The organism is Apibacter sp. B3919 (assembly GCF_026537405.1).
Lineage (GTDB): Bacteria > Bacteroidota > Bacteroidia > Flavobacteriales > Weeksellaceae > Apibacter.
This window is the reverse complement of record NZ_JAFNMG010000003.1, coordinates 115343-279683: the sequence shown is the minus strand read 5'-3', so window position 1 is coordinate 279683 and position 164341 is coordinate 115343. Positions and strand designations below refer to the sequence as shown.

The 164341-nt window shown below is 30.9% G+C and carries 138 protein-coding genes, 1 tRNA gene and 1 riboswitch (1 of these 140 only partly in view); of the genes, 86 read left to right on the top strand and 53 right to left on the bottom strand.

Annotated features, from left to right (window positions below):
• Positions 1–121: 121 nt before the first annotated feature.
• Positions 122–4318: a type II CRISPR RNA-guided endonuclease Cas9 gene (gene cas9, locus J3U20_RS07240; RefSeq protein ID WP_160542580.1), complete on the bottom strand. Its 4197-nt coding sequence runs from the start codon at positions 4316–4318 to the stop codon at positions 122–124.
• A 261-nt stretch (positions 4319–4579) separates the two neighbouring features.
• The gene (locus J3U20_RS07235; RefSeq protein WP_160578728.1) at positions 4580–5674 is read right to left on the bottom strand and encodes an endonuclease; all 1095 of its coding nucleotides are present in this window, start codon (positions 5672–5674) and stop codon (positions 4580–4582) included.
• A 176-nt stretch (positions 5675–5850) separates the two neighbouring features.
• On the opposite strand from J3U20_RS07235, the gene J3U20_RS07230 reads away from it, so the two are divergent.
• The 4 genes from J3U20_RS07230 to J3U20_RS07215 all read left to right on the top strand — a co-directional run bounded on the left by J3U20_RS07230 (position 5851) and on the right by J3U20_RS07215 (position 11531).
• A complete protein-coding gene (locus J3U20_RS07230; protein WP_160542578.1) occupies positions 5851–8646 on the top strand; it encodes a TonB-dependent receptor in 2796 nt (931 codons plus the stop codon).
• 40 nt (positions 8647–8686) lie between these two features.
• Positions 8687–10015: a DUF5689 domain-containing protein gene (locus tag J3U20_RS07225; protein ID WP_160542577.1), complete on the top strand. Its 1329-nt coding sequence runs from the start codon at positions 8687–8689 to the stop codon at positions 10013–10015.
• Between the two features lie 11 nt (positions 10016–10026).
• The gene (locus J3U20_RS07220; RefSeq protein ID WP_160542576.1) at positions 10027–10686 is read left to right on the top strand and encodes a hypothetical protein; all 660 of its coding nucleotides are present in this window, start codon (positions 10027–10029) and stop codon (positions 10684–10686) included.
• Positions 10687–10775: 89 nt separating this feature from the next.
• A complete protein-coding gene (locus J3U20_RS07215) occupies positions 10776–11531 on the top strand; it encodes an SDR family NAD(P)-dependent oxidoreductase (RefSeq protein ID WP_160542575.1) in 756 nt (251 codons plus the stop codon).
• An 8-nt stretch (positions 11532–11539) separates the two neighbouring features.
• Here J3U20_RS07215 and J3U20_RS07210 read toward each other — a convergent pair whose 3' ends face one another.
• Entirely contained in the window at positions 11540–12262 is a 723-nt protein-coding gene (locus J3U20_RS07210) for a shikimate dehydrogenase family protein (protein ID WP_160542574.1), read from the bottom strand.
• Positions 12263–12390: 128 nt separating this feature from the next.
• Here J3U20_RS07210 and mltG point away from each other — a divergent pair, with 128 nt between their 5' ends.
• Together mltG and J3U20_RS07200 are read left to right on the top strand one after the other, a co-directional pair.
• A complete protein-coding gene (gene mltG, locus J3U20_RS07205; protein WP_160542573.1) occupies positions 12391–13413 on the top strand; it encodes an endolytic transglycosylase MltG in 1023 nt (340 codons plus the stop codon).
• Positions 13414–13423: 10 nt separating this feature from the next.
• Positions 13424–14419 (top strand): acyltransferase family protein, encoded by a 996-nt coding sequence (locus tag J3U20_RS07200; protein WP_160542572.1) that lies wholly within the window; start codon positions 13424–13426, stop codon positions 14417–14419.
• Between the two features lie 26 nt (positions 14420–14445).
• On the opposite strand, the gene J3U20_RS07195 is transcribed toward J3U20_RS07200, so the two are convergent.
• The 6 genes from J3U20_RS07195 to J3U20_RS07170 all read right to left on the bottom strand — a co-directional run bounded on the left by J3U20_RS07195 (position 14446) and on the right by J3U20_RS07170 (position 20556).
• Positions 14446–15342, bottom strand: a complete 897-nt coding sequence (locus J3U20_RS07195) for a pseudouridine synthase (protein WP_160542571.1) — start codon at positions 15340–15342, stop codon at positions 14446–14448.
• Between the two features lie 80 nt (positions 15343–15422).
• On the bottom strand, positions 15423–16244 hold the full coding sequence (locus J3U20_RS07190; protein ID WP_160542570.1) for a UbiA family prenyltransferase: 822 nt from the start codon (positions 16242–16244) through the stop codon (positions 15423–15425).
• Between the two features lie 129 nt (positions 16245–16373).
• Positions 16374–17300: a mevalonate kinase gene (locus tag J3U20_RS07185; protein WP_160542569.1), complete on the bottom strand. Its 927-nt coding sequence runs from the start codon at positions 17298–17300 to the stop codon at positions 16374–16376.
• Between the two features lie 479 nt (positions 17301–17779).
• On the bottom strand, positions 17780–19408 hold the full coding sequence (gene groL, locus J3U20_RS07180) for a chaperonin GroEL (RefSeq protein WP_105296415.1): 1629 nt from the start codon (positions 19406–19408) through the stop codon (positions 17780–17782).
• Between the two features lie 34 nt (positions 19409–19442).
• Positions 19443–19721, bottom strand: a complete 279-nt coding sequence (locus J3U20_RS07175; RefSeq protein ID WP_055426187.1) for a co-chaperone GroES — start codon at positions 19719–19721, stop codon at positions 19443–19445.
• Between the two features lie 289 nt (positions 19722–20010).
• Positions 20011–20556, bottom strand: coding sequence for an HdeD family acid-resistance protein (locus J3U20_RS07170; protein WP_105296414.1), 546 nt, complete (start codon positions 20554–20556; stop codon positions 20011–20013).
• 180 nt (positions 20557–20736) lie between these two features.
• On the opposite strand from J3U20_RS07170, the gene J3U20_RS07165 reads away from it, so the two are divergent.
• Positions 20737–21267, top strand: a complete 531-nt coding sequence (locus J3U20_RS07165) for an RNA polymerase sigma factor (protein WP_158254190.1) — start codon at positions 20737–20739, stop codon at positions 21265–21267.
• A gap of 16 nt (positions 21268–21283) precedes the next feature.
• Here the strand turns inward: J3U20_RS07165 and yaaA are convergent, their stop codons facing one another.
• The 5 genes from yaaA to J3U20_RS07140 form a co-directional block, all read right to left on the bottom strand.
• On the bottom strand, positions 21284–22042 hold the full coding sequence (yaaA, locus tag J3U20_RS07160) for a peroxide stress protein YaaA (RefSeq protein ID WP_160542568.1): 759 nt from the start codon (positions 22040–22042) through the stop codon (positions 21284–21286).
• A gap of 126 nt (positions 22043–22168) precedes the next feature.
• Entirely contained in the window at positions 22169–23434 is a 1266-nt protein-coding gene (gene sufD / locus J3U20_RS07155; RefSeq protein ID WP_160542567.1) for a Fe-S cluster assembly protein SufD, read from the bottom strand.
• Between the two features lie 46 nt (positions 23435–23480).
• Positions 23481–24215: a Fe-S cluster assembly ATPase SufC gene (gene sufC / locus J3U20_RS07150; RefSeq protein WP_160542566.1), complete on the bottom strand. Its 735-nt coding sequence runs from the start codon at positions 24213–24215 to the stop codon at positions 23481–23483.
• A gap of 258 nt (positions 24216–24473) precedes the next feature.
• Positions 24474–24827, bottom strand: a complete 354-nt coding sequence (locus J3U20_RS07145) for a hypothetical protein (RefSeq protein WP_160542565.1) — start codon at positions 24825–24827, stop codon at positions 24474–24476.
• 253 nt (positions 24828–25080) lie between these two features.
• Positions 25081–25350 (bottom strand): hypothetical protein, encoded by a 270-nt coding sequence (locus tag J3U20_RS07140; RefSeq protein ID WP_105296408.1) that lies wholly within the window; start codon positions 25348–25350, stop codon positions 25081–25083.
• Positions 25351–25711: 361 nt separating this feature from the next.
• Here J3U20_RS07140 and J3U20_RS07135 point away from each other — a divergent pair, with 361 nt between their 5' ends.
• Complete coding sequence (locus J3U20_RS07135; protein WP_185150298.1) at positions 25712–26443, top strand: S24 family peptidase; 732 nt, start codon at positions 25712–25714, stop codon at positions 26441–26443.
• 225 nt (positions 26444–26668) lie between these two features.
• Here J3U20_RS07135 and J3U20_RS07130 read toward each other — a convergent pair whose 3' ends face one another.
• Together J3U20_RS07130 and J3U20_RS07125 are read right to left on the bottom strand one after the other, a co-directional pair.
• Positions 26669–29113 (bottom strand): bifunctional UDP-N-acetylmuramoyl-tripeptide:D-alanyl-D-alanine ligase/alanine racemase, encoded by a 2445-nt coding sequence (locus J3U20_RS07130; RefSeq protein WP_160542564.1) that lies wholly within the window; start codon positions 29111–29113, stop codon positions 26669–26671.
• A 14-nt stretch (positions 29114–29127) separates the two neighbouring features.
• The gene (locus J3U20_RS07125) at positions 29128–29733 is read right to left on the bottom strand and encodes a thymidine kinase (RefSeq protein ID WP_160542563.1); all 606 of its coding nucleotides are present in this window, start codon (positions 29731–29733) and stop codon (positions 29128–29130) included.
• A 71-nt stretch (positions 29734–29804) separates the two neighbouring features.
• On the opposite strand from J3U20_RS07125, the gene J3U20_RS07120 reads away from it, so the two are divergent.
• From J3U20_RS07120 to J3U20_RS07070, 11 genes are all read left to right on the top strand, one after another.
• Positions 29805–30500: a hypothetical protein gene (locus J3U20_RS07120; RefSeq protein ID WP_160542562.1), complete on the top strand. Its 696-nt coding sequence runs from the start codon at positions 29805–29807 to the stop codon at positions 30498–30500.
• Between the two features lie 15 nt (positions 30501–30515).
• Positions 30516–31187, top strand: coding sequence for a 16S rRNA (cytidine(1402)-2'-O)-methyltransferase (rsmI, locus tag J3U20_RS07115; RefSeq protein ID WP_160542561.1), 672 nt, complete (start codon positions 30516–30518; stop codon positions 31185–31187).
• A gap of 14 nt (positions 31188–31201) precedes the next feature.
• Positions 31202–31633 (top strand): RrF2 family transcriptional regulator, encoded by a 432-nt coding sequence (locus J3U20_RS07110; RefSeq protein WP_105296402.1) that lies wholly within the window; start codon positions 31202–31204, stop codon positions 31631–31633.
• 10 nt (positions 31634–31643) lie between these two features.
• Positions 31644–31717, top strand: a tRNA-Ala gene (locus tag J3U20_RS07105).
• 703 nt (positions 31718–32420) lie between these two features.
• Positions 32421–35339 carry an ATP-dependent helicase gene (locus tag J3U20_RS07100; RefSeq protein WP_160542589.1) on the top strand — a complete coding sequence of 973 codons (2919 nt, stop codon included), beginning with the start codon at positions 32421–32423 and terminating at the stop codon, positions 35337–35339.
• Positions 35340–35573: 234 nt separating this feature from the next.
• Positions 35574–37211, top strand: a complete 1638-nt coding sequence (locus tag J3U20_RS07095) for a DNA methyltransferase (protein ID WP_255448183.1) — start codon at positions 35574–35576, stop codon at positions 37209–37211.
• Complete coding sequence (locus tag J3U20_RS07090; protein ID WP_160542559.1) at positions 37211–39796, top strand: TnsA endonuclease N-terminal domain-containing protein; 2586 nt, start codon at positions 37211–37213, stop codon at positions 39794–39796. Before J3U20_RS07095 ends, J3U20_RS07090 begins: the two co-directional genes overlap by 1 nt.
• Before the next feature lie 721 nt (positions 39797–40517).
• Positions 40518–41264, top strand: coding sequence for a carboxymuconolactone decarboxylase family protein (locus J3U20_RS07085; protein WP_160542558.1), 747 nt, complete (start codon positions 40518–40520; stop codon positions 41262–41264).
• 10 nt (positions 41265–41274) lie between these two features.
• On the top strand, positions 41275–42336 hold the full coding sequence (locus tag J3U20_RS07080) for an alpha/beta hydrolase (protein ID WP_160542557.1): 1062 nt from the start codon (positions 41275–41277) through the stop codon (positions 42334–42336).
• A gap of 100 nt (positions 42337–42436) precedes the next feature.
• Positions 42437–42883: a cupin domain-containing protein gene (locus J3U20_RS07075; protein ID WP_160542556.1), complete on the top strand. Its 447-nt coding sequence runs from the start codon at positions 42437–42439 to the stop codon at positions 42881–42883.
• 1501 nt (positions 42884–44384) lie between these two features.
• Positions 44385–46655 carry an aconitate hydratase gene (locus J3U20_RS07070; protein ID WP_160542555.1) on the top strand — a complete coding sequence of 757 codons (2271 nt, stop codon included), beginning with the start codon at positions 44385–44387 and terminating at the stop codon, positions 46653–46655.
• Between the two features lie 134 nt (positions 46656–46789).
• Here J3U20_RS07070 and uvrA read toward each other — a convergent pair whose 3' ends face one another.
• Together uvrA and J3U20_RS07060 are read right to left on the bottom strand one after the other, a co-directional pair.
• A complete protein-coding gene (gene uvrA / locus J3U20_RS07065; RefSeq protein ID WP_185150299.1) occupies positions 46790–49600 on the bottom strand; it encodes an excinuclease ABC subunit UvrA in 2811 nt (936 codons plus the stop codon).
• A gap of 177 nt (positions 49601–49777) precedes the next feature.
• Positions 49778–50104, bottom strand: coding sequence for a YegP family protein (locus tag J3U20_RS07060; RefSeq protein ID WP_105296398.1), 327 nt, complete (start codon positions 50102–50104; stop codon positions 49778–49780).
• Between the two features lie 590 nt (positions 50105–50694).
• Between J3U20_RS07060 and J3U20_RS07055 the strand changes: the two genes are divergently transcribed.
• From J3U20_RS07055 to J3U20_RS07020, 8 genes are all read left to right on the top strand, one after another.
• Positions 50695–51327, top strand: a complete 633-nt coding sequence (locus J3U20_RS07055) for an O-methyltransferase (protein WP_160542554.1) — start codon at positions 50695–50697, stop codon at positions 51325–51327.
• A gap of 10 nt (positions 51328–51337) precedes the next feature.
• Positions 51338–52108, top strand: a complete 771-nt coding sequence (locus J3U20_RS07050; protein ID WP_105296597.1) for a C40 family peptidase — start codon at positions 51338–51340, stop codon at positions 52106–52108.
• Positions 52109–52705, top strand: coding sequence for a ribonuclease HII (locus tag J3U20_RS07045; protein WP_160542553.1), 597 nt, complete (start codon positions 52109–52111; stop codon positions 52703–52705).
• Between the two features lie 86 nt (positions 52706–52791).
• Positions 52792–53658, top strand: a complete 867-nt coding sequence (locus J3U20_RS07040) for a decaprenyl-phosphate phosphoribosyltransferase (RefSeq protein WP_160542587.1) — start codon at positions 52792–52794, stop codon at positions 53656–53658.
• 4 nt (positions 53659–53662) lie between these two features.
• On the top strand, positions 53663–54988 hold the full coding sequence (locus J3U20_RS07035; RefSeq protein ID WP_160542552.1) for an FAD-binding oxidoreductase: 1326 nt from the start codon (positions 53663–53665) through the stop codon (positions 54986–54988).
• 593 nt (positions 54989–55581) lie between these two features.
• A complete protein-coding gene (locus J3U20_RS07030; RefSeq protein WP_160542551.1) occupies positions 55582–56382 on the top strand; it encodes a hypothetical protein in 801 nt (266 codons plus the stop codon).
• The gene (locus J3U20_RS07025; RefSeq protein ID WP_160542550.1) at positions 56379–57107 is read left to right on the top strand and encodes an SDR family NAD(P)-dependent oxidoreductase; all 729 of its coding nucleotides are present in this window, start codon (positions 56379–56381) and stop codon (positions 57105–57107) included. The genes J3U20_RS07030 and J3U20_RS07025 overlap by 4 nt, the downstream gene beginning before the upstream one ends.
• 44 nt (positions 57108–57151) lie before the next feature.
• The gene (locus J3U20_RS07020; RefSeq protein ID WP_160542549.1) at positions 57152–57742 is read left to right on the top strand and encodes an HAD-IB family hydrolase; all 591 of its coding nucleotides are present in this window, start codon (positions 57152–57154) and stop codon (positions 57740–57742) included.
• Between the two features lie 68 nt (positions 57743–57810).
• On the opposite strand, the gene J3U20_RS07015 is transcribed toward J3U20_RS07020, so the two are convergent.
• The 3 genes from J3U20_RS07015 to tyrS form a co-directional block, all read right to left on the bottom strand.
• Positions 57811–58236, bottom strand: a complete 426-nt coding sequence (locus J3U20_RS07015; protein ID WP_160542548.1) for a DUF6646 family protein — start codon at positions 58234–58236, stop codon at positions 57811–57813.
• Positions 58237–58251: 15 nt separating this feature from the next.
• Positions 58252–58746: a hypothetical protein gene (locus J3U20_RS07010; RefSeq protein ID WP_160542547.1), complete on the bottom strand. Its 495-nt coding sequence runs from the start codon at positions 58744–58746 to the stop codon at positions 58252–58254.
• Between the two features lie 78 nt (positions 58747–58824).
• On the bottom strand, positions 58825–60123 hold the full coding sequence (gene tyrS / locus J3U20_RS07005; RefSeq protein ID WP_160542546.1) for a tyrosine--tRNA ligase: 1299 nt from the start codon (positions 60121–60123) through the stop codon (positions 58825–58827).
• Between the two features lie 153 nt (positions 60124–60276).
• Between tyrS and J3U20_RS07000 the strand changes: the two genes are divergently transcribed.
• The 5 genes from J3U20_RS07000 (at position 60277) to J3U20_RS06980 (ending at position 64374) form a co-directional block, all read left to right on the top strand.
• Positions 60277–61347, top strand: a complete 1071-nt coding sequence (locus J3U20_RS07000) for a lipoate--protein ligase (protein WP_304505485.1) — start codon at positions 60277–60279, stop codon at positions 61345–61347.
• Between the two features lie 132 nt (positions 61348–61479).
• Positions 61480–62403, top strand: a complete 924-nt coding sequence (gene menA / locus J3U20_RS06995) for a 1,4-dihydroxy-2-naphthoate octaprenyltransferase (protein ID WP_160542545.1) — start codon at positions 61480–61482, stop codon at positions 62401–62403.
• 11 nt (positions 62404–62414) lie between these two features.
• Positions 62415–63119, top strand: a complete 705-nt coding sequence (locus J3U20_RS06990; RefSeq protein ID WP_160542544.1) for an HAD family hydrolase — start codon at positions 62415–62417, stop codon at positions 63117–63119.
• A gap of 15 nt (positions 63120–63134) precedes the next feature.
• Complete coding sequence (gene rnhA / locus J3U20_RS06985; protein WP_160542585.1) at positions 63135–63617, top strand: ribonuclease HI; 483 nt, start codon at positions 63135–63137, stop codon at positions 63615–63617.
• Positions 63618–63732: 115 nt separating this feature from the next.
• Positions 63733–64374, top strand: a complete 642-nt coding sequence (locus J3U20_RS06980; protein ID WP_160542543.1) for a C40 family peptidase — start codon at positions 63733–63735, stop codon at positions 64372–64374.
• Positions 64375–64537: 163 nt separating this feature from the next.
• Here the strand turns inward: J3U20_RS06980 and J3U20_RS06975 are convergent, their stop codons facing one another.
• Positions 64538–66160 (bottom strand): ABC-F family ATP-binding cassette domain-containing protein, encoded by a 1623-nt coding sequence (locus J3U20_RS06975; protein ID WP_160542542.1) that lies wholly within the window; start codon positions 66158–66160, stop codon positions 64538–64540.
• A gap of 45 nt (positions 66161–66205) precedes the next feature.
• On the opposite strand from J3U20_RS06975, the gene smpB reads away from it, so the two are divergent.
• From smpB to J3U20_RS06945, 6 genes are all read left to right on the top strand, one after another.
• Positions 66206–66664 (top strand): SsrA-binding protein SmpB, encoded by a 459-nt coding sequence (smpB, locus tag J3U20_RS06970; protein ID WP_105296380.1) that lies wholly within the window; start codon positions 66206–66208, stop codon positions 66662–66664.
• 63 nt (positions 66665–66727) lie between these two features.
• Positions 66728–68137, top strand: a complete 1410-nt coding sequence (locus tag J3U20_RS06965; RefSeq protein ID WP_160542541.1) for an OmpA family protein — start codon at positions 66728–66730, stop codon at positions 68135–68137.
• Positions 68138–68242: 105 nt separating this feature from the next.
• Complete coding sequence (locus J3U20_RS06960) at positions 68243–69664, top strand: OmpA family protein (protein ID WP_160542540.1); 1422 nt, start codon at positions 68243–68245, stop codon at positions 69662–69664.
• 244 nt (positions 69665–69908) lie between these two features.
• The gene (gene kdsB, locus J3U20_RS06955; RefSeq protein WP_160542539.1) at positions 69909–70658 is read left to right on the top strand and encodes a 3-deoxy-manno-octulosonate cytidylyltransferase; all 750 of its coding nucleotides are present in this window, start codon (positions 69909–69911) and stop codon (positions 70656–70658) included.
• Between the two features lie 4 nt (positions 70659–70662).
• On the top strand, positions 70663–71736 hold the full coding sequence (locus tag J3U20_RS06950) for an iron-containing alcohol dehydrogenase family protein (protein ID WP_160542538.1): 1074 nt from the start codon (positions 70663–70665) through the stop codon (positions 71734–71736).
• Positions 71737–71859: 123 nt separating this feature from the next.
• Positions 71860–72522: a histidine kinase gene (locus J3U20_RS06945; RefSeq protein ID WP_160542537.1), complete on the top strand. Its 663-nt coding sequence runs from the start codon at positions 71860–71862 to the stop codon at positions 72520–72522.
• 70 nt (positions 72523–72592) lie between these two features.
• Here the strand turns inward: J3U20_RS06945 and J3U20_RS06940 are convergent, their stop codons facing one another.
• Positions 72593–75262, bottom strand: coding sequence for a reprolysin-like metallopeptidase (locus J3U20_RS06940; protein WP_160542536.1), 2670 nt, complete (start codon positions 75260–75262; stop codon positions 72593–72595).
• A gap of 373 nt (positions 75263–75635) precedes the next feature.
• Positions 75636–76100 (bottom strand): hypothetical protein, encoded by a 465-nt coding sequence (locus J3U20_RS06935; RefSeq protein ID WP_160542535.1) that lies wholly within the window; start codon positions 76098–76100, stop codon positions 75636–75638.
• A 189-nt stretch (positions 76101–76289) separates the two neighbouring features.
• On the opposite strand from J3U20_RS06935, the gene J3U20_RS06930 reads away from it, so the two are divergent.
• From J3U20_RS06930 to mnmA, 10 genes are all read left to right on the top strand, one after another.
• A complete protein-coding gene (locus tag J3U20_RS06930) occupies positions 76290–77780 on the top strand; it encodes an SLC13 family permease (protein ID WP_160542534.1) in 1491 nt (496 codons plus the stop codon).
• A gap of 147 nt (positions 77781–77927) precedes the next feature.
• Positions 77928–79358, top strand: a complete 1431-nt coding sequence (miaB, locus tag J3U20_RS06925; protein ID WP_160542533.1) for a tRNA (N6-isopentenyl adenosine(37)-C2)-methylthiotransferase MiaB — start codon at positions 77928–77930, stop codon at positions 79356–79358.
• 9 nt (positions 79359–79367) lie between these two features.
• Complete coding sequence (locus J3U20_RS06920) at positions 79368–80645, top strand: sigma-54 interaction domain-containing protein (RefSeq protein WP_105296370.1); 1278 nt, start codon at positions 79368–79370, stop codon at positions 80643–80645.
• Positions 80629–81138: an LptE family protein gene (locus J3U20_RS06915; protein ID WP_105296369.1), complete on the top strand. Its 510-nt coding sequence runs from the start codon at positions 80629–80631 to the stop codon at positions 81136–81138. The genes J3U20_RS06920 and J3U20_RS06915 overlap by 17 nt, the downstream gene beginning before the upstream one ends.
• A 3-nt stretch (positions 81139–81141) precedes the next feature.
• A complete protein-coding gene (locus tag J3U20_RS06910) occupies positions 81142–82287 on the top strand; it encodes a hypothetical protein (protein ID WP_160542532.1) in 1146 nt (381 codons plus the stop codon).
• A gap of 1 nt (position 82288) precedes the next feature.
• Positions 82289–82615, top strand: coding sequence for a preprotein translocase subunit SecG (gene secG, locus J3U20_RS06905; RefSeq protein ID WP_105296367.1), 327 nt, complete (start codon positions 82289–82291; stop codon positions 82613–82615).
• 64 nt (positions 82616–82679) lie between these two features.
• Complete coding sequence (gene nusB / locus J3U20_RS06900; RefSeq protein ID WP_105296366.1) at positions 82680–83585, top strand: transcription antitermination factor NusB; 906 nt, start codon at positions 82680–82682, stop codon at positions 83583–83585.
• 12 nt (positions 83586–83597) lie between these two features.
• Positions 83598–84050, top strand: a complete 453-nt coding sequence (locus J3U20_RS06895) for a DUF1573 domain-containing protein (protein ID WP_160542531.1) — start codon at positions 83598–83600, stop codon at positions 84048–84050.
• An 18-nt stretch (positions 84051–84068) separates the two neighbouring features.
• A complete protein-coding gene (yajC, locus tag J3U20_RS06890) occupies positions 84069–84395 on the top strand; it encodes a preprotein translocase subunit YajC (RefSeq protein ID WP_105296364.1) in 327 nt (108 codons plus the stop codon).
• A gap of 65 nt (positions 84396–84460) precedes the next feature.
• The gene (gene mnmA / locus J3U20_RS06885; RefSeq protein WP_160542530.1) at positions 84461–85645 is read left to right on the top strand and encodes a tRNA 2-thiouridine(34) synthase MnmA; all 1185 of its coding nucleotides are present in this window, start codon (positions 84461–84463) and stop codon (positions 85643–85645) included.
• Between the two features lie 16 nt (positions 85646–85661).
• Here mnmA and recO read toward each other — a convergent pair whose 3' ends face one another.
• Both recO and J3U20_RS06875 read right to left on the bottom strand, forming a co-directional pair.
• Positions 85662–86372 carry a DNA repair protein RecO gene (gene recO, locus J3U20_RS06880; RefSeq protein WP_160542529.1) on the bottom strand — a complete coding sequence of 237 codons (711 nt, stop codon included), beginning with the start codon at positions 86370–86372 and terminating at the stop codon, positions 85662–85664.
• 11 nt (positions 86373–86383) lie between these two features.
• Complete coding sequence (locus J3U20_RS06875) at positions 86384–88630, bottom strand: two-component regulator propeller domain-containing protein (protein WP_160542528.1); 2247 nt, start codon at positions 88628–88630, stop codon at positions 86384–86386.
• A gap of 456 nt (positions 88631–89086) precedes the next feature.
• Here J3U20_RS06875 and rplM point away from each other — a divergent pair, with 456 nt between their 5' ends.
• The 4 genes from rplM to tsf all read left to right on the top strand — a co-directional run bounded on the left by rplM (position 89087) and on the right by tsf (position 91745).
• Entirely contained in the window at positions 89087–89542 is a 456-nt protein-coding gene (gene rplM, locus J3U20_RS06870) for a 50S ribosomal protein L13 (protein ID WP_160542527.1), read from the top strand.
• 6 nt (positions 89543–89548) lie between these two features.
• Positions 89549–89935 (top strand): 30S ribosomal protein S9, encoded by a 387-nt coding sequence (rpsI, locus tag J3U20_RS06865; protein WP_105296360.1) that lies wholly within the window; start codon positions 89549–89551, stop codon positions 89933–89935.
• Between the two features lie 166 nt (positions 89936–90101).
• The gene (gene rpsB, locus J3U20_RS06860; RefSeq protein ID WP_160542526.1) at positions 90102–90902 is read left to right on the top strand and encodes a 30S ribosomal protein S2; all 801 of its coding nucleotides are present in this window, start codon (positions 90102–90104) and stop codon (positions 90900–90902) included.
• A gap of 24 nt (positions 90903–90926) precedes the next feature.
• The gene (tsf, locus tag J3U20_RS06855) at positions 90927–91745 is read left to right on the top strand and encodes a translation elongation factor Ts (RefSeq protein ID WP_105296358.1); all 819 of its coding nucleotides are present in this window, start codon (positions 90927–90929) and stop codon (positions 91743–91745) included.
• A gap of 93 nt (positions 91746–91838) precedes the next feature.
• On the opposite strand, the gene J3U20_RS06850 is transcribed toward tsf, so the two are convergent.
• The 4 genes from J3U20_RS06850 to J3U20_RS06835 all read right to left on the bottom strand — a co-directional run bounded on the left by J3U20_RS06850 (position 91839) and on the right by J3U20_RS06835 (position 95906).
• On the bottom strand, positions 91839–92474 hold the full coding sequence (locus tag J3U20_RS06850; protein ID WP_160542525.1) for a Pr6Pr family membrane protein: 636 nt from the start codon (positions 92472–92474) through the stop codon (positions 91839–91841).
• A gap of 193 nt (positions 92475–92667) precedes the next feature.
• Positions 92668–94527 carry an Nramp family divalent metal transporter gene (locus tag J3U20_RS06845; protein ID WP_160542524.1) on the bottom strand — a complete coding sequence of 620 codons (1860 nt, stop codon included), beginning with the start codon at positions 94525–94527 and terminating at the stop codon, positions 92668–92670.
• A gap of 61 nt (positions 94528–94588) precedes the next feature.
• Positions 94589–94939, bottom strand: coding sequence for an MGMT family protein (locus J3U20_RS06840; protein WP_255448180.1), 351 nt, complete (start codon positions 94937–94939; stop codon positions 94589–94591).
• Positions 94940–95378: 439 nt separating this feature from the next.
• Positions 95379–95906, bottom strand: coding sequence for an NUDIX domain-containing protein (locus tag J3U20_RS06835; RefSeq protein ID WP_160542523.1), 528 nt, complete (start codon positions 95904–95906; stop codon positions 95379–95381).
• A 252-nt stretch (positions 95907–96158) separates the two neighbouring features.
• Between J3U20_RS06835 and tpx the strand changes: the two genes are divergently transcribed.
• The 6 genes from tpx to J3U20_RS06805 all read left to right on the top strand — a co-directional run bounded on the left by tpx (position 96159) and on the right by J3U20_RS06805 (position 103964).
• Positions 96159–96656 (top strand): thiol peroxidase, encoded by a 498-nt coding sequence (gene tpx / locus J3U20_RS06830; protein WP_160542522.1) that lies wholly within the window; start codon positions 96159–96161, stop codon positions 96654–96656.
• A 388-nt stretch (positions 96657–97044) separates the two neighbouring features.
• Complete coding sequence (gene fbaA, locus J3U20_RS06825) at positions 97045–98112, top strand: class II fructose-bisphosphate aldolase (protein WP_105296353.1); 1068 nt, start codon at positions 97045–97047, stop codon at positions 98110–98112.
• 83 nt (positions 98113–98195) lie between these two features.
• Positions 98196–98927, top strand: a complete 732-nt coding sequence (locus tag J3U20_RS06820) for an SIMPL domain-containing protein (RefSeq protein WP_160542521.1) — start codon at positions 98196–98198, stop codon at positions 98925–98927.
• A gap of 20 nt (positions 98928–98947) precedes the next feature.
• Positions 98948–100048 carry an NADH:flavin oxidoreductase gene (locus J3U20_RS06815; protein ID WP_160542520.1) on the top strand — a complete coding sequence of 367 codons (1101 nt, stop codon included), beginning with the start codon at positions 98948–98950 and terminating at the stop codon, positions 100046–100048.
• A 121-nt stretch (positions 100049–100169) separates the two neighbouring features.
• Positions 100170–100359, top strand: a riboswitch (cobalamin riboswitch).
• 192 nt (positions 100360–100551) lie between these two features.
• Positions 100552–102858: a 5-methyltetrahydropteroyltriglutamate--homocysteine S-methyltransferase gene (gene metE / locus J3U20_RS06810; RefSeq protein ID WP_160542519.1), complete on the top strand. Its 2307-nt coding sequence runs from the start codon at positions 100552–100554 to the stop codon at positions 102856–102858.
• Between the two features lie 410 nt (positions 102859–103268).
• Positions 103269–103964, top strand: coding sequence for a DUF421 domain-containing protein (locus tag J3U20_RS06805; RefSeq protein ID WP_160542518.1), 696 nt, complete (start codon positions 103269–103271; stop codon positions 103962–103964).
• 5 nt (positions 103965–103969) lie between these two features.
• On the opposite strand, the gene J3U20_RS06800 is transcribed toward J3U20_RS06805, so the two are convergent.
• From J3U20_RS06800 to J3U20_RS06790, 3 genes are read right to left on the bottom strand one after another with little or no spacing between them, the layout of a single operon-like run.
• Complete coding sequence (locus tag J3U20_RS06800) at positions 103970–104578, bottom strand: fumarylacetoacetate hydrolase family protein (protein WP_160542517.1); 609 nt, start codon at positions 104576–104578, stop codon at positions 103970–103972.
• On the bottom strand, positions 104575–105339 hold the full coding sequence (locus J3U20_RS06795; RefSeq protein WP_160542516.1) for a 3'-5' exonuclease: 765 nt from the start codon (positions 105337–105339) through the stop codon (positions 104575–104577). The genes J3U20_RS06800 and J3U20_RS06795 overlap by 4 nt, the downstream gene beginning before the upstream one ends.
• Positions 105320–106066 (bottom strand): CDP-alcohol phosphatidyltransferase family protein, encoded by a 747-nt coding sequence (locus J3U20_RS06790; RefSeq protein WP_160542515.1) that lies wholly within the window; start codon positions 106064–106066, stop codon positions 105320–105322. Before J3U20_RS06790 ends, J3U20_RS06795 begins: the two co-directional genes overlap by 20 nt.
• A gap of 155 nt (positions 106067–106221) precedes the next feature.
• Between J3U20_RS06790 and J3U20_RS06785 the strand changes: the two genes are divergently transcribed.
• The 11 genes from J3U20_RS06785 to recA all read left to right on the top strand — a co-directional run bounded on the left by J3U20_RS06785 (position 106222) and on the right by recA (position 122326).
• A complete protein-coding gene (locus J3U20_RS06785) occupies positions 106222–107331 on the top strand; it encodes a PorV/PorQ family protein (protein WP_185150300.1) in 1110 nt (369 codons plus the stop codon).
• Positions 107332–107538: 207 nt separating this feature from the next.
• Complete coding sequence (gene rimP / locus J3U20_RS06780) at positions 107539–108006, top strand: ribosome assembly cofactor RimP (RefSeq protein ID WP_160542514.1); 468 nt, start codon at positions 107539–107541, stop codon at positions 108004–108006.
• Positions 108007–108025: 19 nt separating this feature from the next.
• A complete protein-coding gene (gene nusA / locus J3U20_RS06775) occupies positions 108026–109261 on the top strand; it encodes a transcription termination factor NusA (protein ID WP_105296345.1) in 1236 nt (411 codons plus the stop codon).
• Positions 109262–109324: 63 nt separating this feature from the next.
• Positions 109325–112171: a translation initiation factor IF-2 gene (gene infB, locus J3U20_RS06770; protein WP_160542513.1), complete on the top strand. Its 2847-nt coding sequence runs from the start codon at positions 109325–109327 to the stop codon at positions 112169–112171.
• A gap of 250 nt (positions 112172–112421) precedes the next feature.
• On the top strand, positions 112422–115493 hold the full coding sequence (locus tag J3U20_RS06765; protein ID WP_160542512.1) for a SusC/RagA family TonB-linked outer membrane protein: 3072 nt from the start codon (positions 112422–112424) through the stop codon (positions 115491–115493).
• 17 nt (positions 115494–115510) lie between these two features.
• Positions 115511–116926, top strand: coding sequence for a RagB/SusD family nutrient uptake outer membrane protein (locus tag J3U20_RS06760; RefSeq protein WP_160542511.1), 1416 nt, complete (start codon positions 115511–115513; stop codon positions 116924–116926).
• Positions 116927–117134: 208 nt separating this feature from the next.
• A complete protein-coding gene (locus J3U20_RS06755; RefSeq protein WP_160542510.1) occupies positions 117135–119090 on the top strand; it encodes a putative porin in 1956 nt (651 codons plus the stop codon).
• Between the two features lie 89 nt (positions 119091–119179).
• Positions 119180–119590 (top strand): acyl-CoA thioesterase, encoded by a 411-nt coding sequence (locus tag J3U20_RS06750; protein ID WP_105296340.1) that lies wholly within the window; start codon positions 119180–119182, stop codon positions 119588–119590.
• Between the two features lie 20 nt (positions 119591–119610).
• Positions 119611–120534: a GYDIA family GHMP kinase gene (locus J3U20_RS06745; protein WP_160542509.1), complete on the top strand. Its 924-nt coding sequence runs from the start codon at positions 119611–119613 to the stop codon at positions 120532–120534.
• 213 nt (positions 120535–120747) lie between these two features.
• Positions 120748–121206, top strand: coding sequence for a thioredoxin-dependent thiol peroxidase (gene bcp / locus J3U20_RS06740; protein WP_160542508.1), 459 nt, complete (start codon positions 120748–120750; stop codon positions 121204–121206).
• A gap of 97 nt (positions 121207–121303) precedes the next feature.
• Positions 121304–122326 carry a recombinase RecA gene (recA, locus tag J3U20_RS06735; RefSeq protein WP_160542507.1) on the top strand — a complete coding sequence of 341 codons (1023 nt, stop codon included), beginning with the start codon at positions 121304–121306 and terminating at the stop codon, positions 122324–122326.
• Positions 122327–122575: 249 nt separating this feature from the next.
• On the opposite strand, the gene tssD is transcribed toward recA, so the two are convergent.
• On the bottom strand, positions 122576–122962 hold the full coding sequence (gene tssD / locus J3U20_RS06730) for a type VI secretion system tube protein TssD (RefSeq protein ID WP_105296336.1): 387 nt from the start codon (positions 122960–122962) through the stop codon (positions 122576–122578).
• Positions 122963–123295: 333 nt separating this feature from the next.
• On the opposite strand from tssD, the gene gltB reads away from it, so the two are divergent.
• The 4 genes from gltB to pnuC all read left to right on the top strand — a co-directional run bounded on the left by gltB (position 123296) and on the right by pnuC (position 130925).
• The gene (gene gltB / locus J3U20_RS06725) at positions 123296–127795 is read left to right on the top strand and encodes a glutamate synthase large subunit (RefSeq protein ID WP_160542506.1); all 4500 of its coding nucleotides are present in this window, start codon (positions 123296–123298) and stop codon (positions 127793–127795) included.
• An 18-nt stretch (positions 127796–127813) separates the two neighbouring features.
• Positions 127814–129235: a glutamate synthase subunit beta gene (locus tag J3U20_RS06720; protein WP_160542505.1), complete on the top strand. Its 1422-nt coding sequence runs from the start codon at positions 127814–127816 to the stop codon at positions 129233–129235.
• Between the two features lie 78 nt (positions 129236–129313).
• Complete coding sequence (locus tag J3U20_RS06715; RefSeq protein WP_160542504.1) at positions 129314–130213, top strand: DMT family transporter; 900 nt, start codon at positions 129314–129316, stop codon at positions 130211–130213.
• Positions 130214–130232: 19 nt separating this feature from the next.
• Positions 130233–130925 carry a nicotinamide riboside transporter PnuC gene (gene pnuC / locus J3U20_RS06710; protein WP_160542503.1) on the top strand — a complete coding sequence of 231 codons (693 nt, stop codon included), beginning with the start codon at positions 130233–130235 and terminating at the stop codon, positions 130923–130925.
• A 63-nt stretch (positions 130926–130988) separates the two neighbouring features.
• Here pnuC and rlmN read toward each other — a convergent pair whose 3' ends face one another.
• The 7 genes from rlmN to J3U20_RS06675 all read right to left on the bottom strand — a co-directional run bounded on the left by rlmN (position 130989) and on the right by J3U20_RS06675 (position 138494).
• The gene (rlmN, locus tag J3U20_RS06705) at positions 130989–132029 is read right to left on the bottom strand and encodes a 23S rRNA (adenine(2503)-C(2))-methyltransferase RlmN (protein WP_160542502.1); all 1041 of its coding nucleotides are present in this window, start codon (positions 132027–132029) and stop codon (positions 130989–130991) included.
• Positions 132030–132048: 19 nt separating this feature from the next.
• Positions 132049–133098 carry a tRNA preQ1(34) S-adenosylmethionine ribosyltransferase-isomerase QueA gene (gene queA / locus J3U20_RS06700; RefSeq protein WP_105296330.1) on the bottom strand — a complete coding sequence of 350 codons (1050 nt, stop codon included), beginning with the start codon at positions 133096–133098 and terminating at the stop codon, positions 132049–132051.
• A gap of 305 nt (positions 133099–133403) precedes the next feature.
• The gene (locus tag J3U20_RS06695; protein ID WP_160542501.1) at positions 133404–134255 is read right to left on the bottom strand and encodes a GH25 family lysozyme; all 852 of its coding nucleotides are present in this window, start codon (positions 134253–134255) and stop codon (positions 133404–133406) included.
• 319 nt (positions 134256–134574) lie between these two features.
• Entirely contained in the window at positions 134575–135216 is a 642-nt protein-coding gene (gene gmk, locus J3U20_RS06690; RefSeq protein WP_306434002.1) for a guanylate kinase, read from the bottom strand.
• A gap of 7 nt (positions 135217–135223) precedes the next feature.
• A complete protein-coding gene (locus J3U20_RS06685; protein WP_160542500.1) occupies positions 135224–136084 on the bottom strand; it encodes a YicC family protein in 861 nt (286 codons plus the stop codon).
• A 71-nt stretch (positions 136085–136155) separates the two neighbouring features.
• The gene (locus tag J3U20_RS06680) at positions 136156–137382 is read right to left on the bottom strand and encodes a metallophosphoesterase (RefSeq protein ID WP_160542499.1); all 1227 of its coding nucleotides are present in this window, start codon (positions 137380–137382) and stop codon (positions 136156–136158) included.
• A 29-nt stretch (positions 137383–137411) separates the two neighbouring features.
• Positions 137412–138494, bottom strand: coding sequence for a 3-oxoacyl-ACP synthase III family protein (locus tag J3U20_RS06675; protein ID WP_160542498.1), 1083 nt, complete (start codon positions 138492–138494; stop codon positions 137412–137414).
• 103 nt (positions 138495–138597) lie between these two features.
• Between J3U20_RS06675 and J3U20_RS06670 the strand changes: the two genes are divergently transcribed.
• The 6 genes from J3U20_RS06670 to rny all read left to right on the top strand — a co-directional run bounded on the left by J3U20_RS06670 (position 138598) and on the right by rny (position 143488).
• Positions 138598–139164, top strand: coding sequence for a hypothetical protein (locus tag J3U20_RS06670; protein WP_160542497.1), 567 nt, complete (start codon positions 138598–138600; stop codon positions 139162–139164).
• Positions 139165–139204: 40 nt separating this feature from the next.
• A complete protein-coding gene (gene ubiE, locus J3U20_RS06665; RefSeq protein ID WP_160542496.1) occupies positions 139205–139927 on the top strand; it encodes a bifunctional demethylmenaquinone methyltransferase/2-methoxy-6-polyprenyl-1,4-benzoquinol methylase UbiE in 723 nt (240 codons plus the stop codon).
• 27 nt (positions 139928–139954) lie between these two features.
• Positions 139955–140716 (top strand): porin family protein, encoded by a 762-nt coding sequence (locus J3U20_RS06660; RefSeq protein WP_160542495.1) that lies wholly within the window; start codon positions 139955–139957, stop codon positions 140714–140716.
• Positions 140717–141060: 344 nt separating this feature from the next.
• Entirely contained in the window at positions 141061–141354 is a 294-nt protein-coding gene (locus J3U20_RS06655) for a hypothetical protein (protein ID WP_105296322.1), read from the top strand.
• 6 nt (positions 141355–141360) lie between these two features.
• A complete protein-coding gene (locus J3U20_RS06650; RefSeq protein WP_105296321.1) occupies positions 141361–141630 on the top strand; it encodes a cell division protein ZapA in 270 nt (89 codons plus the stop codon).
• A 286-nt stretch (positions 141631–141916) separates the two neighbouring features.
• On the top strand, positions 141917–143488 hold the full coding sequence (rny, locus tag J3U20_RS06645) for a ribonuclease Y (RefSeq protein ID WP_105296320.1): 1572 nt from the start codon (positions 141917–141919) through the stop codon (positions 143486–143488).
• 86 nt (positions 143489–143574) lie between these two features.
• Here rny and pdxA read toward each other — a convergent pair whose 3' ends face one another.
• Positions 143575–144672, bottom strand: coding sequence for a 4-hydroxythreonine-4-phosphate dehydrogenase PdxA (pdxA, locus tag J3U20_RS06640; protein WP_160542494.1), 1098 nt, complete (start codon positions 144670–144672; stop codon positions 143575–143577).
• A 218-nt stretch (positions 144673–144890) separates the two neighbouring features.
• Between pdxA and J3U20_RS06635 the strand changes: the two genes are divergently transcribed.
• Positions 144891–145475 (top strand): riboflavin synthase, encoded by a 585-nt coding sequence (locus tag J3U20_RS06635; protein WP_160542493.1) that lies wholly within the window; start codon positions 144891–144893, stop codon positions 145473–145475.
• Positions 145476–145541: 66 nt separating this feature from the next.
• Here the strand turns inward: J3U20_RS06635 and J3U20_RS06630 are convergent, their stop codons facing one another.
• The 4 genes from J3U20_RS06630 to J3U20_RS06615 form a co-directional block, all read right to left on the bottom strand.
• The gene (locus tag J3U20_RS06630) at positions 145542–147410 is read right to left on the bottom strand and encodes a TolC family protein (protein WP_160542492.1); all 1869 of its coding nucleotides are present in this window, start codon (positions 147408–147410) and stop codon (positions 145542–145544) included.
• Positions 147411–147729: 319 nt separating this feature from the next.
• A complete protein-coding gene (gene clpB, locus J3U20_RS06625) occupies positions 147730–150357 on the bottom strand; it encodes an ATP-dependent chaperone ClpB (protein WP_160542491.1) in 2628 nt (875 codons plus the stop codon).
• Between the two features lie 290 nt (positions 150358–150647).
• The gene (locus J3U20_RS06620) at positions 150648–151337 is read right to left on the bottom strand and encodes a LexA family transcriptional regulator (RefSeq protein WP_160542490.1); all 690 of its coding nucleotides are present in this window, start codon (positions 151335–151337) and stop codon (positions 150648–150650) included.
• A gap of 201 nt (positions 151338–151538) precedes the next feature.
• On the bottom strand, positions 151539–152228 hold the full coding sequence (locus J3U20_RS06615; protein WP_160542489.1) for a LexA family transcriptional regulator: 690 nt from the start codon (positions 152226–152228) through the stop codon (positions 151539–151541).
• A 108-nt stretch (positions 152229–152336) separates the two neighbouring features.
• Here J3U20_RS06615 and J3U20_RS06610 point away from each other — a divergent pair, with 108 nt between their 5' ends.
• The 4 genes from J3U20_RS06610 (at position 152337) to J3U20_RS06595 (ending at position 156075) form a co-directional block, all read left to right on the top strand.
• Positions 152337–152531 (top strand): hypothetical protein, encoded by a 195-nt coding sequence (locus J3U20_RS06610; RefSeq protein WP_105296313.1) that lies wholly within the window; start codon positions 152337–152339, stop codon positions 152529–152531.
• A gap of 777 nt (positions 152532–153308) precedes the next feature.
• On the top strand, positions 153309–154178 hold the full coding sequence (locus tag J3U20_RS06605) for a hypothetical protein (protein WP_160542488.1): 870 nt from the start codon (positions 153309–153311) through the stop codon (positions 154176–154178).
• A 58-nt stretch (positions 154179–154236) separates the two neighbouring features.
• Positions 154237–155037: a hypothetical protein gene (locus J3U20_RS06600; RefSeq protein ID WP_160542487.1), complete on the top strand. Its 801-nt coding sequence runs from the start codon at positions 154237–154239 to the stop codon at positions 155035–155037.
• A gap of 30 nt (positions 155038–155067) precedes the next feature.
• Positions 155068–156075, top strand: a complete 1008-nt coding sequence (locus J3U20_RS06595; protein WP_160542486.1) for a hypothetical protein — start codon at positions 155068–155070, stop codon at positions 156073–156075.
• 63 nt (positions 156076–156138) lie between these two features.
• On the opposite strand, the gene J3U20_RS06590 is transcribed toward J3U20_RS06595, so the two are convergent.
• The 4 genes from J3U20_RS06590 to J3U20_RS06575 all read right to left on the bottom strand — a co-directional run bounded on the left by J3U20_RS06590 (position 156139) and on the right by J3U20_RS06575 (position 161975).
• The gene (locus tag J3U20_RS06590) at positions 156139–157941 is read right to left on the bottom strand and encodes a MutS-related protein (RefSeq protein WP_160542485.1); all 1803 of its coding nucleotides are present in this window, start codon (positions 157939–157941) and stop codon (positions 156139–156141) included.
• A gap of 193 nt (positions 157942–158134) precedes the next feature.
• Positions 158135–160540: an endopeptidase La gene (lon, locus tag J3U20_RS06585; RefSeq protein WP_160542484.1), complete on the bottom strand. Its 2406-nt coding sequence runs from the start codon at positions 160538–160540 to the stop codon at positions 158135–158137.
• 192 nt (positions 160541–160732) lie between these two features.
• On the bottom strand, positions 160733–161086 hold the full coding sequence (locus J3U20_RS06580; protein WP_160542483.1) for a T9SS type A sorting domain-containing protein: 354 nt from the start codon (positions 161084–161086) through the stop codon (positions 160733–160735).
• 217 nt (positions 161087–161303) lie between these two features.
• Complete coding sequence (locus J3U20_RS06575) at positions 161304–161975, bottom strand: ComF family protein (RefSeq protein WP_160542482.1); 672 nt, start codon at positions 161973–161975, stop codon at positions 161304–161306.
• Positions 161976–162022: 47 nt separating this feature from the next.
• Between J3U20_RS06575 and J3U20_RS06570 the strand changes: the two genes are divergently transcribed.
• Together J3U20_RS06570 and J3U20_RS06565 are read left to right on the top strand one after the other, a co-directional pair.
• Entirely contained in the window at positions 162023–162466 is a 444-nt protein-coding gene (locus tag J3U20_RS06570; RefSeq protein ID WP_105296305.1) for a 6-pyruvoyl trahydropterin synthase family protein, read from the top strand.
• Complete coding sequence (locus J3U20_RS06565; RefSeq protein WP_160542481.1) at positions 162445–163239, top strand: UDP-2,3-diacylglucosamine diphosphatase; 795 nt, start codon at positions 162445–162447, stop codon at positions 163237–163239. Before J3U20_RS06570 ends, J3U20_RS06565 begins: the two co-directional genes overlap by 22 nt.
• Positions 163240–163244: 5 nt before the next feature.
• Here J3U20_RS06565 and J3U20_RS06560 read toward each other — a convergent pair whose 3' ends face one another.
• From J3U20_RS06560 to J3U20_RS06550, 3 genes are all read right to left on the bottom strand, one after another.
• Entirely contained in the window at positions 163245–163763 is a 519-nt protein-coding gene (locus tag J3U20_RS06560) for an acyl-CoA thioesterase (RefSeq protein ID WP_160542480.1), read from the bottom strand.
• Between the two features lie 14 nt (positions 163764–163777).
• Complete coding sequence (locus J3U20_RS06555; RefSeq protein WP_160542479.1) at positions 163778–164176, bottom strand: hypothetical protein; 399 nt, start codon at positions 164174–164176, stop codon at positions 163778–163780.
• Positions 164177–164278: 102 nt separating this feature from the next.
• On the bottom strand, positions 164279–164341 hold the end of the coding sequence (locus J3U20_RS06550; RefSeq protein ID WP_160542478.1) for a Crp/Fnr family transcriptional regulator. It continues 540 nt past the right edge of the window; only the last 63 of its 603 coding nucleotides appear in the window; its start codon lies beyond the right edge, outside the window — the gene reads right to left on this strand; it ends in the stop codon at positions 164279–164281.

Here is a 164341-nt window from a genome sequence, read left to right as displayed (position 1 = left end):
CAAAAAGATGCTGTTGGGTTGTCTGAACAAAGTTATGGGTTGGTTTCAGGCTTTCTTTAAAATATGTATGGGCTATCTTGTTGTAGTTTATGAATTTACGGAGATTGGAATGTTGTTTTTTTCATTCTCCTATATGAACAATTTTCCCCATATGATTCAAACGAACTTTAACGATATTTCTAACCCCGCTAGGTCTTTCCCTCCTCCAGATTATTCTTTTTAAATTTGCATCATTAAATTCAATGCCGGTTTCCAAATGATGTCTAAAATAATAGTCTTTAGAAGCTAATTTTTGGACTCTGAATAGATGTTGGGAAATTAGATTTAAGTTTTTTTCATCGTTGATATCTAGATCATTCGGATTGAAATCTTCTGAAGGAAATAAAAACATCTCATTTTGTTTCATGGTAAAAAGAAATTTCCAACCCAGGTTTTCATTATAGAACTTATCAATTACGGGAAGTCCTTGATTTACTTTTTCGACCGCTTCAAAAAAACTGACTATTTTTTCCTGTAGGTTTCCTTCTGCATCTTCATAAATGGCTACATTATGATTATTTCCCGTACTCACAAAGTCCACCGGAATAGGTTTGCCGTTTAAATCTAAAAGTTCATTTCCGAAATGGTCTTTTTTAGTATGTAGCGATTCCACATTACTAACTCCGATTATAGTTGCTGTTTTAATGCAGATTCCTTTTTCTTGGTTTAGCCAAATGGGTTTTTTTTCCAAATCTGAAAAAGCTTCTTTAGCATTTCCATGAGCTTCTTTTAATCGAATTTTTAGTATGTTTTGGGTAGTGGGATCCAATACTTTTTCAATAGTTTTTTCATTTTTAAAATTTTCGGGGGTAATAGCTTTTCTTATAGTATAAACTTTTTCAAACCATTGGATGGTAACTTTTTCAGGAATGGTATCGGTTGAATAAGCATTCAAAAAAATCGGTTTTTTAGTTACTGAATTTTTACCGGAAAAAGCTTTTTTAGGATCATTGAAATGATCATTCAATCGTTTTAATAAAGCATTTTTGTATATAGGATTTTGAACCATTGATACCGTCTCATAGTTACATTTAGAAGAAATCATTATTTCTTTAGTCCGGGAAATTTTTGACATCCCATAAATGGTTTCTTTATGTAAAGGGCCTCTTGGCGTAAGTTCAAGCTTGGACGAATATCCGCCTTTTTTCTTAGGTTTATTTAAGTTTACAGTGGCTACCGTATTTTTAGTTTTGTATGAAACCAATATTTCTTTTAATTGCTTTTCGACTTCTTGTCGAAAATTTTGAGTTGGAAAAGTAAATCGAGAGAGGCTGCTTTCATTTTCATTGATTTTATCATATTTGATCTTCTTTTCAATAGCAAGAATAACTGCATGTCGTTTATGTTTTTCATCGTCCCGAGCATTCATATGATTTAAATATTGAATATGATTTCGGGATGTAAAAGCAACAAGTATAGCATCGAGAGCTTGATGACGATGGTCATTTCCTTTGTCCCAATCGATGATCATTTCTTTTTTTTCACCTCTTGAATTTTCAACCAACTTTGTAAGTCCGGCTTTACGGAATTTTTCAATATTCAATTCTTTCATAAGATCAGTTAAGTTCCAATCTTTACGTAATTTAGAAGTAATATCACTGCAAGTAGTAACCACATCGGGAGCAATTTCAAAAAGGAGTTCCTTAATTTTTCCGGCAATATATGGTGTATCTTGCAACTCTCTGTTGATAAAACTTTCTCCTATTTCGGAGCCTTTTTTACGTAAGTTTTTATATTTGGTTTCGGAAATAGCTCCTTTCTTATATAATTCTGAAATAACATATTGAAAGCGTTCTTCTTTCTCTTTTCCTTGATTAGATAGGTAATCGAAAGCAGTTAAATTACTTTTTTCAAGGTTTGCTTGCCTGGGAACCAGTACTTTATTGGAAAAGCTGTTATCAAATACTTTGGATTGCGGGATGATATGATCAACGTCATAGTTGTTTGTAAAAAGATAATTTTTATTTATAGGAGTATCAGTATATAAATCGTTAAAACCGTTCGCTTCCAATTCTAAATATAATCGATAGCGAGTTATATCGTTCTTTGAGGGGTTCGAAATATTAAATTCTTTTTTTAGTATTTCTGAATATTTTTGATATCGAATTTTAGCAGCATCCCTATTTTTTGAAATTTTTTCTCGCTCTTTAGCATTTTTTTTGAGCTCTTTTGCTAATTCAAGGCGTACTTCATCAAATGCACCATACTCATCCATTAATGAATTTACCAGGTTAATTAATTGGTTTATGACTTTTTCCACTACAGGGCTTCTCAAAGAATTTTTAGGTAAAATTTCGAGTCGATCTTTTAATTTGCGGTTATTACTATCCTCACGGGGCAGGGAATGTTTAGAATGTTTAGAATGTTTATATCCCGCCATTATGCATGCCTCACTAAAAGTATTTTCTTTACAATAGGGGTAAATTTTTCGCATTGCTTTACTACTTAAATTACCATATTCTGAATCATATGAGATGGAAGCAAAGAGTTGTGCATATTCCTTTTTAAATCCGAATTTAGTAGTTAACAGTTCCAACAATTTATCATTTCCCGAGGTAGAATTGTCTCCTTCATAAGAATATACTAAATGCCAGAGCTGATATGCGCTTTGATTTTCAAATTCAGGATTCGGAAGCAACGGGTCAAAATCTAATATAGAAGTAGAAATAGAACATGTTTCAAAAACAGATTTTACTATTTCTTTGATTTCTGCGGCAGGGATTTTACTGTCTCCCGGTTTTAATTCTTCTTGGTCTTCCGGTATGTCCAAAAGTTCAAAAACATTATATCCTTCCATATCTAAAATTTTAAGATAAATTCGGTAAAGCTGTTCTTGAGTTTGATTTCCTTCCAGGATTGTAAAATTGATTTTAGTTTCTTTAGAGGGTAATTTTAATAGGGATAAAGCCTTTAGTCCGGATAGGTTTCCTTTAATATTCAGTTCTGTAAATAGTATTTCTTTTTCTTTTAACGTCAACGGACGATCGCTTCCTTCCCTTTTGATGAGTACATTACCAAGGCTTTGCCATATTTTGAACTGTTGGAAAAGAGGGGAGGACTTGGGGGCAACCTTTAAACCAATTTTTTTCTTTTTCTTTTTTCCGTTTTTATTTATTTCAATTTCTTGGTTTTCAAATTCACAAAGATTAATTAATCTTTTTTGGGAACGAAGTTTACGTTGGTAAAAGATAACGGAATCTCGAATCTTTTTTTTTAGCTCAGGAGTAAGTTGAGGGTGGAATTGCGCTTGAGTTTCCCATATTTGCTCAAACTCATCAAGATAGTCTTGTCTCAAAAATACTTGATTTTTTAATTTGGTGTGAATATTTTTTGCTACTTGGGAAAAAAGATTTTCGCCTATTGTCTGTTGGTTGAAATAAAGCTCTTTACTTCGATCACTAATTGCGCCTAAATATCCGCTGGAATTAGTAATATGGTTATTTATTTCAGCCAAAACATAGGCTATTTCTTCAAGGGTTATTTTTTCCGAGACTGCTTGGTTTCTCCATTTAAAGGCTTGTAACTTTTTTTCATCTCTTTTCCCTTTATTTATGGCGATTCTGATTCCATATTTTTTTAGAAATAAAGCGGCAGTTGCTCTTTGTCCTTTTCCTTCCAGTTCTTTTTTAAAATCTTCGGTCAAAATGTCGGGATAATACTTTTTTTGAAAATCCCATAATGCGGACCATTCCTTTTCTAAATCGGAACGGTAAAAGTCAGGAATTTGCTTTTTCCCTTTTTTTATAAGTTGGTAAATATATTGCCCGGGAGTTAACTTTTTTTCATATAAAAGCTTAGCAATTTCCATTCCGTCTATTGTCTTCCCATCCTCATTGTTTTTTACTTTTCGACTGCTTTTATACCCTCTCTTTTTGTTTATATGAAGTAAAACCCTGGCTAATTCTTCCAGCTCTATTCTTTCTTTTGTTGCTTTTGCTCGATTTTTTAAGGTTTCGAAAGAGGTAAATTTACCTTTTTCTGTCAAAGAAGAGTTGGATGAAATAATTTGGTTTTGAAGTAGTAATGTGATTAAGTTATTTCTTCTCAGCTTAAATCGTTGAAGGTTTCTTCTAGCGCTTCTTGCTGAAGATCTTTCTGCATTGGGTGTTACAGACAATCCTTTCTCAAAATTATTCTTTTCATCTTTGGTTATAGGAATTACCCGCACTCCTAATTTGGAAATAGTATTTAAATTTGGATTTTCTTCATTTTCACGGACAACAGCCCAGCCAATAGAAGATACTCCTACGTTCAGGCCAAGAATTTTCTTAAAAGACATAATGATCTATTTGGTTTTAGTAATTATTCAATAAAAGTATAAACTAATTAGAAATAAAAAAAATGTATATTTATGATGAATTAGTTTAATTTATTGATTATATTTGAAGCAAATAAAATTTGAAAGCAATTCACAATAAGGATTATTCCGTTGTGAAAACATTAAAGGCGGGAATTATCTCGCTTTTTTTATTGGTATGTTGGTAAGTTTAAGCTGTTATAGTAGATGGTATTTTATAAGGATAATTTATATAAATTACACTCATTTAATTTCTTTAATAAGAATAGTATAAACCGGAAAATGGTCACTATATCCCCCCGTATAATTATTATTAGAAAAAGTACGGTAGGGATAGCCTTTGTAAGGACCTTCTTGTGTAATTAAATAAAAAGGCGCAAACACATTCATTCTATAAAAGTGATAACCTTCCTGATCTGTAACAAGGGCAGGAGACATAATTTGTTGATCGAAAAAGCTAAATGAATCTTGATAGGCAATAGTTCCTAATCCTTTTTTAAATAAGTTCTCTGCGGGATTATAATAAGAACCGGTTGTTACGTTTTCTTTTTTAGATACCGTATTTAACCCTTTTTTAATGCTGGGGCTGGTACAATCATCATTAAAATCACCCATAGCTACTATTTTTGCCTTTGGGTTGATGCTTATGAGGCTGTCCATTGCTTGTTTTAAGACTTTGGCAGCCGCCATCCTTTTGGGAAGACTTCTTTGTTCACCTCCTCGTCGGGAAGGCCAATGGTTGACGAAGAAATACATTTTTTCACCCTCTAACAGACCTTCTATCAGAAGTATATCGCGTGTATAATTTTTATAACCTTCTTGTCTGGGTAAATTAATTAACAGCTTTTGTTTATTTTGGGGGATAAACCTTGTTTTGTTATATAATAAGCCAACGTCAATGCCTCTTTCATCGAAAGAATTGAGATGAATAAATTCATAATTTCCTCCTCTTTTATTGATGGCTTCGCATAGATCATTCAATACATGCTCATTTTCAATTTCACATAAACCAATGATTACCGGCATAGATTGAGTTTCGGTTTTTCCGGTTTCGGATATAACTCGGCTGATGTTATTGATTTTTTCTTTATATTTTTTTGTATCCCAGCGTTTTGGTCCTTTATAATGGAATTCATCGGTTAAAATATGCTTTCTGACTACCTTTTTTCCTTTTAGTTTATTGAAGGATAGTTCACCTCGGTACACCTCATATCCGGATTGTAAAGCTTCATCTTCGGATACACTTATTTGATACTTTGGATCATTAGGATCCAGGGTGCCGTTAATAAGATCAGCAGATGGAATGGTGTCATAGAGATTTTCTACGTTATAAAACATGACAGTTGCTGATTTATATCGTATTTGTGCTTCAATATAGGTGTTAGCTGGTAATAAAAAAATAAAAACAAATATATTTTTTAAAAATATACGCATAGATCCGCTTTTTTTATATTAACAAAACTAAAAATAAATAATTATATTTGCTTCAATAGGCTTCTTGAAATTACTAAAAGATGATGAAATTTAAGTTATTGTATTGGATACTTTTTGTAAATCAGGTAATATTTGCGCAAACTATGATCTATGGTTATCTCAAAGGAGACCAGGATAAGCCTTTGGATCAGGCTGTCGTTAGCTTAGGTGAAGATCGTTTGATACAATCCAAATCCGATAGGGTAGGATATTTTCAATTTAAAGATGTAGCTGCCGGAACTTATCAAATCATCATTAATAGAGTAGGCTATGTGCCTTTAACTCTAACGGTAAAAGTTTTTCCTAAAGAAATGAGGAAAGATTTAGGAGTGATAAAATTAGAATATAATCCTTCTCAAGAGGATGAAGGTTTATTGACATTGATGGAAGATGATTTTTCGCCTGATGAAGAGAGTTCTCAATCAATGACCGGAATTGGGTTATTACAATCTTCTAAAGATGTGTTTTCTAAAACCGCCTCTTTTGAATTAGGATCTTACTGGTTCAAAGTAAGGGGAATTGATAACAGTTATGCAAATATTATGTTTAATGGTATTCCAATGTCTAAAAATCATACAGGAAAACCTGATTTTGGAAATTGGGGTGGTTTAAATAATGTTATTAAATATCCTTACGAATTAGCAGAAAATAATACCATCTCTGATTATTCTTTCAGCAATTTGGGAGGAACAACTTATTACGATACACGTTCTTCTTCTTACAGGAAAGGATTTCAGCTAACCTATTCTTTTTCAAATCGTACGTATCAACATAGAATCATGACAACGTATTCCTCGGGAATGCTTCCGTCAGGATGGGCTTTCACTTTTTCAGGTTCCAGAAGATGGATGGAAGAAGGAGTAATTGATGGGACCTATAACAATTCATATGCGTACTTCGCATCTCTTGAGAAAAAAATTAATGATAACCACAGACTAAATCTTACTGCATTCGGTGCTCCTACAAGAAAAACAGGAATGAGTCCTAATACACAAGAAGTATATGACCTAAGAGGTAAGAATTATAATTCATATTGGGGCTGGCAAGATGGAGATAAAAGAAATGAAAGGGTAAAAAGAATTTTTGAGCCGATATTTATGTTAACTCATTACTGGAATTTAAGCGATAAAACAAAGATAACAACTACAGCCTCATATCAATTTGGATATAATAAAAGTTCCCGTCTAAATAGGTATGAAGCCGATAATCCATCTCCAACTTATTATAAAAATTTACCTAGTTACTGGCTTAGTCAGGAAAATATGACGGAATATGAAAATTTTCTACATGCTTGGGAGACTAATGATCTCAACGTGACTCAACTCGATTGGGGATATTTATATAATACGAATTATCATGCTCCAACATATCAAGATCCCTACAGCGGGCAAATAGGCAGAAGGGCTTCCTATTTCCTGGTGGATGATGTTTATAAAGATAAAACCTTTAATGCTGCCACTCATTTGCAGACTTTTTTGAGCGATAATTGGAAATTTTTTCTCAATTTAAATTATCAAAATTTAGTTTCAGATAATTATAGAGAGGTAAATGATTTATTGGGAGCAGATTTTGTCGTAAATAAAAGTTCATTTATAAAGGGTGATGGTTCCGGTTCATCTACCGATGATTATAACAGCTTAAAACCGGGTAGTGTGGCAAGGAAAGGCGAGAAAACGGAATATGATTACCGAATGTTCAGGCAGGAAATAACAGGAAATGCTACCTCAAGAGTAACGTTAAACCATTGGGAGATGGCAGTATCATTATTATTTGGTTGGAATGAAGCCTATAGAAACGGAAAATTTAAACACGGATTATATCCGAATAATTCGTACGGAAAATCTAATAAAGCCAATTTTACAGAATTGGGTTTTAGAACAGGAATAACTTATAAGATTAATGGAAGAAATTTCATTATACTAAACTCCGCCTATTTTGAGTCTTCACCAACTTTAAATGAAATTTTTGTGAATTCCCGTTTAAATAATGATATAACACCTCATATATCCAATCAAAGAATAAATACTAATGATTTAACATATATTTTAAGGTCTCCTTCTGTGAAAGCCAGGATTACCGGATACTATACAAAGATAAAAGATGCGGTAGAAATAACACGTTATTATGCTAAAGGAGTTAGTTTAGATGAAAGTGAAGACGCGTTTGTTTCAGAAGTTTTAGCAGGTGTTGAAAAAGAATATTTGGGTTCTGAAATAGGGTTGGAATGGAAATTAACACCATCTTTAACCCTCTCCGGAATAGCATCTGTAGGACAATATACGTATAAAAATAATCCTAATTTGTACATACTTAGTGATAATTCACCGGGTGTACATGATTACGGATCTTCTTTCATTAAAAATTATAAGATTTCCGGAACACCGCAAAAAGCATATGTTGTTGGAATTAAATATGATTCGCCTAACTATTGGTGGGTAGGAGTTAGTGGTAATTTTTTACAAGATAATTATTCGAATATATCTTCTCTATCAAGAACCAAAAATTTTATTATGAAAGATGATGCTTTTCCCTATGAGGGAGCTACTCAAGAAAATGTTAAATCAATTATAAAACAGAAGCAATTTCAAGATGTTTTTATGTTAAATGCTTCTTTGGGTAAATCTCTTAAAATGGGTAAATATTCCCTGGGTTTAAGTGCTTCGGTAAATAATATTTTAAATGAAAGAGGATATGTTACCGGATCATTTGAGCAAGGAAGATATTCCAATTATGAACAATTGGAAAAAGATAAATCGTTGGCCTATCCGCTTTTTGGCAATAAGCTTTTTTACGATAGAGGCAGATCGTATTTCATAAACGTTTCTTTTAGATTTTAAATTAATGCTGAAATAAACGATAAATTTTAAAATTGAAAAAATGATTAAAAATAGTGTACTATTTATATTTATATCTTGGTTTCTCTTGGCCTGTGTACATGATGATGATTATAAAAATCCGTCAGTAAATCAAGGTCGGCTAATGCAAGCAACTGTATATATTTCCGATCTTTTAAAAACAGCTCCTGTTTTTACCGGAAAAAATGGTATAGAGGCACAAGCTTTTACAAATGGCGAAATTTTAGAGGGTTATGTTATTTCAACAGATCATGCCGGGAATATTTATAAAAATTTATTTTTAGTAACTGAAGACGGAACTCAAGGGATTGTACTCAGCATTAATAAATCCAGCTTATATACTTATTATCCGCTTGGGTCTAAACTATATATTAAATTAGATAATCTCTATTATGGAAAGCAAAACGGTATGGTTCAGATTGGTATGCTTCCCACACAGCCGGAAAAATATGTCGTCGATCAAATATCTCCTTCAATTATGAAATCGAATATTATCTTGGGTAAAGATCAAAAAAATGAAGAAGAATTGGTTATTAAAAGAAATTCAGACGGTAAATTGTTAACTGCAAGAGAGGTCAATAATAATGAAACATATTTGTGTACCTTGGTTGAAATTAGCGGAGTAGAATTTAATGAACCGGGTAAGACATTTGTAAGAAACAATTCAAGCACTGACAATCAGGTAAATACTATAAATCTCAATTATTTTGCTGTACCTATAAGTAATTATGCTTCTTTTGCGGGATATAAAATTCCCTATGGAGAGGGTAAATTGAGAGGAATTATGACCCGATATGATGGGATGTATAAAACCTATAGATTAAACCTGAGAACTATAGAAGATGTCAAAGATTTTCCACTTACTCAACCTTTTTTTATTGAAACTTTTAATAAGGTTTCAAATGTATCCGTAAGACCTAAAATAAATAATGCAAACGGTTTTGATAATTCTCAATCGGTCACCTATAGTGATCCTTATGGAAAAGCAGATATTAGAACTTCAGGAACTTCATTTCCTTCCCCTTTGGTATGGTTTCCGGCAAATACTAATGCTTCATTAATTATAGATCATATTAATACATCCGGTCATAAACAAATGGTTTTATCGTTTAAACTCAATGTAGGCATTTTTAATTCATTGGATATTGGCTTTGTGGATGATTTAATAGTGAAATGTAATGATGTTGAAGTGGAGCTGCCCCATATTGCTTTAGATATAAGCAACAATAAAAATACATTTTATACTGTGCGAATTCCTATTCCGGATGATACTCAAAAAATTGAATTTTTTGGATCAGCAAGTAAAAATAAAAAAGGAATTAGGATTGATACGATACAATTGGAAGATTAATTATTGAAATGATGAAATTTAAATACATATATTCACTTATAATAATTGGATTGGTGGTTAAGGGATTTCTTATCTCCTGTGTTGATAATGATGACTACTCAACGCCCCCGATTCCTCCAAGCGGATTTTTTAAAGAAACTTTTAATAAGGTAACTAAAGTCAAGGGAGGAATAATTATTTCAAGTCCATGGCCTAAAGTATCTGCGGTTACTAATTTTGATGGAGAAGCAGAAGGAGCAGTTTATTCGGATCCATTTAGACTGGCTGATATTAGAAAATTAAACGGGGCCAGTGAAATTGCCAAGAAAGAATTTTTTATATGGTTCCCGGCAAACAAAGAATCATCTTTAATCATAAGTAATATTCCATTAGGAAACCGGAAAAATATAGCCTTGAGATATAATTTCAATGCAAATATTTATAACTCAGATGATATTTCTAATACAAACAAGCTAAGAATTAGATTTAATGAGAAAGAGCTGACTTTACCCGATATTGAACTCAATGCATTCAACAATAGAAACAAATACAAAGGCGTAATGATCAGAATTCCGGATGAAATTTTAAAAGAAATTTCAACCTTAGAATTGATTAGTGAAGCGGCAAGTAATGATAGAGGTTTTAGAGTTGATGATATTGAATTGGTTGAGAATTTTCCGAATTTTGAATAAAGGTAAATAATAAACAAACTGTTTTTTATAAGCTATTTTAATTGGAATAATTTTGTATATTTAGTAAGTTAATTCTTTAAAAATAGTATATGCAAAAAACAGCTTTAATTACCGGGGCTACTTCAGGTATAGGTCAAGCTACGGCGAAAATTTTCGCTGAAAAAGGAATCAACCTTATACTCTGTGGAAGACGAAAAAGTAGATTGGACGATATAAAAAAAGAATTGGAAGATAAAGTGAAAATAACCACTCTTTCATTCGATGTTGGAAATAGAGAAGCGGTATTTTCTGCAATAGAAAGTTTGTCGGATCAAAACAAGAAAGATATAAATATATTAGTAAATTGTGCAGGAAATGCCCATGGATTAGACACATTTTTGGATTCTTCAATTGATGATTTTGATTCGATGATCGATTCGAATGTTAAAGGCCTTCTATATGTATCCAAAGCCGTCGTGCCTATTTTAGTTGCCAACAAAAAAGGACATATAATAAACATAAGTTCTATTGCAGGAAAGGAAACTTATCCAAAAGGAACGGTTTATTGTGCTACCAAACATGCCGTGGAAGCAATCAGTAAAGGAATGAGAATGGATTTATTAACTCAAGGGATAAAGGTTACCAATATTGCTCCGGGTGCTGTTGAAACTGAATTTTCCTTAGTTCGATTTAAAGGAGACCAAAAAAGAGCAGACTCTGTTTATCAGGGTTTTGAGCCTTTAGTTGCAGAAGATATAGCGGATGCTATCTATTATGCCGTTTCAAGGCCCGACCATGTACAAATTGCGGACATGACCATATTTCCGAAAGCTCAAGCTTCCGGAACGTTATTTGACAGAAAATGATTATTTAGTTACTTATTTTCATACCAGATATTCCAGGCATGATCAGCTTGTAAATGGAGCATTTCCAATCCATTTTTAATTTGTGAACCTGCTTTTTTTCCCAGCTGTAACAATTTAGTTTCTTCCGGATTGTATATCAAATCATAAATTAAATGTTCAGGGGTAAAAAATTGAGCGGGTACAGGGGGGCAATCTTCTATATTAGGATAAGTTCCTACCGGTGTTGTATTTATAATTAAATTGTGAGATGAAATTATTTCTTGGGTTAATGAGCTATAGGTATTTATTCCGTTTCGGGAGATGATTGTATAAGGTATGGAAAGATGGTGTAATATATAAGCAACCGCTTGGGAAGCTCCACCGTTACCTAGAATTAAAGCCGAATGGTGATGAGGTTTTAATAAAGGAACTAATGAGTTTTTAAAACCGATTGCATCGGTATTATAACCTATTCTTTTTTTATCTTTAATTTTAACCGTATTAACAGCTCCAATTTTTTCAGCCTCAGGACTTAATTCATCTAGAAAATCTAGTATATCTTTTTTATAAGGAATGGTAACATTAAAACCGAGTAAATCCGGCGTGTTAAAGAGTTTTGAAATATCATTTTTGGAAGGAATATCAAATATTTTATAGGAAAAATCTTTTAATCCCATTAGTTTAAATTTTTCCGTGAAATAATTTTTGGAAAAAGAATAAGAAATATTTTTCCCTAATAAACCTAAAATCATATTTAATCAACTTGAAGTTACTAACAAATATATAAAAACCCGAGTTTATATTATACAAATTAAATAAAGATATGTATTTTTGCAGCGTTTAATCCTAATTGGATGTTTGTCGAACCAAGTAATCGAATATGAAAAAAATAATTATTATTATAATAATTTTGTTTTTATTACTTTCGTTGGGATTAATTATAATAGGCGTTCCTTATTACAAAAAATATTACAGCTCTAATGTCATACAGGAAAAGCTTATATATATCCCAACACGAGCTAGTTTTCATCAGGTAAAAAAAATGATAGCTCCTTATCTTAAAGACATCGAATCTTTTGACAAAGTAGCTTATGCCGAAAAATATCCGGATAAAATAAAAGCAGGAAGGTATAAATTAAATGTAGGCGAAAATAATAAAGATTTAATCAGGCGATTGTTATTAGGCAAGCAAGATGAAGTTCATTTAAGAATTAAATCATATGATGACATTTATGAATTAGCTTCCGATTTAGGTAAGAATTTAGAAGATGATTCTTTGCATTTTATAAATTATTTTAAAAAACAAGCATCATTAAAAGGATATAATGATGTGGAAGAGCTGAAAATATATTTCACTCCTGAAACCTATTATATGGACTGGAATACTTCTCCGGAAAAATTATTTTCAAGATTTGAAACTATTCATAACCGTTTTTGGAATGAAAAAAGAAAAGCAGAAGCCGATAAATTAGGTTTGTCTGTTTTAGAAGTTTATACCTTAGCTTCCATAGTTCAAAGGGAATATGTAAAAAAAGACGAACTGCCCATCATCGCCAGCTTATATCTTAATCGTCTAAAAAAAGATATGAAATTACAATCGGATCCTACTGTTCAGTATGCTGAAAGAAAAGTATATGGCTTTAAGGTTCAAGTTAAGAGAGTAAAAAATGTATCTATTGATTCTCCATACAATACCTATAAGTATAAAGGTTTACCTCCTTTACCTATTTGTATTCCTAATGATTTTGTAGTCGATGCCGTTTTAAATCCGGCTACAACTGATTATTTGTATATGTGTGCCATAAGAAATACCGGCAGACATGCCTTTACCTCGAATCCGGCAGAGCATATGAAAAATGCCAGAGACTACATTGATTGGTTAAATTCGCTCAAAATAAACTAAAATAAATATTATGAAATTAAATTTACTGAGTAAATACAGAACCATATTGATGGGTTTTGCCATTTTATGGGTAATGTTTTACCATTCTCACGTGTATGTAGGTACATCAAATTTTTTAGAATTCTTTAAACGGATAGGCTATGGAGGAGTGGATATTTTTATATTAGTATCCGGTTTTGGTGTCTATTTTTCTATCCATAATGATGATTCAATAAGACATTTTTATAAAAAAAGAGCATTACGTATATTACCTTATTACTATCCAATTGTTATAGTAGTAACTATCGTAGCGATAAAATTGGGGATTTGGAAATCGGATGCTTTATTTTATAATTTAACTACTTTAGGATATTGGAGAAATGTGGGTTTAGGATATATATATGATTGGTATATTCCAGCACTTTTGTTTTTATATCTTTTAACGCCTTTATATTACAAATTTTTTAAAATAAATAAGACCGTGACTACCCTGTGTGCTATAGCAGCAGCTTATGTATTTAGCTATTCAACACATGGTACATATGAATATCTTTATAATTTAACATTTAGGATACCTCATTACGTTATAGGTTTTTGGTTAGCTGATTTTTTAATCAGAAATAAGGAATATGAATTTAATAAAATTACAATAGTTTTATTTGCATTAAGTTTAATAGTAGGAGTATGTCTTCTTTATTATTTTTATTATTATACTCCTTATTTTGAAGAATATGGAATTTATGTGGCTCCTTTTATTCTTATAACTTTGCCATTGTGTATGTTTTTATGTTATTTCTTTTCTTTGTTTAAGTCGTATAAATTTCCGATTCTTACATTTTTAGGAATACATAGCCTTACCTTATTTATATTTCATGAGAAAATTCTCTATTTTTTTCATCTGTTTTTGCCATCCAACATTGAAAATATATGTTCATTTATTGTAACATTTATTTTAGCGTATGTATGGCAAAAATTAGTTGACAATATTGTTAATAAGATAACTATTAAGAAAAAAATAACTATCTAATAGAAGAATTATAAAATATCAAATAATTAAAGCATTTTTAAAGTATTAACTTCGAGGTCTGTGAGAATTCTCCAGTAACCTCGTTTTAATGCTTTTTTTGTTAATCCGGCAAACATTACCCGATCGAGCTTTTCTACCTCATATCCTAACCTTTCAAACATTCTTCGAATAATACGGTTCCACCCGATATGGATTTCAACTCCTACTTCGTTTTTTGGAGCTCCTTCAATGTAGGATATCTTGTCAACCTTAGCTATTCCCTCTTCAAATCGTAAACCTTCCAACAATTTACCAAAATCTTCAACCGAAACTTTTTTATTTAATGTGACATGATAAATCTTTTTAACTTCATGGGAAGGATGGGTTAATTTTTTAGTAAGATCTCCATCATTAGTTAAAAGAAGTACACCGGTGGTTTGCCTATCCAATCGGCCGACAGGATATAAACGATAAGGAGAAGCATTGGCGACTAAATCCAATACGGTCTTTCTGGCCTTTTCATCCTTAGTGGTTGAAATATAACCTTTGGGTTTATTCAAAAGTACGTATACATTTTTCTCAGGACGAATATATCTTCCGTCAAAAAATACTTCATCGCCCGGTTGTACTTTATACCCAAATTCTGTAATAATTTTTCCGTTAACTTCAACAACTCCATTTTGAATAAATATATCCGCTTCTCTTCTGCTGCAAACGCCTGAATTTGCTATATATTTATTAAGTCTTGTTCCCTCATTTTCTTTGGGAGTTTTAGGTAATCTTTTTCTAAATGGAGCAGTTGATGCAAATCGTTTTTTATCCTCGAATTTATTTTTTTTACCAGGTTTATTTTCCTTTTTATCATTGGCTTTGAAATATTCTTTTTTATGAGACTTTTCATTTCTTCCAGAGCCTCTTCTGTCGTATGATTTATTATTTTTCATCTGTTACAAATCTATGTTAATATACCTTTATGATATATGTGAATATAAATGGGTAGAAAGCTGTTTTTAAACAAACTTCATTAAAAGTGCAAAGTTAAGGGATTCCCATCAATAAATACTAGAGAAATAGTGCCTAAAAAAATCCAAAATTTGATCATAAATATTAATATCTGAATATATTGAGGTTTACTTAACCAGATAACCACAATCGAACAAACGCATAATAGTATGGTTAGTAAATAATAAAGTCGTATTTCATAAAGATGAGGTTCGCAACTTAATTGAAAGGAAATACCTAATAATAAACAAAATAATATATTTAATATAACTTTGGTAGGTATAATACCTAAAGTATTAGGCAAAGTATGGTAGTTAAATAGATGATCATATTTATAAGAGAGAAGATCTTTACAAATATCTTTTATGAATATGATAAAGAATAAAAATCCGGAAAGATATAAAATGTAAGAAGAAAAATTTTCATAAAATAAAAACAGTGCTAAAAAAGGAAAAAGCATGATTACAGAATTAGTCAAATTATTGATAAAAACTATTCGACTGAGTTTATGGCTGTAAAACCAAATGATAAATTGATAGATTAGAAAAAAAATAAAAATACGATAAGATAACACTATGGCAATAGTTAAAGATATGAAATTGAAGAAAATGTAAAATCGTAAAGCTATTCCATTACTGATAAATCGTTGCAATATAGAAGTTATCGGCCTATATATCATATCTTTTTCCTGATCGTAAAAAAAATTTATTATATAACCGGCCATGGCACTTAGTGAGGAGGATAAGACTATACCATGAAGCTTTATATTTTTTAAATTCTCAACAATATTTTTTTCATCACCAAATAAATAGATAGCAGAAATATACATGGCTAGAATTAGCATAATTACATTAAAAATTCTAACTCTAACCAAAAAAGAGAGGTTAATTAAAATTATTTTTTTTCCTGAAGAGTACATCCATTAAGGATATTAATCAGGTAAAAATACAAAAAAAAATTAAGGGATTTATAATTAAAAACGGTATACGACTTCTTTTTTGTAATTTTTTAACATTTTTTCAGTAGCTTCATAATCCTGGGTAAAGCCTAAGATATATCCACCACCTCCGGATCCGCAAAGTTTCAAATAATAAGTATTAGTATCTATACCCTTTTTCCAAATTTTTAAAAATTTTCGAGGGATCATAGGGGTAAAATGATTTAAAGCCCACAGAGAAAGATGTTTCAAGTTTTGAAAAAAGGACCCCATATCTCTATTGAGGAAAGAATCTATGCAATTGTTGTTATATTTTATAAATTCTTCTTTTAATGTTTTTCTAAAACCTTCATTTTTAAGTTTTTCGAAAAATATCTGAACCATAGGTTCTGTTTCACCGGGCATACCGGAATTAATTAAAAAAACAGCTCCTTTTCCGTCTTTGCTCTCAGTTAATCCTATTTTGTCAACATCTGCATTAGGCTGAATTAACAACGGGATATTCATATAACAGATAAGAGGGTCAATACCTGAACTTTTTCCGTGAAAAAAAGATTCCATTTGTCCTAAAACATTTTTTAAATCTTTTAAATCAGTTTTTAGAATCTTATCAGATGAAATTTTATTTACAGAATATTTATCGAAGATAGCAGCTACCAGAGCACCGGAGCTACCAACCCCATACCCTTGAGGAATATTAGAATCAAAGAACATTCCTTTTTCAATATCTTTTTCAAGCTGAGAAATATTAATCGAAAATTTTTCAGGTAATGATAAAGTTTTCAAATAATCTGCAAATTTATGCAATGATTTATTTGATTTTGATTCAATTTCATTAAGTTCTGATGAAAACTGTAAGGTTCCTTTGTAGGCATTGTAGGGTAAGGTTAACCCTCTTGAATTTTCAATAATTCCATATTCTCCAAAGAGTAAAATTTTTGCATAAAATAAAGGATGCTTCATATTTTAATATTCTTCAAAAAACGTTACAAATTTACACATTATATTAATTTTATAATTAAAATTTAACTAATATTTTTAAAAACCTTTGACAGTTTCTTATTTTAAAAATTACTTCAATCGAATGGCTTTATGAACAAAATAATATTGCTGATAATGAATAATTTGACATAAATTTTTCAGTAACTAGAAGATTAACTTAATCGTATACAAATTTTTTGATATTGCATACGTATCAGTAATTTTTTTAGGTTTAGATATAATTGCTATTATTCATCTAATTAGCGAGTTACCTTGTTGTAGACGGTTTTTTAAATAAGAAGTTAAGTAACTGTAATGTATGAGTAAAAATAAATTCAACAAATAACGGTATAAATATAAAATAAAGAATATTCTAAAAATCAATTGAATAATTTAAAATAAAATAAAAAAAATCCCGGAATTCCGGGATTTTTTATTTTTATAAAGAAAAAATGTGATTATTACATCATTCCCGGCATTCCTCCACCCATTGGTGGCATTGCAGGTTCATCTTTTTTAATATCAGTAATTACACATTCAGTAGTTAATAACATTCCGGCAACAGAAGCCGCATTTTCTAATGCAACACGAGTTACTTTAGTAGGGTCAATAATTCCGGCGCTGAACATATTTTCGTATTGTTCAGATTTAGCATTGTAACCGAAATCATCTTTTCCTTCTTTAACTTTATTAACTACAACAGAACCTTCACCACCGGCATTAGCTACAATTTGACGAAGTGGTTCTTCAATAGCTCTTCTAACGATTTTGATACCGGTTTCTTCATCTTGATTAATACCTTTAAGAGATTCAATTCCGTTAATTGCGCGAACTAAAGCGACACCACCTCCGGCAACAAAACCTTCTTCAACAGCAGCACGAGTTGCATGTAATGCATCATCTACTCGGTCTTTTTTCTCTTTCATTTCAACTTCTGAAGCAGCACCTACATATAAAACAGCTACTCCTCCTGCTAATTTAGCAAGTCTCTCTTGAAGTTTTTCTTTATCGTAATCAGAAGTAGTATTTTCAATTTGAGCTTTAATTTGAGCTACTCTTTGTTTGATGTTTTCATCACTTCCAGCACCGTTAACGATGGTCGTGTTATCTTTATCAATTGATACTTTTTCAGCAGTACCTAACATTTCTAATGTTGCTCCTTCAAGAGTTAATCCGGCTTCTTCAGAAATAACGGTTCCTCCTGTTAAAATAGCGATATCTTCTAACATTGCTTTTCTTCTGTCTCCAAATCCCGGAGCTTTAACAGCAGCAATTTTTAAAGACCCTCTTAACTTATTTACTACTAAAGTAGCCAATGCTTCACCATCTACTTCTTCAGAAATAATAAGTAAAGATTTACCATGTTGTGCAACCGGTTCTAACACTGGAAGTAAATCTTTCATGCTGGATATTTTTTTATCGCATAATAAAATATATGGATTTTCCAGCTCAGTGATCATTTTATCTGTATTAGTTACAAAGTAAGGAGATTGGTATCCTCTGTCAAATTGCATACCTTCTACTACGTCTACGTAAGTATCTGTACCTTTTGCTTCTTCCACAGTGATAACACCTTCTTTTCCTACTTTACCGAAAGCTTCAGCAATAAGTGAACCGATAGTATCATCGTTATTTGCAGAAATTGATGCAACTTGTTTGATCTTTTCTGAATCAGAACCAACTTCTTGAGATTGTTTTTTTAATTCTTCAACAACAGCAGCTACTGCTTTATCAATCCCTCTTTTTAAATCCATTGGATTTGCACCCGCAGCTACATTTTTTAATCCTTCTCTTACAATAGCTTGTGCCAATACAGTTGCTGTAGTTGTTCCATCACCGGCAACATCATTGGTTTTAGAAGCAACTTCTTTAACCATTTGAGCTCCTAAATTTTCAATAGGCTCTTCTAATTCAATTTCTTTTGCAACAGTAACACCATCTTTAGTTACATGAGGAGCTCCGAAAGATTTTTGTATAACTACATTTCTTCCTTTAGGTCCTAAAGTAACTTTAACAGCGTCAGCTAAAGCATCTACCCCTTTTTTAAGGGCATCTCTAGATTCAATATTAAATTTTATATCTTTTGCCATTTTAATTTTTTTAAGATTTGAGTATTTGGTTTAATTAAACAATTGCTAAAATATCAGACTCTCTCATTATAAGATAATCCTTTCCATTAAGTTTTAGTTCAGTTCCGGAATATTTACCATATAAAACTTTATCACCAACTTTAACAGTTAACGGTTCGTCTTTTTTTCCGGCTCCTACTGCAACTATAACCCCTTCTTGTGGTTTTTCTTTAGCACTATCAGGGATAATGATTCCTGAAGCTGTTTTTGTTTCAGCAGCTGCCGGCTCTACTACTACACGGTCAGCCAATGGTTTAATTGATAGTTCTGACATATCTATTATTTTTAATTTTTATATTATTTTTTTAAACTAATTGGTAATACCCTTTTCTTTTTTCTAAAAATATGCCAAATAAAAGTTTTATGACAAAAAGAAAGTAAACGCGTCAAGGTGTCAGATGACTTATATATACTGTTTAAGTGGGGTATTTATTTTTATAAATAAGTATCTGTAATACAGTGCAATAAGTTTAAAATACGTTTAAAAAGTTAAGTATAAATGAAAAAACCTTTGATAAAATAAAAATATCAAAGGTCTATAATGAAATATAGATAATTTAAAATTAAACTATATTATTTTTTATTTTTTTAACACTAAAAGATAAACTGATGTAATAAATTCCTAAAAACAACATAGATATGCTAACCCATATTAGCAAAGCGGCTAATCCTATTGGAGGGAATACCACTATTACAAATGAAAGGATAACTTCCAGTATACCTAAAGTTAATAACCATCCCCAATTACTTAACCCCATGTTCTTAATATCAAACGAGTGGCCAATTAAACTAACTCCTTTAAATAACAGCCAGAAGCCAATAAAGAAAGATAAGATTCCCATTTGAGTAAATATATTGGAGGATATTAATATAATCCCTACCAATAAATCTAAAATACCACCGGCCAAATACCATCCCCAATTGCTGGTATGAGTATTACTTAAAGAAAAAACAATTTCGAAAATACCAAAAACCAGAAAAGAGACAGAAAAAAATGTTGTTAAGAAAATTAGTGATGGAGTAGGAGACACCATTACTATAATACCTGCTAAAATGAACAATATGCCTAAAAGGAGCATAATCCACCAATTTTTTATAAATGATTTCATATAAATTTTATGTAATTATTAGGATAAGATAATTTCAAAAATAATGCCATGAAATTGTTATATACAAATGGAATAAAGGTTGATAAGTGCTCATATAATAAGTGTAACTATTAAATTTTTATTTTTTTAATTAGGTATTATTATTGTAGATTGTCAACTAAAAAAGAGAATAATTTCAAATTGAAAAATAAATTAGATCTATTACAGCTAATCGAAGAAGCAAAAAATTCCAGGCAACAGGCTCAAAGTAAAATAGTAAATTTATTTTGGAGTGATATTAAGTCCTATATTTTTTCTTTAGTGAAAGATGAAAATTATTCAGAAGAGCTCACTGTTGAAACCTTTACAAAAGTTTTAAGTAAGTTAAATTTATACAATTCTGATTTTGATTTTAGAACTTGGGTTACTTCCATTGCACATAATTCAGCCATAGATTTTTTAAGAAAAAAAAATAAGGATAAAAATAAATTTTTAGACGATGACTATCAACAGCCAAGAGATTGGGAACCATCGCCTGAGCAGTTGTTTATTGATAAACAAAATTTAGAAGCATTTGAAAAAAGATTAAATAATCTTCCTGAAAATTATCGAAAATTAATTTATTCACGATATGTAGAAGGTAAAAAGCTTAAAGATATAGTTGAAGAAACCGGTTTATCTTTAGCTAATGTAAAAGTAAGCTTGATGAGAGCACGTAAGCTTTTATCTTAAAAAAGATTTACTTTAATTACCTGACAAATACTAAACTTTTTTCTGTAGATAATTGATCTGAATATTCATAGCCGTCCTCATTATACGTCTTGATATCCTCCCAATGGGTGATAGAGTTTTCAGCGCACCAACGAGTCATCTTTCCACGGGCATTTTTAAAATACATCATAATGCTTTTTAAAGATCCATTTTTATAATCTTTAAATTCAATATCCATAACTTGACCTTTCAACTTTTTTAGGTCAATTACTTTAAAATATTCTTTACTCGCAAGGTTTAGTATAGGTTCATCATTTTCAAGTAAGTTATTCAAATAAGTATTCAATATATCTTTCCAAAACCCATATAAATCGTTGGCTTGTTCGGTTTTAAGTTTTTTTCCCATTTCCAATCGATATAACATAATATCATCTGAAGGATGAAGCAAACCGTAAAGGCCTGAAAAAATTAATAAATTTTTTTGTAAATAATCTAAGGCGGATTTGGATAAGGATTCGGCATCTAGCCCTCTGTAAACTTCTCCTTTAAATGCAAAAATTGCCTGTACGCACTCCTTTTTTAAAGGATTGGGAGTCCATTTCTGAATTCGTTCCCAATTTTCTTCGGACAATTTTGATGAGATATTCAATAGATTTTCTAAATCAGATGGAGAATATTCCTTTAAAACATGTTGTAATTTTTTACTATAATCAATGAATTCGGGTTGAGTGTGTTGATTCCAGCTTGAATTGGTTTCCAAACTCATAATTTTTGCCGGAGAAAGAAGTATTTTCATTTAAAATTTATTAGCGATGTAGCTAAGTTATTAAAAAAGATTGAAGTTTAAACGTTGAATTTAACTTATTTAAATACGAAAGGTTAGGAATTAATCCTAACCTTTGAAAAAAATTATATATATTTTTTATATTTCAAAATCAGAATTTACATCTAATTTTTGAGCAATAATCTTGTTTATTTTATTTTTCAAATAAGGAATGGAAACAGATTCCATTACATCCGCACAGAATGCGAACATAAGTAAAGCTTTAGCTTCTTTCTCATGAATTCCCCTTTGTTTCATATAAAACAAGGCATCATCATCAAGTTGACCTACGGTACATCCATGGGAACATTTCACGTCGTCTGCAAAAATTTCTAACTGAGGTTTCGTATCGATGCTCGAGTTTTCAGATAGCAAAATATTATTATTTTGCTGGAAAGCATTCGTTTTTTGAGCTATTTTATTTACTTTGATTTTTCCGTTAAATATGCCATGTGCAGAATCTTGATATATCCCTCTATAAAGTTCATGGCTTTCACAATTAGGTTGGTTATGTTTTACAAGTGTATGATTTCCCACTTCTTGTCCATCTCCTATAAGGGTAACCCCTTTTAATGTTGAATTGATATTTTCTCCTTTGTGATCAAAAGATAATTCATTACGAACAGTTTTGCCGCCAAAAGAAAAAGTATGCACAAAAGCGTTGCTGTCTTTTTCTTGTTCAATATAGGTAGAGTCTATTAAACAAGAGGAATGTTTATCATCCTGAATTTTATAAAGGCTGAAATTCGTATTTTTTCCAACAACTATTTCTGTAACTATATTATGGAAGAAGTCCAATTCAGAAAGCGTATGAATTCTTTCAGAAATTTGAATTTGAGACTGATCTTCAATGACAAATAAATTACGAAGGTTGCTAATGGCCTTATATTCTTGTTTTGAACTTATATAGATTAATTCAATTAACTGATTCTCTATTGTATGTTTAGGTACATAAATAAAAGTTCCTTCTTGATATGATGCCGTATTTAATACGTTAAAATAATTCTCATTATTAGAAATGGAATTTAGCTTAGAGAGAATAATTGTTTGATATGTTTCATTTTTTAAAGCTTCAGAAAAAGGAAGCACTTTCCATGAATCCTGTGGGTAATTGGAAAACATTGGTGAAATGATTCCATCAATCAAAACTATTTTAAAAGAATTCGATTCATTACCTAAAATACTCTCTATAATCTCTTTAGAAACAGGATTATTTTTTGCAGCTTCATAAGTTTCCGGATTAAAATCTGCTATTTTTGAAAATTTCCAATCTTCATTTTTTGAGGTTGGAAGACTGCTATTCTCTAATGTTTGTTGAGCTTGTTTTATAATTTTTACTAATTCTGTATGTTGTGGAATGTTCATTTTACTAATTTTAGTTAAGAGGATGACTGATTGGCGTATTTGAAAATTATAACCAATCGTAACCTTTTTCTTCTAATTCCAATGCTAATTCTTTAGTTCCCGATTTTATAATTTTTCCGTTCATTAAAACATGTACGAAGTCAGGAACGATATAATCCAATAAGCGTTGGTAATGAGTAATAACTAAAACGGCATTATCTTTATTTTTTAATTTATTAACCCCGTTAGAAACAATACGTAATGCATCAATATCAAGCCCTGAATCCGTTTCATCCAAAATGGATAATTTAGGTTCTAACATAGCCATTTGGAAAATTTCATTTCTTTTCTTTTCACCACCTGAAAATCCTTCATTAAGAGATCGGGAAAGAAAATCTTTTCTTATTTCAAGCATTTCAGATTTTTCTTTAACTTTTTGTAAAAATTCTTGTGCCGAAATATCTTCCTGTCCGCGAGCTTTGCGATTAGCATTTATGGCTGCCTTTAAAAAGTTGGAAACGCTAACGCCCGGAATTTCCACGGGATATTGAAAAGACATAAATATACCGGCATTGGCTCTTTCTTCAGGAGCAAGGTCTAACAAATTTTTTCCGTCTAAAAGAATAGAACCTTCGGTAACTTCATAATCTTCTCTTCCGGTAATTACATTGGAAAGCGTACTTTTTCCCCCTCCATTAGGACCCATAATCGCATGTACCTCTCCTTTATTGATTTCAAGATTTATTCCTTTAAGTATTTCTTTTTCTCCAATTCTTGCGTGCAAATTTTTTATTGAAAGCATTTTTATCGTATATTATCTTAAACTTATTCAAAAACAAATATACTACCTTTATAACTGCTGTAAAAAATAGGTTATAAATTTTATTGATTTCAAAATTGATTAACATTATTTAAATAAATATTTTTCAAAGACTTACTAATGCAAATTTCTATTAAATGGAATATTTCACAGAAAATCTCTCATTTTAAAATACTTCTTATTTAAAAAAGTATGTTTTAATAAATTCAATGAATTCAATTGATGTTGATTCTCTTTAAATTAAGAGTCTTTATCGTCAATATCCAGTTTTTTACTTATAATTTTCTTTAAAGCCGATGGAATCCACTTTAAAAGTTGTTCAATGCCATCTAAAATTTCTCCCGTATATGCACCGGTAAGCATACATAATACGTATATAGTATTGTGGGATACATCGGTAAATTCTTGCATCAGTATCCCCATAGAAATTCCTATTATTATGGAAATGGGTGTTTTAATAAGAAGTCTGCATACCGAAGTTCCTTTATATAAGGAACGAGCGATCATACTGATCACAGTAACAAGGATCACACCTTTGTTTTGGATAAAAAAATCAAATAGTGTTTCGTTAATTTCTTTATAATATGGTATCATATGGACTTTTTAAAGGTTGTTATTTAAGGTTTTAATATGAAATACACTTTAATTATATCATATAAAATATTAATTTTTAGGGTGTCTAGTTTCGATAACAAAAATTATTAGCTTATTACTTCTTGAAAATTAAGGGATAAGAAAAGCTAATAATAAAGAAGCTTTCAATAAAAAAGAATAAAAAAAGGAAATTCTTACAAAATGAAATCGGTAACATATCAATAGATAAATCATAAAAAAAGAATATTTTCTTTCATTTTATTTGTATTCTCGTAATATGGTTGCTTTCTCTTTCAAAATGAAACTCAGGTCGTTTCCATCTTTTTCGACGTATTTCATCTAATTTATCTTCAATTTTATCAATGAGGTCGACGGGTATTTCTAAAGGGTAGGACCACTCTAAAATTTTAATTTGATTATGATGGATGATACATCTTTCCTTTAAACTAAGAAATTTTCGAACTTCAGAATCATAGCTTAAACAGGTTCTTAAATCATGGATGTTTAATTTTCTTTTTCTCATGGTATGGTGTATTAATTGGTGAATTGCTTCTCTTTAAATGCTAATTGAGACTAAGCTAAATCGGATTATAATTGAATATTAATAATTGGATCATTCTAAATTCGCGCACTATATTTAACTAAACCGTTATAATTCGTGGAATCAATCTTAAAAATGGTATTTTGTTCTTTATATTCATATGATCATTTATTAGTTCCTATTTAGTTAACATCTTTCTTGTTTGTTTGTAAATCGAAATAAAAGTTTCGATATCTAATAAATTAATTTTCTGGTAATTATATGGGTTTTTAAAAAAATAATGTATATTTACGTTATAATACAAAGCAAACATACAAACATATTTGCAAAAAATAAATAAAATATGAAAAATAACACAAATTTCTTTGAAAGAATAGCTGAGATCATTAAATATAAAGGATTTAGAAGTGTTCATGATTTTGCAATTAATGGGTTGGGATATAGTTCTTCGGAAAAATTAAACCGATTAAAACGGGAAGGAACTAAACCTTCTTATGACATATTAGAAGATATTGCCAATAAGTTTGATGAAATAAATGTAAATTGGCTTCTTACCGGAAGGGAATCCATGTTAAAAAGAGGATCAGGATTTCCGAGAGGAAAAGAAATTATTACTGTTCCGATAAATATGCAACGTAAAACGGCGGATCCTGTTAGAGAAATACAAGATGTTCCATTATATGATTTAGAAGCTACAGCCGGTTTGGTTGAGCTTTTTAAGGGGACTTCCAGTGAAGCGGTTCTGGATCGAATTCGTATACCGGGTATAGCTAACTGCGATGGAGGAGTATATGTGAAAGGAGATTCCATGTATCCATTACTGAAAAGTGGTGATATAGTATTATATAAAGAAATAACTTTAGATAAAATTTTTTGGGGAGAAATGTATTTACTATCTATAAAAATTGATGATTGGAGCGAATATATTACCGTTAAGTTTGTCCAAAAATCCGAATTAGGAGACAATTATATAAAGCTGGTTTCACAGAATCAACATCATCAGCCTAAAGATATGTTAATGGAACATATAAATGCTATTGCTTTAATACGAGCAAGTATACGGTTGCATAATTAAATTACTATTTTTAATACATTTAAGATTTTATACGGTTAAGTAAAATTTATTTGTAAACTTCATAAAGTAACTTTTTTACCTTAACCGTTTTTTTTAAAACCTGTAGATATTATAAATTTTTTATAAATAAATAATATTGTGATCAATAGTAATTAAAGGCTCATTAGTTTAAAATTATATAAGAATATAGATGATCCTCAAATATAATAGTATAATAAGGAATATTTAATCCCTGTAATAGATGCGCTTTACTCTGGGCGAAATAGAGGTTAAGACTTCATAAGGAATTGTTTGATACCAGTCAGCATATTCTTTCAAACTAGGATTTTCACCAATTATAGTGACTGGGTCACCTTCCTTACAAGCAATGCCCGTTACATCAATCATCATCATATCCATACAAATATTTCCAATGATAGGAGCTTTCATTCCCTGTATCGTTACATATCCTTTACCATTTCCTATGATTCTACGAATACCATCTGCATAGCCAATAGGTAAAGTTGCAATAGAAGAATTTTTTTCAACAACATAATGTCGACCATATCCGACCGTTTCTCCGGGTTTAAGATTGTGAATATTAGAGATAACAGTTTTTAAAGTAATTACATTTTCCAGCATTTTTAAAGCCTTTTCGTTATCAATATATCCATACATACCAATACCTAAACGAACGGCGTCAAATTGATATTCAGGATAATTAAGAATACCGTTTGAATTAGCTATATGAAGAAGAGGTCGATAACCTAATATTTTAACTAATAGATCAAATGAATATTTCAGTTTCGTCGCTTGTAATCTGGTAAATTCTTCTTGCTCTAACACATCGGACACTGCAAAATGACTGAAAACCGATGTTACCTTTACATAAATATTATCTTTTAATAAGTCACCTAATTTTTGGGCTTCATCGGGTTGGAAGCCTAAGCGATGCATTCCGGTATCTATTTTAATATGAATAGGATAATCCGATACGTTTTTTTCTTTTAATTTTTGTGTAAATAAGTCAAGTTCTCTAAAACTGTATATTTCCGGCTCCAAGTTATATTCAATGACACGATCATAACTGCTGATTTCAGGATTCATAACCATAATGGGCAAATAAATCCCCCGGTCTCTTAATTTAATACCTTCATCCGCATAAGCTACGGCCAGATAGTCTATATGATAATATTGTAAAACTTCTGCAATTTCAAAATTTCCCAAACCGTAAGAAAAAGCCTTAACCATGGCAATAATTTTAGTTTTAGGTTTTAATTGACTTTTGAAATAATTTACATTATTCAAAAGTGAATTCAGATTAACTTCCAGTATGGTATCATGAGATTGAACTTGCAATAATTGAGCAACTTTTTCCAATTCAAACTTGCGGGCCCCTTTAATTAATAGGGCAGCATCTTTTATAGATCGATTTTCTAAAAACTTAATAATTTCTGCCGTGGACAAAAAGCTTTTTAACATAGCATTAAATAAGCTTTGATATTGGTGCATTTTTTCTCCAACTAAAAGGACATGATGTAAAGGAAAAGAATTAACTAAGTCAGCAATTTTTTTATACAATGCAGCTTCAGGAAGACGAGATTGGAAAATATCTGATAATACCAATACTTTTTTAGGTTTATTTTGCTGAAAAAGGAACTGTAAGGCTATTTCCAAAGATTGGTAATCCGAGTTGAAGGTGTCGTTTATAATAGTACAATTATTAATTCCCGATACTTGTTCTAAACGCATCGATACCGGTTGCAAATGAAAAATTTTTTCTTGTATAAAATCGTATTTACAACCCAATTCAGAAAGTACGGCTACTAAACATAATGCATTTTGAATAGAGGCATTATCAGTAAAAGGGATAGTATATTTTCTTTTTTCCCTCCAAATGGAAACGTTCAATTCTGTTGTATTACCGGTAAGAGAAATATCTAATAATTGGATGTCTGAATTTTCCTTTCCGAAAGAAATTAATTTTTTATTGGGATACGTTTTTTGAATTATTTTTGAAATAATCGGATCACTTGGATAAATAATTGCACTTGAGTGTTTAAAAAGTTTAATTTTTTCCACAATTTGCTCTTCCCGATCTTTAAAATATTCGGAATGAGCTGCCAGTACATTTGTGAGAACTCCAATCGAAGGATGCAAAACACCTTCCTGTTTATCCATTTCACCGGGTTTGGAAATTCCGACTTCAAAAATTCCTAAATTGTGTTTAGATGTAATTTGTAATAGAGATAAGGGAAGTCCAATTTGAGAATTAAAACTCTTAGGACTTTTTATAATTGAAAATTCATCCCATAAACATTGGTCAAGCCATTCTTTTAGTATGGTTTTACCATTACTTCCGGTAATGCCTATGGTTAGAAGATTAGGAAAAGAAGTTGCGTGATGACGAGCCCATTTTTGCAATGCAGAAACCGTATCATCTACTATCAAATATGTAGCATCGTGATGCATTGAGGGAATATGCGACGCTATAAAAATTCGAACCGATTTATTATAAGCATCTTCCATATAAGTATGTCCGTCTCGAACTCCTTTAAATGCAATAAAAGTACCATCTGCAGGAGATACTATATTTCGGCTGTCATAGAAAACATGTTTAATTATTCTATCTGGATTGCCGATGAGTTGGGCATCGATAATGCGGGCCAGTTGAGATGCGGAATATTTCATCGTAGAATCTCTAGTTAATTTTCATCCTTTTTCTGTACTTTTTCCTTATTCATTATCTCCCAAAAAGCTTGCCTGCTTAGAGGTTCATATTTGTCCTTTTCTCCTAATTCCACCAAGTTCTCACCGGATGAAATTCGATGGGAATAATTAGCTAAATTTCCGGTTTTTACGCAAACAGCATGTACTTTTGTTACGTATTCGGCGGTAGCCATTAAAAAGGGCATCGGGCCAAAAGGTCTGCCTTTAAAATCCATATCCAAACCTGCAACTATAACTCGTTTTCCTTGATTGGCAAGTAGATTGCAAACTTCCACTATAGTATCGCTAAAAAACTGAGCTTCATCGATTCCTACAACATCGCAATCGGCTGCCAAAAGAGGAATTTCTAAAGGATTATCAATAGGAGTGCTGGGATAAGAAGTTTGATCATGGGAAACCACCAATGTTTCATCATATCTTACATCCATGGCAGGTTTGAAAATTTCAACCTTTTGTTTTGCAAATTCTGCACGTTTAAGTCTGCGTATAAGTTCTTCTGTTTTACCGGAGAACATGGAACCGCAAATTACTTCAATCCAGCCAGTTTGTTGAGTGCTATTTGTTGTATTTTCAAGAAACATTTGTAAATTTCGGGTCTTTAATAAAAATTTTTACAAAAGTAGAAATTAACGAACATATTAAAAAGCAAATTATGAATGCTAAAGAAATATTTCAAAAGGAAGTTCTAGAGGAAATAAAATCCATTGCCGGAGAAATTAGCCGTGTGCAAAGCTTTTCAGGTCTTTTGTCACATCAGCAGAAAATTCAAAATTTATACGAAAAATTTATTTTTTTAAAACAATTATCTACTTCTAAATATCAGCAGATTCTTGAAAATTTAGAAAGTAATGGAAAAGATCAGGAAAAAAAAGTAGAGGTTAGAGATTTTTATGAAACGAACAAAGAGGCGGCAAGTGAAGTGTCTGATCCTATAGAATCAATAAATAAAGATAATGTTGAAAACAATGTAATCACAGAAGAACAAAAAGTTGAGGATCCCTTTGTAGAAGCAGTTGACATAACTAAAGAGATGAGAAAATCTGAGGAAGAAAATTTAAAAAAAATGGATTCTCTGAATATCCAAATTGCAGAAATAAAACCTCAAGAAAAGAATAGAATTGTACGACCAATTAATTTAGATTTTAATGATTCCATAGCATTTATCAGTCAATTGTTTAATGGCAGCAAATCAGATATGGATGCTGAATTTGCTCAGTTAAACCAAACCCAAACGATAGAAGAAGCAAAAAGATGGATGGAAAAAATGTTCGTAAAATACAATTGGAAAAACAAAGAAGAATATGTGGAACGTCTATCCGGTTTAATAGTACACAGGTTTGATTCTTAAAAGTTTATAAAGTATATGAGTGGAAAGCTATATTTAATTCCAACTCCTATTGGAAATCTGGAAGATATTACCCTGCGGGCTTTACGGCTTTTAAAGGAAGTAGACTTAATTTTGGCTGAAGATACTCGTACTTCTGGAAAGCTTTTAAAGCATTACGATATCCAAACGCCTATGCAATCATATCATATGTTTAATGAACATCAAAAAACAGAGGGGTATACTCAGCAAATTTCTGAAGGACGTGTCATTGCTTTAATCACGGATGCCGGAACGCCGGGAATCTCGGACCCCGGATATATGCTTGTAAAATCGTGTATCGAAAAAAATATATCGGTAGAATGCCTTCCGGGGGCAACGGCTTTTGTTCCTGCCCTGGCTATCTCAGGTCTTCCTTCTCATGAATTTATTTTTGTAGGCTTTTTACCGGCCAAAAAAGGAAGGCAAACCAAACTTAAAGAGCTATCTCAAGAGAGCAGAACTATTATTTTATATGAAAGCCCCCATAAAATAAATACTACTTTGGAACAAATCTCTGAAATCTTCGGAGAAGATCGAAGAGTTAGCATAAGCAGGGAACTTACCAAAATGTATGAAGAAACGTTGCGTGGCAGGGTAGGAGAAATAGTAAAAATATGCAAAGAAAAGCCTTTGAAAGGCGAAATAGTTTTACTAATTGAAGGAAAATAAGTATCTTTAGATTTATGATTTCCAACCGGTGTAAATACGCTTTAAAAGCTTTAATCTATATAGCAAGACAAGATAAGGATAAAAGTATATTGTCGACAGAAATCTCTAATGATGAAAATATTCCCAAAAAGTTTTTGGAGAATATTTTAAGAGACCTTAAAAATGCACAATTTTTAACTAGTAGGAGAGGAGCAAAAGGAGGGTATCGATTGAATAAAGATCCCGAAAAAGTAACCTTGATAGAAGTGATTCGATTAATGGATGGCCCGATCGCATTATTGCCTTGTGTGTCGATTATGTACCATCAACCATGTGATACTTGTACAACAGAAGATACTTGTACCATACGCGATGTATTTATAGAAGTTCGAGATGCAACCTTAGAAATCTATAGAAAAACAACCTTAGCAAGTTTGGCAAAAAAGAAAAATAAGTTATCTTTGTGATCGAAAATTCGGGGCTGTAGCTCAGCTGGCTAGAGTGTTAGACTGGCAGTCTAAAGGTCGTGGGTTCGAGCCCCATCAGCTCCACAAGATTAAAATTCAAATATCTGAAACACCGAATTATATTATTCGGTGTTTTTTATTTTTAGGCAATATATATAAAGCCGGTTTGATTTTTATTTTCAATAAATATTATTTTACTTATTAAAGAGTTTCTCTATTAAATCATTTTTTCGTAAAGTGCTTATTTTATAATATAGAATTCTACTATTTTTTCAATAGGATAAATAGCATATTTATAATGAACAGCGTAACTGAATGATTCATCTTGACATATAATTATTATAATTAATACCCTTTTCTTTATAAATCTTAATGGATTCAATAAGAAAATGTAGAGCAGAAGCATTTTTATCTAGAATCTTATCATTTATTTACTCCTTTTTCTCAAGTTTAGATACCGTTTGTTAAGAAAGTTTCAACTTATTTACCTATTCTTCAGGTTAAACTCCTAATAATTCGAGAAGATATTACATTTCTTCCATGATGCATATTTGGATCTAGTTCGAAAATAAGTTTTCCCTAATATTTTTTATTATAAACAATTTTCCCTTCATAGTTTTTATATTCAATTAATTATAGATACATGAAACAAATAATGGTTTATGAAATTGATTTGTTTTTGTTTGGTGTCAAAGTATTAAGTAATATAAGTCTTTTACTTTTTGTTGTTTTATTTTATATTAATATATATATTTATCCTTTGATTTTGACGTTATGTAGATATACAATGGTATTAGAAGAAATATGGAAAATCGATAAACAAGCTCTTAATAAAAACCAAAAGGAAGCTATTTTAAATACAGAAGGCCCCCTGCTAATAATTGCGGGTCCAGGAGCAGGTAAAACAAAAACCCTTGTGGAACGTGTAGTTTACCTTATATCAAAAGGTGTTAATGCAGAGAATATACTTGTTGCTACATTCACTGAGAAAGCAGCAAAAGAACTTATCACAAGAATTTCAAATCGATTATTACAACTTGGGATAGATATTAATCTCAATGAAATGTATATTGGTACACTACATTCTATTTTTCTTAGAATATTGGAAGAATATAGAGAGTTTATGAGTCTTAACCGAAACTATAATATTCTTGATCAATTTGACCAACGATATCTTATATTTAGAAATATCAATAGATTCACAGCAGTTGAAAATAGTGACTTCATTTGGAAGATAAATTTATCCAATTGGATTAAAGCTGATATCGTTGTAAAATATGTATCTAAAATAGCAGAAGAATATATCGACCCTGATGAGCTATACAATTCTGATGAGCCTGATTTACAAGTGATTGGTGATTTCTACAAAGAATATCAAAAACTGCTGAAAGAAGAAAATGTTATTGATTTTGCTACTATACAGAGTAAAGCTCTTGGGTTATTAGAGTACAATCCTGATATATTAGCAGAATTGCAGAATAAGATTAAATATATAATGATTGATGAATATCAAGATACCAATACTATTCAAGAACGTCTTATTCTATTACTAGCTGATAAACACAAAAATATTTGTGTTGTTGGAGATGATGATCAAAGTTTATATCGTTTTCGAGGAGCTTCTATACGCAATATTTTAGAGTTTTCTACACACTTTGAAAAAGGGACTTGTAAAAAGGTTACATTAGATACCAATTATCGTTCACACCCTGATATTATCAATTTCTATAACAGGTTTATGAACAGACATAATTGGAATCATAATGGTAAAATTTTCAGATATGAAAAGACCATCAAACCAAATGATGGTGAATTTCCAAACATCCCTGCTGTAATAAAAGTGTCTAAACATAATGATACAGAAGCTTATCATCAAGAAGTTTATAATTTCATCAAAGATTTAAAAGATAAGGGTGTACTGACTGATTACAATCAAATAGCATTTCTATTCAAATCTGTTCAAAGTGACCAAGCCATTGGATTAGCTGAATTTTTAGAAGATAAGGGCATACCTGTTTTCTCACCACGTTCCAAGATGTTTTTTGAACGTGAAGAAATACGTTTGCTGATTGGTGCATTTGTTACCATATTTCCTGACCTATTTCAACGTCTGAAATGGAATGATACAGCAGAATTGGATATATGGGGTTATTATAGAGGTTGTCAGGTAGAATTTATGAATGAGTTTACGAAAGACTCACAAACTCACAAAACACTTTATAAGTGGACTTTGAGTAAGATGAAAGCTCATACTAACTTTTCTCAAAGTACCAACTATGCATTTGCTGCCCTTTTGTATCAACTTCTTGAATTTCCAATGTTTTCAAAATATTTGGATGTCAATCTACAAGAAAAGAAAACAGACCTGAGAGCAACATATAATATCGCTATGTTCTCCAAACTATTATTTAAGTTTGAACATACCTATAATATCACTGTTTTTACAGAAAAGAATATTGACAGAACATTAAAAGAATTGTTTAATAAATTCTTACGATTTTTGAAGGAAGGTGGTCTTGAAGAATATGAAGACTTTGAAGAATACGCTCCCTCAGGTTGTATTTCATTTATGACTATTCATCAATCCAAAGGGCTTGAATTCCCTATTGTTATTGTTGGTTCATTAAACGCATCACCACGAAAACAATATAATAATATTGATTTGAAACTTCAATCAGACTACTATCACAAGCCACCCTTCGAACCGATTAAAAAAACTAAGTATTATGACTTTTACAGGTTGTTTTATACTGCTTTTTCAAGACCTCAGAACCTATTGGTATTATCAGCTTGTACAAGAGAGGGACAAGGACGCACACCATCCAAACATTTTGCGGATACTTTTAATAAATTGCCATCTTGGACAGATGAACGTTTTAAACCCGAATTGCTTGAATTAGAAAAACTAAAACCCATCAATATAAAGCATGAATATGCTTTTACATCCGATATCTTATTATATGAAAACTGTCCTTTACAATATAAGTTCTATAAAGAATTAGGATTTGTTGAAGTTCGTACAGGGGGCGTTTTAGGGGGGAGTTTATTACATCAAACGATTGAAGATATTCATCGTGCAGTATTGAAGAAAGAAGAAAATAAGCTCACTAATGATAATATAACCGATTGGTTTAATCGTAATTATCAACTATTATCCAAACAGCAAAGAAGTTATCTACACCAAGGACAGCTTAACGCATTGTTGAAACAGGTGTTAAGGTATCGTGACCGCAATCAGAGTCGTTGGAATTTGATATTAGAAGCCGAAGTTGATGTGTCTTTGGTAAAAGAAGATTATATTCTGAAAGGAACTATCGACCTTATAAAGGGTGATAATGGAACAGTAGAATTGGTGGATTTCAAATCAGGTGATAAACCCGATGTAAACACAACTGACCCTAAGGTGCGAAAATTGTTGAACCAATACCAACGTCAATTGGAAGTTTATGCACATATTATCGAAAAAAACAAAGGGGTAAAAATAAGTAAACTGCATTTGTACTACCCAAAAGAAGATGATGGCATCCCATACATTACTTTTAAAGCAAATATAGATAACATAAACGCTACGATTGATATATTTTCTGAGGTAGTAAACAGAATAGAATCAAAAGATTACGATATGAGTCGTACGCCTAAAGGTGAAAAGCAATGCGGTGAATGTGATATGCGATATTATTGTAATCCACATACATTTAGTGAATAAAAGAAAGAATTAAATACTATGGAAGATAATAAATTAAATCTGAATGCAGAACGAAAAATAGATTCGGTTGAAGAATTTAAATTTGAACCTATCAAGGGTTATCCCATGTTGAGATGGAAGGGTAAACGTCCTTTTACAAGTACGCAGTATTACCCTGCACAACTCAAAGAACAGCATGGTGAGGAAACCGATGGTTGGATCAATCAAATTTTTTGGGGTGATAACTTACAAGTGATGTCTCATCTTTTAAAAAAGTATCGAGGACAAGTCGATTTAATCTATATTGACCCTCCTTATGACAGTAAAGCTGATTATAAAAAGAAAATATCGCTGAAAGGACAAAGTGTAGAAAATGATAATACTGCATTCGAAGAAAAGCAATATACAGATATTTGGTCTAATGACGAGTATCTTCAATTTATGTATGAAAGATTAATTTTAATGCGTGAACTATTGTCAGATACAGGCTCAATTTATGTACATCTAGATTATAGAAAAAGTCATCATATTAGAATTATAATGGATGAAATATTTGGAGATGGAGGTAGCGATTTAAAAGGTGCAGGCTTTAAAAATGAGATAGCTTATGGATATCGTATTCAAGGTGTTGGTAAATCAGCGTGGGCACGAAAACATGATACAATTTTATTTTACAGTAAAACAGCTGATCATAAATTTAAACCTTTAAAAGAAAGAATATATTATAGAAAGCCCTTTATAGATACTTTGATAGATGAAGAAGGTCGATATTATAGTGATGTATATGTTAGGGATATTTGGTATAGAGATGAAACAAGATACAAAGTCGAATTATTAATTGATGAAGAAAATAATTATTATACAGAGAATACATTTCCTGATATATGGGATGCAGATGAAACAAGGCCATTTATAAGTGGCTCCAAAGAATACTTATCTTACCCAACTCAAAAACCAAAAGGATTGTTGAAACGAATTTTAGGGCAAATGACAGATAAGGGGGATTTAGTTTTTGACTGTTTTATGGGTAGTGGAACTACTCAGGCTGTTGCTCTTGAACTCGGTTTACGTTATATAGGAGCAGATATTAATTTAGGAGCTGTTCAAACAACCACAAAACGTTTGATAAAGGTAGCTAATGAGTTGATTAGTCAACAAAATAAGATCGGCTTTGATGATGAAAATAAGATTGAGAATTACTATACAGGATTTCAAGTTTATAATGTCAACAATTACGATGTATTTCGTAACCCTGTCGAAGCAAAAGATTTGTTACTGAAAGCATTGGAAGTACAACCCATGCCAAACAGTATGCTGTATGATGGCGAAAAAGACGGACGTTTTGTAAAAGTGATGCCTGTAAATCGTATTGCTACACGTGCCGACCTCAATGAGCTGATAGTCAACTTTGACTACAAGACCTTCGAAAAACGCCACAATGAAAGCCCCAACAAACCTGTCGAATCCATTCTTTTGGTGTGTATGGGACACGAACCCGACTTGGCAGCACATTTGAAAGAACAAGTACCCTTTCCATTAGATGTGAAAATAGTAGATGTTTTGAGAGATAAATCGAACTTAGAATTCAAACATGACAGCGATGCTGAAATCAGTATCGAGGGTAATCGTTTGTTAGTTCGGGAATTCTATCCAATGAATTTACTTCAAAAACTTTCCATCCAAAAAGAAAATGTAGAGAATTGGAAAGAAATGACAGAAAGTATAATGATAGACTTCAATTATGATGGTTCTATTTTCGAACCTCAGATTGTTGATATACCGGAGAAAAACGAATTGGTAAAGGGAGTCTATGATATACCAAAAGATTCGGGTACAATCCATATCAAAATAACAGACCTTTTGAGTGAAACTTTTGAAAAGACTATTAAATAATGGCAAAGAAAAAATCATCACATATTGATTTTCCCTTTTATTGGTATTTGAACTTATTCATTTCACAAGAAAGGAAACGGATATATAAAGAATTTAAAGGAATAACTAAGAAATATTTAATTTTTAATAATCCTGAAGAAAATGTTGAAGCCTATCTTCGCAAACCACAATTTGAAGCCTTGGAAATGTATGTTTTCCTAAAAGAATTTTGTGAAAACAAGCATTTGAACGAAATATTTGTAGAATGGGTTTATAAAAAAAATGTATTTAAAGACAGAGAAACCACTGGATTAAGTTCTAAAGGACAAATAGATTTATTTGAAAACGAATTTAACTTCGATGAAAATAAGGATCTTTATCAAGCAGTCTTTAATCAAATAGAAGAGTTCAAACAAGAGTATCCCAACTATATCTTTTCTCTCACAATGGGGCTAGGGAAGACTGTTCTGATGGCTACATCGATCTTTTATGAATTCCTATTAGCTAATAAATTTCCCAAAGACCCGAAATATTGTCACAATGCTTTGGTATTTGCACCCGACAAGACTGTTTTACAATCACTAAAAGAGATTCAAACTTTTGACAAATCAAAAGTTGTACCTCCTGAATATGTCAATTTTATAGAAAATATAAAATTCCATTTTTTGGATGATACAGGACTTACATTGAATCTGCTCGAAGGTTCAAGATTTAATATTATCATATCCAATACTCAAAAAATAATTTTGAGAAGGCAACAAAAAGAGCAAACTCAAATTCAACAATTATTCAGTGATCGAACCCATGCATTTTTGAAAATGGGAAAAGACTTGTATGGTGAAGAACTAAATGAACACAATCTCCTTACAAATCAACGTTTTGAATCCTTAAGGCGTATTTCTCAGTTAGGTATCTATGTTGATGAAGCTCACCATGTATTTGGTAGTACCTTAAAGAAAGATTTTGATCCCAACAAGGCTACTAGTTTACGAAACACTATCAATAAGTTAGCAGAAAGTTTGAATTACGCAGGAACTCACATTGTAGGTTGTTACAATTATACAGGAACTCCATACGTTGGTAAACGTTTATTACCTGAGGTAGTTTATTATTACGGTTTGAAAGATGCGATTGATAACAAGTATTTGAAAAAAGTCAAAGTAGAAGAATTTGAAAATATAAGAAGTCAAACACAAGCATTTGTAAGATATTCAATTACTAAATTTTGGGATGCTTATGATGGGAAACGCTTTGAAGGGATGTTACCTAAAATAGCATTCTTTGCAAGTTCAATAGATGAACTTCAAAATGAATTACGCCCTGCAGTTGAGCAGGTATTAATAGAATTGAATATACCAATTTCAAAAATTCTTGTAAATGTAGGTGATGCAACTATCACAAATAATGATGATTTAAGAGAGTTTATTAATTTGGACACCATAAGCTCAGAGAAACAATTCGTTCTTCTTGTAAACAAAGGAAAAGAGGGTTGGAACTGTCGTTCATTATTTGGTGTGGGTATGCATCGATGCCCTAAGTCAAAGATATTTGTACTTCAGGCGACAATGCGTTGTTTGCGTAAAATCACAGAGTATCAAGAAACAGCCATGGTATTCCTATCCAAAGAAAACGTTGATATTTTGAATGCTGAATTGGAAGAAAATTTCAGACTAACGATTGATGATTTAAAAGGAGAAAACGATGACAAAGAATTAGTTGAGGTTCGTTTCGTTCCACCACCAGTAGAATTGAAATTAAAACAGGTTAGGAAATTATACAAACTGAAAGAACGAAAACTTAATGAGGGTATAGACTTTGAATTTGAAAAGGTTGATATTGAAAGGTATAGGATTATTCAAACAGAAAGATCAATTACCGATTTATCAAAAAAAAGATATTCTAAAGATATTACTTATATAAAAGAGAAATTTAAATATTCAACATTATTATTAATCGGTGAAATATCACGATATTTGAATCTCAAACCAACACTTATAAAACAGATATTACAAGAATCCATACAAAGGCTTGATGAAGTTTTAAAATGGGTAAATGACTATAATGAATTGTTATACGATTGGGTTATACCCAAACTATTCAATTATTATTGGGATATACAGGAATTTACCTCTACGGATGAAATAAAAGTTGAATTAGTCAAAGCACCAAAAGAAGGATTTTACCAAATGAAGGTTAAGCCTGAACTCTTAGCAAGTTTAGAAGACAATAAATACAAACCTTTCAAAAACAAATCGTTCCATCTTGACAATTATTGTTTTGATAGTGTTCCAGAAAAAACATTATTCCAAACATTGCTTAATGAAAACAAGGTTGACAAAGTATGGTTTACAGGCATGTTAGCAAATGGCCAATCTGATTTTGTAATACATTACATAGATAATGTTTCGCATACATTACGCAGTTATTATCCTGACTTTCTAGTATTGCTCAAAGATGGTTCATATGTTATATTAGAAGTGAAAGCTGATTATATGATTGATGATGAAGTGGTAAAAGCTAAAAGTGAGTACGCTAAACAATTGGCAGATGCAAACAAAATGAGATATGAAATTATACAATCAAGTAATCCAACAATTAAATTTTAAAGTTATTTCATAAAAACATTTATTTAACAAATAAGACAATGCTGGTTTACATTTATCGTATTTTATTATGTCTTTTTTAAAATATTTAGAATATTATGAGTCTAAAATTAAGTTTGAAGAAACTTTAGAGTTAATTGTTGAAAAATTCAACCTTAACTATAAAAGACTTTGTTTTTTTAGTATGATATAATATTAATCAAAAAGATGGATAAAAAATATTTAAATAAAGTGTTAGACTTAGTTTTGAATATAAAAACAGTATAAGTGGGCTGGAGATGGACACCGGATTAGTATTTAAATAGCTCTTTATTTTGCTATTTAAAATAGAAATTAAACTTGAGCATAATATCTAAGCACCAAATTATTTTATTGGTGCTTTTATTTTTTTAATAACTCTAATTTTTACATCTATAAGTACCTCCTCTCTTTTGAAAATCAATTCATTTTGAAATCAGTAATATTGGTAGAAATAGAGGTAATCAATATACAAATTAACGTGGTTTAAAATCAGAAATTTACATTAGCTCTATCAATGTTAATAAACAAGATTATCATTAAAATAATTTGTTTATGAAATAAAAAAAGTTTAAAAAAATACCATCGGTGTCTTTATCAACGATTTAAAAATTATAAAGGTATAATCATTGCAATTAGAGTATAGGTAGAGATGAAGCAATTAAATTTTAGAAGATTCTTGTTAACAACTGCATGTATTTAAAGGATGAAAATAATATATTATAAAACCATACTGTTTTTATTTATTGTCATTGGTATGGTTAGCCATCTTAAATCACAATATAACAATAAAATACAGGATCCTCTTTTGAATTCCAGGCAGCAGAGTATAATAATTATATCGAGCTATACAGCTAAAGGAGACTTATCTCAACTTAAAAAAGCATTAAATAATGGGCTTAACTCCGGTTTATCAGTAAATGAAATCAAAGAGATCTTGGTACATTTGTATGCCTATTGTGGATTTCCGCGAAGTATTCGGGGATTACAAACCTTTATGGAAGTGATTGAGGATCGTAAAAATCAAGGCATAAAAGATATAGATGGAAAAGATATTTCTCCCCTTAAAAGGAACGAAAACAAATATGAAAGAGGAAAAAAGATACTGGAAGAATTGACTAAAACCCAACAACCTGAAAAACTTAGTGGTTATTCAGCATTTGCTCCGATAATTGATACCTTTTTGAAAGAACATTTATTTGCCGATATTTTTGAAAGAGATATTCTTACTTATGCTGAAAGGGAATTAGTAACCATTTCAGTTATTAGTGCAATAGGAAAAGCAGAACCTATGCTTCGTTCCCATTTAAATATCTGTCTTAATGTAGGATGGTCTCCCCGACAACTTCAACAATTTACATCTATAATAAAAACAACTTTAAAAAGAAAAGAAGCTTCCTCTGTGCGAAAAATTGTAAATGAAATAGTTGAACAGCAAGAAAAAAATACATAACATTTTAATCATGAATAAATTAACCTCAATATTAGCTATTGCAACATCATTAGTAGGAGCTGATGCAATACAAGCACAATCGTCTCATAAAAACGATCAACAAAATCAGTTTACCTTAGTTTATGAAGGTGCGATCCAAAAAAATGAACAGGGAAAAGTAAATATACATCCGGTTACCTATAAATTACATGGAATTGAAATAGCGGCTAATGTTTATACCCCGGCCCATTATGATTCTTCAAAAAAATATCCGGCTGTAGTTGTAGCCCATCCTAACGGGGGAGTGAAAGAGCAAACTGCCGGACTTTATGCGCAAAAACTGGCAGAAGCAGGTTATATTACCATAGCTGCCGATGCTGCCTATCAAGGAGCCAGTGGGGGAGAGCCTCGTCATACGGATAATCCGGCCTATCGCACCGAAGATATTCATGGCATGGCAGATTACATTTCTCAATACCCCGGAGTTGACGCCAATCGTATCGGAGCTCTGGGTATTTGTGGGGGTGGTGGATACACTCTTAAGGCGGCTCAAACAGATAAAAGATTAAAAGCTATAGCCACTCTTAGTATGTTTAATTCGGGAGAAGTACGACGCAATGGATTCCAAAACTCACAAGTCAGTACGATTCAAGAACGTTTAAAACAAGCATCCGAGGCTCGAGCCCAAGAAGCATCCGGAGGAGAAATTTTGTATTCGGGAGTAGCTAGTGTTACAGATGAAGAGATTAATAAAACTCCTACGGATTTATATCGTGAAGGATTTGTATATTATTACAGAACTCATGCGCATCCCAATTCAACTTTTCTTTATACTACTAGTAGTCTTATATATTTAATGGCGTGGGATGCGACCGATCAAATAGAATTACTTAATCAGCCATTAGTAATGATTGCAGGAAGTAAAGCAGATACCAAATACATGACCGAAGAAGCTTTTTCTAAGGCTATTAATGCAAAAAATAAGGAGTTTTTCCAAATAGAAGGGGCAACTCATATACAAACCTATTGGAAGCCTGAATACGTATCTCAAGCAGTAAATAAATTAGTTGAGTTTTATAAGAAAAATCTTTAAAAAGTAGAGGATAAATCGTCGAGTTTTTTAAATTTAATAAACCATGAATCAAATTAGGAGCTCATTTTTTCAAGGAATACTTTTATGTACTTTATTATAAATGGCGTGTAGGAGTGCCCATCAAAGTAATAGATTGGAGGATGCACGGGAAGTGTCGGCGATTTTTCCTAAAGGAACTAAGGTTTCCAATGAGCATTTTACAGGAAACGTATGGTTAACATATTTAGCTCCATCCGATAGCGTTTATAATGTTGTAATTGGTTCTGTAAGTTTTGAGCCGGGAGCAAGAACTCATTGGCATTATCACCCAGGAGGCCAAATATTATTGATAACTGAAGGGGAAGGATGGTATCAAGAAAAAGGTAAGCCCGTTGAAATTATTAAAAAAGGAGACGTAATAAAATGTCCGCCTGCTATTGAGCATTGGCATGGAGCTTCAAAAGATCAGTCCATGACACATATTGCCATTGGAACTAATAGCAATTTAGGCGGGGCTGTGTGGCTTAGCCCGGTCACCGATAAAGAATATTTTAGCGGGGATTTTTAATTTAAAAGGTAATATTTTATATTCTAATCCATTTTATCGATAATACTATACTGCTGCTAGTTGTTAAAATATTCGAATAATAAAACCTATGTATACCCAAAAGTATGTTATCAAGTTCAGGATAATAATTTTAAATTTTTTTTGCGGTCTAAATAGGGTAACAATTATATGCTTCGAATAATATTACTACATCTGTTTACTTAAAAAAGGTTATAAAAAAACAAAACGATTGTATAGTAAAAATAGAAATCAATCATTATTAATTATATATAAGGTAAAATATTGTTTTAAATCTTAAGAATAAAGTTTTTTATAATCATTAATACAGCTGAAATATAAAATCTATATTAATGAAAAAATAAAGTTAAATCATAAATAACTGTTAGAATTGTAATAATATTTTTATAGATGAAGAACCATAGACAAGTTTAACCGTTTAAATGAATATATAATTTCAATTTTTAATATAATTGTAATAACAATTACAAAAATATATGGTAATATAATTTGCAATATATCTAAATATTATAAAATTATATGGTAATTGTTTTTTAATAATATTATATTTATCTAAATATAATATTATTCATTTTTGTTATTTTTTTAATTATCGAATAGTAAGAAATATCTTATTTATACATAAGTAATTAACTAAAATCCATATCTCTTTACATGTTTATTGAGATTTTTTAGATATGATTTATTTCATAAAAATATATTTTTTATCTGTAAATATATACTTGTAAAATAAATTTATGATGAATTATTTAAGCATTATAAGGAGTTTTAAGAAGATATTATAATTTATTAGAAATTCATAAATTTTAATTTTTAAAAATTTTATTATAAAAAAAAATTATAATTACGGGATTCCTCAATTTAATGTTACAATAATAGAATATCTTTGCTTCGTACAAATTTTATAATATTATTAAGCACCTATTGTTATATGTAAACAACTAATTAGTGTAGTTAAAGCTCTCTTTTTTTTTAAAAAAAAGGGAGCTTTTAATTGATAATCCATTTAAAATTTAATCGATTAAATTTATATTCTCATTATTTGTTTAAAGCTTTAAATTTATAGGTAAATAATTCCATTTATAATACTTGAATAATTTTAAACATATGTTAATAACAGCCTCTTTTTTTTATATTATAAATAGTTTTACAGAATATTTAATTAGTTGTATTTAAATATTAATAAATGTGTATAAATTGAATAAAAAAAACAAATTCTTATATCAAATAAATTTATATATAAAGAGCTTTATTTAATATAATACCTGTAATATATCTTAAAATTATTTAGAATCTTTATAAATATCTGTCAAAAAATTAAAACATCGTATATATTGATTTTAAAATTGTATATTTAAAAACCTAGCAGATAAATTTTCCTTTAAAAATACTTGTTTTATTAAAAGGCTGTCATTAAACAGCAATAGTAAAGTAAAATTTAAATGTTACATAAAATTAACAAAGCAAAAAATAAATTTACTATATGATTTTTGATTTAGATATGATAAAAGCGGTGTATAATCGCTTTCAGTTAAAGGTTGGAATGGCGCGAAAAGTAGTGGGGAGGCCTCTGACATATTCTGAAAAAATATTATATTCACATTTGTTTGATGGAAATCCATCTGAAGCATATAAAAGAGGAGAATCTTATGTAGATTTTGCACCGGATAGAGTAGCTATGCAGGATGCTACTGCACAAATGGCCTTATTACAATTTATGCAAGCCGGTAAAAAAAAGGTAGCGGTGCCGTCTACCGTTCATGCCGATCATTTAATTCAGGCCAGAGTTGGAGCCGATAAAGACTTGCAAGAGGCAATCAATAAAAATAACGAAGTATATAATTTTCTATCATCGGTTTCCAACAAATACAATATAGGATTTTGGAAACCCGGAGCGGGAATTATACATCAGGTGATTCTTGAAAATTATGCATTTCCGGGAGGAATGATGATAGGAACTGATTCACATACGCCGAATGCAGGTGGTTTAGGAATGGTTGCTATTGGAGTTGGAGGAGCTGATGCGGTCGACGTTATGGCGGGTATGTCTTGGGAATTAAAATTTCCAAAATTAATTGGAATTCATCTTAAAGGTAAACTTAATGGCTGGACAGCACCTAAAGATATCATATTGGAAGTAACAGGTCTTTTGACCGTAAAAGGAGGTACCGGATGTATCATAGAATACTTCGGAGAAGGAGCAGAATCATTATCGGCTACCGGAAAAGGAACTATCTGTAACATGGGAGCGGAAGTAGGAGCAACTACTTCAATATTTGCTTATGATGAAAATATGTCAAAGTATCTAAAAGCTACCGGACGTACAGAGATTGCAGACATTGCAGATAAAATTAAAGAGGAACTTCGTTCCGATAAAGAAGTTTATGAAAACCCGGAAAAATATTATGACCAGGTTGTTGAAATAGATTTAACTTCTTTAGAGCCTCATCTCAATGGTCCATTTTCTCCGGATATAGCAACACCTATATCTCGAATTAAAGAAGTAGCTGAAAAAAATGGATGGCCTTTAAAAGTAGATGTCGGATTAATAGGTTCTTGTACCAATTCTTCTTATGAGGATATTTCAAGAGCAGCCTCGATAGCGAAACAAGCAGCAGATAAAAAGATTAGTCCTAAAGCAGAATATACCATTACACCGGGATCGGAATTGGTACGTTATACCGTAGAAAGAGATGGATATTTAGCTGTTTTTGATAAAATTGGAGGCAGAGTCTTTGCAAATGCATGTGGACCATGTATTGGACAATGGGCTAGAGAAGGGGCAGAAAAACAACAAAAGAATACTATCGTGCATTCCTTCAATAGAAATTTTGCCAAAAGAGCAGATGGAAATCCTAATACATATGCTTTTGTAGCTTCTCCGGAATTAGTTACTGCATTGGCTATTGCAGGAGATCTAAGTTTTGATCCTAGAAAAGATAAATTAATAAACGATCTAGGAGAAGAGGTTATGTTGGACGAACCTCAAGGATTTGAGCTTCCACCGAGAGGATTTGAAGTAGATGATCCGGGATATCAAAAACCTGCCGAAGATGGTTCCGGAATACAGGTTCAAGTTTCACCTACTTCAGAAAGATTACAGTTGTTAGAAAGCTTCCCTGCATGGGACGGTAAAAATATTACCGGAATGAGATTGCTGATTAAAGCTTATGGAAAATGTACTACAGACCATATTTCTATGGCCGGACCTTGGTTAAAATACAGAGGGCATTTAGACAATATTTCAAATAATACTTTGATTGGTGCTGTAAATGCTTTTAATATGGAAACTAATAAAGTTAAGAATGAAGATACAGGAGAATATATGGCTGTTCCTGATTCGGCAAGAAAATATAAAGCAGATGGAGTTCCTACTATTGTTGTAGGAGATTATAATTATGGAGAAGGATCATCAAGAGAACATGCAGCTATGCAGCCTCGTCATTTAGGTGTAAGAGCTGTTTTGGTTAAATCCTTTGCAAGAATACATGAAACAAATTTAAAAAAGCAGGGGATGTTAGCTTTAACTTTTGCTAATCCCGAAGATTACGATAAAATTCAGGAAGATGATCTATTTAATTTTTTAGATTTAGATCAATTTGCTCCCGGAAAACCTATTACTATTGAATTAGTTCATTCTGATGGAACTAGAGAAAATATCATAGCTAATCATACTTATAATAATGGACAAATCGAATGGTTTAAGGCAGGTTCAGCATTAAATTTAATTAAGAAAAATGAGGGTAAGATCTAAAAAAATAAAAAAACAATCATAAAAAAACACCGGTTAATTCCGGTGTTTTTTCTTTTAATAATATAATGATTGATTACTGAAATTTTGTCATTATTAAATAAACATTTAAACGTGTAAACAAAGTGTACGTATCATTATTCGTTAAACTTTTCTTTTAAAAATTGTCCGGTATAAGATTCTTTACATTTAATAATTTCTTCAGGAGTGCCTTGAAAGACAATATTTCCTCCATTAATTCCGGCATCCGGTCCGATATCAACCAGATAATCTGCGCATTTGATGATATCCGGATGATGTTCAATAACCATTACACTGTGGCCTTTCTCAATTAATGCATTAAATGATTTTAGTAATTTATTTATGTCATCAAAATGCAAACCGGTACTTGGTTCATCAAAAATAAATAAGGTATTTTCGGAAGAATTACCTTTTACCAAAAATGAAGCTAATTTAATTCGTTGAGCTTCTCCTCCGGATAGTGTACCGGATGATTGTCCTAATTCTAAATAACCTAAGCCCACATCTTGTAAAGGTTGCAATTTGGTTGCAATTTTATCCTGATTGTGTTCGTTGAAAAAGGCTATGGCCTCATCAATGGTCATTTCTAAGACGTCAGCAATATTTTTACCTTCATATTTTACTTCCAAAACATCTTGCTTAAATCTTTTGCCATGACAGGTTTCGCATTCTAATTCAATATCTGCCATAAACTGCATTTCAACAGTTATAAATCCTTCTCCTAAACAAGTTTCACAACGTCCGCCCTCTACATTGAATGAAAAATGTTTCGGTTTGAAATTGTTAAGCTTACTTAGTTTTTGCTTGGAAAATAAATCGCGTATATCGTCAAAAGCTTTAACATAGGTGGCCGGGTTGGATCGAGAAGATTTTCCGATTGGATTTTGGTCAATCAGTTCTAGATGTTTAATTTCCTTCCAATTTCCCTTTAATTCGGAAAAATTACCGGGTTTATCACCGTTTATTCCCAATTTTCTTTGTAATGCAGGAGTTAAGATATTTTTCATTAAGGTACTTTTACCTGAACCGCTTACTCCTGTTATAACCGTTAAGCAGTGTAAGGGTAATTTAACATCAATGCCTTTTAAATTGTTTTGTCTGGCTCCTGTTATTTCAATAAATTCTTTAGTTTTTCTTCGAGTTTTAGGTATTTCAATTTTCTTTTCACCATTTAAATATTCGGCGGTTAATGTATGGGTTCGCATCATTTCCGAATAAGTGCCCGAAAATACGACATTCCCTCCCAAACTACCGGCTTTTGGTCCAATATCAACCAAATAATCGGCAGCTTTCATTATATCCTCATCATGTTCAACTACAACCACGGTATTTCCCAGATCTCTTAATTTTTCCAGAACAGTAATTAAGCGATTGGTATCTCTTCCATGTAGTCCGATACTAGGTTCATCTAAAATATAAATAGATCCTACTAAACTGCTTCCTAAAGAAGTTGCTAAATTAATTCGTTGAGATTCTCCCCCTGAGAGGGTATTAGAAGCTCGATTTAAAGTTAAATATCCTAAGCCAACGTCTAAAAGAAATTCAATTCTACTATTAATCTCAAAAAGTAATCGTTTAGCAATTTTTTGTTGATATTCATTAAGCGTTAAATTTTTTATTATGCCGTGTAATTGGTCAATAGGTAAATCAATCCAATCGTTAATCGAATATCCATTGATTTTAACGTAATTGGTTTCAGGTCGTAAACGTTTTCCTTTGCATTCCGGGCATATCGTTTTGCCTCTATATCTGGAAAGCATTACTCTGTATTGAATTTTATACGTATTTTCTTCAACCATTTTGAAGAAATGGTTTAGACAGGGAAAACTATGATCCCCTGTACCTTTCCATAAAATATCTTTTTGTTTATCTGTTAGTTCAAAATACGGTTTATGAATGGGAAAGTTGAGTTTAGATGATTTTTTAATAAAATCATCTTTCCATTCACTCATTTTTTCTCCTCTCCAAGCAACAACAGCATCTTCATATATGGATAAATTTTTGTTAGGAATTACCAGGTCTTCATCAATACCTAAAATTTTTCCATATCCTTCACAAACCGGACAAGCTCCATAAGGATTATTAAAGCTAAAAAAATGTATGGTAGGCTCCAAAAACTTAATTCCGTCCAGTTCAAATGCATTAGAAAAGGTTTTAATTTCTTGGGTTTCAACATTTTTAATGGAACAAGAGCCTTTGCCTTCGTAAAAAGCAATTTGAACACTATCAGCAAATCTTTGTAAGAATTCCTCATTATGTTCAACGGAAAAACGTTCAATAACTAAATTTATAGGGGTATTATTATCCGGAACAAATCCAAAACTTTCCAAATCCTCAATAGTAGCAATATTTCCACCAACTTCCAACCTGACATATCCTTGGCCTTTCAAAGTATTTAAAAATACTTTAAAATCTTTATCTACCGTAGTAATCGGAGCAGATAAGATGTATTTACCACCTTCCGCTAAAGAGAGTATATAATCGATAACATCTGTAACCTCATCTTTTTTTACTTCTTGTCCTGATACGGGCGAATAGGTTTTACCTACACGAGAAAACAATAGTCTTAAATAATCATAAATTTCAGTAGAAGTTCCTACGGTTGATCTAGGATTTCCTGAAATAACCTTTTGTTGAATGGCAATTGCCGGAGCAAGTCCCTTAATGTCATCTACTTGAGGTTTCTCTAATTTTCCTAAAAATTGCCGCGCATAGGAGCTTAGGCTTTCCACATATCGTCTTTGACCTTCTGCATATAAGGTATCAAAAGCCAGGGTAGATTTTCCACTTCCTGATACACCAGTTATTATGGTTAATTTATTTTTGGGAATGGAAACATCTATATTTCTAAGATTATGAAGATGTGCATTTTTTATGAAAACCACATCTTGATCTGGATGTGTTTTAATTTTATTATTTGTTTTCAAAAGTTTGTATTTGATTAGCTAAATTGAAAAGTAATGCTATTTTACTATAAATATAGTATATACAAAGGTAGGGAAATAAATAATTTTTTAAAAATGTAATTAGTATCGTATTAATTATAAAAAAAAACCATCCAGCGGATGGTTTTTTCATTTTTTGATAACAATTTATGGAATCTATTATTTTGACAAGTCAACTGTTTCGGATACAGGTGCAGTTTTCATTACTGTTCTTATACCGTTTTTAGCATCGGTTTCAGAATCAAAATAAGAACTGGTCCCTACTAATTGTCCGTTTCCGGATTTTAAACTAAACATCCATTTTTTATTGGAAGCTTGTTTCACTTCAAAACGATCTTCATTTTTGGAATTTCTTTTTACTGAACTGATTCCTTTTTGACAATTTGTTTTTTGTGTATATCCATCACTTTCAAGAATAATTTGACCATTTTTTTCTTTTAATCTAAAGAAAAAAGCTCCTTCTTTGTCTTTGAAAATTTCAAACATATTGTTATACTATTTAGTGTTAATATGGCATAAGGTAGGAAAAAATCATGCCATTATTTTATAAACAAAACTATTCTGTATTTTTTAACAATAGATAAAAAATGTGATAATTTCATAGGATAGGCTAAAATAAAGGATTGTAGCTTATTTTGAATAAAATTTATAATTTAAATTTTAACATTTTTTAAGATAATTTTTACAATGATGTACACAAAATTGTATACTGACATTTTTGCATTTTTCACCAGTTGCATGCAATTTTATATGATTTTAGTTTATCTTATATATACTTATAATGGTTATATTTTTTCTTTGTAACTTTTATGTGTATAAAAATATTGTATTTTCTCAATTATGTTATACTGTTAAAAAGTTATTATAATTTATGTTATTAAATTCATTAAAAATATGTGTAATTAAATTTCTGATAAAAAAAATTTGTTTATAATTTGCTTTATAGAAGACATTTTATATAATAGAATGTAAATGTTATTAAGTTTAAATGTCCTAATTATTAGTTAGATATAATGCCATTTAATGGTAACGATTTTTTAGAAACGAATTATATTTGTAAAGAATAATATAAAATAATGGAGATAACCCCTTTACTTGAAGATTATATAGAAAAAAATAGTACAGAAGAACCGACTTTATTAAAAGAATTAAGGAGAGAAACGTATTTAAAAACGACGCAACCACATATGTTGTCCGGTTTATTGCAAGGAAGACTGTTAAGTATGATTTCGAAATTAATTTCTCCTCATTTAATAGTTGAAATAGGAACATTTACAGGATATTCAACATTATGTTTAGCTGAAGGACTTTCAGAGTCCGGTAAAATAATTACAGTAGATAATAATCGCGAAACGGCATATATACCAAAAAAATACTTTTTAAAATCTGAATACTCTCAAAAAATTCATTTTATTTTGGATGATGCTATAAATGTTTTACAAGAAATTAATCAGGAAATTGATATGGTTTTTCTGGATGCCGATAAAAAGAATTATAGTAAGTATGTTGAGATAGTTAAGCCAAAGTTGCGTTCAGGGGGAATAATAATAGCAGATAATATTTTATGGAAGGGAAAGGTTGTCGAAGATTTTAAAGATAAAAAAACGGAAAGTATAAGGGAATTCAATTCTTTTATAAGATCAGATTCATCACTAGAAGTGCTAATTTTACCTATCAGAGATGGTATAAGTATTGTTAGAAAAAAATAAATTTGCATTTATGAGTAAATCTATTTGCCAGGTAAGTGTTGCCCCAGTACGAAAAGAACCGTCTGATTCTTCAGAAATGGTTACTCAATTGTTGTTTGGAGAGCTATGTGAGATTTTAGAAGTGAAACAACAATGGGTTAAAATTAAAATTTATTTTGATGGTTATGAAGGATGGGTAGATTATAAACAGGTTTCCATTCTCAGTGAAATAGAATTTGCTAATTTTTCTCAAGATCATTCATATATATCTGAGCCTTTCAGCTTATTAATTTTAAATAATCAACCTTTTCCGGTTACCATTGGTGCAGAGGTTCACGGTGCAATTGAAAATAGTGTTTTTAAATTAGCTCCCGATAAACATTTTTTTATTGATGAAACTTTGTTAAAAGGAAAACAAAAAAAAGATCAAATTTTAGAATTGGCTTTTAAATACATAAATACTCCCTATTTGTGGGGTGGAAAAACAACCTATGGTATTGATTGCAGTGGCTTGGTGCAAATGGTTTATAAATTAGCCGGGTATAAATTACCAAGAGATGCCGGTCAACAAGCATTAGAAGGGCAAGTATTAAGTTTTATAGAAGAAGCAGAACCGGGAGATCTTGCTTTTTTTGAAAATCAGGATGGAAAAATTATACACGTTGGGTTTATACTTCCTGATCAGAAAATTCTACATGCCCACGGAAAAGTGCGCATTGACAATTTAGATTATACAGGAATATTTAATTCAGATCTTAATAAATACACGCATCAGTTGCGTTTTATCAGAAGAATATTCTAAATGAAATTAAAATATTCAAAATATAAATTTGAAGTTGCACTGGATGAAGTAGGAAGAGGTTGTTTGGCCGGTCCTGTAGTTGCAGCAGCAGTCGTGCTTCCTGAAGATTTTTTTAATGAAGAAATCAATGATTCCAAACAGCTAAGTGAAAGGAAAAGAAAAGAATTAGATAGTATTATTAGACAAAATGCAATTGATTATGCAATTGCAGAAGTTTCACCACAAAAAATTGATGAAATTAATATTTTAAATGCCAGCTTTTTAGCTATGCATTTAGCTGTGGATAAATTAAAAGTTCAACCGGAATTTTTATTAGTTGATGGAAATAGATTCCATAGATATAAAGAAATACCACATTTTTGTGCTATAAAGGGTGATGCTAATTATATGAATATAGCTGCTGCATCCATTTTGGCTAAAAATCACAGAGATTTTATAATGGATAAATTCCATGAAGAATTTCCTGATTATTTATGGAAAAAGAACAAGGGATACCCAACGACTGCTCATAGACAAGCAATAAAAAAATATGGAATTACTTATCTTCATAGAAAGACTTTTAAACTGTTAGATGAACAATTATCCTTAAATTTTTGAATTAGAAAACTATTAGCTAATTCCTTTGAATATATAATTGACATAAATGTTATATCTTTACATCTTATAAATTCAAGGTCATACTAATAGTGGATTATTTAAGGTTAATAAGGATCAAGCAATGGCTTAAAAATGTCTTTGTATTTCTTCCTATTTTTTTTGCGGGAAAATTATTGGATTTACATTTAGTATTAAATTCAATATTGGCTTTTTTCTCTTTTTCCTTTATTGCAAGTTCAATATATATTATTAACGATTATACAGATATCGAAAAAGATAAATTACATCCCCAAAAAAAATACAGGCCTTTAGCCGCCAGAAAAATAAAATTGAATCATGCTTTAATCATTTGTCTTCTTTTAATTTTTGCTGCTTATTTTGTAGGTTATACTATTCATTCCTGGGGAGTGATTTTAATTATAACAGTTTACTTAGTAATGAATTTAGCTTATAGCTTTAATTTAAAACATATCGCTATTATTGATGTATCAATTATTGCTATAGGTTTTTTACTAAGAATTTATATGGGGGGATTTGCAACTAATTTACCCATATCAGTTTGGGCTGTATTAATTACATTTTTCTTGGCATTAGTAATGGCTCTTGGAAAAAGAAGAGGTGAATTAATTAACGTTCAATTGACAGGTCAAACTAGGAAAGCTTTAGACGGGTATAATCTCCAATTTATAGATATTGCAATTACGATGGTTTCTACCTCTTTTGTCGTTTGTTATATTATGTATACCTTAGACCCTGTAATAAAAATGAACTTCCATTATTACATTGTGTATACTTCTTTGTTTGCAGTAATTGGTATTCTAAGATATTTACAATTAACTTTTGTATATAATAAAACAGAATCTCCTACCAAGATGATTTACAGAGACCTATTTCTCCAAATAGACTTAGCAATTTGGATCGTGATGATTTTTATACTAAAATATTTAAATTAAAAAGATGAGTGAAATTGAAAATAAAATAAATATAACTAATTGGGGGAAATATCCGGTAGTTAAAACTAATTTTCATATAACATCTGACGTAAAAGAAATAGTAAATATAATAAAAAATAGTACTTCAATTATTGCAAGGGGAAACGGAAGGTCTTATGGCGATAATTCGTTAAACAGCGATCATATTTTATCTACTCTGCGATTAAATAAATTTTTATCCTTTGATAGAGAAAATGGTATTTTTGAATGTGAATCCGGAGTTATTTTGTCTGATATTCTTGATGTAATTGTTCCGGAAGGTTATTTTTTACCTGTAACACCGGGTACTAAATTAATTACGGTTGGAGGAGCCATAGGATCTGATGTTCATGGAAAAAATAATCATTCAGAAGGTTGTTTTGGGGATTATTTGATTGATTTCAAAATAATCACCCAAGATGGAGAAATAAAAAAATGCTCCCGTGAGGAAAATTCCGATTTATTTTGGAATACCATTGGAGGTATGGGATTAACCGGTATCATCATTTCTGCTAAATTTACTTTAAAAAGAATACAGACAGCTTATATTAAACAAAAAGTTTTAAAAGCTGAAAACCTTGAGGAAATTTTTAAATTTTTTGAGGAAAGTGAAAATTGGACGTATAGTGTAGCATGGATTGATTGCCTACAAAAAGGCAAACAAATGGGAAGATCAATATTAATGGTGGGTGAACATGCAAAGTTATCTGAGTTACCCACTCAATGGAAAGAAAATCCATTACAAACTAAGAAAAAATTAAAATTAAATGTTCCTTTTGATTTTCCGTCATTTGTGTTGAATACATGGTTTGTTAAGGCTTTTAATTTTTTATATTATTTAAAACAAAGAAAAAAAATCATAAGTAATGTAGTAGACTATGATACATTTTTCTACCCTTTAGATGCGATCAACAATTGGAACAGAATTTATGGTAAAAATGGGTTTATTCAATATCAATTTATAATACCTAAAAAGGTTGGTAAAGAGGGAATGACGGAGATTTTAAAAACCATAGCAAAAAGTGGCCAAGGTTCATTCCTTGCAGTTTTAAAATTATATAAAAAAGGAAATATAAATGCTCATAATTCATTTCCTATTGACGGATACAGTTTAGCATTGGATTTTAAAATCAATAAAAAATTACCATTTCTAGTTAAGGAATTAGATGAAATAGTTGAATATTATGGGGGAAGGATTTATTTGGCCAAAGATTCCATGTCCAAAAAATCACTTATAGATTATGTCAAAGTTCCCGAAACGGATAAATTTGATTCCTTACAAAGAAAAAGAATTACCAATTATTTATCTTGATAATGGTGGATTATAAGAAAGTTAAATATTGGATTCTCATCATAATTACATTAATAAGTATTGCTTTATTACCTTTGTTTTTGCCGTTTGGTGGGATAACACCTGATTCATTATCTTATTTTAAGATTGCAAAGGATATACCCAATGGTAAAAGTAATTTGTTTCCTATCGGATATCCAATAGTTTTAAGGATTGGATATTTTTTTACAAATGAGTTTTATTTTAGTTCTCGAATTATTAGTTGCCTAAGTTTTGCTGTTATAATTGGCTTCTCATATTTAAAAAAATTTTATTTTAAGGAGACGGTTTTACTGGTTACTTTTAAATTTATTATTTCTCTCTATATTCTTTCTATTTCTGAAAGTATTTTCTTAACACTTTTTTATATTTTAATCTTTTATTTAAATAAATTATTGACAGAAAACAAGTTAAAATTTAAAATTATTTATCCGGCAGTTATCTTAACTGTATTTTTAACTTTAGTACGATATACAGGCTTATATATTTTTATAGCAATAATAATTTACTTTATATGTTATACAATTAAATATAAGCTCTTCGATAAACTTATATATAAAAATTATTTTTATTATTTGTTATTTTCATCTTTAGGAATAGGTATATATTTAATCTATAATTACCTGGAATTTGGAAGTTTTTTTGGCGAGCATATAAGATCATCTCCCTCATTAGATAGCCTATGGAAACATACATTAGATAATTTATTAGGTGTTGTAAATGTTGTTAATCCTATATTTTCAATTAAAATACTGGAACCGGCGTCGGTAATAATTTTTTTAATGATAGGTATATTGTTAATTGATTTATTCTTTCTAATATCCTATATATGGTTTTATCGAATGCCTTTTAAAGGTAAGGTTACCACATTTCATCAATTATTACTGACTATAGGATGTGTATATCTCATTTTAATGTTTATTTCAGAATTTACACAAGGAATAGAATCATTAAACACAAGAATGTTGGCCCCGGCATCTTTTTGTTTTTGTTTTTCATTTTTAATATTATTTTTTAAAACTTATTCCAACAAATTGCATTATATTTTTATGTTAAGTATTTTATCGTTAGCAATAAATATAATATATCAACTGAAATCGCCTGTAAATTACCTTTCTTATAGATCAAAAGTGATAAAAATTTTAAAAGAAAGAAAAAATCTAAAATATTTTTTAAATGATACGGGTAACGATCATGTTTCCATATATAAAATTCCATTACTTAATAAAAAATTTGAATACTTTCATCCTTATTTACAATCAGGTTATATAAATTCTAATATTGTAAGATCAATTAATCCTGATATCCAAACCATTCAAAAAGATAATTCAATTACGAATAAAAGTTTAATATTATACAATTCTGAAATAAAATGATAATTCTAGGAGCAACTTCAGATATTTCTCAAGCATTTATTAATAAATTATTATCTGAAAATATAAACAGATATACCAAAATATATTTAATAACGTCAAACCCGGAAGAAACCCAACGATTATCAAAGCATATTTTAATTAAGTTTAAACAAGATTCCGAAATTATAAATTTTGATTTAACTAAAGATGTTGATTATTCTGTATTTGATTCTATTGATTCGGATTTGTTATTTTGTGCAATAGGTTTTTTAGGAAAAAATACAGAAGAGGGATTATATGATGAAAATAATACACAAAGAATTCTTGAAATAAATTATTCTAAACTTGTACCATTAGTAAATTATTTTGCTCAAAAATTTGAAAATAAAAAATCAGGAACTATCATCGGATTATCATCTGTTGCCGGACTTCGGGGTAGGCAAAGTAATTTTATTTACGGGAGTTCGAAAGCCGGATTTATGGTTTATTTAGATGGTTTGCGTAATTATCTTTATCATAAAAATGTTCATGTTATGACTGTTCTTCCTGGATTTATGGATACCAAAATGACTTTGGGAATGGCTTTACCTAAACTCCTAACCGCTTCACCACAACAAGCCGCAGACATTATTTATACAGCATATAAGAAGAAAAAAAATAAAATATATATAACGGGCATCTGGAGATATATAATGCTAGTTGTAAGGAATATTCCGGAATTTATATTTAAAAAATTAAAGATGTAATATAATACACTTTTAAAACAAATGCTAAACAAATCATATTTTCAATGGATGAAAAAAAATTATATCTTTTTGACTTTGATGGAACGTTAACAAACAAAGATACTTTATTTGATTTTTTACAATTTTCTTTTCCTCATAAATACAAAAAAGTCTTTATTAAATTTATTCCTTTATTTATATTGGTAAGATTTAAAATATTCGATGCAGGAAAAATTAAGCAAAAATTTATCTCTCAATTTTTAAAAGGTAAAACACGTTCAGAATTAGAAGAATTTGCTCAATATTATTTTGAAAGTAGGAAAAATACTATTATCAGGCCCAAGGCATTGGAATACATAAGAGCGTTATCAAGAGAACCCAATAAATATATCGTCACAGCTTCCTTAGATCTATGGGTTAAACCTTTCGCAAAATATTTAGGATTACGTTTGATCTCTACAGAGGCAGAATATATTTATGGAGTATTTACCGGTAAATTTGCTACACCTAATTGTAATTATAAACAGAAAGTAGTTAGAATAATTAGTGAAATACAATTAGCCCATTATTCCAAAATATACGCATTTGGAGATAGTAAAGGAGATAAAAATATGTTAGAACTTGCGACAGATCCTTTTTATCTTCATTTTGAATAAAAATGTAGAAAGTTCAGAAAAAAATCTACTAGTAAAATTCCTGATTTAATCCGATATGCTGAATATTTTTATAAGTTTATAGTAACTCCAATAGAACCATGGCTGCCTAGCTCTGCAAATGCACCAAATTTATCATCGAAGAAATAACGATACCCAATATGTGCACCTATACCAAAACCGTCATTTCTTCCTCCTATATTTATTCCGGGATATAAGTCCATAGTATGAGGAAGATCTAAGAGATCATTTAAATGAAAATTAGCCCGTCCATAAATAAAAAAATTATCATCATCGGCACTCCAATAAAAATCGGTACCCCCACCAATGGAAAGCCAATCCATTACTCCGTAATCATAAGTAGCAGTAATTCCGGTTCCATATCCGAAAGCATTAATTCCTAACTGTACTTTTTGGTCTCCAATACCTCTAAAACTCTGAGCATGGGTAAAAGAAATCAGCCCTAAAAAATAAAAAAGTACTATTAATTTTTTCATTATATATGGTTCAGGTTATTCGTCTATTTCTAAGATATCGTTGATAAATGAGCAAGATACTTTAAATCGTAAGGGTTCTTCTTGAGTAATAAAATCTTCACAATAGCCTTGCCATATAAGCTTTAAATTACCCTGTTCATCTTTACCGAATTTCAATTCATTATTGTCAGTTTCCAAATCCTCTTCATCATTTAAATTCAGATTTGTATAGTATAATTCTTCTACTTCGCCATTTTCATTTTCTTTTTCTTCATACGAAGGTATTTGAAATGATTTTCCGCAAAGTTGCTGTATAGTTTTTACTGGAATTTCGAAGTCTTCAATGGAAAAAGACACTTGCGGGTATTCATTTTGATATGAGTCTTCTTCTACGTGATCTAAATCATCATCTGATTCTATTTCAACTACTAATGTATTTTTCTTGTTAAGAAAAACAACCTTACAAAAACATTTCCTGATGTGATACACTAAGGTTTCATCAGGATGATAAAACTTAATAAGCCCTTTCATCTATTTGTTATATAACGTGTTGCAAAAATATATATTGTGTTATTTTATAAAATTTATTTACTTAAAATAAAAACTATTTTATTCAATTCCTTTAAGGATAAAATATGATTTTTTTCCTCTTTGAAGTAAAACGTATTTTCCTTGAATTAAATTTGATTCATTAATAATAAAATCATCGTTAACTTTTTCTTGATTAACAGAAATTGATTTTTCCTTAAGAGCTCTTTTAGCTTCATTTTTTGAAGATAAAAAACCGCTTATTTCTGATAATGCATCAAGAATTGAAATTCCGTTTTTAAGAATATTTAAAGAAACTTCTTTTTGCGGAACTCCTTCGAATAAAGATAAAAAAGTAGTTTCATCTAAAGATAGGAAATCTTCCTTAGTTGATTTTCCAAACAAAATAGAGGAAGCTTTTATGACCTTATCCGTTTCTTCCTTACCATGAACCCAACGGGTAACTTCTTCAGCTAATTTTTTTTGTAAAATCCTAAGGGATGGGTTTTCATTATGATTTCTAATTAATGATTCAATTTCATCCTTGGAGAGGAAAGTATAAATTTTTATATATTTTTCAGCATCAATATCTGTTATATTTAACCAGAATTGATAAAATTTAAATACGGAAGTTCTATTTACATCTAACCAAACATTTTCACCTCCCTCACTTTTACCGAATTTAGTACCATTAGCCTTTGTAGTTAGTGGACATGTTAAAGCAAAAGCTTCTTCACCGATTTTTTTTCTAATGAGCTCAGTTCCTGTAGTCAAATTTCCCCACTGGTCTGAACCACCCATTTGAAGTTTAACTCCTTTTTCTTTGTATAAATGATAAAAATCAAAACCTTGTAAAAGTTGATATGTAAATTCTGTAAAAGACATACCCTCTTGATATTCGCCGTTTAATCTTTTTTTAACGGAATCTTTAGCCATCATATAATTAACGGTTATGTGCTTTCCAATATCACGGGCAAAGTCTAAAAAAGTAACATCTTTCATCCAGTCATAATTATTAACCAGTATGGCAGAATTTGACTTGTTACTATCAAAGTCTAAAAATCGTTCTAATTGAGATTTTATTCCTAAAATGTGCTTTTGTAAAGTTTCACTATCCAATAAATTACGCTCTGCGCTTTTTCCGGATGGATCGCCGATCATACCTGTGGAACCACCCACTAAAGCAACAGGCTTATGACCATGTCTTTGAAAATGAACTAAAAGTAAGATAGGCACCAGGCTTCCTACATGAAGAGAATCTGCAGTCGGATCAAAACCAATATAACCCAGCGTCATTTCCGTATTTAATTGTTCTTCTGTTCCCGGGATTATATTATGAATTAATCCCCTCCAAGTTAACTCTTCAATAAAAGAATTCATATGTTAGATTTTTCAACAGGCAAATTTATAATTTTTCGATGAATATGTTCCATTTATAAGCATAAATTATACTTTTTTTACGGTTTTAACTAAACAAATTAAATATATATTATAATATTTAATATCACATTGGTTTACTTATAATGAATACCCATGAGCCGCTGTATATTCAGAAAAGAAGGCGTAAAAACTATTTATTGTATTTTTGATCCAAAAAAAATGAGAATGTTATTTGTAGATAATAAAAACAATTACAATCCCGAAATTAATTTAGCTATTGAAGAGTATCTTGTAATGAACTTGCCAATTGAGGAAGATTCATATCTTCTTTTCTATATAAATGATCCCTCCATAATCATAGGAAAACACCAAAACACTATAGAAGAAATCAATACAGAATATGTAGAAGAAAAAAACATAAAAGTAGTTAGGAGGTTATCGGGAGGAGGAGCTGTATTTCACGATAGGGGTAATTTAAATTTTAGTTTTATTACCAAAAATGATGGTAATAGTTTTTCAAATTATCAAAAATATTTACATCCGGTACTTGAAGCGTTGAAGCAAATGGGAGTCAATGCAGAAATTAAGGGAAGGAATGATATAGTAGTGGAAGGAAAGAAAATAAGCGGAAATGCTCAATTTGCCACTAACAAAAGAATGTTTACCCATGGAACACTATTATTCAATAGCAACATGGATGAAGTTGTTAACTCTTTAAAGGTAAGAAAAGATAAAATTGAATCGAAAGGAATTAAATCAATCAGAAGCAGAGTAGCCAATATATCTGATTTTGTCACAACAGATTTAACCATAGAAGAATTTAGAGATAAATTACTACTTTCAATTTTTAATGTAGATAAAACAGAAGATGTCAATAAATATGAATTGACGGAAAAAGATTGGGAACAAATAAATAAAATTTCACATCAAAGATATTCAAATTGGGATTGGAATTACGGACGTTCTCCTAAATTTTATATGGAAAGAAGTCAACGGTTTCCAATAGGTTCCATTGATTTAAAATTAAATGTCGAAGAAGGAAACATTACTGCAATTAAAATATACGGAGATTTTTTCGGAGTGGGAGACCTAGAAGATATAGAGAACAGATTATTAGGACAAAAATACACAAAAGCTTCCGTTGCCGATTCATTAAAAGATATTGATCTATCAACATATTTTGGGAAAATCACACTTGATGAATTTCTTACCTTAATATATTGATAAGTCGGTAATCTTAGAGTAATTAATAATTCTATATATTTTGACTCAATTATTTATCCAATTCAGGATGCGTTAAATCTATCATATAATTAGTGTATTTTTGTAAAAAGTTAAAAAATAGAAGAAAAACAGATGAAAAATTGGATTGAGGCCGCTAGATTAAGAACGTTACCGCTTTCATTAAGTGGAATCATTTTAGGAGGATTACTTGCCAAATGGAAAGGGAATTTTGATGGAATTATTTTTGGACTTTCTTGTCTTACAACCATATTATTTCAAATATTGTCCAATTTTGCCAATGATTATGGAGATGGAACCAAAGGAACCGATAATGAGTTACGAGTAGGTCCGGTTCGTGCTATTCAATCGGGAGCTATTACACAACAATCCATGTTTCGTGCAATTTTAATTACTGTATTTCTATCCCTACTTTCTTCAATAGTTCTGCTTTGGTATGCTTTTATCCCCAATTATAAAAGTGAATTTTTTATATTCATTGGATTGGGAATTGCTTGTGTATTGGCGGCTATATTTTATACTATGGGAAAAAAGCCCTACGGATATATGGGATTAGGGGATTTTTTTGTTTTTATTTTTTTTGGATGGGTTTCTGTTTTAGGAAGTGAATTTCTTTATACAAAATCTTTTACTTGGGATAATTTGCTTCCCGCCTCTGCAATTGGCTTATTTAGTGTAGCCGTTTTGAATCTAAATAATATGAGAGACATTGAATCGGATAGAATCAGTCATAAAAAAACGCTGGCATTACGATTAGGATTTCAAAATGCTAAGTATTATCAAATGGTACTAATGAATCTTCCTTTTATTCTTTGTCTCATTTTCCTGTTAATACATCAGAAAGAATTTGTTATAAAATTAGATAGTTGGTCATCATTAAAACCATTTTTATTCTTTATACTATTTATTCCGAATACTATAGTACGCAGAAAAATTCTTTACACCCAAACCCCCAAAGATTTAGATTTATACTTAAAACCTACAGCATTGTTAGCCTTATGTTTTTCCGTTTTCTTTGGAATGGGATTAAGCCTTTAAAAAAACTATACATGAAAAATAATATAAAACACATATTCTTTGATCTTGATAATACACTTTGGGATACGGATAAAAATTCAAAGTTAACTCTTAAAAATATTTATGAAAATTTAAAAATTGAAGAAAAGTATCAATTACAATTTTCAGATTTTTATATAAGTTATTACAACAGGAATGAAAATCTATGGTCCTTATATAGGCAAGATAAGGTAAGCAAAGCAGATATATTGGAAAAAAGATTCAGGGATACGTTTTTGGAATTTCATATAAATGACCCTGCAATTTGGGATTATTTTAATGCCAATTTTTTAACTCAGATCATGGAAAACAATAATCTAATCGAGTATGCAGAGGAAATTTTGAAATATCTAAAAACAAAAGGTTATCAATTACATGTTGTTTCCAATGGCTTTGTAATACAAACCGAACAAAAAGTTCAAGAAACTTGTATTAAAGATTATATAACCTCCCTAACCAGCGGAGAAGAAATAAATAAAAGAAAGCCGGCTAAAGAAGTATTTGAATTAGGTCTTAAAAAAGCCCATGCATTAGTGAATGAATCCGCGTTTATCGGGGATGATTGGGAGGCAGATGTACTAGGTTCTCAAAGAATAGGGATGTATCCGGTCTATTTTAATTACAAAAAAGAAGATCATTATAAAAATGCAGAAATTCCGATAATTAAAAATTTGTTAGAATTAAAAAATATCTTTTAAATAGATTAAATAGATATTATGATTGAGGTTTATACAGACGGAGCTTCTTCTGGAAATCCGGGAAAAGGAGGGTATGGCATTATAATGAAGCTGAAAGGAACTTCATATGAAAAAAACTTTTCAGAAGGATTTCGCTTAACTACCAACAATAGAATGGAATTATTGGCTGTGATTATTGCTTTGGAAAAAATTAATAAACCCGATCAAGAAGTTGAAATATATTCTGATTCAAAATATGTAGTCGATGCCGTTAATAATAAATGGATTTATGGTTGGGAGAAAAAAAGATTTGAAAAAGTTAAAAATCCGGATCTATGGATTCGATTTATTAGAATTTACAAAAAACATAAAGTAACCTTTCACTGGGTAAAGGGTCATCATGGGCATTTTTACAATGAAAAGGCGGATCAGTTGGCAACTGCTGCAGCTAAAGGAGAAAATCTGTCCATTGATATGGGATATGAAAATCTTATATCAGACAATAAAAATATTTTTTAATTAAATAGTCTAAACCGTTTGAAAAAATAATTTGTTAATAAATTAGTAAATAACGTGTTAAAAAAATGTTCATAATTTTATAAATTAGCACAAAGATTATTAAAAAATAAGATATATGAAAAGTAAAATGGTAATCTATGTGTTCGGATTGATGTTTTTTTCATTTATAACATCTTGTGTATCTTACGAGGCAACTTCTTCATATAAAAAATCAAAACATCCTCATTCGAAAAGATATACTTATAATTCCAATAAAACAAATAAACATATTTCAAAATCAAAACCATCGCATAAATCACCCCATATTTCAAAACCGATAAAGAAAGATTCGAATTCAGAATCAAAAAAATACGGAGTTCATAAAAATATAAAATCTACGGATGTTATTTTGGTTTTGAAAGAAGCAGAAAAATATAAAGGGACTCCTTATAAATATGGAGGAAATACTTTCAGTGGCATAGATTGTTCCGGTTTAGTTTGCAATGCTTACCAAAGAATAGATGTAAAATTACCAAGACGTTCCATAGATATGTCTAATGCAGGAAAAGATGTAAGTATCTCTCGAATAAAAGAAGGCGATTTATTATTTTTTAATACAGGGGGGAGCTCAATAAATCATGTAGGTATAGTCTATAATATATCCGGTTCAGGCGAAATTACATTCATACATGCCTCAACATCTAAAGGGGTTATAATTAGTTCTCTCGAAGAAACTTATTGGAAAAATAAATTTAAAAAAGCACAAAGGATCCTTTAAGTTAAAGTAAAATATTGTTTAGAATAACACGCTTGCCAGCCGGATAATTCAAAGTTTATTATAAAAAAAACCTTTTAATCATATTATAGATTAAAAGGTTTTATAGTATTATCATTTTGGTGAAATAAAAATCTTTATGATTTAAATTTCGCCCAATAATTTCTTAGCTATAATATTGCGCTTTAAGTTCTTTAACTTTTGCGTCAGATAAATACTCATCATAGCTCATATAGCGGTCAATGATACCTTTAGGGGTTAATTCAATGATTCTGTTACAAACAGTAGATAATAATTCATGGTCATGAGAAGAAAGTAAAATAGTGCCCTTAAAATTGGTTAACGAGTTGTTAAGAGCCGTAATACTTTCCAAGTCTAAATGGTTGGTAGGCTCATCAAGAAGTAAAACATTAGCTTTAAATAACATCATTCTTGAAAACATACAACGCATTTTTTCACCTCCCGAAAGAACTTTGCAAGATTTTAAAGCTTCATCACCACTAAATAGCATTTTACCTAAAAATCCTCGGATATATTCTTCATGTCTCTCCTCATCTGTATTCACATACTGACGAAGCCAATCTACAAGGTTATCGTCCGATTGAAAATATTTAGTATTATCTAAAGGAAGGTAACTTTGCTTAGTAGTTATACCCCAAGAATAACTCCCTTTATCAGGTTCTGACTCTCCGGATAATATTTGAAAAAATTCAGTAATAGCCAAAGAATTTCTGGATAGAACGGCAACTTTATCCCCCTTTTTTAGGTTCAAGTCAATATTGCTGAATAACAATTCACCATCTTTAGTTTTTTCCAATCCTTTAACGTCCAATATTTGATCCCCGGCTTCACGTTCTTGTTCAAAAATAATTGCCGGATATCTTCTAGAAGACGGCTTGATATCTTCAATATTTAATTTTTCGATCATTTTTTTACGAGCTGTGGCCTGTTTTGCTTTAGCAACATTAGAACTAAACCTGGAAATAAACTCTTGAAGTTCTTTCTTTTTTTCCTCAGCCTTTTTGTTTTGTTGAGCTCTTTGACGGGCAGCTAATTGACTGGCCTCATACCAAAATGAATAGTTACCGGTATATAAATTTAATTTTCCGAAATCCAAATCGCAGGTATGAGTACAAACTGCATCCAAAAAGTGACGGTCGTGCGAAACAACAATTACAGTATTTTCGTATCCCGCCAAGAAATCTTCTAACCAAGATATGGTTTCAATGTCTAAATCATTCGTAGGCTCATCAAGAATAAGAACATCAGGATTTCCGAATAAAGCTTGAGCAAGTAATACTCTTACTTTGTCAGCATTTTCCAATTCAGACATCATTTTATAATGTGCATCGTCTTTTATTCCAAGATTAGATAATAAAGTTCCTGCATCAGACTCAGCATTCCAACCTCCCATTTCTTCATAAATAATACCTAATTCTCCCGCTTTAACTCCATCTTCATCAGAAAAATCAGGTTTGGCATATAAAGCATCCATTTCCTCCTTTATGTGGAAAAGTTTCTGATTCCCTTTAATAACCGTTTCCAGTACAGGATATGCATCATAAGCAAAGTGATTTTGTTCCAATACAGACATTCTTTTATCTGTTTCAAGGCTTACACTTCCTGTAGTCGGTTCAACATCGCCGGATAGAATTTTCAAAAATGTAGATTTTCCTGCTCCATTAGCTCCAATAATTCCATAACAGTTTCCTTTCGTAAATTTTACATTAACCTCATCAAAGAGTACTCTTTTTCCAAATTGTAAAGATAAATTTGATACTGTAAGCATATACTTTAATAAATTTGTACAAAAGTAGTAAGAAAAACTTTGATTATGAAATTTGAAAATAAAGTAAATATACTGAATAGAAAAGCTAGATTTAACTATGAATTATTGGATAAATATGAGGCAGGAATAGTTTTACATGGTACTGAGATAAAATCTATTAGATTAGGGAAAGCAAGTATTGCAGAGAGTTTTTGTCAGATTATTAATGGCGAATTATATGTAATAAATATGACCATTGACGAATATTATTACGGAACTCGTTATAATCATACAATAAAAAGGGAAAGAAAACTGTTATTACATAAAAAGGAAATTAACAAACTGTTAAGAAAAACTAAAGAAACAGGATTAACGATTGTTCCTACAAAATTGTATATCAATGAAAAAGGAATCGCGAAGATCCAAGTATATCTTGCGAAAGGGAAAAAATTATATGACAAAAGAGAAGCGATAAAAGAAAGAGAATCCAAACGAAATATTAACAGAATGGTAAAGAAATATTAATTTTTTCTTGGGAGTTAGATAATAAAAATGTTACTTTGCAACCTAAAAATTAGATTTTTATATATGAAAAAGTTCAATTTGTTACTTACAGGATTGGCTACAACGTTAGCAACTACTGTATTTGCTCAAAACATTTCGGATAAGTGGTATATCGGGATTGGAGCTCATGCGGTAGACTATACTTCTGTTCGTGGTATCTTTGACGGATATTTTGATACCGATGATTATAGTATTGTACCACCGTTGTCTAAATTAACAGTAGCTAGAAGCATAGCTAAAAACTTTGCAGTTGACTTGCAAGCTTCAATTGGAGAAATAGACAATAAAAGATTAAAAATTAAAGATGAATTCTTTGTTTTAGCAGGATTAGGTATTAGATATACCCCATTAAGTGAATCCAAATCTTTAAAATGGTTAGATCCATACGTTAGAGTAGGGGCAAATTACCACAAATATTCTTATAAAGGAATTAGAATCGTTGAAAACGATCCAACCACTCACTTAGACGCTTACGATGATGATTATAATCCTAAGAAAAATTATAAACTGGGAGGTAAATTTACCGGTCATGATAATAATTTCATATTAAATGGTGGAGTAGGTATTAACTTCTGGTTTACAAAAAACTTTGGTATAAATCTAGAATCTCAATATAACTGGGCAACAGCATATTCTAAAGATTATATAAATTTCTTCCAACATTCTGCATCGATTATATTTAAATTCGGAGCTAAGAAAGAAGAACCACTTCCGCCACCTCCACCGGTAGAAGCACCAAGTGATAGAGACGGAGACGGCATTCCAGACGATCAAGACAGATGTCCTGATACACCGGGATTGCCTCAATTCCAAGGATGTCCTGATACAGACGGAGACGGTATTCCGGACGACCAAGACAGATGTCCGAATGCAGCAGGACCTTCACAATTCCAAGGATGTCCTGACACAGATGGAGACGGTATTCCTGATATTGATGATGCTTGTCCAGCAGTAAAAGGACCAATTGAAAACAACGGTTGTCCTTGGGAAACTAAAGACGTTACTTTCAGATTAAAAAATATCAACTTTGAATTTAACAGTTCTAAATTAACAGCAGAGTCTTTACCATTAGTAAAAGATGCAGCTAAATTATTAAAAGATGAAAGTTTTGATGGTAAAAAATTCTTTGTAGACGGACATACCGACAGAGTAGGATCTGTAGCCGTAAACAATAGAATATCAAAACAAAGAGCACAATCTGTAGTGAACGAATTAATTAATGAAGGTATAGAAAAAGATAGATTGATAGCTAGAGGCTTTGGAAAAACAGAATTATTATGTAAACAAGCAGATATCAATACTAAAAAAGACGAAGAAGGAAATATACTATATCCTGACCAAGAATCTTGTGATAGATCTAATAGAAGAGTGGTAGTTTTAGATCAGGCAGGAGATAAAGTTTCCGTAACAAAAGAAGTGAAAATTAAGAAATAATTGATCTACAAATAAAAAAACCATCCTAATAAGGATGGTTTTTTTATATATTGGAATAGAATTTGTTTAGTAGAATAAAATAAATCATAGTAGTAAGAAATTAATATGAAAAAATTTAAATTATTGATTACAATAGGAGCTGTTATAATGGCCATTGTAACTAAAGCTCAAAATACTACAGAAAAGTGGTATGTGGGGATAGGGATGCATGCAACTGACCATACGTCAGTGCGTGGTATCTTTGACGGATATTTTGATACCGATGATTATAGTTTTTCTTTTCCATTATCAAAATTAACTGTAGCAAGAAGTATTGGTAAAAACTTTGCAGTTGATTTACAAGCTTCAATAAGTGATATGGATAACAAAAGATTAAAAATAAAAGACGAATTTTTTGTTTTAGCAGGTTTAGGTCTTAGATTTACTCCACTTAGTGAGTCAAAATCATTAAGATGGCTGGACCCATATGTGAGAGTAGGTGCAAACTATCACAAATATTCTTATAAAGGAATTAAAATTGTTGAGGATGATCCATCTACTCACTTAGACGCTTATGATGATGATTATAACTCAGATAAAAATTATAAGTTAGGAGGTAAATTTACAGGAAAGGATGATATGTTTGTAGTAAACGGAGGTGTAGGTATTAACTTTTGGTTTACCAGAAACTTTGGTTTAAACATAGAATCTCAATATAACTGGGTAACTAATCAATCAAAAGATTATTCTGACTTCTTTCAACACTCAGCATCTTTAATATTTAAATTTGGAGCTAAGAAAGAACAACCATTACCACCACCTCCGGTAGCGCCGAGCGATAGAGATGGGGACGGAATTCCAGATGATCAAGACAGATGTCCTGATACACCGGGATTACCACAATTCCAAGGATGCCCTGATACAGACGGAGACGGTATCCCTGACGATCAAGACAGATGTCCGAATGCAGCAGGACCTGCACAATTCCAAGGATGTCCTGACACAGATGGAGACGGTATCCCTGATATTGATGATGCTTGTCCAACAGTAAAAGGACCAATTGAAAACAACGGTTGTCCATGGGAAACTAAAGACGTTACATTCAAATTAAAAAATATCAACTTTGAATTTAACAGTTCTAAATTAACAGCAGAATCTTTACCATTAGTTAACGACGCTGCAAAAATGTTAAATGACGGAAGTTTTGATGGTAAAAAATTCTTTGTAGACGGACATACCGACAGAGTAGGATCTGTAGCCGTAAACAATAGAATATCAAAACAAAGAGCACAATCTGTAGTAAACGAATTAGTTAAAAACGGAGTAAGCAAAGATAGATTGATAGCAAGAGGATTCGGTAAATCAGAATTGTTATGTAAACAACAAGATATCAATGCTAAGAAAGACGATAAAGGAAATATTCTTTATCCGGATCAAGAAACTTGTGATAGAGAAAACAGAAGAGTTGTGATCTTAGATCAAACCGGTTCAAAAGTATCAATCACAGAAGAAGTTAAGGTAAAAACTCCTAGTAACAGAAGAAGATAATTTACTAAACAAACTTTTCTAATAGAAAAAAGTCATCCAAATTTTGGATGACTTTTTTTATTCATTATTCTTAAAAGTATAATAAAAGAATACAATTATTAAATAATGATTTATAAAAAAAATAATAGCTGTATAAAAAATTTTAAAGATAAAAAATAAGCACATTTAAAATGTTTTTTTAATAGGGATAATACCGGTTAACAAAAGCTATTTTAGTTAACTTTGTAATTAAATTATAAATAACGTGAAAATAATAGCAGTTATTCCTGCAAGATATGCAGCCTCTCGTTTCCCTGCAAAGCTGATGGGTATGTTAGGAGAAAAAACAGTCATTCGGTCAACCTATGAAAATGCAATTAAAACCCGTCTTTTTTCAGATGTATTTGTAGTAACAGATTCCGAAATAATTCATAATGAAATTACCAGAAACGGAGGTAAAGCCATTATGAGTAGAAAAGAACATGAGACAGGAAGTGATCGAATTGCAGAAGCTGTTGAAAATTTAGAATGCGATATCATCATAAACATACAAGGAGATGAACCTTTTGTAAAAACCGAACCGTTAGCAAGGCTAATTGAAGTATTTAAGAAAGATCAAGAAAATAAAATTGATGTTGCTACCTTGATTCGTAAAATGGACGATTGGAATTTAATTGAGGATTCTAATTATGTAAAAGTAGTTAAAGACCAAAATGACTTTGCACTATATTTTTCACGTTCAGTTATACCATATCCTCGAGAAAAATCATTTCAGGCGGATTACTATGAGCATGTAGGTGTATATGCTTTTCGTAAACAAGCCTTACTAGATTTTGCAAAATTACCGATGTTACAAAACGAACAAGCAGAAAAGGTGGAGTGCATAAGATATTTAGAATATGGCATGAAAATTAAGGTAATAGAGACTGATTTTGTAGGAGTTGAAATAGACACTCCGGAGGATTTGGAAAAAGCAAATGAAATATTAAAAAAACAGATAAACGAGAAAAAATAAAAATATGAAATTCAGAAATTTCCCAATGGTTCCCCGTGTAATTTACGGACGTGGAAGCTTTGATCAAACTTCAGAAATTATTGAAGAAAAAAGAAATAAAGATTATCCATTTATTTTTTTAGTAGATAAAGTGTTTGAAGGAAAAGAATTAGAAAAAAGAATTCCCTTAAAAGGAAAAGATAAAATTATATTTATAGATACTACTGATGAACCCAAAACCAAAGGAATTGATGCGATCAGAGATTCATTAAAAGAGGAATATGGAACTGTTTCCGGAGTTATTGGAATAGGAGGAGGAAGTGTAATGGATTCGGCAAAAGCTGTTGCAATCATGATGAATAGTGAAGGTTCTTCTTCTCAATATCAAGGGTGGGATTTAGTGAAAAATCCGGCTGTTTATCATGTAGGTATACCAACAATTAGTGGTACAGGAGCAGAAGTTTCCAGAACTTGTATATTAACCGGGCCGGAAAGAAAATTAGGTATTAATTCAGATTTTACCCCTTTTGATCAAGTTATTTTGGATCCATCTTTAGTAAAAGGAGTAGAAAAAAATCAGGCATTTTTTACCGGTATGGATTGTTATATTCATTGCATTGAGTCTTTAACAGGAACATATCTTAATGCTTTCAGTAAAAGTTACGGAGAAAAAGCATTAGAACTTTGCCAAAAAGTATATGTTCATAAATCTGAATGGGATGATGAGTCTGATGAAGATTTAATGATGGCATCTTGGCATGGAGGAATGAGCATTGCTTATTCACAAGTAGGAATTGCTCATGCGGTGAGTTACGGACTTTCTTATTTACTAGGAACTCATCATGGAGTAGGTAATTGCATTGTTTTTGACCGATTAGAAGAGTATTATCCTGAAGGAGTTAAGGAATTTAAATATATGGTTGAAAAAAATCAGATTGAAATTCCACAAGGTGTATGCAAAGGATTATCTGATGAACAATTCAATACCATGATTAATGTTTCTTATGGAATGGCTCCGCTTTGGGAAAATGCATTAGGTAAAGATTGGCAGAAAATAATGACTAAAGAAAAATTAAGAGCACTTTACGAAGAAATGTAATACCATTACTCGAAAGATAATAATTCAATTAATGCAAAGATATAAATTGAAGAAAAATGTAATTCCAGGATAACTTTATAGTTGCCTGGAATTTTTTTACAGTCAACCCATTTTAATTTTTATATGAAGAAACTTTTTTTTGTTTTGCTGATATTCCTTTTGAACATATGTTATTCTCAGACGGTAGAAGAAATAATTAAAAAGCATTTGGAAGTTACCGGAGGTACACATCATTGGAAAGAATTGAATTCAATAATAATTAAAGGAGATATAATTTTAGGATTAAATGAGTCATATCCTATAGAAATTTATCAGCAGAGACCGAATCTTAATAAAACTTGTATAGAAATACAAGGAAAAAAAATTATTTTAAATGCTTACAACGGAAAGAAAGCTATACAATATAACTTTCAAACGAATTCACTTGAAGAAGATAATAATTACGTTCCTGAAGCATTTGAATCGGATTTAATTGATTATTCTGCAAAAGGGTTTCTTCCTATATTTATCGGAGAAGAACGTATTGATAATAAGAATTCTTATAAAATTAAACTAACTAATAACAGAGAATCAGAAATTTATTACTTTGATAAAACCAACTATCAATTAGTTAGAGAAGATACTTCAAATGAAAGTAAATTATATTCAAACTTTAAATTAGTCTCCGGACTAATCTTTCCTTATCGTTTGGTTGTTAAAAACAAGGAGGATGACTCAGAATTTATTCTTGTATTTAAATCGCTTGAAATTAACAAGATCATTCCTGAAAAAGAATTTAAATTTTAAAAATAAAGAAAAATTTAAAGCACTCTCATAAATATATAAAAGAGTGCTTTATTTGTTTTAACTTAAAGGATTACTTCTTAATTACATTTTTGGATATAGAATTACCATTTCCCGTAATATTTATGGTATATATACCCGCAGGATAATTAGTAAGATCTATAGAAAAAAGCTTATTTTTTTCAACTTTTGAAAATAATAAGCTACCGGCCAAATTATAAACTTTGACGTTGCTTGTATTTCCTCTAAATTGAATAGCACCTAAATCGATAGTAAAAACTCCTTCAGAAGGATTAGGATAAACTTTAAATGTTGGGGTTTCTGAAAAATTTTCATCGGTTTGGAGTTGCTTATAATTTAAACTGCATAAATTCAAAGAAAAAGAATTTAATGTACCAACATCGTTAGCATAATGATCTGCTACTCCTAATAGCCATTCACCGCTATAATTTTTCTTATAAAGTGAATGAATTGCATTACGAGGTTTAATCGTACCTGTAATAGGAGAAGAACAGTTTATTGCAGCTCCGTTATCATCAAAAGTAACTTTTAAATCTGAATAATATTCACATGAATGATTCCATAAAACAGTTGATTTATAATCCGGACCGGGGTCTTGTAAAACAATGTATAAATCAAAAATATTTGGATGATCTATATCAACAGATACCTGTAAATTAATTAATTCATCATAATTCTCATTTTCAGGAATAATAATTCCCATGGTAGCAAAATCAGAATTTAAATGATCACCATTTCCGTCAGGAATCGGAATCGGGGAAAGGTTTGGCATATATTTTTTACAAATTACTTCCGATTCATACCCTATTGAAAAATATTCGGTTAAGGCAAAATAAATATTATTACTAGCCTCAATCATTATTTTTGCTTTTTTAGCGACAAGATCAGCAGGTAAATCCACAGTTGCATCTCCAGAATTAGGAATATGATCAGCCAGAGGAGTAATAGTTTGCCCCTCATCCGTAACTAATGAAATATTCACATATTGTGTATTAAATGGCTGTGCTGTTGTATTAGCAACATTCCATGCTACTTTAATTGAACTTCCTTTCTTAGCAATATAATCAGCGGTAGGAAATGTTGCGATAAATGGCCCCCCGCTATCTGAAACCATAACTTCTTTAGCAACAATCTTAGTCTGAGGTTTATTAGGATTATTATCACGTACGGTTACAGTAAAATTCAGGACTCTTTTAACGTTAGAAACAGTCTCCCAAGTATTTGGAGAGTAACTATCGGTAGTTAAAGCGGGAAAATATCTTCTGGTAGATGAAGTCGGTAGAAAAGACCTGAAAATAGGACCGGATCTTTGTGAAGAATCGACTCGAATAACATTCTTACGAGCATTATCAATTTGTTCCCAACAAAAAGTCAGCTCATCCCCATCAGGATCTGTTGTTCCTTCTGCATCCAAGTAAAACCGTGTCCCCATAGGAATGGTCACACTAGAGGGACCTAAATTTACTACGGGGGGATGATTAGGAATTTGATTGATTGTTCCACAGGTTTTACGCTTTAGATTTCTGTTAATTTGCTGAATACTTGCAGAATGAAAATAAGCATCCGAACTTAATTGTACATTGGCAGATGTGATACCGGCATATCCCATTATTGTACTTCCGCTTCCCGGTTCAATATTAACCCCCGTGTTTTCAAGCCAACAAGAAAAAGTATGATTAGCTCCCAACTGATGTCCCAATTCATGAGCTACGTAATCAATATCAAAATGATCTCCTGACGGATTATTATTTGAGGGGGAAGTTATCCCACTACCTTTTCCTACAGAAGTAGGGATTCCATTTCGATCCATCAAAGGACTGACACAAATACACCCTATGCACCCGGCATTTCCTCCTCCACCATTACCGCCAAAAAGATGGCCAATATCATAGTTATCTTCTCCAACCACAGCTGTTAATGTTTTTTGAAGTTCCATATTCCAGTTATCCATCAAAGATGAATCGGAATAAGGGTCCGTATTTGGATCTTCATAAATAAGAGAAATATTATTTATCATTTTAAGATTTACAGCTAGATCTTTTTCCAAAATACCATTCACTCGGGTTAAGGTGATATTTATTTGTTGTAAAGCTCCGGTTACGCCACCAAAATGTTGAGTATATTCACCGGTTACTGAAAGAGCTAATCTATACGTGCGAAATTTTCGATCACCCGATATAATTTTATAAGAACTTGATTCTTCCGAATTAATTTCATCAACCGTATTACAATTGAAATCATTAAAGATGTTTTCCTTTCTAATACGAACAGAATAAACTTCTCCATCGGTTGTATAAGGATCAATGAGCTGAATGATACCCGTATTATCCATAATCATTGAATTGAATTGATTGGGAGAAATACTAAATCGAATATATTTGTTCGTATCATCTATACCGATTCCTGCGTATGAATACAATTCGTATGTATTTTCAATTTCTTCATCCATTACAGGAGCATGATAAACCGAAAATCTTTCTATTTTTCCTTCGGATGTTGGAACGTATACTATGATAGGAGCATGGTTAGTTCCTCTTAATGAGGCCGAATTTAATTGTTTTTTCAAAGAATAAAAATCAACGGTATATAGTTCTTCAATGGGTAAATTGATATTTTCACTTTTTATCTTCTTTCCTGTTAAGCTTGTTCTCTTCCAATAATTTTGTGCTGAAAGAGGGATACTGAACATAAAAACACTAATAATTAATAAGAAAATTTTCATGTATTTCTATTTTTGTATGTTATTATGAAAACAAAAATATATATTATAAATTAATAAGCAATAATATTAATGTTTATTTATGATTATTAATTATAAAATTATAAATTGTAATTTTACTATCAACAGTTTTTAAAAAATAGATAAAATGAAAAACAGGGTTTTTGATTTATAGTATAGTATAAAACAAAATTATCAAGATAAATAATATAATGAAGTCAATAAATAATGGTATTTAATTTTATAAGATAAAATTAGTTTATTTATTGAAAATAAGGTATATGGGATCTCAAATTATTTTTAAAAGAAAAATTATTTATTAAGAAGCAACTTATATCACAGTTTTAATAAAACGAAAACCTTATATAAATAAAAATTACATAAATATTCTTGCCCAGCTTTCTTTAAGAGGAAGTCTAAATTTTTCTTCGAATTCTTTGGAAGTACTTATAGCAAGGTTATAAATATAGGTTTCAGGAGAAATTTGAGCGGATTTGATTTTTTCCTTAAAAGAATTCATAGGTACAGTAGTAATTTCCCCTTTATCATCTTCATAGCTTACCCATAATCGGTTTAAAAGTTCTAATTGATATTTTTGATCGATTTGTCTAATGCATTGATTCAATTTATCGATAGAACATCCGGTGGCTTTCGCTTGATTTTCATCAACCGCTATAATTATGAATTTATTTTTAATAATCGTAAGCTCAGATTTTAAATCAGCACCATGTGCCGCCCATGTTTTCAAAAAGTCAGTAAGAATTTTGGTGATATCTTGAATTTCTTCAGGGGTAAGAAATCTTCTAGATTGAAAAACCCAGAGCTTAGAAAAATTATTCATAATTTATATTAGAGGTAAACTTTACCTGTGTTATTAATGTGAGAATTAGGATACAAATTTAAAAATTAATTTCTCAATTAAGAGTAAACTATTAGAAATAAATAGTAAATTTATAAAGAGTTTTGCTATCTGTCATTAAGGTAAGCAAAGTTTTTAAGAGTAGATAAAATTTAATTTAGGGCTATATATATGGATTTTGATTTTCATAGAATTAATAAAGATTTTAAAAAGATTAATACGAATATTAGAGTCTATAGTGATCTTCTTATAGAAAAATCTTTAGATGTTTGGAATATAAAAACTAAAGTTGGATTATTCTTTTTTTCATTAGGTATTGCTTTATTAGGTACTTATTTTCTTTCTCCTCAAGAATTTACTAAAGCTCAAGAATACACCCTGTTCATTCTGATGTTTTCAATACTTCTATGGGTTACCGAAGCAATACCCCCCTTTGCCGTAGGGATACTGATCACAGGTTTTCTCATTTATACCATGGGGAATATAGAAGGATCAACAATTGATCCGAAAACTATTTCTAATACATGGTCTGATAGTGTTATATGGATTTTCTTGGGCGGTTTTTTTCTCAGTGAAAGTATGAGAAAAACAGGAATAGATATTTCTTTATTTAGAGGTACCATATCTATTTTTGGTAGTAAGCCGTCGCATATGTTGTTAGGAATTATGCTAACTACTTCCTGTTTATCATTAATTATATCCAATACGGCAACATCAGCCATGATTTTGGCAGCTGTTATGCCTTTTTTAGACAGAGAAGGGAAAGATTCGCCCATGACAAAAGCAATATTGATAAGCATACCGGCCTCGGCAACTTTTGCAGGAATGGGCAGCTTAATATCTTCTCCTCCCAATTTGATTGTAGTAGATGTTTTAAAATCCAAAGGTATTGAGGTTTCTTTTTTTGATTGGATGATCTTGGGCTTGCCCGTAGCAATAGTATTGTTGTTGTTCTTTTGGATTCTGCTTAAGCAAAAATATACATCTAAAGTTGAAAAAATTAATTTAAATTTCTTAGAAGAATTAGCCCCGATTCCCAAAAAGATTAGATTGCAGAGGTTTTTTGTAATACTAATTTTATTTATAACCGTTTTCTTTTGGATGATGGGTTCAAAATTGAAAATCCCAAGTGCAGCCACTTCAGGAATTCCTATTGTTTTCCTTCCTATGTTAGGGATTATAACGGCTGAAGATATAAGAAAGCTTCCGTGGGATACCTTAATGTTAGTCGCCGGTGGATTATCACTAGGGATTGCAATAAAGGAATTGCTGGCGCCCTATTATTCCGAATTATTGGGAGATGCATCGTTTAATGAATATTTAATGATGATGATTTTTGCTATAGTGACTGTGATTTTTTCTAACATAATGAGTAGTACGGCTACAGCAACCATCGTCATAAATATTGCTGCGGTAGTACTTCCTCCGGAACAAATACTGCCGATCGGTTTAGTAATTGGTCTTTGTGCTTCGTGCGGATTATTCCTGCCCGTGTCAACGCCTCCCAATGCAATAGTATACAGTACAGGGATGCTTAAGCAATCAGACTTTTATTTTGGAGGTTTTTATGCAGCAATAGTAGGAACTATAGTAATCATGGCTTGGGTGTTATTTTTGCAAAATTTTACGGGGTATTTTGAGATGGTCTTAACAAGCAGATAAATAAAATTATATTTACTTAACATATATTTTAAGAAATATTTAAAACAATAATCTGTCAACTTGGCATATAAAGTTTTATCTTTGCAGACTATTTTTATTTTGATTTAGTAATATCCCGGTACTTTTTTTCGTAGGGAATGTTTAAATATGGAAAAAGAAATTATAGAAGGAAGACAAGGAGAAATCTTAATACAAGAAAGTTCTATTAAAAACACCAAAAAAATGTTTTTAGAAAGCTATGGTTGTCAAATGAATTTTTCCGATAGTGAAATAGTAGCTTCAATACTTAGTAACGAAGGATATAATACTACCTCTCAACTGGAAGAAGCAGATTTAGTTCTTCTCAATACTTGCTCTATTCGTGAAAAAGCGGAGCAAACGGTTAGAAAAAGACTTTCTCAATTTAATGCAATAAAAAGAAAAAAGCCGGATCTGGTTATAGGCGTTCTCGGCTGCATGGCAGAAAGATTAAAAACAAAGTTTTTGGAAGAAGAGCATTTAGTTGATCTAGTGGTAGGTCCCGATGCATACAGAGATCTTCCGAACTTATTGAAAAATACGGATGATGGAAGAAATGCCATTAATGTACTTTTATCAAAAGAAGAGACTTATGCAGATATAAGTCCGATACGCTTAGGCGGAAATGGAGTTACAGCTTTTGTGTCCATAACCCGAGGATGTGATAATATGTGTACATTCTGTGTGGTTCCTTTTACAAGAGGAAGAGAACGCAGTAGAGATCCACATTCAATTCTTAAAGAATGTAAAGAGTTGAGAGAAAACGGATATAAAGAAATTACACTTTTAGGACAAAATATAGATAGTTACTTATGGTATGGAGGAGGTCCTAAAAAAGATTTCTTAAAAGCTAGTGAATTGCAAAGAGCAACAGCGATAAATTTTGCACAATTATTGAACATGGTAGCTGAAGCTTGTCCTGAAATTAGAATACGATTTTCAACGTCCAATCCGCAAGACATGCATGAAGAAGTATTGCACGTAATGGCTAAACATGATAATATTTGCAAATACATCCATTTACCTGTTCAAAGTGGGAGCACTACAGTTTTGCAGCGAATGAATCGTCAACACACACGGGAAGAATATATTAATTTAGTGGATAAAATAAGGGAAATCGTACCTGATTGCGCGATTTCACATGATATCATAGCAGGTTTTTGTGGAGAAACGGAAGAAGAGCATCAAGAAACCTTATCTCTAATGAAATATGCAAAATACGATTTCGGATACATGTTTGCTTATTCTGAACGTCCCGGTACGTTAGCTCATAAAAAAATGAAAGACGATGTGCCAGCGGAAATAAAGTCAAGAAGACTTAAAGAAATTATAAATCTTCAACAAGAACTTTCATTAGAAAGAATGAAAACGTATACTAACAAAGTACACGAAGTTTTGATAGAGGGAACCAGTAAAAAAAGTAAAGATCAATGGTACGGAAGGATTTCTCAAAATGCAGTGGTGGTTTTTACTAAAACAGATCAAACAAAAGTTGGAGATTTTGTTAATGTATTGGTAAATGATTGCACTTCAGCTACCTTGATAGGAGAGATCGCATAAATAAATATTATGGATTCATTACAGGCAATAAAACAAAGATTCGGAATAATTGGAAATAACCTTGCACTTAACAGGGCTTTAGAAAAAGCTATGCAAGTAGCACCTACAGATATTTCTGTTTTGGTAATTGGAGAAAGCGGGGTAGGAAAAGAGTTTATTCCTAAAATAATTCATAATCTTTCACCAAGAAAACATAAACAATATATTGCTGTTAATTGTGGAGCAATTCCCGAAGGGACCATAGATTCAGAACTTTTTGGTCACGAAAAAGGAGCTTTTACGGGAGCAGATAAGGTTCGTAAAGGATATTTTGAAGTAGCAGATGGAGGAACCATTTTTTTAGATGAAGTAGGAGAATTGCCTTTGCAAACGCAAGTTCGTTTATTAAGAGTATTGGAAAGTGGTGAATTTATGAAAGTCGGATCATCTACTATTCAAAAAACAAATATAAGAATTGTAGCTGCGACTAATGTTAATTTATTGGAAGCAATTAAAAAAGGCAGATTCAGAGAAGATTTATATTACAGGTTAAATACAGTACAGATTGATATACCTGCTTTAAGGGAAAGGAAGGATGATATTCCTTTACTTTTCAGAAAATTTGCAGTTGACTTTTCAGAAAAATATAGAATGCCTTCAGTGAGTTTATCAGAAGAAGCCATGTCCTATATTCAAAATTATTATTGGCCGGGAAATATCCGTCAATTAAGAAATTTTACCGAACAAATTACGGTGGTGGAAACCAACAGGAATTTGTCTATAGATAAGGTAAAAGAATATTTAAAAGACATTCCACAAACCACGTCTTTAGTAAACTTTTCCAAGCAAAATGAAAATCATTCGGATTTTTCCAGTGAAAGGGAAATATTATATAAGTTTTTATTCGATATGAAAAAAGATCTCAACGATTTGAAAGCGTTGACTTTAGAACTCATTAAAAATAAAGGCGATTTGATGCTAAACTCAAATGATCAGGATCTTTTCCAACGAGTATATAAAGATTATGATATTCCTAAATCGGGAGATTCTCTTGTTTATTATGATGAAAAACCCGTCATACCGACAGTTCCTTCATCAGTTAATGAGTATCACGAAATTTTGGATGACTACGAATATGAAGATGTGTCCAACAATTCGGAATCTTTATCTTTACAAAGAAAGGAAGAGGAACTTATTAAAAAAGCTTTAGAAAAGTATAATGGAAAACGTAAATTAGCAGCAAAAGAGTTGGGGATTTCGGAAAGAACATTATATAGAAAAATAAAACAATATGATATTGAAGAATAAAATCATATTACTCATAATAGGAATTTTTTTTATATCTTTGTCCGGATGTTATTCATTCACAGGGGCTTCTTTGGATCCCGATATAAAAACTATAGAAATAAAATCATTTCCTAATTATTCAGCTTATCAAAGCCCGAATTTAAGTGTAGATTTTACTACCGCCTTACAAAGTAGATTTAATCAAAGAACGAAGCTTGTAGAGACTAATATAGATCCGGATATCATTTTAGAAGGAGAAATAACTAACTTTTCAACCAGTCCGGTAAATATACAAAGTAATTCCGACGAAGCAACGCAAAACAGATTGACGATAAGCGTTTCTGTTAGATACGAAAATAAAAAGCAGCCTGAAAAGAGTTTCGAAAAAACTTTTTCCGATTATGAAGATTATTCTAGCAAAGAATTATTGATTAATGTTCAAGATGATCTTGCCCAGAAAATCAATCAAAGAATTATTGATCAAATATTTTTAGCGATAGTAGCCGATTGGTAAATTATGGATAATAGTAGAATTATACAGTTAATAGAAAACCCTGAAAAACTTAAATTTTCCGATAAGAATTATGTGGAAGATTTAATAACTCACTATCCATTTTCTCAATCGTTTCATTTAATTTATTTAAATTGGAAAAATAGATATGTATCAGAACCGTTAACTAATGAAGATATTAAAAAGGTTTCAATTTATACGAACTATCGAGAATTAATAAAAAAATCCATTGATACTAACAAGAAGTTAGTAGAACCAATTACAGCAGAAGAATTGATCGATAAAAAAGAAGATGAAATTTTACAAGCAGATGATAATAAATTTGAAGAAACTATAGTTCTTGAAAATATTGTTAGTAATGAATTTATGGAAGAGGATAGCAGTTTAACCCAATTGAAAGCAATAGATTCAAATTCTGAAATTATAAATGAACAAAAAATATCCGAAGAATTAGTAAATAACAACAATATAGAAATTGAACCTATAGAAGATCATTCTAAAATTCAATTACTTTTAACTAATGAAGATGCTAAGGATAATAAGAAAATCTTTTTAAACAGTGATGTCTCCTATACCAATATAGAAAAGTTAGGAATATCACATTTATTTACTTCAAGCTTAGAAAAAGAAAATGAAGAAAATTTCGAGAATAAGGAAGAAAGTACTGAAATTGAACATTCGGAAATTGAAGAAGAAGTAAAGGAAGATTTGGTTGGTAATGAAATCAATGAAATTCAGTTAAGCGAACCAAGTATTGAAAACAAGCAAGAGGAAATTACTTTGGAATCGGACAAATTAACTTTTAATCAATGGATATCACTTTCCAAGCAAAAAAAAGCTTTAAAATCTGAAAAAGTAATACCACAACAAGAAAAACAAAATAGCATTATTTCAAACTTTATTGAAAATAATCCCAAGATAAAACCGGTTGCAAAAGACACGAAATATAGTAAAGACGTAGAATTTAAAAAAGAAGAAATTCAGGACATTGCAAATTTAATGACTATTACCTTAGCTCAATTATATGTAGAGCAAGGTAAATATGATACAGCATTAACAGCTTTTAAGATATTAAGTTTGAAATATCCAGAAAAAAGTAGTTATTTTGCCTCGGAAATAAGAAGAATAAAAAAGATAAAAAATTCAAAATAATATGACAGCAGTATATGGAATACTAATGATATTTATCATTATCGCATGCGTTTTGCTAATATTAGTTGTTTTGTCGCAAAATCCAAAAGGAGGAGGTTTAAGTTCAACTTTCGGAGGTAGTGGAACACAAATGTTCGGTGTTCAGAAAACAAATGATTTTATGGAGAAGGCAACTTGGACCTTAGGAGGAGTAATAGTAGTATTGTCAATTTTTGCATCGGTATTAATTGCAAAGCCAACTATATATACATCAACTCCAACCCAAAACTCAAAACAGTCTTCAACCCCTCAACAAGAACAGGCTTTGCCTAAAACTAACGTTAAGTAAAATATACTTGTAATAATTAACACTAAAAATATAGTATTAACAAAGTTCTTAAAAATTTATTGTTGTGTTAGGAAGAAGGCAAATTAGAGAAAAAATTCTACAGGTTCTGTATGCGTATAATATAAGTGGGAATGAGTTAGAATATGTTGAAAATAGAATGTTCCAGTCTATAGATGAGATATATGATTTATATATATATCAACTAAATCTTCTATTGGCTGTGAGAGATTATGCTCTTGAAGTAATAGAAAGGAAAAAGCAAAAACGTTTTGCCACAGATGAGGAAAAAAATCCTAATCTTAAGTTTGTTAATAATAAGATATTTGAGCTGTTAGAGAAAAACAAAGCTAGAAAAGAGTATTCGGACAAACATTTAGAATTATCGTGGCATTTAAATAATAATTATCCTGCAATTATCTTTAAAAAATTTCAAACATCGCGAAGTTATTTAGAGTATATGCAAAGTAAAGAAACAGATTTTGAGTCGGAAAAAAAGGTATTGCTTAAACTGTTTTTAAAACATATAGCAGATAATGACATCATGTATGAATGGTTTGAGGAATTAAAACTTTCTTGGGCAGATGATGTTCATATTGCCAATAATATGACCCTGAAGACTATAAAGTCTATTGAGGAAGGAGCACCCTTTGATACATTAATTCAAGTTTTAAAATCGGATGAGGGTATTTTATTTGCAAAAAATCTATTCAGGACCACGGTTAAACACTATCCGGAAAGTTTAAAATTAATTGAAAAAAGATCAAATAACTGGGAGTTGGATAGAATTGCGGAAATAGATAAAATCATATTGGCAATGGGATTTACAGAACTCAATTATTTTCCTCAAGTTCCGGCTAAAGTTGTTATTAATGAATGTATTGAATTAGCAAAAGTTTATTCTAGCGCTAAAAGTAATGTATTTATTAATGGTATTTTAGACAGATATGCTAGAGATATGAATAAAGTTTAAACATCCTGAAAAATGAAAAAGTCAGCAATAATATTTTTATTAATAGGTATGTTATTCACGATCGGTTGCAAAAAAGAAAATTCTTCTCAAAAGCAAATCAAAAGTACCGTACAGGATAATAAGAATACTAAAAATACTCATGGTGTACCCAAAATAACCGAAGAATCTATTATAAAATTTAATGAAGATACGTATGATTTTAAGGATATAAAAAGGGGGCAAGAAGTCTCCCATGTTTTTAAATTTACCAATGTTGGAAAACGTCCTTTATTAATTTCAGAAGTACGTCCTTCCTGTGGGTGTACCACTCCAAAATATACTAAAGAACCTGTATATCCGGGCAAGAAAGGAGAAATTACAGTTACTTTTGATTCTTCAAATTTTGAAGGAGAAGTACTTAAAACAATAGCTGTTTCAGGAAATTTTGAAACTAAAGTAATTAAATTTCAAGCAAAAGTTAATTAAAAATAAATTTAAATAAAAATGTTAACAATAATTTTACAAGCAAAAGGAGGTTTTATGGAACAAGCAGGAGCATTCCTTCCCCTAGTCCTTCTATTTGTGGTGTTTTACTTCTTTTTTATTAGGCCGCAAACAAAAAGACAAAAACAAGAAAAGAATTTTCAAGATAATATAGCTAAAGGAACAAGAATAGTTACCACTTCCGGTATTCATGGAAAAGTTGCGGAAATAATGGATGATGGACTTATTATTGAAACTATGGCGGGAAAAATAAAAATCGAAAAATCAGCAATTTCCAGAGAATTGTCTATAGCAAGATATCCGGAAAATGCACCTGCAAAGAAGTAAACGATTATAAATAAATCATAAGGCATATTCTATGGTATATAGAATATGCTTTTTAATTATATAAAATGAAAGTAGTAGTAGGTTTATCGGGAGGAGTAGATTCAAGTGTTACAGCATATTTATTGCAACAACAAGGTCATGAAGTTATAGGTCTATTCATGAAGAATTGGAACGATTCTGAATTTACAATGGAAGATGAATGTCCATGGGTAGAAGATAGCAATGATGCATTGCTAATAGCTCAAAAACTTAATATTCCCTATCAAGTCATAGACCTTTCTGAAATATATAAAGAAAGAATTGTTGATTACATGTTTCATGAATACGAATCAGGACGTACCCCTAATCCGGATGTATTATGCAACAGAGAAATCAAGTTTGATATATTTCTTAAAACAGCTTTATCTTTAGGCGCAGATAAAGTAGCAACCGGTCATTATGCACGTGTTCATTCATTGAATAACGAAGGCCAAACAATTTATCAGCTTTTAGCAGGTATAGATTCCAACAAAGACCAATCCTATTTTTTATGTCAACTTAATCAATACCAGCTTTCCAAAACCTTATTTCCTATAGGAAATTTAACCAAGCCGGAAGTAAGGCAAATTGCAAGTGAAATTGGTTTAGTTACTGCAAATAAAAAGGATTCTCAAGGATTATGCTTTATTGGGAAAATAAGATTGCCTGACTTTTTACAACAAAAATTAAAACCTAAAAAAGGAAATCTGGTTGAAATTTTTTTAGATAATCCTATATACAAAAAAGAAGAACAATCATTTTCAACTAAAAAAGAAGAATTGATTTATTTGTCAACTCCTTTTCAATATACTATAGAGGATGGCAAAGTGATCGGTGAACATTCAGGAGCGCATTATTATACCATCGGTCAAAGAAAAGGTTTAGGAATAGGAGGGCATATCGAACCATGCTTTGTATTAGATACCGATGTGCAAAACAATACAATCTATGTAGGTGAGGGTAAAAATCATCCCGGATTATTTAGAAAAGCTCTATTTATAGATCAAAAAGAAGTACATTGGGTTAGAGAAGACCTGCAAATGAAGATAGGAGAAACAATGAGAGTTCGAGTCAGGATAAGATATAGACAATCTTTGCAAGAGGCAGTTTTGTATCAATTTGAAGAAGGAATTTTCATTGAATTTGAAAATTTGCAATCAGCAATTACCCGAGGGCAATTTGCGGCATGGTATGTTGAAGATGAATTAATCGGAAGCGGAGTAATCTCTTGATTTTAATTAGTAATATTTAATCAAAAATTAATTTTAAAATATCTAAAGAAATAGGTTTTTTAAAATTAGACAAATGCATTTCAAAATAAGTTATTATTTCTGAAAGCATCTGTTTACGCTGTGAATTAGTAAAGCAATTTTTTAAAGAATTAAAATCATAAGAAAGTAATTGCTTCCATAAATGAGCATTTTCTTCCCTTGAAACAGTATCAGCTTTTAAAGAAAAAATACCCTCTTTAATATTAAAATAAGGAAATTCTGAATCATTTTCTAAGGGATAAAACCCAATATACTTCGAAAAATGCAGTAAAAAATAAAGATGGAAATCAGAAAAGTAACTGTCTTTTGCATCTAAATCAATTAAACTGCTTTTAATAAAAGTATATAAAGATGTGTCCTGTGCTTCCTCGTTTTTTAGCGTTTGGTTCACCATTTCTCCAATAAACGTTATTATCGAAGACTTGATAATATTTGTATGAATGGTATTGAAAATATGAGCTTGATGAATTTCTTTAATCAATTCTAAAGAATGGTTTTTTTTAGAATAAAAAGTAACTTCAATTTCATTAAATAAAAAGATAAAATGGCTTTTTCTATTTTTTTTAGAAAAAGAATTTTTTAAAATAAAACTTTTATAACCAAAATTTTCGGTATAGCATTTTACAATAAGGGAAGAATCTCCATATTTTAAAAAAGACAATACGATAGCTTTAGTAGTTTCAATCATTTCTTTTAAACTTAACGAATAATTGCAATTTTGGTTGTAGCATGTTTTTTTCCTTCAGAATTGCTCATTAAAACTAAATAAATCCCTGAAGCAACAGGTTTTCCATTAAAATTAGTTCCATTCCAGGTTGCAACGCCTCCGGGTGCTTTAGTTTCATATACCAGGTTACCCGCTACATCAGTAATTTTAACAAAAGCATCATGGGCTAATCCGCGTATCGTGATATTTCCTGTATAACCGGGTCTAACCGGATTAGGATAGGCAACAATTTCTCCAAAATCATCTCCTGAATCAATAATGTCTCCTCTATAAGAAACAATACCTGAAGGAGTAACAAAATAAACTTCACCGGTCTTATCGATTTGTATATCCGTAATAAGATTAGAAGGTAAAGGAGAATTTTCTTCCGTAAATCTATTTAAAAGAGTTGTTCCGTCTTCCGATAAGTAAAAAACACCTGAACTATGTGTACCAATCCATTTTCTGTTAGCGCCATCGGTTTTTATTGCCGTAACCTTAGTTTCTCGTAAAACTTCTTCACCTAAACCGTTTTGAGTAATAATAATTCTTTCGGTATTATAGTTTCCTGATTCTAATGATTGATAAGGATTTCTAAAAATACGAAGACCGCTGTCGGTTCCTATCCAAGCAGTTCCGGATTTATCTAATTCAACGCATAATATATTATTAGAAGGTAAGTTTCCGCTATTTTTATTGGAATCTATTAAATAAATATTATCATCAGAAGTAGTAAGCGGGGTTCGGTTATATTTATATACAACCAGTCCGTTATTTCTTGGTGAAGGAACCCATATATATCCTTGGGAATCTATATACGGATTCATAGCTCCTCCCGCTAAATGAAATCTTTTAGGTAAAAGACTTAAAAATTTAAATTGATCATTAGGCGTTTTTATGATAATGGCATTATTAAAACCATTGTTAGATTCCGCAGCAAATGATTGAACCATAATTAAATTACCATTGGCATCAAAATTTCCGCCAACTAATCGCTCATATTTAATTATTGGAGAATTGGTCCGATTATAAATAATTTTCATTTGATCATTTACCATTTTTATCAATCCATTACTATAAGAGATCACGAAAACTTCATGAATGTTATTAACATTAGGAACAACTTTCATAATATACCGTTCGTTATTAATACTCTTAGAATCTATATGATTCCATTTTTGACCGTTAAAATGATAAAAACCATAAGAGTTGGGATTCAATTCGAAATAATTATCAATATTTCTTCCTCCCGGTGCTACCCATAATTGATTATCATAGATAGTTAATGAATAAGAACGGTTATTAAACGGGCCGTCCGGAACCAGGTATGCGTTATTTCTAATAAGGCCTTTTAATTGAGTTCCTGCATAAAAAATTCCATTTGAGTAAAAACCGGTGGTAAGGTCATCTGAAAATTCCATAGATTTTAAAACTTGAAAAGATTCATTTAGTACAACCAATTTATTTTTTTGAACCAATAAAAAGCCCTCATCAATAGAAATAATATCATTTAAATCAATGAAATTGCCTTTATTTTGCCAACTAATCCCTTCATCATCACTTTTGTAAATGGTTTGGTTGGAGCTTATAAGTAAAGATGTATTATTTTTAATTATTTGATTAATGTTATTTCCGGAATTGGTAAGATTCCAAGCAGTAAAATTTGGAATTAAATGATCTATGGGATGAGAATAAATCCCATTAGTTGAAGCGGCAAATATTTTATTATTAACAATTACGCTTTCCTGTACTTTATAATAGTTAAGACCTTGTTTAAAATAACAAGTTTCTTTAAATTCAAGCTTCTTTAAATCAAATAAAGTAATTCCAAAGTCCATGGAAAGTACCGCATAATCACCTTCAGTATATATATGATTAATTCTTTTATTTCCTTGATAATTTCGATCAAAAGGAATATCTACAATTAATTGGATCATGTCTTGCTTTACTATGTCCAATTTACCGGATTTATATCCAACGAGTAAAGCTTTATTATCGGAATTATAAGCGAAAGCAGTAATATTAACTTCGTGAAGACCATTAGCTTTTGAAAATTTCTTAATTTCTCCGGTTGTTTCATTATAAGAGTACAAACCGTTTTGAGTTACATTGAAAATAAGATTGTCAACTTTTTGAATAGCTTTAATATTAAAATAAGAAAAATAATCTTTCCATCTGGTATTTTGACTATTGCAAAGACCGGTAAAAATTAATAAAATTAAAAAACTAAGCTTTTTCATAGAAATTATATGTAATGCTTGTAAAATTAATAGATTTATGGGAAAAATATCTCATAACAGATTTATTTTATATAAAAATAAAATTGGATTATAATCTTTGAATTTTAGAAATTTCAAATCAGTAAATTTTATAAAGCAATTAGGAATAATTATTAATAATTGAAGTTGAAAGAATCAACCTTGAAAAATAACAATTATTTTTGTGCATTATAACAAGTTAGAAAATAAAATTAAGATTATTTTAAATTAAAACAGAATTTTACTTAATTAAAATTTTAAGATATTTACTTTATAAAGCGGAAAATTAGAGGAGTTGAAGACTCATTGATCTAGAGGTATATACAATAACTTAAATAAAACGATAAAATGTTCAGGAGATATTTGTTAAATTAAAAATATTTTTTAAATTTGCAACCCTATTTAGGGCGATTTTTTAATAAAGGAAAAATAAGAAAAGTGAATACACTAAGTTACAAAACCATATCGGCAAATAAAGAGACTGCAAATAAAGAGTGGTTACTTATTGATGCAGAAGGACAAAAATTAGGTCGTTTAGCTTCTAAAATAGCTAAAATTTTGCGAGGGAAACACAAAACAAATTTTACTCCACATGCAGATTGTGGTGATAATATTGTTGTTATCAATGCAGGAAAAGTTGTTTTATCCGGAGATAAAACAGATCAAAAAGAATATGTAAGACACACAGGATATCCCGGTGGACAAAAATTTTCAAGTGTTGCCGAAGTTAAGGTAAAGGATTCTAGAAGATTGTTGGAGTATGCAGTGAAAGGTATGCTTCCTAAAAATAAATTAGGAAGAAAAGTACTTAAAAATTTATACTTATATGAAGGAGTAGAGCATGAACAAGCAGCTCAACAACCTAAAACATTTGATATTAACGCTTTCATCTAAAAAATAATGGCAGTTACACATAAAATAGGAAGAAGAAAAACATCTGTTGCAAGAGTATATCTTTCTGAAGGAAAAGGAGAGTTTACCATAAACGGAAAAGACTATAAAGTTTACTTTCCTACAGAAGTATTACAATACAAAATTGCACAACCTTTCCAATTAACTGAAACTTTAGGTCAGTATGATATTAAAGTAAATGTATATGGAGGAGGAGTAACAGGACAAGCTGAGGCTATCAGATTAGCAATATCTAGAGCTTTAGTTTCTTTAAATGAAGAAAACAGAACAGTTTTAAAACCAGAAGGTCTTCTAACTAGAGATCCTAGAATGGTTGAAAGAAAGAAATTCGGTCAGAAAAAAGCACGTAAAAGATTCCAATTCTCTAAACGTTAATCTGACTAATAACGATACTTATAACCACTATTTTGTAGTGGTTATTTTATATTAAAAAATAACAATTTTATAAATAATTTAAACTTGCCGTTTAGTTTAGCATCCAAACTTTAAAGTTAAACTTTAAGTTGATTGCAAAAACTGCGGAACGTAAACTAAAAAAAGTATGGCAAAAGTAGATGTAAAAGACCTTTTAAATGCCGGAGTGCATTTTGGTCACCTTACCAGAAAATGGAATCCACATATGGCTCCTTACATTTTTATGGAGAAAAATGGAATCCACATTATTGATTTGCACAAAACCTCTGTAAAATTAGATGAGGCATCAAACGCTTTAGGAAAAATTGCTACATCAGGAAGAAAAATCTTGTTTGTTGCAACCAAAAAACAAGCAAAAGACATTGTTGCAAAACATGCAGAATCTGTAAATATGCCTTATATTACAGAAAGATGGCCGGGAGGAATGTTAACAAACTTTGTTACCATCCGAAAAGCTGTTAAAAAAATGAATTCTATCGATAGAATGAAAAAAGACGGTACTTTTGAAACTCTATCTAAAAAAGAAAAATTACAAGTAGATCGTCAAAGAGCTAAACTTGAAAAAAACTTAGGATCTATTGCTGATATGACTCGTTTACCATCTGCTCTTTTCGTAGTAGATATACTAAGAGAACATATCGCTGTAACGGAAGCAAAAAAATTAGGTATTCCTGTTTTTGCAATCGTTGATACGAATTCAGATCCTCAATTGGTTGATTTCCCAATTCCCGGAAATGATGATGCATCCAAATCAATTGATTTGATTTTAGAAACTGTTACTAACTCTATTAAAGAAGGGTTAAGTGTAAGAAAAGCAGAAAAAGCGAAAGCTAAAGAAGAAGGTGCTGCAGAAGAAGAAGATGTTTTAGTACAAGACACTAATGACTCTGAAGTTTCTGAAAATCAAGAAGAAAATAACGCAGAATAAAGTTAAATTTAAATAAAAATAAAGATGTCATATTCACCAAAAGCAGCTGATGTAGCAAAACTAAGAAATGCTACAGGAGCAGGAATGATGGACTCAAAAAAAGCTTTAGTTGAAGCTGAAGGAGATTTCGACAAAGCGGTTGACTTATTAAGAAAAAAAGGACAAAAAGTTGCTGCAAACAGAGCAGATAGAGAAAATCTTGAAGGAGCTGTAATAGCTGCAGTTAACGAATCCAATACAAAAGCTGTTGTAATAAAATTAAGTTGTGAAACTGACTTTGTTGCAAAAAATGAAGATTTTGTTAAATTAGCTAAGGATTTTGCAAATCTTGCTTTAAATTTCAATACAAAAGAAGAATTATTAGCTGCCGATTTCAATGGTATTCCTGTAAGTGAAAAGCTTATAGAACAAACAGGTGTAATCGGTGAAAAAATTGAAATATCCGGATTTAAAACTTTGGAAGCTCCATTTGTAGGTTCCTATATACATGCGGGAAATAAAATAGCTTCAGCAGTTGGTTTATCAAAGTCTTTTGATCAGGCAGCAGAAGTAGCTAAAAATATTTCTATGCAAGTTGCAGCTATGAATCCTATTGCATTAGATGAAACTCAGGTGGATTCAAGTGTAATTGAAAAAGAACTTGAAATTGCTAAAGATCAATTACGTCAAGAAGGAAAACCGGAAGCTATGCTTGAAAATATAGCCAAAGGAAAACTTAACAAGTTCTTTAAGGATAATACTTTGTTAAAACAAGATTATATTATGGGTGAAAAAACTTCAGTAGAAGATTATGTAAAATCAATTGATCCTGAAGTTAAAATAACCGGATTTATACGATTATAATTTTAAAATAGTATATATAAAAAAGACTGCATATTGCAGTCTTTTTTATTTTAAATAATTATCTTCCACAATTCTAAAAATTAAAACTTTAATTTAAGATTGATCCTTTTTTATCAATTGATTATCTATATAAATAAGGATAAATTCTAGAAATAAAAACAGCAATACAATAGCTCCCGTATTCAATAAAGCTTGAAATAAGCCTATTTCACCGGCATCCAAAAATGGATAAGGATACATATTGGTGAAATGACCTCTTGTAAAAATATATATGACATAAATTAAAGGAGGAATAATCGCAAAAAAAGTAGTTTTTTTATCCAATAATTTTCTAGGACCGTATAATAACCAATACAATACAGCCAAAAAAGGTATGAATACATGCAAAGCTTCATTGGTAAATCGCATAATTCCTTTTACATTATGATCATGCCTGAGCATTAAATTATAAACGATGCATGTAATAACTATACAAATAATACCGTCTATTCGTAAAATGCGAAACCATTTTTTAGAATAATCAGGTTTAAAAAGTAAGAGTAAAGAGCTAATACCTACCGCAATATTAGATTGAACAGTAAAATAGCTGTAATAATAAATCAATCGGTTCAATTTGGATTTTTCATTTAAGATCGATGGATGAATATCTCCATAGACGTAATTATAGGTTTCTGTACCAATACTGAAAAACACCAAAAAAATAAGTATTAAATTAAAAAATATTCTCATGAATGGTAAATTTACTAAAGATTAACTCGTGTAAAAATTTTATAAGATAAGTTTCATAAAAAGTTTGAGTTCGTTTTTACAATTGATTTAAATAAAATATACACACTTTTAAATAATTGTAAAACCATGTTATGATGCGTGAAATGATCATTATAAAGCTAAATATAGAAGTAAAATATTCTAAATTCGTAATTTATACTACTAAAATAGGAACGTTCGTTTTATTGCTTAATCGATTAGCCATTATACCAAACGTAAAATCAGGGATTCCTTTATATTCATGTTTTGCCATTAGTAAGACATCAACTTTAGTATCATTAATTAATTTAGGAAGTGATATAGTAGGATTACCAAACCCTAATTTAGTCTCGACATTCATATATCCTTCTTTTAGTAGAAAATTTTTATAATCATCCAATTTATTTTGATCAAACTTCACTTCGTAATCATTTGCTAATTTACCGTTATAGTTTGCAGAAGCACTTTCAGTAACATGAAACAATACAATTCGAGAACTAATATCAGCGAAAATTGGTAAGTAATTCAGAACCCGCTGATCGCCTTTAGTAAAATCCAATGCTATACCAATAACTTTGAATGGATGTAATTTATCTATACTCTTTTGAGAAGGTAATTGGTGAATACCAAAATTTATTTTTTGGGACTTTTTTATCCAAGGATATAAAACAATACAAATCAAGAATAATAGTAAGCATAAAGATATAATTCCCAAAATAATTTTTACACTTAAAATTATATCCTCATTGTAATAAACATTAATTTCTTCATCGTAAATTAACTTTATATTTAACAGGATAATGATTGTACATACGATCCAAGATATAATTTTTAAAGGTAAATTAATAGCAAATTTTCCCATTTTTTCTTTATCACTGACAAAATGGATTAGAGGGATTACGGCAAAACCTAATTGCATACTTAAAAGCACTTGACTAAAAATAAGCATTTCATCAACGGAACTTTCGCCCAATAGGCTTATTACAATCACAGCCGGTATAATAGCTATAATACGTGTTAATAACCTTCGTAAAGCAGGATTCATTCTAAAGTGCAAGTACCCTTCCATAACAATTTGACCGGCAAGCGTTCCGGTTACGGTAGAGCTTTGACCGGCAGCAATTAAAGCAATAGCAAAAAGAACAGGAGAAAGAGGACCTAATAAATTGGATAGCATTTTATATGCATCATGCAATCCTTCTATATCATGTAATCCGGCACTGTAAAATGTTGAAGCAGCAAGCACTAAAATGGCAGCATTTACAAAAAAAGCCATGTTTAATGCGATGAGACTGTCAAAAAAATTATATTTAATGGCTCGTTTTATGGATTCATAATCTCGTTTAATTTTTCTGGTTTGAACCAAAGCGGAATGAAGATACAAATTATGCGGCATAACAGTTGCCCCAATAATACCAATTGCAATATATAAAGCCTCAGTATTGGGAAGAGTAGGTTTAAATCCTTTAGAAACTTCAATAAGATCAGGCTTAGCTAAAAACATTTCAATAAGAAAACAACCTCCTATAATAGCCACCAAAGCGATGATAAACGCTTCCATTTTTCGTATGCCAAATCGTTGTAAAATAAGTAACAGCAGTGTGTCCAACGCAGCCAACCAAACACCCCAAATAAGATCAAGGCCGAAAAGAAGCTGTAAACCAATGGCCATTCCTAAAACTTCGGCTAAATCTGTTGCAGCTATCGCTATTTCAGCAAAACCATATAGAATATAGTTCATCCATTTCGGATAGTACTCCCTGTTAGTTTGAGCCAAATCTAATCCGCGAACAATACCTAAACGAGCACTTAATGCTTGAAGCAATAATGCCATAATATTGCTCATTAATAGAACCCAGATTAAAGCATATCCAAATTTGCTGCCCCCGGCAATGTCAGTTGCCCAGTTTCCGGGATCAAGATATCCAACGGCCACTAGGTAAGCCGGCCCGAAAAAAGAAAGTATCCTTTTCCATCTTTTTGGATTTTCGGTATTAATACTTTCATGAACTTCTTGAAGAGATTTCTTACTCAATTGTTAGGCTTTTCTAATATTTGCAAATTTAAATAAAATTTTTGCATTGTAAAATATAATATCAATCATTTTCAGGTATCCATAAATAATCTTTAAAATTAATGATCTTATCGTTTTTAATTGGGATTCCTTCATTTTCTAAAAGTTCTTCCATAAGTGTAGGGGTGGGAAAATGAAACTTTCCGGTTAACATTCCGTTTCGGTTTACAACTCTGTGAGCCGGAATGTCTGATATTGAATGGGAAGAATTCATGGCATAACCTACCATTCGGGAGGAACTTTTAACTCCCAAATAAGCCGCAATATGTCCGTAAGTAGTTACTTTACCGTAAGGTATTTTTCGTACAATTTCATATACCCTTTCATAAAAATTGGTAGATTCCATGGAATAAATGAAAAAAATAATTTTCATTAATTAACTAGTGTAAGCAAATAAAATGCGATGCAACTAAATTTTTTAAAACATTTTAAGTACTGAAAAGTAAGAAAAAAAGATAATACATTTTGTGTCCTTCTATTAATAATTTTACAAGTAAAGAATAAAATTTATTGATTATTATTAAATTATTTGCTTTAAATTTTATATATAAAATATAATTTATTATATTAGCAGGACAGGAAGTTTAGGCTTCAAACATAACATAAAAAATGAGAATTTGAGATTTTTACTTTCTATAAATAATTATTGTTTTTTATTAAATTTGAAAGTAAAAATAAAGAAATGATTCTAATTTAATTAGAATCATTTCTTTTTTAGACTTGTTTTTTAATTATAGTGGTTTAAAATTTAATATAAAATTAATAATCAAAATACCGATACGCTTTCATAATTTACAAGAAAACAAGTATACTTAAGATCCCTTTAAATTATTTTTCAAAAGAGTTAGCGTTTTCTTGTGACTGTCGAAAGCAATTTCATTAAGATCTATATCGGATAATTTTTTCCACACATATCCTTTTAATTCAATCGGATCATAATCTCCAATAGATAAATTCTCATCTTTATAAAGAAAGAATAAATCAATGGTATTGTATAGGATGTTTTTGTACAAATAAGTATTAGGATGGGAACATATATATTTTAATTTAGATAAATCAATCGATATATTTAATTCCTCTTGTAATTCCCTAAAACTTCCATGTTCAGCGGTTTCTTCGGCTTCAATAAATCCTCCTGCCAGATCTAAAAAGCCTTTTTTAGGTTCTTTGTTTCTAATAGTAAATAATATTTCGTCATTTTTCTGAATAACCACAGCGGTTGCACCGGCTGTATTGTGATAGTATTCAAAATTACAATTTAAACATACAATTTTAGATCCATGCGGATATTCTAAATGATCACTTTTACAATTTGGGCAGAATTTGAAAATGGGTTGCATATCACATAAGTTTTAATACCCAAATTTAATTAAGTATTTTAAAAATATAGATATCAAAAATTATTTTATATAAAAATAATAGAAAATACTTTTCAAAATAAATAGTAACATTTAAATAGAAATTATTAATAAAAGAATTATATAATATAATATTTTACAAATCATCAAAATTAATATTATTTCATACATTGGTCTTTGTAAATCTATCATAGTAATAAATAGTAATAATTAACCGTAAATAAAAATAATACAATGGCAACAATAACATTAAAAGGAAATGAAGTTCATACATTGGGAAACCTACCATCAATAGGAAGTAAGGCTCCAGATTTTATATTAGTGGATACGGATTTATCAGAAAAAAAATTATCGGATTATACAGGAAAAAGAGTTGTTTTAAACATATTTCCAAGTGTGGATACAGACACATGCGCTATGTCTGTCAGAGAATTTAATGAAAAAGTATCTGAAATGAAAAACACTGTGGTTTTATGTATTTCAAAAGACCTTCCTTTTGCTCAAAAACGTTTTTGTGCCGCAGAAGGTTTAGATAATGTTATCCCGCTTTCTGCCTTTCGTTCAGATTTTGGTAAGGTATATAATTTAGAATTTGCAGATGGCCCGTTAAAAGGATTACTTAGCAGATCAGTACTTGTTCTTAATGAGTCAGGAGAAATTATTTATGAAGAACAAGTAGCTGAAACTACTCATGAGCCTAATTATGAAAAAGTAACAGCTATATTAAAATAAAAAATCTATCAAATAAAAGGAATGCCTTATATTTTTCAAATATGAGGCATTTGTATTTTTTTCTAATTTCTCCAAATGAAAGATTAGTATGATAATTGAGACTAATAATTGTTTGAATTCAATGTAAAGTAAAAAAAGGTACTCACTCTTGAAATAGTAATTAAAATTTATATTTTAAAAGAAATATGATAAATTCTAAAAAAGTACTAAAGTTTTTATAAAACGTTAGATGTATAATGAGAAATTAACCCGATAATTTCAATAAAATTATAACTTTTTGTTAAAAAAAATAAAACATGAGAAATTTCAACATAAAATAACTCTTTGAGATATAAATAGTTTTTACATTTACAATTTAAAAAAGTATAACAAAAAAAATTATAATATCATGAGCAGAAAATTTCCAGCAGGAGTAGCAACCGGTTCGCTAGTAAAAGAAATATTCGATTATGCTAAAGAAAATCAGTTTGCTTTACCGGCATGTAACGTTATAGGATCTAGCAATGTAAATGCAGCTCTTGAAACAGCTGTTAGAGTAAATGCTCCCTTAATTATACAATTTTCAAACGGAGGATCTCAATTTAATGCAGGTAAAGGATATAAAAACTCTTCCCTTAGAGCAGATGTTTTAGGGGCTATAGCTGGAGCAAAACATGTCCATACGTTGGCAGAAGCCTATGGGGCAACTGTAATTTTACATACAGATCATTGTGCAAAAAAACTATTACCTTGGGTTGACGGGTTATTAGATGCATGTGAAGAATTCCATAAAAAAGAAGGAAAAACACTATACTCTTCACACATGCTAGATCTTTCAGAAGAGCCCTTAGATGAAAATTTAGCAATCTCTTCCAAATATTTTGAAAGAATGGCAAAATTAGGAATGACTCTAGAAGTTGAAATAGGGATAACAGGTGGAGAAGAAGACGGAGTTGACAATTCAGATATAGAAAGCTCAAAATTATATACACAACCTGAGGATGTTTATAAAACGTATAAAGCATTAAGCGCAATAAGTCCTAATTTTACTATTGCAGCAGCATTTGGTAATGTACATGGAGTGTATAAACCGGGAAATGTTAAATTAGAGCCTAAAATACTTCACAACTCACAAGAATACGTTCAAAAACAAGTAGGCGGACCTTCAAAACCGATTAATTTTGTATTTCATGGAGGATCAGGTTCTTCCTTGTTAGATATAAGAGAAGCTATTAGCTACGGAGTAGTAAAAATGAATATTGATACAGATTTACAATTCGCTTATACCGAAGGGGCAAGAGATTATGTAGAAAAAAATATTGATTATTTAAGAACTCAAGTAGGAAATCCAACCGGAGATGAAGCACCAAATAAGAAATTTTATGATCCAAGAGTTTGGATGAGAAAATGTGAAGAAGGATTCTCTAAAAGATTGGAAAAAGCTTTTGAAGATTTAAATAATATCAACACATTATAGTAAAAAAATATAAATTTTATTTATAAAAAATGAAAGCACCTTTATTTGAGGTGCTTTTTTTGTATATTTGGAAAAAAGAGAGTATGAAAAATTATCTAATAGTATCAACATTACTAGCGTCCATTTCAATCGTTCTTGCTGCTTATTTTTTAGGTAATTCTTACCAAAAAAGAAATCAATCCAATACAATAACAGTAAAAGGATTAGGCACAAAAGATTTTGAATCTGATTTAATAGTATGGAAAGCCGATTTTTCTAAGAAAAATCTCGATTTAAAACAAGCTTATGCCGAATTAGATGCAGATAGAAAAAAAGTAAGAGAATATCTGATTTCCAAAGGATTTTCCGATAAAGAAATAGTTTTTTCCTCAGTAGAAATAAGTAAACAATATGATAGTAGATACAATGAAGGAATAAATCAAAATATATTTACGGGGTATGAATTAAATCAAACCATAACCATAGAATCTAAAAATGTGAAAAAAGTTGAAGATCTTTCCCGTCAAATTACAGAATTGATTAATAACGGAGTAGAACTCTATTCCCGATCGCCTTTATATTACTATACTAAATTATCTGATTTAAAAATACAGATGATTTCAGATGCAACCAAAGATGCAAAAAAAAGAGCAGAAGAAATAGCAATTAACGCCGGTTGTAAAATAGGCAAATTAAAAAATGCCAATCAAGGGGTTTTTCAAATAACTGCTCAAAATTCATCTGAAGATGATTACTCTTGGGGAGGAGCATTTAATGTATCATCCAAGAAAAAAACAGCAAGCATTACCATTCGTTTAGAATATGAAATTAAATAATAACTACGATATAAATTAAAATGGTACATAAATTATTTCAACCGTTTACATCAAAAAAACTGTCATTAAAAAACAGAATAGTCATGGCGCCTATGACCCGATCATTTGCTTATGATGGAATCCCCGGTAAACAAATAGCTGATTATTATCAAAGAAGAGCACAGGCCGAAGTGGGCTTAATTATAACAGAAGGAACCGTTGTTCGCAGGGCGGCATCTTCCAATGATCCCAATATACCTGTATTTTATGGAGAACAAGCCTTAGAAGGTTGGAAAAAGGTGGTTGAAGAAGTTCATGCTAAAGGTGGTAAAATAGCTCCGCAACTTTGGCATATGGGAATAATACCTGCCCATAAAAACTGGACACCATCAGAGCCTTTTGAGGGACCATCCGGACTTTTAAATCCGGAAACAAAAGGCGGAAAAGAAATGAGCGAAAGTGATATTGAAAATACAATTGAGGCTTTTGCAGAAGCAGCTTACCAAACCAAAAAAATAGGTTTTGATGCTCTGGAATTGCATGGAGCGCACGGATATTTGATCGATCAATTCTTTTGGGATAAGCTCAATAAAAGAAATGATATATGGGGAGGAGCTACCCTGGCCGAAAGGAGTCGTTTTGCCATTGAAGTTGTAAAAGCGGTTCGAAATGCGGTAGGAGAAGATTTTCCTATAATATTACGCTTATCACAATGGAAACAACAAGATTATTCCGCAAAATTGGCAAAGACACCGGAAGAAATGGAAGAATGGTTACTACCGTTATCAGATGCCGGAGTTGATATTTTTCATTGCTCACAACGAAGATTTTGGGAGCCCGAATTTGAAAATTCCGATTTAAATTTTGCAGGATGGGCAAAAAAAATAACGGGCAAACCTTCCATAAGTGTAGGATCTGTGGGGCTTACCGGGGATTTCTTAGGGGCATTCAAAGGACAAAGTTTTGAGGCTTCTAATAATTTTCTTAACGAATTAAATAGAAGATTAGATGCAGGCGAATTTGATTTAATAGCAGTAGGAAGAGCGTTACTTGCAGATCCTGAATGGGTATTAAAAATTAAAAATGGAAACTTATCTGAATTTAAAGGATTTTCTAAAGATCAACTTAAAGAATTATACTAATAAAAACATAAAATAGTAGTAAAATAAAAACAAAAACCAAGTTTTAATTTTTATTTATTTTAATAAAGAAATAAAAGCAAAGGTTTTTTATCTTTGTATATATAAGTTCTTTACTTAATTTCTTTATCAACAAGAATAAGGTGCTGTGTAAAAACGACTTAATAGGGAATCATGTGTGAATCATGAGCTGACGCGCAACTGTAAGTAACCTAAAAAAAATTTTATCAATAAAAACCATTGCCGATTTAAACGGTGAGAAGGTAGATAAAATGTTATAAGCCAGGAGACCTGCCTATTCTTAATTGACAATGCTTTCGCGAGTAAAAGCAAGATCACAAAAAATATAATTGGGCTACGAGAAACTTTAAGATCATTAGAATAATTAGTTTACTTGTATGTCAAAAATTGTTTTGAAATTTGATTTTATTTAACAAAGAAAGAGAGCATTGTGAAGTTTAGCAATAAGAGCTTTTTATAATATAATCGTTTAAAAAGTTATAAAAATGCAAACACACAATCTTGGCTATCCGCGTATTGGTAGTGACAGAGAACTTAAAAAAGCCTGTGAAAAATATTGGGCAGGTAAAGCGTCAGTCGAAGAACTGATGATAACAAGTAAAGATATCCGGCACCGAAACTGGGTAACTCAACAAAAATTAGGGATTGATTGGATCCCATCTAATGATTTTTCTTATTACGATCAGGTACTTGATATGTCACTAATGGTCGGGGCTATCCCTAAAAGATATAATAAGGTAATACTGGATAAATCAAATACAGAATTAGACTTATATTTTGCCATGGCAAGAGGACATCAAAAAGAAGGTATTGATATAAAAGCCATGGAAATGACCAAATGGTTTGATACCAATTATCATTACATTGTCCCTGAATTTGAAAGTAATCAGAAATTTTCCTTGTTTTCAACAAAAATTATTGATGAATATTTAGAAGCTAAAAATGCAGGAATCCATACAAAGCCGGTTATAATAGGCCCTGTATCTTATTTGTTGTTGGGAAAAGAAAAAGAGGAAAACTTCAATAAGCTGGATTTACTAAAAAATATTCTTCCTGTCTATATAGAAATCCTAAATAAATTAAAGACAGAAGGAGTTGAATGGGTGCAGTTTGATGAGCCTTTCTTAGCTTTGGATTTAGATGAAAAAGCGAAAGAATCCTACCAATATGCCTATAAAGAAATACATAAACAATTTCCTTATATAAATAAAATACTAACTACCTATTTTGACGGATTGAAAGACAATTTAGCACTTGCTTTTAATCTACCCGTACAAGCATTACATATAGATTTGGTACGTTGTCCGGAACAATTAGATGAAGTTTTAGATAAAATTCCGGAAAAACTTATCCTTTCTTTAGGGATCGTTGATGGAAGAAATATATGGAAAAATGATTTCGAAAAATCTTTGAAACTTATTCAAAAAGCTGTTTCCAAAATTGGTAAAGACCGAATTTTAATAGCTCCTTCTTGTTCACTTCTTCATAGTCCGGTTGACTTGGAATTGGAAACAGATACAAAAGCCCTTTCATCGGAAATTAAAAATTGGTTGGCTTTTGCAAAACAGAAAATCGATGAAGTAGTAACCTTAAAAAAGCTTGCGTCTAAAGAAGATTCCCCGGATTTACAAAAAAAATTACAGGAAAATATAGCGGCTGCAACCAGCAGAAAAACATCAGCTTTAATACATAACGAAAAAGTAAAAGAAAAAATAAGGAATATTGAAAAAGTAGAAGATAAAAGAAATTCCATATTTTCAGAACGAAAGAAAAAACAATCTGAAGCCTTGCAGTTGCCTTTATTTGCAACAACTACGATCGGCTCATTTCCTCAAACATCCGAAGTCAGAAGTTGGAGATCTAAAATAAAAAAAGGATTGATAACACCTTTAGAATATGAAGAGCTGATTAAAAAGGAAATTGAAAAAACAATACGATTCCAAGAAAAAATAGGTATAGATGTATTGGTTCACGGGGAGTTTGAGCGAAACGACATGGTGGAATATTTTGGAGAACAATTAGAAGGAGTTGCATTTTCCAAAAACGGATGGGTACAAAGTTATGGAAGCCGTTGTGTGAAACCACCCATCATTTATGGCGATATATTCAGGCCTAATCCTATGACTGTGAAATGGTCTTCCTATGCACAATCCTTAACAAATAAAAATGTAAAAGGTATGTTGACTGGACCGGTAACTATATTGCAATGGAGTTTTGTACGAGACGATCAACCGAGAAAAGATACCTGTTTCCAAATTGCATTAGCCATTAGAGAAGAAGTAGTAGACTTGGAAAAAGCGGGAATACGAATTATTCAAATAGATGAACCGGCCATAAGAGAAGGGCTGCCGTTACGAAAAAAAGATTGGCAAACCTATTTAGAGTGGGCTATAAAAGCATTTAGAATTGCATCCTGTGGGGTAAAAGATCAAACACAAATTCATACCCATATGTGTTATTCTGAATTTAATGATATCATACAAAACATAGCAGATATGGATGCGGATGTAATTACCATAGAATGCTCTAAATCGGATATGAAGTTGCTAAACATTTTTTCAGAATTTAAATACCCTAACGATATTGGTCCGGGTGTTTATGATATACACTCTCCGAGAATACCGTCCAAAAATGAAATGGTTTCCTTATTGAAAAAAGCAATTAAAAGTATACCGGTAGAGCAATTGTGGATTAACCCGGATTGTGGACTTAAGACAAGAGGATGGGAAGAAACAGAAAAAGCATTAATTGAAATGGTAGGAGCAGCAACAGAAATGCGAGAACAATACTAAACGATCTTTTTAGTATCGGTCGGTATAATACGTATAAATGTTTTAAATATGATCTTAACTTCTTAAAAGTCGTTTAAACCAAAGGTTAGAATGCAATGAAAACTTAAAAAATTCTAGAGTTCGATAAATTAAAACTTAAAAATGATTTATTAAAACAAAATCATAATTGTCTTAGTAGTATTTTAATTTTAAATAGCTAAAATAGGATAAGAAACAAAAGTTGATTATACATTTTATGTGTTAAGAATAAGCTGAAAGCATTATGCTTTCAGCTTATTTTCATTTTATTATAATTTTATATGTATATATTTCTTTAAAATAAAATAAGAAACATTTTAATAATTATACATTAATATATTAAATTAATTTATATTTTTGTATATAACACTAAATTACAAATATAGAATATCATGGATCTAAAAAATGCAGTTTTCGGAAGCTTCAATATATATGATAACATATTTATATCGATAAAATTAGTAGTAGCATTTATCGCCGTTTTAATTTACATTAAATTAGTAGGAAGAACCATTTTAAACCAAGTTTCCGGAATTGATCTAATTCAGAATATAGTCTTAGGGGGCTTGGTAGGTGGAATTATATATAATCCGAATATTTCTATTATGGAATTTGCCTTAGTGTTGTTTATTTGGACATTCATTGTATATTTAATAGCCTTTCTCACAAAAAAATATAGTCGTTTAAGAGGGTTAGTAGAAGGTCCTATTATACCTTTAGTATTAAAAGGAAAATTTAATATAGAAGGATTTAAAAAAGCTAAGATTGATATAATGACTTATGCCAGTGTACTAAAAAATAATGGTATATACGATATATCTAAAGTATATTTTGCTCAAATGGAACAAGACGGTTCCATTACCGCATTTACGGATGATTATGATAAATACGCAGTCTTACTGGTTATTGATGGCAAAATTAACCATGTCTATTTAGAAGGAATCGATAAAACAGAAGATTGGCTAAAAAATGAATTACGAAAACAAGGATATGATGATGTGTCCAAAATTTTCATTGCACAGTGGTCTCCGAATAAATTTTTTATTGTACCAAAAAGTCAGGATTATAAATTGAAGGTTAATGATTAAAACTATTACCTGATTTTAACCTCAAAAAACTTCTCATTTTCAATAAAACCTTCCAGAAAATCATTTTCACTAAGCTTTGAAACTCCCGATGGCGTTCCGGTAAAAATAATATCGCCCATTTTTAAAGTAAAATATTGAGAAATATATGAGACGAGGTAATCAAATGAAAAAATCATTTCTGAAGTATTTCCTTTTTGCTGAATATTGCCGTTTTTCACTAAAGAAAAATTCAAATTATCTAAATTAAACTTATCTTTACTTACAAAATTTCCAATTAAAGCAGATCGATCGAAAGCCTTGGATTTTTCCCAGGGAAGCCCTTTTTCTTTTAATCGGTCTTGTAAATCTCTAGCAGTAAAATCAATGCCAAGTCCAATTTCAGAGTAATAATTTCCGGCAAATTCCGGTTGAATGTATTTTCCAACTTTAGAAATTTTTATAAGAACTTCCACTTCATGCTGAAGGTTTTCAGTGAATTCTGGAATATACCAATCATCACCGGGTCTGGCTAAAGCGGTATCCGGTTTAATAAATAAAACCGGATCTTTAGGTATCTCATTGTTTAATTCTTTCGCGTGATTGCTATAATTTCTTCCTACACAGATAAATTTCATAAAACACTTTTTAATTTTGCTCTTGTAAAAATTTTTTTCGAATATAAAGGAAAATCAGCATTCATTAACCAGGAATAATATCCTAAATCACTCAAAAACACATTTTTCAATTTTTTACCTTTGTATTTTCCAAAATTGAAAACCTCGTCTTCATCCTTATCTATTCCAACAAATCCTGCCAAATCAGCATTTTTATTTTGCATGGTAAACTCATGAAGGAATTTCACATCGTTTTGAATATCCTCATATTTTTCAAGTTGAGCCTTTAATATTTCATACGTAGCATAAGTATCTGCAGAAGCAGAATGAGCATTTTCTAAATTCTTATCGCAATAAAATTTATAAGCTGCGGAAAGATTCCTGGGTTCCATTTTATGAAAGATTACTTGAACATCAATCGGGCGGTGTTTTTTTATGTCAAATTCAAATCCGTTTCGCAAAAGTTCTTCCGCAAGTAATGGAATATCGAATCGATTGGAATTATATCCAGAAAGATCAGAATCTTTAATCATTTCGAGAACCTGAGGAGCAATTTCTTTAAAAGTAGGAGCATCGACAATATCTTTATCATAAATTCCATGAATTAAAGACGATTCTTTTGGAATTGGAATTTCAGGATTAACTCTCCAAGTTTTACTCTCTTTTGATTGGTCAGGGTTTACTTTAAATATACTAATTTCAACTATCCGGTCTTTGCTGATATTTATTCCGGTAGTTTCAAGATCGAAAAAGCAGATTGATTTATGTAGTTTTAGTTCCATTTGAAATAATTTTTTTTCGAAATATAATTGATAAAATTAAGTAAATTAATATAAGTATTGGTATAGCTGATATTTTAAGGAAAATTAATAATACTATGCAAATTATAAGGAAAGAGTATACAAGAGAATTATCTTTCCAGGTTAAGTTTTTAAATTTAAAAGCTAATAAGGGAATATTGGCAACCAGTAAATAGCTTGATAAGGCAGTAATGAATAATAGAAACCAAGAATTATCCAATAATAAATACGTATGATTTTGATGTAAATAGTATAATGAAAATATCAAGATAGTATTTGCAGGAGTAGGCAATCCTTTAAAATAATAACTTTGTTCCTCATCTAAATTAAATTTAGCAAGACGCAGAGCGGAAAATAAAGTAATCAACAATCCAAAAAATGGAAATAAAACGATGTATTTATTATGAATAAATCCGTTTGAAAACGTACTTATACGAGAATAAAAATCATCTCCTCCCAACATGGTAAACATAAATAAACCGGGCAATACGCCAAACGTTACAATATCTGCCAAACTGTCAAGTTCCTTACCAAAAGGGCCGGAAACCTTTGCAAGACGGGCGGCGAAACCATCGAAAAAATCAAAAATCAAAGAACATAAAAGCAGGATTAAAATATATTCAATGGGAGCTTTTATTATAGTTAAAATACACGCAATGCTACCACAAAGTAAATTAGCAAGAGTTAGTGTATTAGGAAGATATTTCATTTTTTCAGGTATTTATGAATAATGTATTGTTAAATACAAAGCAAATTAAGTTATAAAAGTAATAATTATTTTTAAAAATCCGAGGCAGCGCAAGTAATAAATAACGGTTTTCAACGTTTATACGATAGTTTATTTATACAAAAAAATACTATTTGTTGAAAGGGAAAATTCTAAAAAAAATTACTTTAAGCATCCTCATTTGGGCTTTTCATTTTAATATAAATCTTCATGCGCAAGCATTTAGAAAGTATTCAAATGAATTTCTAAATATAGGAGCAGATGCTCGTGCATTTGGGATGGGTAATTCAGTGATAGCTAGTGTATCGGACGTAAATGCAGGATATTGGAATCCGGCAGGGTTGACGGAAGTCAGAGATGCTTGGCAAGGAGCTTTGATGCATGCAGAATATTTTCAATCCATCGCCAAATATGAATATGCAGCTGCAGCAATTCCTTTAAACAGTGGAACGGAAGGAACGATTGGTTTTTCGCTCTACCGATTTGCGGTTGATGATATTATGAATACTACTCAATTGATCGATAATCAAGGGAATATAGATTACAATAAAATAAGTCGATTTTCAACGGCAGATTATGCTTTTATGGCCTCCTATGCCGGTAATTTATTCAATGACCCTAATCTTTCAATAGGAGCAAATGCAAAAATAGTATATAGGCATATCGGTAAATTTGCCAATGCATTCGGTTTTGGATTAGACGCGGGATTGCAATATCGAACCCAAGATCAATTTTATTTTGGAATTATGGCCAGAGATATAACAACCACTTTTAATGCATGGTCCGTAAATGAAAAAAAATTAAATAAATTAGAATTAGACGGAGAAACACTTAATGAAGCGCCTAAAGATAAAATAGAGTTAACCATGCCTAAATTAAAATTAGGCGCAGCCAAAAAATTCGATTTAAATGATAAATTCGGGCTGTTGGCTGAGTTAGATTTAAATTTTGAATTTGATAAAAATAATGATTGGCTTTCATCAGAAGCGCTGAGTATGTCACCATCTTTAGGGATAGAATTAGATTATGATCATGTGGTTTTTTTACGAGCGGGATTAAATAATATGCAATATGAAACCCGTTTTGACGATTCAAGAAAATTAACAATTCAGCCCAATGCAGGTATAGGGTTTCGGTATAAAGGAGTAACAGTAGATTATGCACTTACTAATATCGGAAATTCTTCAGTTGCATTATATTCTAATATATTTTCAGTAAAAATCGATATGGCAGAGTTTATTAAATAATTTTATAAAATATAAAACTGTAATTATCTTATACATAGAGAGTATAATTTTATTATTTAGAAAATAAGTATTACATTTGTAAAGTTTTTGGGATTTAAAAGATTATTAAAAGCCTATCTACAAGGGCTTTTTTTTGTACTTTATTCTTAGAAAAAATAGTATAGTAAATTATTGTTAAGATTTAGTTGTTTATTAGAGGGTGTTATTATGGCATTGGAAGAGAAAGTAAATGTATTATTAGAAGAATTTCTTCAAACTAGAGCAGATTTGTTTTTAATATCTTGTAAAGTTTCTCAAACTAATAAAATTGAAGTTACCATAGACGGAGACGAAGGAGTTTCTGTGCAAGATTGTTTAGATTGCAGTAGAGCAATTGAAAATAACTTAGACAGAGAAGAAGAAGATTTTGAATTGTCAGTTTATTCTTACGGTATAACCAATCCTTTATTATATCCTAGACAGTATGTGAAAAATAAGGGAAGGGATCTACAGATTATTACTATAGAAAATAGAGAGCTAAATGGAACTATAGTTGATGCAGACGAAGAAAAAGTAGTTCTTACATGGAAGGAAAGAAGGGCTAAAGAAGTAGGTAAAGGAAAAGTAACTATAGAAGTCAAAGAAGAAATATTTTACAGCAATATAAAAAGAGCAACAATTAATATAAAATTTTAATTTAAATTAGAACGGACCGATGGATAGTATAGAGTTAATAGAATCATTTGCAGATTTTAAAGACGAGAAAAATATAGATAGAATTACTTTAATGGCAATCGTTGAAGAATCAATGAAAACCGTTTTAAGAAAGAGATATGGTTCAGATGATCATTTTGATGTTATTGTTAACCCTGATAAAGGGGACTTGGAGATATATTTAAATAGAAAAATCGTTGAAGATGAAATGTCTGAAGATGATTTGTTAGAAATAGAAATCAGTGAAGTTAGAAAAATTGATCCAAGTTTTGAAGTAGGAGAAGAATATACCCAAAAGATTGAATTAAACGAATTAGGAAGAAGAAATATTCTTGCATTCAAACAAGTATTGAACACAAAAATAGCCGAATACGATAACTCTAATTTATATGAAAAATTCAAATCAATAGAAGGAGAAATTGTAAGCGGTGAAGTCCATTATATTCGTCATAAGCAGGTTATCTTAATGGATGAAGATCAAAATGACATGATACTTCCCAAAGAAAATCAAATACCATCCGATTTCTTCAGAAAAGGAGAAACCGTAAAAGCCGTGGTAGAAGAAGTAGGCTTTAAAGGAGGAAAACCATTAATTATCCTTTCAAGAACTTCACCTAAATTTTTGGAAAAACTGTTTGAATTTGAGATTCCTGAAATATATGATGGATTAATAACCATTAAGAAAACAGTTCGTATACCGGGAGAAAAAGCCAAAGTAGCAGTAGAATCTTATGATGACAGAATAGATCCGGTAGGAGCATGTGTCGGTATGAAAGGATCTAGAATCCATTCAATTGTAAGAGAATTAAGAAATGAAAATATAGATGTAATCAGTTATACCAACAATCAGCAATTATTTATCCAAAGAGCTTTAAGTCCCGCAAAAGTATCTTCTATGGAATTAGACGAAGAAAACAAACATGCAGTAGTTTTCTTAAGACCGGAAGAAGTATCTAAAGCGATAGGTAAAGGTGGACAAAATATTAAATTGGCTAGTTGGTTAACAGGATATGAGATTGATGTCCGAAGAGATGAGCCGGAAGAAGAAGATATTGAATTGACAGAATTTTCCGATGAAATAGAAAGCTGGGTTATTGAAGAATTGAAAAAAGTAGGATTAGATACAGCACGATCTGTATTAGAAAAAGATGTAAATGATTTATTAGAACTTACGGATTTAGAAGAAGAAACCATTATAGATGTGATCCGTATTTTAAAAGAAGAATTTGAAGAATAATGTAAATTTCTTTCAATAAATTATCATATTTGTAAAAAAAATAGAATAACAACAAAGTATAATATGTCGGGTATTCGATTAAGTAAAGTATTAAAAGACCTTAATATCTCTCTTGACAGAGCAGTAGAATATTTACATTCTCAAAATGTCGGGATTGAGAAAAACCCTAACGTAAAGTTAGATCAAAAAGCGTATCAGCTCTTAGTTACTGAATTCTCAGAAGATAAAATGAAAAAAGATGCGTCTTTAGATGTGGTCATAAACAAAATTCCGGAAAGAAGAAAGGAAGAGAAGGTGGAGCAACCGGAAATATTTAAGGTTAAAGCCGATGAAATAGCTGCACCTAAAACAATAGGTAAAATAGACCTAGATGCTCATAGAAAGACTAAAAAAGATTTTAGAAAAGAGAAAGAAAAAGAAGAAGAAAAAGTAACTTCCTCTCAAAATGTTGAGCAAAAAGAAGCTAAACCTGTAGAAGAAAAAAAATCGGGTATTAAAATAGTTGGAAAAATATCTCCTGAAGACCTGCAAAGAGCTAAGGAACCTACACATCCGGTTAAAAAACAGAAAGAGAAAAATGCAGAAGAGCAACCGAAACAGGAAATCAAAGAAGAAAAAAAATCAGAAAAACCACAGGTCGTTTCTTCTCCACCGGTAGTTGAGGAGAATGAAAAAAAATCACAAGACGACGAACCTGAAAAGTTAGAAACCCAATACCAAAAGTTGGACGGACCTAAAATTACAGGTCAAAAGATTGATTTAACACAATTTCAAAAACCTAAAAAAGTCAATAAAGAAAATTCAAATTCTGAGAAAAAGAAAAGAAAAAGAATTGTTAAAGACTCTAAAGTTGATGTAAATGCGGTTGCTAAATCAATAAACAACAACGGAGATAAAAAGGGCGGATCAGGTCAAGGACAAAATAAAAACTTTAAAAAAGGCGGAGGAAACAGACGTCCAAATTCAGGCGGAGGAAACAGAAATGTTCGTCCTGCAGAATTAACGGATGAACAAGTAAAAAATCAAATAAAAGAAACCTTAGAAAAATTAACCTCCAAAGGAGGAAAATCTAAAAGTTCAAAATTCAGAAGAGATAAAAGAATTCAAAGAAGAGAGCAAGAAGCTGAATTACACGAACAAGAAAGAAAAGATAACACCCTAAAAGTAACTGAGTTTATCACTGTTAACGAGTTGGCGAGTCTAATGAATGTTGCAGCAACTGAAATTATTTCTGCATGTTTTTCTTTAGGTGTTATGGTAACCATGAATCAACGGTTAGATGCTGATACCATGGTATTGGTAGCCGATGAGTTTGGTTATAAAATTGAATTTACCGATTCTGAAGTAGATGATTCTGCTATTGAAGAAGAACAAGATAAAGAAGAAGATTTGGTTACCAGAGCTCCAATCGTTACAGTGATGGGACATGTGGACCACGGAAAAACTTCTTTGCTGGATTATATAAGAAATACCAATGTAATTGCCGGTGAATCCGGAGGGATTACACAACATATAGGGGCTTATAATGTTAAGCTTTCCAATGGGCAAAAAATCACATTTTTAGATACACCCGGACACGAAGCCTTTACCGCCATGCGTGCAAGGGGTGCTCAAGTAACCGATTTAGCAATTATAGTAGTTGCAGCAGATGATAATGTGATGCCTCAAACTAAAGAAGCAATCAGTCATGCTCAAGCAGCGGGAGTTCCTATGATATTTGCAATTAATAAAATTGATAAGCCTAATTCCAACCCTGATAAAATCAAGGAAGAATTATCGCAAATGAACTTATTAGTTGAAGATTGGGGAGGTAATATTCAATCCCAAGAAATTTCCGCTAAGTTTGGAACCAATGTTGATATTCTGCTTGAAAAAGTATTATTAGAAGCTGAAATATTGGAATTAAAAGCCAACCCTAACCGATTATCTAATGGAGTGGTTATTGAAGCAGCCTTAGATAAAGGAAGAGGTTATGTATCAACCATATTAGTACAAAATGGGACTTTACGAGTTGGAGACTACATTTTGGCGGGAAAAAATCACGGGAAAGTTAGAGCCATGATGGATGAAAGAGGAAAACCAATGAAAGAAGCCGGTCCATCAGTTCCCGTTACGGTTTTAGGTTTAGATGGAGCACCAACTGCAGGGGATAAATTTAGGGTATTTGAGGATGAGAAAGAAGCAAAACAAATAGCTAACAAACGAGAGCAATTAATCAGAGAACAATCCATAAGAACTCAAAAACATATCACCTTAGATGAAATTGGAAGAAGAATTGCCTTAGGTGATTTTAAAGAATTAAACATTATCCTAAAAGGAGATGTAGATGGTTCAGTAGAAGCACTAACAGATTCTTTACAAAAATTATCTAATGATCAGATTCAAATCAATATCATCCATAAAGGAGTTGGACAGATTACAGAGTCTGATATCTTATTAGCAGCAGCTTCAGATGCCATATTAATTGGATTTAACATTCGTCCAAACCAAAGTGCCAGAGAATTAGCAGAAAGAGAAGAAATCGAAATTAGAACTTATTCCATTATCTATGACGTAATTAACGATGTTAAAGAAGCTATGGAAGGTATGCTTTCTCCTGAAATCAGAGAACAAATTATTGGAAATGTTGAAATCAGAGAAACCTTTAAAATTTCCAAAGTGGGTACTATTGCCGGATGTATGGTTTTAGATGGAACTATTAACAGAAACTCTAAAATACGTATCATTAGAGAAGGCATAGTAGTATATACTGGTGAGCTTGAAAGCTTAAAAAGATTTAAAGATGATGTAAAAGAAGTAAGCAAAGGATACGAATGTGGATTGAATATTAAGAATTATAATGATATTCAGATAGGTGATTTATTGGAAGTATACGAAGAAGTAGAAGTTAAGAAAAAATTGAAGATTTAAATTTAAAATTATACATAACTAATATAAAAGCTGTATGAAAATTTCATACAGCTTTTTTTATTTCCCAACCATCTTATATTATAGTGTTCTTTCAAAGAATTAAGTATAATTTTTTCATTATTTAATATATATGTAATAATTTAACTATATTTATAACAAATAGCTATTATTTTAAGATAATTTAATATTATTTTTGGATATATTAAAAAAATGTTAGAATTTTGTTGTTTAACTAAGTATATATTATTGTATGAGGAAAGAACTTAAAATTTTAAGTGTGCTAGGATTGTGCTTATCCGGACAATTTGCTTTTGGGCAAATTAAAGGAAATGTACAAGAGGCTGATGGTGAACCTGCCATAGGAGCAAAGGTCGAAATTAAGGGAACGAATACTTTTACAAGAACCGATGATGACGGTAATTTTGAATTATCAGCAGGAAAAGTTGGGGATGTTTTAGTAATTACGAATTTAGAAGAAGAATCTGAAGAAGTAATAGCAAAAGATGATTTAGCATTTAAATTTTCTAAAAAAATCGAGAAAAAAGACGAAAAGGAAATTGAAGAAGTAGTTGTTTTAGGATTCGGTAGAATAAGAGATGCTAAAGATGTGGTAGGAACAGCATCTGTGGTAAAAGGATCAGACATATCAAATGCCCCGATTGCATCATTTGATAAAGCCTTAGCCGGGAGAGTTTCAGGTTTATCAGTAAACTCCTCTACAGGTCAGCCGGGTGGACTTGCACAAATAAGATTGAGAGGAGTTACCTCTGTGAACGGAAATAACAATCCGATTTACATCATTGACGGGGTAAGAATTTCTTCAGGTAATTTAACCAATAATCGTAACAAATCCGAAACAGACCCTTCAACGAATGTTTTAGCAACCATAAATCCCAATGATATAGAATCCTATACAGTCTTAAAAGATGCAGCAGCTACCTCTTTATATGGCGCTGATGCAGGAGCGGGGGTTATTGTGATAACTACCAAAAAAGGAAAAAACGGAAAAGCTAAATTTTCAGTTGACTTGGAAAGAGGTTTTGGAAAAAAAGCGGTAAAAGGCCCTAAATCAATCACTCCGGGAACATGGAACAGAGTTTTAACAGAAGCGGTTAAAAATAAAAGAAATTTAACAGAACAAGAAGCCATCGATTATATAAACAATGAATTGGCTCCAAAAGAAACCACTTTGCCGTTATGGGATGGTAAAACTGAGGTTCCTGATTGGACTAAACTTGTGGAAAGAGATTATACCTCTCAAAACAGCCTAAATATTGGAGTAACCGGGGGTTCAGATAAATTAAAATATGCTTCGTCTCTTAATTATTTCTCACAAGAAGGTACTGTAAGAAGTACAGACTTTGATAGAGTAAGTGGGAGATTAGCAACTGATTATAAAGCTACAGATCAATTAACCATCCGTACAGATATCAATGCGGCTTATACCAAACAAAATAGTGTTTTAAACGGAGGATATTTTTCAAATCCGTTATTAACTAAATACTTTATGCTGCCAACTGATCCTGCAAAAAATCCGGATGGAAGTTACAATTTAGGAGAAGGCGGAAGAATGTTTAACGGTATGTTTAATGCCGCGTATTTATTGGAAAATAACTACATAACCACTAAAACAGCCAGAGTTTTTGCTAATATACAAGGTGAGTACAAGATTATTAATAATTTAAGGTATGTGATAAATTTTGCACCGGAGTATATAAACATGGAAAGAGATAAATATGATAATCCAATTCATGGAGATGGAGCAAATACAAATGGAAGAATGATTAATGAAAGAGTGCGATATTTTAACTGGAATGTTCAGAATATTTTAAATTACTTTTTCACAGTAGGAGAAAACCATCACTTTGATACACGAATTATACAAGAAGCTTATAAAAAAGACTATAAATACTTAAGCACTTCAAATACTACATTAGGAAGACTGGGGTTATATTCTACAGATAATTTTGTTAAAAATGAAGAAACCACCGGAAATGGCTATATCGCTACAAGAAATGCATATGCAGCGAATGTAAGTTACGATTACAGCAAAAAGTATTTTCTGGACGGAACGATAAGAAGAGAAGCATTAAATAACTTTGGTTCAGGTAATAAATGGGGGACATTCTGGTCTGTAGGAGCGGCTTATGATATTTCCAATGAAAGATTTTTAATCGGATCATCCATTGATTTATTAAAAATCAAAGCATCATATGGAGAATTAGGAAATCAATTACTATATGACGATTTAAATTCATTTGCACAATATGGATATGATTTAAATTATAATGATGCTGCGGGAGGATATATCTATCAATTAGGATATAAAGATTTTACTTGGGAAAAAATCAGACAGTTTGATGCAGGTTTCGAAACTGAATTTTTTAATCACAGATTGAATTTTTCAGCTTCATACTTTCACAAAAAGACAAAAGATTTAATATTCCCTAAAGGTATATCATTAACCACAGGTTTCTCTACCGTATTAGTTAATGCCGGAGATATGGTAAACAAAGGAATTGAATTAGATTTAGGAGGAACAATAATCAAATCAGATACTCCTGACGGGTTCAACTGGTATCTATCCGGTAATTTCACTTACGTAAAAAATGAAGTAACAAATCTTCCGTTAGGTGAATCTATTACAGGGGTAAATATTGTTAGAAAAGGAGAAGCCGTAAAAAGTTGGTATATGAGGAAATGGGCGGGAGTTAACCCTACTACAGGAGAAGGACAATGGTATGTAAATGGAAAAGGAGGAGAAGTTACTACCGATTATAATAAAGCTGAAAGAGCCGTTCAAGGAACTACACTTCCAAAATACATGGCAGGGCTTTCAACAGATCTATCTTATAAAAGAATATCTTTATCTGCAACCTTCAGTGGTAATTTCGGACATAAAATATATGATGGATGGAGAAATTACACTACCAGTGACGGACAATATATACATATATATGGAGGATATGAAGAACAAGGCGATTTCTGGACGCCGGATAATCCTCATGCTTCAAATCCAAAACCAATACTTACCAATTCTTCAAAATCCAACTATTCATCAACCAGATTTTTATATGATGGCGATTTCATCAGATTAAGAGACTTAACCATCGGATATACTTTTTCAAAATCAGTATTAGATGATATAGGATTAACTAACCTTAAAATATATCTACGAGGAACCAATATTTGGACCTATTGTTTTGACAGTAAAGTAAGGCATCTGAAAATAGAACCTGAACAAAATGTCAATGGAGGAGGAAGTAACTTTGAACAACCTATATTAAAAACATTTACTGTTGGAGTTAATGTTGGATTTTAAAAATTAAGAAGATAACCATGAAAAAGATAATATTATTAGCAACTGTTTTATCATCATTAATTTCAACCGTATCATGCTCAGATGATTTTACAGACCCGCAATTGCAACAAACCGATGTAATAGATGAAACGCCCATTACTACTTTGGGTCAGCTGGAAACATTTATGAACGGAACTTATGCCTTAATGAGATCCCAATATTATTACGGATGTAATTATGTAGTTTTCGGAGAAGTTAGAGGAAGTGATGAAATGTTCTCAACAGGTTCTTCCGGAAGATATCAGACAGTTTCTCAATTTACCATGAATGCAACCGACAGTTATGCAAGTGATACATGGAAAAGAATCTATCGAGTAATATCCAATGCAAATATCGTCATAAACGCAACTATAACAGATGGAACTCCGGAAGAAAAAATTGACGAAATAAAATCACAAGCCTATGCAATCCGAGCTTGGGCATATTTCGATCTCATAAAATTGTTTGGACAAAAATATACACAAGACAAAAATTTAGGTGTTCCCTTAATTCTTGAAAATACAACCAATCCCGCTACATTCGCTGTATCAAGAGCAACCTTAGATGAATGCTATGCTCAAATCGAATCTGATTTTCAACAAGCCTATGAAAAATCAGTATATAACATTGATGTTAAACAAAAATTAACTAAAGGAGCGATAGCCGGATTAATGTCGAGATACTATTTATACAAAGAAGAGTATAACAATGTTTATAAATATGCCGGTGAAGTTACGGCTCAGTATGCACCTATCGACAAAGGTTTATATGTAACCAGTTGGAGAATAGAAGGACTTAACTCAATATTTGAATTAGCTTATGGCGTTGCAGGGGCAATTGGTACTTCAAGTGTAGGTTATATTTTTTCATCAGAAGGATATGCCAATACCCGATTAAATCCAAGTTTAGTTGCAGCATACGACCCTGAAGATATCAGAGCTAAAATCAAAAAAGATAGTAAAGACAAAACCGGAATGTTGCGTCAAAATTCTTCCAAAAATGCAACCTACATAGAAGGTAAATATCCGGTACTAACAGGAGAATCCAATCAAAAGTTAGTAAGATATGAAGAAATAGCCCTAAATCAGGCTGAAGCCATATTAATGGGAGGAGGAGGTTCTACTGCTGAAGCCTTAGAATTAGTAAACGGCATTAGAGCCCAAAGAGGAATTACTCCATTAACAACAATAACCTTGGATGATGTAAAAGAAGAGAGAAGAAAAGAATTAGTAGGAGAAGGATTCAGGGTTTGGGATTTGTTAAGATGGAATAAAACCTTAACAAGAATAGACTTAACAGGAGAACAAGATATTACTTTCCCAGTTGGAGACTTCAGATTAGCTTTTCCGATACCGCAATCCGAAATAGATAATAATGCCGGAATGAACAAAGATCAACAAAATAAAGGGTATTAATAGATTATATACACAAAAAACCACCTTATTTAAGGTGGTTTTTTTATAAATAGCTTTTTATTAAACACTAAAATAATTTTAAATACAGAACGTAAATAATGATATTCGGCATTATTTTAACAGATATTAAGAATAATATAACATATAGAGTAAACAGTCGGTTTTTTTGCCGTTTTTTTATTTTTATATTTGCATATTGTTTACGTACATGAGTAGAATTAGAATATATTTTATCTGTTTATTTTCAAGCATAGTTTCAATATTTTCTTTTGCTCAGGTATCAGAAGGGAAAACAAACGAAATGCCTGTTACAAACAGTAAGACTACCTCTTCTGATTCAATTAAAATTTATAACCCAACCATACAATCCTATAAATATTGGACGGAAGATCATGCGAAAAAAATCTTTGATACGGTTTTAACTATAGATAAATACTATAGCAATAAAATGTACAATCACAAAGATAGTTTTGGCGCCATGCCGTTTTCCAATATAGGACATACTTTTAATCCTTTATTATTTTCAACTAAAATTAACTCGGGAATAGATTTAATTCCTACGGGAAAATCTTTTAACCTAATAGAAGCTGATGAAGTAAGATATTTCGATGTTCAGACCCCAATGACCGAATTTCAATACAACAATGGATATAAACAAGGCCATTCATTATCAAGTTTATTTACACATAATATCAATTCAAGACTAAATTATTCCATACAATACAGAGGATTACGTTCAGAAGGAAAATATTTAGAACAATTAGCTTCCAATAATTCACTTTTATTCACACTTGCTTATCATACCAAAAATCAAAAATATAATTTGTGGACTCACTATATAACAGCTAATGTAGACGATGAAGAAAATGGAGGAATTCAATTTCCAAAAAATTTCGAAGATGGAGACAGCCGATTTAAAGATCGGGACCGAATGGAAGTAAACCTTACAGGGGCGCAATCAAAATATGGAAGAAGAAGATTTTATGTCGGTCAACAATTAGGAATTCTTAATTCGGGACATAACACCTATCCTTTATCTATAAAAAATATTTTTTCGGCAGAATCTTCCCACTTTACCTATGAAGAATTTAAAAATCTAAATACCTATTTTTCAGATAAACAAGGTATTTTTGATGTAGACAATTTGAAAAGTCATTACAACACCAAAAAACTTAGAAAGATTACCAATCAATCCATGGCAGTTTTTGATTGGAGCGATAAATTACATTTGGAAACAGGACTTAAATATGAACATTTAGAATTTAATTTTGACCGAATAGTAGATCCAAGTATTTCCTTTCCCAAAAATCTCAAAGACAATCGAGTGGGAATAGCCGGAAAACTTGCATTTAACTGGAAGAAAGAAATTGTTTTAAAATCACAAGGAGAGGCAATGACGGGAGATGAATTTAAAAATTCGTATTACTTAGACAATCATTTAATAATCAGCCCTTTAAAAGATTATTATTTAGAAGCTAATGTAGGAGTTAAATCTCAGATACCGTCATTAAACTTGCTGTATAATCAAAGTTTTTATAAATCCATGAATTATTTTATGGATGACCCTAAAAAAGAAAGAAGAGTTCAAGCGGGAGGAGAATTACATATAAAACCTTATAATACAAGAGTTTTTACACAATTTTATAATATAAAAAATTATACCTATTTAGACAGTGATTATCTTCCTAAACAAGCCGGTTCTTCGGTTGATATAGTACAAGTAGGTTTGAAAAACAGTTTTCAATATAAAAAATTCCATTTGGAAACTAATTTAGCATATCAAAATGTTACCAGTAATAAACAACTCTTACCCTTGCCGGATTTCATTGGTAGAGCAACCATTTATTACCAATCAAAAGCATTTAAAAATAATGCAGAATTCCAATTAGGATTAAATGCTTATTACTTTAATAAATTCCAATCCAGACTCTTTTTACCGGTAACCAACGAGTTTAGATTACAATCAAAAACAGAAAATTATAATATCGGAGAATATCCCGTATTAGATTTATTTCTGCATTTTAAAGTCAAAAGAATGTTGATTATACTGGAAGGACAACATTTCAACTCCAGTTTTAGTGGTTACAAATTCTACAGTTCACCACTCAATCCATATACAGATTTTCGTTTAAATATAGGAATACTCTGGTATATATTCACCTAAAAACAATAAATAAAAATCTTACAATTCCTTTTTTATAAGCGAAATTTTTCATAAATTAGAGTTTACTATTACGTATAAAAAATTAAATTATGAATACTCCTCTTTTTGAAATCGATTTAAAAGTACGAGATTATGAATGTGATGCACAAGGCATCGTAAACAATGCAAATTATCAACACTATTATGAAGTAGGCCGTCATGAATTTCTAGAACATAATGGGCTAGATTTCTATGATTTACACCAAAAAGGAATCGATTTAGTATTAATAAGCATTCATGTACGCTATATGAGTTCACTAAAAGGAGGAGAAAAATTTTTATGTACTATAGATTCATTGGAAAAAGAAGGAATCCGTTATATATTTAATCAAAAAATTATACGCAAGTCCGACAACAAAGTATGTTCTGAAGCAAAAGCAGAAGTAGTAAGTGTAGTCAATGGACGTGTAAGTATGCCGGCACTATTAGATGAATCATTTGCTAAATATCTTCAAAAATAAACAGAATAAACTCTCATAATTTGAGTATTTTACAAAAATTTAAAAGTAACGGAAAATTACTTTTAACCGGAGAATATACGGTACTGGATGGTGCCTTAAGTTTAGCCGTACCCACTCGATTAGGACAATCTCTTCAAATACACCAAACTCAAGAATTTTCTAATAAATTGGTATGGACTGCCTATAAAAGTGATGGAAAATTATGGTTTAAAACCGTTTTAGATATCAACAGCAATAAAATCGATGAAACGACGAATATAAATTTTTCAAAACAATTACTCCTTATTTTCCAAGAAGTACAAAAATTAGGAAGCACAAAATTTGAAAATAAAGTTGGATACGAATGTATAACTCGGCTGGACTTTCCCGAAAATTGGGGCTTGGGAACCAGCTCAACCTTAATAAATAATATAGCACAATGGACAAAAGTAAATTCCTATAAATTATTAGAAAAAACTTTTGGAGGAAGCGGTTATGATATAGCCTGTGCCGAAGCCCATACGCCTATTACCTATCAACTAAAAGAAAATGAAGTAAAGAAAATTGAAAAGGTAGAAATATCTTCGGCAATAACGGAAAATCTTTTATTTATTTATTTGAATCAAAAACAAAATTCAAGAGAAGGAATACAGCATTATAAACAAAAAACGAAGTCGGAAAATCTCATAGATGCCATTTCAAATATAACCCGAGAAATTATTGACCCAAAAATTACCTTTAATCAATTTAGGATTCTTATTTCAGAACATGAACAATTGATTTCAGAGTTTATCAATATAGATACAGTAAAAAAAGTTTTATTCAGTGATTATCCGGGGTTTGTTAAGAGTCTGGGGGCTTGGGGAGGAGATTTTATTATGGCTGAAAAATTAGAATGTTCGGAAACCTATTTCAAAAACAAAGGATATGAAGTAATCAAAAATTACAAGGATCTTATACTATAGCATTTAAAATTTCAGTATTTCATGAAATTTACTTACACTTAATTGAAAGTAATGGAAAATTTATAGCTGAGAATTATTTGGGTGCTTAATGGTTTGATATATAATTGCTTAGGTTGGTAGTTGGTAAGGATATATAATTTAGAGTTTTGAAAAAATTGATACTTATATTTTTTATGAATATCTTTACATAACCAAAAGTTTAAACCCAAAGCGATGTTAAAAATAGGGGATAAGATTCCTGATTTTGAAGGACTTGACCAAGAAGGAAAAATAATTAAATATTCAGATTTTAAAGGAAAAAAACTTATCATATATTTTTATCCCAAAGCAAATACTCCGGGTTGTTCAGCTGAAGGATGTAATCTTAGAGATAATTATGCAACTCTTCAAAAAGAAGGCTATCAAATCATAGGAATAAGTAAAGATTCAGTAGATAAACAAAAATCATTTCATGATAAATATTCATTTCCTTTTCCGCTTATAGCAGACGTTGATAAAAAAATAATAGAATCATTTGGAGCATGGGGTAAGAAAAAATTTTTGGGAAAAGAATACGAAGGCATCTTACGATATACCTATATAGTTGATGAAAATGGAATAATTAAAAATATTATTACCAAAGTAAAAACAAAGAATCATGCAGAACAAATCCTTAAAACTATCAATCTGTAAGATAAACTTTAGTTAACTTAGATATTCGTAAACGACGAATATTTTAAAGGATTTAAAAACAATTGAAAAATTTAATATATATAAAGTAAAACAAATAATGGCAGAAAAAGAAAGCAAAGACGCAAACAATTCAGAAGCAAAGAAGAAGGCGTTGAATCTAATTTTAGACAAATTAGACAAGACCTATGGTAAAGGATCAGTCATGCGAATGGGAGATAAGCCTGTTGAAGAAGTAGACACCATTCCTACCGGATCTTTCGGTTTGGATTTGGCTTTAGGGGTCGGAGGCTATCCACGAGGAAGAATTATTGAAATATTTGGTCCGGAATCATCGGGTAAAACAACACTTACGTTACACGCAATAGCAGAAGCTCAGAAAAAAGGAGGAATAGCGGCATTCATTGATGCAGAACACGCATTCGATCCAACCTATGCTCAACGACTGGGCATCAATTTGGACGATCTGATTATTTCTCAGCCGGACGATGGAGAACAAGCATTGGAAATCGCCGATAATCTGATTCGATCTGGTGCTATTGACATTGTAGTTATCGATTCAGTAGCTGCATTAACTCCTCGAGCAGAAATAGAAGGAGAAATGGGAGATTCTAAAATGGGTCTTCATGCACGACTAATGTCTCAGGCTCTTAGAAAACTAACCGCTACCATTAGTAAAACTAAATGTACCGTAATATTTATCAATCAGCTTAGAGAAAAAATAGGAGTAATGTTTGGAAACCCGGAAACAACTACCGGAGGAAATGCATTAAAATTCTATGCTTCAGTACGAATTGATATACGTAAATCAGGCTCACCGATCAAGGATGGTGATAATGCAATAGGAAGCAGAGTGAAAGTAAAAGTAGTTAAGAATAAAGTAGCCCCACCGTTCCGTCAAACAGAATTCGATATTATGTACGGAGAAGGAATTTCCAAAGTTGGAGAAGTCTTGGATTTAGGAGTTGAAATGGGAATTGTCGGAAAATCCGGATCCTGGTTCAGCTATCAAGATACGAAGCTTGGACAAGGAAGAGATTCTGTTAAGCAGTTATTAAAAGATAATCCGGAACTATTAGAGGAAATTGAAACCCGCATTAAAGAAAAATTGGCGGAACAATAATAATATGTAAAATAGTTATTAATTATAACACTCATAAAAAAACGATGAATTTCTTGAAATTCATCGTTTTATTTTTTTATAAGAAATAAATATTTTTAAAAATTAGAAACTTAATATCCGAAACCACTTTATAAATCTTACCAAAACGGATAATAGAATTTCTTAATTAAATAAAAATACATACAATACGTGTAAATTTAATTTAAACCGATAATTCAGTTATTAATTCCGATTAAAAGATTTTTAATCTTAAATCCATTCATTAATATGCTCTCCGGTTCCCATTTTAATACTCTTAGCAGAAATAGTAAAAGTTTCCGTAAGAGGAGATTTACCGTAAGAATCAAAATTTTCTTTATATTTCACAACATATCCATCAAAAAAATATAATTCTTTTAAAGTAGAATTGTTGTCTCTTTTAATGAATACTATTTTACCATCTTTTCTTTCAAAGCTATTTGTCATCCACTCAAAAATATCAGTTTCACCGGTAGATTCAATTGAAACTTCAATCCTTCCTCCTCTGGTTTGAGAAGACGGGCGACCGGTCGGATCTGTTTCTTGAGCTAAAGAGTAATTAATATTCAAAACATTATATGATTTCCCTTCTACTTCTAATTTCGCTTTAAATGACATAGTGATTGTTTTACGATTATCTTAATAAAATTGTGTTAATTGAATTTATAACGCAAATATAGTACATGAAAGTTGTCTTATTTTTAAATTAATGTTAAATTAATTGTAAAATATAAAAATATTAATATATCTTATTTTCAGTTAAAAACTCCGATGGATATTAATTTTTCAAAAATCAATTGATAATATCGAATCTTCCTATGCGTTTTAAGGTATAAAATACTAGATAATTTATGTTTATAATTTATTAATAACAAATTATAATGCAATTTATGCAATAATTTATATTTATAATTATTACTTTTATAACTTAAAAAATTCTGAGTAAAAATTATGTTGAAAAGTGAATACTGTAAAAAAGGATTATATGATCCGGAATTTGAGCATGACGCGTGTGGAGTAGGTATGATAGTCCACACCAAAGGTGTCAGATCCCATTCAATTGTTGAAAACGGACTTCAAGTTTTAGAAAATATGACCCACAGAGGAGCTGAAAGCGCCGATAATAAAACCGGAGATGGAGCCGGAATTATGGTGCAAATACCTCATGAATTTGTTCTTCTTCAAGGAATAGCAGTTCCGGAAAAGGGCAGATATGGGAGCGGGTTGTTATTTTTCCCTAAAGAAAAAGAAGAAGAAAAAAAGGCATTTGAATTACTGTCCGAATTAATCAAAAAAGAAGGATTAAGTTTTTTAACCTTGAGGGATGTACCTGTTAATAGTGATATACTTGGAGAAATATCAATGGCAAATGAGCCGATTATAAAGCAGATATTCATAAAAGGAGAAGAATATTCACAAGAAGTATTAGAATTAAAACTGTATTTACTTAGAAAAAAATTTGAAAAAGCACTATTAGAATCAGATATAAAAAATAAGCGCGGGTGCTACATAGTAAGTTTGTCAACCAAAACCATAGTTTATAAAGGAATGTTGACATCTTTACAACTAAGACATTATTTTCCTGATTTATTACATCCTAATTTTACCAGCGCCATTGCTTTGGTTCACTCAAGATTCAGTACCAATACTTTTCCAACCTGGGACTTAGCTCAGCCTTTTCGTTTAGTCGGGCATAACGGAGAAATCAACACCATTAAAGGAAACAGGTTATGGATGGAAGCACGTGAAAGCGTTTTAAAATCAGAAAAAATAGGAAATATAGAAGATATATGGCCGATAGTGCAGCAGGGAATGAGCGACAGTTCATCTTTTGATAATGTATTAGAATTTTTAGTAATGTCGGGCAAGTCCTTACCCCATGCATTGGCCATGATGGTTCCGGAATCATGGAATGATAAAAATCTGATCTCATCCGAACTGAAAGCCTTCTATGAATACCACAGCATTCTTATGGAACCGTGGGACGGACCGGCGACCATTTTATTCAGTGACGGGCGATATGCCGGGGGATTGTTGGATAGAAATGGATTACGTCCCGCACGATATCTCATTACCCATCATGATATGATGGTAGTAGCTTCTGAAACAGGTGTAGTTACCTTTGATCCCTCAGAAATCAGGGAAAAAGGAAGATTAAAACCGGGAAAAATGGTATTAATTGATACTGTAAATGGTACTGTTCAGTATGATAAAGAATTAAAAGAAGAATTAGCAAATGCTTATCCGTATAAACAATGGTTAGATAAAAATAGAATTTCTTTAGATGATATATCTTCGGGAAGAAGCGTAAAATATGAAGTTCCGAATTTGGATGTCATGTTATCAGCATATGGATATTATCGTGAAGATATAGAGAAACTATTAATTCCGATGGCTATAGACGGTAAAGAACCGGTGGGCTCTATGGGAAACGATACCCCTTTGGCCATATTATCCAAAGAACCCAATCGTTTATTTTCCTATTTCAGGCAACATTTTGCGCAGGTAACCAATCCACCCATTGATCCTATAAGAGAAGAATTAGTAATGTCCCTAGCCGGATATATAGGTTCTTTACATAAAAATATATTAGAGCCCATGCCCGAACATTGTAAAATGGTTGGACTGGCCTATCCCATTATAACCAATAAAGAATTGGATCTGCTTGAAAATTTAGACTATAAGGGATTTAAATCGACAGTGATTCCTATAACCTTTACGTATCAACCGGATGAACATGCTTACGGGTTGAAAAAAGGTATTGAAGAACTTTGTAAAACTGCGGAAGAAGCAGTGGACAAAGGAAGCAATTATATTATTTTAAGTGATAGAAAAGCTGACCTGGACCATATAGCAATTCCCTCATTATTAGCAGTTTCTTCTGTCCATCATTATTTGATTAAAAAGAGAAAACGTATGCAAATTGATTTGGTGGTAGAATCAGCAGAACCGAGAGAGGTTATGCATTTTGCCTTATTATTTGGATACGGAGCCAATGCGGTAAATCCATACCTGTCATTTGCCATGTTAAATGATTTGGTTGAAAAAGGAGAAATACAAATGGTATTTTCAACAGCGGAAAGAAATTACATGAAATCCATACATAAAGGATTATTGAAAGTTCTTTCAAAAATGGGAATATCAACCCTTAAAAGTTATATAGGAGCTCAAGTATTTGAGGCGATTGGAATAAGTTCAAAAGTATTGTCCGATTATTTTGGTCACACCATTTCAAAAATAGAAGGTATAGACTTAGAAGACATAGCATACGATACCATCCAATCGTTTAAAGAAGCATTCGAAGGGGTACATGATTCAACCATATACGACAATTTAGGAATGTATGCATGGAGAAAAGGAAGAGAGGCCCATGCTTGGAATCCGGAAACCATAGCAAAACTTCAGATTGCTACACGAACCGGAGATTACAATAAATTTAAAGAATTTACACAAGAAGTAGACAACAAAGAGGATAAAATATTTATAAGAGATTTTATCGATTATACTTCCCAACCCATTGATATAGATTTAGTCGAGCCTGCATCAGAAATTATGAAACGTTTTGTTACAGGAGCTATGTCGTTCGGATCAATCAGTAAAGAAGCACATGAAGCCATAGCGGTTGCTATGAATACGATCGGGGGAAAAAGTAATACAGGAGAAGGAGGAGAACTAAAAGAACGTTTTTCAACTAATGCTAGATCAGCGATCAAACAAGTGGCTTCAGGAAGATTTGGAGTTACAACGGAATATTTAGTAAATGCAGATGAAATTCAAATTAAAGTAGCTCAAGGAGCAAAGCCGGGAGAAGGAGGACAATTGCCCGGATTTAAAGTTGATACGATTATAGCCAAAACAAGACATTCCATACCCGGTATCTCATTGATTTCACCGCCACCTCATCACGATATATATTCTATTGAAGATTTGGCACAATTAATCTATGATTTAAAAAATGTAAATCCGAAAGCTATAATTAGCGTAAAATTGGTATCGGAAAGTGGTGTAGGAACTATAGCTGCCGGAGTGGCAAAAGCAAAGGCAGATTTAATTTTAATCAGCGGATGCGACGGAGGAACGGGTGCCAGTCCATTAAGCTCTATTAAACATGCCGGATTACCACTGGAAATCGGTTTAGCTGAAACCCAACAAACATTGGTGTTAAATAATCTTAGAGGTAACATTCGCCTTCAAACAGACGGACAATTAAAAACAGGCAGGGATATTGTCATAGCCGCAATGCTGGGAGCCGAAGAATTTGGTTTTGCAACCAGTGCTTTGATTATTTTGGGTTGCGTTATGATGAGAAAATGTCATTTAAATACTTGTCCGGTAGGAGTAGCAACCCAAAATGAGCAATTAAGGGGGAAATTTAGCGGCAAAAGTGATTATCTTATAAATTTCTTTACCTTCTTAGCAGAGGAGGTTCGAGAACATTTAGCCTCACTGGGATTTACCAAATTAGACGATATTGTGGGAAGAACAGATCTGTTAAAGTCCAAATCCTCTCTTCAAAATCCAAAATTTGAAAAATTAGATTTAAGCAGAATATTATATTATCCCGAAAAAAATAAAAATTCTTTAAAACACAATAAACTTCAAGATCATAAAATAGATAAAGTTTTAGATAGAGAATTAATAAACACTTGTCGCAATGCCATAGATCAAACCATGCCCGTATCATTGAAACGTACGATTCAAAATACGGATAGAGCAGTGGGAGCAATGCTGTCAGGAGAAGTTGCAAAAAAATACGGTAACGACGGATTACCGGATAATACCATTCATTGCACATTTAAGGGATCCGCAGGTCAAAGCTTCGGAGCTTTTTTATCCAAAGGAATCACTTTTACATTAAAAGGGGATGCAAATGACTATTTGGGAAAAGGATTGTCAGGCGGTAAGATTATTTTGTTGCCTCCCGATTCATCTAACTTTATGCCTGAAAACAACATTATAGCGGGAAATACACTTTTATATGGTGCGACCTCAGGCGAAGTATATATTAACGGTCAGGTAGGAGAGCGTTTTTGTGTAAGAAACAGTGGAGCTCTTGCAGTAGTTGAAGGCGCAGGAGATCATTGTTGTGAATATATGACCGGAGGAAGAACGGTAGTGCTGGGTAAAACAGGAAGAAATTTTGCAGCCGGTATGAGTGGCGGTATCGCTTATGTATATAATCCGGATGGCGATTTCGATTACTATTGCAATATGGAAATGGTTGAACTTTCCTTAATTGAAGACATTAGCGATATACGTGAATTAAATGATCTTATTAGCAATCATTACAAACACACTTCAAGCCCACTAGCTAAAAGGTTATTGGATAATTGGATAAACGAAGTAAATTCTTTTATTAAAGTTACTCCAATAGAATATAAAAGAGTTTTGCAAGAAGAAAAAATTCGCGCAATAAATGAGAAAATTTCAAAACTAGAATACGATTATTAAGATATTATAAAGTATAAAATGGGAAATCCTAAAGCATTTTTAACAATAAACAGAAAAGAAGCAGGGTATCGCCCTAGACATGAAAGAATTTCGGATTATGGAGAAGTAGAGCAGACATTAAATACAGAAGATAGATTTTTACAAGCATCTAGATGTATGGACTGCGGAGTTCCATTTTGTCAATACGGTTGTCCATTAGGAAATAAAATGCCCGAATGGCAAGATCTAATTTATAAAAGAAATTGGAAAAGAGCCGCTCGAAGTTTACAATCTACTAACGATTTTCCTGAATTTACCGGAAGAGTATGTCCGGCACCTTGCGAAAAAACTTGTGTATTGGCGATTGAAGATTCGCCTGTTACCATTAGAGAAAATGAGGCAGCCGTGATGGAACACGCCTATTCCGAGGGATTCATGAAGCCACAAATTCCAACTGCACGAACAGGAAAAAAAGTAGCTGTTATTGGATCAGGTCCGGCAGGAATGGCAGTAGCCAATCAACTCAATAAAAAAGGACATACTGTAACAGTTTATGAAAAAGATACCAGCATAGGCGGATTGCTTCGTTATGGTATTCCCGATTTTAAATTAAACAAAAATGTAGTTCAAAGACGTGTTGATTTGATGAAGGAGGAGGGCATTGAATTTATAGTCAACACTGAAGTGGGCAAAGATATAAAAGGAAGAGAGATTTTAAAAAATTACGATGCCGTTTGTATAGCCATCGGGTCTCAGTCGCCCAGAGATTTGAAAATTGAGGGAAGGGAACTCAAAGGAGTTCATTATGCAATGGAATATTTAAAAATGCAAAACAAGATCGTTGCTAAAGAAACCATTTCCGAAGAAGAATTTATTAATGCAAAAGGAAAAAATGTTTTGGTAATCGGAGGAGGAGATACCGGTTCCGATTGTATAGGAACGGCTAATCGACAAGGAGCTGCTAACATTATACAAATTGAAATACTATCTAAGCCTAAAGAGTTAAAAGAAGTTGAAAACCGATGGCCCGTACCTTTTCCGGTCTATTTAAAAACTTCTTCTTCACATTTAGAAGGATGTGAACGAAGATGGTCGTTACATACCAAAAGATTTATCGGAGAAGAGGGACAATTAACCGGAGTGGAAGTAGTAGAGGTTGAATGGGAAAAAGATTTATCAGGTAAATTTACTATGAAAGAAGTGGGAGAACCCGAAATATTAAAAATTGACTTGGCTTTTTTGGCCCTTGGATTTGTCAATCCCATTCAAGAAGGTTTTTTAGAAGAAATGGAGATCATCATGAATGAAAGAAAAAATATTCATACCGATGAAACAAGAAAGACCAATGTGGATAAAATTTTTGCAGCAGGAGATTGTGTGAGCGGTCAATCTTTGGTGGTGACAAGCATCGCTTCCGGAAGAAAAACGGCTAGGCATATAGATGAATTTTTAAGAAACTAGTATATTTTTTAATCTTGGAATAAACTGATAGTTTTATAAAACTATCAGTTCTTTTTTATTATAATACTAACTAAATACATGAAAAACAAAAATTTAAAATATCATATTTTAGCTATAATAACGATTTGTATATGGGGTACTACCTTTATTTCAACCAAAGTATTAATGAATGACGGATTAAGTCCGGTAGAGATCTTTTTATACCGTTTTTTATTAGCTTATATATGTATATGGTTTTTTTCTCCTAAGGTAATTTTTTCAAAAAATTATAAAGATGAATTTCTGTTTTTGTTAATCGGGTTATTTGGAGGAACAATATACTTTATAACAGAAAATATAGCTTTGAAGTTATCTTTAACTTCTAATGTATCGTTAATATTGTCTACTAATCCCATAGTAACCGCTTTTTTTACTATACTAATAAATAAAAAAGAAAAAGTAACTAAAAATTTAGTGTATGGTTCTTTATTAGCTTTATTAGGAGTTTTTTTAGTAATATTTAATGGTAATTTCATACTCGAGATAAACTTTTGGGGGGATCTATTGGCATTAACGGCAGTACTTTCTTGGACAATCTATACTTTGATTTTAAATAAGCTCAGTAATACCTATTCTATACTTTTCATAACCCGTAAATTATTTTTTTATGGAATAGTAACTATAATACCTTTTATTTTAATAGCGCCTTTCAAATTTCAAAAAGATGTATTGCTAACACCTACAGTAATTTTTAATCTTTTATTTTTAGGCATTATAGCATCTATGGTATGTTTTTTTACCTGGAATTTATCAATAAAGAAAATAGGAATTATAAAAACAACCAATTATATCTACTTTGTACCGTTGATAGCAATCATTTCGGCATCAATTATTTTAAAGGAAAGTATAACGATGATTACTTTTCTAGGTACCGTATGTATTTTATCGGGGGTGTATGTATCAGAAAACGGAGTAACAATTAAAAGAAAACAAAATTAAAATATAATAATTAAGTAAAATGTTTACAAAGAAATTTGAAAAAATACTTAGAATCACCTGGTTTATTGTTGCGTTTTTTTTAACCATATATTTGGGATATGCTATGTGGAAAGACAATGCTGAACCACTACCCCATATATTAATTTTTACCGTAACCGCTTTGCTTGGTTATGTTTGTGTTAACGTATTGGTATATAGATCGCCGATAGTATCCAATTTATTGGGAATGTCAGCAAATATTGGCGAGATATATACCCATCTGTTATTTGGAAATGTAGGTATGGCGTGTAGTAATCTATATTATTTTATGACTCATGTTTTCGGGCTGATTCTATGGACTAAGAAAAAAAATCAAGATCAAGAAGGAAAAATCAAAGTATCAAAAATGAATCAAAAAGCCTTAATATGTACGATCTTATTCTGCATAATAGGAATAATTCTTATGTTTTTCTTGGGAGATTATTTTTTTAAAAAAGATTCATCTCCTTACATACTTTTACTTAATTGTATTGCTTTTATGATAGGAGTGTCCGCTCAATTTACTATGATCATGAGACAACCTTTTTCCTGGGTTTTGTGGAGTATTAGTAATTTAGTTTGGTTATCATTGAATCTGATTTCACATAATTATATTTTTGCTGTTCAATCCATATTATATGAAATAAATGCGCTCGTAGGAATATATAAATGGTATACCGATTCTGATAACTAAGCCAACAGATTAAAAAATAAACTTAGTATTTAAGTTAAACTTTCTTCAAAATTTAATTATATATTAATGCTTGTTAGCGAGTTGTCCACAGGCTGCATCAATATCATCCCCTCTACTTTTTCTTATTTTAACAATGATATTTTCTTGTTCCAAAGCGGTAACATAGTTTTGAATTATGTTTGAATTGGCTTGAGAGTATTTTCCTCCTTCTATGGAATTGTATTGTATTAAATTAACTTTTGACGGTATTGATTTACAGAATTTTATTAATGCTTTTATATCTTCATTGCCGTCATTAATTCCTTTCCAAATAATGTATTCCAGTGTAATTCTACTTTTAGTTTTCTGATACCAATAGGATAGGGATTCCATTATACTTGTTAGAGGAAATTTAACACTAAATGGCATTAATTGATTGCGTTTTTCCTCAATGGCTGAATGTAAGGATAAGGCTAATTTAACTTTTAAATTTTCATCTGCTAATTTTTCAATCAGTTTAGGAATTCCGGAAGTAGAAACGGTAATTCTTCTGGGAGACATCCCTAATCCTTTGTCCTCCGTGATCTTTCGGATTGCATCCGTTACAGAAGAATAATTGAGTAAAGGTTCTCCCATTCCCATAAATACTATATTGGAAAGAGGCTTTTGATGATATTCTCTGCTTTGTTTATCAATTAAGGTTACCTGATCTACGATTTCTGCGGCAGTTAAATTTCTCATTCGTGTTAATTGTGCCGTAGCGCAAAAAGTGCAATCCAAACTGCATCCAACTTGCGAAGAAACACAAGCCGTAGTCCGTTTAGCGGTAGGAATCAGAACCGATTCCACGACATTTCCGTCGTGTAATTTTACGGCATTTTTAATAGTCCCGTCGATAGATCTTTGCATGACGTGGATTTCTGCCGGCTTGATTGAGAAATGATTTTCTAAATTTTCACGTAAAGATTTGGAAAGATTGGTCATCTCTGAAAGAGAATGAGCATTTTTATTCCAGAGCCATTCATAAACCTGTTTGGCTCGAAAAGGTTTTTCTCCTATCGAGGAAAAATAAGCCTCAAGTTCTTGTAAACTCAAGGCTCTTATATCTTTCTTATTTTGATTCAAAGTTACTATAATACTATTATTAAATAATTAACATGGCATCTCCATAGGAGTAAAATTTATAATTTTCTTTAATAGCTTCTTTGTAAGCTTTCATAATTAAATCATATCCGGCAAAAGCAGAAACCATCATCATTAAGGTTGATTTAGGAGTGTGAAAGTTGGTAATCATGGAATCGGCAATACCAAAATCATAAGAAGGGAAAATAAATTTATTGGTCCATCCTTCGTATGGATTTAATCGTTTATTAGCAGAAACTGAGGTTTCAATAGCCCTCATGGAAGTTGTACCCACAGCACATACACGGTGTTTGGTCTCAATGGCATGATTTACTATTTTACAAGTTTTTTCTGAAATGGAAATTTGTTCACTTTCCATTTTATGTTTGGAAAGATCTTCCACTTCTACTGAAGCAAAAGTACCTAATCCTACATGTAAAGTAATTTCAGCAAATTCAATACCTTTAATTTCCAATCTTTTTAACAGATGTTTTGAAAAATGTAGTCCTGCCGTTGGAGCTGCAACTGCACCTTCTTCTTTTGCATAGATGGTTTGATATCTTTCAGCATCTTCTGAATCAGGTTTTCTTTTAATATATTTTGGAAGAGGAGTTTCTCCTAATTCTTTTAATTTTCTTCTGAATTCTTCATAAGAACCGTCAAATAAAAAACGTAAGGTTCTGCCTCGGGAAGTAGTATTATCTACAACTTCAGCCACTAGGCTGTCATCTTCCGTAAAAAATAATTTATTTCCGATTCTTATTTTTCTTGCAGGATCTACCAATACATCCCAAATTCTAGACTCAGCATCCAGCTCTCTTAATAAAAAAACTTCTATTTGAGCTCCTGTTTTTTCTTTGTTACCATATAAACGAGCCGGAAATACTTTTGTATTATTTAAAATAAATACATCTCCTTCATCAAAATAATCAATGACATCTTTAAATAATTTATGTTCTATTTCTCCTGTATTTTTATGTACCACCATTAGCCTTGCCTCATCTCTGTTTTTGGAAGGTCTATCCGCAAGAAGTTCAGGAGGTAATTTAAAATCAAAATCTGAAGTTTTCATTATTAAAATTATGTTTAGATTACAAATATACAATAAGCATACCCCTAAAGTCAAGTATTTATTAATGTATGCTCTTTATCTAAAGGACTTTTTGGCAAGTTTTTTGAAAATATTAACTTAAATTATAAGTTTTATTGATAAAATAGTAAATGTTAATTATTTAGTCATGATCAAATAATATTTCTAGATTTTATTGGTGGCATATAATTTAAAAGTAAATTAATTTTTTTTAAAGTAAATTTCTTTCAAATAAATTTATACTTAGTTAGAGCAATAAGGGTGGAAATATTTCTACCCTTATTTTTTTAAAGAGTAAGTCTTTGTAACTCTTCTATGCTTCCATTAAATACATTGATGTCTACAAAATTTTGTGTAAATCCTTTGACAATCCCCTTTTCCGTAAATTGCCAAAAAATCCATTTTTGGTGCAAAGGACTTTCTATAGGGTTATAGTTTGCCGTCCATATAATGTATTCACTTAAATCAAGATCAGAAATATGATAGATGAAATATGAATCATTAGAATAAATAATGGGCTTCACATTATAGTTTTTTTCAACTAAGTTCAACCAATTGATAAGTCCTGATTTCAATAATTCCAACGATTGATTTTTGGGCAGATCTTCCACGTCAAGTACGGGAGGCAAATCACCTTTATCCAAAGTTACGGTTTTAATAAAGTTTTCTGCTTGTAGGGTAGAATTTCTGTTTACATCATAATAATGATATGCGCCTTTGAGTATTTTTTTTTTCGTAAGATTTTTCCAATTTTTTTTGAAAAAAGCGTCCTGAGTAAAAGCCCCTCGGGTAGCTCTAACAAAAACAAAGGAAACAGGAATATCTTTATGAATGTCTTGAACGCTATCCCAAAATATTTTACCTTGATGTTGACTTATATCTAACCCGAAAGCATAATTTTTATATTTTTTAAAAACAGCCTGAATCTTTTCGGCTTCTGAAATTTTAATGCTTTTTTGAAAATTTGCATTTCCGAACTCACCAATAGCTAATTTTTCTTTTATAATGTAATAATACATAATGAGTGAAGTTCTAAAAAAGAAAAGCACAGATAAAAAAATAATAATACCCGTTAGCCAATAATAGAGCTTATAGGGAATTTCATTTTTACTGTTTTTCTTGTTTATCCTTCCTTTCATGAAAATATAAAAAAAATAGTAGTTGGTTAATTATGAATAATTTAGTTCATTTGAAATAAGATTATTCAAATTTAAAAAAACTATAAATATCAATGAAAACTTAGTTGTTATTTAAGCCAAAGAATAATGTGATGCTACATGAATTTAAAAAATGTTTAGGTAAATTGTGCTTTCCCGAATGATATTTTAAGCAAATTAAGCTCTTAAAAATTCATATTTTTAAACCCTATAGTTTTTATGATACTATTTTTTAAACAAAATGTATATTTTAGCGGAATGATAAAGGCATTTTTTTTCGAGGTAGAAGAAAGTAATTAGTTTATTCTTTTATATCGAGAAAATTCTTTACTAAGGCTTTAGCTTTATTTTGAGCTTTTTCCAAATTATCATTAATAATAACAGCGTCAAAATCTTTGGCAAAAGAAAGCTCTTCATCCGCTTTTTGAATTCTGGTTAATAGCGATTCTAAATTTTCAGTATTTCTATTTTTCAATCGTTCTTCAAGATCTTTTAAAGAAGGAGGAGCTATAAAAATTGCCAATGCTCTATCTTTAAATTGTTTTTTAAGATTAAGTCCACCCCTTACATCAATATCGAAAATAACATGCTTTCCTTGGTTCCATAATCTTTCTATCTCAGAATGAAGAGTTCCGTAATATCGTCCTTTATACACCTCTTCATATTCAATAAATTCATTATTTTTTATTTTTTCCTGAAATTGTTCTTCAGTAAGAAAATAATAATCTTTTCCGTCAACTTCATTTTCTCTTTTAGGACGTGTTGTACAGGAAATAGAGAATGAAATTTCAGGAAATATGGATAAAAGATATTGAACAATGGTTGTTTTTCCGGCACCGGAAGGAGCCGAAAAAATAATTAATTTGCCTTCCATAGGCTTTCCCGGAAGCAATTCTTTAAGTTGAAACGTATCATTTCCCGGTTTTTGATAGATTAACCCCATGAATTAATTATAAAACGTTGTTAGTTTGTTCTTTTATTTTTTCAAGTTCGTCTTTCATTAGTACGACTAATTTTTGAATTTCAGAATGATTGGCTTTAGAACCAATAGTATTGATCTCTCTTCCCATTTCTTGAGCAATAAAACCTAATTTTTTTCCGGCTTGATCTTCTTCTTCAATTACTTTAAAAAAATATTCACAATGTTGTTTTAAGCGTACTTTTTCTTCATTAATATCTAATTTCTCAATATAATATACAAGTTCTTGGTGAAAACGCTGTTCATCAAATTGGACTTTCAATTCAGATAATTGTTTTTCTAATTTCTGCCTTACGGAATCCACTCTTTCTTGTTCGTATTTTTCAATTTCAGATAATGAAATGAGAATATTTTGAGTATATTTTTTTAAAACGTTTTCTAAAGACTTTCCTTCTTCAGCTCTAAAATCGTTTACTTTTTCAATAGAAGCATTTAGACATTCTAAAACCAAAATCCATTCATCATCACTAATTTCAATTTCTTGATTAGTAAATACTTCAGGCATTCTTATAGCCATCTTAAGGAAATCCAAGGGTGTGCCTTCTATTTGTAATTCTTCCAAATTGGAAATATAATTTTTAACAGCATTTACATTGATTCGAGAATTATTTTCTGCACCTAAATTTTCAATAACTATAGAAAAATCTATTTTTCCTCTTACTAATTTATTTCCGATAATTTTTCTTAATTCCAGCTCCTTATTTCTATATCTAGGCGATATCCTTACAAATAAATCAAGAGATTTACTGTTAAGGGTTTTAATTTCAATTGAAATTTTTAAATTTTCTGTATTGACTTCTGACTTACCATAGCCAGTCATTGATTGTAACATAGTTAATAAAATATGGTTATAACTAAGCGTAGTTAATTTAAATGTAGTTTGCAATTAAAAGAACTGCAAAATTAACCTTTTTTTAATTCAATTATAGTTATTTCCGGCCAAATTCCCACTCTTCCCGGAAATCCTATAAAACCAAATCCACGGTTTACATAAAGGTATTTATCCTTTTCTTGATATAAATCCGCCCATTTAGGGTATCTATATTTAATAGGAGACCATTTTATAACGCCGGGAATTTCAATTCCAAACTGCATTCCGTGAGTATGGCCTGATAAGGTAAGATGCATTTTCTTTGAGAAATTTTTTACAATAGCATCAAAATGGGAGGGATCATGTGATAATAAAATATTGAATTCATTATCTTTAATGTTTTGAGAAGCAATTTCTATATCTCCATCTTTAGGAAAATGGCCTGCTCCCCAATTTTTAACTCCTACAATGTTAATGAATTGGTTATCTTTATAAAGTCTTATAGATTCATTTCTTAATAATTTCCAATCAATGGATTTATGATATTCATTTAATTGATCAATATTTTTTTGTTGAGCAATTTCATTCTTTCCAAAAACATAAACCCCATAATCATGATTACCCAAAATAGAGTATTTGCCGTCTTTTGCTTTTATGGTTTTTAACAAAGGAAGCCACGGTTCCATTTCATCCGCCAGATTATTAACAGAATCCCCGGTAAAGACAAACAAATCTGCATTTTGGTCATTTAAAAGTTTTATCCCTCTGGCAACCTTATCGAAATCCTTAGTATTAAAACTTCCCAAATGTATGTCTGAAAGTTGAGCGATTCTATACCCGTCAAAATTTTCGGGTAGATCAGGAAATTTTATGGTAACTTTTCTTACTCTAAAATCAAATTTACCCCAAACAATACCTTCAATAATGGATAAAAAAGGAATACTTGCAAGTCCTAAACCAATAGCACTTATAGCCTTTCTTCTTTCAGGTAAATATGCGTCATTTGCTGATGGTTTTGATGTAACTTTTCTAACTAAAAAAGTCAGCATTCTTATGAGGTCCTCAAAAATGATCGTTATTGCCAAAACAAATTTCGGAACGAAAACAATCATAAAAAAACCTAATAAAAAATGAACTTGCCCTTTGTTATTTCTATCAATAAAAATGGACCAAATAAGAATAATCAATAAAGCACTAATTGAAAAACCTAACCAGTATTTTCTAAAAAGTATATTAGTTGTCAATACTTTAATAGCTTGATAGCAATAATATTCAACAATTAATGATACAATAAATAATATTCCTATTAAAGTGCCCAATGTATTTTTGAATTTTCAGTAATTAAATTTTATGGCATTCTATACAAAATTGCATTGATATTCATCCCTGCACCTACCGAGGCAAATATGACCAAATCATTGGATTTTAAAGTTTGGTTTAAAAAGTTACCTTTAACCATCATGTCATACATCGTGGGTATGGTTGCTACAGAAGAATTACCGAATTTTTGAATAGTCATGGGAGCAATTCCTTCCGGAATATCGGTTACCTTTAATTTATATAATTTAAAAACTCTTTCTAATATTGCATGATCCATTTTTGCATTCGCTTGATGGATAAGAACCTTATTTATATCGGATATGGTGTATCCGGCATCATCGATCACTTTTTTTACGACTTGAGGAACGTAAGTTAGGGCATATTCATATACTTTTCTTCCTTTCATTCGGATGTTAGCTTTCGATCCGACATAATTAGGATTTAAAGAGGAGTCTGTGGCAATATAAGATACTTCTTCTCCATTATCGCTTCTGGTATAATGATGAAGAATACCTACCGGCTTATCGGTTTCTCTGGATTCAAGTATTACACCTGCTGCACCATCAGAAAAAATCATACAATTTCTGTCATAAGGATCAACAGTTCTGGAAAGAGTTTCAGAACCTATAACCAATATTTTCTTAGCCACTTTAGCTTTTAATAATTGGTCGGCTAAAATCATCCCTTCATTCCATCCCGGACATCCAAAGTTCATATCATATGGCTTACACAAAATATTTTTGATACCAATTTTATTCTTGGTTAAAGCAGCTATGGAAGGCATAATTCTTACTTGTCTTTCATTAGCATCGATATCTCCAAAATTGTGAGCTACGATAACATAATCGAGTTCTTCTTTATCTATTCCTGCATTTTCAATTGCTAATCTACCTACTTCAGCTGCCAAATCAGAATTCATCACATTGTCGTCGTCAACGTAACGTCTTTCAGTTATTTCAGTGATATCTGCAAATTTTTTAATAATTTCTGGAGTCGGTTTCGTTATGGGTTCCCTGTTTTCATCATAAAAAGTAATTCCTTCAAAATTGCTATTTGGAACGACTTTCTTAGGTAAGTACGATCCAGAGCCAGTTATAATACTTTGCAACATATTAAATTTGTGATATTATTCTTGATAATAATTTGACAAATTTATGTAATAATTACTAAAAAATCTATTATATTGTTACCTTTGTGCATCAAAGTAAGGTTATATGCTGAATAAAAATTCCTTACAAGGATTATTGATAGCGTTATTTATAGGAATAATTTCATTTTTTATATACAAGTTTTATATTGAAAAGAATGATGAATTTTTGTTGGATAATCCCAACAAGGAAGAAATTAAAGTACTTGTAAATGGAAAAAGTTATTTACTCGCGGGAGGACAATCTCTGTCAATTCCTGTTAATTCGGGTAAGAATACAATCTCATGTCAAAATAAACAGGGGAATATTATTTTAAAAGATACTTTTTTTATAATAACTAAAAATAAAAGAGGTCTTATTAATCCATCTTTAGCAACCTATTTCACTTTTAAAAGATATTACGGTCATATAAAAAACAGAGATTCCATATATCGAGCCCATCGGAAAAATATCAATGGAAAAGAGTTTATAGGTGAAATTGGCGAATACAACCAATTAGTAATACAAGATTTCTATTATAATATTAATCAAAATTTTCCTAAAATAATTAATAAAGTAGATTCAATAGAATCAAGGATTAAATTATTCAGAAAAAACCAATTTTTAGAGTTTTATCGGTCAACATTTGAATAAAACAGTTACTTTTGTAAGTTGAGAACAGCAAATTAATAATATGCCAAATATTGTAAAGCCATATAACGAAACAGAAAGTAAAAAGAAACAGGTTGAACAGATGTTTGATAATATATCTGAAAATTATGACTTCTTAAACAGATTGTTATCTTTTAACATTGATATTTATTGGCGGAATCAATTGGAAAAAAAAGTGGTGGCATATAACCCCGAAAAAATATTAGATGTTGCTACAGGAACGGCTGATTTGGCAATTGAACATGCTAAAAAAACAAAAGCTTCAATTACCGGTTTAGACTTGTCCCAAAAAATGTTGGATTACGGTCAAGCTAAAATAAATAAAAAAGGGCTGAAAGACAGAATAAAATTAGTTAAAGGAGATGCTGAAAATTTACCTTTTCAAGAAGGAGAATTTGATATTGTAACAGTTTCCTTCGGAGTTCGTAATTTCGAAAATTTAGAAAAAGGTATTTCTGAAATGGGAAGAGTACTTAAAAAGGGAGGAAAATTGTTAATCTTAGAATTTTCAAAACCTAGTGGTTTGTTTGCTCCTTTTTTTATGTTCTATTTTAAAAATATATTACCCGGCATAGGAAAAATAATTTCAGGAGATTCTCGAGCATATACTTATTTACCCAATTCCGTTGATGCTATGCCCTATGGGGAAAATATGAAAAACTTGATCCTTAAAAATGGATTTAAGGAGGCAAGCTTTAGAAGATTGACATTTGGAGTAGCCACTGTCTATGAGGGAATAAAATAAATAAATAAAAAAATCGTTTTCTCTACTATGAAGAAATTAGTCATAGTTTTATTATTAATAGTAATACATTGTGGAGTTAATGCGCAGTTCCGTTCAAGAGATGTTATGGAAAGGTATACTGATTTTGATGATCAGGAATTTTCCTGGGGGTATTATTTAGCAATGAATTATTTTGATTTAAAAATTCATCCCAACAAAGAAGGTTTAGAACATACCGGCAGATATTTGGTTGATGTGGATTCTAAAGGAGGATTTACTGTAGGCTTAATTGGTAAAATGAAAGTTCATGACTACGTTGATTTGAGGTTAGAACCGGCTATGCACTTCACACAACGCGATTTAATTTTTAACAACGTTCAAAAGATCATCGATGAAGAAATTGCCAATGGTCTGGAAACTACTTACACAGAACAAGATGTCAAACGAAATGTAAAATCTACATATTTAGATTTTCCGTTATTTTTAAATTTTCACGGAGACCGATGGTATAATTCCAGACCTTATGTACAGGCCGGTTTAAGTTGGTTAATAAACTTACAAAGTAATGAGAAAAAAGAAAAGGATAATACCGATCAAATCTTCCGAATGAAAACTAATAACTTTTCTTATCAATTAGAAGCCGGTATAGAGCTTTACTTTAAGCGATTTAAAATGACTCCGTCAGTAAGGGGGATATTCTTTTTCAATAATGAATTAGTAGCAGATAATCCGGGAACTCCTCCGTACTGGGCAGGTGCATTAAAGTCGATACATACCAGAGCTGTCGTCTTTTCAATTAAATTCGAATAATCATTTTTAAATCTTTTTATTACTACTTTTGTTATAGTAAATAATTTAAATTTTTAGTTATTTTTGGTCTGCTGATTCTTTTTTTTCTGCTAATTTATCGGCATATAATAAATTAAAAGTTAAAATGGAGTTATTTCAATTTATTAACAGCTTGTTGAAATAATTCAGTATAATTAACTTAAAAACATCATATAAAATTTTAAATTTTACTGCAGGGATTTGTTAATTAAAACAATGTTGATGAAATTTTGTTGGATAAACTATTATATTAGGATATTAACTTTTTTAAAAAAGAATTTCATATATTTGCAAGAGAGTTAGAATAGTAAATTTTTCGTTCTAATATGGAAGAGATTATTCAGGGAATTAATGATTTGGAAAATAAGATTCTCGAATTAAAGAAGGAAAATGAAGAATTGAAAAGAAAAAATGAATATCTAGAAAATTCTCTTTTAAAAAATGAAGATAAATTTATTCAGAAAGAAAAACAATATAAAGAACTTGAAGAGCTTAATAAAAGATTGAAAGTTATTAATGCAATTTCGGGAAGTGGAGAATATAAGAAGTTGATGAAATTGCAGATGAATAGAATGATTAAAGAAATAGATGCATGTATTTCAGAATTGCAGAATTCATAAATAAAAATGTCTCAAAAAGTAAATATACGAGTAGCGGGAAGAAATTACCCCCTAGTAGTACAAAGTGAGGAAGAAGAGATATTACGAATTGCTGCAAAAAAAATAGAAAAATACATTAATACTTTTGAAAAAAACTATAACATTTCTGAAAAACAAGATGCTTTAGCTATGGCGGCTTTACAACTAGCTTCAGAATTAGAAAACATTTTAAGGGAAAAATCTCAAGAACAAAATGAAATTTTGCTTAAAATAAAGAAAATAAAAAAATTGTTATAGATAAAGTAACGCATTTCCAAATAGATCATAGAATTTAAAATTAAATGTAGAACAAAGATATAACCTACATTGATTCTAACTCAATTTAGTAAACTCAACACGAATTGACTGACTGAGTGATTGTTTTTTTTAATGGCGGGCTGCCTCTCATCTTCTCAGATGATTTGATAGAAATATCAACAGCAGATTACAGAGAAAAAAGCATAGCTTGAATCCTGTTTATTGGAGTTTACTTAAATCAAAGTTTAATAGGATTGATGTAGGTTTTTTTATATAAATTAATTGTATGAATGTAACGATAATATTTGAGTTAATCGCCACCCTTTTTATTGGGGGATTTATAGGATACTTCTTATCGAAAAGTTCTCTAAATAAATATAGAGAAAATAAATTAAAAGAAGCAGAAGACAAAGCTGCTGCGATCTTAAAGGAAGGAGAGCTTAAGGCCGAAAACATTAAGCAGGAAAAAATGCTTCAAGCAAAAGAAAAATTCTTAGAATTAAAATTACAACACGAAGAGCAAATTAATCAAAGAGAAAAGAAAATGCTTGAAGTGGAAAAAAGAATTAAAGACAAAGAAACGAAGCTGAATGACGAATTGCATCAGAATAATATTCAGAAAAAGCAATTAGATCAAGCCATAAATGATAATCAGATTAAAGCGGAAACGCTAACTAAAAAACAAGCTGAATTAAATCAAATGCATGAACAGCAGGTAGAAATATTAGAAAAAATTTCAGGATATTCTGCTGAAGATGCAAAAGCTGAATTGGTGGAAGCATTAAAGCAGGAAGCAAGATCCAGAGCTCAAGCTCAAATCCAAGCCATTGTTGAAGAAGCGCAGCTGAATGCAAAGGCAGAAGCCAAAAAAATTATAGTACAAACTATTCAGAGGGTAGGTACTGAACAAGCAATTGAAAACTCGGTATCTGTTTTTAATATAGAATCAGATGAAATAAAAGGTAGGATTATAGGAAGAGAAGGGCGTAATATTCGGGCTTTAGAAGCAGTTACAGGGGTTGAAATTATTGTTGACGATACTCCTGAAGCAATATTACTTTCTTGTTTTGATCCGGTTAGGAGAGAAGTAGCCAGATTATCTTTACATAGATTGGTAACCGACGGAAGAATCCATCCGGCAAGAATTGAAGAAATTGTAGCTAAAACCCAGCAACAGATTGAAGAAGAAATTATTGAGATCGGTAAAAAGACCATTATCGATTTAGGAATTCATGGATTACATCCTGAATTAGTAAAAATGGTCGGTAGAATGAAATATCGTTCTTCCTACGGACAAAACCTTTTACAGCACTCAAGAGAGGTTGCTAATATTGCAGGAATTTTAGCTTCCGAACTAGGGCTTAATCCAAAAATCGCAAAACGTGCCGGATTATTGCATGATATTGGAAAAGTTCCTGAAGAAGAATCCGAGTATCCTCATGCAATATTAGGAATGCAATGGGCGGAAAAATATGGAGAAAATCAAACCGTTGTTAATGCCATAGGTGCCCACCATGATGAAATTGAAATGAAAAGTTTGATTGCGCCTATTATTCAAGTAGCTGATGCAATTAGCGGTGCAAGACCGGGAGCAAGGAGACAAGTAGTAGAATCATATATTCAAAGATTGAGAGACCTAGAAAATGTAGCATTAAGTTTTGATGGCGTTAATACAGCTTATGCAATTCAAGCCGGTAGAGAATTACGCGTAATGGTTCAAAGTGAAAAAATAGACGATCAGAAAGCGTCACAATTGTCTTTTGAAATAAGTGAAAAAATTCAAAATGAATTAACGTATCCGGGACAGGTTAAAGTAACTGTTATTCGGGAAACGAGAGCTGTTAATATAGCCAGGTAGACTGTTTACCTAATAGATAAAAATAAAAAAAACTTTAAAATTAATTTTAAAGTTTTTTTTATTTTAGATTATAACAATATTTAAATTTATACTTCTCCTTCTTCGGGAAGATCTTCATCAACAGTAATATCAATACCCTCAATTTTTGTTTTTTGAAGGGCGTTTGATTTTAATTTCACATATTCTCTTCTAGTTTTATAAATTTTTATGGCATCAAAAATTGCCTGTTCAAATGATTTTGCATCCGCAATTCCTTGTCCGGCTATCGAATAGGCTGTTCCATGATTGGGTTCAGTATGAACAACAGATAATCCACCGGTAAAATTTACACCGTATTCATAAGCTAGAGTTTTAAAAGGAATAAGCCCTTGATCGTGATACATTGCTAATATTCCATCAAAAGAAGTATAAATACTAGGCGAGAAGAAACTATCAGCAGAGTAAGGACCAAAGGAGAGAATGCCTCGATCAAAAGATTCTTTAACCGCCGGCTCAATACAATTAATTTCTTCCTTTCCTAATAGGCCATTTTCTCCTGCATGTGGATTTAATCCTAACACCGCAATTTTAGGTTTTTCAATACAGAAGTCTTGAATTAAAGTGGTATGTAAAGCTTTAATTTGTTTTTTAATTAACTCCTTACTTAATAGTTCAGAAACTTTGGATATTGGAGTATTAAACGTGGCAAACGCAATCCTTAAATCGTTGTTTTCTAAAAGTAAATGGGCTTTCTCCTTAAGAGTATTTTCAAGATATTCCGTATGATTTAAAAAATTTAATCCTTGGGTTTGCATGCTTTCCCAATTTAGAGGAGCTGTAACCAAAACATTCACCGAACCTTGTTTTAAAGCGTCAACAGCAGCTAATAAAGAATTTTTAGCTATTTTGGCACTTTCTTCGGTTGAATTGCCAAAACTTATAGAAACATTTTCTTTCCATAAATTCACAACGTTTATTTTTCCGGGAATAGCTTCTTCAGCTTTGAATATTCCTTGAAAATAGATAGAATTTAATCCGAAAATATTTTTTTGATAGGATAATAATTTAGTAGATGCAAAAATAACCGGTGTAAAGAAATCTAAGATTTCTTTATTTTGAAGTGTTTTCAATATTACTTCAATTCCTATACCATTAGGGTCTCCTATACTAATTCCTATTTTTAGCTTATTATTTTTAACGCTCATATATGAACTGTGAAATTTATTATAACAAAAGTAGAAAAAAATATATACTTAATTTATAATAATTTAATAAAATAGAAATATTGCTATATGAAATAAAGCTTTTTAATTTATAAATCAACAATAATTATAAATTAAAAACAAAATATTAAAGAGTTTAAATATTGCCTATAAACGATTAAAAAAAATTATAAAATAGTACTTTTGAATAAAAATTGAATATGTTTACAGGTATTGTAGAAGAAACGGGAAAGATAGTAAATATGGAAAAAATAGACGAAAATCTTTCCATATCAATATCCGCTTCATTTATTGATGAATTAAAAATAGATCAAAGTATAGCTCATAATGGAACATGTCTAACAGTTGTAGATATAAATCCGGAATTTTATACGGTAACAGCTATTGCTGAAACATTAAAAAAAACGCATTTTTCAACTCTTGCCATTGGTGATCGTATTAATCTGGAAAGATGTGTTAAAGTATCAGATAGACTAGACGGGCATATTGTACAGGGGCATGTAGATCAAGTAGGGGAATTGAAATCGATAGAAAATCAAGAAGGAAGTTTTTTATTGACTTTTACCTATACAGGTAAACAAATCACCGTGGAAAAAGGTTCAATCACTGTGAATGGAGTAAGCTTAACGGTGGTAGAAAGTAAGGATAATGAGTTTTCAGTTGCAATTATTCCGTATACATGGGATCATACAAATTTTAAATATCTGAAAATTGGAGATAAAGTAAACTTAGAATTTGATATTATTGGTAAGTATATACAGAAGTTGTATGGTTCATGTAAGTAAATAATAAACTTAATTCAAAATAAAAGGCCTTTACCATTTGGTAAAGGCCTTTTTATTTCATAGTAGTTAGTCATATATTCCTTTACTCAGCTTAGCTCGTCTTTCCTTAATTAAGGCTTCTCTTTGAGCATCATTCTGGAATTTAGGTTTGGCGCCTTGACTATATTTTAATCTTCTTTCTTTAATTAATGCTTCCCGTTTAGCATCTGCATCATTTTTAGTTGATGGTTTTACTGTCGAATTTTCATTTGATGATTTAACCGGAATATTTTTACTAATCACCGTTTCTGTTTTTATGGGTTGAGATGAATTATTATTTTTAACAGGAGCCGTAACAGGAACGGAACTAGTTTTTACTTCATCTTTAGATTTTACAGAAGGCTTAGGTTTAGCATTGCTAATATTTTCAGGTTTTATAACGGTTGTTTTTGGGCTTGAAAGATTTGCATTTTTTCTTTCCTGAATAATATTATTTGATTTTATAACTTCCGGTTTTTTAATTTCCACATCAGTTGAAGTTAAATCATTTATTGCCTGTACCGTTTCTTTACCAGGAGTTAAATTATTATAATTAGTATTTTCATCAGATGAAATTTCTAACGGTTTACCAATATAGAAATCAAGAATTTTTAATCTGAATAAAAATGAATATTTAGCTTGAAGCATTTGAGATAATGCATTGAAATAATTATTTCTTGCAGTATTTAAATCGTAAATATTAATTTTTCCTGCAGTGAAACTCTTTTGTGCAAATTCATAGGATAATTCGGTGGATGCTACCAATTCTTTTGCAGAGGTAAATGTTTGATAAGCAGAATTTACGTCAAAATAAGAAGTTTGTATATTTTGCTTTAGATTTAATTTTTCTTGGTCGAGCTGATTTTCTTGGATCAATTGATTAATTCGGGATTGCTGAACTTTTATTTTATTTGTTCCTTTACTAAATATGGGAATGTTAACCCCTACTGATACCATTTGAGAGTGATTGTCATACCATTGGTCGTCTATAGATTTACTGGAACGATCGAAATAATCCTGATAAAAAGTACTTACTTTATATCCGCCGGTAATTGAAGGATAAAAAGCGGTTTTAGCAATATCAATATCTTTCTTTGCTGATTCAACCCCTAATTCGGCAGATTTAATAACCGGTTGATTATTAAAAGCATAATTGATGATATCATCCAAATTGATAAGAGGCATTCCTATATCATCGGAAACTTTAACATCCTCAATCTGAAAATCTCGATAATCTTTTTGAAGTAACATGGCTAAAACCATTAGTGAACGATCTACTTCAATTTTAGCATTTTCATACGTTTGTTTAGCGTTCGCAAGATTGGATTTTGATTCATATAAAGTGCTGAGAGGTATACTACCGGCATTATATAATTTTTCATTCCTGTCTTTATCTTTTGCTTGAGTATCCATGGAATTTAATTGAACTCCTAAAAGCTCTTTATTCAATAGAACGGTTAAATAATTTCCTACTAATTGTAGTGAGATATCATTTTTGATTTTTTCAGTGGTATATTGATTTTGTTGAACCAAGAAAGCGTTTTTTTCCTCTGTTAATCGTAAACGTCTGTTGTTATAAAGTATCATGGAGGATTCAAGAGCAAGATTGTTCTGATATCCTTCTGTATATTTATAATAGGAGTCTATGGTAAAATCTGTTACACCATCTTGGGTAACCTTTTGAGTAGCCAATGGACCAAAAGTTATACCGTTAGTTATAGTACCTTTAAGATCGGGTAGTTTTTCTTTTTTAGCAATTTTTAAATTACTTTCTTGAACTTGTTCATTTAGTTTAGAAGCAAGTACTTGCAAATTGTTTTCTCTGGCGTAAGATAAACAATCATTGAAAGACCATACTTTTTGCGCTGAAATAAATCCGACTATGAAAAAAGCGATTATACTGTTGTTTAGTTTCATTCTTATGTAAATGAATTTTCAGTATTATAAGTAGAATAATTATTTATTTTGTTACAAACTTATCTAAAAACATTTTTTATCAGGTTTTATTTATAGATCTATCTTCTAATATGATAATATACTAATTAATTCTAAATGATATCATCATCTTTAAATTTATGTATTATTAATTAAGATAGTAAGTGTTGAATACTAAATATAAGGAGTAAATATAAAATAAAAATAATATGAAGTACTTTTATTAATTGAAACAAAAACAGGGAATAAATTATATACCCTGTTTTTAATTTTATAATGTATTATTATTTATGTATTCTTATTAATTTTCTTTTCTAAAAACTAGACCGGTTTCAGGAAAATAATCTGCAACGATGGTATCATTGTCATTAATTTTTCCACCTAAAATTTCCTTAGATAATTGATTTAAAATTTCATGTTGAATCAATCTTTTTAAAGGTCTGGCGCCAAAAGTAGGATCATAGCCTTTGCTCATTATATAATCTTTAGCCTCATCGGTCATGCTCATGCGAATTCCTTTTTTATCTAATATTTTATTAAGAGAATCTAATTGGATATCTATTATACTTCTTATTTCATTTTTATTTAAAGGCTTAAATACAATAGTTTCATCGATACGGTTTAAAAACTCAGGGCGAAGGGTTTTCCTTAACAGTTCCATAACCTGCTCTTTAGTCAATTCTAAAATTTCTTTGTAATTATTTCCTTCCAGTTTTTCAAAATTTTCTTGAATTAAATGAGATCCCAAATTGGATGTCATAACTATAATCGCATTTTTAAAATTAACGGTTCTTCCTTTATTATCTGTTAGTCTACCATCATCCAATACTTGTAATAAAATATTAAATACATCCGGATGAGCTTTTTCGATTTCATCCAATAAGATAACAGAATAAGGTCTTCTTCTAACGGCTTCGGTTAACTGACCACCCTCATCGTAACCCACATATCCCGGAGGCGCACCTACCAGTCTGCTAACAGAATGTTTTTCTTGATATTCACTCATGTCAATTCGGGTCATTGAATTTTCATCATCAAATAAAAATTCGGCTAAGGCTTTAGCTAATTCGGTTTTTCCGACACCTGTTGTTCCTAAGAATAAGAATGATCCGATAGGTTTTCTTTCATCGTTTAATCCCGCGCGGTTTCTGCGTATAGCATCTGCTACTGCTTCAATTGCTTCTTCTTGTCCGACAACCCTTTTGTGAAGAACAGATTCCAGATTTAATAATTTTTCTCGTTCACTTTGTACCAGTTTAGTAACCGGAATACCGGTCCATTTGGCTACAACATCAGCAATGTCTTCGGAATCAACTTCTTCCTTGATTAATTTAGGTCGATCATCAGAAAGTTCGGCTTCAGCTTTAGCAAGTTCAGCCTCTTGTTCTTTTATTTTTCCGTAACGTAATTCAGCAACTTTACCATAATCACCGGATCTTTCTGCTTTTTCAGCTTCAATTTTAAATTCTTCAATATTTTTACGGATTTCTTGAACTTTATCCGCTCTTTCTTTTTCTGCTTTCCAGGAAGCGCTTAGCTCATTTCTTTTTTCATTAAGTTGTGCTAATTCTTCTTTAACATTTTCTAACCTTTTCTCATTAGCTTGTTTAATGCTTTCATTGGAAGTAGGACTTTCCGCTTCTCGTTTAACCGCTTCTAATTCAATTTCAAGCTGCATTTTTTTACGGTCTAAGGCATCCAACTCTTCAGGCTTGGAATTCATTTCCATACGAAGTTTTGCCGATGCTTCATCCATTAAGTCTATGGCTTTGTCCGGTAAAAATCGGTCGGAAATATAACGATTGGAAAGTTCCACAGATGCAATTACGGCTTCATCTTTAATACGTACTTTGTGATGGGCTTCGTACTTTTCTCTAATTCCACGTAATATAGCTATGGCATCATCCACATCGGGTTCTTCAACCATCACCTTTTGAAAACGTCTTTCCAACGCTTTGTCCTTTTCAAAATATTTTTGATATTCATTTAATGTTGTAGCTCCAATTGAACGAAGTTCGCCACGTGCCAATGCGGGTTTTAAAATGTTCGCTGCATCCATGGCTCCTTCTCCTCCTCCGGCACCAACTAATGTGTGAATTTCATCAATAAACAAAATAATATTTCCGTTGGAAGCGGTAACTTCTTTAACAACTGCTTTTAGACGTTCTTCAAATTCACCCTTATATTTTGCTCCTGCAATCAAAGCCCCCATATCTAAAGAAAAAATAGTTTTATCCTTTAAATTTTCAGGAACATCCCCGTTAATGATTCGATGAGCTATTCCTTCGGCAATTGCAGTTTTTCCGACACCGGGCTCTCCAATTAATATGGGATTGTTTTTTGTTCTTCGAGAAAGAATTTGCAAAACTCTTCTGATTTCGTCATCTCTTCCTATTACAGGGTCTAGTTTACCGTTTTGAGCTAATTCATTAAGGTTTTTGGCATACTTGTTTAATGAATTATAGGTATCTTCTGCTGATTGAGAGGTTACTCGTTCTCCTTTTCTGATTTCTTCGATTGCTTTAATCACGCCTTCTTTGGTGACTCCTTGATTTTTTAATAATTGTGAGGTTTTGTCGTTTACTGAAAGCAGTCCTAAGAAAATATGCTCTAAACTTATAAATTCATCTTTCATCTTAGTTGATTCTAATTGGGCTTCATTTAAAGCTTTATTAGAATTCTGGGACAAATAAATTTGTCCGCCGCTAACTTTAGGTAAAGAATTTAGTATAGAATCAAGTTGGGAGTTAATATATGCTAAATTTGAGTTTTGTTTTTTCAATATGAAAGTAATCACACTGGCTTCGCTTTCCAATAAAGCTTTAAGTAGGTGTGCAGGTTCAATAGCCTGATTTTCTAATCCTTGTGCAATCACTTGAGATTGTTGCAAGGCTTCTTGTGATTTGATGGTTAATTTATTAAAATCCATTTTATTTAATCTCTTACATTTTTTCTCAGCAAAATATAAACCAAAATCATGGATAGGTTTTTATAATCAATATGTAAGGGAATAAATGAATAAAACGAGACAATATGGCATTATTTGTATTATCACAACTAAAATAAATGACACAATGTCATGGTTATTGGCTTATTAAAAGATTGGATTTTTTTTATTACTACATCTTCAAAAATATTAAATTACATGAAATTCATATATAATTTAAAAATTACAGATGTATAATATGATATAAATAAATTATAGATTTTATGTAATATTTAATGATATCGGATACTTGCTCGTATCATGCCGATAGCATTTATGGTTTTTAAAGAAACATCTTTAGATTCAAACATAGGATTGGCGCTAACTAATTTTATGTAATCGTTACCTAAACTGGATTTTTGAATGTGTCTAACAAAGGTATGATTGGAATCTTCAGATAAGGCAATTTCAATTATATATAATTCTCCCCAAAATATATTATCAATGGAAGCATTTTTAAAAATAACAATATCACCATTTTTTAAAAGTGGAAGCATAGATTCTCCTTTTATATAAATAGCTCCATCACAATCTGATAAATTAGGTATTTTTATAAATCCTGAAATGAATGTATTTTCTGATTTTTTATGAACGATATTTTTTAATCCGCCATTAGAATCTAAATTATAAAGAGGGATATTGGTATTATTTTTTTCTTGTAATTTAAACATGGGGTCCTCCAATACAGACATTGGATAATCTTTATCTAAAATTGGGGATTTTAACATGGGCCCTTCATAGGTGAGAAGCCATTCTAAATTTATTTCGGGACATTTGGTATGGATCAATAAAGAATCATAACTATTTCTTTTTTTCCAATTCGAAAAGGTTTGGGGAGAAATACCGAGATATCTGGCTAATTCAGAATCTTTTTTAAATCCATAAAATAACTTTATTTTATTCAATATGGTAGTTTTTTCCATAGATTGTAGTTATATAAGTAAAAGTTCAAATAAATTTTATATAAACAGTGTGTTTATATATCTATTTGATAATTAGACAAATATACTAAAAATTATTATATTGTCACAACAATGTTATATTATTACCGTAAAAACAATATAAAGAATAGAATAATATAAATTATACAGGAGATAAGAATTAGTAATGGATGAAATAAAAATTTAAAAAGTTCGAATACTTCCACGTATTAGAGCCATAGCATTAATTTTAGAAACCGGAATATCTTGAGGTGCGTTTGTGTTGTCTTGTCCTAATAGTTTAACAAATTGTTCTCCTTTTTCAGATTTTTGAATATATTTAATTAACATATAAAAAGAATCATCATTCATACATATCTCAATTAAATAAAGCTCACCCCAAAACAGGTCTTTAAGAGAAATAGTTTTAAAAATAATTATGTCTCCATTTTGTATAGTTGGTAACATGGAATTTCCTTTTACATAAGCAGCACCGTCGCAATCAGCCAGATCCGGCATTTTTATAAAATCTATAATATTTTCTTGATGATGTTTTTTGCTAAATATATTTTTCAATCCACCATTTCTGTCTATATTATATAAAGGAATATGATTTTTTTCACCTTTATAGGAATTATATCCAGATTCTTCCGCTATTGAAATAATATTAGATTGTCCAATATTATCTTTTTTCAACATAGGCCCTTTGCCGGTTAACAACCATTCATAATTAAAAATTTCACATTTTGTATAAATAAGTTTAATATTGAACGAATTCCTTCTTTTCCAATTATACAATATTTGTGAGGTTATGCCTAAATGTTTTACTAATTGAGAATCTTTAGTAAAACCATAGTATTTTTTAATTTCGTTTAGAATGATATTTTTATCCATGTTCAATATAAAAAATATACATTTTGTGTAAAATAATTTTAAAATAAACAAAATGTATATATATTTGTGTTGAGATAAAACAAAGATATCAAAAAATACATTATTGTTATGACAGTAGAACAAATAAAAAGAAAAATTGAAGTGGGAGATTATATTTTGGCATCGAAATTATTAAATATAACCCCTGAAAATGTAAGAGCTCGTTTTTCACGAGAAAAGATGGATGCAATAGAAGCGTTAAAAGCAATAATTAGTAATAGGGAAAGGTTTATAAAAGAATACCATAAGAAAATTTCAGGCTAATCAACTTAATTTCTTAAATCTGAATTTTTCACTATGAAAAGGATAAGAGTTCTTCCTTATGATTTAATGATAAATTACTATCTTCATTGAGAGTTGCCTTATTAAATAAATGCTTATAATAATCTTAATACAAAATATTTCATTGTTGATCATAATTTAAATCATAACCTGCAGTTTAAAACAAAAATCCTATTTTAAAAATTTTTATTAATCTTTTGGTAGAAAAATGAAGTTTTAAAAAAATTAGTGATATTAGTTAAATTTCTTGGCTTAAATACTCTGTATTTAATTAATTCTGTAAAATTTAAAAATTATTGATCTTTATATTTATAAAGGTAAACTTTATTGTTACTAAAATTATTTTTAAATAAGACTATTAATTTTTTAAAGTAATAGTTCAAGAATTTATTTAAATTATATAAATGTTTTATATGTATAAATGGTTGAATAATTTATACTAAAAAAATAAAAATAACCAACTATTATATATTATAAATCTTGTTTAGCAGCCTTGGGATAATGTAAGGAGATAAAGGTAATTAATGTTATATAAACTTTATGATTGTAATTTTTTTTTGTTTATCTTTACCGCCATAAAGTTAGTGTTTAAGTGTTTTAAAATTTAAAAAATTAAGTGTTCATCTATTTTTAATGCCATTGTAGCAATTAAATTTTTATAATGAAATAAGAGAGGAGATCATTAAAAATAGAATAGATTTTTTTAAATAAAAATATAGAAAATCAATTAAGTGTTAATAAGTTAATTAATAATTCATTATGAAAAAGAGAATTTTATTATGTTCATTACTCGGAGTGATTTCCGTTTGTTCTTTCTCTCAAAGCCAAAGAGTGGGAATTAATACGGAAGATCCTCAAGGAGTTTTCCATATTAATGGAACCAATAAAGATTTAAGTCAAGATGACTTTATTGTAGATGCAAATGGGAATGTGGGTATAGGTACCCGAACCCCTAAATCAAAGTTGGAAATTATAGGTACTAAAGGTAAAGGATTGCGGGTAACTCCTCCGGGAACTATCGCTAAAGGAGAAGTTATTGCATCTGATGCAAATGGTAATTTTGTAGCCTCTACCAGGCCTATGCCCGAACTTAGAGAGGGTTCTATCATTCAAATTAGAACAAGACTTGATGCAACTTCAACATTAGCTCCTAATTTAATAGATTCTAATCCAATTATTCCCGGTGATCCAAGTTTACCTCCGGGAAAAAAACCGGCTGTAAAAATATCTGACAAGCCTATAGAGCTAACAGAAGGTACATGGCTGATTCAGCTTAAGTATACTACTCGTACAACAAGAGGGGGAGGATCCAATTTTCAAGAATATTGTGGAAAAGAAAATGGATTTGATCAATATATTTGGACATTACTATATAACGAAAATGAGCCGGACTTTAAAAAAGCAGTATTAACTACGGTAGGTTTTGCTACGGAACGTGATGGTGCTTGTGCTTGTACTCCTCAGTTAACCCACGTAGTAAAAGTCAATCCGGGACAGACAATGAAAGTTAGTGCTTATGCCAGTACTAGTATATGGCACAATACAGTAGTATTCGTAGATGGCGATTTTAATTCATTTACTACCGGCAAACCATATTTTAGAGCTATTCGTATAGATAGTTTTAATTAATAATGTGGTGGAATTAAGATCTTTATTATTCATATAATTTTATATTTAAAATCATGTCATGAAAAAAATAATATTATCAATAAATTTTTGTGTATTAGCAATTGGAATTAGTTTATCACAAGTAGGAGTTAACACAGATAATCCTAAAGCTATTTTTCATATAGATGCTAAAAAAGATAATGGGAATATATCTGTCCCAGTAAATACATCAGATGATGTAATTTTCAAACCGGGTACAAATAATGCCCCAGATCCGACTGCAAAGCTCTATGGTCATTTAGGTGTTGGAAAAGTTAATCCGGATACGGGTTTAGATGTTAATGGCAACATACGATTGGAAGATGGAACTCAAGTTAGTAATAATATACTAGTTAGTACAGATTCACTTGGAAATGCCCAATGGATAGCTCCTGCCAGACCATTGATTCATAATGGAGAAATAGGAAATGGTATACGATTGGATGAAAGTGCTATAGATTTAACAGTACAACCTTTAATGCTTACTCAAGGAAGATGGTTGATTCTATCCAAATTTGTAGTTAAAGCTACTCAACATGTTAATGATGATTTAAAACCTCGGAATAATGTATGGATTTATTTAAAAAATGTTAGCGAGCACCCGCTAATAACCGATAAAGTCTATAATACTATTTTGGGGATACCGTTAGAACAAGCGGGAGCTAAAGTTGGGACACCGCAATTAGCAGCTCTTGTTAATATACCTAAAGGAAAAACTTTTGAGTATAGAGTATTTGGAAGTACGAGTAATAAAGAATTCGAATATATTACAACAAATGACGACTTTCAAGGATCTTATTTTTATGCCGTTCGATTAGATGCAGAACTTTTAGACGATTAAATTAATACATATGAATTTTAAATTTATTATATGAAAAAATTATTTTTATTATATATAATTATAGCGGGAGGTATAGGTTTTACTAAATCTTTTGCACAAACAGCTCCATCGGTTGGAGTAAATACAACTAACCCGCAAGGACCTTTTCATGTAGATGCAAAGGGGGATACTAACGGATCTATAAATACATCTGATGATGTAATAGTTGATAAAAACGGAAATTTAGGAATAGGAACCATTGCACCAACGGCTAAAGTTCATATTAAAACGGATGGATCAACGAATGGAATACGTATCAGTGATCAATCAGAAGGAAAAGGGAGTATGCTTATGTTTCAAGATAATACGGGAATAGTTAACTGGGTTCCCAAACCTTTTACCATAAAACAAGCAGAACTTAGGAAAGATTTTAATATGAACGATCCATTTAAAAGAAATGCGAATGACCATAGAGAAATTTCAATAACGGGACACGGTTTAAAATTAACTCCGGGTATCTGGATGATTATGGCTAAATATATGGTTTATAATAACGGGGATGATAAAGGTAATTTGTTTTGGACTTATTTGCATGATTTAGATGATCTTACCACTTTACCCGTAGATGCTAATCATCTACGTGATAAGCGTAAACCTTGTCTAGTTGATGGAGCCCTTCCTGAAAATAATTGTAATGGTAATGGCTACAATTTAAATTGGTATTTAGCAAGTAATGATCTGGGCGGAAACCCTTCAGAATATGCAATGACTGTGGTTGGAACTTATCCGGAAGCAAAAAGCCAAGGATATACCACTCCATATGTCAATTATATAGCAGTAATTAAATCTGATGATCCATTAAATCCAGGTAAAAAACTAAGACCGGGTGATCCGGGATATGAGCATGAAATTGCTTTAACTTTTAGTTCCAGTTTAAATGGTGATCAAGTATTGGAAACCAGATCTTCAATACCTGGAGCGGGTAATAATGGTGGAGATCTCCCGGTTGGTGTTTATTTCTTTGCTATTCGTTTAGATATAGATGAATCATCTCTATAAATTTTAAAAATTAAGTTATATACTAGTATTTATATAATACCTGCCGAATAGGCAGGTATTTTTTTATTCAATACCAGTAATTCCCATTTTCTTCATTAAAAAAGTTGCATTCATATTTTGAGCTATACCTTCTTTTAATTTATAATCAAACACTAATTCATCCTGAGCAATTTCTGCTTCAAAACGATAGTTCTTTATATTTTCGGGATAGTTTGCTTCCAAGGTGCCTAATACTAAATCATGCGTAGCAATAATGCCATTTCCTTTTAGCGAAACAAGCTGTTTCATAAGCGCTAAAGATCCTTTTTGCTTATCTTCAGAGTTGGTACCTTTTAAAATTTCGTCTAAAATGATAAATAAATGTTCTCCGGAATGAAGTCTGTCTATAATCATTTTCAATCGTTTTAATTCAGAGAAAAAATAAGATTCATGATCAACTAAGGAATCTGTAGTTCTTAAATTAGTTACTAAATTTCCAGGGAATATTTCTAATGATTTAGCGTATACCGGAGCACCAATACAGGCTAACACGTGGTTAACCCCTATAGTTCTTAAATACGTACTTTTACCTGCCATATTAGCTCCCGTTATTACTAAAAAATAATTTTCTTTTGAAATTTTAACATCATTGGTTACACAATTAGATGGGTTAAGTAGAGGGTGGCCCAATTCTTTCCCATCAAATATAAAATGTTCAGTATTTATTTTAGGATATGAATATCCGGGGTGAGTATATGCATATGTTGACAGGGAGCACCAAGCATCAAAATGAGAAAGAGAATCAAACCAATTCGGTAGATACTTTTTATAGATATCTAACCATTTTTCTATCTTAATAGCATAACGAACACTCCAACATAAGACCGGATTGAAAAATAAAATCATCGGATAAGCCATACACATATTTAATTGAGAACAATATCTATTTAATTTATAGATAGCTTTTGATGCAGGAGTTTTCTTGATAAGGATTTTACGATTTTTTTCTAACAAATAACTATCAAAATTTTGCTCTTCTATAGCATTAAAAAGTGAGGTATAGGTGTTTAAAACATCTGTTTTTTTTTCTATGTTATTAACTATATTATTTACATGCTTACTCGCAAAGGCATTAATTGCATAAGTTATGATCCATAAAGGAATAAAATATAATGCAGATACCCTATTAAAAGCTGTAAGTACAAGTAAGATTAAATACGAGCAGGGAATAATATTTATCATTATTTCCCAGAATTTATTTTTATGCAATAAAAATGTTTCCGGAAATATATTTGAATCAAAATTTTCTTTATTTTCTAATTTTCCGTTTAAAGACCCTAAAACTCGGAAATGGTTTACCCAATCTTGTTTTGAAGTTAATTCTTGGATGCTTTCCTGATTTTCCACAATTGTTTTTTTGTCTAAATAGGGAGTAAGGAACAGATAGGCAAGAAATTTTTTACCTTGATAGGTGCATGTTCGATTAATAGCCTGAAAAAGCGATCGATCGCCAAATAAATCTAAATCGTAGCTGAAGCTGTGTTCAGTCGAAATATATTCTGGGCCTCCATCAAAAGATGAAAAATCGTAATTAAGAGCTTTACATTCATTTTCTGCTAAAGTTATTAATGAATCTGAATAATTTTTTTTATAAAACAGTTTTTGATGTAACTTTAATAACAAGATAAATATTGAAAAAGATACAAAGATGATACCGCCGGTAAGGTAGCTGTTTTTCCAAGTAAAAATACAAAGTAAAGCAGCAATAAGAACTACTGATAATCTTAAAGCAGCAATAATAAATATCTTTTTTTTAAGTGATTGTACCGTTGAAATCTCTTTATTAATAAGAGAACGGTATGAATGTTCAATATCTTTTATTTTCATGATATCAAAGGTAAACAAAATAAAATAGCTAATTTTAAAGTCTATATATATCTAATAGTACTTTACTTTCAAATTTTAACAGTAAGCAAAAAAAATTAAATTTTATTATTTGATAAATGTTGCATTTTAAATATATTATAATTAGAAATAAAAAAGCCTGATGAAAATCAGGCTTATAATTATTATAATTTTATTATAGAGCTAAATCAATTACTTCAGACATTTGAGTTACATAATGTATTCTTAAGCCTTTAATATAATCAGGATTGATTTTTTCAATATCTTTTCTATTCTCTTCACATAATATGACATCGGTAATACCGGCCCGTTTCGCAGCTAATATTTTTTCTTTAATGCCACCTACCGGAAGAACTTTTCCCCGTAACGTAATTTCACCGGTCATTGCCCATTTAGACTTAACCTTTTTACCTGTAAAAGAGGAAACAAGAGAAGTAAGCATAGCTATACCTGCAGATGGTCCGTCTTTAGGGGTTGCACCTTCAGGAACGTGAATGTGTATATTACTTTCTTCAATTTTTTGCGGATCGATACCGAACTCTTTATAATTAGATTTTATGTATTCCAAAGCAATGGTAGCCGATTCTTTCATTACATTACCTAAATTTCCGGTCATGGTTAAGTTTCCTTTGCCTTTAGAAAGAATACTTTCAATAAAAAGAATATCTCCTCCTACTTGAGTCCAAGCTAATCCTGTAACAACTCCTGGAACTTTATTAGTTTCAGACATTTCAGGCATCATAGGCGGACCTAAGATTTCAATAATTTTATTTTGACTCAATTTTTTATTGTATTCAGTATTGCGAGCAATTTGTAAGGCAATATTCCTTACAATTTTTGATATCTTCCTTTCTAAGCCTCTAACACCGGATTCTCGAGTATATGCTTGGATAATAAATTCCAATTCTTTCTTACTTATTGAAATATCTTTTTTGGTAAGTCCATGTTCGAGGATTTGCTTTGGTAAAAGATATTTATTAGCTATTTCTACTTTTTCCTCAATAGTATATCCGGAAATATCAATAATTTCCATTCTGTCTAACAATGCCGGTTGTATGGTGGCTAAATTGTTGGCGGTAGCAATAAACAATACTTTAGATAAGTCGTAATCTACATCCAGGAAATTATCATGGAAAGTACTGTTTTGTTCGGGATCTAATACTTCAAGTAAAGCAGATGACGGGTCACCGTGTCCACTGGTGCTAATTTTGTCTATTTCATCTAAAACAATAACGGGATTCGATGTTCCAACTTTTTTTATGGATTGAATAATTCTCCCCGGCATAGCTCCAATATAAGTTTTACGATGTCCTCTAATTTCCGATTCATCATGCAGCCCTCCTAATGATATACGAACGTATTTTCTTCCTAAAGCAGAAGCAATGGATTTACCCAATGAAGTTTTACCGACACCGGGAGGACCATATAAACAAATGATGGGAGATTTCATATCTCCTTTAAGTTTTAGGACTGCGAGATATTCTAAGATTCGTTCTTTAACATCTTCTAAACCAAAATGGTCTTTATTTAAAACTTTTTCAGCATGATTAATATCAAAATTGTCCTTAGAATATTTTTCCCAAGGCAAATCCAACATTAATTCTAAATAATTCCTTTGAACACCATAATCAGGTGTTTGCGGGTTCATGCGAACTAATCGATTAAGTTCTTTTTCAAAATGTTCATTTATAGACTTGCTCCATTTTTTTTTCGAAGCTTTTTCTTTCATTTCTTGAACTTCAGCTTCATAAGAAACGCCTCCCAACTCCTCCTGAATGGTTTTCATTTGCTGGTGTAGGAAATATTCACGTTGTTGTTTGCTGAGGTCGGAGTTAACCTTATCCTGAATGGAATTTTTTAAAGATATTTTTTGAAGCTCAACGTTCAGGTACTTTAACGTTTTGGAAGCACGATCTAACAAACTGTTAACTTCCAGCAATTCCTGCTTTTTTACTAACGGCAGATCAAGATTAGAAGCAACAAAATTTACCAACAAGGAGCTGCCTTCAATATTTTTAATAGCAAAAGAAGCGTCTGAAGGGATAGCCGGATTTTCATTAATAATTTTAATGGCTGTTTCACGAAGGCTTTCCAATAAAACATTAAAATGTTCTTTATTTTTATTGGAAACCTTTCTTTTGTCTTCCAATAAAGTAATTTCTGCTTTTAAATAAGGCTCCTCTTCAAGTATATTATTAATAGAAAATTTACGTATCCCCTGAATAATTACCATGGTACTTCCGTCAGGCATTTTAAGTAATTTTAATATTTTACCTATAGTACCTACCGAGTACATATCATTTATAGTCGGATTATCTGCATTTACATCTTTTTGTGTAATGACTGCTATTATCTTATCGTTTTGCTGAGCATCTTGTAATAAATTGATGGATTTATTTCTTCCGGCAGTAATTGGTATAACAACCCCGGGAAATAAAACTACATTTTTTACCGGAAGTAAGGGTAAAACAGTAGGAAAAGTTTCATTCATCATTTTATCTTCTTCATCCTGGCTTAGTAAAGGAATAAATTCACTATCATTTTGCATAACTTGATCTAATGACAATATGTCGAACTTCATAATGTTTCGTATTAAAGATTTAATGACAAACTTTCAGATATCTAAAAAAAGAGAACTACTTTTTTTTAATCTTAAATGGGTATAGTATTGATTATTAATAAGAAATGTTGTAACCTCCAAAGTTTGTACGTGTACTAAGGTCAATTAATATGCCAAATAAAAACTTACTATAATTGCTAATAAAGCTTAGAATTATAACTTGATAAGGGTTAGAATTTCTCTGCTTCCATCGGAATAAGTAACTTTAACAAAATATCTTCCTGTAGGAAGTTTTGAAATATTAATTTCCTGATTAAGATTGGAGTCAATTATATCTTTATCGATTAAATTGGTACCAACCATGGATAAAACAGAAATATTATCAATTTTATAAGAACTTGAATTCTTAACAAGTATAAAATTTACTGCCGGATTAGGATATAATTTTGATTTAGTATAAGGTTGCTCTTGTAAATAAAAGTTCATTAAAATATTGGCCGGAAATTCTTTTGCAGTAACCAGGTTAATTGAAAAAAGCAACGTAATAAAAAATAAAAATTTCTTCATAAGCAATTTATATCTAAAAATTATGAAAATTTCCTTGATAAAATGATAGTTTTATGTACTTAAAATTAATGTATAAAATTATAAAAAAAAAATATTCTTTACAACTTTTCATTAAATTATTTTTATTTTTATTTGGGAATAAAGATAATATTCAATTATCTTATCTTCAATAGTTTTGTCTTAAGGGCTTTTTTCTGAATTATTCTATATTTTATATTTATATTGTTGTTGCTAAAGTAAATATACTTACTTGAGAATCATCGGTTTTTAACAGTTCTTGAGTGCATGCAATTAAAGTTGCACCCGTTGTTAAGACATCATCAACCAATAGATAGTGATTCGAACAATTTGAATTTCTTATAAAAGCGTTTTCCATTTTTTTTATACGTTCTTCTCTGTTGGATTGAGTTTGAGATTTCTTATGAGAAACTCGTCGAAGAACATGCTCGTCGAAATTGCAATTCATTAGAGTTGCTAATTTTTTGCAACAGAGCAAAATTTGATTATAGTTTCTTTTTTTATATCTTTTCGAGTGAATAGGAACCGGAACAACGGTTTTTACTTCTTTTAAACAAGGATTGTTCTCATTCTGCATATACCAAATCTCAGCTAACCACGAACCGATTTCCGGTTTATTTTTATATTTTAAATGATGAATTAATTGTTGTGTAATATTTTCTTTTGAGAAAAATAATAAGGAAGATGCAAATTCTATTTTCGCAGAATTGTTAAGTTGGCTGTGAATTGAATTTGTGTTGTTAAAAGGAATGTAAGTAAAAGGTAAATAAGCTTTACACCTTTCGCATACATAGTGTTGTGATGAAGAAATAATTGTTTCACAACCAATACATCTATTAGGAAACAGGGTAGAGAGTATTTCTTGCCACATGAGTATTTTTCAATTATCTTTGCGTAATATAAACAAATTTATTTATTGTGATAAGGCTGACTAAAATATTTACATTTGAAACAGCACATGCTCTGTGGGGATATGATGGTAAATGTAAAAACATTCATGGGCATTCTTATAAATTGTATGTTACTGTTAAAGGAGAGCCGTGTAATGATATACACCATGTTAAAAATGGAATGGTTATGGATTTTGGAGAGTTGAAATCTATTGTAAAAAAATTAATTATAAATCCTTTAGATCATGCCATTATTTTAAACGCTCAAACAGAACATAAACAACTAGGAGAGCAATTGCAAAATCAAGGACATAAAGTTATTTTTATGAATTATCAGCCAACTTGTGAGAATATGTTGATAGATTTTGCCGAAAAAATACAATCAGAGCTTCCTGAAAATATTTTATTAGCGAAGCTTAAATTATATGAAACCGAAACGTCATATGGTGAATGGATAAGGGAAGACCAATAGAAATTAACCTTACGGCAGGCAAAAAAGTTTATTTTGCCTCAGATCAGCATTTAGGAGCACCTGATGAAGTTTCATCCAGAAAAAGAGAAAAGATTTTCGTAAAATTTTTAGAACAAATTAAACATGATGTTCAAGTATTATTCCTATTAGGGGATTTATTTGATTTTTGGCATGAATATAAAACCGTTGTACCCAAAGGATTTGTTCGAATATTAGGTAAATTAGCTGAACTTTCAGATTCAGGGGTTAAAATATATTTTTTTACCGGAAATCATGATTTATGGATGAGAGATTATCTTCAAAAAGAATTAGCAATAACAGTTTTTAACGAAGAACAAACATTTATAATCAACAACAAAAATTTTTTTATTGCTCATGGAGATGGATTGGGACCGGGAGATCGCGGGTATAAAAGAATGAAAAAACTTTTTACGAATCCTGTTGCTCGATGGTTTTTCAGATGGTTGCATCCGGATGTAGGAGTCGCCTTAGGTACTTATTTATCAAGAAAAAATAAATTAATTAGCGGGGAGGAAGATATTAAATTCTTAGGGGAAGATAATGAATGGCTGATTGTCTTTTCTAAAGAAAAATTGAATGAAAAACATTATGATTACTTTATTTACGGGCATCGTCATTTACCTATGGATTTATTAATTGGTGAAGATAAAAACAGCCACTATGTAAATTTAGGGGATTGGATTTCGTATTATACCTATGCCGTTTTCGATGGAGATCATTTGTATTTACAGACTTTTACCGAAACTGTTTAATTTTTTTAGTTATCCATCGTAAATATTTTTCTTAATTCAACAGCTTCTGAAGGAGTAATTCTTCCGGATAGCAGCAAAGATAATTCCCTTCTGTGAAGGGCTGAGTTATATCTAACTATTTCTTCTTCAGTTTCAGGTACTAAGTCAGGTATTTTTTTAGGTTTCATAAATTCATCTAAAGCTACAAAAGTATATATCCCTTCATTGGTTTTGGTTTTTGTATGATTTATTGCATCATCCACCCATATATCGACAAATACTTCCATAGAAGATCCAAAAGCTCTAGAAACCTTAGCTATGGCTTCTACGGTGCTTCCTAATGGAATAGGTGTTGAAAAGGAAACATGATTAACAGAAGCAGTCACAACTTTAGCTTCCGCATGTCTTTGAGCGGCTATGGCACATGCTCGATCCATTAAAGAAAGTAAATCCCCGCCAAACATATTATTATAAGCATTGGTTTCATTCGTTAGCACAATGGTGGTCATTATGGTCCTTGAATCAGAGGGAGTTTTAGCTTTCATGAATTTCAATTCAATTATAAAGGAAGTAAACCAAAATTTTTGTAAGTAACAAAACTCTTTTCACTCAAACTGAAAATAATTTTTTCTTTTTCAGCTGTAAATGTTCCTAAATTTTCAATGGTTAAATATGGTTCCGATTTTAGAATTTTTTTCCACTCCTTAATTGTCTGATAAACAAAATCTTTAGCTCTCTCAACATCTATTGAATCCAATTCCGCAATTATGCTAGCTAAAGCGATATCATTGAGATTATGTTGCTGAGTAAAAGAAAGGGAATAGGAGGGGGGTAGTAGTTGATTAGTTTCCTGATCCTCTCTCACCGAATTAAATTTTAATTCAAATTTTCCAAAAGAAGGTAAAGTAACTTGATTGGTTTCTTGTAATAATAGTATGCAATATTTTATTAGGTCCATAAAGTAAATTTAAAATAAATACATTATTTATCAACTATCTTTATCTCCTTTTTTAAAGCTGAAATATATTTTCACAAATTTAAATAACTTAAGAATATATAATTAAAATTCCTCAACGCATGTTTGCCTGTCTTTTAATTTTTTTTTCATAGCACTAAAAAATTC

What these genes read in the sequence shown, in the direction of transcription:
- cas9 (WP_160542580.1), bottom strand. Translation starts at nt 4,318, where the DNA reads ATGTCTTTTAAGAAAATTCTTGGCCTGAACGTAGGAGTATCTTCTATT.
- J3U20_RS07235 (WP_160578728.1), bottom strand. Translation starts at nt 5,674, where the DNA reads ATGTTTTATAACGTAGAAAATCTCTATGACACCATTCCATCTGCTGAT.
- J3U20_RS07230 (WP_160542578.1), top strand. Translation starts at nt 5,851, where the DNA reads ATGATGAAATTTAAGTTATTGTATTGGATACTTTTTGTAAATCAGGTA.
- J3U20_RS07225 (WP_160542577.1), top strand. Translation starts at nt 8,687, where the DNA reads ATGATTAAAAATAGTGTACTATTTATATTTATATCTTGGTTTCTCTTG.
- J3U20_RS07220 (WP_160542576.1), top strand. Translation starts at nt 10,027, where the DNA reads ATGAAATTTAAATACATATATTCACTTATAATAATTGGATTGGTGGTT.
- J3U20_RS07215 (WP_160542575.1), top strand. Translation starts at nt 10,776, where the DNA reads ATGCAAAAAACAGCTTTAATTACCGGGGCTACTTCAGGTATAGGTCAA.
- J3U20_RS07210 (WP_160542574.1), bottom strand. Translation starts at nt 12,262, where the DNA reads ATGATTTTAGGTTTATTAGGGAAAAATATTTCTTATTCTTTTTCCAAA.
- mltG (WP_160542573.1), top strand. Translation starts at nt 12,391, where the DNA reads ATGAAAAAAATAATTATTATTATAATAATTTTGTTTTTATTACTTTCG.
- J3U20_RS07200 (WP_160542572.1), top strand. Translation starts at nt 13,424, where the DNA reads ATGAAATTAAATTTACTGAGTAAATACAGAACCATATTGATGGGTTTT.
- J3U20_RS07195 (WP_160542571.1), bottom strand. Translation starts at nt 15,342, where the DNA reads ATGAAAAATAATAAATCATACGACAGAAGAGGCTCTGGAAGAAATGAA.
- J3U20_RS07190 (WP_160542570.1), bottom strand. Translation starts at nt 16,244, where the DNA reads ATGCTAATTCTAGCCATGTATATTTCTGCTATCTATTTATTTGGTGAT.
- J3U20_RS07185 (WP_160542569.1), bottom strand. Translation starts at nt 17,300, where the DNA reads ATGAAGCATCCTTTATTTTATGCAAAAATTTTACTCTTTGGAGAATAT.
- groL (WP_105296415.1), bottom strand. Translation starts at nt 19,408, where the DNA reads ATGGCAAAAGATATAAAATTTAATATTGAATCTAGAGATGCCCTTAAA.
- J3U20_RS07175 (WP_055426187.1), bottom strand. Translation starts at nt 19,721, where the DNA reads ATGTCAGAACTATCAATTAAACCATTGGCTGACCGTGTAGTAGTAGAG.
- J3U20_RS07170 (WP_105296414.1), bottom strand. Translation starts at nt 20,556, where the DNA reads ATGAAATCATTTATAAAAAATTGGTGGATTATGCTCCTTTTAGGCATA.
- yaaA (WP_160542568.1), bottom strand. Translation starts at nt 22,042, where the DNA reads ATGAAAATACTTCTTTCTCCGGCAAAAATTATGAGTTTGGAAACCAAT.
- sufD (WP_160542567.1), bottom strand. Translation starts at nt 23,434, where the DNA reads ATGAACATTCCACAACATACAGAATTAGTAAAAATTATAAAACAAGCT.
- sufC (WP_160542566.1), bottom strand. Translation starts at nt 24,215, where the DNA reads ATGCTTTCAATAAAAAATTTGCACGCAAGAATTGGAGAAAAAGAAATA.
- J3U20_RS07145 (WP_160542565.1), bottom strand. Translation starts at nt 24,827, where the DNA reads ATGATACCATATTATAAAGAAATTAACGAAACACTATTTGATTTTTTT.
- J3U20_RS07140 (WP_105296408.1), bottom strand. Translation starts at nt 25,350, where the DNA reads ATGAGAAAAAGAAAATTAAACATCCATGATTTAAGAACCTGTTTAAGC.
- J3U20_RS07135 (WP_185150298.1), top strand. Translation starts at nt 25,712, where the DNA reads ATGAAAAATAACACAAATTTCTTTGAAAGAATAGCTGAGATCATTAAA.
- J3U20_RS07130 (WP_160542564.1), bottom strand. Translation starts at nt 29,113, where the DNA reads ATGAAATATTCCGCATCTCAACTGGCCCGCATTATCGATGCCCAACTC.
- J3U20_RS07125 (WP_160542563.1), bottom strand. Translation starts at nt 29,733, where the DNA reads ATGTTTCTTGAAAATACAACAAATAGCACTCAACAAACTGGCTGGATT.
- J3U20_RS07120 (WP_160542562.1), top strand. Translation starts at nt 29,805, where the DNA reads ATGAATGCTAAAGAAATATTTCAAAAGGAAGTTCTAGAGGAAATAAAA.
- rsmI (WP_160542561.1), top strand. Translation starts at nt 30,516, where the DNA reads ATGAGTGGAAAGCTATATTTAATTCCAACTCCTATTGGAAATCTGGAA.
- J3U20_RS07110 (WP_105296402.1), top strand. Translation starts at nt 31,202, where the DNA reads ATGATTTCCAACCGGTGTAAATACGCTTTAAAAGCTTTAATCTATATA.
- J3U20_RS07100 (WP_160542589.1), top strand. Translation starts at nt 32,421, where the DNA reads ATGGTATTAGAAGAAATATGGAAAATCGATAAACAAGCTCTTAATAAA.
- J3U20_RS07095 (WP_255448183.1), top strand. Translation starts at nt 35,574, where the DNA reads ATGTCTCATCTTTTAAAAAAGTATCGAGGACAAGTCGATTTAATCTAT.
- J3U20_RS07090 (WP_160542559.1), top strand. Translation starts at nt 37,211, where the DNA reads ATGGCAAAGAAAAAATCATCACATATTGATTTTCCCTTTTATTGGTAT.
- J3U20_RS07085 (WP_160542558.1), top strand. Translation starts at nt 40,518, where the DNA reads ATGAAAATAATATATTATAAAACCATACTGTTTTTATTTATTGTCATT.
- J3U20_RS07080 (WP_160542557.1), top strand. Translation starts at nt 41,275, where the DNA reads ATGAATAAATTAACCTCAATATTAGCTATTGCAACATCATTAGTAGGA.
- J3U20_RS07075 (WP_160542556.1), top strand. Translation starts at nt 42,437, where the DNA reads ATGGCGTGTAGGAGTGCCCATCAAAGTAATAGATTGGAGGATGCACGG.
- J3U20_RS07070 (WP_160542555.1), top strand. Translation starts at nt 44,385, where the DNA reads ATGATTTTTGATTTAGATATGATAAAAGCGGTGTATAATCGCTTTCAG.
- J3U20_RS07060 (WP_105296398.1), bottom strand. Translation starts at nt 50,104, where the DNA reads ATGTTTGAAATTTTCAAAGACAAAGAAGGAGCTTTTTTCTTTAGATTA.
- J3U20_RS07055 (WP_160542554.1), top strand. Translation starts at nt 50,695, where the DNA reads ATGGAGATAACCCCTTTACTTGAAGATTATATAGAAAAAAATAGTACA.
- J3U20_RS07050 (WP_105296597.1), top strand. Translation starts at nt 51,338, where the DNA reads ATGAGTAAATCTATTTGCCAGGTAAGTGTTGCCCCAGTACGAAAAGAA.
- J3U20_RS07045 (WP_160542553.1), top strand. Translation starts at nt 52,109, where the DNA reads ATGAAATTAAAATATTCAAAATATAAATTTGAAGTTGCACTGGATGAA.
- J3U20_RS07035 (WP_160542552.1), top strand. Translation starts at nt 53,663, where the DNA reads ATGAGTGAAATTGAAAATAAAATAAATATAACTAATTGGGGGAAATAT.
- J3U20_RS07025 (WP_160542550.1), top strand. Translation starts at nt 56,379, where the DNA reads ATGATAATTCTAGGAGCAACTTCAGATATTTCTCAAGCATTTATTAAT.
- J3U20_RS07020 (WP_160542549.1), top strand. Translation starts at nt 57,152, where the DNA reads ATGGATGAAAAAAAATTATATCTTTTTGACTTTGATGGAACGTTAACA.
- J3U20_RS07015 (WP_160542548.1), bottom strand. Translation starts at nt 58,236, where the DNA reads ATGAAAAAATTAATAGTACTTTTTTATTTTTTAGGGCTGATTTCTTTT.
- J3U20_RS07010 (WP_160542547.1), bottom strand. Translation starts at nt 58,746, where the DNA reads ATGAAAGGGCTTATTAAGTTTTATCATCCTGATGAAACCTTAGTGTAT.
- tyrS (WP_160542546.1), bottom strand. Translation starts at nt 60,123, where the DNA reads ATGAATTCTTTTATTGAAGAGTTAACTTGGAGGGGATTAATTCATAAT.
- J3U20_RS07000 (WP_304505485.1), top strand. Translation starts at nt 60,277, where the DNA reads ATGAGCCGCTGTATATTCAGAAAAGAAGGCGTAAAAACTATTTATTGT.
- menA (WP_160542545.1), top strand. Translation starts at nt 61,480, where the DNA reads ATGAAAAATTGGATTGAGGCCGCTAGATTAAGAACGTTACCGCTTTCA.
- J3U20_RS06990 (WP_160542544.1), top strand. Translation starts at nt 62,415, where the DNA reads ATGAAAAATAATATAAAACACATATTCTTTGATCTTGATAATACACTT.
- J3U20_RS06980 (WP_160542543.1), top strand. Translation starts at nt 63,733, where the DNA reads ATGAAAAGTAAAATGGTAATCTATGTGTTCGGATTGATGTTTTTTTCA.
- J3U20_RS06975 (WP_160542542.1), bottom strand. Translation starts at nt 66,160, where the DNA reads ATGCTTACAGTATCAAATTTATCTTTACAATTTGGAAAAAGAGTACTC.
- smpB (WP_105296380.1), top strand. Translation starts at nt 66,206, where the DNA reads ATGAAATTTGAAAATAAAGTAAATATACTGAATAGAAAAGCTAGATTT.
- J3U20_RS06965 (WP_160542541.1), top strand. Translation starts at nt 66,728, where the DNA reads ATGAAAAAGTTCAATTTGTTACTTACAGGATTGGCTACAACGTTAGCA.
- J3U20_RS06960 (WP_160542540.1), top strand. Translation starts at nt 68,243, where the DNA reads ATGAAAAAATTTAAATTATTGATTACAATAGGAGCTGTTATAATGGCC.
- J3U20_RS06950 (WP_160542538.1), top strand. Translation starts at nt 70,663, where the DNA reads ATGAAATTCAGAAATTTCCCAATGGTTCCCCGTGTAATTTACGGACGT.
- J3U20_RS06945 (WP_160542537.1), top strand. Translation starts at nt 71,860, where the DNA reads ATGAAGAAACTTTTTTTTGTTTTGCTGATATTCCTTTTGAACATATGT.
- J3U20_RS06940 (WP_160542536.1), bottom strand. Translation starts at nt 75,262, where the DNA reads ATGAAAATTTTCTTATTAATTATTAGTGTTTTTATGTTCAGTATCCCT.
- J3U20_RS06935 (WP_160542535.1), bottom strand. Translation starts at nt 76,100, where the DNA reads ATGAATAATTTTTCTAAGCTCTGGGTTTTTCAATCTAGAAGATTTCTT.
- J3U20_RS06930 (WP_160542534.1), top strand. Translation starts at nt 76,290, where the DNA reads ATGGATTTTGATTTTCATAGAATTAATAAAGATTTTAAAAAGATTAAT.
- miaB (WP_160542533.1), top strand. Translation starts at nt 77,928, where the DNA reads ATGGAAAAAGAAATTATAGAAGGAAGACAAGGAGAAATCTTAATACAA.
- J3U20_RS06920 (WP_105296370.1), top strand. Translation starts at nt 79,368, where the DNA reads ATGGATTCATTACAGGCAATAAAACAAAGATTCGGAATAATTGGAAAT.
- J3U20_RS06915 (WP_105296369.1), top strand. Translation starts at nt 80,629, where the DNA reads ATGATATTGAAGAATAAAATCATATTACTCATAATAGGAATTTTTTTT.
- J3U20_RS06910 (WP_160542532.1), top strand. Translation starts at nt 81,142, where the DNA reads ATGGATAATAGTAGAATTATACAGTTAATAGAAAACCCTGAAAAACTT.
- secG (WP_105296367.1), top strand. Translation starts at nt 82,289, where the DNA reads ATGACAGCAGTATATGGAATACTAATGATATTTATCATTATCGCATGC.
- J3U20_RS06895 (WP_160542531.1), top strand. Translation starts at nt 83,598, where the DNA reads ATGAAAAAGTCAGCAATAATATTTTTATTAATAGGTATGTTATTCACG.
- yajC (WP_105296364.1), top strand. Translation starts at nt 84,069, where the DNA reads ATGTTAACAATAATTTTACAAGCAAAAGGAGGTTTTATGGAACAAGCA.
- mnmA (WP_160542530.1), top strand. Translation starts at nt 84,461, where the DNA reads ATGAAAGTAGTAGTAGGTTTATCGGGAGGAGTAGATTCAAGTGTTACA.
- recO (WP_160542529.1), bottom strand. Translation starts at nt 86,372, where the DNA reads ATGATTGAAACTACTAAAGCTATCGTATTGTCTTTTTTAAAATATGGA.
- J3U20_RS06875 (WP_160542528.1), bottom strand. Translation starts at nt 88,630, where the DNA reads ATGAAAAAGCTTAGTTTTTTAATTTTATTAATTTTTACCGGTCTTTGC.
- rpsI (WP_105296360.1), top strand. Translation starts at nt 89,549, where the DNA reads ATGGCAGTTACACATAAAATAGGAAGAAGAAAAACATCTGTTGCAAGA.
- rpsB (WP_160542526.1), top strand. Translation starts at nt 90,102, where the DNA reads ATGGCAAAAGTAGATGTAAAAGACCTTTTAAATGCCGGAGTGCATTTT.
- tsf (WP_105296358.1), top strand. Translation starts at nt 90,927, where the DNA reads ATGTCATATTCACCAAAAGCAGCTGATGTAGCAAAACTAAGAAATGCT.
- J3U20_RS06850 (WP_160542525.1), bottom strand. Translation starts at nt 92,474, where the DNA reads ATGAGAATATTTTTTAATTTAATACTTATTTTTTTGGTGTTTTTCAGT.
- J3U20_RS06840 (WP_255448180.1), bottom strand. Translation starts at nt 94,939, where the DNA reads ATGAAAATTATTTTTTTCATTTATTCCATGGAATCTACCAATTTTTAT.
- J3U20_RS06835 (WP_160542523.1), bottom strand. Translation starts at nt 95,906, where the DNA reads ATGCAACCCATTTTCAAATTCTGCCCAAATTGTAAAAGTGATCATTTA.
- tpx (WP_160542522.1), top strand. Translation starts at nt 96,159, where the DNA reads ATGGCAACAATAACATTAAAAGGAAATGAAGTTCATACATTGGGAAAC.
- fbaA (WP_105296353.1), top strand. Translation starts at nt 97,045, where the DNA reads ATGAGCAGAAAATTTCCAGCAGGAGTAGCAACCGGTTCGCTAGTAAAA.
- J3U20_RS06820 (WP_160542521.1), top strand. Translation starts at nt 98,196, where the DNA reads ATGAAAAATTATCTAATAGTATCAACATTACTAGCGTCCATTTCAATC.
- J3U20_RS06815 (WP_160542520.1), top strand. Translation starts at nt 98,948, where the DNA reads ATGGTACATAAATTATTTCAACCGTTTACATCAAAAAAACTGTCATTA.
- metE (WP_160542519.1), top strand. Translation starts at nt 100,552, where the DNA reads ATGCAAACACACAATCTTGGCTATCCGCGTATTGGTAGTGACAGAGAA.
- J3U20_RS06805 (WP_160542518.1), top strand. Translation starts at nt 103,269, where the DNA reads ATGGATCTAAAAAATGCAGTTTTCGGAAGCTTCAATATATATGATAAC.
- J3U20_RS06800 (WP_160542517.1), bottom strand. Translation starts at nt 104,578, where the DNA reads ATGAAATTTATCTGTGTAGGAAGAAATTATAGCAATCACGCGAAAGAA.
- J3U20_RS06795 (WP_160542516.1), bottom strand. Translation starts at nt 105,339, where the DNA reads ATGGAACTAAAACTACATAAATCAATCTGCTTTTTCGATCTTGAAACT.
- J3U20_RS06790 (WP_160542515.1), bottom strand. Translation starts at nt 106,066, where the DNA reads ATGAAATATCTTCCTAATACACTAACTCTTGCTAATTTACTTTGTGGT.
- rimP (WP_160542514.1), top strand. Translation starts at nt 107,539, where the DNA reads ATGGCATTGGAAGAGAAAGTAAATGTATTATTAGAAGAATTTCTTCAA.
- nusA (WP_105296345.1), top strand. Translation starts at nt 108,026, where the DNA reads ATGGATAGTATAGAGTTAATAGAATCATTTGCAGATTTTAAAGACGAG.
- infB (WP_160542513.1), top strand. Translation starts at nt 109,325, where the DNA reads ATGTCGGGTATTCGATTAAGTAAAGTATTAAAAGACCTTAATATCTCT.
- J3U20_RS06765 (WP_160542512.1), top strand. Translation starts at nt 112,422, where the DNA reads ATGAGGAAAGAACTTAAAATTTTAAGTGTGCTAGGATTGTGCTTATCC.
- J3U20_RS06760 (WP_160542511.1), top strand. Translation starts at nt 115,511, where the DNA reads ATGAAAAAGATAATATTATTAGCAACTGTTTTATCATCATTAATTTCA.
- J3U20_RS06755 (WP_160542510.1), top strand. Translation starts at nt 117,135, where the DNA reads ATGAGTAGAATTAGAATATATTTTATCTGTTTATTTTCAAGCATAGTT.
- J3U20_RS06750 (WP_105296340.1), top strand. Translation starts at nt 119,180, where the DNA reads ATGAATACTCCTCTTTTTGAAATCGATTTAAAAGTACGAGATTATGAA.
- bcp (WP_160542508.1), top strand. Translation starts at nt 120,748, where the DNA reads ATGTTAAAAATAGGGGATAAGATTCCTGATTTTGAAGGACTTGACCAA.
- recA (WP_160542507.1), top strand. Translation starts at nt 121,304, where the DNA reads ATGGCAGAAAAAGAAAGCAAAGACGCAAACAATTCAGAAGCAAAGAAG.
- tssD (WP_105296336.1), bottom strand. Translation starts at nt 122,962, where the DNA reads ATGTCATTTAAAGCGAAATTAGAAGTAGAAGGGAAATCATATAATGTT.
- gltB (WP_160542506.1), top strand. Translation starts at nt 123,296, where the DNA reads ATGTTGAAAAGTGAATACTGTAAAAAAGGATTATATGATCCGGAATTT.
- J3U20_RS06720 (WP_160542505.1), top strand. Translation starts at nt 127,814, where the DNA reads ATGGGAAATCCTAAAGCATTTTTAACAATAAACAGAAAAGAAGCAGGG.
- J3U20_RS06715 (WP_160542504.1), top strand. Translation starts at nt 129,314, where the DNA reads ATGAAAAACAAAAATTTAAAATATCATATTTTAGCTATAATAACGATT.
- pnuC (WP_160542503.1), top strand. Translation starts at nt 130,233, where the DNA reads ATGTTTACAAAGAAATTTGAAAAAATACTTAGAATCACCTGGTTTATT.
- queA (WP_105296330.1), bottom strand. Translation starts at nt 133,098, where the DNA reads ATGAAAACTTCAGATTTTGATTTTAAATTACCTCCTGAACTTCTTGCG.
- J3U20_RS06695 (WP_160542501.1), bottom strand. Translation starts at nt 134,255, where the DNA reads ATGAAAGGAAGGATAAACAAGAAAAACAGTAAAAATGAAATTCCCTAT.
- gmk (WP_306434002.1), bottom strand. Translation starts at nt 135,216, where the DNA reads ATGGGGTTAATCTATCAAAAACCGGGAAATGATACGTTTCAACTTAAA.
- J3U20_RS06685 (WP_160542500.1), bottom strand. Translation starts at nt 136,084, where the DNA reads ATGTTACAATCAATGACTGGCTATGGTAAGTCAGAAGTCAATACAGAA.
- J3U20_RS06675 (WP_160542498.1), bottom strand. Translation starts at nt 138,494, where the DNA reads ATGTTGCAAAGTATTATAACTGGCTCTGGATCGTACTTACCTAAGAAA.
- J3U20_RS06670 (WP_160542497.1), top strand. Translation starts at nt 138,598, where the DNA reads ATGCTGAATAAAAATTCCTTACAAGGATTATTGATAGCGTTATTTATA.
- ubiE (WP_160542496.1), top strand. Translation starts at nt 139,205, where the DNA reads ATGCCAAATATTGTAAAGCCATATAACGAAACAGAAAGTAAAAAGAAA.
- J3U20_RS06660 (WP_160542495.1), top strand. Translation starts at nt 139,955, where the DNA reads ATGAAGAAATTAGTCATAGTTTTATTATTAATAGTAATACATTGTGGA.
- J3U20_RS06655 (WP_105296322.1), top strand. Translation starts at nt 141,061, where the DNA reads ATGGAAGAGATTATTCAGGGAATTAATGATTTGGAAAATAAGATTCTC.
- J3U20_RS06650 (WP_105296321.1), top strand. Translation starts at nt 141,361, where the DNA reads ATGTCTCAAAAAGTAAATATACGAGTAGCGGGAAGAAATTACCCCCTA.
- rny (WP_105296320.1), top strand. Translation starts at nt 141,917, where the DNA reads ATGAATGTAACGATAATATTTGAGTTAATCGCCACCCTTTTTATTGGG.
- pdxA (WP_160542494.1), bottom strand. Translation starts at nt 144,672, where the DNA reads ATGAGCGTTAAAAATAATAAGCTAAAAATAGGAATTAGTATAGGAGAC.
- J3U20_RS06635 (WP_160542493.1), top strand. Translation starts at nt 144,891, where the DNA reads ATGTTTACAGGTATTGTAGAAGAAACGGGAAAGATAGTAAATATGGAA.
- J3U20_RS06630 (WP_160542492.1), bottom strand. Translation starts at nt 147,410, where the DNA reads ATGAAACTAAACAACAGTATAATCGCTTTTTTCATAGTCGGATTTATT.
- clpB (WP_160542491.1), bottom strand. Translation starts at nt 150,357, where the DNA reads ATGGATTTTAATAAATTAACCATCAAATCACAAGAAGCCTTGCAACAA.
- J3U20_RS06620 (WP_160542490.1), bottom strand. Translation starts at nt 151,337, where the DNA reads ATGGAAAAAACTACCATATTGAATAAAATAAAGTTATTTTATGGATTT.
- J3U20_RS06615 (WP_160542489.1), bottom strand. Translation starts at nt 152,228, where the DNA reads ATGGATAAAAATATCATTCTAAACGAAATTAAAAAATACTATGGTTTT.
- J3U20_RS06610 (WP_105296313.1), top strand. Translation starts at nt 152,337, where the DNA reads ATGACAGTAGAACAAATAAAAAGAAAAATTGAAGTGGGAGATTATATT.
- J3U20_RS06605 (WP_160542488.1), top strand. Translation starts at nt 153,309, where the DNA reads ATGAAAAAGAGAATTTTATTATGTTCATTACTCGGAGTGATTTCCGTT.
- J3U20_RS06600 (WP_160542487.1), top strand. Translation starts at nt 154,237, where the DNA reads ATGAAAAAAATAATATTATCAATAAATTTTTGTGTATTAGCAATTGGA.
- J3U20_RS06595 (WP_160542486.1), top strand. Translation starts at nt 155,068, where the DNA reads ATGAAAAAATTATTTTTATTATATATAATTATAGCGGGAGGTATAGGT.
- J3U20_RS06590 (WP_160542485.1), bottom strand. Translation starts at nt 157,941, where the DNA reads ATGAAAATAAAAGATATTGAACATTCATACCGTTCTCTTATTAATAAA.
- lon (WP_160542484.1), bottom strand. Translation starts at nt 160,540, where the DNA reads ATGAAGTTCGACATATTGTCATTAGATCAAGTTATGCAAAATGATAGT.
- J3U20_RS06580 (WP_160542483.1), bottom strand. Translation starts at nt 161,086, where the DNA reads ATGAAGAAATTTTTATTTTTTATTACGTTGCTTTTTTCAATTAACCTG.
- J3U20_RS06575 (WP_160542482.1), bottom strand. Translation starts at nt 161,975, where the DNA reads ATGTGGCAAGAAATACTCTCTACCCTGTTTCCTAATAGATGTATTGGT.
- J3U20_RS06565 (WP_160542481.1), top strand. Translation starts at nt 162,445, where the DNA reads ATGGATAAGGGAAGACCAATAGAAATTAACCTTACGGCAGGCAAAAAA.
- J3U20_RS06560 (WP_160542480.1), bottom strand. Translation starts at nt 163,763, where the DNA reads ATGAAAGCTAAAACTCCCTCTGATTCAAGGACCATAATGACCACCATT.
- J3U20_RS06555 (WP_160542479.1), bottom strand. Translation starts at nt 164,176, where the DNA reads ATGGACCTAATAAAATATTGCATACTATTATTACAAGAAACCAATCAA.